Raw genomic sequence first — 230,686 nt, forward strand, 5'->3', positions numbered from 1 at the left:
GTGAACGAGGATCCGAATGCGCTCGCACGGATCTGGATCGACGTCGTCGCTGACCTCACGTCCGATTCACCCGGTGGCGATCTGCCACCGTTGACGCGTGGCCAGAAGGCATGGTTGGCACTCGTCAAACCTTTGACACTGGCCCAGGGTTTCGCTCTGCTCTCGGTTCCGTCGCCGTTCGCGCAGGAAGCGATCGAACGGGATCTTCGTGAACCGATCCTGCACGCGCTGGGCCGGCACCTCGGTGAACAAGTGGAGGGTCTCGGCGTTCGGATCGCAGCCCCGGTCGACAACGAACCCGACTCCGATCCTCCTCCCCGGGACCACCGACCCGAACCGGACCACCGGCACACTCCCCGGCATCTCGAGCCTTCGGCCACCAGTGCGGGCACCTATCGCCGTCGCCGATTCGGCTCCGGTGAAGACCAGCCCTACTCCGACACCACGGACTTCGAAGAGGTCGACGACGACAGTGAGGCGCTCGCGAGTGTCCACGAATCGTGGCCGTCGTACTTCACGAAACCACCGACCGGCCCGGCGCCCACTTCGACGGGCGGCAACAGCCTGAACGCGAAGTACACCTTCGACACTTTCGTCATCGGCTCGTCCAACCGCTTCGCGCACGCAGCCGCCGTCGCCATCGCCGAGGCTCCTGCCCGCGCCTACAACCCGCTGTTCGTGTGGGGCGCGTCGGGCCTCGGCAAGACCCACCTGTTGCATGCGGCCGGTCACTATGCGCAACGTCTCTTCCCGGGGATGCGGGTGAAGTACGTTTCTACCGAGGAGTTCACCAACGACTTCATCAACAGCCTCCGCGACGACCGGAAAGTGGCGTTCAAGCGTCGCTACCGTGAGACCGACGTGCTGCTGGTCGACGACATTCAGTTCATCGAGGGTAAAGAGGGTATCCAGGAGGAGTTCTTCCACACCTTCAACACCCTTCACAATGCGAACAAGCAGATCGTCGTGTCTTCCGACCGACCGCCGAAGCAGCTCGCCACGCTGGAGGAACGCCTCCGCACCCGCTTCGAATGGGGCCTGATCACCGACGTCCAGCCGCCCGAACTCGAGACCCGCATCGCGATCCTCAGCAAGAAGGCCCGCATGGACCGGCTCGAGGTGCCGGACGACGTCCTCGAGTTGATCGCCAGCCGGATCGAGCGGAACATCCGGGAACTCGAGGGGGCGCTCATCCGGGTGACCGCTTTCGCCTCTTTGAACAGGCAGCCCCTGGACGTCACGCTGGCCGAGGTAGTCCTGCGTGATCTGATGCCGGATTCGTCGAGTCTCGAGATCAATGCGGCGACGATCATGGCCGTGACGGCTGAGTACTTCAACATGTCGATCGACGACCTGTGTGGCCCGGGTAAGGCCCGTCCGCTGGCGCAGGCGCGACAGATCTCCATGTACCTGTGCCGCGAGCTGACAGACCTCTCGTTGCCGAAGATCGGTCAGACATTCGGCCGCGACCACACCACCGTCATGTACGCGGACAAGAAGATCCGCAAGGAGATGACGGAACGCCGGAAGGTGTACGACCAGGTCCAGGAGCTCACAGCCCGCATCAAGCAGCGCTCCAAGCGGTAGATCTTCGCCCTCCCCTTCTCGTGCCCCGGTAGTTCGATTGCCGGGGCACGAGTCGTCGTGGGGGTGGGGCCGGCAACGGCGGGTGGCTCGAGCCGTCCCTCGAGGGCCTCCTCGAGCCCTGCCTCGAGGTCACCCTCGAGGGGTTGCTCGAGCGTCGGCTCGAGGGGGTACTCGAGGTGGGCGCACCGGGCGGGCGCGCGACACACCGGTGCAACACGCCGACGCCGAGACCTGGGGAAAAGCATTCACACCTGTGGATAAGTGTGGGGATGACGGGGAATCTCTGTGGACAGAACGTGCAGAACTTTGAACAACCTCGAGTAGTCCACATGGGTGCCTGATTGGTCCTCGAGTTTGTCCTCGAGAATTCCCCATACCGGCGGGCGGACCGACCAGCGCCTAAGGCCGTTCGTCCACAGATTCCACAGGACCTAATAGTACTTCTGAATATTTCTTCTAAGAAACTCTTTCAAAACAGGCTTGGGGATCGAGTCGGTTCACAGGCCTCCGCCGGGGACTCGAGGACCCGGGTGTTCCGCTTTCAAGTTCGTCCTCGAGGGCTTACGGTTATGCATCGCCGCTCTGTGAAAGACTGCAGTGCCAGTGGTCACGGCTCGACCGTGCCGACCAACCGTGCTACCGAGAGGAACAACCCGGCGATGGAGCTTGGAAGCCTGAAGTTTCGCGTCTCCCGGGAAGAATTCGCTGATTCAGTGGCATGGGTCGCCCGCAGTCTGCCGTCGCGACCCCCTGTCCCGGTTCTCGGCGGGGTTCTCCTTGACGCAACCGAACAAGGGTTGACGGTTTCCGGATTCGACTACGAGGTGTCGGCCCAGGTCCGGGTTGCGGCAGAGGTCGGCAGTACGGGACAGGTCCTGGTGTCCGGCAAGTTGCTGGCTGACATCACGAAGGCGCTCCCGAACAAGCCGGTCGATGTGACCCTCGAAGGCACACGCGTTCTGATCGCCTGTGGAAGTGCCAAGTTCTCGCTGCCCACCATGCCGGTCGAGGACTACCCCCAGCTACCGCAGCTGCCCCAGCAGACTGGTTCGATCCCCGCGGACCTGTTCTCCGAGGCAATCAGCCAGGTGGCGGTCGCTGCCGGCCGAGACGACACTCTGCCGATGCTGACGGGCATTCGTGTCGAGATCGAGAAGAGCACGATCGTGCTCGCCGCTACCGACAGGTTCCGTCTCGCGGTGCGTCAGCTCGAGTGGTCGCCCACCAACCCCGATACGTCGGCTGCCGTCCTCATCCCTGCCAAGACCTTGTCCGAGTCGGCCAAAACTCTTGCCGGAGATGCCACTTCGCCCGTCGAGCTCGCTCTGGGTTCCGGCTCCGCCGTCGGCAACGACGGCCTTCTCGGCATCGTCAACGACGGCCGCCGCACCACCACCCGACTCCTCGACGCCGAGTTCCCGAAGTTCCGCCAGCTGCTGCCGTCCGAGCACACCGCCATGGCCACCGTCCCGATTGCCCCGCTCATCGAGGCCATCAAGCGTGTGGCGCTGGTCGCGGAGCGTGGCGCACAGGTCCGCCTCCAGTTCTCTGCCGAGGGACTCCTCCTCTCGGCCGGGGGTGACGACGCGGGCCGGGCCGAGGAAGGCCTCAACGCGGTGTTCCGCGGCGAGCCCCTGACCATTGCCTTCAACCCGGGTTATCTGATCGACGGACTCTCCTCGCTCCACAGCGAGGAGGTGCTGTTCGGTTTCACCACCCCCAGCCGTCCCGCCGTGCTGCGCCCCGCCACCGAAGAAGAGATCGAGCCGGACGATTCCGGCAACTTCTCGGCACCCGAGAGTGCGTACACCTACCTGCTGATGCCGGTCCGCCTCCCCGGCTGACGCGTCGCTGGGAGCGAAAGGGCCACTGTCGGAAGAAATCTCACGAGCGGACGGGAGATCACGATGCAGGTCGGGTTGGTCGGACTCGGGAAAATGGGATTCAACATGCGCGAGCGTCTGCGCGCGCACGGTCACGAGGTCGTCGGCTACGATCCTCGTCCCGAGGTCACCGACGTGGCATCCCTGACGGAACTCGCGCAGCGACTCGAGTCTCCGCGAGTCGTGTGGGTGATGGTTCCGGCGGGAAAGATCACCCAGGACACCGTGTCGGAGCTGTCGACCGTGCTCGAGTCCGGGGACCTGGTCATCGACGGTGGAAACTCGAGATATACCGACGACCGTGTGCACGGCGAGATGCTGGCGTCCCGGAATATCGGTTACCTGGACTGTGGTGTGTCCGGCGGAGTCTGGGGACTCGAGAACGGTTACGGGCTGATGGTCGGTGGCGTGGAAGCCGATGTCGCACGGGCACTTCCGATCTTCGATGCGCTTCGCCCCGAAGGAGAGCGGGCGGACGGCTTTGTCCACGCAGGTCCGATCGGAGCTGGCCACTACGCGAAGATGATTCACAACGGCATCGAATACGGCCTGATGCAGGCGTACGCCGAGGGATACGAATTACTCGAGGCCGAAGAGCTGATCACCGACGTTCACGGTGTTCTCCGCGCCTGGACCAAGGGCACCGTCGTGCGGTCGTGGCTGCTCGAACTTCTGGTCAAGGCGCTGGGCGACGACCCAGATTTCGCGGAAATCTCCGGGTACACTGAGGATTCCGGTGAGGGCCGCTGGACGGTGCAGGAAGCGATCAACCATGCTGTTCCTGCGCCCGTGATCTCGGCGGCACTGTTCGCGCGTTTCGCCTCGCGGCAGGAAGATTCCCCGGCCATGAAGGCGGTGTCCGCGCTACGTAACCAGTTCGGTGGACACGCTGTGAAGAAGGCCGCGGGCGAGCCGGAAACCGGCTCTGGAACATAGGTGTTCGTCCGCGCATTCTCGCTCAGAGACTTTCGGTCCTGGGACGCACTGAGCCTCGACCTGCGTCCGGGGTGCACCGTCTTCGTCGGTCCCAACGGGCACGGCAAGACGAACGTGCTCGAGGCGCTGGGCTATCTGTCCACCCTGTCGTCGCATCGAGTCGGTTCGGATGCTCCGCTGATCAGGACGGGTACCGGACAGGCCTTCGCGGGCGCGACCGTCGTCAACGCCGGTCGGGAACTGACGGTGGACGTCGAACTGATCGAGGGTAAGTCCAACAAGGCCCGGATCAATCGATCGCCGACTCGTCGTCCGCGCGAGATTCTGGGGATCCTGCAGACGGTGTTGTTCGCCCCCGAGGATCTGTCCTTGGTTCGCGGCGACCCGGGAGATCGGCGTCGCTATCTCGATGAACTCCTCACTTCCCGGATCCCGCGGATGGCCGCGGTGCGTGCCGACTACGACCGTGTCTTACGGCAGCGGTCGGCACTGCTGAAGACGGCCGGTGGTGCGTTGCGGCGGGTCTCGCGCAGCGGTTCTTCCGCGAGTGAGGACGGCGCCAGCGCTCTTGCGACCCTCGAGGTGTGGGATGGGCATCTGGCCGCCCACGGTGCCCAGCTGCTCGCCGGGCGGCTACAACTCGTCCACGACCTGGCCCCTCATCTGGCGGAGTCGTACCGATCACTCGCTCCCGAATCCAGACCGGCGAGTATCCGTTACCGCTCGAGCCTCGGCTCGTCCCTCCCGCCGGAATTCACCGATCCGTCGCGGAATCCCGCGCCTGATGACATCGCCTTTCTCGAGGAGCGATTCCTTCACGAGTTGTCGGTGATGCGGTCGAAGGAGATCGAGCGGGGGGTGTGCCTGGTCGGACCTCATCGCGACGATCTCGAACTGCAACTCGGCGACACACCCGCCAAGGGATTCGCGAGCCACGGGGAGTCCTGGTCGTTCGCCTTGTCTCTGCGTCTGGGGGCGTTCGCGTTGCTGCGAGCAGACGGCAGTGATCCGGTTCTGATGCTGGACGACGTTTTCGCCGAGCTGGACCGGCGTCGTCGCAGTGCGCTCGCCCGCGTCGCCGTGGACGCCGAACAGGTACTCATCACCGCTGCGGTGCCGGAGGACGTTCCCGCAGAACTCGAGGCCGTCCGGTTCGGTGTGGAGGCCCGCGACACGGATCGAGGACGGATCTCGCAGATTACGGACAAGAGTAAGGAGCTGCCTCATGACGGAGGGTCATGACCCCACCCCCGCGGAGACTCCGGAACCGGAGTTGAAGGGAGTCGACCTCGCCCGGCGCGCCCTCGAGGAGGCACGGGCCGCCGCAAAGGCGAGCGGTAAATCCGTGGGCCAGGGTCGGCGTTCCGGAACGGGGGTTCGGAGCCTGCGTGCCCGTCGCCGGCGTGGGTGGTCGGGTCCGGGGCCCGACGATCGTGATCCGCAGCCGTTCGGTGCGCTGACGAGCGCAATTGCGAAGCAACGAGGCTGGGCACCCAAGGTGTCCGAGGGGACGGTTCTGGGTCGGTGGACGCAGGTTGTCGGTGAGGACATTGCCTCGCACGCCGAGCCGACCGGGCTTCGTGACGGAATTTTGAGTGTGTCCGCGGAGTCGACTGCGTGGGCTACCCAGCTGCGAATGATGCAATCACAGATACTCGCGAAGATTGCCGCGGCCGTCGGTGACGGCGTCGTGAAGTCACTGCGTATCACCGGCCCCTCTGCTCCGAGCTGGCGAAAGGGTGAGCGACACGTGCGCGGTCGCGGGCCGAGGGACACCTACGGCTGAGTTGATTCGGTGACGGGCCTGGCCGTATCTGATACCCGATGTTACAGTTACCTCGAGTTGTTGAGTGAACTGTGCCACATCGAATCCGCGTGGCTCAGTGGTCGGCACGAAGGAGTAACCGAATGTCCGCCCCGACTGCACCGCGTAACCGAACGGCGATCCCGGAACCGGATCACATCCTGTTGCAGGCCAGGAACGTCGAGTTCGACTGGTCGAACCTCCCGATGCACTGGATCCCGGGCGATCCGTTCAGCACGCATGTTCTGAACGTTCTGCACCTTCTCCTCCCCGCCGGAGAGGAGTGGTTCGTCGACACGTTCAAGGAGGCGCTGCCCCTGATCGAGGACGAGCAACTGCGTGACGACGTCGTGGGGTTCATCGGCCAGGAGGCAATGCACTCCAACGCCCATTCGGGGGTGTTGATTCATCTGAAGGAGAAGGGCCTCGATCCCACGCCCTTCACCGATCAGATGGAATGGACCTTCAAGAAGATTCTGGGACCGCGCCCACTGACCGGGTTGCGGGAAAAGAACCATTTGATCGAGCGCCTCGCCGTCATCGCCGCCATCGAGCACATCACCGCATTCCTCGGTGACTGGGTGCTCAATGCCGAGGGTCTCGATCGCGCGGGAGTGCACCCGACCATGCTCGACCTGCTGCGGTGGCACGGTGCCGAGGAGGTAGAACACCGCTCCGTCGCCTATGACGTCATGCGGTACTTCGACAAGCGTGAATCCCGGCGCATTCGTACCCAGCTGATCGTGACGCCGGTGATCGTATGGCTGTGGGTGCGGGGAACTCGTTTCCTCATGCGTAACGATCCTGAACTCGCCCCGTGGTCGGAACATCGGCGTAAGCCGCACCTGTCCGACTTCTTCGCGGCGGGTAAGCGGGGAACCTTGCCCACGGCATGGGAACTGACGAAAAGAATGTCGGCGTATTTCACTCGGTCGTACCACCCCTCGAACGAGGGGTCGACGGCGCAGGCGGTGAAGTACCTGGCGTCGTCGCCGGCGGCACAGGCGGCGCAACGATGAAACTCGCTTCCATGCGAAACGTCCTGAAAGCCAAGGGCCTGACTCGCTACGACGCACCGCCGGACATCAAGGGTCGAGAACGACCGGACCGCGCCATGCGTATCACCGAGGCCGTCGCCGAGAAGTATCTCCGGGTGCTCACGGCCTACGAGTACAACCCGGTGGTTGCCGGGCACAATCCTGACAGCGCGATGACGCTCGTCGTGTCGCATCGTCAGGTCGTAGCCCGCGACGCCAACGTGGTGTTGCTCCGATTCGAGTCGGAAGACGGTGCGGCACTTCCCGAGTGGCACCCCGGATCGCATCTCGACTTCCACCTGCCCTCCGGTCTTCGGCGCCAGTACTCGTTGTGCGGCGATCCGTCCGATCGACACGGCTACAGCATCGCTGTCCGGCGAATCCCGGACGGGGGCGGCGGGTCCGTCGAGATGCACGCGCTCGAGCCCGGGTCCTCGGTGACGGTCCGCGGTCCCCGCAACGGGTTTCCGTTCGTCGGTGAGGGCAGTGCGCTGTTCGTCGCAGGTGGTATCGGAATCACTCCCATCCTGGCGATGGTGAGGGCGGCTCGGGAACTCGGAATGGATTGGCAGTTCGTCTATTCCGGGCGTTCGCGCGAATCAATGCCGTTCCTCGACGAGATCGAAACCTTCGACCCCTCACGCGTGTTCATCCGTCCCGACGACGAGTTCGGACTGCCGAGCTCGACTGACCTGCTCGAGCGTGCCGTCCCCGGCGGTGCGGTCTACTGTTGCGGGCCCACCCCGATGCTCGAATCGGTTCGGCGCGGGTTTACGTCGAGTCCCGCCGCGGCGCTGCATTTCGAACGATTCGGTGCACCACCGGTACTCGACGGCCGCGAGTTCGAAGTACAGCTGGTGAGCACCGGCGAGGTGCTGACCGTTCCCGCCGACGAGTCGACGCTGAGCGTGATCAAGGACAGGCTGCCCGGTGTCGGATATTCGTGCCAGCAGGGTTTCTGCGGTACCTGCCGGGTAAAGGTGCTGGCGGGCAAGGCGGAACACCGTGAAAACCGGCTCACCGACGCCGAACAACAGGACGAAATGCTCATCTGTGTCTCCCGTTCCGAGGGCGGTCGTCTCGTCCTCGACCTGTGAACCGACGACACCGAAGCTTCGAGAGAGTCGAGGACCCTTCATGAGTGCACACATTCCCGGTACTGCCATGCGGATTTCCAACGGACCCGTGGAACTCGCGGTGTTCGAACAGGGCAATCCTGCCGGCGACACCATCGTCCTGGTACACGGCTGGCCGGACACCCACGAGCTGTGGCAACGCGTGGTGCCGTTCCTGGCGGAGCGTTTCCGGGTGATCAGCTACGACAGTCGCGGGGCAGGGGACAGCACCGTGCCCACCCGCGTGGCGAACTATCGACTGCCCGAGCTGGCGGGTGACCTGTTCGCGGTCATCGACGCGGTGAGCCCGGGGAAGCCGGTTCACATCCTCGCCCACGACTGGGGGTCGGTGGAGGCGTGGGAAGCCGTCTGTGAGCAGGGTGCCGCCGAGCGGATCGCGTCCTTCACGTCGGTGTCCGGGCCCAACCTCGATCATCTGGGCAAGTGGATGCGCCGCCGGATATCGGACCGCAGCTTCGGTGGACCGCTCGCCCAGGCGGTGGCGTCGGCCTACACGGTTCTGTTCCAGATTCCCGGGCTGGCCACACTGCCGCTTCGGCTGTGGTTCTCGCGTCACTGGCCGGCATTCCTGAAATTCTTCGACGGACTCGACCCCGCGCTCGTGCAGCCCGGCCCGACGCTGGCGGACGACATGGTGAACGGTCTTAAGCTCTACCGGGCGAATATCAGGACGTGTCTCGGCAGGCCCCGCGACCGCTACACGGACGTGCCGGTTCAGCTGATTCTCAATGCCAGAGACAAAGCAGTGCGCCCGGTGGGCTACGAGGACACCGAGAAATGGGCACCCGACCTGCGACGTCGTCACATCGACGCCGGACACTGGTCACCGATCTCGCACGCGGAGGACATTGCCCAGCTCACGGCGGAGTTCGTCCTCGATCTCGACGAGCGGGCGTTCCGCGATGTCGAGGAGCGCGGCGCCTGACGAATCTCTGGGCCGTTCGGCCTACGTTTTCACCCCCGAACCATCCTGAAAATTCGCCTACGGGCCGCTCAGGGGTGTCATAGCCCTCTTGTGGGCGTGGCGTACCAGTATGATGGCCGAGGTAACTAGCGGCAAGATTCCCGACTCTCGTTTTCCGCAGGCCCGGACAGGGCGGCGGACGCGTGTGCCGGGTAGTGGACGGAGAAGGAGAGCTACCCACCCGTGGCTGCCCAGAAGTCAGACAAAAGCACCTCCAGCAAGGACTACGGCGCTTCTTCCATCACCGTCCTCGAAGGACTCGAAGCAGTTCGTAAGCGACCGGGTATGTACATCGGTTCCACCGGTGAACGCGGTCTGCACCACCTGATCTGGGAAGTCGTCGACAACTCGGTCGACGAGGCCATGGCCGGCTACGCCAGCAAGGTCGAGATCACCCTTCTCGAGGACGGCGGAGTCCAGGTCGTCGACGACGGTCGTGGCATTCCGGTCGGAATGCACGCGTCCGGAGTTCCCACTGTCGAGGTGGTCCTCACCCAGCTGCACGCCGGCGGAAAGTTCGACTCCGACTCGTACGCCGTGTCCGGTGGTCTGCACGGTGTCGGTATTTCCGTGGTGAACGCGCTGTCCACCACCCTCGAAGTCGACATCAAGCGCGACGGCTTCCGCTGGACCCAGACCTACACGGATTCCAAGCCCGGCGAGCTCGTCAAGGGCGAGCCCACCAAGGAAACTGGAACGACCGTCCGGTTCTGGGCCGACTCGAACATCTTCGAGACCACCACCTACAGCTTCGAGACGGTCGCGCGGCGCCTGCAGGAAATGGCATTCCTGAACAAGGGCCTGACGATCACGCTCACCGACGAGCGTGTCAGCGACGCCGAGGTCACCGAGGAGGTCGTCAGCCAGGTCGCGGAAGCGCCGAAGACCGCGGAGGACGAGTCGGCCGAGGCGCAGTCCCCCGCCGTCCACAAGGTCAAGACCCGCATCTACCACTACCCGGGCGGTCTCGAGGACTACGTGCGGCACATCAACCGCACGAAGCAGCCGATCCACAACTCCGTCGTCGGGTTCACGGCGAAGGGCACCGGCCACGAGCTCGAGGTGGCGATGCAGTGGAACTCCGGTTACTCGGAGTCGGTGCACACGTTCGCCAATACGATCAACACCCACGAGGGCGGCACCCATGAGGAGGGTTTCCGGTCGGCGCTGACCGCAACGGTCAACAAGTACGCGCTCGACAAGAAGCTCCTCAAGGAGAAAGACCCCAAGCTGACCGGTGACGACATCCGTGAGGGTCTCGCGGCCATCATCTCGGTGAAGGTGTCCGAGCCGCAGTTCGAGGGACAGACCAAGACCAAGCTCGGCAACACCGAGGTCAGGTCCTTCGTGCAGAAGGCGTGTAACGAGCACCTGTCGCACTGGTTCGAGGCCAACCCCGCAGACGCGAAGACCATCGTCAACAAGGCGGTGTCCTCGGCGCAGGCGCGCGTGGCGGCACGTAAGGCGCGCGAACTCGTGCGTCGCAAGAGCGCCACAGACCTCGGTGGTCTACCGGGCAAGCTCGCCGACTGCCGGTCGAACGACCCCAGCAAGTCCGAGATCTACATCGTGGAGGGCGACTCCGCAGGCGGCTCGGCCAAGTCGGGGCGTGACTCGATGTACCAGGCGATCCTGCCGCTGCGCGGAAAGATCATCAACGTCGAGAAAGCGCGCATCGACCGTGTCCTGAAGAACACCGAAGTGCAGTCGATCATCACCGCGTTCGGCACCGGAATTCACGACGAGTTCGACATCGCCAAGCTCCGATACCACAAGATCGTGCTGATGGCCGACGCCGACGTCGACGGCCAGCACATTGCAACGCTGCTGCTCACACTGCTGTTCCGCTTCATGCGGCCGCTGGTCGAGCACGGGCACGTCTACCTCGCGCAACCGCCGCTCTACAAGCTCAAGTGGCAGCGCAGCGACCCGGAGTTCGCATACTCGGATCGTGAACGCGACGTCCTCGTCAAGGCCGGTCTCGAAGCGGGCAAGAAGATCAACAAGGATGACGGCATCCAGCGGTACAAGGGTCTCGGCGAGATGAACGCCAAGGAACTGTGGGAGACCACCATGGATCCGTCGGTGCGTGTTCTGCGTCTCGTCACCCTCGACGACGCGGCCGCCGCCGACGAACTGTTCAGCGTCCTCATGGGCGAGGACGTGGAGGCCCGGCGAAGCTTCATCACCCGTAACGCCAAGGACGTTCGCTTCCTCGACGTGTAGGTATCGGGCGCAGATCCACACCGAAGTCGTGCAGCCACCGGCGGGCAGAGCCCCCGGTGGCTGCTCCGTATACGGCCGGTGACCGATGCCTCGACTCCACGACGATCTCGACTGCGCCGCGCGGTTCTGTGTAGCCTGGGCCGCTGATCAACCCGCGGAAACGGGAACGTACGAAATCAGTGGTGCGCATGTTACTCGAAAGTAAGAGTCGGTGAAGTTCTGTGGTAGAACGTTCCCCGTAGGGACGTGATGAACTCGTTACATTCGGAGATGGGTGTGCCGGGCAGCGCCGCACGGCGCGCAACTGATCGATCACTTCCCTCCGTCGTCACGTGTCGTCGCGGCCGACCGTCTGCTGCCGCGGGCGTGGTGTCGAACACCGACCCGCGATCGATGAATGGGTGGAAAGGAAGCGTGGGATGAGCGACGATTCGCCGCCCCGGGCAAAGTTCTGGGATATCGAGGGCTGGGGGCTGCGATGGAAGGTCACTGCAGTCCTCGCGGTCCCCGTTACGGTCGCCATGGTGCTCGGCGGGCTCCGAGTGCAGAGCGAACTGAGTAACGCCGTTCACTTCACCGAGGCCGCCGACCAGATCGTCGGTGTCCCCGACATCGTGGCCCTCGAGGCAGCGATGGGCACCGTGACCAGTGGTTACGCCTCCGGCACCCTCACCAAAGAAGACCGGGAGACCGCGGAGACCCTGATGAACGAGGTGTCCGAACACGCCCGGAACCCCGACCTCGACCCCGCAGTGGCCAGCTCCATCAACCAGACCGTGTCCGACGGTCGGGCCATGCTGAACTTGATGGACTCGCCCGGAGTCGCGGGCGATCTCCTCGCCGAACGTCAGCGGGCGTTCGCCACCGACTTCCTCCGCGAGGTCGACGACATCGTCCGTCCCATCGACGACAGCGAAGTGGTCGACAAGGGATACCTGCTCAGTAACGCCTGGCAGGCGCAGCGCCGGCTGTTCGACCAGGCCATGGGGCTCGTCGCCGTCAAGGACGTCTACGCCACCCCTCAGGGTCGGGAAAAGGCCCGGACCGGTGACATTCCCACGTCGGCCGTCGTCGCCGCGGCGGGTGCCGAATCGAGCCTTCTCGACGTTCTGAACCGGTACTACCCCGAGGGTGATGCTCGGCTCACGACCTTGCGCGACAACATCGCCGCCCGCAACGCGCTCATCGATCAGGGTCTCGCCGACGCAGCGCGCGGCGGGGTCCTCCCCATCCTGCAGCTGCGTTCCTCGCTGATCGGCAGCCGTGACGTCTACCAGGAGCTCACGAGCGAGGTCGCGCAGGACATCGCCGCCACGGTGCAGACGCGGGCAGCAGAAACTCGGTCCGCCGCGCTGCGTGATACGGCCATCGTCCTCGGCACACTGCTCGCCGCTCTCGTCCTGGCACTGTTGGTATCGCGGTCGCTGATCGGTCCGATTCGACGACTGCGGTACGGCGCCCTGAAGGCGGCCCGCCGCGACCTGCCGGAGGCGATCGAGCAGATCAAGTCGAGCGACGATCCGAGAGACCTGTCATTCGATCCGGTGGCCGTCCACTCGACGGAGGAGATCGGGCAGCTCGCCCGCGCCGTCGACGACATCCACGGTCAGGCCCTCAAACTCGCCGGTGAGCAGGCGCAACTGCGCCTCCAGATCAATGACATGTTCGAAACCCTCGCCCGCCGAAGCAAGTCGCTGGTCGACCAGCAGCTCGGACTCATCGAAAACCTCGAGTTCGAGGAAAAGGACCCGAAGAGACTCGAGAGCCTCTTCCGGCTCGACCACCTGGCCGCGCGTATGCGCCGAAACGGTGAGAACCTCCTCATCCTGGCCGGTACCCGGGTGCGTCGTTCCCAGGCGGCGCCCATTGCTCTCGGTGACGTTCTGCGCGCCGCGATCTCCGAGGTGGAGGACTATCAGCGCGTCCAGATGGGAGCAACGCCGGAAGGTGCCCTCAGCGGTGCCGTCGTCACCGACGTCGTCCACCTTCTTGCCGAACTCGTCGACAACTCGCTGCGGGCCTCACCACCCGACACGGTGGTCACGTTCAGCTTCGCCCGGGCGGTCGACGGCGGAGTGCTCCTCGAGATCGCCGACCGCGGCATCGGTATCCCGGCCGACGACATGCGGGACATCAACGAGCGGCTCGCATCCGGCGGCGAGGTCGGTCCGGAGACGGCACGCCACATGGGCCTCTTCGTGGTGAGCCGCCTCGCCAAGCGGCACGGTCTCACCGTGCGGCTGCGGTCCACTTTCGACACCGCACGCAACCCCGGCGTGACCGTGAGTATTCACATTCCCAACGCACTGATCGTGTCGCAGGCGGCTCGCCAGGACACCGGCTCGCAGCGCAAGATCAACCAGGCGCCCGTCCGAGCGGCCATCCCGGCGCCCGCGCCTCGGCGGGACGACGCGCAGCAGCCCTCTACCCGGGGCGCTCTGCCGACCCGCACGCCGCAATCTCGGCCGGACCCGACGCCTACCGCCGCACCCGCCGTCACCACTGCGTCGGGGACGAGCCTGCCTCGTCGTCAGCCCGGCGCGAGCGGTATCGCCGGCGACCCAGGTACGACGGCCGCGGCACCGAACGGTCAGTCGCCGGAAACTGTGAACGTCCGCGGTACCGGCGCCATGCCGAAACTGCCCGTGCGACGACCGCAGGCGGCTACCCCCACGACGCCGGCGACCCCCGAAACGCCGGCTGCCGGACCTCGGTTGCCGCAGCTCCCGCGGCGCGAAGACCGGCCCGTGCCAGATCGCTCGGCGTCTACGACGCCGCCGCCCCCCGCATCCGGGGATCAGGCACCCGTGCGGCACCGCTACCGCACCGACCCGGCCAAGACGGCGTCGTTCTTCCAGTCCCGAATCGATCCGCCTCCGGCGGAGGCAGTGCAGCGGCCCGGCGGAGGTACTCCGATCTTCGCCGACATGGTGTCCGACTGGCTCACCGATCCGACGGGAGACGAAGGCGCCCCCGGTGTCTGGCAGTCCGCCGGTGACGCGGGCTGGTCCGCCGTCGAGCGGGTCACGTCGGCCCCCGTCGAGGTGGACCCCGAGATCGGCCTGCCGAAACGTCGGCCCGGCGAACGCCTGCTTCCCGGCACGGTCGAGGGCGCGCACAATACGGGGACGCTGCGACGCGTGCGCGATCCTGAGACAATTCGCGCGAATCTCAGCCGTCACCAGCAGGGCGTCCGAAACGGCAGGGCCACGAGGCTCGCGCAACGCAACAGCCTCGCGGAACGCAACAGCATTGAAGGAGACCGATGAACACCGCTCATGGATCCGACGTCACGCGACCTCTCGACTGGTTGGTGTCCAACTTCGCCAACGACGTACCCGGCGTCTCCCATGCCGTGCTCGTGTCGGCGGACGGCCTCCTCATGGCGGCCAGCGCCCACCTGCCGATCGACCGGGCCGAGCAGCTCGCTGCGGTGACCTCCGGGCTCGCCAGCCTGTCGGCGGGGGTGTCACGCCTTTTCGAAGGTGGTGGAGTGCTCCAGTCGGTGGTGGAGATGCAGCACGGCTACCTGCTGTTGATGAGTGTCGGCGACGGATCCCATCTCGCCACCCTCACGGACGCCGAATGCGACATCGGGCAGGTCGGGTACGAGATGGCCATCCTCGTCGATCGCGTCGGCGCGTCGGTCGAGGCGACGCCGCGCACTCCGCAGGGCCTCTGACTTCGAGATGGCCATGGACGACCAGCACTTCGAGCATCCGGGACCGAATATCGTTCGCCCGTACTCGCTGACGTCGGGGCGAACCCGGCCGGCGGTCGAGCTCGCTCTCGAAGCATTGATCCAGGCGTTGCCACAGTCGGTGGACCGGCAGTGGGAACTCGACGACGTCAACGCGGCCATCGTCGCGTTATGTCAGCAGTCGCCGTCGGTCGCCGAGATCGCCGCCCGGGTCGGGGTGCCCTTGGGGGTGGCCCGCGTCCTGGTGGCCGACCTCGTCGAGGCTGGTCATCTGAAGATCCTGGCAACCCTGAAGGAAGATTCGACCGACTCCGAACGTCGTGAACTCATCGAAAGGGTCCTCAGTGGACTTCGCGAAATCTGAACCCCGCAACCGGGTGACCTCGACCAAGATCGTGATCGCCGGTGGGTTCGGCGTCGGCAAGACCACGCTGGTCGGTGCTGTCTCCGAGATCGTCCCCCTGCGGACCGAGGCGCTCGTCACCAACGCGAGCGACGGCGTCGACAACCTGGCTGCCACCCCGCAGAAGGGCACGACCACGGTCGCGATGGACTTCGGTCGCATCAGCCTGGCCGACGACCTGGTCCTGTACCTGTTCGGAACGCCGGGTCAGCACCGGTTCTGGTTCATGTGGGACGACCTCATCCGCGGCGCGATCGGGGCGATCGTCCTGATCGACACCCGCCGGCTGGACGAGAGCTTCGCGGCGGTCGATTTCTTCGAGGCTCGTCGCCTGCCGTTCCTGGTCGCGATCAACGAGTTCGACGACGCGCCGCGTTATCCGATCGAGGACATCCGGGCGGCGCTCGCGATTTCCGAGGATGTGCCGATCATTCCCATCGATGCCCGCGATCGGGAGTCGGCGAAGCAGGCGCTCGTGGCGATCACCGAATATGCACTGACCAAGCTTCACACGGCCGTGTACTGAGGATTCGAACAATGTCGGACGAGTTACAGCAGTTCTCCATGGGCACGTGGGTGGTCGGTCTTGCCGTGGTCACGGCGTTCATCGGCCTCTTCGTCGGTATCGCCAGTGGCCGCAAGGCGATGACGGCGACGAGTCCGCGCCAGCGCTACCTCTGGCTGGCGTGGGGTGCCGTGTCGATCGGTGGCATCGGGGCGTGGCTGCCGCACTACATCGCAATGGTCGGGTTCGAGGTCGCGGGCAGCACCCTGCGTTACGACGCCGTGTGGATCGTGGTGTCGTTCGCTGTACCGGTGCTCGCAGCCGGCGTGGCGTTGCTGATCGTCAGTCCGCCGCCGAGTAAGCATCGGCGGCCGACCACCTCGGTGGAGATCAGCAGGCTGGCCGCAGCTGCCGTGATCCTCGGTGTCGGTCTCGCCGGCATGCACCTGGCCATCGTCTCCTCGCTCGTGATCCAGGGATCGGTGAGCTTCGACCCGGTGCTGACGGGTGTGGCAGCGGTAATCGGCCTGATCATCGGTGCTGCGATTATGTGGTCGATCTCGATACTCGATTCCCGGGCGCTGCGTCTGGTTGCGTCGCTGGTGGTGGCGGCCGCCCTGGTGGCCATGCACTACACGGGCGTGTTCGGTCTGAGCGTGACGGTCGATCCGGAGGCTCCGCGGCCCGACGGTCTCGAGGTCTTCTCCATCCTGCTCCCCGTCTTCGTGCTGGGCATGCTGGCAGTCACGATCCCGATCACGGCGCTGCTGATGGCGCCCGACCGGGTGGCCGCCGAACTCGAACTCGAGGCCGACATGCTGGCCGCCGAATCGCTCGCGGCCGAAAGCCGCGGTAGGGAACTGGAACTCCGGTAGCGGACACGCGGAACCCGCCCTGTTCAAGAGTGCATCCGAGTCCTTCACCGTTCCAGCTGACCTGCACCTATAGACTCGGGTGGTTGCGTGACGTCGTGCAGGACCACTCGTCCGCGAGGAGACGTCAAGCCGAGTAGAAGAAGGAGCTCATGACTGACACAACGTTGCCGCCGGAGGGACCGGGGCACGACCGCATCGAGCCCGTCGACATTCAGCAGGAGATGCAGAGCAGCTACATCGATTACGCCATGAGCGTGATCGTGGGCCGCGCGCTGCCCGACGTGCGGGACGGCCTCAAGCCGGTGCACCGGCGTGTCCTGTACGCAATGTACGACAACGGTTACCGGCCCGACCGCGGTTATGTGAAGTCTGCGCGACCGGTGGCCGAAACCATGGGTAACTACCACCCCCACGGTGACGCCTCGATCTACGACACCCTCGTGCGCATGGCGCAGCCGTGGTCGCTGCGCTACCCGCTCGTCGACGGTCAGGGCAACTTCGGTTCCCGCGGTAACGACGGCGCCGCAGCCATGCGGTACACGGAGTGCCGCCTGACTCCGCTGGCAATGGAAATGCTGCGTGAGATCGACCACGAGACGGTCGATTTTGCTCCGAACTACGACGGCCGGACGCAAGAGCCGACAGTTCTCCCCAGCCGTATCCCCAACCTGTTGATCAATGGTTCCGGTGGCATCGCCGTCGGTATGGCCACCAACATCCCGCCGCACAATCTGCGCGAGGTGGCCGAGGCGATCTACTGGGCTCTGGAGAACTGGGAAGCCGACGAGGAGTCCACCCTCACGGCCGTCATGGAACGGGTCAAGGGACCCGACTTCCCGACACACGGGCTGATCGTCGGTGGTCAGGGCATCCATGACGCGTACACCACGGGTCGCGGATCGGTGCGGATGCGCGGCGTGGTGGAGATCGAGGAAGACGCCAAGGGGCGCACGACGATCGTCATCACCGAACTGCCGTTCCAGGTCAACCCGGACAACCTGATCACGTCGATCGCCGAACAGGTCCGCGATGCCAAGATCGCCGGCATCTCCGACATTCACGACGAGTCCTCGGACCGTGCGGGTATGCGCATCGTCGTCACCGTCAAGCGTGACGCGGTCGCGAAGGTCGTTCTCAACAACCTGTACAAGCACACTCAGCTGCAGACCAGCTTCGGGTGCAACATGCTGTCCATCGTCGACGGTGTGCCCCGCACGCTGCGCCTGGACCAGATGATCCGGCACTACGTCGTCCACCAGGTCGAGGTCATCCGCCGTCGTACCGAGTACCTGCTCCGCAAGGCCGAAGAACGCGCGCACATCCTGCGCGGACTCGTCAAAGCGCTCGACGCCCTCGACGAGGTCATCGCCCTGATCCGCGCCTCGCAGACGGTCGACATCGCGCGCGCCGGCCTGATGGAACTCCTCGACGTCGACGAGATCCAGGCCGATGCGATCCTCGCCATGCAGCTGCGTCGTCTCGCCGCTCTCGAGCGTCAGAAGATCGTCGACGAACTCGCCGAGATCGAACGCGAGATCGCCGACCTGCAGGACATCCTCGCCAAGCCCGAACGCCAGCGTGCGATCGTGCGGGACGAGCTGAAGGAGATCGTCGACAAGCACGGCGACGATCGACGCACCCGCATCGTCGCGGCCGACGGTGACGTCGCCGACGAAGACCTCATCGCCCGCGAAGACGTCGTCGTCACCATCACCGAGACCGGCTACGCCAAGCGCACCAAGACCGACCTGTACCGCTCGCAGAAGCGTGGCGGCAAGGGTGTGCAGGGCGCCGGCCTCAAGCAGGACGACATCGTGTCGCACTTCTTCGTCAGCTCCACGCACGACTGGCTGCTGTTCTTCACGACGAAGGGCCGCGTGTACCGGGCCAAGGCCTACGAGCTTCCGGAAGCGAGCCGCACGGCGCGCGGCCAGCACGTGGCCAACCTGCTGGCCTTCCAGCCGGACGAGCGGATCCAGAGCGTCATCAAGATCAAGACCTACGAGGACGCGCCGTATCTCGTCCTCGCCACCCGCAACGGCCTGGTCAAGAAGTCGAAGCTCACCGATTTCGACTCCAACCGGTCCGGCGGCATCGTCGCCGTCAACCTGCGCGGTGAGGACGAACTGGTGGGCGCCGTGCTGTGTTCCGCCAACGAAGACCTTCTGCTGGTGTCGGCGAAGGGGCAGTCGATCCGTTTCTCGGCCACCGACGAGGTGCTGCGCCCGATGGGCCGCGCCACGTCCGGTGTCCAGGGCATGCGGTTCAACGAGGACGACGAGCTGCTGTCGCTCAACGTCGTGCGCGAAGGCACCTATCTGCTGGTCGCGACGTCGGGCGGGTACAGCAAGCGCACCCCGATCGAGGATTACGTGCCACAGGGACGGGGCGGAAAGGGCGTACTCACGATCCAGTACGACCCGAAACGTGGCACCCTGGTCGGAGCGCTCATCGTGAACGATGACGACGAGCTCTACGCGATCACCTCGGGCGGTGGCGTCATCCGCACCGCCGCCAAGCAAGTCCGCAGGGCCGGTCGGCAGACCAAGGGCGTTCGGTTGATGAACCTCGGGGAAGGCGACACCCTGCTCGCGATCGCGCGCAACGCCGACGAACCCGACGAGCCCGAAGACAACGCCGAGAGCAGCGGCAAAGGAGCTAAGGAGTCCTAGTGAGCACTCCCAACCAGCCAGGCGGTGACAAGCCGAGCGCGGGTTCCGCCGGGTCGGCGGCCTCCGAGCAGCACGCCACCCGCACGCCCGAGAACGGCTCTGCCCGGTCGAACCCCACCTCGGGTTCGACCCCCGGTCAGGCGCCTGCGGGTCGTGGGCCCGGCCCCGCGGCAGGTCCCGCTGCCCGGCCCGCTGCCGCGCCGCCGCAACATCAGGGGCCTCGTACGCAAGCCCAGCAGGGTCGGCCCTTGCCGCCTCAGCAGGGACGGCCCGCTGCGGGTGCTCCCGGCCGTCAGGGACCGCCCCAACAGGCGCCTGCCGACCGTGCCGCCGGCAACCAGGCGCCCGCCCGCAGCCAACCGCCCGGCAACCCTGCTCCCGGTAATACGGCTCCGGCTGATCCGGCCGGCAACCGGGCTCCTGCGTCCGGCGCTCCCGTCGACGGTGCACAGCCCGTTCGGGGAAGTCAGGCACCGCCGTGGCAGCGGGGGATGCAACGAGAGCCGCAGACCAACCTGAAGCGGCCGCTGCAGGGACAGCCGGGGCAGCCCGGTTCCCAGCAGCGCCCGCGTCCCGACTCCCCGTCGTCCGCTGCGGCTGGTGCGGGCACCGCTGCTGCCGCAGCAGGGGCGCCGGGTGCGCAGAAGCCGTCCACCACGCCGCCGGGGGCGCCGACTCAGGCCGTTCCAGTACAGAAGGGACCCCCGGCCGCGCCGAAGGGGCAGCCCGCTCCCACTCAGGGGCGGCCGACCGGCGCTGCTGCCGCTGCCGCCGGAGGTATCACCGGTACCGCTGCTGCGGCCGCGGTGTCGCAGCGGGAATCGGCCAAGGCCAAGGCGTCCGCGATCGACGGGCCCACCCGGCACATCAATCGTGACGTGCTCCCCAAGGACATGCCCGACCTCTCCGAGGCGAAGCACCCGCTGCCTGCGGCAGTGGCCACCGGGCAGCAGCCGAAGGTGGCCGCCGCCCCCCAGCGCGTCGAAGAGGGCGAGGCTCTGCGTGCGACGGTGCAGATCCGCAAGGTCGACCCGTGGTCGACGCTGAAGATCTCCTCGGTCATCTCGGTGTCACTGTTCTTCGTGTGGATGGTCGCGGTCGGCCTGCTGTACGTCGTGCTGGACGGTATGGGCGTCTGGGACCGGCTGAACAACGCGTTCACCGACATCGTGGCGGAGTCGAGCTCCGAGGGCCTCGTGACGGCCGGCCAGGTCTTCGGTTACGCCGCCGTCATCGGACTCGCGAACATGGTGTTGTTCACGGCGCTCGCCACCATCGGGGCGTTCATCTACAACCTCTGTTCCGACCTCGTCGGCGGTGTCGAAGTGACGCTCGCCGATCGAGACTGAACTGGGAAAAGGCCGTCTCACCGGACCGGTTTTGGTATCTGCCGGTCCGGTGGGGTAATCTTCCGACTCGGTTCAGGGAACTGCGCAAGACTGGTTTCCAGACTTCAGGGGCCTATAGCTCAGGCGGTTAGAGCGCTTCGCTGATAACGAAGAGGTCGGAGGTTCAAGTCCTCCTAGGCCCACTCCTGGTGCCGGTGAAAGGTCATTCGCATGAAGGTCCTCCTGATCGTGGGAGCCGGAGTGCTGGTGACGATAGGACTCACCAAGTTGCTGCGCAGCAACGAGGTGTGGCACGAGGTAACGGGGCCTTAGCTCAGTTGGTAGAGCGCTGCCTTTGCAAGGCAGATGTCAGGAGTTCGAATCTCCTAGGCTCCACAGAAGAATGCACGTAAAGCCACCTCCCGAATCCGGGTAGGTGGCTTTCGTGCTTCACTGACCTGCACCGCGTCCCGCCTGACGTGTACCTCTTCACGGGTGAGGCAGGGCAGCGCTTCTACACTGGGTCGGTGCCGAGTCCGTTCGACCGTATGGAACGTCCCGGCGTGCCCTTCGCGCGTCGCCTGGACGAGTACGGCGACGCCCCGGCACTGATCACGCCGGACGGCACGGTGACGTACAGCGAGCTCGCCGCGCGGGTCGAAGCTCAGGCTCGTCAGCTGGGCGGCATCCGGCGCCTGGTGTTGATCTGCGGTGCCAACGACGTCGAAACGATTGCCACCTACCTCGCGGCCTTGGCAGCCGGCCATCCCGTCCTGCTCGCGCCGGGTGACAAAGCGGCCGGCGCCGACGCGTTGATCGCCGCCTACCGACCCGACGTCGTCGTACGCAGGGACTGCAGCGGTCGGATGGCTGTCGAGGAACTGCATGCTGGGTCCGCGCACGTGCTGCATTCCGACCTCGCGTTGTTGCTGAGCACCTCCGGTTCGACCGGGTCGCCGAAACTCGTCCGCCTTTCCCATAGCAATGTGCAGAGCAATGCGGAGTCGATCGCCGAGTATCTCGACATCAGGTCGAGCGATCGGGCGGCGACAACCCTTCCCATGCACTATTGCTACGGCCTGTCGGTCATTCACAGTCATCTGCTGAGCGGTGCCGCCCTGCTATTGACGTCGCTGTCGGTGGCCGACGCCGATTTCTGGGAGCTGTTCCGCGCACATGGCGGCACGAGTTTCGCGGGCGTGCCCTACACGTTCGACCTGCTGGACCGTGTCGGGTTCGACGCGATGGATCTGCCCGGCCTGCGATATGTGACGCAGGCCGGTGGACGCCTCGCGCCGGACCGCGTGCGGAAGTACGCCGAATTGGGTCGGCGCCGCGGCTGGATGTTCTTCGTCATGTACGGGCAGACGGAGGCGACTGCCCGGATGGCGTATCTGCCGCCGGAGCTCGCCACGTCCCACCCGCACACCATAGGCCGGGCGATCCCCGGCGGATCCTTTCGGATCGAGGCCGTCACCGACGCGCCCGAAGACACCGGCGAGCTGGTCTATTCGGGCCCCAACGTGATGCTCGGCTATGCCGAGGGGTGTGAGGACTTACGTCTCGGTGACGTTCTCGGTGGCGAACTGCGCACGGGTGACCTCGCCCGCTGTCGCCGAGACGGGTTGTACGAGGTGGTCGGGCGACGCAGCCGCTTCGCCAAGGTCTACGGGCTGCGGATCGATCTTGCGTTGGTCGAGTCGACACTGATCGAGCACGGCCACCGCTCGTGCTGTGTCGGCGGGGCGGAAGAACTGATCGCGGCCGTTGAATTCGGTAGTGATCTGGACGGCGCGAGGCAGGTCGCTGCGCGGTCCGCCGGGCTGCCGGTCGGAGCGGTCCGCGTGTGCGCCGTCGACGAGCTGCCGCGGACCGCCACGGGTAAGCCCGACTATTCGGCGGTGACCGCGCTGGCGCGGCGGTCGGAGCCGGCGCAGCGTGCCTGCCCGGATGGGCGCGCCGATCCGGACGCACTGCGCGCGCTGTATGCCGAAGTCCTCGGCTGCCCGAACGTCACGGATGACAGCTCGTTCGTCAGCTTGGGTGGAGACTCGCTCTCCTACGTCCGTATGTCGTTGCGGCTCGAGGAGTTGCTCGGCTACCTCCCCGAGAACTGGCACACCACACGGATTCGCGACTTCACACCGCGCCGCGGACGCCGACGACCGTCAGTGGAGACCAATGTTCTGCTCCGCGCGGTCGCGATCGTTCTCATCGCCGGCTCACACATTCATCTGTTCACGCTTCTCGGTGGGGCGCACGTGCTCCTCGGCGTTGCCGGTTACAACTTCGCCCGGTTCCACCTGAGTTCGGCGGGGCGTAACGAGCGGCTACGCCATACTCTCGTGAGCGTCGGCCGGATCGCCGTTCCGAGCATGGTGTGGCTCGGGTGTGTCATAGCCCTGACCGGGGAACACCGCATCACCAGCGCATTTTTGCTCAATGGAATTCTCGGTCCGCCCGGCTGGACGATCGAGTGGCGATACTGGTTCGTCGAGGCGATCGTGTACATCCTCCTCGCCGTCGTCGTACTGCTCTGTATTCCGGTGGTGGACCGCACCGAGCGCACCTATCCGTTCCTCTTTCCGATGGGACTCGTCGCGGTCGGCCTGCTCACCAGGTACGGAGTGATCGACATCGACGACACCCGCAACCGCATCCTCACCGCTTCGGTCGTTTTCTGGTTCTTCGCGCTGGGCTGGGCTGCCGCCAAGGCGACAACCATGTGGCACCGCATCTGCGTCACCGCGGCGATCGTGGCAACGGTGCCCGGATTCTTCTTCGGCGACACCAGGCGCGAGATCATCGTCATCGGTGGGCTGTGCCTGCTGGTGTGGCTACGGTCTGTGCGCTGCCCGACAGTGCTGAGCCGAGTGGCCGGGGTCCTGGCGAGCGCCTCCCTCTACATCTACGTGACGCATTTCCAGGTGTACCTCCCGCTTCGCGACGACCACCCCTGGCCGGCGCTGGCGCTCTCGCTGCTCGTCGGCGTCCTGTACTGGCAGGCGGTCACCTTCGTGCTTCAGCGGGACCGCCGCGCCGCCCTCCGGTCGGCAGCACGTCGGGTACTGCGATGGGAGAGACCACCGATTCCGACGATGTCGACGCCGGATACGGCTCGATAGAAGGCTCGGCCATTTTCACTGCTGGTAGGCCACTCCCGTACCGAGAACCCGTATTCCGACGCGCTCGCCGGGCGTGAGTGCGGTGGCACCGAAGCGGCGCACCGTGACCCGTTCGGAGACGACGCCGTCCGCGGTGTCGAGGCGGATACCGAGCAGCATCTCCGAGCCCAGATACTCCACGTCGACGACCGTCCCGGCCACGCCGGCGCCGTCCGCAGTCACTTCGATCTGCTCCGGCCGCAACATGACGCGGGCCTCGCCCTGTACACCGTTCGCGATCACGGCCACGTCACCCAGCGCGCACCGGGCTCGCTCGCCCTCGACGTGCGCGGACAGGACAACGGCGTCACCGATGAACTCGGCGGTGGGAACGTCGATCGGTGCGGAATAGATTTCCCGGGGAGTGCCCACCTGCGCGAGCCGGCCGTCGCTCATCACCGCCACCCGGTCGGCGAACGAGAGCGCCTCGGGTTGGTCGTGGGTGACGAGGATCGTGGTGATGCCGGCCTTGGCGAGCACATCGGCGACGATCCTCCGGGTATTTGCGCGCAGGCCGGCATCGAGCGCGGAGAACGGCTCGTCGAGCAGCATGAGCTCCGGTTCGCGTGCCAATGCCCGCGCGAGCGCCACACGTTGCTGTTGTCCGCCGGACAGCTGGTCCGGGCGCCGGGATGCGTACGAATAGTCCAGAGACACCATCTCGAGCAACTCGGTGATTCTGGCTCGGGTGCGGGCGCGCCGGGGCAGCCCGAACCCGACATTCGCCGCCACCGTGGCGTGCGGGAACAGTGCGCCGTCCTGGGCCACGTACCCGACCGACCGTCGATGCGCGGGAATCCACTCGGCGCCCGCAACAACCCGGCCACCCAGGGTGATGGTCCCTGCGTCGGGTCTTTCGAACCCCGCGACGAGGCGGAGCAGCGTGGTCTTACCGCAGCCGGACGGACCCACGATTGCCGTCGTAGATCCTGCCTCCACCGAAAAGGCGATGTGCCGGAGGACGTTCGTGGAGCCGAAGGACTTGTCGAGTCCGTTTACCTCGAGCGCGTATGTCATAGCCCGGCAACCTTTTTCGACTGAGCGAAGAGCACATACGTGACGGGCATCGACAGAACGATCATGAGCAGCGCGTACGGTGCTGCGCCCGCATAGTCGATCTCACTGCTCAGCGACCAGAACTGCATGGACAGGGTGCGAGTTCCGGTGGGCGCGAGCAGGAGAGTGGCAGTCAGCTCGTTCACCACACCCAGAAAAACCAATGCCCCGCCCGCCGCGGTTGCCGGCGCGGCCAGCCGCAACGTCACGCGCAGGAATGTCCACAACGGCGAGACGCCCAAAGACCGTGATGCCTCCTCGAGCCCGACCGGGGCCTGGGCGAGGCCCGCCCGCACATTGACCAGGGCGCGCGGCAGGAACAACAGCGTGTACGCCGCGATCACGACTGCCACGGTTTGGTACAGGGGACGGAAATAGTGGATCGCGATAGTGACGAACGCCAGCGCCACCACGATGCCCGGCAGGGAACTGGAAATGTACGCGGTGCCCTCGAGGAACCTGCTGAACCCTCCGCGGTAGCGAATCGAGATCCAGGCGATGGGAAAGGCGAGCACGCATGTGACGACGGCGCCGGTCACCCCGAATGCGAGCGTTTGCGCCAGCGCCGACACAACGGCGTCCAGCTCCCATACGGCGGCACCGCCGACGACGAGCCATCGCACGACACTGATGACGGGCACCCCCAGAGACAGCGCGATCACCATCCCGAGGAACAACAGGGCAAGGGGCTCGTAGCGGAAGCCCAGGTCGGCGGGCACCATTGCACGCGGCGCACCCGCTCCCACCCGGGCATATCGGGCGCTGCCCCGGACGACAGCTTCGATCACCAGCAACGTGAGGCAGAGCAACACGAGAACCCCCGCCAGCATCGTCGCCGCGGCGCCGTTGAAGGTCGACTGGTACTGCTCGAAGATGGCCGTCGTGAAGGTGTCGAACCGGATGAAGACGAAGGCGCCGTACTCGGCGAGCAGGTGCAGGGACACCAGGAGCGCTCCGCCCGCGATGGCCAGTCGCAGCTGCGGCACCACCACTCGGAAGAACACCGCCCACGGTCCGAGCCCGAGTGCACGCGCGGACTCCTCGACGGCGGGGTCCAGCCTGCGGAGGATCGCCGCAGTAGGGATGTAGACCAACGGAAAATAGGACAGGGTCGCGATGAGAACGCCGCCGGGTAGCCCGCCGAGCGACGGAATTGCCGTCACCCAGGAGTAACTGTTGACGAAAGCCGGAACTGCCAGCGGGGCCGCCAGGAGCACTGCCCACACCTTCGCCCCAGACACCCGCGTGCGCTCGACGAGCCACGCTGCGACGACGCCGACGGCGATGCAGATCGGCACCGTCGCCACCACCAGAAGCACAGTGTTGCCGAGCAATTCGCGTACCCGGGGTCGAAACAGCAGTGCCGACGCGGTCGCCCAGCCGGTGTCGATGCTCTGCGCGATCACGTAACCGAGCGGGACGAGCGACACGGCGACGACGACGAACGCAGCGAGGGCGAGGGGGATCGAGGGCCGGCCGGAACGGGCAGTCGGACGCCGCCTCGTGTCCGGGTCTCCCGACTGCGCTCGGCCGATCGGTGCAAGGTTCAGAGCAGACCGGCTTCCGTCATCAGTTCGGTGACCTTCGGGCTGTTGAGCTTCGCGGGGTCGACCGCCGGGGCCTGCAGGTCTGCCAGCGGAACCAGCTCGGGGTTGGCGGGCACGTCACTGGCCACCGTGTACTCGAACGATGTTCCGGTCTGCAATACTTCCTGCCCCGACTTACCCGTGACGAACTTCAAGAACTGCTGCGCCGCATCCTGATTCGAACTGGACTTCAGAACTCCACCGCCGGAGACGCTGACGAATGCACCCGGATCCTCATTCCTGAAGTAGTGCAGAGCGACGTTGTTGCTGTTCTCCCCGGTCTTGGCCTGGTCGCCGAACCAGTAGTAGTGGTAGATCACTCCGCCCGGGATTTCTCCGGCATTGACGGCTTTCATCACCGTGTTGTTGCCCTTGTAGGTGCGGACGTTCTCCTTCATCCCGGCGAGCCACTGACGGGTGGCATCCTCGCCCCTCAGTTCGAGCAGCGCACTGACGATGGCCTGGAAGTCGGCCCCCGACGGCGACGCCGCCCAGCGGTCTTTCCACGCGGGGTCCTGCAGGTCGAGCAGCGACTTCGGGAGTTGGTCCTGGGGCAGTTGGTCCTTGTTGTACGCGAAGACCGTGGACCGCGCGGCGATACCGGTCCAGGCACCGCTCGACGGCCGGTACTGGCTCGGCACCTGATCGAGGACGTCCTGGTTCACGCCGGTGAACAGGCCGGCGTTCTCCACGAGGGTCATTGCCGGTGAGTTCTCGGTGAGGAACACGTCGGCCGGCGATTGATCCCCCTCCGCGACCAGTTGGTTGCCGAGTTCGGTGTCGCTCCCGTTGCGGAGTTCCACCTCGATGCCGGTCTCGGCAGTGAACGCGTCAGCCCATTCCTGAGTCAGCGACTCGTGCTGCGCGTTGTAGACAGTGAGCGTGTCGGCGTCGGACGAGGACTCCGAGCCGGAATCAGAGCACGCTGACACTGCCATCATCGCGGCGGTGGCGAATGCGATCCCCGCCATCAGTCGGATCTGCTTTCTCATGACATCCACCCGTCCTGTGTGTACGCCGGACCGCGCCTGGCCCTCGCGATGATCGTACTGTCAGGCATGGCAATCCTAAGGGGATTGGGAACCTGGTCGTCGCAAGAGGGCCGTCCGCTCCAGCCGATCGTGGAGGCCGTTGCTCTGCGCCTGACGACGGCGGACACGGTGGCCGCGTCCAAGTGGCGAAGCAATGCACCCATCGACGATCCGGCCCGCGAGGAGCAGGTCCTCGCGTCGGTCGCGGCGCAGGTACGTCCGATGATCGACCGGCAGAACACGCGGGTTCTCGATCAGATGCGGGAGCAACAAGCAGTGCTAACCGGAACCGGCTGTCTACCCGCACTTCTCGACGCCGCTGGTGCAGTCGGGCAGACTCTCGGCCCGCTGCACCAAGCGACGTTGGCGCGTGCACTCGTCTCCCTCTGCGATCCGGTGGCACCGTAACTGGGTCCTACGCAACCGTTTCGAGAGATCGCCGCCCGTCAGCCCGTCACGCGATGAACGTTCCGATCGCCGGATTCGCCTGACAGATCGGGCTGCTACCGAAGTTGATCGACCCGAATGCCGTCGCGATCACGTTGCCCACGCCGGTGTTTACCGTGGCCGACAGGAACGGGTACACGCCACGCAGATCGACGATCCCGGAGCGGCCGTTGTCCGTGTTCACCCAGGCGACGGTGATCTGCGCGGCGGCGGGAATCGGAGGAGCCGCCGGCCGCGACTCGAAACGGATGTCGCCGTCGGCGATCGGCGGCGATGCCTCCGGTCCGGACTGCCCCGTGAGCGCCGTGAGCGACATCAAGCTGCCCTGATTCGGGCACCCGATGGTGAGGGCGGGCCCACCGAACGGATGAGGCGGGTCGGCCGCAGCGGTTCCGGCGGAGAGCACGGTGGCGCAGGCGGCGACCGGAAGGGTGATGGCGGCGATGCGGTGGACGAAACGTGCGACGGTCATGGCGACTCCTCGGAACGGTCCTCGCGGATGATTCGCTTGGGGATACCCCTGGTACAACGCATGAAACAAGGTTGCCCGAAAGGGATCCTTCAGCCGCCCGACTGGAGTCCCGCCGACCTCCACCGGATACGCGCGGTGGTGGTCGGCGAGTGACGCGTCAGTTCGTGGTGGGTGCCGACGTGATGTCGGGGGAGGCGAGCTTGGCCGAGTTCTGCTCTTCGAGATCCTCGAGGCGCGGCGGAGCGGTAGCGATCGGCGGGTGTTCCCGGCGGCTGATCTTGAACAGCACGGCGCCGCCTGCGATGAGGGAACCGATGAGGACACCGATCGCGAGGCGACGTCCCCGCGTCGACTTCGTTCGCGTCGCCGTCGAGTCTCCGGAGGTCAGCGACCCCACGACGCCCTGCGCTGCCTTCTTCACCGGGGTGGTTCGCGCGCGGGTGTAGCCCTTCTTCGCCATCGAAACGCCCTGGCGGCCCAGGAACAGGCCGGCCGTTCCGGTTCCGGTGGCCGCGGTGAGAGCGGCCGAACGTGCCACACGCAGGGCCTGATCGACAGCCTCTGATTTCGTCGAGTACTCCGTCGCTCGTGTCATGTCCCCACTTTGTCACAAGACGGGGGCCCGCGAACGGATCGAAAGGCGCCCGATCCCACCGCGGAGGAACCAGCGGCAACCGCACAATGGCACGATGGTGGGGTGACTTCACCACATCAGACCGCAACCGCAACGCTGCACACCAACCGCGGCGACATCAAGATCGCGCTCTTCGGCAACCACGCTCCGAAGACCGTCGAGAACTTCGTCGGCCTCGCGCAGGGGTCGAAGGAGTACACCACCGCCAACGCAGGCGGCACCAACTCCGGCCCGTTCTACGACGGCGCCATCTTCCACCGCGTCATCGACGGCTTCATGATCCAGGGCGGTGACCCCACGGGCACCGGCGCCGGTGGTCCGGGCTACAAGTTCGGTGACGAGTTCCACCCCGAGCTGCAGTTCGACCGCGCCTACCTGCTGGCCATGGCCAACGCGGGCCCGGGCACCAACGGCTCACAGTTCTTCATCACCACCGGCCCGACGCCGCACCTCAACCGTCGCCACACCATCTTCGGTGAGGTTGTCGACGAGGAGTCGAAGAAGGTCGTCGACGCCATCTCCTCCACCGCCACCGACCGGTCCGACCGCCCCCTGGAGCCGGTCGTGATCAACAGCGTTTCCATCGCGTAAGGAACACCAGACATGACCAACCCCGGCTGGGGCGGTGCTGCGAACGAGGGCACCCCGCCCCAGCCGCGGTGCGTCCGGCATCCCGACCGCCCCACCGCGTTGTCCTGCAATCGGTGTGGCCGCCCGTCATGCCCCGACTGTCTGCGTGAGGCCGCGGTCGGTTATCACTGCGTCGACTGTGTCGCCGCCGGCCGGCGCGACGTCCGGCCCGTACGGGGCGTCGCCGGCAACACGGTGGTGCCCGGCCGTGTGACGCCGATCGTCACGTACACGCTTATGGGCCTCAACGTTCTCGCTTTCCTCGCAACTGCGGCGCAGTCACGCAGCATCCTGCACAACGAGAGTCCGTCGCCGCTGTTCTCCGACTGGGCGCTCAATCCCGGGTTGGTGGCCGACGGCCAGTGGATCCGGTTGATCGGCAGCGGCTTCCTTCACTTCGGCCTGATCCATCTGGCCGTCAATATGTTCGCCCTCTACATCTTGGGCCGGGATACCGAACTGATACTCGGACGCGCCCGCTACACGGCGGTGTACCTCGTGTCGCTTCTGGGCGGGTCGGCGTCCGTGATGGCGTTTCAATCCGTCTTCTCTTCGGGTGGCGGATTGAGTTGGACTGCCGGCGCATCGGGCGCAATCTTCGGCCTGATGGGTGCCCAGGCCATCATCTTGCTCCGCTTGCGTCGCAGCCCCGCCCCTATCGTGTCGGTGATCGCCATCAACGTGATCATCAGCCTGTCGATCCCCGGAATCTCGTTCTGGGGGCACCTCGGCGGCCTGGTCGCCGGCGCTCTCGCCACCGCCGGAATTCTCTACGGTCCTCAGGTGCTCGGTGTCGGCAACAACCGGGAACGCGCCGTCACCGTCGGCTGGCTCTGCCTCGGCGCGGTTCTTATTGCGACGCTCGGCGTGATCGCCGTGCGCATCGTGCAGCTGCGCGCCCAACTCGGCTACTGACGGGACTCCGGGCCTACCAGGCGGTGAACGGACAGGGCATCGAATACATCTTCCGGATTGGTACCCAGATCCCACCGCCCGAAGATCAGCAGGCGTTCGGTGCCGTCGGGGGCCCGGACGTCGATCTCGAGCATCGGCACCCGGCGTCCCAACCTCGGGTAGCGGACGATTCGCGCGCGCTCGATGTCGGACCGGTGGTACGTGCGGCGACCGCTCAACCGGCCCACCACGATGCGGCCCGCATTCCGATCCACCGCGAGCCGGGGGCGCTGGCGTCCCGCGGACGCCGCCGTCAGGAGGAGGCCGAGGGCTGCCACGGACACGAGAAGTCGCCCCGCCGGTTCCGTCGACACCAACAGGCCCGCGGCGCCCAGCACCACTCCGCCGATCGCGAGGGCGGCAACAGCGCTGAGCGGAGTGGACCACTGCAGCGGCGCGTCTTCAGTCATGGTCGGCCGACCTGCGGTTATCCACAGGGGTTGTCCACATTGGGGATGAATGACATCGGTGTAATTGGCTGTCTCAGCGCCAGCGCATCGTCATGATCAAACCCACCACCATGAAGCCGAACCCGATGAGGAAGTTGTAGGCCCCGAGGTCGTTCATCCAGGTGAGCTGATCGGCGGCCAGGTAGTAGACCAGCAGCCAGACCAGCCCGACGAGCATGAAGCCCAGCATCACCGAGACGTACAGGGTGCTCGACGGACCTGCCTTCACCTTCACCGGCGTGCGGCTCGCAGGGTTGATCGTGTAATCGGTCTTCTTCCGGACCTTCGACTTCGGCATGACGTCCTCGTTCGTGCGGTTCTACAGGAATGTGTGCAGGTAGATTCGAACTACCTGCGTTGCTGTACACGCTAACGTAGCCGCGATTCACAGGGCGAGGACGAGGGGACGGAAACATCGGTGACCAGGTCCAACTTGTGGCGGATCGCCGTGCTGGTGGTGTGTCTGGTCGCCGGGTTGCTGGTGGCCACCACCAGGCAGGTGTCGCACGGCAACGAAATTCGCGCCGGTGACTCCACTCGACTGTCCGACCTCGTCCGCAACGCCCAGGCCGAGACGGACGACGTGGCCGAGACCCGCGACCGGCTGGCAGCCGAGGTGGAGTCGCTGCAGCAGGAGGCCGCCGCCTCCGACACCGGGGTCGCGCAGGTGCTCGCCCACACCAAAGCCCTTGCCACGGACGCCGGGCTCACCCCGATGACCGGGCCCGGAATCACCGTCACTCTCACCGACGCCCCCCGCGACGCGGACGGCAAGTATCCAGTGGACGCAGCACCGGACGATCTCGTCGTGCACCAGCAGGATGTCCAGAGCGTGCTGAACGCACTGTGGGTGGGCGGTGCCGAGGCCGTCGGCATGCAGGACCAGCGGATCGTCAACACCTCGGCGCCGCGGTGCATCGGCAACACGCTGCTGCTGCACGGACGCACCTACAGCCCGCCGTACGTGATGTCGGCGATCGGCGACCCGGCCCGCCTCGAGGCGGCGTTGGCCAACGAGCCGGGCATCCGGGTGTTCAAGCAGTACGCCACGCGGTTCGGCCTCGGCTATTCGCAGACGGCGTCCGGCCAGTTGACCGTGCCCGGATACGCGGGGCACTGAGTTTCAGCGGTCCCGGGTGCGTATCGAACGAAGGGCGCAGAATACCCTGGTCCCATGAGGATTCTCGTCGTCGACAACTACGACAGCTTCGTGTTCAACCTGGTCCAGTACCTCGGGCAGCTGGGAACACGGGCCGTGGTCTGGCGCAACGACGATCCGAACCTCACCGGGCCGGAGGCGATAGCGGCCGCAGCAGCCGACTTCGACGGCATCCTGCTCAGCCCCGGACCCGGCACACCGCAGCGGGCGGGCGCCACGATGGACCTCGTGAAGGCCTGCGCCGACTCCCGCACCCCGCTGCTCGGAGTCTGCCTCGGCCATCAAGCCATCGGAGCCGCGTTCGGTGCCACCGTGGACCGGGCACCGGAACTGCTGCACGGCAAGACCAGCGTCGTCCACCACAGCGGGAATGGTGTCCTGGCCGGCCTGCCCGATCCGTTCACCGCCACGCGCTATCACTCACTCACCGTTCTCGAGGACACCATCCCGGACGAACTCGAGGTGACGGCCCACACGGACAGCGGCATCGTCATGGCCATGCGACACCGGGAGCTTCCCATCCACGGTGTGCAGTTCCACCCGGAATCCGTGCTCACACAGGGCGGGCACCGGATGCTGGCCAACTGGCTCACCGTGTGCGGCGACGCCCCGCAGGACTCGCTGGTCGACACCCTCGAGGCCGAGGTCGCGGAGGCGTTGGGGGCGTAGCCCCCGTGCGCCTTTCTGGTAGCTACTGCAACCAAAAAGGCGCACAGGCGGCGGAGCCGCCTATCGCGGGATGCCGAGCGTGCCCACACCGACGGACACGACCGCGTCCTTGGCGATTTCGGATCCCGGCGGCTGCTGCTGAGTGAGAACCTTCCCGACCATGTCGGGGTCGAGCGTCGACGTCTGCGTCTGGGCCAGTGAGCTCGACGAGCCGCTCCAGCCCGCACTGCGCAGAGTGGCGAGCGCCTGCGACACCGTCTTGCCCGTGAGGTCGGGCATCGCGATGTTGTCGCCGTTCGACACGCGAATCGTGATGGTGTCGCCCTTGGCCGCGGTCGAGCCGCCGACGGGATCCGTGGACACCACTTCGCCCTTGGGTTGACCGGAGTCGATCTGCTGGATGACCGCGGTGAATCCGGCGCCCTCGATGTTGGCCTGCGCCACTTCGACCTTCTGTCCGGTCACGTCGGGAATCCGAATCTGCTCAGGACCACTGCCGAGGGTGATGGCCACCACGGAGTCGAGTGCGATGCTCGCCCCCGACGACGGGTTCTGGTCGATCACCGTGTCGATCTCCGACGGCGACGACGGCGCACGGGCGACCGCGGTATCGAGGCGTAGCCCGACCGCGTTGAGTTCCTGCTGCGCTTCCTGCTGGCTCAGGCCCGCGAGTCGCGGCACCTTCACCTGTTCGGGACCGCTCGACACCTCGAGTGTGATCGTGCTGCCCTCGTCCACCTGGACGCCGCCGACGGGACGGGTGGTGATGACGTTGCCGGTCGCCACGACAGCGTCCGGTTTCTGCTGCCGAGCTACCCGGAAGCCGAGGTTCTGCAGAGTCGTCTCCGCCTCGTCCGCGTTCTGGTTCGTCACATCCGGCATGGTCACCTGGTCGGCCTCCGAACCCGGTCCGACCGACCACAGGAAGGCGCCGACGATGCCGACGACGATCAGGCCTGCCAACGCGAGCAGTGCCATGCGCAGCGCGTTGTTCTTCTTCTCCGGCTCGGCCGGCTCACTCCTCGTGGCGGGACCCGGTACCGGTGCGGGCGGGCGGCGGTAGTGCCCGGCGCCGGTGTCGACGGCACCGAGGATGGTGGTGCGATCTTCGTCGCTCATCACCATCGGTGCGCTGGGACGCTGCCCGCCGAGGACCCGAACCAGGTCGCTGCGCATGTCGGCGGCCGTCTGGTAGCGGTTCGCCGGATTCTTGCTCATCGCCTTGAGAATCACCGAGTCGAGCTCGCGCGGAATGTCCGGGTTGATCTCGGACGGTGTCTGCGGATCCTCCCGCACATGCTGGTACGCCACCGCGACAGGTGAGTCGCCCTTGAACGGCGGCTGCCCGGTCAGGATCTCGAACAGCACGCAGCCGAGTGAGTACACGTCGGAACGGGCATCCACCTGCTCACCGCGGGCCTGTTCCGGCGACAGGTACTGGGCCGTGCCGATCACCGCGGCGGTTTGTGTCATCGGGCTGGAGGCGTCGGAGATCGCGCGGGCGATGCCGAAGTCCATCACCTTCACCGCGCCCGCACGGTTGATCATCACATTGGCGGGCTTCACGTCGCGGTGCACGATGCCGTTGCGATGACTGAAGTCCAGGGCGGCGCACACGTCGGAAATGATTTCCATCGCGCGGCGCGGGGCCATCGGACCCTCGCTGCGCACGATGTCGCGCAACGTGTCGCCGTCCACGTACTCCATCACGATGTACGGCAGCGGCCCCGCTTCGGTTTCGGCCTCACCGGTGTCGTAGACGGCCACGATCGCCGGATGGTTGAGCGCGGCCGCGTTCTGCGCCTCACGGCGGAACCGGAGGTAGAACGTGGGGTCGCGGGCAAGGTCGGCGCGCAGCACCTTGATCGCCACGTCACGGCTGAGGCGAACGTCACGAGCGAGATGGACCTCGGACATGCCACCGAAGCCGAGAATCTCACCCAGCTCGTAGCGTGAGGAGAGGTTACGCGGTGTCGTCATGGCAATCCTTGTGAAGTCGAAGTAGCTGACTCCTCCGACGTGGTCGTCGTGGTCGTCGTCGGTTCGGTGGTGGTGGTCGTGGTCGTGGTCGTGGTTGTCGGCGGTTCGGTGGTGGTCGTGGTCGTCGTGGTGGTGGGGGGTTCCGTCGTCGTGGTCGTCGTCGGCGGTTCCGTGGTGGTCGTGGTGGGCGGTTCGGTGGTGGTCGTCGTCGTGGGACGGGGTGTCGTCGTGATCGTCCGCAACGACGAGGTGACCGCCGGAACCGTCGGATCCTTCGTGTCACCACCGTCGAACAAGATCATTGCCAGGGCGATGATCGCCGCCAGCAGCAGAATGCCGCCGGCGCCCCAGGCCACCGCCTTCTGACCGTTGGTCAGGCCGCCGCGTTTCCGGTCGTCGTCGTCCGGGTCGGGAACCTGCCCGGTGACCGGGCCCATGTATGCCGCCTGCGAAGGGGGCATCATCTGAGTGGCCCCCGTCAGAGGAGGAGGCGGCAGCACACGTGCCGTTCCACCAGCCACCGCTCCGGGCGGCGGCGGACGCCGGCCCGCCCGCACAGCAGCGACCGCGTCCGCGAACTCGCCGCCACTGGAATAACGGACCGTCGGGTCCTTCGCGATGGTGATCTCGATCAATTCGCGAATGTTCGGCGGCAGGTCTGCCGGCAGCGGTGCCGGAGCCTCCTGCACGTGCTTCATCGCCACGGTGATGGCGCCGTCCCCGATGAAAGGACGCCGCCCCGACAGGGCCTCGTAGCCGACGATGCCGAGCGAATACACGTCACTCGCCGCAGTCGCGTCCTGCCCGAGCGCCTGCTCCGGAGCGATGTACTGGGCGGTGCCCATCACCATGCCGGTGCGCGTCACCGGCGAGTTCTCGACGGCCTTGGCGATACCGAAGTCGGTGATCTTCACCTGACCGGTGGGGGTGATCAGGATGTTGCCCGGCTTCACGTCACGGTGCACGACCCCGGCGTCGTGCGCCACTTGCAGTGAGCGCCCGGTCTGCTCGAGCATGTCCAGCGCATGGGGGACCGCGAGCCGGCCGACCCGCGCCAGGACGGCATTGAGCGGTTCACCGTTGACGAGTTCCATCACGAGGTAGGCGGTCGAATCACCGGTGCTGTCCCGCACCTCGCCGTAGTCGTAGATACCGGCGATTCCTGAATGGTTCAGCTGCGCCGTGGTTCGCGCCTCGAAGCGGAAACGTTCGAGGAATTCGGGGTCCGACGAAAACTCGGACTTGAGGACCTTGACGGCTACGCGCCGGTTGAGCCGGTTGTCCGTCGCCTCCCAGACCTGTCCCATTCCGCCCGTCGCGATGAGGCGGATCAGGCGATATCGATTGGCGATCAGCGCGCCGTTGTTCAGTGCCACAATCAGCCCCCTTGTAATCCGGCTGCGATGACGGCACGGCCGATAGGTGCAGCCACCGAGCCGCCGGTTGCGGCCAGTGCTCGATCTCCGCCGTCCTCGACGATCACCGCGATGGCGACCGTCGGGTTCTGTGCGGGTGCAAAAGCGATGTACCAGGCGTGAGGCGGTGTGTTGCGCGGGTCGGTTCCGTGCTCCGCAGTTCCCGTCTTCGACGCGATCTGCACTCCGGGGATCTTGCCTGTACCGCTGGTGTTGTTCTCGGAGCCGATCATCAGGTCTGTCAGGGTGGCGGCCACCTGCGGCGACATCGCCTGACCCTCGGACACCGGGTTGGTCGTCGCGAGGTTGGACAGGTCGGGTCCCTGCAGTTCCGATACCAGCTGCGGCTGCATGCGCACCCCGCCGTTGGCCACGGTAGCGGCGATCATCGCGTTCTGCAGGGGTGTCAGTGCCACGTCGCGCTGGCCGATGCTGCTCTGACCGAGTGCGGCGTCGTCGGGAATCGACCCCACCGTGCTGTCCGCGACCGGGAACGGGACACCCGGCATCTGACCGCCGACGCCGAGCGCCGCCGCCTGATCGGTGAGGGCGTCGGCCCCGGTCTTGATGCCGAGTTCGACGAACGCCGTGTTGCACGACCTGGCGAGTGCCTCACGCAGCGACGCGGTCGGTGCGCCGCCGCAGGTGGAACCGTTGTAGTTCTCGAGTGTCGTCGCAGTATCGGGGAGGGTGATCTGCGGCGCTGCCGTCAACTGGTCTTCCGGGGTGGCTCCGGCACCGAGCGCGGCCGCGGTGACGACCACCTTGAACGTGGAGCCCGGCGGGTAGGTCTGCGATACGGCCCGATTCAGCAGAGGCTTGCCGGGGTCGGCGTTGAGAGACTCCCACGCCTGCGTGGTCTCGGTGCCGTCGTGGCTCGCGAGGACGTTCGGGTCGTAACTCGGGGTGCTCACCATGGTCAGGATCCGGCCCGTGCTCGGCTCGATGGCCACGACGGATCCCGTGTAGCCCTTCGACGTCAGTTGGTCGTAGGCGACTTGCTGCATCACCGGATTGATCGTGCTGACGACGTTGCCGCCGCGCGGATCACGCCCCGACACCAGGTCGAAGAACCGGCGGCCGAACAACCGGTTGTCGGAACCGTTGAGTACCGGGTCCTCGGCACGCTCGAGACCCGTGCTGCCGTACTGCATGGAGTAGAAGCCGGTGACGGGTGCGTTGGCCAGCGGGCTCGACGGCGCCGCCGGGTTCGGCGGGTAGGTCCGCAGGTACTTGTAGCGGTCCTCGGTGGGCACGGACGCCGCGAGCACCTGTCCCGCGGCGGAGATCTGACCGCGCTGGCGGGAGTACTCGTCGAGGAGGACGCGCGAGTTCCGCGGATCGGCTCGAAGGTCGTCCGCCTTGATGACCTGTACATAGGTGGCGTTGGCGAGGAGGGCGACCACCATGACCATGACAGCGATCGCGACGCGGCGCAGTGGTGTGTTCATGTGCGCGGCACCATTTCGGTGGGAGCGTCGGCGATGGGGGCGGGACCCTTCTTCTTCGGGACGGCCGGCTCGCGGGCGGCGTCCGAGATCTTGATCAGAATGGCGAGCAAAAGGTAGTTGGCCAGCAGCGACGACCCACCGTACGACATGAACGGCGTGGTCAGCCCCGTGAGGGGAATCAACTTGGTGACACCGCCGACGACGACGAACACCTGCACGGCGATGGTGAACGACAGTCCGGCCGCGAGGAGCTTGCCGAAGCTGTCCCGTACTGCGAGCGCGGTGCGCAGGCCGCGGATGACGAGGATCAGAAACAGCATCAGTACGGCGGCGAGACCGATCAGGCCCAGTTCCTCGCCGATCGTGGCCACGATGAAGTCGGTCTTCGCGAACGGCACCTGCGCCGGCCGGCCGCTGCCGAGTCCGGTTCCGGCGACACCACCGGTTGCGAGCCCGAACAACGACTGCGAGATCTGGTATCCGGTGTTGTTGTAGTCGGCCAGCGGGTCGAGCCACGTGCTGACGCGGACCCGTACGTGACCGAACAGGTGATAGGCGAAGAAGAAACCGATCGCGAGGAGCCCACCGCCGATGAGCAGCCAGCCGACGCGTTCGGTGGCGATGTACAGCATCACTAGAACGGTGCTGAACAACAGCAGTGACGTGCCGAGATCCTTTTCGAACACCAGCACGCCCACCGACACCATCCAGGCGAGGAGGATCGGGCCGAGGTCACGGGCACGGGGCAAATCCATCCCGAAGATGTGCTTGCCGGCCGTGGTGAACAGGTCACGCTTCGCGACCAGGACGGACGCGAAGAAGATGATCAGCAGGATTTTGGCGAACTCGCCTGGCTGAATGCTGAAGCCGGGAAGCCGGATCCAGATTTTTGCGCCGTTCACCTCGGAGAAGCTCGACGGCAGGATTGCGGGAATGGCGAGGAAGACCAGTCCCGCAAGACCCAGCGTGTAGCTGTAGCGTGCGAGCAGTCGATAGTCCTTCAGCAACACCAGGACAGCGACGAAACCCGCGATGGCCAGCGTCGTCCACAGCACCTGCTGGTTGGCGTCGGGCGAGGGGACGGGCAGCCCGAAGTACTGGGCCGACTGTGCGTCGGCCAGATCGAGGCGGTGAATCAACACCAGCCCGAGGCCGTTGAGCAGGGCGACGATGGGAAGGATCAGCGGATCGGCATACGGCGCGAACCGCCGGACCGCGAGGTGCGCGATCAGAAACAGTGCTGCATACGCTGCCGCGTATTTGCCGAGATCCCAGGTGATGCTCTGTTCCTGGCTGGCCTCGACCAACACCAGTGACAGGGTCGTGATCAGAATCGCGAGACCGATGAGGATCAGCTCGGTGTTGCGACGCGTCGATTGGACGGGGGCTGGTGCGAACCCGCCCGGTGGACTGGGAAACTGCGCCCCCGGTGAAGCACTTGCGACGGACATCAGCTAGCCGTCCTGCAGTTCTGACCGGGGACCTGGGTCGTGGTCGGTGTCGGTGTCGGTGTCGGTGTCGGTGGTACAGCCGTCTCGGGAGTGGCCGCCGGCGGAGCAGGTGTGGGCGCCGGGGGAGGCTCCGGAGTGGGTGACGGCACCGGGACAGGGCTAGTGGTGGTCGTGGCCGGCTGCGATTCGCAGACGGGCAGGAGATCGTTGTCGGCCAGCCGTGCCATCTGATTCCGGACGTCGTCGAGCTTGCCCGACGGCAAACCGGCGCGGACCTGTTCGCGGGCCGACGGCTGCAGGTCGTCGACCTGGAGAATGGTGCACCCGTTCGGGGAGTCGGTGGGCGACATCAGCGTGAGCGAACCGGTGTCGGTGACACAGCCGACGAGGTTGGCCTCCTGAAGCGAGTAACCCAGCACCGAACCCGGGACGCCACGCAGTACGGTCACACGTTCGCCGTCGGCGCCGACGTAGTAGTTGTTGCGGATCAGAGCCCGCCCTACGAAGGCAGCGACGGCGACGACGACGATGAGACCGAGCGCCAGCGCCGCCCACCACATACGGTGGCGCGTCTTCTTCGTCGGCGCTTCCTCGACCTGCGGGACGACGCGTTTGGGCGTCGCGCGCGGCGGCCGCATCGCTGCGGCACGGCCTGCGGCGGTGTTCGGCGGCGGGGCGTCATCGTCGTCGTCGGCGGATGCCGCCCCGGCCACGATCGGGTGGCTCTGCCCGTAGTCGAGGTCGATGACGTCGGCGACCACGACCGTCACGTTGTCGGGGCCACCGCTGCGCAACGCGAGTTCGATGAGCCGGTCGGCGCATTCGTCCTGGCTGCCCTCACGCATCGTGTTCTCGATGGTCTCGTCACTCACCACATCCGAAAGCCCGTCGGAACACAGCAGATAACGGTCGCCGGCGCGGGCCTCCCGGACCGTGAGGGTGGGCTCGATCTCGTTGCCGGTCAGCGCCCGCATGATGAGGGAACGTTGCGGGTGGGTGTGCGCCTGTTCCGCCGTGATCCGGCCCTCGTCGACGAGGGACTGCACGAACGTGTCGTCGCGCGTGATCTGCGTCAGGGTGTTGTCACGCAGAAGGTAGGCGCGGGAGTCGCCGATGTGGACCAGTCCGAGTTTGCTCCCGGAGAAGAGGATCGCGGTGAGCGTGGTGCCCATGCCGTCGAGCTCCGGATCCTCCTCGACATGGTCGGCGATGGAGTCGTTGCCCTCACGCGTGGCCGCCTCGAGCTTGCCCAGAAGGTCTTCGCCCGGCTCGTCGTCGTCGAGATGCGCGAGCGCCGCAATCATCAACTGCGACGCGACCTCACCTGCCGCATGACCACCCATACCGTCCGCCAGCGCCAGCAGTCGCGCACCGGCATAGACAGAGTCTTCGTTGTTGGATCGGACGAGGCCACGGTCGCTGCGGGCGGCATAGCGGAGTACGAGGGTCACGGGCGCAACTCGATTACCGTCTTGCCGACGCGTACGGGAGTACCGAGCGGCACGCGGACAGATGTGGTGACCTTGGCGCGGTCGAGGTAGGTGCCGTTGGTGGAGCCGAGGTCTTCGACGTACCAATCGGCGCCCCGCGGAGAGAGCCGGGCGTGCCGGGTGGACGCGTAGTCGTCGGTGAGTACGAGGGTGGAGTCGTCGGCCCGCCCGATCAGAACCGGCTGGGTACCCAAGGTGATGCGAGTGCCCGCCAGGCCACCCTGCGTGACCACGAGATACTTGGCCGACTTCGTCTTACCCAAAGAAGGCAGAACGTTGCCGGTGCGCGAGTACCTGGGGGGAACCCGGACGCCGGACCCTGCGTAGATGTCACCCCGGAGCGCCCTGAGTACAGACCACACGAAGAGCCACAGCAGAAGCAGAAAGCCTGCTCGCGTGAGTTGCAGAATCAAACCTTGCACGGCAGTCCACCTCCTTCTGTTGCCGAAACGGTCGAGTCTCCGGCGTCTTTTTCTCGCAGCATCATAGGGGCAATCCGCACCCTGCGATCAGGATACGGACAGCCCCCAACGATACGGAGTCGCCACCGTGTTACCTCCGACACGGCCTCCGACGGGGTGTCGGTCGAGCATCGAACACGTCTCGAAAGGGTCTCGGCACGCGGTCCGGATAAGTTGTATCGGCTTCGCCTCAGGTCGTTTGGTCGGCTGCGCCTCAGGGTCTCCGGTCGGCTGCGCCTCAGGTCGTTTGGTCGGCTGCGCCTCAGAGGATTCGAACCAGGATCTCCGAGTGCCCCGCCCGGATGATGTCGCCGTCGGCGAGCTGCCAATCCTGGACCGGCGCACCGTTGACCGTGGTCCCGTTGGTGGATCCCAGGTCGGACAGCATGGCGACCTGACCGTCCCAGCGGATGTCGATATGGCGTCGTGACACCCCGGTGTCGGGCAGACGGAACTGTGCCTCCTGGCCGCGGCCGATGATGTTGTTGCCTTCGCGCAGCTGGAAGTGGCGTCCACTGCCGTCTTCGAGTTGCAGCGTGGCGGTGTACGTGTGCCCCTCGGGCGGGTAGGCCTGCTGGTTGTAGCCGCCCTGGTCGTAGTCCGAGTAGCCCTGGTCGTACGCCTGCTGGTCGTAGCCACCCTGCTGGTAGCCGCCACGGTCGTACGCCTGCGGCTGCTGGTAGCCGGCTTCGGCGTAGGTACCGTCCGGGTAGCGCGCGGGAGCGCCCTGGTCGTAGCCACCCCGGTAGTCCTGGGCGTATCCGGCCTCGCGGTAGTCGTAGCCGTCGTCGGCGGGCTGCTCGTAGCCGGGCGCCTGCGGTGCCTGCTCGTAAGCCTGGCCGTAGGCCTGCTGATCCTGCGGGTATCCACCACGCGGCGCCTCGGGGTAAGGCTGCTGCTGGTCGTAGCCGGCCTGCGGGTAGCCGCCCCGGTCGTAACCGTTCTGGTAACCAGGCGGGTATCCCTGGTCCTGGCCCGCATGGGCGTGACCGTTGCGCGCGTACTGCGGATCGGGCTTACGGTTGCCCGCTGGTTCGCGGCTGGGGTCGTAGCCTGAGTTCTGCGTCATGGGGCCAGCTCCTGGATTCGACGTGACGGGTACAAACGGTGCCTGTGGTCGCGGTGCGGGACCGCGCGGCGGTTCGGGTCGCCCCGGTGGGGTCGCGCCCGGGCGACCCGCATCCGGATCCACCGAACCCCGGGTGCGGAACTGCCCGGTGTGCAGTGAAGGCGATGGTTCGAACGCGACATGAATGGGACCATACGTCTGCCAGCCCTGGTCGCGAATGAAGTCTTCGAGGTGACGAGAGAAGGCTTTGACCGTCAGGTCTCTGTCGGCGGCAAGGCCTTCGTGATCCGAGTTGTTGATGGCGATGACGTAGCTGTTCGGAGCAAGCAGGTGGCCGCCCTCGAGCTCCTGAATACGATCGGCAGCCTCCTGCTGAAGTGCCGCCTCCACTTCCTGCGGCACCACGCCGCCGCCGAAGACCCGTGCGAACGCGTCACCCACTGCCCCCTGGAGCTTCCGCTCGAAACGTTGCACTATCCCCATCGGAACCTCCTTACAGTGTCTCGCTCGTCGGCCTGCGACATGTTCGGCGCGTCGGTCGTGCCGTGACCCCGTTCGTGTCGCGACACTTCCATGCGTATATCCCACGGTACTGTCACTGCATCGAGCCGCGACACGGGTCTACGCACTAGCATGATATCGGTCTTTGTCCGGACGAGGGTTTTTGTGGGCATTTCCGGGCTTGACCTGCACGAATCGCGATTTCCGATGGCCTCGTGATAATGTTCTCCAGTCGCTCGGGCGAGTGGCGGAATGGCAGACGCGCTGGCTTCAGGTGCCAGTGTCCTTCGGGACGTGGGGGTTCAAGTCCCCCTTCGCCCACCACAGCGGTTTTCGAACCGCGACAACGAAGCCACGAACTCGAAACGAGTTCGTGGCTTTCGTCGTTCCCAGCGGAAAGTCGATCCCGTCCGCAGCCGGTTCTGCGCCGAATACCTGACGAGAGGGACCCGATCAGCGGGTTCCGTCCCCGCTCAGCAGCGCAGCGGGTAACTGAAGGCTGAGGCGCACGAATTCGCCGGCCTCTGCGCCGCCGGATTCGTCGAAGGTGGGTCGAATCATGAACAAAGCGCTCCGGGTTGCCGGTGCTACGCATGTCGTCGAGTACATCCGGTCCGTTGCTGCGACGGTGGAAGCGGACACGGTGGAGTGGTGGCAGATACCCGCATTCGACGCGGTCCTGACACTGTCCTCGGAAATCCCCTGCTACCCGGGACGGAAGGTCGTTCTGGCCTGGAACCGCCACTTCGGGTGGTCGGTCGGAGTACGCGGACTCACGGACGGGAACGTGGTGATCATCGAGAGCCTCGGGATCGGACGGGTCCCGGAGGCCGCCCGATGTGCCGACCGCGTCGTCGAAGCGGTCGCCGATCTCGGCGAGTGGGTGCCCGGGGCGTCCAGGGGCCCCGCGGTCGGGGATCTGCGTCTGCGGGCGCTCCGAGAACTCCACCACGGGGCCCAGCCTGCACCGAGAGTCGTGCGGGGATTCTTCGGGGAATAGTCCGGGTCGGACCCACTGCCTAGCATGAGCGCATGTACTCGGAGCGGAGCTCTACCTTCGCCGGCGCCGTGGTGTGGGAAAAGACCGCAGCGGGCGGTGACGGCGTGATTCTGCCCGACGGATGCATGGATCTCATCTGGATGAACGGCGACGTCGTCGTGGCGGGTCCGGATTCTCGTCCCTACATTGCCCGCACTCGCCCCGGCGATCACCTCGTGGGATTGCGATGTGCGCCCGGCACCCTGCCGGCGTTACTCGGGACGCCGGCGGAGGCTTTGGCGAACGCGCGGGTGCCGCTCGCCGACGTGCTCTACGACGACGACACCGCCCGGCTTCTGTCCTCGATCGCCGAGCACGGTGATCCCGCCACCCAACTCGAGAAGTTCGCCGCCCGTCGCCGGCTTATTGCGAGGCCGGACCGCAGAATCGCGGTGACCGTTAGCCTGCTTGCACGTCAGTGCCCTGTCCGGGAGGTGGCGGATCGTGTCGGTATGAGCGAACGCCAACTGCACCGGCTGTGTCGTCGGGAGTTCGGATACGGGCCGAAGGTGCTGGCGCGCATTCTCCGGCTGCAGCGGGCCAGGGAGTTGGTGGGATCGATGTCTGCCGCGGAGGCGGCAAGCTTGGCGGGGTTCGCCGACCAAGCTCACTTGATCCGCGAGTCGAACGAGTTGACCGGCCGCTCCTTCGGCCGATTGGTCACGTCGTCGTGAGTGGCGCGAACAGGTCGACCGGATTGCCGTCCGGGTCGTCGATCGTGGCGTAACGCTGACCCCAGGGCGCGTCCCAAGGGGCATGTCTCTCGCGGTAGCCCGCGTCGGTCAGGTCAGTGAATACCTTGTCCACGACATCCGGACTCTCGCAATCGAACCCGAGTGCCACCCGATGTCCACCCTGAGGCGTCGTCCAGTCCGGCTCGAACGACCGGACGGTCTCGACGGTGTCCCACAGCAGTCGTATTCCGCCGGGAAGTTCGAACTCGACATGTGGCGCCTCCTCAGACCCGGCGGGGATGTCGAGGCCGATTCGACGGTAGAACGCCAATGATGCGGCGAGGTCGTGAACCACCAGTTCGATGGCGGCAAAAGTAGGAATCGTCATGCCGCAAAGCTAGCTTCGGACGACGTCGTGGAAATAGAAGATTTCAGACATCCGACGCGCCGTCCGATTCCTTCAATCAGGTTTGCGGAACAACGGGGATGCTGGAGCCATGACCCGCGAATCCACCCATGTCAGTGTGTTCATCGCTCGCAGTGCCGCCGACGTCTACGCCTATGCGAGCGACCCAGCCAATCTGCCGGCCTGGGCTGCCGGTTTGAGCAGCAGCATCGCCCGCGAGGGCGATCATTGGGTCGCCGACTCGCCGATGGGGCAGGTGTTCGTCGCCTTCGCGCCACCCAACGACTTCGGAGTGCTCGACCACCACGTCACCCTCCCGGGCGGAGACACCGTCTACAACCCGGTTCGCGTCATCCCCGACGGCGAACACAGCGAAGTCGTCTTCACCCTCCGACGAAGAGAAGGGATGGGCGTCGACGAGTTCACCGCCGACGCCGCGGCCGTCACCGCGGACCTGCAGCGGTTGAAGGGGCTGCTGGAACGGTGAGCCGGCGCGCTTCATCGGGTCTTGCCTATATTGGTTGATACCGATATAAAGGGATTGTGCACGCGTTCGATGTTCTCGGCGACCCCGTCCGGCGGCGGATTCTGGAGCTCTTGGCAGAGGGGGAGTGCTCGGCCGGCCAGGTGACCGAAGTTGCTGCGGCCGAGTTCGGTATCTCGCAGCCGACGGTGTCGGGACACCTGCGGGTTCTTCGGGAGAACGGGTTCGCCACGGTCCGGCGCGAAGGCACGAGACGCCTCTACGCGGTCCAGCCGGCGCCGCTGCAAGAAATCGATCAGTGGCTCGAAGGGTTTCGGCGGTTCTGGACCGGACCGCTCGACGCGTTGGCCACCGAACTCGCTCGCGGACGCCGGGAGCGCCGAACGAGCCGACCGTCACATCCCGACTCATCCAATGAAGGAGACCGACAGTGAACGAGATCGCCAGCCAAGACACCAGCCTGACGGCTGTGAAACGGGCAATGGGCAACCGGGAAATTGCTGAAGGCCCAGCGCGAACGGCGGTGCTCGAGCGTCGATACGAAGCGCCTATCAAGGACGTGTGGGACGCCATCACGACCCCAGACCGTGTGAACCGCTTCTTCCTCCCCGTCAGCGGCGACCTGCGCGCAGGTGGTTCCTATGCGTTCGAGGGGCAGGCCAGTGGGAAAATTCTCGTCTGCGACCCCCCGCATCTGCTGCGGCTCGAGTGGACACCGCCCGGCGATCGTGGCTACAGCGACCAGGTCGAGGTCCGGCTGACTTCCGACGGTCCCGACGCCACGTGGCTGGTGTTGGAGCACGCCTCTGTCGCCGACGTGTTCCGCAACGATCCAGACACCGGCTGCTACGGCGTCGGAACGGGATGGGAAGGACCACTGCACTACCTCGGCGAATACCTGCGAGGAGTCCTACCCGACCGCCCCAGCACCGAGTGGTACACCTTCGACGAAGCCGAAGAGCTGCGTCTCGCCAACCACCGCGGCAGGGAATGGGCCAAAATCGAGGCACAACACGCGGGCGGCTCCGACAACGGGTGACTTGATGGCGCGGGGCTGCGGGGCAACTCGTCAGGTGGCTGTTTGCGCACCAATTAGTCCGTTGCACAGTCAATTTGGTGCGCAGTTGGCGAATAGGTGCGCATCTGTGGAATCGCTGGGAAGCATTACTCCGACACCGGCGCGGGCACCGGTTCGCGGCGCCCGTCGGCGAGCGCCGAGGCGATGTCGAGGAGCCGCTCGTAGGCCGCGCGGGTGTCGGCGGCGAGTTGATCGTGGCTGATGACGACCCCCATGCCGAGGTGCTCGTCGTACGGGATGGTCTCCACACCCCACACCTGCCCGCCGAGGTAGTCGCGCAGCAGATCGACGTCCACCTGCCATCCGGTGTTGTCCTGATTCGACACGGTGACGACTGTCCGGGACAGACCGGGTTCACCGAGTGTGTCGCCGATCGACTGCAGTGCGGCGCGTAGTCGGTTGAACGCGTCGGCACGGCAGGGCACGACGAGGATGATCGGCGTCGGTGCGGCCAGCAGGGGTGACAGGTAGGAAGCGCGCAATCGGTGGCCCAGGTCGTACACGGAGCTCGCCCCGCGCGCACGGAGAGCTTCTGCGAGCAAAAACATTTCGCTGTCGGTGGCCGTCTGAGTGCCGAGCCGATTCAGGATCCGGGCATCCACGGTTGTGCGCGAGCAATATCCGTCGAAGACGTCGTCCGGGACGGCTCCGGACGCTGCCACTGTCACCACGTGTTCGAGTCCGCTCACGGAGAGCACGGCGTCGGCACCGCGTTCGGCGATGTCACCACCCGCCGGAGTTGCGTCGACTGCGACCGCTGTAGTCCCGTGTACTGCCGCGGTGTTGGCGAGTCCGAGGGCCGTCGTGGTGGCGCCCGCACCTCCGCACGCGCCCAGGATGAGCGTGGAAGATGTTGTGTTCTAGCTGGTTCGGTATGTCACTGAGCGTCTCCAATGGATGTGATGTAGGTGCGGCCGTCACGGTCGGTGGTGGTCACGACCTGCCGATACTGGTGGGTCGACCCGTCCGGTCGCTGCTCCGTGAGTGTGACGGCATAGCGGCCGGGTTCGATGGGGCTGATCGTGAGGCAATGTTCGGTGCCCTCCGGCAACGAGTCGATACCCCGCTGGATCGTCTCGGCCGACCCCATCGGAGCATCGGCGGTGACCACGTCGCGGGCCTTCGCTCCGCTTCGCTCCACGTAGTAGGCGTGGTCGAAAGCCAGAATCACTTCGGTGCCGTCCGCCGTACCGCCGGGACCGTTGCCGGTGACCGCGCCGTCGTTCCGGGATTCGACGCACCAGTCCGCATCCACGGCCGCGACGGGACTCCCGGTCTCGTTGGAGGACCCGAAACTCGAAACGATGACGACACCGACGATTACTGCTCCGAGGGCGGCAGCGGCGCCGACGAGAGCGAGTCTCTGTTTTCCGCGCCCGCCGCGGACGACGGGCGTGGTGTCATGGTGGTCGCTCGGCGCCAGCCAGGTGGGGACAGGCGGCGGAAGCTCGGGCTGTGAATCTCGGGCTTCTTCGGTCGATTCCGCAGCACTCGCAGACGCAGCACGCGTAGACGCGGGGGTAGGTGTGAAGGGCGGGAACCAATGTGCGAAGCGATCGCGGGTAGCGCTGTCGTCGTTCCTGCGGGGCGGTTCTGTCACAGGTGAATCCTCCACACCTCATTCCGCCGGGCGGAGCCGGCCCTGTAGCCGGCGCCGCCCGGAGGATCACCGATCAGACGTGCAGCGTTGCCTGGCTGCGCACGTTGATGCCACCGATCGTGACGGTGCTCGGCCCGCTGTCCGTCGACTGCAGCTGCGGTAGCTGCGGTGCCGGAAGGGCGGCGACCGCGTCGACGAACGAGCCGAAGGCCGGGTACCGATCTGCTGCATTCGAGATGGCGGCGGCGATCGGTGTGACGTCGACCGGCGCCGACCAGTTGATCGGGTGCCCGGCCTGGGAATCCGCGACGAACGCCGACACGGCGGCGGCGGTGGGGGAGGAGGGGTCGATCGCGATACCCGCGGTGCCGGTGGCGTCACCGATGCGCCAGCCGACGGTGCCGGCGTATCCCTCGGGGTTGCCGTACTGGCGACCGTTGACAGCCACCGGAAGGGTACCGAGCAGGGTGTCGACGGCGGCGTTCACCTCGACCACCGGCTTGGGCACGGGAAGGGTGGGGGCGACGGGTGCCTGATTGGTTTTCGGCATGTCGTCCGGATCGATCCACACCGCAGCGGGCTGGGCAGGGGCAACCTCGACGGCGTCCGGGGCGGCGGACGGCGGGGTGTCACCGCTCGGTGCCGGGCCGGGGGTGGCCGCGTCGCCTCCGGGTACGGCCAGGGGTGCCTGCGGGGGAGCGGGTGTCGTCGGGGCTGCGGGGCCGGTGACGCCGGGCTGTGACGTCGTGGGCGGGCCGGCCGGATTCGCCACTCCCGGCTGGGAAGTGGTGGGTGGCGTCGACCGGTCGGTGACGCCGGGCTGTGACGTCGACGGGGCGGTGCTCGGAGCGGCGTGTGCGGTCGCGGCGCCGAGCACTGCTGCAGCGGATACCGACAGTGCGGCTGCCACTGCATGCATGCGGATCTTCACGTGGTTACTCCTGATGTCGAGTGAAAGTGGATGCAGGCAGGTGCCGCATCCAAAAAGCAGAGATCGATGCAGATCAGGGGTACCGCGAATGGAAAAGGTGCACGCCGGCGGCAGGGCAGTACGCCCCCGCTGCAGAGAAAGGTGTCACCACCGACGAGGTCGATCTGGTATTCCCCCGATGAAAATTCTCGGTTCTGCCGACCGCATCACTGCAGCCGTCGTCCACCGCCCCCATGACCGCCCCCGGTTCGTCTCGTCCCCCTACCGCGGGAAAGTACCAGACGGGCAGGCATTGCTGCGCACCCGGATTCTCGTCAGGCCAGGGCTGCGGCCAGTTTCATCGTCCGATCGCGGACCGGACGCAGATGCCTGGTCATCGCGATCGACGCCATGGCACGTGAGCCGAGAACCAGTCGCTGCGTCACCCGACGGCGTGCGCGGTCATATTTTCGCAGCGAATCGCGAATGTCGTTCTGTGAGGCCAGGAATCGGCCGAGAGTGACCGCGTCGACGAGGGCCTCGCACGCTCCACGTCCGAGATTGGGGGCCATCGCGTGGGCGGCGTCGCCGATCAGTGCCGTGTGTCCCGACACGTACGAGGGCAGGGCCGGTGACTCGTAGAGGTCGTGATGAAGCAGGGCGTCGGGGGTGATCGCATCGAGGACGGCCCGGACGTCGGCGTGCCAGCCCCCGAACCGCCACCGCAGGTAGTCGAGTCCGTCCTCGGATCCGGGGTCGGTGCGGACGCACGCGAACCAGTTGACGAGGTTGCCCTCGCGCGGTGTGATTCCGAAAAGCGCACCAGCGTCCCAGGTTTCGCTCACCGTGTCGCGCCGGCCGGGCACCCATCCCCGCCACGCGGTGGCGCCCGTGTAGACGGGCTCGAATCCGTCACCGAACAAGCGACGCCGGGTGGCGCTGCGTAGGCCGTCCGCACCGATCACGACGTCGTAGTCGGAGAGGGCGTCCGCGGGAGGGGCGGGGGTGCCGAACGAGACCATCCCCTCGGGCAACGATGTGGCCAGCTCGGCAAGGAGGGCGGGCCGCGACAGTAGGTAGGCGGTGCGCGCGGTGCTGTCGACGGTGCCGATGACGGACCCGTCCGGTCGCAGGAACGACCCTCGATGCTGCGGAGATCCGAGAGCGCGGACTCGGTCGCCGAGTCCGATCGTGTCGAGCGCGTCGACGGCCTGGGGCCACATGCCGAGGGCGGTACCCGACGTCGGCAGGTCCGCGGAGCGCTCGAAGACGTCGACGTGCCAGCCGGCGCGGAACAGGAAGCGGGCGATGGCCAGGCCGCCGATGCCGCCGCCGAGGACTGCTGCCGAGTGCGTCATGGCTTCAACGCTACTACGCCTGTAGTGGAATTACTACGGCTGTAGTGTGGAGTGCATGACAGGGAGGCGAGAACAGCTGCTCGACGCAGCTATCGACGTGCTCGGCCGGAAGGGGGTGCGCGCCCTCACTCATCGAGCGGTCGACGAATCGGCGGGGATGCCGCAGGGCTCCACCTCCAACTACTTCCGCACCCGCGGCGCCCTCCTCGAGGGAATGGTCACCCGCCTCGCGGCCCGTGACGTAGACGACTGGGAGAAGTTCGCCGACCTCCGGCCGGACGGGATGGAGGCGCTGGTGGAGGCCCTGGCCGCGTTCACCCGGTACGCCGCGGGACCCGACCGGATCCGCTCGAGCGCCCGCTACGCCCTTTTCGTGGAGGCCTCGGCGGTCCCGGCCCTCGGGGAGATCATCGGCTCTGCTCGCGCGGGACTCGTAGAATGGGGCGCGAGCATGCTGGACCTCGCCGGATCGAGGAATCCAGCGGCCGACGCAGTGGTTGTCACCGACTATCTGGATGGAGTGATCCTGCATCAGCTGACCGTTCCCGACCCCGATTTCGACCCGACTCCCGGAATCACAGCAGTACTCGGCGCACTCACTTAATATGTACTGGACGTTCTCGGCCGAGGTCTGCCCTCGAGAAAAGGCCTGTTCACGGGATGAATAGGCCAACCTAAGTTGTGTTTCTTCGGGGGGTCTGAATTATCGTTTTCGTTACACGTTGGACCCACGAAAGTCCGACCCGACCGAAAAGCCACGTCGCCTGGTGCGAGGACCACACCCAGCGTGCTGCAAAGGGCGATAGCCGATCGGTGGTGCCGATCACATCCTGACGGTACTTGCATTGCAAGGTGATGGCCATCAGCGCTGCTGGTCGTCGGTGCATCTTTTGGCATACGAAGGCTAGGTATGAAGCAACTTCCAGGCCCCCAGGGGCTGTATCACCCGGCGAACGAGCACGACTCCTGTGGCGTCGCGTTCGTCGTGGACATGAAGGGTCGCCGCAGCAGGGACATCGTCGAGAAGGCGATCACCGCTCTGGTCAACCTCGAGCACCGTGGTGCCGCGGGCTCCGAACCCAATACGGGTGACGGCGCCGGCATCCTGATCCAGGTTCCGGACGCGTTCTTCCGCGCTGTGGTCGACTTCCCGCTGCCCGCCGCGGGCACCTATGCCACGGGCATCGCATTCTTGCCGCAGAGCAAGGCCGACGCGCAGCGTGCGTCCGACGCCGTCGAGAAGATCGTCGAAGCCGAGGGTCTGAAGGTCCTCGGCTGGCGCGAGGTCGCGACCGACGACTCGTCGCTCGGCGCTCTGGCACGCGACGCGATGCCGACGTTCCGGCAGATCTTCATCGGCAGCGAAGGTGACTCTCTCACCGGTCTGGACCTCGAGCGCAGGGCGTACGTCGTCCGCAAGCGCACCGAGCACGAGCTGGGTAGTGAAGGCGCCGGCAAGGACGGGCCGGGTCGCGAGACCGTCTACTTCCCGAGCCTGTCGAGCCAGACGTTCGTCTACAAGGGCATGCTCACCACCCCGCAGCTCAAGGGTTTCTACCTCGACCTGCAGGACGAGCGCGTGGAGTCGGCGCTCGGGCTGGTCCACTCCCGCTTCTCCACCAACACGTTCCCGTCGTGGCCGCTGGCTCACCCGTTCCGACGGGTCGCGCACAACGGTGAGATCAACACCGTCACCGGCAACGAGAACTGGATGCGTGCCCGCGAGGCGCTTATCGACAGCGACGTCTTCGGTGGTCGCGAAAACCTCGAGAAGATCTTCCCGGTCTGCACCAACGGGGCCAGCGACACCGCGCGCTTCGACGAGGTGCTCGAGATGCTGCACCTCGGTGGTCGTAGCCTGCCGCACGCCGTCCTGATGATGATTCCCGAGGCGTGGGAGCATCACGAGAGCATGGACCCCGCCCGTCGGGCGTTCTACCAGTATCACTCCACGCTCATGGAGCCGTGGGACGGCCCGGCGTCCGTCTGCTTCACCGACGGCACCGTCATCGGCGCGGTTCTCGACCGCAACGGTCTGCGTCCCTCGCGGCTGTGGGTCACCGAGGACGGCTTGGTCGTCATGGCCTCCGAGGTCGGCGTTCTGCCGATCGATCCGGCCACGGTCGTGAAGAAGATCCGGCTCCAGCCCGGGCGCATGTTCCTGGTCGACACCGACCAGGGCCGCATCATCAGCGACGACGAAATCAAGTCGGAGCTTGCCGCCGAGCACCCGTACCAGGAATGGCTCGACCAGGGCCTGACCCATATGGACGACCTGCCTGAGCGCCCGTACACCTACATGTCGCACGAGCGTGTGGTGCTGCGTCAGCAGATGTTCGGGTTCACCAACGAAGAGGTCAACGTCCTCGTCAAGCCGATGGCGGCCTCCGGTGCGGAAGCACTCGGCTCGATGGGTACGGACACCCCGATCGCGGTGCTGTCCTCCCGGTCGCGGATGCTGTTCGACTACTTCTCGCAGCTCTTCGCGCAGGTCACCAACCCGCCGCTCGACGCCATCCGCGAGGAGGTCGTCACCAGCCTCGGCGGAACGATCGGTCCCGAGCACGATTTGCTGCACCCGACGGCGGAGTCCTGCAGGCAGATCTACTTGCCGCAGCCGATCCTGCACAACGACGATCTGTCGAAGCTCATCCACGTCAACGACGACGGCGGATTCCCGAGCTTCCGCAGCGTCATCGTCCGCGGTCTGTACCCGGTGGCCGAGGGCGGTGCGGGTCTGCGCAAGGCGCTCGACGACGTTCGCTACCAGGTCTCCGAGGCCATCGCCGGTGGTGCGCGCATCATCGTCCTGTCCGACCGTGAGTCGAACGAGACGTACGCACCCATCCCGTCGCTGCTGCTGACGTCGGCCGTGCACCACCACCTGGTGCGCGAGAAGACCCGCACCAAGGTCGGTCTCGTCGTGGAATCGGGTGACGCCCGCGAGGTGCACCACATGGCGCTCCTCATCGGCTTCGGTGCAGCGGCCGTCAACCCGTACATGGCGTTCGAGACGGTCGACGAGCTGTTCCGCGGCAACGAACTGCAGGGCCTGAGCCTCGACAAGGCCATCCAGAACTACATCAAGGCCGCGGGCAAGGGTGTGCTCAAGGTGATGTCCAAGATGGGCATCTCGACCCTCGCCTCGTACACCGGTGCGCAGCTGTTCCAGGTGATCGGCCTGTCGCAGGATCTGGTGGACGAGTACTTCACCGGCCTGAACTCGAGCCTCGGTGGTATCGGTCTCGACGAGATCGCCGCCGACGTCGCGGTCCGGCACTCCAACGCGTACCTCGACCGTCCCGAAGAGCGCGCGCACCGCGAGCTCGAGGTGGGCGGCGAGTACCAGTGGCGTCGTGAAGGCGAGTACCACCTGTTCAACCCGGACACGGTGTTCAAGCTCCAGCACTCCACGCGCACCGGACAGTACGAGGTGTTCAAGGAGTACACGAAGCTGGTCGACGACCAGTCCGAGCGCCTCGCAGCGCTGCGCGGCCTCTTCGAGTTCAAGAAGGGTGTGCGCGAGCCCGTCCCGCTGGACGAGGTCGAGCCGGCCACCGAGATCGTCAAGCGCTTCTCGACCGGTGCGATGAGCTACGGCTCCATCTCCGCCGAGGCGCACGAGACCCTGGCCATCGCCATGAACCGCCTCGGTGGCCGTTCCAACTCCGGTGAGGGCGGCGAGCATCCGTCGCGCTTCGAGCCGGACGAGAACGGTGACTGGCGCCGGTCCGCGATCAAGCAGGTCGCGTCGGGACGCTTCGGCGTCACGTCGCACTACCTGACCAACTGCTCCGACATCCAGATCAAGATGGCGCAGGGAGCGAAGCCCGGTGAGGGCGGCCAGCTGCCGGCGCACAAGGTGTACCCGTGGGTGGCCGAGGTCCGGCACTCCACACCCGGTGTCGGCCTGATCTCGCCGCCCCCGCACCACGACATCTACTCGATCGAGGATCTCGCACAGCTGATCCACGACCTGAAGAACGCGAACCCCCAGGCGCGGGTGCACGTCAAGCTGGTGTCCGAGGTGGGTGTCGGCACGGTCGCCGCGGGTGTCTCGAAGGCGCACGCGGATGTCGTCCTGATCTCCGGTCACGACGGTGGCACCGGAGCCACCCCACTGACCTCGGTCAAGCACGCCGGCGCTCCGTGGGAGCTCGGCCTCGCCGAGACCCAGCAGACGTTGCTGCTCAACGGCCTGCGCGACCGCATCGTGGTGCAGGTCGACGGACAGCTCAAGACCGGCCGTGACGTCATGGTCGCCGCGCTGCTCGGCGGCGAGGAGTTCGGTTTCGCGACCGCTCCGCTGGTGGTGTCGGGCTGCATCATGATGCGGGTCTGCCACCTCGACACCTGCCCTGTCGGTGTCGCGACGCAGAACCCGGTGCTGCGCAAGCGGTTCAACGGCAAGCCGGAGTTCGTGGAGAACTTCTTCCTCTTCATCGCCGAAGAGGTCCGCGAGCTCATGGCCGAGCTCGGCTTCCGGACGCTCGACGAGGCCGTCGGCCAGGTCGGCGTGCTCGACACCACCAAGGCGCTCGAGCACTGGAAGGGCAGCAAGGCCGGCAATCTCGACCTGTCGCCGATCCTGCACCAGGCCGAGTCCGCGTTCATGGATCAGGACCTGTACTGCACGGGTACCCAGGACCACGGTCTCGACAAGGCGCTCGATCAGCAGCTGATCGCCCAGAGCCGCGACGCTCTCGACAAGGGCGCCAAGGTGTCGTTCGAGTCGCCGATCACCAACGTCAACCGGACGGTCGGCACCATGCTGGGCCACGAGGTGACCAAGGCGTACGGCGGTGAGGGACTGCCCGACAACACGATCGACATCACGTTCACCGGCTCGGCCGGTAACAGCTTCGGTGCTTTCGTGCCCAAGGGTATGACCCTGCGGCTGCATGGCGACGCCAACGACTTCGTCGGCAAGGGTCTGTCGGGTGGACGCATCGTGGTTCGTCCTCCGCTGGAAACCGCGGCCGGGTTCGTCGCCGAGGACAACATCATCGGCGGCAACGTGATCCTGTTCGGCGCGACCAGCGGTGAGGCTTTGCTGCGCGGCGTCGTGGGCGAGCGGTTCGCGGTACGTAACTCCGGTGCCACCGCGGTGGTCGAGGGAGTCGGCGACCACGGCTGCGAGTACATGACGGGCGGCAAGGTCGTCATCCTCGGTGCGACGGGACGCAACTTCGGCGCCGGCATGTCCGGTGGCGTGGCCTACGTCTTCAACCCCGACAAGGCGTTCGAGGACAACCTCAACACCGAGCTGGTGGACCTCGAGGATCTGACGGGTGACGACTTCACCTGGCTGAAAGCCGCTATCGAGCGTCACCGCGACGAAACCGGTTCGGAGGTTGCCGCGCGCATCCTGTCCGACTGGTCACAGCAGGTCAATCACTTCGCAAAGGTGATGCCCCGCGATTACAAGAAGGTGCTCTTGGCCATCGAGGCCGCGAAAAAGGATGGAAAGAACGTGGACGAGGCAGTAATGGAGGCAGCTCGTGGCTGATCCAAGCGGCTTTCTGAAGCACCCGTCACGCGAACTGCCCGTTCGCCGTCCGGTGCCGTTGCGCCTGCTCGACTGGAACGAGGTGTACGAGGAGTTCCCGAAGGAAAACCTCCGCACCCAGGCGAGCCGATGCATGGACTGCGGTATTCCGTTCTGCCACAACGGCTGCCCCCTCGGGAACCTGATTCCCGAGTGGAACGACCTGGTATACAGGGACCGTTGGCACGACGGCATCGAGCGGCTGCACGCCACCAACAACTTCCCGGAATTCACCGGGCGGCTGTGCCCCGCACCCTGTGAGGCGTCGTGTGTCCTGGGCATCAACCAGGATCCGGTCACCATCAAGCAGGTCGAGGTCGAGATCATCGATCGCGCATTCGACGAGGGCTGGGTCACGCCGGTGCATCCCACCCGGTCGACGGGCAAGAGGGTGGCCGTCGTCGGTTCCGGTCCTGCGGGTCTGGCTGCAGCGCAGCAGCTGACGCGTGCCGGTCACCTGGTCACCGTGTTCGAGCGGGCCGATCGTATCGGCGGTCTCCTCCGCTACGGCATCCCCGAGTTCAAGATGGAGAAGCGCCACATCGACCGCCGTCTGGACCAGATGGAGGCCGAGGGCACCGTCTTCAAGACGAATGTGAACGTGGGCGTCGACATCTCCGCCGACGAGCTGCGCGAGCAGTTCGACGCCGTTGTGTTGGCGGGCGGTGCCACCGCGGCTCGTGACCTGCCGATTCCCGGGCGCGAATTGGACGGCATCCATCAGGCGATGGAGTACCTGCCCATCGCCAACCGTGTGCAACTGGGTGACCTCGAAGAGCCCACCATCACCGCCGAGGGCAAGAAAGTTGTCATCATCGGCGGCGGCGACACCGGCGCGGACTGCCTGGGCACCTCACACCGTCAGGGTGCGGTCAGTGTTCACCAGTTCGAGATCATGCCGCGTCCGCCCGAGACCAGGGCCGAGCAAACCCCGTGGCCGACGTACCCGCTGATGTACCGGGTCGCGTCCGCGCACGAGGAAGGCGGCGAGCGCCTGTTCTCCGTCAACACCGAGAAGTTCGTCGGTGTCGACGGCAAGGTGACGGCGCTGCACGCCCACGAGGTCGAGATGAAGTCGGGCCGCTTCGAGAAGGTGGAGGGCTCGGATTTCGAGCTCGAGGCCGATCTCGTGCTGTTGGCCATGGGCTTCGTCGGCCCCGAAAAGCCGGGACTGCTCACCGATCTCGGTGTCGACCTCAACGAGCGCGGCAACGTAGCCCGCTCTGCGAAGTGGGCCACCAACGTCGACGGCGTCTTCGTGGCCGGCGACATGGGACGTGGACAGTCGCTCATCGTGTGGGCCATTGCCGAGGGTCGCTCCGCCGCTGCGGCGGTCGATGCCTACCTCGAGGGTGAGACGGCGCTGCCGTCTCCGGTCGAGACCACCAGCGCACCCCAGCGATAGTTCAGTTCGTTATCCACCAGCACCCCGGCGTTATATTTTTCGCCGGGGTGCTGGTTTCGGGTGCGCTGGTCGGTTTTGCTCGGTAACGTTCATTTACCGATCGTGCATCTTCAGGTCACGTCGGCCTGGCAGCATCCCGTCTGCAGGTCGACGAAGGGGAGAAGAAGAGTTGAGGGCCATGGCAATGAAACGGGTTATCGCAACTTTGACCGCAACGGCTGCAGCGGTGGCCATTCCGGTGGTTTCGGGAGTGGTCGGCACCAGCGCGGTAGCGAACGCAGACCCGTGCCCGAGCCTGTACGTGGTGGCGATTCCGGGAACTTGGGAGACGTCCACCAAGGAGAACGTCCGGCCCACCCCCGGCCTGCTGTCGGCGGTCACGAACGGGTTACCGTCGAATATCCGCACCGACTACGTGACCTACGCCGCCACTGCTTTCCCGTGGGAAGGCGATGTGTACGGGCGTTCGAAGGCTCAGGCGGTAGACAACGCCCGCGGGATGCTCGTCAACATGTCTCAGCAATGTGCCGGAACCAAGCTTGCGCTCATCGGCTACAGCCAGGGCGCTGATGCTGCGGGTGACCTCGCGGCCGAGATCGGCACGGGCCTCGGCGCGGTGCCCGCCGACAAGATCGCTGCCGTCGGGCTCGTGTCCGATCCCCGTCGTTCGCCCACCGACGCGCTGGTCGGTCCTCCCGTCGCCGGTGGTGGCGCCGGCGGACCTCGCATCGGCGGTTTCGGCTGGGTCAGCCAGAACACCCGAACCTTCTGCGCCTACGGCGACCTGTACTGCTCCACCCCGAAGGAAGACTTCGTGACCCGGCTCGCCGGTTTCCTCGCGCAGACGTCGGACCCGTCGCCGTCGCTGCTCGGGCGGTACCAGGCGGAGGCCGAGGCCATTTGGCGTGACCTCCTCGACGCCGGTGGTGTCCCCACCCTGATGGCTCAGTTGGACGAACAGGCCAACCAGAGGCGGATCGACGAGCTCGAGCAGTTCTACAAGTCGCAGGCACACCAGGATTACACGCGATACGCGGTAGACGGTGCCGGAACGTCGGCCACCAACTGGCTCAGGAACTGGTTGCGCGACGTGGCGTAGGTCGAGTCGGGCGCGGCAGGAGAAGATGATCCGATGACGGACACTCCTGCCGCGCCCGGTTACGACGCTTTCGTCACCGTTCGGTGGTCCGATATGGACGCCTTTCAGCACATCAATCACGCCAGGATGGTGACGTTGCTCGAAGAGGCGAGGATCGACTGGCTGCTCAGTGAGGGCGCCGAGAATTCGTCTCTCATCACCAGTGCGTTCATCGCCGACATCCACGTCAAGTACCGGGCTCAGCTCACGCACTCGGACAGTCCGTTGCGGATCACCATGTGGATCGCGAAGCACCGGGCCGTCGACTTCACCATCGGTTACGAGGTCCGGGGTGCGCGCGCCGGTCGTAGCGATCCGCCCGCCGTCACCGCCACCACCCAGATGGCCGTCGCCGACGTCGATGCGCAGCGGTTGCGGCGTATCACTCCCACCGAGCGCGAGTACCTCACCCGCTGGTCCCGTGCGTGACAGTGCGGAGCGCGAGTGCCCCCGTGGCGTTCAACGCGGCAGCGTGACCGTGCGGGAACCGCAACAGGTGACGATCAGCCCAAGTCGAAACGTGCACCGAGTCGCATGCTGCCGGGCGCCAGCCGGCTCAACGCGCGGCCGAATTTGGCCTCGGGGGTGACCGGGACCACAGCCCTGTTCGACCTGACGGCTTTCAGGATCTGCGTGGCCACCCGATCGGGTGTGAATCCACGCTTGCGGTAGAACGTGTCGGATCGGGACCGCATCTGTTCTTGTTTCTCGGGGGTGGTCCCGGCGAAGTCGGTGTTCTTGACGATGTTGGTGTGGACGATGCCGGGGCAGATGGTGCTGACGCCGATGCCGTGGTCCACCAGTTCGGCGCGGAGACAATCCGAGAGCATGTAGACGGCGGCTTTGCTGGTGGCGTAGGCGGTGAGTCGCTTCTGCGGGGTGAAGGCCGCCGCCGAGGACAGGTTGACGATGTGTCCGCCCGTTCCGCGCTCGATCATCTGCTCCGCGAAGACCCGGCAGCCGTAGACGACTCCCCAGAAGTTGACGTCCATCACGCGCTCGAATTCGCTCTGCGGCGTCGCGGTGAAAGTGCCGGAGTAGCCGATTCCCGCATTGTTGACCACGACGTCGGGGGTGCCGTGCTGGGACTGCACCTCCTCGGCGAACCGCCGCACCTCCTCTTCCACCGCCACATTCACCCGGTAGGCATGCGAGCCACCACCGAAGATCGCGACGGCGCCGCCCCCCTTCATCTGCGCCGAATTGATGAGGTCCGCTGTGTGCTGCGCCGATTCGAGGTCGAGGTCACCGACTACGACCACCGCACCCTCGGCGGCGAACGCGAGTGCGGTTTCGCGGCCGATTCCGCTACCGCCACCGGTGACGACGACGAGCATGCCGTCGAGATCACGCAGTCGACGGTGCTTTCGCGAACCCGTACGCCAACCCTTGACCTCACTGAGAAGACTCATGGAACCATCTTGTCCGAGTACCGTCGATCGTGTGCTGATCTGGTACGTCAGTTATGGGTCGAACATGGCGACGACTCGCCTCGCCTGCTACCTGCGCGGTGGTTGCCCGCCCGGCGGCAACCACTCTCATCGCGGTGCGCGGGACACGAGCGAACCGCGCGAATCGATCCCTGTGGTGATCCCCGGTTCAGTGTTCTTCGCGGGGGAGTCGCGCATTTGGGGCGGCGGACGCGCCTTCTACGACCCGGATGCGCCCGGGACGGTCGCGGCCCGCGCCTTCCTCGTGACGCAGGAACAGTTCGAGGACATTCACGCCCAGGAACCGGCCTGTTACGACCGGCTGGTTCCTCTGGGAACTCGCGACGGCATCGTCATGTGCACGTTCACCACCCGGGCCCGGGGTGACGTGGTCACGCGGAACGCGCCAGCCCCCGCCTACCTCGCGACCATTGCGGACGGGCTTCGCGAGGGTCACGGCTGGGATGATCCGCGCGTCGAGGATTATCTGACGCGGCTCCGGGTTTCCTAGCAACCACAAGTGTGCTTACGTGATACGGGCCACATCCGGTGGCCGTCACGAAAGGAAGTCGATGTCCGATCTGCATGTCGTAGCGACCATTCCTGCCAAGCCGGGCTCCGAGGACACGGTGCGAGACGGCCTGTCCTCCCTCGCGGCGGAGAGCCGCAAGGAGGAGGGCTGCGTCTCGTACGAGTTGTTCGAATCTGCTGCGCAACCCGGGACCTTCGTCACCGTCGAGGTGTGGGCGAACCAGGAGGCCGTCGACGCGCACATGAAGTCGCCGCACTTCCAGTCCGCGGTCGCCGTTTTCGGTGAGCATCTCGCTGGCGCACCCGCGATCCATCCGCTGAAGCCGGTGTCCTAGAGTCCGTTCGGTGACCACACCCCTGACCAGTGTTGTTCCCGAAGGCCGTAGTCGGGGAGGCGTCATCGTCATCCAGGAGGCCTTCGGGATCACACAACACATCGTCGACGTCTGTTCCCGATTCGCCGACGCCGGCTACCACGCCGTGGCGCCCCATCTGTTCCACCGGGCCGGCGACCCGGTGCTCGGCTATGACGATCTGAAAACGGCCATGCCGCTGCTGGGCACTCTCACGTCGGCACAGATCGACGAGGACGTCGATGCAGCCGTTGCCGCTCTGGCGGATGCCGGGATCGACGCGGGAAACACGGCGATCGTCGGATTCTGCATGGGTGGCACGGTCGCCTTCCACACCGCGGCGCGCCGGAAACTCGGCGCCGCGGTGAGCTTCTACGGTGGCGGCGTCGAGAAGGGACGGTTCGGCTACCCCTCGCAGCTCGAGGCCGCGGGACAGCTGTCGACTCCCTGGCTGGGACTGTTCGGTGATCGTGACACGGGGATCCCGTCCGAGCAGGTCGAGGAGTTGCGGAACGCTCTGTCGCAGGTACCGGTGGACACGGAGATCGTGCGGTACCCCGACGCCGAGCACGGATTCAACTGCAACGACCGCCCGGCCGTCTACAACGAGGCAGCCGCCCGGGACGCGTGGTCACGGACGGTCGACTGGCTCGGCACCCACCTGCAGGTCAGCAGCGGCGGAATCGGCTGACCGTGGCCCCGCTCGGGTAGCCCTTCCGGTCGGTGAGCTCGAAGGCCGTCGGCTCGAAGTCGGTGTCGAACATGGGCGTTCCGCGACCGGCCACCACCGGATATTGCTTGATCACCAGCTCGTCGATCTCCGGAAGCAGAGCGCCCGCAAGCTTTCCGCCTCCAGCGAGCCAGACACCGAGTGTGCTGTCCTCGGCCTTGAGCTGCCGGACCTTCGCGAGTGGGTCGGTAATCACTTCGACGGCGGGGTTGGAACTGGCGCCGAGCGTGCGTGAGACGACGTATTGGCGCAGGTGCGCGTACGGACTGGTGATTCCGGCTGCGAGCGCGGGCTCGTAGGTCGAGCGGCCCTGGATCACGGTGTCGAAATGCTTGTTGGCCCCGTCGACTGCGAACTGCTCCCGTAGGTGGGTCGGAATCGTTTCCGGGTAATCCTGCGCCATGAAACCGATGATGTCGTCGAGCATCGGAAAGAAGCCGACGTCGCCGTCCGGGGCGGCGATGAAACCGTCGATGGTAATGCCGACGAAGTAGGTGAGTGCGCGCATCATGTCCTTACTGTGGTAGCCGTCGAAGGGTCGTGAGATGGCAGTTCCGAACATTCCTGCCCGGATCCGTTGTGTCGTCGAGCGGTTGAGGGTGGATCCGTCCGATCGGATCCTAGAGGTGGGCTGCGGACCCGGCGTGGCAGTTTCTCTCGTGGCCGACAAACTTCTCGACGGGCGGATCACGGCAATCGACCGGTCCGCCACCGCGATAGCACGAGCTGAGCAGCGTAACGAGGCCCTGTCGGCGCGCGGCAGAGTGGAACTCCAGAAGACGGAACTGGCCGGATTCCGCTGCGCCGATGCGTCGTTCGACAAGGCCTTCGCTGTCAACGTCAATGCCTTCTGGACACGCGACGCGACCGAAGAGGTCCGGATTCTGTGGGAGGCCCTGCGTCCCGGCGGCATCCTGCACCTCGTCTACGACGGCACCGAAGCGATGCACGACGCCGCGAAGTCGCAACGCATCGTGAACGCTGTGACCCAGGTTTTGCGGCGAAAAGGGTTCGAGGTGAGTGCAGACACGGGAAACCCGCTGTGCATCACCGGGAAGAGGCCGGGCTGACCTGCGAACTCCCCTCTACCTCAGCGCGGCTCGTAACCGAACCGTTATAGTCGGTCTCATGACTTCGGTTCTGGGTGTGTCGGTCGGTGCCAGCGCTGTGCGCGTCGCGTGCCGTGACGCAGCCGACTCGGTTGACGCGACCGGGCCGATCTTCCGCTCGACGGCGGTAGCCGCAACCCTCGAACGGCCCGAGGACGTGGCTGCCGAATCCATTGGAACTGCCCTGGGAGACGGCGAAGACTTGGGCGAGGTACAGGCCATTGGCGTGGCCTACCAGGACGAGGCCCAGGCCGATGCCGTCGAGGCCGCCTTGGCCCGCGAACACATCGGCAACGTTCATCTCGTGCCTGAAGTGACCGCCGCACTCGAGATGCTCGAGGTGTCGGGTGACCTCGGAAACCATTCGACGCTGGTGTTCTACGACCTCGGCAGTTCCGGACTCACCGTTACCGTCGTCGAGCGCTCCACCGGGACGGTCCTCGACAGTGCCCGCACGGACGAGATCAGCGGTGACCTCGTCGACCGCCTGATTCGCGACCAGCAACTCGAACTGCAGAAGATCGCGCAGCCCGCCGACGAAGCTGCCGCACTCGAACTCGACGCCCGGTGTCGCCTCGCGAAGGAGCAGCTCTCCAGCACGGGCGCGGTCTGCGTGCCTGGTGACGGGGGGCTGCTGCTGCTGTCGCAGGACACCTTCGAGTCGCTCATCCAGGGACCGGTCGAGACTTCCGCTCGGATCACTCGCGATGTGATCCACCGGTCCGGGCGTATGCCTGACGCCGCGGTCCTCATCGGTGGTGGCGCGTACATTCCGCTCGTCACCTCGGTGATGGAGTCGTGGCTGAAAATTCCGGTGATCGTCCCGGAGCAGCCGGAACTGGTGGCGGCTGAAGGTGCCGCACTGTTGGCCCAGCAGGCACCCGCCGAGGTGGTCGCAGTGCCCGAGCCCCCGAAATCCCGCCGCCGCGGCGCCGTCCTCGCCGGTGGAGCCCTCGCCGCGGTAGCAGCCCTCGGGCTCGTCCTCGGGGTGGGCGCCGACGTCTTGGAGGGGTCGGAGAAGGACCCGCAGCCGGACCCGACCGAGCCGGAAGCTCCGGCCCCAGTCATCGAGAACGCGACACCACCCGCAATGACGTCGGCCACGGCCGCCGACCTTCCGTCGCCCGTGCCGCCGCAGGTGGATACCGAAGCGGAGGCGCCTACGACGGGCGCTGCCCGAACCGAGGCCTACAACACCCCGTATGTGCAGCCCCCGACCGCCGCGCAGCCAGACAGCGGGACGCAAACCGATGTGAGCAGGAACGAGCCGGCACCGGCCCCGTCCCCACCGCCGCTCATCCCCGGCCTACCGCAGCTTCAGCTGCCTGTTCTCCCGCCGCCGGCCCCGCTACCCGAGCTACCGCGAATTCCGGGTCTCTAGTCGCCGAACGCCCGGTGGCCGAGCCTCACACGTCGTCGCTAACGCCGCAGCATATCCCGGACGTGGCCGGTCTCGTTCACCGAGGCCACCCGTCGCTCGCCGCTACGCGAGACGAGGACGCGCGTAACCGAGACGTATTCGATGGGGAACACGAGGGGACGGTCCAGGCCCAGCAGCTCCTGCAGGTACACGTTGATGACACCGCCGTGGGCGAATATCGCGACGGTATCGCGGTGGTCGGACTCCTGGACGACCCGGCCGAGCGCATCGAACACCCGCGTGCGGAAGGCGTCGGCGTCGATCCCTGGGGGGAATTGGCCCGCCCGGATGCGGGCGTACGCTTCGGGCGCCCGCGCCTCGGCTTCGTGGAACGGGATGTAGTGGTCGAGGTCGTAGTCGTACTCGGCCAGCCCTTGGTCCTGAGTGACGGGAAGGTTGAGCGCCTCGGCGAGTGGCGCGGCCGTCTCCAGGGCGCGGCGCTGCGGGCTGCTCACGATCCGGGCGATGCGGTAGGGACCCAATGCGGCAGGCAGTCGCTTGGCCTGGGCCCGCCCGTCCTCGGTCAAGGCAGGATCGGCTCGTCCCTCGGACGTGGTCACGAGCTCCGGTAGCGCATGTCGGATAAATAGCAGTTGCACGACGATCAGCTTGCCAGTTCCCGGATCAGTGCCGCGACCTGGCCCGGTTGGTCGATCATGGCGTGGTGACGGGCGGGTTGCACGACGCGGAAGGTGGCGCCGAGACGCTCGGCGAACTGTCGTTGGCGCCGAACCCACTCCCACCCCCACGGGGTCCGATGACCGGTGTGTGCGGCGGCCACGAGTACGGGGACCGGCATCGTGACGGTGGCGCGTAGGGCGGCAATCTCCTCGGCGAGGGCCGGATACGACGCGTTCTCGACCACCGACGACTCGAGATATGCGGGCTCGCGGTAGATCCGGGCCACCCACTGCCGAGTCTCGGACGTTATTCCACCCGGCGGCGTCGACTGGTTCAAGACTGCTCGAACGGTCGGACCCAGCAGTCGCTGCAGCCCGAGCCGGCTCGACGCGCGGGCCACCCACCGGCCGGTTGCCACCCTCCAACGGGTCGGAATGACGCGGTGGGGTCGCAGAGTGATGGTCGCGTCGAGCAGCATCACACCGCCCGTGCGCTGGGGAAACAGCCGAGCGAAGGCCTCGGCGTAGATGCCGCCGAGCGAGTGCCCCACCACGACGGCCGGTGCAGTGCAGCCGAGCGCGTCGAGTACCGCGACGATCCTCTCCGCTTCACCGCGGGCCGTGGGTGGTGTGGCGGAGGCGGGGCTGAGCCCGTACCCGGGTCGATCGATTCGCACGACGAGGCAAGAATCGGAAATCAGTGCGGTGACGTCATCCCAGTCGAACCAGTTGCCGCCGAGACCGCCGTAGAGAACGACGGGAAGTCCGGTGCCGTCGACGACGACGTGCACTCCCGCGACCATTTCCCCAGGACGTTTCACGTGGAACCTTCATTTTCGCCGGTGACGTGAAGCACGCTGAGTGATACGAAGATCAGCCACCCGCTGAAAGCGAGCAGCTGCACACGCTGGCCCAGTCCCAGCCACACGTCGTGCTCGCCGCGAATCGCGGCAGCTGCCAGGGTCCAGGCGGTGCCCACGACGACAACCGCCGACACTGCCGCCCCGGTCAGCGTCAACCAGCGCGGCCAACCGTAGAGACAGGCCGCCAGCGCGAAAGCGAGCGCCGACACCACACCGCCCGTCGACGCAGACGTACTGGTGACGGCATGCAGTTCATGCGACAGCGGCAACTGACCCGAATCCTCGCGGGCAGCGCAGAGGGGATCCGAGGTGACCGCACAGCTCATCGGCATCCGCGAATCGAGGGCGGTGGTGACCCCGAACACGCACAACGCGAACCACCCGATCGCGGTCACCCACCCTTCCGAGTACCGCCACAGTCCGAGGACGCCCACCACCGCGACGGTGCAACCCGCCACCAGGTCGCCCGTACGGAACAAGGCGCCGTGTCGTTGGTCGGTGGCCGCGAGTTCGCTCGCGAAACCACGCAGCGGGTCGATCTCGGTGTCCACGACGAACTCCAGGAGCCACGACGAGTAGGCCACCGCTCCGACGATCAACAGGGCGGCCACCGCAACGCGGCCACGGGAGGTCACTGCTTCGGTTTGGCCAACGGAAAGGCGAGGGTCTCCCGGATACTGCCGCCGGTGATCAGCATGACCACGCGGTCGACGCCCACGCCGAGTCCGCCGGTCGGGGGCATGGCGTGTTCGAGCGACTGCAGGAAGTCTTCGTCGAGTTCCATCGCCTCCTCGTCCCCGCCGGCGGCGAGCATCGACTGCTCGGTGAGACGGTTCCGCTGGTCGACCGGGTCGGTGAGTTCGCTGTACGCGGTACCGAGTTCGACGCCCCACGCCACCAGGTCCCACTTGGCCGCGACTCCGGGAATGGTGGGATGCGGGCGCGTGAGCGGCGACATCGACGTCGGGAAGTTGGTGTAGAAGGTGGGGAACTCGGTGTAGTCCTCCACCAGGTGCTCGTACATTTCCTGGGCCACGGCCCCGGCGTCCCACGTCGACTGGTACGGAATGTCGTGATCGTCGCACAGCCGTTGCAGATCCACGAGCGGTGTCTCGGGCGAAACATCGACCCCGAGTTTCTCGGCCACGGCCTGATGCATTGTCTTCACGGGCCATTCCCCGGAGATGTCGATCTCCACCATGGTGCCGTCGGGTCCCGGGCGCATGATGACTTCCCGTCCGTGGGCCGCGATCGCCGCCGTTTGGATGAGCTGGCGGCACAGCACCATCATCTTTTCGTAGTCGCTGTGCGCCTCGTAGGCCTCGAGGATGGTGAATTCGGGATTGTGCTTGAAGTCGACACCCTCGTTGCGGAAGACCCGGCCGATTTCGAAGACCTTCTCCATCCCGGCGACGCAGAGCCGCTTGAGGTAGAGCTCCGGGGCGATCCGCAGGTACAGGTCCAGGTTGTAGGCGTTGATGTGCGTGAGGAAGGGCGCCGCGTTGGCGCCGCCGTGTACCTGCTGCAGGATCGGTGTCTCCACCTCCAGGAAGCCGCGATCACCCAGCGAATCACGCAACGACTTCACGACGGCGCTGCGGGCCTCGAGAAGCCGCCGGGCGTCGGTGTTGATCATCAGGTCTACGTATCGCTGTCGCACCCGGGTTTCCGGGTCCGACAGACCTTTCCACTTGTCGGGAAGCGGGTGCAGGCATTTACCGGTCATCCGCCATTCGTTCGCCAGTAGCGACAGCGCTCCGCGGCGGCTGTAGCCGATGACACCGGCAACTTCGACGAGGTCGCCGAGGTCGAATTCGGCCGCGAACGCCCGGATGCGTTCGGTCCCCACCCGGGCTTCGTCGACGAGGACCTGGATGTCTCCGGACCAGTCCCGGACCGACGCGAACACCACACCGCCGTAGTCCCGCAGGCGGAGTACGCGACCGGCGATGCGGACGGTCGTTCCTTCGGGGGATTCCGCCGCGGCGGCCACCGTATGAGTGGGCGGATACGCGACCGGGTAGGGGTCGATCCCCTCCTGCGCGAGTGTCGCCAACTTGTCGAGCCGGACCCGAACCTGTTCGGGCCGTTTCGGTCCGAGGCTCGCCGCCGGACTACCGTCGCCGGGGGCGCTGCCGTCCGCGTGCAATCCCTCCGCGGCGACCAGACCCGCGGGCACGGCGGCGTGAGTTCCGGTGTGCTTGACGGCGTCGCCCGCTGTGGAACGCCCGAATCTGGGCAAGGTGACGAAGCCTTCGGCGATTGCCGACGCGAATCCGACGCGCAGCAATTCCCGGTTGTCCTCGAAGCACAGGTAGCGCGGGACCCATTCGGGTTGGTACTTCACGTTGGAACGGTAGAGGGCCTCGAGCTGCCACCACCGGGAGAAGAAGACGAGGATCGACCGCCAGATCCGCAGGATCGGCCCGGCACCGATGCGTGATCCCTCCTCGAACACCGACCGGAACACGGCGAAGTTCAAGGACACCTTCGTGATGCCGAATTGGTCGGAGTTGGTGGCCAGTTCGGTCACCATCAACTCCACGACTCCGTTGGGAGAGGTGGGTTTGCGACGCATCAGGTCGAGCGAGACTCCGGACGGACCCCACGGTACGAGGGACAGGATTCCGACGATGTCGTCATCCGCATCGATGGCCTGCACCAGTAGGCAATCACCGTCGAGGCGGTCACCGAGCCGTCCGAGGGCCATGGAGAAGCCGCGTTCGGTTTCGGTGTCGCGCCAGGCGTCGGCGAGCCGGATCGTTTCGGCCATCTCCTCGGCGGGAACGTCTCGGTGCCTGCGAATCCGCACCGTGACGCCTTGGCGCCGCACGCGGGTGACGGCCTGGCGTACCTGCCGCATGTCGCGCCCGCTGAGGTTGAACTCGCGGGTGCGGAGAATGGCCTCGTCGCCGAGTTGCAGCACGGTGAGACCGGCCTTGGCGTAGGCGGTCGCGCCGGTTTCGCCCGCTCCCATGACGGCGGTGGCCCACCCGTATCGGGACGCGAGCGCCTGCCACGCCTCGATCGCGTGGGGCCAGGCCTCGGGGTCGCCGATGGGGTCGCCGCTGGCGAGGCAGACACCGATTTCCACCCGATAGGTGATCGCCGCTTTGCCGCTGGGAGCGAACACCACCGCCTTGTCGCGGCGTGTGGCGAAGTAACCGAGGGAGTCGTCGGCGCCGTACTGAAGCAGCAGTCCGCGCAGCGCCGACTCGTCGTTTCCGGTGAGTGCGTTGTGGGAGCGCTGGGCGCGGAACAAGGTCACCACGGCGGCCAGCAGGGCGGCGGCCCCGAACAAGCCGAGAAGGGTGTTGACGAAACCGTGTGGCCTGCCGGTGAACTGCTCGTTGTCGACGGCGGCGAGCGCGGTCACCCGGTTGAGGGACCACAGGAAGCGTTCCCCGGGTGGGAGGGTGCCGGGGAAGAGTTCGACCAGCCCCCACCCGACGAGTGTGCCCACGGTGAGGCCGACGAGCAGGACGCCCAGGGCTTTCCACCCGGCACCGCGGCGGACGCGGGTGTAGAACTCCGAACGGGCAGCGACCAGAATCCCGATCACGGCGAGTTGCACGGCGGCCGCGACTCCGGCGTTCCAGTTGCGGTCGGTGATCGCGACCACGATGTTCGCCACCATGAACAGGCCCAGGTACACCGTGAGCAACCACCAGGCGATGCGTTTGCGGCTGGCGAGCGCGGCGGCGAGCAAACCCACCACCAGGGCCCAGGACAGGCTCGTGTCGGGAGCATCGAAGTAGTAGCTGTCGACGTACTCGCGCGGCACGTGCACGTAGTAGCGCAATACCGGCGACAGACTCCACAGGAACACCAGCACCGAGAAGACACCCAGAATCAGTCCCGCGACGTGCGGAACCTGATGCAGGCGGCGGTTCCCGGAACCCGGGGCGGGACGGGCCCGCGGTGGGGCGGGGACAACCTCGGACGTGGTCTCGGTGCTAGCTGACATCGAGCGTTCCTTCCCGGCACGAGATGCGTACTGATCACTGCGGACAGGTGTGCTGTGTCCTAGTGTGATGCGTCGGACCGCTGTTCGTGGTGAAGAGGGAAGATAGAGGCATGTCCGACATTCACGAAGCCGTGCCGATCCGCGACGAATCCATTCGTCTCGGCCAGTTCCTCAAGCTCGCCAACCTCATCGAGTCGGGGGCCGAGGCCAAAGAGGTGATCGCTGACGGTCTGGTGTCGGTGAACGGCGAAGTCGAGGTCCGCCGCGGGCGGCAGCTTCGTGACGGTGACGTCGTCGAGATCGGGGGGATGACGGCGCAGGTGAGTTCTCAGGCCTGACGCCGGGCGGTGTCGGCCGCGAACCGCTGCAGGAACGTCGCTTCGGCGACGGCGAGTTTCTCGATCTCGCCGGGATCGACGCTCTCGTCGGGCGCGTGGATCCGGCTGCGCGGTTCCTCCACCCCGATCAGGGCGATCTCGGCGTTCGGGATCATGTCGGCCAAGACGTTGCACAACGGGATCGAGCCGCCTTGGCCGACGGATCCCATCGGCTTGCCGAAGGCCTCTTCCATCGCCTTGCCGAGGGCGGCGTAGCCGGGGCCGTCGGTCGTTGCCCGGAACGGTGAGCCCACCGCTTCACGGTCCACCGTCACTCGCGCACCCCACGGCGCGGCGTTCTCGAGGTGCTTGACCAGGGCGTCCTGCGCTTCCAGGGGATCCATTCCGGGCGGCACCCGCAGGTTCAGCCGGGCCGATGCCCGGGGCGCGACGGCTGCGGCCGATCCGACCACCGGTGGGCAGTCGATGCCGAGCACGGTCAGCGCGGGTCTCGCCCACACCGCGTCGGCGACCGAGCCCGTACCGGCGAGCCCGACCCCGTCCAGGACGCCGGCGTCGGCACGGAACCGCTCGGCGGGGTAGTCGACCCCTGTCCAGGTCTGGTCCGATGCGAGGCCGTCGACCACCGTGTTCCCGTCCCGGTCGCGCAGCGTCGACAGCATCTGGACGAGGGCCGCCACCGCGTCGGGGGCGGGACCACCGAACATCCCCGAATGAACTTCACCGGCCAGGGTTTCCACGTGCACGACGACGTTCGCTATTCCGCGCAGGGTGGTGGTGACGGTGGGATTTCCGGCTTCGGAATTGCCGGTGTCGCCGATGAGGATCATGTCGGCGGCGAACAACTCCGGCCGTTCTTCGACGAGATTCTCCAGCCCGCCGGTGCCCATTTCCTCGGAACCTTCGGCGACGATGCGGATCCCGACCGGGAAGGGGGTGCCGAGTGCTCGCAGCGCCAGCAGGTGCATGACGAGGTTGCCCTTGCAGTCCGCAGCGCCGCGCCCGTACCAGCGGCCGTCACGTTCGGTCAGCGTGAACGGCTCGCTGTGCCACAGTGTCTCGTCGCCGGGCGGCTGAACATCGTAGTGGCAGTACAGCAGGACGGTGGGTGCGCCCGGAGGCGCCGGCTCGTGGCCGACCACGGCGAGGGATCCGTCGGACGTCTCCAGGAGATCGACGGACCCCACCCCCGCCCCGAGAAACGCGTCCTTCACCCATTCGGCCGCGCGGCGGCACTCCTCGAGCGGGAATTGCCGTGGATCGGCCACCGAACGCAGGGCGACGAGCGCCGCCAGTTCGTCCCTAGCCGTAGGCATCAGCTCTGCGACCTTGGTACGAATGTCGTCCGACATCAACGCCTCCTCGGGGATGGGTCTCTACGTCAGGGCCGGTCACTCGCGCGATCAGCGGTCGGTCAGCGAACGACGACACCGTCCTGATCGCTGTACACGGTCTCGCCGGGGTTGAAGGTCACTCCGCCGATTTCGAGGGGAACGTTCTTCTCGCCGGATCCGGTCTGGGTGCTCTTGCGGGGATTAGTGCCCAGCGCCTTGACGCCGATGTCGAGGGTCTTCAGGATCGCCGAGTCGCGAACCGCACCGTTGACGATCACCCCGGCCCAGCCGTTGTCGACGCCGCGGCCGGCGATGATGTCTCCGACCAGTGCCGTATGGATGCTGGCGCCGCCGTCGACGACCAGTACTCCACCGTTGCCCGGCTCGCTCAGCGTCTGCTTGACCAGCAGGTTGTCCTGGAAGCACTTGATCGTGGTGATCGGTCCGGAGAACACGTCGCGCCCACCGAACTGGAGGAACTGCGTGTCGCAGCTTCGGATGTCGGGGCCGATCTCGTCTGCCAGGTCTGCGGTTGCCACGGGTTCAGTCATAGGCGTCAGGATAGTGGGACGACTCTGCGGCGAGCGCGTGCCGTGACCATTGCCATGACAGGCACCACCGGGCCCCCTCGCTGCAGCCCTTGGCGTAGTACCGCAACAGCTACACTTGACGCGTCCTGGCATAGCGAGCGGTAGATAGGTCATCATGGTCAGCTCATCCAAGGGTGCGACGCCCACCGTGGTCGGCAATGCAGCAGACTGGCGCCGCCTCGAACCCACGAAGTTGACGCCGATCCTCAGCGCCTCTCTCGACGCATTCTACGAACACGGCTTCCACGGCACCTCGGTACGGGACATCGCCCGCCGAGTCGGTGTCACGGTACCCGCTCTTTACTACCACCACGAAAACAAGGAAGCCGTTCTCCTCGCTCTCCTGGAGCTTTCCACCAGCGACGTGCTGGAACGGGCGCACGCGGCGAGTGCCGACGGCGGGGACGACCCCGTTCAGCGACTCGCCAATGTCATCGAGGCAATCGTGCTGCGGATGACCATGCGATCCCGTCTGGCGGCGCTTGAAAGCGAGGTGCGCTACCTGAGCCCGGAGAACCGGCAGCGGTACAGCACGGTCCGCAAGGGTGTCGAAGAACTGGTCCTCGAGATCGTCAAGGAAGGCAAGAAGCGGGAGCTCTTCGACGTCGCCGATGCCGCGGAGACCACGCGGGCGCTGCTCGGGATGTGCCAGTCTATTCCGCGGTGGTACCACGCCGAAGGCAAGCTGACCCCGGACGCCGTGGCCCGCAAGTATGTAGAGATCGCCATGAAGACCGTCGGATCCACGGTAGCCCCCACCAAACCGAAGCGCAGGCGCACCGCCGAAGTGTGACCGGCGGTGCCCCTGGCTTCGGCCCGAATCCGATCTAGGAACCCAGACTCGGTCCCTCGACGACGTCGAATTCTGTTGTAGTGGTGGCCGGTTCGTCGCTGTTGGGTGGGTCGTAGGTGAACTCGGCGACGTATCGGCCGGCCTCATGGACGCGGGTTGCGACCGTGGCGCCACCGAGCGTGAGGGGAAGGGTCCGGGTCGTCACGTCACCGTCTGGTTCCGTGAGTTCGAGAAGGACCGGTGTGGTGCCGTCTTCGCCGGTCGGTGTCGGCATCACGAGTACGCCGAGCGTCACGAGGTTGTTGGCGTAGACGGTGCCGATCGGGGGCAGAACGTTGATCTGGTATGCGGTGGCTGCGGTTGCTGTGGGAGCCAGCCCTACCGTGGCCGCACCGGCCAACGCGGCAATGGTCATGGTCGCTCGCGAGAAGTTCATGCACGATCCCTTCCTGTCGACGGCGTCTCAGACCGCAGTCACGTTACGGCAGGGAAGGGGTGAGTCGATGGATCTTCACCGCGTGTTCGAGAACAGTTCGACCGCAGGAGTTTCCGGATCATCGCACCCGAAAACTCTTGAAGGTGAGGCGGTATCCGTGCTCTTCATACCCGGAGTGCGCTGCGCATGGGGCGTTTCGGGGAAGGTGTCCGCTTTCGCGACCTTGTACCGGGGTGGCGGCCGCTGTCCACGGCCGCCACCCGTGAGTACTTCTCAACAACGGGCTGAGAAGTACTCACAAGCTATTTCAGCTCGGCGAGGACGGTGCCTTGGGTGATGGCGGCGCCGGGTTCGACGGTCAGGCCGGTGACGATGCCGGCCTTGTGGGCGTTGACCGGGTTTTCCATCTTCATGGCCTCGAGGACGGCGATGAGGTCGCCCTCGGCGACTTGTTGGCCTTCCTCGACGGCGACCTTGACGACGGTGCCCTGCATCGGGGCGGTGACGGCGTCACCGGAGGCGGCACCGCCACCGGCGCCGCCGCGGGTGCGGGCCTTCGGCTTCTTCCGGACGGCACCATTACCGCCGGTGGTGGGGGCGCCGAGGCTGAACTGGCCGGGCAGGGACACCTCGACGCGGCGGCCGCCGACCTCGACGACCACGTTCTGCCGGGGCAGAGAGTCGTCCTCGTCGACCGGTTGGCCGCCGGTGAACGGTTCGATCTGGTTGTTCCACTCGGTTTCGATCCACTTGGTGTAGACGTCGAAGCCGGTGCCGTCACCGATGAACGCGGGGTCGGAGACGATGGCCCGGTGGAACGGGATGACCGTGGCCAGCCCCTCGACCTGGAATTCGGCGAGGGCGCGGCGGGCGCGGGCGAGGGCCTCGTCGCGGGTGGCGCCGGTGACGATGAGTTTGGCGAGCATCGAGTCGAACTGGCCGCCGATCACCGACCCGGTTTCCACACCGGAGTCCATCCGCACACCGGGGCCGGTGGGCGGGACGAACTTGGTGACCGGGCCGGGGGCGGGCAGGAACCCGCGGCCGGCGTCCTCACCGTTGATCCGGAACTCGAAGGCGTGCCCGCGGGGGGTGGGGTCCTCGAGGATGTCGAGTTTCTCGCCGTTGGCGATCTTGAACTGTTGCAGCACCAGGTCGATGCCGGCGGTTTCCTCGGTGACCGGGTGTTCGACCTGCAGGCGGGTGTTGACCTCGAGGAAGGAGACGGTATCGCCCTGGACCAGGTATTCGACGGTGCCGGCGCCGTAGTAGCCGGCCTCTTTGCAGATGGCCTTGGCGGAGGTGTGGATCCGGTTGCGTTGGTCGTCGGTGAGGAACGGGGCGGGGGCCTCCTCGACGAGTTTCTGGAAGCGGCGCTGCAGGGAGCAGTCGCGGGTGCCGGCGACGATGACGTTGCCGTGCTGATCGGCGATGACCTGGGCTTCGACGTGGCGGGCCTTGTCCAGATATTGTTCGACGAAGCATTCCCCGCGGCCGAACGCGGCGACGGCCTCGCGGGTGGCGGAGTCGAACAGTTCGGGGATTTCTTCGATGGTGTGCGCGACCTTCATGCCGCGGCCGCCGCCGCCGAACGCGGCCTTGATCGCGACCGGAACCCCGTATTCCTTCGCGAACGCGACGACCTCGTCGGCGTTTTTGACCGGGTCTTTGGTGCCGGCGGCCATCGGGGCCTTCGCTTTTTCGGCGATGTGCCGGGCGGTGACCTTGTCGCCGAGGTCGCGGATCGATTGCGGGGAGGGGCCGATCCAGATCAGGCCGGCGTCGATCACGGCCTGGGCGAAGTCGGCGTTCTCGGAGAGGAAGCCGTAGCCGGGGTGGATGGCATCGGCACCGGACTTCGCGGCGGCGTCGAGGATTTTGTCGAACACCAGATACGATTCGGCGGAGGTCTGCCCACCCAACGCGAACGCTTCGTCGGCCAGGCGCACGAACGGGGCATCGGCGTCGGGTTCGGCGTAGACCGCGACACTGGTGTACCCGGCATCGGCGGCGGCCCGGATCACCCGCACTGCAATCTCACCGCGGTTCGCGACGAGCACCTTGGAAATACGTGCACTACTCATCGAAATGTCTTCCCTTTTCTGCAAGTGTCAGTAGCCTGCGTTGACTAGTACCGCGGCGGCGGCCACCTGTCGGCGCAGGATGAGAGCTGGTGTGCCCCACGGGTCTTCGTCGGAAACGGGAGCGTCCGCGGTGGAGCCCGCCGAGGCGAGTGCCGCGAAGACCGCCAGCACCGCGGCGATGTCCGTATCGCTCGGGTTCCCCCGGAACGTCACGACCGGCGCCGCCGGTGCCTGTTCGGTCATCGCGACTCCCGACGCGATCTCGTCGAACACCTCGTCGACCACAAGTTCGGCGGTCATAGTGCCGAATGATTCGCCGCCGCTCATAGCGGAATGTTTCCATGCTTCTTGGGCGGGAGGGTGACCATTTTGCGTTCGAGGAGGCGCAGGGCGGCCACGATCTGTCCGCGGGTGTGGGAGGGCGGGATGACGGCGTCGACGTAGCCGCGTTCGGCGGCGACGTAGGGGTTGACGAGGGTGTCTTCGTATTCGCGTTGCAGTTGCAGGCGCAGTGCGTCGACGTCGTCGCCGTTCTTGGCGGCCTCGAGGAGGCGTTTGCGGTAGACGAAGCCGACGGCGCCGGAGGCGCCCATGACGGCGATCTGGGCGGTGGGCCAGGCCAGGTTGACGTCGGCGCCCATGTGTTTGGAGCCCATCACGTCGTAGGCGCCGCCGTAGGCTTTGCGGGTGATCACGGTGATCTTCCCGACGGTGGCCTCGCCGTAGGCGTAGAGCAGTTTCGCGCCGCGGCGGATGATGCCGTTGAACTCCTGGTCGGTGCCGGGCAGAAAGCCCGGGACGTCGACGAGGGTGATGATCGGGACGTTGAACGCGTCGCAGGTGCGCACGAAGCGGGCGGCTTTTTCGGAGGCGTCGATGTCGAGGCAGCCGGCGAAGACGGTGGGCTGGTTCGCGACGATCCCGACACTGCGGCCGTCGACGCGGCCGAAGCCGACGACGATGTTGCCGGCGCGTTCGGCCTGGACTTCGAGGAATTCGTCGTCGTCGAGGATCCGGCGGATCACCTCGTGCATGTCGTAGGGCTGGTTCGCCGAGTCCGGGATCAGGGTGTCGAGTTCGAGGTCCTCGTCGGTGAGGAAGTCTTCGATGGCGCCGGGGATCGGGTCGGTGGGCTGGGTGCGGGGGGCGGCGGCCTGGTTGTTGCTGGGCAGGTAGGACAGCAGGTCCTTGACGTAATCCAGGGCGTCTTGTTCGCCGGAGGCGACGTAGTGGGCGACGCCGGATTTGACCATGTGGGTGTGTGCGCCGCCGAGGTCTTCCATGGTGACGTCTTCGCCGGTGACGGTTTTGATCACGTCGGGGCCGGTGACGAACATCTGGGAGGTTTTATCGACCATCACGACGAAGTCGGTGAGGGCGGGGGAGTAGACGTGGCCGCCGGCGGCGGGGCCCATGATCAGCGAGATCTGTGGGATCACGCCGGAGGCCTGGACGTTGCGGTGGAAGATTTCGCCGTATAACCCGAGGGAGACGACGCCTTCCTGGATGCGGGCGCCGGCGCCTTCGTTGATGCCGATCAGGGGGCGGCCGGTCTTGAGGGCGAGGTCCATGACCTTGACGATTTTTTCGCCGTAGATTTCGCCGAGGGAGCCGCCGAAGACGGTGGCGTCCTGGGAGAAGACGCACACGTCGCGGCCGTCGATGGTGCCGTAGCCGGTGACGACGCCGTCGCCGACGGGGCGGTTGTCGGCGAGGCCGAAGTTCACGCTGCGGTGGCGGGCGAGGGCGTCGAGTTCGACGAAGCTGCCGTCGTCCAACAATGCGGTGATGCGTTCGCGGGCGGTGAGCTTGCCCTTGGCGTGGACCTTCTCGACCGCTGCTTCACCGCTGGGGTGCTGCGCCTCGGCCTGACGATTACGCAGGTCGGCGAGCTTTCCCGCGGTCGTGTGAATATCGGGCGTAACCGCCGAATCTGTGACTGTCATCTAGAACTGCTTCCCGTCGAGGCTGTCGGAACCTGCGGTCACCCTCAGGGGTGCGCGGCTCGTGGGGCTACCACTCGGACGTCGCCACTTTAACGCACTACTTATCGATCGCTCACGTGTGCTGCGTCACTCCACCCCACGGCCATGGCGCTTTTCATAGTCCTCTCGGGTGCGGTCGGCCCGGCGCTGAGCCTTCGCCGTGAGGAGGTCGGGGTCGAGTCCGTGACTGAGAAGACGGTGCCGACGATAGATGTTCATCAACGCGACCGCGAAGTACAACAGCGGGAGCAGGAGCAGCGCCATCATCGCCAAGGGGACCCAGATCGGACCGGGTATGAGAAGGAACAGCAACAGCACTGCGACGACCGGAAGCATGAATCGAAGGACGTACCGCACGGAGGCGCCGGGACCCACGAGGTCGTTGCGGACCCATTCCTGCATGGAGTCCGGAAGCGTGCGACCGAACAGATACCCGACGTACTGGCTGGGACTGGGACGCTGCGGATCGGCCATGGGTTTCAGAATAGTGCCGACATGCGGAAACGAACTCGACGGCAGTGTGCCGTCGAGTTCGCTCCGTTCGGTCCGTCAGCCGCGCGGGTTACTTGGGCCCACCACCTCCGCCTGTCCCGCCGCCAGTCCCACCGCCGGTTCCCGTTCCGCCACCTGTTCCGCCTCCGGGACGACCGGGGCAGGGCTTCGGCATCGTGGGACCGGTGCCGGTGTTCGGTGCGGAGCTGGCGAGCGGCACGGCGGCCCTGACTACCGGCGGACAGTCCGGCTTCGGCTGCGGCTGTGGTTGCGGGGCAATCGGCAAGGTGTGGGCGGGGCTTGTCTGGGACACGGGGCCGACCGCGAAGGCAGGTCCTGCCGTCGCAGCTGTGACAGCGAGTGCCGCCGCGGCGACGGCGACTGCGGTACGGATCTTCGAGTGGGGCATGCGATACCTCCGGGGTCGGGTTGTGGGGCCCATTTAGATTGGCCTTCAATCGCATTCGGAACTAGATGCCCTAGGGTGCGTGAAACGCACCCCGTCCCTCACTGCTGCTCGGCGTTCGCGACGATGATGTCGCGAACGAACTGCGCCAACCCGGGCGCTATGTCGTCGTAATGCTGGCGAAAACGATCGTCCGCGACGTACATCTCGGCGAGGTTCACCTGCATCGGGTGGTCACAGTCGTAGAACTTCGCGATTCCGGCGCGGTGTTCCTCCGCCAGGGCGTTCGCACGATCCGAGCCGGGTTCGACGCCCGCCGCCATCGCTTCGGCGAGCTTCGCCTCGAGAGCGTCGCCCTCGGCCTTGATACGCTGCCAGTCCTTCTTGTCGAACTTGGCCGTGCGCTGCTGTGATTGCTTCCACGCGTCGGTGTCGCCCCATCGTTCCTCGGCCTCTGCGGCGTACTCTTCACCCGGCCAGTCGGCACCGAAGATTTCGTTCTGCTCTTCGGGGGTGAGCTGAATGCCCATGCTTTTCGCCTCCATCATCTTCTCCACGGCGGCAGCCATCTCGTGTAAGCGATCGATCCGTTCGCTCAGCAGTTCGTGCTGTCGCCGCAGATGCGCGAGGGCATTCACGGCCGGGTCGTCGAGAAGGGCTGCGATCTCCTCGAGAGGGAAACCCAGCGCCCGGTACGTCAGGACGCGGTGAAGACGTTCGACGTCTGCATCCGAGTAGCTGCGGTACCCGCTGGGTGTGCGGTCCGACGGCGTCACCAAGCCGATCTCGTCGTAGTGATGCAGCGTGCGCACACTCACTCCGACCAGCTTGGCGACGACGCCTACCGTGTGTTTCTCGCTCACGTCTCTACCGTGGGGCCTGACGCCGCGTGAGGGTCAAGTCAGCTGTAGAGATCCTGGAGTTCGTCGGAGAAGTTGTTCATCACAACCTTGCGCTTGAGTTTCATGCTCGGCGTGATTTCGCCGTTCTCGACGGTCAATTCTCGATCGAGAATCTGGAACTTCTTGATCTGCTCCCACCGGTTGAGTCCGGCGTTGAGCTCTTCGACATAGCCGCCGATCAGGTTGCGTGTCTCCTGTGCCTGCGCGATCTCGGAGAACGACTTGTCGCCCATACCGTGATGTTTCGCCCATTCGCCGATGGCCTCGGCGTCGAGGGAGATGAGCGCGACACAGTACGACTTGCCCTCACCGTCGACGATCAGCTCGCCGACGTAGGGGCAAATGCCCTTGAAGGTGGAGGCCACCGCGGACGGTGCCACATACTTGCCGTTGGACGTCTTGAACATGTCCTTCTTGCGGTCGGTGATCCGCAGGTAGCCGTCTTGGTCGATCTCACCGATGTCACCGGTGCGGAACCAGCCGTCCTCGGTCAACGCCTCCGCAGTCGCCTCCGGGTTCTCGTGATAGCCGCTCATCACGCCGGGGCCCTTGATCAGAATTTCACCGTCTTCGCCGATCTTCGTCTCGGTTCCGGGGATAGCCCAGCCGACCGTTCCGAAGCGGTAGGCCGACGGCCGGTTGACGAAGGATGCCGCGCTGGTCTCGCTCAGTCCGTAACCCTCGAGAACCTTGATGCCGACGGCGTCGAACCATTGGGCGACATCACGATTGAGCGCAGCGGATCCGGAGATGAAGAATTTCAGGCGTCCACCGAACCGCTCCCGAATCGTGCTGTACACCAACCGATCTGCGAGTGCATGCTGCACCGACTCGAGCAGGGATGGGCCCTTTCCTGCCTGTTTGGCCCTGGACACCGCGAGTCCGACCCCGATGGCCCAGTCGAAGATCTTCGCTTTCACACCGCCCTCTTCGTGGACGGTGGAGACGATGCGGGCATAGGCCTTTTCGAAGATCCGGGGGGCGGCGCCCATGAAGGTCGGGCGCACTACCGCAAGATTCTCGACGATTTTGTCGACCCGTCCGTCGACCGCGGTGGCGAAGCCGATCTGCAGTGGCAGGACGAGCAGCACCTTTCCGAAGACGTGCGACAGCGGTAGCCACAGATACTGCAGGTCGTCGGGATCGAGTAGACCGGTGGAGTCGATCGCGGCCGCCACATAGGTCCACGCCGAATGCGGAAGACGCACGCCTTTCGGTTTTCCGGTTGTCCCGGAGGTGTAGATGAGGGTGGCCAGATCGTCCGGCTTGATCGCGTCGATCCGCTTGTTCACCGCATCCGGCTTCTCGGCCAGCAATTCGGCGCCGAGGTCGTGTAACTGCTCGAACGTGATCACCCAGTCGTCGCCCTCGCCGGGTGTGCCGTCGATCAAGACGACCTTTTCGACATCCGTGAGCTCAGTGCGATTGTCCCGCAGCTTGGCCAGCTGCGAGTCGTCCTCGGCGATGACGATACGGCTCCCCGAGTTGGCGACGATGTAGGCCACATCGGGAGCGGTCGTTGTCGGATACACGGTGGTGGTGGCGGCGCCGGCGCACATCACCGCGAGGTCGGCCAGCACCCATTCGTAGCGGGTGGCGGAAGCCAGCGCCACGCGCTGCTCGGCCTGCACGCCGAGCGAGATAAGGCCGGCGGCGAGGTTGCGCACACGATCACCGGCCTCGGACCAGGTGACGCTCACCCACTCGTCGCCGTTCCCGGGTCGGATGTAGCGGAACGCCTCGTGGCTCGGCGATGTGGCTACCCGATTGATGAACATTGCGGCCACCGACGGTGCCCGATTCTCGATCTTGGAGTGGTCGACGACCTCGTCCGATGCGCGTTGAGCTGCCATACATGGATCTTAGGAAGCGAGGCGGCGTCGGGGAGGCGGATTCGCCCAGGCCGCGTAACCGTGACCTCAGGCGATCGCGCGCGGCGTCTTCGCGACGATGGCCAGCGACATGACAGCGGCGATCGCACACAGACCCCCGGCAACGTAGAACGCGGCGTCGTATCGACCGAACTCGTCGCGCACAAACCCTGCCAGAAATGCGACGATGCCGGCCCCGATCTGGTGCGAGGCCAGAACCCAGCCGAACACGATCGGCGCATCGGCGCCGAAGTGCTTGCGGCAGAGGGCAACTGTCGGGGGCACCGTGGCCACCCAGTCGAGGCCGTAGAAGATGACGAACGCGATCATCGGGGGGTGAACTGTGCTCGCGAAGAGGATCGGCAACAGCATCAGGGAGAGACCGCGCAACAGGTAATAGATGCCGAGCAGCTTGCGCGAATCGAACCGGTCGGTGAACCACCCCGACGCGATGGTCCCGACGACGTCGAAAATTCCGATGACGGCGAGCAGGCTCGCCGCCGCGGTGGTCGGCATGCCGTGATCGTGGGCGGCGGGCACGAAATGGGTGCCCACCAGACCATTGGTGCTTGCACCACAGATCGCGAAGGTGCCCGCCAACAGCCAGAAGACCCGCGTGCGGGCCGCGGAGAACAACACGGTCACGGCCCGGCCCGCAGCACCACCGCGGCCGGTCGGTGCGGGTGGTTCCGCGAGGTAGTCGGGCCCGGCGCCGTACGGCACCGTACCGACATCCGATGGCCGGTTGCGGAGAAACATCAGCACCAGCGGGACGACGGCGAGGGCCGCGAACGACACCGTCAGTGCCACCGTCTGCCAGTTGTATCGCTCGGCGAGCACGGCGAGGATCGGCAGGAACACCAGCTGTCCTGCGGCGCTGCCGGCCGTCAGAATGCCCGTGACCAGACCGCGCCGCGCCACGAACCAGCGATCGACCACGGTGGCGACGAACGCGAGCGCCATCGAACCGGTGCCTAAACCGACGAATACACCCCACAGCAGCACCAGCTGCCAGGTGGCGGTCATGAAGATGGTCAGCCCACTGCCGGCAGACACGAGGACGAGCGCCGCCGTCACAACCCGGCGCATGCCGAACCGCTCCATCAGAGCTGCGGCAAACGGCGACGTCAACCCGTACAGCACCAGGTTGATCGACACCGCGGAGGAAATGCTCGCCCGCGACCAGCCGAAGTCCTCGTGCAACGGGTCGATGAGGATGGACGGCGCAGCACGGAAACTTGCCGCCCCCACCAGAGCGAGGAAAGCGACCATCGCCACCAACCAGGCGTAGTGCAGGCGGGGCGGGGCTATTCGGGCCGGGGGTGCCGGTGGCGCGATGTCGGACGTCACGACGATAAGTCTGCGGGACGGCGTCCCGCCGAAAAAGTTGCCGGAATGCCAACATGTGAAAGAATCTGGCCATGGTCGAACGTCATCGGGTGGTCGTGCTCGCCTTGGACGGTGTGATCCCGTTCGAACTCGGCATCCCCTCGCGCGTCTTCGGCCGGGCGCACGACGCGGATGGCAATTCGCTGTACGAGGTACAGACGTGCACGGCCGACGGCAGACCGGTGCGGTCGGATGCCGACTTCTCGATATCCGTCGATCACGGGCCTGAGCTGCTCGCCGAGGCCGACACGGTCGTGATTCCCGCGTCGTACGAACTCGGCCCCGCCTACGACGAAGGCCATCTGCCGCCGAATATCGAGGCGGCACTCGCGTTCGTCCGGCCCGGCACGCGATACGTCTCCATCTGCACCGGCTCTTACATCCTCGCCGCGGCGGGTCTCCTCGACGGTCTGCGCGCCACCACCCACTGGCGCAACACCGAGCACTTCCAACGGACGTACCCGAAGGTCCGGGTCGATCCCGACGTCCTGTTCGTCGACGAGGGACAGATCCTCACCTCGGCGGGCGTCGCCGCCGGACTCGACCTCTGCCTCCACATCCTGCGCCGAGACCACGGCTCCGACCTGGCCAATCAGGTGGCGCGCCGATGCGTCGTCCCGCCGTGGCGCGACGGCGGGCAGGCGCAGTACATCGAGCGGCCGATTCCGGCAGCCGGTGCGGAGTCCACCGCGGCCACCCGGAACTGGGCTTTGGAGCGGCTCGGGGAATCGTTGACGCTCACCCGGATGGCTGCACACTCGAACATGAGCGTCCGCACCTTCACCCGGCGGTTCGGTGAAGAGGTCGGCACCACCCCGAACCGCTGGTTGATCACCCACCGGGTCGACCGCGCCCGGCAACTCCTCGAGACCACCGACCTGTCCGTCGACGTCATCGCTCGCGAGGTCGGTTTCGGTACGACGGCGTCCTTGCGCCAGCACATGGGTGCCGTGCTCGGCGTCCCACCGTCGGCCTACCGCAAGACGTTCCGCGGTCGCCGCATTCCTCATACCGAGCGCAGATCCAGCCTGCTGACATAGTGGGCCCCGTCGTCGATGGGGTTGTCGGGCGGGAGGTAGCCCGCACCGACGCGGCGGAAGCCGGCCTTCTCCAGTGCCCGCCAGGACGCACGATTCGGTACGACGACGGGAACGATGATTGCTGTCGCGTCGGGTGAGTCCGCGCGGCACTTGTCCACGAAAGCCCTGATCATCGCAGTGCCTACGCCGCGGCCGATGTGTTCCGGGTCGCCGATGAAGTAGTCGATCGACAAGCTCCCGTCCGGTACCTCGACGAGTGGGGTGAGCAGTGCGAGGTCTTCCGGGTAGTCGGCGAGGCGATACCGCTGGATGAACCCCAGGGGACGGCCACCACGCAGGATCAGGAAATCCTCACACGGTTCGGTGCCGTCGATACTTCCCCCGAAGTCCCGCTCGATATCGGCATCCGATGTCTCGTGGTTCCAGAACCGTGCGACGTGGGGTTCGCGGAGCCACTTCTGAAGCTGGGGGAAATGGTCCCGGGTGGTACGGAGAAACTCGAAGTCGGCGCCTGAGTCTGTCCGCTCGGCGGAGTCGGTCACGCAGGCGACGCTACTCGGTCGGCGACCGCGTGGGCGGCCCGTTGTGGCGCACCGTGCGGGTGGCCTCGAGTACGGCGCGGACGAGTTCGCTGCGGCTCCCCCGGGTTTCGGCGAGGAACACGGCCACGGGTGACTGGGTCGGCCGGTGCCGGCTGGATGTCGGCGGCGGCACTAATCGGTGAATAACGCCCATACATGCCGGTATACCCGGTCCAAGCGGCGCTGGGCGCCATCTGATGCCCCAGCGTTGCGCGCCCATCCGCATACAGTGAACCCCCGTCGCAGATTCGAGGGGCGTTCTCGGGTTTCGTGGTCAGTGTCGGAGTTGTTGTGCCCAGGCGGCGAAGAAGGCACGAAGTTGGGGTATCTCGGCGGCGGCGGTAGGGATCGCGTGGTCGGGGAATCGCTGGAGGGTGTCGAACATCGTGGCGAGTATCTGCGGGTCGAACCCGGCGTCGATCTCGGCTGCCCGCGTCAGCAGTGTTTGTTTGTCGTAGATGGCCGAGAGTGCGTAGATGTCGGAGAAGTCGCGGGCTTCGGCGCGGTCGGGCGATGAGTTTGCGGCCGGCGAGTTCTTCGGGCGCGTAGGTCGGTCCTGCCACGCTCGCGGTTGCCGGTAGTCCCGGGGCGGAGTCCAGCACCATGTCGACCAGGAGTTGTTCGGGTCCATGGATGAGTAAGCGACAGAAGGTGGTCCCGTCATGGATGCGATCGATTCGCCAGCCGCGGGTGTCGGCGGCCTGCTCGAACTCGTCACGAGCCCTGGTGACGTCGCCGCGGTCGGGGCCGGTGAAGAAATCGAGGTCTTGTGTCGGGCGGGTGCTCAGTTGCTGGGCGATCAGTGCTGCGCCGCCGGCCAGGAGGAAGCCCTTGCTGGCCGGCAGGGTGAAGAATAGCTGGGCAACCTCGAGCTGGAACTCGGTCAGCACGACGATGTCCGGTGGTGCCGAGATTGCTCCGCTGTGCTCATCGGGCGGGGAGAATCTGTTCGATCACCGGTGTCCAAGCGATGCGCAGGTCACGAGGCAGGACGAGCTCGGACCAGAGGTCGATCAGTAGTGCTCCGTCGATGTAGGTCAGCACGTGGTCGGGGGTGCCTTCGCGCAGGACGATCTCGTACACCCGCGATCGCTCGGACCGGTCGGACAGCCGAAACGAGCGCCCGGGATCGGACCAGTTCAAGGCCAGGGGCAACTCGACTGTCGCCATCGCTCGCTCGAGAGGCAGGCGGGGAAGACGATCCGGGACGAGGTAGTTCCGGCCGCGCGCCCCGGGGACCGGATGGAAGGTGATGTGCGGGGTGGCGTCGAGGTCGTAGCCGGCTTCGTTGAGGAGTCGTTGCACCGTGTCCAGGGATGGGGACTTGCGTCCGTTTTCGTAGGCCGAAAGGGTCGGTCGTGAGGTGTGGGCGCGGCGGGCGAGTTCGTCCTGGCTCAGGCCGGCGGCCCGGCGAACGCGTTCGAGAAGTGCTGCTCCTTTCATGCTGCGTTTCCGTCCTTCCAGCCGCAACTATCGCCATATGTATCCGATTGGATACGCTACGCGCGTGGGGATTGCACGGCAACCAGCTCATCGAGCGCGTGGAGGATGTCCGTCGCCGGACATCGGTTCAATATGAACATTGATCACGACTTTTTTTGACTTGGACATGTATCGAACGCGGCTCTAGCGTGGCTTTATGACTCAGGTCACGCCGGTGAACCAGCGTGCACCGGGTAGCCCCGTCGTTACACCAGAAACCGAGAGGAGTCACCGATGACCCTCCCCCTCGCCGTCTCACCGGCGGTCGACAGTGCGGTATCGAAGATCTTCCGCCGCGTCGTGCCGTTGTTCATCGTCATGCTGATCTGCAATCAGCTCAACCGGTCGAACATCGGTTATGCGCAGACCCACCTCGAGGCCGATGTCGGCATCGGGGCCGCAGCCTACGGTTTCGGTGCGGGTGTCTTCTTCATTGCCTATGCGATCTTCGAACTGCCGTCGAACGTGCTCATGGAGAAGTTCGGCGCCAAGGTGTGGCTCACCCGCATCATGATCTCGTGGGGCCTGGTGTCGGCGGCGATGGCGTTCGTCAACGGCCCGGAGATGTTCTACGTCCTGCGGTTCCTCCTCGGTGTCGCCGAGGCCGGTTTCTTCCCGGCGATCATCTTCTACTTCACCCGCTGGCTGCCGAACAACCACCGCAGCCGCGCTACGGCACTGTTCATTGCGGGGTCCTCTATTGCAGCCGCGATTTCGGGACCGCTGTCCGGACCGCTGCTGTCCCTCGACGGGCTCGGTGGACATCACGGCTGGCAGTGGATGTTCGCGCTGGAGGGACTGCTGTCGGTGGTCGTCGGGTGCATCGCCTACCGGTTGCTCGACTCGAAGATCGACGACGCGAAGTGGCTCACCGGCGTGGAGAAGCACGATCTGCAGGCCGTCATCGCCGAGGAGGACGTGCTGCGCAGTGAGGCGTCGGTGAAACGTGGCGAGTCGGGTTCGCGCTGGAAGCTGCTTCTGCAGCCGCGGATCCTGGTGTGCTGCGGCATCTTCTTCGCGATCACCATGGCGATCTACGCCAACACGTTCTGGCTTCCGTCGATCATCCGCCGTATCCCCGGTACCAACGACGTGACCGTCGGGCTGCTGTCGTCGCTGCCGTGGATCTGCGCGATCTTCGCGATGTACTTCTCCAACCGCTCGGCCGACCGCACCGGAAGGCACAAGCCCTACCTCGTCGCCGCGCTGCTCATCGGCGGTGTCGGCACGATGGCCGCCGCGTTCGTCACCCCATGGCTGGCGCTTCCGCTGCTGTGCGTCGCGACGATGGGTTTCAAGAGCGCGAGCCCACTGTTCTGGTCGATTCCACAGCGCACGCTGCACCCGATGGTGCTGGCACCGGCGATCGCGATCATCAACTCGCTCGGCAACCTGGGTGGCTTCGTCGCCCCATTCGGCTTCGGGGTGATCAAGGAACAGACCGGCACGGTGACGATGGGCCTCGTCGTCCTGTCGCTCTTCGCCCTCGCCGCCGCCGCAGCGGTGACGTACTTCCGGCGCGACAAGGAAGACATCGACGACGTCGCGAACCTGGCGGAGGTGGGCTCCGACGAGCCAACCGCGGCAGCCAAATGACCCCTCACCGGCACATACGAAACGCAGAGAACTAGAGGACCCACATCATGACAGCAACGGTGAACCGGACCGACGTGACCGGACAGATGATCATCGCAGGCAAGCCCGTGCAGGGTTCGGGCCCGACGATCCACGGCATCGACCCCGCCACCGGCGAGCGGCTGGAACCGGGTTTCGCGCACGGGACCGAGCGGGACGTCGAGACCGCCTGCGCAGCGGCCGACGAGGCGTTCGCGCCGTACCGCGCAACGAGCAGCGAGGACCGCGCCCGATTCCTCGAAGCGATTGCCGACAACATCGAGGCCCTCGGCGACACGCTCGTCGCCCGAGCGTGTGCCGAATCCGGACTTCCCCAGGGTCGCATCACCGGTGAGGTGGGCCGCACGTCCGGACAGCTGCGGTTGTTCGCCGGCGTCCTCCGTGACGGTGGCTGGAACGGTGCCCGCATCGACCCCGCCCAGCCCGACCGGACCCCGCTGCCCCGGGCCGATATCCGCCAGCGCAAGATCCCGCTCGGACCGGTTGCGGTGTTCGGCGCGAGCAACTTTCCCCTGGCGTTCTCCGTCGCCGGTGGCGACACCGCGTCCGCGCTGGCGGCGGGCTGCCCCGTCGTCGTCAAAGCCCACGACGCACACCCGGGTACCTCCGAACTGGTCGGACGGGCCATCGCGGACGCCGTCGCGAGCACCGGTATGCCGGCGGGCACCTTCTCGCTGCTCTATGGTGCCGGTCCCGGGCTCGGCACGGCACTGGTGAAGGACTCCCGGATCAAGGCGGTCGGGTTCACCGGATCCCGTTCCGGTGGAACCGCTCTGGTGGCGGCAGCCGCCGGGCGACCGGAACCGATCCCTGTGTACGCGGAGATGAGCTCGATCAACCCGGTGTTCCTGCTCGAGAGCGCACTCGCCACCCGCGGCGCCGACCTCGGTCGCGCATTCGTCGCGTCCCTGACGCTCGGCTCCGGTCAGTTCTGCACCAACCCCGGACTCGTCATCGCCGTCGACGGTCCCGGCCTGGCCGCGTTCGTCTCGGCCGCGAATGCGGCCGTCGCCGAGACTGTGCCGACGCCGATGCTCACCCCGGTCATCGCCGGCTCCTACGCCGACGGGGTTGCCGCCCTCGAGGGCGCGGCCACCGTGGAGGCCCGCGGCGCCGAGTCGGACGCACCCAATTCGTGCCGGGCGGCACTCTTCAGCAGCGACGCCGACACGTTCCTGGGCTCGGACGTGTTGCAGCAGGAGGTGTTCGGGGCCTCCAGCCTGGTCGTCAAGTGCCGCGATGCCGAGCAGGTGCGCGCCGTGGCGGCGAGGCTCGAAGGTCAACTGACCGCGACCGTCCACGCAGACGAGGAAGACCTGGACGAGGCCGGACGCCTGCTGAGCGTTATCGAACTCAAGGCCGGCCGAATCCTGTTCGACGGTTGGCCCACCGGCGTCGAGGTCGGACACGCGATGGTGCACGGCGGTCCCTACCCCGCGACATCCGACTCGCGCACTACGTCGGTGGGGTCGCTGGCGATCGAACGCTTCCTGCGACCCGTTGCCTACCAGGATGTTCCGCCGTCGTTGCTGCCCACCGCCGTCGCCGACGGCAACCCCGAACAGTTGTGGCGTCGTATCGACGGCCGCCTCACCCAAGACTGACATCCACTCGTGAAGGAGAAACCAATGCTCGACGGAGTCCTGTTCTTCCCCGTGACACCGTTCACCGAATCCGGTGACGTCGACTACGACCGGCTCGCCGAGCACGTCGCCAAGGGGGTGGACGCCGGACCCGGCGGCGTCTTCATCGCCTGCGGCACCGGCGAATTCCACGCCCTCGGACTCGAGGAGTTCGGTAGGATCGTGGCCACGGCCGTCGAGGCCGTCGCGGGACGGGTCCCGGTGTTCGCCGGTGCCGGCGGCTCGATCGCGCAGGCCAAGGAATTTGCGACGAGCGCCAAGGCCAACGGCGCCGACGGCATCCTGTTGCTCCCGCCCTACCTCGTGACGATGCCGCAGGCCGGGTTGGTGGAATACACCCGCGCGGTCGCCGACACCACCGACCTGCCCCTCATCGTCTACAACCGCAGCAACGCCCGTTTCGACGAGGCGTCCGCCGTCGCGGTGGCCCAGTTCCCCACCGTCATCGGCCTGAAGGACGGTACCGGTGACCTGGACAAGGTCGCGCGTATCGTCCGCGCCGTGAAGGATGCTCTCGCACCGTCGGGTAAGCAGTTCCTGTTCTTCAACGGCATGCCCACGGCGGAGATCTCCCAGCAGGCGTACCGGGCCATCGGTGTCACGCTGTACTCGTCGGCGACCTTCGCGTTTGCACCCGAACTGGCTCTCGGTTTCTACGACGCACTCGAATCGGGCAACGAGGACCTCACCGACGCGCTGCTCCGCAGCTTCTTCCATCCTCTGGTCCGCCTGCGCGATCAGGTGCCGGGTTATGCGGTGTCCCTCGTCAAGTTCGGCGTCACCATGGAGGGCCTCGAGGCCGGGCCGGTGCGCCCGCCGCTCGTGCAGCCGAGCGAGGCTCACAAGCGGGAACTGGCCCAGATCACCGCGGCCGGACGGGCAGCGCTCGCGGACGCTCTCGCGGTTCAAGCGGTGCGCTGATGTCCTCGGTGCCCATCCGCATCACCGGTGCCCGCATCACACCGGTCGCCTTCGTGGATCCGCCGCTGCTCAACACGGTCGGCGTGCATCAACCGTATGCACTGCGTGCGATCATCCAACTCGACACGGACAGCGGCCTCGTCGGGTTGGGTGAGACCTACGCGGATACCGCGCACCTCGCTCGACTCCAGGCGGCTGCGGAGTCCATTACCGGACTTGACGTGTTCTCGCTGAACGCCATTCGGGCGGCGATCGACGCGAAGATTGCCACGCTGTCGATCACCGGCGGTGACGGGGTCGCCGGGATGATCACCACCGCCAGTACGACCGATCGCGTGTTCTCCCCCTTCGAGGTGGCATGCCTCGACGTGCAAGGCAAGGCGCTCGGCCGGCCGGTGTCCGATCTGCTCGGCGGCAAGGTGCGCGACACAGTGCCCTTCAGTGCCTACCTCTTCTACAAGTGGGCCGGGCACCCCGGGGCCCACCCGGACGAGTGGGGTGAGGCGCTGGACGCGGACGGACTGGTGCGTCAGGCCCAGAAGATGATCGGCGAGTACGGTTTCGAGGCGATCAAGGTCAAGGGTGGGGTGTTCTCTCCCGAGGAGGAGATCGCCGGCATCAAGGCATTGCGCGCCGCGTTCCCCGACCTGCCGCTGCGCCTCGACCCCAACGCGGCGTGGACCGTCGACACCTCGATCCGGGTCGCGTCGGAACTCGACGGCATCGTCGAGTACCTGGAGGACCCGACGCCCGGACTCGACGGCATGGCCGAGGTCGCGCGTGAGGCGAAGATGCCGTTGGCCACAAACATGTGCGTCGTCGCATTCGATCAGCTCAAACCTGCCGTGCTGAAAGACTCCGTTCAGGTCGTGCTGTCGGACCATCATTACTGGGGTGGCCTGCAGCGGTCGCGGTTGCTCGCCGGCATCTGCGACAACTTCGGCCTGGGACTGTCGATGCACTCGAACTCGCACCTGGGCATCAGCCTGGCCGCGATGGTGCACCTCGCAGGCGCCACGCCGAACCTCACTTACGCCTGCGACACGCATTGGCCGTGGAAGACGGAGGACGTGGTCAAGCCTGGCGTGCTGACGTTCGTCGACGGCGCGGTCGCGGTGCCGACGACGCCGGGATTAGGCGTCGAGATCGATGAGGACGCGCTCGGCGCATTGCACGAGCAGTACCTCGACTGCGGAGTGCGCGACCGCGACGACACGGGATACATGCAGTCGATCGATCCGACTTTCGAGAACACCTGCCCACGCTGGTGAACCGGGTGGCCGTCGATCCGGGGTGCACGTGCGCAGGTCCGCTACATTGTTCGGACGAGCGCCCCGGCTCGACGGCAGAGGAGTAGGTCGATGTTTTCCCTTGCGCGGCTGTCGTGCTTCATCGCCGTCGCGGAGGAATTGCATTTCGGGCGGGCCGCGGAGCGACTCCACATGACTCAGCCTCCGTTGAGCCGGCAAATTCAGCAGCTCGAAAGCGAACTGGGCGTGCAGCTGATCGACCGCACCAGCCGATCGGTCACGCTGACCGCCGCGGGAACGGCGTTCCTGCCCGACGCGCGCCGCATCTTGTCCCTGTCGGAGAGCGCGGTACTGACGGTGCGGCGGGTACCCGCGGGTGATCTGGGAACTGTGGTCGTCGGGTTCACCGGCGCATCGGCCCACGCGGTACTACCGCGACTGCTCGAGGCTGCCCGCGACACTCTTCCCGATGTGAAGATCGATCTCCGCGAAATGGTGACGTCGGTGCAGATCGATGCTCTCACCAGCGGTGAATTGGACCTCGGACTGATCCGGCCGATCCTCACCCGGCCCGGAATAGACACCCGGCCCATTCACCACGAGAACCTCGTCGCCGCGCTCCCGCAGGGACACCCGCTGGCCGAGCAGGACCACCTGACCGTGGAGGACTTCGACGATCAACCCGTGGTCATGTATTCACCCGTCGATGCGCGGTATTTTCACGAACTGCTGATCAGCACCTTCACCATCGTCGGAGCGTCGCCGCGGTACGTGCAATACGTGACGCAGGTTCACACGATGCTCGTCCTGGTGCGTTCCGGTCTGGGGATGGCGCTGGTGCCGGAATCTGCGCAGACAATGCATCCCGAGGGTGTGGTGTTCCGGCCGGTCACCTCGGTGCGGGATCGGCCCGTGCAGATGAACGCCGCCTGGCGCGCGGACAACCGCAACCCCGCACTGCAGCGGATAATGAACGATGTTCTGCCGCAGCACGAATGGAATTGACAGATCAGAGCGTGAGCCGGCAGCTCTGACCTATGTCGAGCACCCGCAGCACGCGGCCGGTTCCCAACCACAGCGCGCACGACAAGGCGAGGTCGGTGAGAAGTTCGTCGGAGAAGTGTTCATGACACCGCTGCCAGAAATCCTCGTCTTCGCGCAGCGCGGTGTGGTCGGTGGCGAATCGGTAGGCGAACTCGGCTGCCGTCCGCTCCCGCTCGCCGTATCCCGGCCACGACTCCCACTCGAGGACGTGATCGTAGAAGTGCTCGTCGATACCGGCGTCCGGCCCACCGCTGTCCCGGGCCCCGCGGCACACCGCGCACTCGTTCGCCACGGCGATCGCCATCCGTGCAATCTCCCGTACGCGCAACGGTAACCGGTTCCGGTTGTACACGGCATCGGTGAAGCCGCCCAGTGCCTTACCTAGCTCCGGCGAAGCCGACAACCAACCGGCCAGGTCATCGTCGCTGTAGCTACCCACTCGGCTCATTCCCGAATGCTACAGCGAACGGCGCGCGAGGCGATAGAGTTGACACAGGTTCTAATCTTTCCATCGCTCCGGCACAGGGGGTGAGTTCCCTGGAGGTCCCGTCGACGCCCGCCCTGTGCCTTTCACGCCGTCAACCGGGGAATGTGCGGGGAACCGATTCCTTCGAACCGGGCCGAAGCCGGGCCGAAAAACCGCGTGTGGGCAGTAGTGTCTTGTGGGCTGTAACCAGATCAAAAGGAGTTCAGGGTGGCGCAGAAAGTGGTCGTGGAATTGGTCGACGACATCGACGGGAGCCTCATCGAGGACGGGAAGGGCGAGCACATCACCTTCTCGGTCAATGGAGTCGACTACGAGATCGACCTGAAGACGAAGAACGCCAGAGAGTTCCTGCGCACCATGGACTTCTACATCGAGCACGCCACCCGGGTCGATGAGCGGAAGGGCCGGTCCACCTCGAGCGCGAAGCCGCGCGGCCGTGCCCAGGCGAGTACGGTCCGCGAGTGGGCGGTGGAAAACGGGTACGACATTTCCTCGCGAGGCCGCATTCCCGCCGAGGTTCAGGAAGCGTTCGACGCAGCGCATTGACGAGCGGCAGCCGCGATCGAGGCGAAGTAGTCGCTGTTCCGGAGAAGTAGTGCATCTGGTTATCCAAAATCGTGACTGATTCCAGAAAAGTGCGTCATAGTAGTGAGGTGCCCTCGACGCGGGATTACGAAGTGCAGTTGCGTGCAGCCCAGCTACGCGTGACTCGCCCTCGCCTGGCGGTGCTGGATGGCGTCCGCGAGCATCCGCACGCCGACACGGAAACAATTTTCGACGCCGTGCGAACGCACCTACCAGGAGTTTCCCGGCAAACTGTGTACGACGTTCTGCATGTGCTCACCGACGTGGGCTTGGTGCGGCGGATCGAGCCGTCCGGCTCCGTCGCACGCTACGAGTTGCGTGTCGGTGACAATCACCATCACGTCGTGTGCCGGGCGTGCGGGGTTATCGCCGACGTCGACGGCGCCGTCGGCGAGGCGCCCTGCCTGACTGTGTCCGACGACGGCGGTTTCGTCGTCGAGGAGGCCGAGGTCATCTATTGGGGTCTGTGCCCCGACTGCTCGACATCACACACTTCGCGAAAAAAACCGCGATAACAGCCCGATCTACTCGCTCCTGGAAGGAATGCTGTGTCCGATAGCTGCCCGGTCGCTCATGACGGCAACACTCAGAGCACCAGTGAAAGTGAAAACCCCGCAATCCCGTCCCCCACGGTCAAAGAACATCGTCCGAGGACGAACCGCGACTGGTGGCCCAACCAGCCGGAACTGTCAGTGCTGCATGCACACTCGTCGAAATCCAACCCGATGGGCGCCGACTTCGACTACGCCGAGGAGTTCGCCAAGCTCGACGTCGAGGCGCTCAGGCGAGACGTCATCGATCTGATGACCACCTCGCAGGACTGGTGGCCTGCCGACTACGGCCACTACGGTGGGCTCTTCATCCGAATGAGCTGGCACGCTGCCGGCACCTACCGCATCGCCGACGGTCGCGGCGGTGGCGGGCAGGGTGCCCAGCGTTTCGCCCCGCTCAACAGCTGGCCCGACAACGCGAGCCTCGACAAGGCGCGCCGGCTGCTGTGGCCGGTCAAGCAGAAGTACGGCAAGCAGATTTCCTGGGCGGATCTGCTCGTCTTCGCCGGCAACTGTGCCCTCGAGTCGATGGGGTTCAAGACTTTCGGATTCGGTTTCGGCCGCGAAGACGTCTGGGAACCCGAGGAAGTGTTCTGGGGTCCGGAAGACACCTGGCTCGGCGACGAGCGCTACAGCGGTGATCGCGAACTGTCCGGTCCGCTCGGGGCCGTGCAGATGGGTCTGATCTACGTGAACCCGGAGGGACCGAACGGGCAGCCGGATCCGCTGGCAGCGGCCCGCGACATCCGGGAGACGTTCGCCCGCATGGCGATGAACGACGTGGAGACCGCCGCGCTGATCGCCGGCGGCCACACCTTCGGTAAGACACACGGCGCAGGCGATGCCGACCTTGTCGGCCCGGAGCCGGAGGGCGCCCCGATCGAGCAGCAGGGTTTGGGCTGGAAGAGCGCATTCGGCACCGGCGTCGGCAAGGACGCGATCACCAGCGGCCTCGAAGTCGTGTGGACCCCCACCCCGACGAAGTGGGACAACAGCTTCCTGGAGACGCTGTACGGCTTCGAGTGGGAGCTCACCAAGAGCCCCGCCGGCGCCTGGCAGTGGACCGCCAAGGACGGTGCGGGTGCAGGCACGATCCCCGACCCGTTCGACTCGTCGGCGGGACGCAACCCCACGATGCTCACCACGGACCTCTCGTTGCGCATGGACCCGACCTACGAGAAGATCACTCGGCGTTGGCTCGATCACCCGGAGGAGTTCGCCGAGGAGTTCGCCAAGGCGTGGTACAAGTTGCTGCACCGCGACATGGGACCTGTCACGCGCTACCTCGGCCCTTGGGTTCCAGAGGCGCAGCTGTGGCAGGACCCGGTTCCCGCCGTCGATCACCCGCTCATCGGTGACAGTGAGATCGCTTCGTTGAAGGGCAAGATCCTCGATTCGGGGCTGTCCGTTTCCCAGCTGGTGTCTACCGCCTGGGCGTCGGCAGCCACCTTCCGCGGCACCGACATGCGGGGCGGCGCCAACGGTGCGCGGATCCGGCTCGAGCCGCAGAAGAACTGGGAGGTGAACAACCCCACCGAGTTGTCCACGATTCTGCAGACCCTCGAGCAGATCCAGCAGGACTTCAACTCGTCGCAGTCCGGCGGGGTGAAGGTGTCACTCGCGGACCTGATTGTCCTGGCCGGTACCGCAGCTGTGGAGAAAGCGGCCAAGGCCGCCGGCCACGACATCACGGTCCCGTTCACCCCCGGGCGCACGGATGCGTCGCAGGAACAGACCGACGCGGAAACGTTCACCGTGCTCGAGCCGAGGGCCGACGGGTTCCGCAACTACCTGCGAGCGGGCGAAAAGTTGCCGGCCGAGGCCCTCCTGGTCGACCGGGCTTACATGTTGAACCTGACCGCTCCGGAGATGACGGTTCTCGTCGGTGGCTTGCGGGCCCTGAACGCGAACTTCGGCCGAACCGAGCACGGCGTCTTCACCGACCGGCCCGAGGTGTTGACCAACGACTTCTTCGTCAACCTCCTCGACATGGGTACGGAGTGGAAGGGATCCGCCTCGGCCGAGAACGTCTACGAGGGCAGTGACCGGGTCACCGGTGAGACCAAGTGGACCGCGACCGCCGTCGACCTCGTCTTCGGTTCCAACTCGCAGCTGCGTGCTCTCGCCGAGGTCTATGCCGCCGCCGACGCGCAGCAGAAGTTCGTGCAGGACTTCGTCGCTGCGTGGAACAAGGTGATGAATCTCGACCGGTTCGACCTCGCCTGAATCTCAGCCGAACCGCATACGGCACCCCGTGAGCTGACTACGCTCGCGGGGTGCCGTGCGTGCTGTCGCGCCGTCGGCGGTCAACCCGTGACGCGCGCTGCGTTCCCGGCGTCGACGGGCAGGACGATGCCGCTGATGTGTTCGCTGCCCTCCGCGGTGAGGAACAGAACGACGCGGGTGATCTCGGCGGGGTCGAGCCACGCCACGGGCTGGGCGTGGAGGCTGCGGAAGACCGGTGCGACGTCGTCGGATCCGGGATTGTCGAGGTCGGGCCGCATCATCCGGTACAGGGAATCGTTGTGGATCATGGGAGTCGAGATGTTGCCGGGGGCAACGGCATTGACAGTGATCCCGTGCGGTGCGAGGTCGAGCGCCGCACTCTTGGTAAGTCCGATGACGCCCCATTTGGATGCGGCGTAGGCGGCCATGTTGGCATTTCCGGCCCGCCCCAGCATGGAGGAGACGGTGACGATGCGCCCGTATCCGCGGCGGATCATCCCCGGGGCCACCGCTCCGACAGTGTTGAAGACGCCGGTCAGGTTGGTACCGATGGCCTCGGACCACTGTTCCTGGGTGAGGGACTGGACGGGTGCGGCCACGGACACGCCGGCATTTGCCACGGCAATGTCGATTCGTCCCAGTTCGGATTCGGCTCGTGTGACGAGCGCGTCCATGGCGCTTCGGTCGGCGGTGTCCAGTGTCGCTGTGATGCAGCGACGTCCGGTCGACCGCACCAGCTCCGCGGTCTCGTCGAGATCGGCCTCGGTGGCGAGGGGGTAGCCGACCACCGGGCTGTTCGCGCACCGATCGCACAGGACGATGTCTGCGCCGCGTTCGGCAAACGCGACCGCGTGGCTACGGCCCTGGCCGCGGGCTCCACCGGTGATCAGGGCGACTCGGCCATCGAATCGATCCATCGTTGTCTCCTTGTCCGGACGTACTACCGCAGCTTGATGCTGCCGCCGTCCGCCATCAATGTCTGGCCGGTCATGTACCGCGAATCGTCGGTAGCGAGGAACACCGCCACGGGCGCGATGTCGGTCTCGGGATCGCCGATGCGCTGCAGGGGAACCTTCGCCACGGAGGCCGCCGCGCGTTCGGGGAACGCGGCCTGCCACGCGAGGACTCCTTCGGTGGCCGCGAACGGACAGATCACGTTCACCCGGATCCCGTCGGCCGCCCACTCGTTGGCGGCCACGCGGCTCACGCCCCGGATCGCTTCCTTCGCCGCGGCGTACGACGTCTGGGTGGGCATGCCGTCCAGACCGGACCCGGACGCAAAGTTGATCACCGAACCTTTCGCCGACTTCAGTTGCGGGTAGCACGCCTGCATCAGGTGCACAACGGGATAGAACCCGGTCTGGAAGGAAAGGTCGAACATCTCTTGGGTGTGGTCGACCAGCAGTGCCTGGCGCGACGCGTGCGCGTTGTTGACCAGTACGTCCACGGATCCGAACGCTTCGACTGCGGCGTCACGGATCTGGTCGGCGGACTCGCGTCGGGAGATGTCGACGTTCAGGAAGCGGGTGGCCGCGCCGAGTTCCTTCTCGAGAGCCGTGCCGCGTTCGTCGTCGATGTCCACGAACAGGACGTTGGCGCCCTCACGGACGAAGACCCGGGTGATGGCTCGCCCGATCCCGCCAGCGCCGCCGGTCACGATTGCTGTCTTTCCCTGCAGTCTCATGGTGTTCCTTTGCGCGTTCGGGTCAGACACCGACGGTCGCGGCGGTGGCCAGCGCCGCCTTCTCGAGTTCCGCGACGCTGAACGCGGCGTAGTTCTCGTACGGTCCGCGGCCCGCGAAATAGGGAGTCAGAAGTCCTTCGAGTTCCTCGGGTGAGAAGGCGGATCCCGCTGCATCGAAGCGGTTCTCGACCTTTGGTGCCGCCATCAAGGCGACCATCTTGCCGTAGACGACGAAGACCTGCCCGTTGATTTCGTCCGAGGCGGGGGAGGCCAGGTAGTGGACGAGTGTGGCGACGCGTTCGGGCGAGAGGGGATCGGGCCCCGCGTCCGCGGCGGTGTTTGCCCCGAAGGCGTCGGCCGTCATCGCAGTGCGGGCGCGCGGGCAGATGGCGTTGGCGCGCACTCCATATCGTGAGAGCCCCTGCGCCGTCGACAGGGTGAGAGCGGTGATTCCGGCCTTGGCCGCCGAATAATTGGGTTGGCCGGCCGAACCGAAGAGGAAGGCCTCGGACGACGTGTTGATCACCCGTCCGTACACGGGCCCTCCCGAGGCCTTGCTCGCTTCGCGCCAGTGCACCGAGGCCGCACGAGACGTGGCGGCATGCCCTTTGAGGTGAACGCGAATGACGTCGTCCCAGTCGGATTCGGACAGGTTGAAGATCATCTTGTCGCGAAGGATCCCGGCGTTGTTGATGAGGATGTCCATCGATCCGAAGGTGCCGACTGCTTCCTGGACGAGGCGTTCGCCCAGCGACCAGTCGGAGACGTCGGCCGTGACCGCCGTCGCCTGACCTCCGGCAGCCGTGATCTCCTCCGCGACGGTGTGTGCATTGTCGCCCATGTCGTTGACGACGACGGCGGCCCCGGCCGCGGCGAGGGCGAGGGCTTCGGCGCGGCCGAGTCCCGCACCGGCGCCGGTGACGACGGCAGTGCGTCCAGCCAGGTTCAGCGATTCCGTCATGCGTACTCCTCGATAGAAAAATTAGATTTCATTCTAGTTCTAGCGTATGGCATCCCCGCAAGTCACTAGTCAAAGCCAAGTTCTGACGAGAATGTTTTCTACTTTCCGCGAGGTCTCGCTGAGTGGGAATTGTGGTCGAGGTCACTGGCGCGCATGCCAGGTTGAGCGTGCTGATCCTCTCGAAACACCGGAGCCTCATATGAACCACATTCCCCTGTCCCCAGGCGAGGCGGAGCGCGCACCGCTCTCGCGCGGGAAGTCGTACGCCCTCCTGGCCTTGATCATTCTCCTGGTCGAAGTCATCCCCCTCGCGTACAACTTCGTCACCCCGGCACTGCCCGAGATCTCGAAGCACTTCGGGACTGCGAACGTCGGCTGGGTGATCACGATCGTCACCCTCATGCTCGCCGCGTCCACCCCGCTCGTCGGCAAGCTCGGTGACATCTACGGCAAGAAGCGGATGATGCTCGTGTCGGCCGCGGTGTTCGGTGCCGGGTCCTTGCTGGGCGCTCTGGCCCCGAACTTCGAACTCTTCCTGGTCGGCCGCGGGCTCCAGGGCGCGGGTATGGCCATTCTCGTCCTGGCCTACGGCTTGATCCGCGACATTCTGCCGCCCGCAATCATTCCCGTGGCGGTCGGTTTCATCGCTACGGGCATGGGCGCCAGCACCATCCTCGGACCTATCATCGGCGGCTACCTCATCGATCACTTCGGTTACACCGGCGTGTTCTGGGCGCAGCTACTCCACGTGGCCGTGGTGGGAATTGCGGTCGCAATCTTCGTTCCCGAGACCACGCTGCGGACGCGCTCCAAGCTGGACGTGCTCGGGGCGCTCATTCTCGGAGCCGGGGCGTTTCTGCTGCTGTTCGGCATCGGTAAGGCGTCCACCTGGGGATACACCTCGCCGCAGACGTTGCTCTTCCTCGGCGGTGGCCTGGCTGTCCTGGCCGGTTGGCTGGTCTACGAGCGCACCCCGAAGGAGCCGCTCATCGATCTGCAGATGCTTCGGCACCCGCCCGTCGCGAAGACGCTGGCCGCCAGCGGTTTCGTCCAGTTCGTCCTGGTCAGCCATTCGATGCTGATTCCGATGTTCGTGATGACCGACCCCGACCTGGGGCTGGGGTACGGATTCGGCGCGACCGCACTTGCGGTCGCGATCTACACGGTGCCCACCGGCGTGGTGTCGATGATCGCGGGACCGGTGGGCGGGTACTTCACGCGTCGCATCGGCCCGGCTCCGGTTCTGGTGTTCGGCGGATTCGCGCTCGCCCTCGGATCATTCCTGCTTGCGACGCTGCATGATTCGACGCTTCAGCTGATGTTCGGGCAGTTGGTCATCGGGCTCGGGCTGGGCTCCGCGTCGGCGACGCTCCCCAACCTGATCATGCGCACGGTGCCCGCCGAGACCCAGGGTATCGCCGGCGGGATGCTCAACCTGTCCGGTTCGCTGGGCAGCGCGATCGGCAGCCAGGTGATGATCACCATCCTCGCGATCCCCGGAGTGATGCTCGTGGGTCGTGCCTCGCACTTCCCGGAGCAGGGTTTCGTGTACGCGTTCTTCACCCTCGCCGTCGCGGGTGTGCTCGCCGGAGTCATGGGACTCCTGCTGACCCGCAACAGGATCGACCGTCCCACCGACGTCGCGGTACCGAAGTCCGAGATGGTGGCCTGACCCTCCCACCGACCGCGGGGCCCGCACTTGTGCGGGCCCCGCGGTCGTCTGGATCAGCTGCGGACGCCGGCGGCGAGCAGGGCCCGTGCCTCCTCACGGCCGTCGAGGAGCCGATTGGTCCGGCGGGTCACCTTCCACACGCCGTCGATCTTGGCGAGCTCCCAGCGGTTGGCCGTGATCCGGTGTACACGGAATCCGTCTTCGTCGCGAATGATCAACTGCGACTTACAAGTCGCCACCGCGGTATCCCCATCGACCCGGATGTGTCCGGGCTCGAGCATGTGCGCGCAACCGCCGCCGATCCAGCCCTGGTGTGCCTGCGACTGCACCATCGCAGTGATGGCCGCGTGTCCGCGCAGCACGCCGGTGTCCACGTCGTACACACCGTCCTCGGTCCACAGCCGGGCCACCGCCTCGGCCGAGCCGCTGTCGATGGCGGGACCGTAGGCGGTCATCAATTCGAGGATCGCGAGCTTGTCCTCGAGCACGGCGACCCGTCCGAGGAGAGACTGGAGAAGTTGTTTTTCGGAGTCGGTCACGGATGTGTCCTGTCGTCGGAGGAAGTACTTCGGAAAGTGAGGCCGAGCTCGTCGCCGAGCTGCCGGAGGGCGCCCAGTTGCTCGCAGTAATGTCCGGCCCCGGTGGAGGCGAGGGTCGCGCTGACGATCGTGGTGCCGGCATCGCGGCGTCGTTCGAGCGCCCGCCGCACGGTGTCCGGGTTACCGATCGGGTCGAGTGGTGCCCCCGCGCTGAGTACCACCTCGAAGCCGCCGGGTAGTTCGACCTTGCCGAGAAGTGTGCACAGTTCGTCGAGCGAGAGACCGAACGGGACCCAGCCGTCACCAAAGGTGACCGCGCGCCGCAGTGAGCGGAGCGTGCGCCCGCCCACCCACAGGGGGACCCGTGGTTGCACGGCATGCGGTTCCAGGACGACGTCCTCGAAATCGTAGAAGGCGCCGTGATACTCCGGCCGGGAACGGGACAGCGACGCGCGCAGGGCGGCGAGGGCGTCGTCGGCGCGTGGTCCGCGGTCGTCGAAGTGGGCACCGAGCAGGGCGAACTCCTCACGCAGGCTGCCTACGCCGAGACCGAGAATCAGGCGGCCACCGCTGACCGCATCGAGCGTGCCGTAGCGCTTGGCGATCTCGAGCGGATGGTGATAACCGAGCACCAGGACCTGTGTGGCGAGCCGGATGCCGCTCGTCCGCGCGGCGAGAAAACCGAGGGTGGCGAGCGGGTCCCAGTACGTGGAGCCGCGCTCGGCCGCAACATCGGTGGGCACGGCCACGTGCTCGCTGCAGGTGAGATGGTGATAGCCGAGGCGGTCCGCCGTCTCGGCAATCCGGGTCAATTCCTCGATCCCGGCGCCGGCCTCCCACTCCGCTACGACGGCGGGATGCTGGACGACGATGGGCGGCGCGATTCCTATGTGCATCTGTTTCGGTACTCCGCTGTAGGGGATCGGTGGTTGTAGAGGATCGGTGTCCTCACCGTTCTAGCGGAGCTTCCGGCGCCGGGGGCGGGGCATTCCCGGTGACCGGACGCGGTGCTCTGTGGGGTGTTTACATACGGCGAGTGACGACATACCCAGAGACGAGGTTTTACGACATAGTTTTCCGACACGGGTTATCGACGCCCTCGACTTGGTAAATTTGCTGTTCAGGGCGGGTGTCGGAAAACGATCTATTTGTCCTGTCTCACCCAACCCGAGGTAGGGCTCTCCGATCCGAGGTATTCGGTATGGCGTCTCACTAAACTGAGGTGCCGAGTCTGCTGACGTGGTGAGACGGCACTGACGGATCTTTGACGCTTGATGTATTGCCTCATGATCGGCAAGACTTCCTGCGCCTCGAGGAATTTCACGCATATGAGGCATCGCAGCTCAACGACCCAAAACGCGCTGAGCATGTCTCATATGCAATGAGACAGGACACTATTCCCGACGGTGTGTCTCCTCTGCGGCCATGACCGCAGAGGAGATCATCGACTTATGGCGATCACAGGTCACTGAGCCGGTTCAACTCAACTTTCGCTTGGTCGGTTCGCTCACAACTGCCAGATCCCTTCGAATGTGGGTTCGGTCTTGTCGAGAAACGCCCGCGATGCCATGGGCTCGTCGGTCGCGAAGTTGATCAGCTGGGCACGGGACTCACCTTCCAGGGCCTCACGGAATGTCGAGCTGCTCGCTTGGTTGATCATCACCTTTGACTGTGCAAGCGCGATGGGAGGACCGCTGGCCAGCCGAGTGGTCAGGTCCAGGACGAAAGGGTCGAGTTCGTCCGGTGCCTTCACCCAGGTCGCAATTCCGATCCGCAGTGCCTCGTCGGCGTCGATGATTTCGCCGAAGAAGGCCATTCGCTTCGCCTGCTGGAGCCCTACGACGCGAGGCAGGAGCCACGAGCCGCCGAAATCGACGGACATTCCGCGTCTGGGGAAGATCTCGGAGAAGCGTGCCGTGGTGGAGGCGACAACGAGGTCGCATCCGAGCGCGAGATTGCAACCGGCTCCTACCGCGACGCCTTCGACTCTGGCCACGGTCGGTTGCGGCAGGTGATGCAACTCCTCGGCGATGTCACCCATCCAGCGCATCCGGTTCAGAGGGTGTCGCGGCTCCTTCTCGCCTGCAAGGTCGGCGCCGGAGCAGAAGTCTCCTCCTGCCCCCGTCAGCACGACCACACGAATGGTCTCGTCGGCTCCTGCAATTCGTATCTCGTCTCGAAGTCGAGTGAAAGCGGCCTCGTCGAGTGCATTCTTGCGATGGGGCCGGTTGATCGTCAGTGTGAGTATCGCGCCGCTTCGCGTGACGATCACGGAGTTCGTTGCGGATGCCCGCGAATCAGCGGCGCTGTCTCGTGTGGAACTCATCGGCTTGCGCTCCTTGTTCTCCGCGACCAATGGTGGTTGCTCACCGCCCCACGGCTGCGAAACACCTTGTTCGCGGCCGACGCGATCAGCGACCGACATACCGCGGCTCGCGCTTCTCGAGGAATGAGCGGACACCCTCACGGTGATCTTCGGTGGTGAACAACGACGTCTGTGTGGCGGTCACCCAGCGTCCGAATTCATTCCAGTCAGGATCCAGTGCGAGTCGAAGGCCGTGCTTGGTCGCAGTGACCGCCAACGGCGGGTTCGCCGCGATCTTCTCCGCCAGCTCGAGTGCGTCCGGCATCACCTGCTCGTCGTCGACGACTCGGCTGACAAGTCCGATCTGCCGGGCCCTCTCCGCGTCGATCATCTCGCCAGTGAAAAGCAACTCTGCTGCCAGCTCGCGCCCGACGATCTGCGCGAGGCGGCCGAGCCCCGCTACGTCACTGCACAACCCCCGTTTGACGAACAGCTCGCCGAAACGCGCGCTCCGTGCCGCGATGCGGATGTCGGCCAGCAGCGCAAGCTCCATCCCCCATCCCACGGCGGTGCCATTCACAGCCGCGATGACCGGAATATCTGTGGCCAACAGGGCCCCCGCGGCCGGAGTGATTTCTTCGTCAAACACCGGACCTGCGCCACCGCCCACCGCTCGGACATCGTCGCCCGAGCAAAAGGATCGTCCGGCACCGGTGATGACCAATACGCGAGCCGTCGCGTTGTGCACGAGTTCGGTCAGCTCGGCGTAGGTCTCGAGCCGTAACGCGTTGTGCACCTCGGGCCGCATCAGCGTGATCACCCCGACCTGGCCTACTTCTTGGTAGGAGATATCTTGCATTTCGCCGTACAACCTTTCCGGCCGAATATCCAGACAGTCTGTTGAGAGCAACCGCCGGAGTCGACCAAACCGCTATGTCAGTGAGCCGTGAAATGGTCGCAGGCTGCCTGCGCGGCCTGGTCGAAGATCACGCCCATATAGGGATCGAAGTGCGCACCGTCCGTGACGACAAGCCGCTTCGGTTCGAGCGCTCGTTCGTGGCCCGCGAACGAAAACACCTCGGCGAAGTCGTCGAGATGCATTTCCTTCACGCCGGACAAGCCGTGCGCCATCACGACGGCCGGCGCGGGAGAATCAGTTCCTTGCGCTGTGTAGAACCAGCCGCGCAATGTCACGCCATCGGCGTCGAACTCCACGTCCTCACCGGACATCGGCACATCCTCTTCTCTCGCTTGCGGTCTTCATCGACCGTAAGGGCGCGCAGGGCGGCGCCACAGGGACGAACGCGCCCACCGTCGGGACATAACAGTCGATGAAGCCTCGACTGGGCCTCATCGTGCTGCGCGTTCTGCTGCCCGGCGGCGGAGCTCGTTTCTCGCCAGAGCGTTCTTGTGCACCTCGTCCGGCCCGTCGGCGAAGCGAAGAGTGCGGATCCCGGCATACATGTTCGCGAGGGAAAGTCCTGTGACAGGCCTGCTGCGCCGTGAACTTGAATCGCCTTGTCGAGGATCCACTGCACCGTTGTCGGTGTTGCGATCTTGATCGCCTGAATCTCGCTGTGCGCGCTTTTGTTTCTGACTACGTCCATCAGCCACCCGCTTGTGTACCGACCTGAGGCCCAAGTCCAAGCCTGGGCAGCCGAACAACAGCGAGAACACAAGAAGCCCGAGCTGGATCCCACACCTGGTCCTGAAAACCGTTTGCCAACAAGAACTCCCGTCATCGCGGCGAAGGTCACCCGCGCCTTCCGTCGCTTGGAAGCCGACCCAGCCACGCTCGCCGACACCCTCGTCGACTACCTCGATGCCGACGGATTGCGAACACTGATCCAGGCACTCACCGATCGACGCTGATTCGGAATTCGTCATTGGGCTGTCCACCACGGTGACAGCCCAATGCCGAGATGCTTGCGACGACGACGACGACGACGTCCGTACGTTTCGTCGACTATGCCTGCGTCTACCCATTTCTAGGACGAGCAGTAGCTGACGGTCGCGGACATCCGCTTCGTCAGCTGTTACCGAGGCCGGTCCAGGAGGCGAAAGGGGCTGAGCGCCGTTCTGCGGTCACCTGGGTTCGTTTTGGCCAAGGCCATACCGGAAACCTCCAGATGGCACGGCAACCCGGCGATCACCATCAGTGGCCCGGCGGCAGGCTATCCGTATGCTGCGACACGACCACCGTTCGCCGTGCGCAGGGGCTGGTAGACCGATTCCACCACCACCCAACATTGCCGGGCAGAGCAGGGAATTCAACGCCACGACATGTCGAAGTTCAAGGAGTTCATCGAAGGGGGTGAGGATGATCTCGCGCCGGGCCGCGTGGGGCCCGCCCGAGGAGGTGGGCGTCCTCGGTCCACGCGCGACGGGTGACGGCCCTCGGCCGAAGGGGTCAGCGGTCGAGGGTCTCGCTGCCTGCGGACTGCCGTCGAGCCGCGGTTCCCGGGGAACGGTTTCCCGGGCAGTCCGCTGTATTTCGCCGGGCATTGAATTATGGTGACCTCACGTTGGACTCCCGTGACACAACCCATCCTATGAACTTTTCAGAACAATTGGCTCGTGAAACCGCCGTCGACGGTCAAGGCACTGCCGGTGATCATCGAAGCTTGGTCCGAAGTGAGGAAAAGAGCCGCATCTGCGATATCCCCTGGTGATATCAACCGCCCCTGCTTCTGGTCGATTACCTGAGCGAAACCGCCAGGGGGGAGGCCCATGGTGGACTCCCAAACCGGGACTTCAGAGTCAATGAGCGGAGTATCAACGTAGCCGGGCACCAGGGCGTTGACTCGGACGTTCTGTGCTCTGAGTTCACCTGCAGCTGTTGCGGTGAGGTTGCGAACTGCAGCTTTCGACGCCCCGTAAGCCGCCGCGAGAGGTGTGCCCCCGGTCCCCGAAATGGACGAGAGGGTGAGGATCGATCCACCACCGGAATTCGCGATAGCCGCCGCGCTGTGCTTGATGGTCAGGAAGACACCGTCAAGGTTGACTGACATGGTGGATCGCCAAACATCGAGCGGCGTCTCCGCGATCGGATGCGATGCGCTGATTATCCCAGCGTTGGCGACCACGTGATGCAAAGCCCCATGCTCTTCGACAGTCCGTTCTATCAGCGCAGAAACGTCCTGCTCGCGGGTCACATCAGCCGGGATTGCGCTCGCGCCGGGGATGCGGGAAACAACTGCCTCGGCGGCTCCGCGGTGTCGATCGGAGACGACAACCCGAGCGCCTTCCTTCGCGAACCGGGCGGCGATCACAGCGCCGATTCCGCCGCCCGATCCAGTGACGATCACGACCTTACCTTCGAGTGTTGCAGGCATGGCCACCTTCCTTTCCATTAGACGATGTAGCTGGTTTCGGGGCGAACGAGCCTGGTGAGATTGCCGGAGCCGCTGATGAACGGAACCTGGGCGACCGCAGCGCGGATGCGGCGGTCCACGGCCGCCACACTGAGCGCGTGTCCGCCGGCAAGGCTGGACCCCCCAAACTCCGATGGCATCCGGGTTCACATCTCGCCGTCCGGAGACGTACCCCGGGATCCTCAGTCACGAGGCAGCGACGTCGTACGGGACGGGTCGGTTCTCCTTGGCCCAGAGCTTCTCCATGTCCGACTCCGGCGGTGGCGGCACGAGACCCTGCGTGCGCCAGAGGTCCATGGGGGTCTCGTCGATGTGGATCTCCCAGTCGTAGCCGCGTTCCTTGATGAAGGGCGCGAGCTTCTCCTCGGCCACGGTCATCATCAGTGCGCGAACCTCTGCGGTCTCCATCTGCCGGGCGATGTGATCGAGTCGGATCCGGACGAAGTTGTTGTTCGCCTTTCCCCCGACGTACATTGTCTCCTTCGGCATGTCCTTGAACAGGACGACCACGTAGAACCGTGGCAGGTTGACGTAGTCCACGTAGATCGACGTGATCGCCTCGGACAGCTGCTCCTTGTCCTCGGGGGTGAAGGCGTTCTCGGGGGTGAAGATCTCCCAGTACGGCATGGCGGTTCCTCCTCATTGGGTTGGTGCGGCGGGACTTGTGCCGCGATAGCGATTGCTTCGGTGTGGGTTTCTCTACGCCAGGGCGCGCACAAAGTGTTCGCACGCAGCCTGTGACGACGCTTCGAACGCGGCACCGGTATACACGTCGAAGTGGCCACAAGGCAGCACGAGCAACTGCTTGGGCTGCAGGGCCCGTTCGTAGGCCTCGAAGGCGAGTTCTGCGTACGCACTGATGTCTTGGTCGGCCACGATCATCAGTAGTGGGGTCGGTGAGATTCGGTGGATTCCATCGCCGGGCTCGAACTCGACGATCCGCTCGAGGGAACCGAGGGTCACCTCGTTGCGCCAGGACGGAGCTCTGTCCTGCGCGGTTTTGGTGAAGAACTCCCAGGATTCGACGCTGGCCATCAGCGCGGGAGCCATCGGATCGGCGTCCACGGCCGGCATGAGCGTGGGCTCCCCGCCGTCGTAGAGGTTGCGTCGTTCGCCGTCCAGCTGGGCGCGCACCGTTGGCAGGAAGTCGGGACGAACGAGCCGCGTCATCTGGCCGGACCCGCTGATGAAGGGGACCTGAGCGACAACGGCCCGCACCCGACGATCGACCGCGGCCACGCTCAGCACGAGGCCGCCGCCATGGCTGGATCCCCAGATGCCGACACGGCCGGGGTCGACGTCCTCGCGGCCAGTCGCATACGTGATGGCGTGGCGAAGGTCGCGGGCCTGGGTGATCGAATCGATGTGCTGACGCGGAACGCCGTCGCTCGCGCCGAAGTTTCGGTGGTCGTACACCAGAACGTTCAGTCCCGCTTGGGAAAAGGACTCGGCGTAGTCGTCGAGATACATTTCCTTGACGGCGGACAGTCCATGGACCATCACGACCACTGGGCCCTTGGAATCGACCCCTTCTGCGGGATAGAACCATCCGCGCAAAGTGACATTGTCCGCTGAGAATTCAATATCCTCACGTGGCATTAAAGATCCTTCCGAAATTTGTACGCTTGTTGAAGAAGGTAGTGACGTGGAACACACCATTGAAGGGATGCTTGCGCCCACTTCGAGGACACGTCCGCCACGTGCGGTTTCCGTTACCCCGGCCGCGAAATCCCAGAAATCCCAGCGATATCCGCTTCGGGACTGGGCCGGCCGTCGAGACGCACCCGGTTCGGCCCGGCCTGTTTCACGGCGCGACCTACGACTCGACCGTGGTGCCGTTGCGCGGTGAGCGAGTCACACAATGTCTCGCGGCCACCGCGCGATATCGAGTGGCGGTGCTCAGCCGAACGCCTAGAACTGCACCCATCGTCGCGATGGGCCGGGGCAGGAGGGACCCGCGTCGAGGCTCGAGGCTCGCTGTTCTGCGAGCCCCGAGCTGCGGCGTCGTTCGCTGGCGCGGGGTCCAGCCTGGGAAGTTACGGCCGGATTTCCGCCGCGGTCGAACCTGCGTCTCGAAGCTGGATCGCGTTCATGGCCGAGAACTGCAGGGTCCAGAGGTTTCCATGCCCCGGGTACTTCGCCGACATGATGCGGACCAGGTCCTCAGCATCGTCCGCAACCTCGTAGGCAGCGGCGAAATCCTGGATGTAGGAACGTGTTTCGGTGATCATGGAATCGACGGCGTGGTCGTCGCCGTCGGGCCTGCGGTGGCCGGCGACGATCACCTTGGGGGCCAGCTTCTCCACCAGGTCCACAGTCTCGAGCCAGTCTTGCCATTCCTGGGGTGTCGACAGACCGAGCATTGGGTGGATCTCGTTGTAGATGGAGTCACCGGCAACGACGACATCGATCTCCGGAATGTGCACGATGGTCGTGGGATGGATGTCGGCCTGCTTCACCTCGACGATGTTGAGAGGCGAGCCGTCGACGTAGAGCGTGTTGTCGTCGATCGGGTCGGGGAGCGCATCACTGACGACGCAGGCGTCGCCGAACAGCATCGCCCACTGCTGTTGCTGCAGTTCCATGGATTCCTTCATGGCCTCGACCACGTGGGGCAGCGCAACGCACTTCGCGTCCGGGAACCGCTCCATCAGGGGACCGATGCCCAGGTAGTGATCGGCATGGGCGTGCGTCACGTAGATCGTCGTGAGTTGCTTCCCGGTGCGCTCGATCAGGTCCCCCAGGTCCCGGACGTCATCCTCGAGGTACTGGGCGTCGATGAGCACAGCTTCGGTCGGACCGCTGATCAACGTCGCAGTGGTGGGCGAGAATTTGCCGCGGGGAACATCAGGCCAGTCTCCCGCGGGGATCTCGGGCCAGCGACCGACGTACACGGTCGCTCGGATCGGCGGGGCGGCTGCGGCGGGTGGGCGGGTGTCGGTATTCATGAAGTGCCTCCAGAATGGGAGTGATTGGTCAGTGGCATCGGGTGGGCCTGCGGCCCACCGCCGTTAGATCAACGGTATGAGCGCGATATTTCCGGGACGTAGGTCGGCCGTGCCGGACACCGGTACACAGCCGCCACGATTCGCTGGTCGTGACTAAACCGATAGGCCCACCGCCAGCATGGCGCGTGGTTCTCACGCGCCATGCACCGGTGAGTTCGCAGCACGGGTGGCTGCGTAGCGGGCGAAGGTTTCCAGCAGGGACGGGTCGTCGATCGACCGTGCTTCAGCGACCGCGGAGACGTCGTTGCCTTGCAGGATGCGCTTGACCGGGACTTCGAGCTTCTTGCCCGTTCGGGTGTGCGGGATCGCCCTGACGACGATCACGTCGTCCGGCACGACTCGGGGCGAGACCGCCTCGCGGATCCGCCCGACAATGCGCTCGCGAAGCGCGTCATCGAGCTCGGCGTGATCGGACAATACGACGAACAGCGGCATCCAGTACTCACCGTTCTGCTGCTCCGCCCCGATCACGAGAGCTTCCGCTACCTCCGCAAGTTCTTCGACGACGCGATAGATGTCGGCGGTACCGAACCGGATCCCGTTACGGTTCAGCGTGGAATCAGATCGTCCGTGGACGATCACGGTGTTTCGTTCGGTGATGGTGACCCAGTCACCATGCCGCCAGACCCCGGGGTAGCTCTCGAAATAGGTCTCTCGGTAGCGGGCGCCGTCGCCGTCGTTCCAGAATCGGGTCGGCATGGACGGCATCGGCTGTGTCACCACCAACTCGCCCACGCCATCGCGCAGGCTTCGGCCGGTGGCGTCCCACGAGTCAAGGGCCACGCCCAGGTATGGGGCCGAGATCTCCCCGGCCCGCACCGGCAGGATCGGCACGAAGCCCGCGAACCCGCTGGCGACATCCGTCCCCCCTGTCACCGAGGCGAGCGGCACATCGCGGCCGACGTGATCGGCAACCCAGAAGTGCAACTCGGGAGCGACCACGGAGCCGGTGGCCCCGAGGGTCCTCAGCCGAGACAGATCGTGGTCGGTGCCGGGTGACCGGCCCGCTCGGGCGCAGGCCTGGAGGTAAGCCGGACTCGTGCCCAGCACGGTGACCTCGTGCCGGGCTGCGAGCGCCCACAGCGCGTCGTCGGTCGGGTACGACGGACTTCCGTCGTAGCAGACGATCGTCGCGCCGACGAGGAGGCCGCTCACGAGGGAGTTCCAGACCATCCAGCTCGGCGAGGTGTACCACAGGTACGTGTCGGAAGGCCCTAGGTCGAGATGGAGAGCCAGGGCTTTGAGGTGCTCGAGCACGACTCCACCGTGGCCGTGAACAAACCCCTTCGGCTTCCCGGTCGTACCCGAGGAGAACAGCACCCAGAGGGGGTGGTCGAACCGCACGTGCGCGGGAGTCATGGCCGGCCCACCCCCTGTGACTGCCTCGACCCAGGGCGTGGTGCCTGCGGAAACACTCGCATCAGAGTGAAGTCGGCCGACGACGAGCACCTCACGCAGCGTCGGCATCCCGGCCTGCAGGGCTGGCAGGGCCGCGAGGCGGTCGACCTCGCGTCCGCCGAAGCGGTAGCCGTCAGCCGTGACGAGGACCACCGGCGCGAGCTGTCCGAGGCGGTCGACAACCGCCTCCGGTTGATAGTCCTGTCCGCAGCACGACCAGGTCGCTCCAACGCTCGCGGTGGCGAGGAAGGCGATGACCGCCTCTGCAATGTTGGGGAGGTATCCGACCACACAGTCGCCCTCGCCGACGCCCCGGGCGCGCAACCAGTTCGCCAGCGCGGTCACCTGGCAGGAGAGCTCGGTCCAGGACACCGTCCGCGGCCCGGGCCCGCCAGGTTCGGAATCGTCGATGATCGCTGGGCGGGACGACTGGGCATGGCTCAGCACCATGTCCACATAATTCAGCCGCCTGCCGGGAAACCATTGGGCAAAGGGCATCTCCCGTGTTGCCAGCACCGGGCCAACACCGGTCATGGTCACCCCGAAGTAGTCCTTCATCGCCGCCCAGAACTCCTCCGGACTGGTCACCGACCAGTCCCACAAGGACTGGTAGGAGGTGGCCTCGAATCGGCCCGTAGCCTGCAGCCAGTCGATGAATTCACTGATCCGGGCACTGGCGATCCGTTCTGCCGAGGGCGACCAGGCGACGTCCCTGGGTCCGATCGAACTCACCTCCACGACCGCGTCCATTCCGAAATCCATATCTGCACCCTTCTTCACGCGTTGCTAGTCAGAACGGGCATCAGCAGCCGTGGCTTTCCCGATACTCGCTCGGCGAGACCCCGAAGCAGCGGTGGAACTCCCGGCGAAGGTGGCTGGGGTCGTAGTAGCACCATCGGTGAGCGATCGTCGCGATGGTCATGTTGGAGTTCACAAGCTCCTCGCGGACCGCGGCCATACGCCGTGCACGCACGAGAGCGGTCATGGTGTCCCCGGTCAGCGCGAAGGCCCGGTGGATGGTTCGTGTCGAGACGTTGTGGGCGGCCGCAAGATCCTCGATATGGATCGGACCGCTACGAAGATTGCGCGTGATCCAGTTGTCGATCTGCGCACGCAAATCAGCCAAGACCGATCGACCTGTGACAGAGCCGGTCTCTGCGCGGATGATGCCGACAGTCAGTGCCACCAGCGCCCCGCGGGTCGCCTCGATCTCCGAGGGATGCATGGCTGGTAACCGGCTCCAGACCTGGTCAAGGGTCGTAAACAGGACGCCGACCAGCGGCCGGTCCTGCTCGAGCACGAGGCAGCCAGGAATGTTCGCGTCGCAACCAGCTGCTAGCAGCGCGGCCCGCGGCAGGGTCAGCGTGCGTTTCCTGACCCGCTCCGGCACCGAGAAGCCGTCACCGTCGTAACCGCCGGTCGCCACGACCACTGTCCCGTTCACCAGCGCGGCCTTCGGGCCCGCAAAGGAAAGTCGCTCGTCGCCCCAGTCACCTGCCACGACAACGACGACATCGCGCTCAGCGTCACAATCTTTACCCAGCGACAGCACGCTTTGCAGGGCGGGGCAGTCCCAGTCCGCGAGCTGGAGGTCGCCGACGTCTCGCGCACGCAAGCGAGTGGCATTGCCCCGCCTCTTGCGGTGTTGCACCGTCATCGGCCCCGAGACATCGCGGACCGCAGTCTCCCACCGGGCCCCAGGCCCGGCCGCCTCGACGTCGAGGACCTCGATTTCGGTGGCTGCGGTCGCGGTCATCGGGGCCTCCCAAAGCAGTGGACTAGGTTTGATCTGCCTGTACAGCCTGCCTGTGGACCACCACGGGGGACATTGTGTGAATGACGTATCCCATTACCTATTCGGCATTACCTATTCGGGCTCTAGCCCGACTCTTCCAAGTCGAAGGCGCGATGGGCTAGGCTGCCCGCACCATGGCCTCACGGTCGGCCAAGCAGCCGGACAACCTGCCCGCGGATCTGACGAGCTTCGTGGGTCGTCGATCCGAGACCCAGACTGTCCGAAAGCTTCTCTCCGCCGATCGGCTCGTCACGTTGACCGGAGTGGGTGGGGTCGGCAAGACCCGCCTCGCGTTGCGGGTGGCCCATGATCTCCGGCACGCGTTCCCGGATGGGGTGTGCCTGGTCGAACTGGCGTCCCTGAAGGACCCGGACCTGTTGCCGCACACGCTGATAGATGCACTCGGGATTCGGGAGCAGTCAGCCCCCGCCCCGTTGGTCCTCACCGACTACTTGCGCCCCCGGCACACCTTGATAGTCCTCGACAACTGCGAGCACATGCTCGAGGCAGCCGCGGATCTGGTGGACCGGCTGCTCCGGGTGGCGCCGAAACTGCGGATCCTCGCCACGAGCAGACAGGCACTGATGATCGCCGGTGAGCATGTGTACCCGGTTCCAACGCTCCCGGTGCCCGACGTCGATGCCCATCTCGCTCCCGGCTCGGCGACGCAGTTCGCGGCTGTCGACCTGTTCGCCGCCCGGGGGGCTGCGGTCGTTCCCGGCTTCGAGATCACCCCCGACAATGAACAGGCGGTCATCCGGCTCTGCCAGCGACTGGAGGGGATCCCGTTGGCGATCGAACTGGCAGCGGTACGGTTGCGCGTGCTCACGGTGGAGGAGCTCGCGCATCGGCTGGATAGTCGGTTCGAGCTGCTTCGCGAGGGCAGTCGTAACCTGCCGGAGCGGCATCAGACCCTTCAGGCACTGATCGACTGGAGCTACGAGCTGTGTACTCCGGCGGAGCAGACCCTGTGGGCGCGCGCATCAGTGTTCGCTGGTGGGTTCGGTCTTGACGCGCTCGAGGCTGTCTGCGCGGACGAGTTGCTCGCCGAGGAGGCCCTTCTCGACACGGTGGCCGGGCTGACCGACAAATCGATCCTGATCCGCGGCGAGCACGGCCGGCGTGTCAGGTTCCGCATGTTGGAAACTATCCGGGAGTACGGCCAGGCCCGACTACGAGAGTCCGGCTCCGAAGCGAAGGTGCAACGCAGGCACCGGGATTGGTACTGGCGGCTCATCGAGAAGGCTGCCGCGGAGTGGTTCGGCCCGGGTCAGGAGGATTGGGCGGCCCTGCTGCGTGTGGAGCATCCGAACGTGCGCGCGGCGCTCGAATTCTGCCTCGCGCGGCCAGACGAGGTGCGCGTCGGACTCCGAATGGCCGGCCGGCCCTGGTTCCTCTGGACTGCGCTCGGCTTCATGACCGAAGGCCGCCTGTGGCTGGACCGGGCGTTGGCAATGGATCAAGAACCGAGTCTCGAGCGGGTTTGGGCGCTGGGCACCGCCGCTGACATCGCTGTCTTCCAGGGCGATGAGGCTGCTGCTACTGCACTGATCGACGCCGTCCACGATCTTGCGGGCCGACTGGGCGACCCACAGGGCCTGGCTTACGCAACCCATATGCTCGGCCTACGCGCACTGGGCACCGACCCGAGAGCTGCGATTCCACTGTTGGTTGAAGCGCTCGAGCGATATGGGCGCGCCGACGTACCCGCCGACTACCCCAACAGTGTGCGCCCTGCACTGACCATGGCCTACGTGCTGTCCGGCGAGCTTGACAGAGCCGCCGACGTGGCCGAGGAGGCATGCGAACAGTGCAAGCAGGCCGGCGAGCGTTGGCTGTTGTCCTACGCCATGTGGGCGAAGGGATTCTTGAGGCTCCTCCAGGGCGAGCTCGAGCAGGCCGAAGCCGATCTGTGCGAGGCGCTCCAGCTCAAGCGGTTCACCCAGGACAGTCTGGGCTCGGCCTTCATCCTGGACGCTCTCGCCTGGACCGCCGCGGCGAGCGGCGACTGCAAGCGAGCCGCCGTGCTCCTCGGCGCATCGGACCAGGTCTGGCAGACCGTTGGCGTCCCACTGCTCGGAGCGAAACACCTGCTCGCGCGGCGCGAACAGTTCGAGAACATGGCTCGGCAGGCGATGGGCAACCCCGGCTTCGACACCGCGTTTGCCCGCGGAGGCCAGCTCACCGTCGAGGAGATGCTGACCTTCGCGCTCCGAGAGCACCGAGTCTCCCCCGTCGAGCCCCGACAGGCCGACAGCTTGTTGACACCTCGAGAGCGCGAGGTCGCGGACCTGGTGGCGCAGGGAATGTCGAGCAAGGACGTGGCGGCCAAGCTGGTCATCTCCCGACGCACCGTCGACGTACACGTGGAGCACATCTTCGCCAAACTCGGGTTCAACTCCCGCACTCAGATCGCGACCTGGGTGGCACAACGGCGCGCGCCGGAATCGCAAAGTCGGTGATAGCTGGGCGGCGACTGTCGCCGACACGGTGACTCGCGATCTCGGAGCCAGCAGTTGCGCCTCGATTAGCGGGCGCGCGAAGCCCAGTCACCGTGGAGGACCGCTTTCCCGGCCCTTCGTGGCTCCGGACGTAGGTGGAAGGCCTCGATACCTCCGTTTGCCCGAGTACCCGCATGTCGTGACCAGCTTCACGATGTTCCAGTCCCTTCCTGGAAGCTGATACTCGAACTGGATGGAGAAGGGCGCTTCCCTACCCCCAGTGGGCACGATTGTCCTACGGGTCGCCCTTCACTGATCCATAGCCTGAGGCCCGCTGTTTCGCTCGTTGAGCGTATTTGAGGGTCGGCCCGGTGTGTCCGCCGTCGAAGACGGGGAATACGACTCGTATCGCTCTGCCGATGTCAATCTCGCTTGTGGGCGACGCTGTCGGTCACGATGCACGATGCTAGCGGCGCGGAATGCACGACTCGCCATTCCGCAACTCACGGTCGGCGCACCCGGATGTTCGGTGGCCCAGTTAACCGGTCAAGGATCTGCTAGCGGTGACGCGCTGTGCGCAGTTTGGGCTGTGGCCAGGCGGCGCCGCGGCCCGCATGCCATCCTCGGGGAATGGCACGAACGTGGTTGTCGGTGACGGTGGAATTGCTCGGCGGGCGCGGTGAGGACCTGTGGCCATGGCCCGGCCGCATCTTCGCCGTCGGACCGTCACACACCTTCAGCGACCTCGCGAACGCGATCAACGACGCCTTCGCCCGGTGGGACCGCGCGCACCTGTCGATGTTCACCCTTGCCGATGGGCGCATAGTCACCGACACGGAGACCGGCGCCGAGATGGTGGAGTCGCTCGGCGGGCCGATCACCGAGGCGGTGGACATCGAGTCGGCCAAAATCGCCCGGCTGCTGGGGCCCGGGGCGGAGTTCCAGTTCACCTTCGACCTGGGCGATGACTGGACCCACCGCTGCGTGATCGGCGGCGACAAGGTCGACCCCATAGAAGTGCTGGGCATCCGCCCCGAGGCCCCCGTGCCGTACTGGGGCTGGGGCACCATCCCGGACCAGTACGGGCGCCGGTGGGCCGACGACGACGGGCAGAGCCGAGCACCGCGCAGACCGAGTCGGCCGCATCCGATGCTGCTGCACGCGTGGCCCGCACAGGACCAGGTGCCCGTACTCGATGTGTCCGAGCTGCGCGCCGCTGTCGCGGCATCAGATTCCGCCCGGTTCCTCGCCGCGGTGTGGGGACATGACGTCGACGACGCGCTGCAACAGGTGGGGGCCGGCATACCGATGGCACTGAAGCAGCGACGGAAGCAGGCCGAGCCGGTGGCGGTGTCGGTCATCAACCGGCTGACCTGGCGCGCCGGCCCGGGTGACGGGGTGTTGGCCGAGGACCTGCTCGCGTGTCTGCGCGGCGAGCCGCTGGCCGGGCGGGTGGTGCCGGTCGACCTCGAGATGCTTGGCACCGAGTTGGAGGTGGATCGGGGGATGTCGACGGGTGGTTACGTCGACCTGCGCACCGGACAGGTATACGACGCCATCAGCACTGACCCGATGATGGTCGGCGAGGACGCCGCCGTCGACGTGGAGGCCGAGCCTGACCGTTGGCTCCGGTTCGATCGGACAGGCTCGCGGGACGGCTGGCGTGACATGGCGGCCTTCGCCGAGCGGCAGCACGATGCGGCGCTGCGTGAGCGGCTGGGGCGGGCGATCGAGGGTAAGGGCGCGTTCGGCCGGTTCCGCGACCTCGTCCACCAAGAGAGCCTCACCGACCAGTGGTACGCCTTCGCCACCGACCGCCAACTGGGTCGTGCCCGAGAGTTCCTCGCCGACAAGGGCATCCGCGTGGGCTGACGGGCTCCCACGCCGTGCCACCAGTGTCTGTGACCCGTTAGATGGGTCTGTCGCGACGACCTGGCTCACCAGCTGTGCCGCTGACACCGTGCTGACGGTGCCGCGCATCGACCCGGATCCGCGGGAAACGGGTCTCGAGGCGTCCAACACGCGAGAGGCAGCGTCCGAGGCCGATCGCGGGCCCCTGGGTGGACACCCCGGTCAGCGTTGTCGGTCTGCTTCCCCGCACCGCGGACAGCTGTTAGTATTTTAAGAATTCATTTCAGTTTTAGTCTGGTGCACGCTTGTGACCAGGATATTTGGAGGCGTCGATGACTGTCATCGATTCAGGCAATGCACCGTCGGTACCTGCCGCGAAGAAGGAGGTTCCGCCGTCGATGGTGGAACGGATGACGCTGATCCTCGACGCGTTCGACGGCCGGACCTGCCGCCTGACCCTGGAGGAAGTGGCGTGCCGGACCCGGCTGCCGCGATCGACCGTGCACCGCATCCTCGACCAGTTGGTGCGCCTGGACTGGGTGAATCACGCCAGCTTCGGTTATTGCCTCGGCCGTCGAGCGATGGGGGTGGGCGGCGGCGACAACGGGCACGGCCAGATCCGGGCGGCCGCGGCGCCGCTGCTGCACGACCTGCACATGCAGACCGGAATGGTCGTGCACCTGACGGTGCTGGACGGTGGGGACAGCCTGTACCTCGACAAGGTCGGCGGCCGGATGGCGGCCGCGCTGCCGTCCAAGGTGGGCGGGCGGGTTCCCGCCTACACGACGGCCGGCGGCAAGGCGATGCTGGCGTGGGTGGACCCCGAGGAGGTCGACAGCCTGTACGGGCAGCGTCTCGACAGGAGCACCGACCGCACCATCACCGAACTCACCACCCTCCATCAGGAACTCAACCGGATTCGGCAGCGCCGCGGTCTCGCGTTCGAGCGCGGTGAGGCGGTTCGCGGCGTGGGTTGTGTCGGTGTCGCGGTCCGAAGTGCCGACGGCCCGGTCGCCGGTATCTCGCTGTGCGGAGATGCCCGGACGGTGCAGCTCGAGCGGGTGGCGCCTCTCGTCGTCGACGCCGCCCGGGCCGTCACGCGGGCGCTGCATCCCGAACCTGTGACGCCGCGCCGCGCCCGCCGGACCGCGGAGATACCCGAGACCTCCTGGTCCACCGAGGCGCTCGACCAGCTGCTGTCGGTGCAATCGGGGCAATGGCTGTAGCGCTCGTGCGCGGTTGACGAGTCTCGGGACTCGTCACGCGCGCACGGGCCGGGGGACGGCGCCCAGCCCGAACCCACCCCGGAAGAACACCAACGGGCGCTCGTCGCTGACCGATTCGAGGCCGAGGACCCGCCCGATCACGATGTCGTGGTCGCCGGCGGTGTGCACCGACTGCACGTCCGCGTGCACGCGCATCAGAACGCCGGGGAGCGAGGGCGTCGCCCACGGCGACCTCTCCCAGTCGAGACCGTCGAATTTTTCGCCGCGGCTGGAGCCGAAGCGCATGCAGAGATCCGTCTGATTTTCGTGCAGGACATTGACGGTGAAGCGCCCCGACTCCTGGATGCGTGGCCAGGCGCGCCCGCGATGATCGGCGCAGAACAGGATCAGTGGAGGCGCCAGCGACACCGAAGCGAACGACTGGCAGGTGAATCCGACCGGACCGTCGGCGTCGAGTCCGGTCACCACCGTGACGCCACTCGCGAAATGGCCGAGATTGCGCCGCATTTCGTCGGGGGTGGGTGCGGCGATCTGCGTGCCGAGTTCGGGCCACGTCGGTTCGGTTGGCATCGGACCACCTCCACATCGTTTGCGACACCGACTGATTCGGTGATCGCTTTCGAGGCTAGGGACGCGGCAGGCAGGTCACGAACTGCCGTCTCGATCAGTGGAAGCCCCGGCTCGGGGCGTCGCCGGGACGCTGGACGTCTCGCTGACCGGGATCGCTTCTGTCCGAGCAGTGCACCCGCTGGCAACGTGATCGACCATGACGACTGACTCGAGTTACGAGGGCACCCTGAAGGAGCTGAACACCGACCTCGGCGTGCTTCGCTACCACGAGGCCGGCGACGGCCCGCCGCTCCTGCTGCTGCACGGCTCCGGCCCCGGCGTGACGGGGTGGCGCAACTTCCGCGGCAACCTCGACGTCTTCGCCGAGCACTTCCGGACCTTCATTCTGGAGTTCCCCGGCTTCGGGGTCAGCGACGACTTCGGTGGGCATCCGATGCTCACGGCCACCGACGCGGTCCTCCGATTCCTCGACGGGCTCGGAATCGACGAGGTCGCACTCCTCGGGAACTCGATGGGCGGCATCGTCGCCACCCAGTTCGCCATCGCGCACCCCGACCGGGTCACCAAACTGATCACCATCGGCGGGATCGGCAAGAATCTCTTCAGCCCAGGCCCCGGTGAGGGCATCAAACTCCTCATGGAGTTCACGGACGACCCCACACGGGAGCGGCTGATCGACTGGCTGCATTCGATGGTGTTCGACCCCGCAATGGTCACCGAGGAACTTATCGAGGAACGCTGGACACAGGCCACCGAACCCGACACCCTCGCCAGCGCCCGCAAGATGTACAGCCGGGCAGCGTTCGAGGCGAACACCCGGGCGGCCCTCGAGTCCGACGCCACGCCCTACTGGGCACAGCTGCACAAGGTGAAAGCCCCCACCCTCCTCACGTGGGGTCGCGACGACCGGGTGAGTCCCGTGGACATGTCGATCATCCCGATGCGGCTGATCCCGAAGGCGGAACTCCACGTCTTTCCGAACTGCGGGCACTGGGCGATGATCGAGCAGAAGACGGCGTTCGAGAGTGCCGTCCTCGCCTTCCTGCTCCGCAAGGAAGGTGGCGACCGATGAGCGCCGGCTCGCAGACCTTCGACACCACCGTCGATTTCCTCGTGGTCGGCAGCGGGGGCGGCGGAATGGCCGCCGCGATCACCGCCGCGCACCGCGGGCTCGACACCCTCGTGATCGACAAGGGCACGACGTTCGGTGGGTCGACCGCGATCTCAGGTGGCGGAATCTGGATCCCGAACGCCCCGACCCTGCGCGAGAAGGGCGTCGTCGACTCCCGCGAGTCGATTCGCCGCTACCTCGACATCATCACCGAGGGCCGGGTGTCGGCAGACCGTCTCGACGCGTTCGTCGACAAGGGCCCCGAGCTGATGGAACTGCTCGACCGCAGCCCGCACATGAAGCTCTACTGGGTGAAGGGCTACTCCGATTACCACCCCGAGTACGACGGCGGCCGACCCCTCGGGCGGACCATCGAATGCAAGCCCTTCGACACGAGGGCATTGCAGGACGACGAGCGGTACCAGCGGCCGAACAGCATGAAGGGCCCGCTCGGACTGTGGGTGACGTCCAAGGACTACCACGACCTCGCCATGGTGAAGCGCACCTGGAAGGGACGCAAGGCGTCGCTGGTGGCGGCCTGGCGGGTGGCGTCCAACGTGATTCGTCGTCGTCACATGGCGACCGGCGGACGCGCACTGGTGGCCAGGATGCGCATGGTCCTCAAAGATGCCGGCGTCCCGCTGTGGTTGCAGACGTCGATGACGGAACTGATCGTCGACGACAGCGGCGCTGTCGTGGGAGTGGTCGCGAAGCGCGACGGCAATACCGTCCGGATCGGTGCAAAACGCGGGGTGCTCCTCGCGACCGGCGGCTTCGAACACAACGAAGACATGCGCGCCGAGTACCTGCCCAAGCACGGTGTCGCGAACATCAGTGCCGGAGCCAAGGAGAACACCGGCGATGGGATTCTCGCGGGTCAGAACCTCGGCGCGGCAGTCGATCTCATGGACGATGCGTGGTGGATGCCGTCGGTGATGCATCCGATGGGCGCCGTGATCCCGCTGGTGTCCGAGCGGTGCATTCCGCCGTCCGTGATCGTGAACGGCCGCGGCGAACGCTTCACCAACGAGTCGTCGCCGTACGTGAACTTCGTGCACGATCAGCTCGACGGAGGCCATGTTCCCGCCTGGTTCGTGATGGACTCCAAGGCGAAGTCGCGCTACCCGTTCGCGCAGGTTCTGCCGGGTGTGCCGTTCCCCCAGGGCTTTTACGACTCCGGTGTGGTGCACAAAGCCGACACCCTGCGCGACCTCGCGGATCAGATCGGCGTGAAGGCCGACACTCTGGTGGCGACGGTCGACCGGTTCAACGGCTTCGCCCGCACTGGCAGGGACGAGGATTTCGACCGCGGCGACAGCGCGTACGACCGGTACTACGGCGACCCGACGATGAAGAACCCGTGCCTCGACGAGATCACCCAGGGCCCTTTCTACGCCATCCGCTGCGAGGCCGGCGACCTGGGCACCAAGGGTGGACTCGTCACCGACGCCGACGCGCGGGTTCTCCGCGAGGACGGTTCGGTCATCGACGGCTTGTACGCCACCGGCAACACCTCGGCCTCGGTGATGGGCAACGAATACGCCGGTGCGGGCGCGACCATCGGTCCCGCCATGGTGTTCGGCTACATCGCCGCGCAGCACGCCGCCCAGGCCGGTGACCTGCGGCGAGAGACTCGCTCACACGCGGGCGAGGTGGCCTGATGCTGAGCGAGCGGCAGAGGCTGGATGCGGCCCGGTCCCTGAGTGATGCCGAACGGGACCGGGCACCCATCGAACCGCTCACCTCGACCTACCCGGACATCGACGTGGTCGACGCCTACGAGATCGCGCTGATCAACATCCGCGCGCGGCTCGATGCGGGGGAGACGGTGTACGGCCACAAGGTCGGGCTGTCCTCCGAGGTCATGCAGAAGATGATGGGCGTCGACGAGCCCGACTACGGACACCTGCTGTCGAGCATGGTGTACGCCGAGGGAACCCCGATCGACACCGCCCGGTTCTGTTATCCGCGCATCGAGGTGGAGATCGGTTACGTGCTGGGCGAGACGCTGCCGGGGGAGTGGTGCACCGAGGCGGACGTTCTCGCGGCCACCGAATACATCGTTCCCAGTATCGAACTCATCGACTCACGCATCACGGACTGGAAGATCGGGCTGGCCGACACCATCGCCGACAACGCGTCGTCGGCGGGAGTGATCCTCGGCGCCGGACGGGTGGAACCGTCGAGCGTGGACATCGGCGCCATCTCGGCCGTGCTCTTCCAGGGTGACGAGGAAATTGCCCGCGGCGAGGCGTCGGCGGTGCTCGGCAACCCGACGAAGGCCGTGGCCTGGCTGGCACGGAAGGTCGCGAGTTTCGGAGTGCGACTCGAGGCCGGTCACGTGATCCTGCCCGGCTCGTGCACCCGGGCGATCGATGCCCGTCCCGGCGACGTGTTTCGCGCCGACTTCAGTGACATCGGCTCCGTATCAGTAGAATTCAAGTAAGGGCGAAAATTGTGACCAAGGCTCTCGCCGCGATCGTCGGATCCGGCAACATCGGCACCGACCTCCTGTACAAGCTCCTGCGTTCGGACATCATCGAACCGCGTTGGATGATCGGTGTCGATCCGGACAGTGAGGGACTCAAGCGTGCGGCCGATCGGGGCGTGGTCGCCAGCGCCGACGGTGTCGACTGGCTGCTCGCCCAGGACGAACGCCCCGACATCGTCTTCGAGGCCACGTCCGCCTACGTGCACCGGGTGAACGCCCCGCGCTATCGGGAGCTGGGCATCCAGGCGGTCGATCTCACTCCCGCCGCGCTCGGTCCCGCGGTCGTGCCGGCCGTCAACATGGGCGAGCACCGGACTGCGCCCAACGTCAACCTCATTACCTGCGGCGGGCAGGCCACCATCCCGATGGTGTACGCCGTCTCCCGGATTACCGATGTGGCCTACGCCGAGATCGTCGCCAGCGTGGCGTCCCCGTCCGCCGGACCCGGTACCCGCGCCAACATCGACGAATTCACGATCACCACGAGTCGGGGTATCGAGACGATCGGCGGGGCGAAGAAGGGCAAGGCCATCATCATCCTGAATCCGGCCGAGCCGCCGATGTTCATGAAGGACACCGTGTTCTGCGCCATTTCCGCCGACGCCGACCGGGATGCGATCAGCACGTCGATCCACGACGTCGTGTCGTCCGTGCAGTCCTACGTGCCCGGTTACCGCCTGCGCGCCGAACCGCAGTTCGACGACCCGACACCGATCAGTGGTGGGCTCGCCCGGGTCGGCATCTTCCTCGAGGTGGAGGGCGCCGGCGACTTCCTGCCGCCGTACTCGGGCAACCTCGACATCATGACCGCCGCCGCCACCAAGGTGGGCGAGAGCTTCGCGACGCAGATCCTCGGCGCGAGCGTCTGAACGCGTCCGTTACCACTCACTCTTCGAAGGAATACCGATGCCTTACAGCGCCGATCTCGACATCCGGGTGACGGACTCGTCCCTGCGCGACGGTTCCCATGCCAAGCGGCACCAGTTCACCGTCGACCACGTCCGCTCCATCGTCGGGGCACTCGATGCCGCCGGCGTTCCCGTCATCGAGGTCACCCACGGTGACGGGCTCGGCGGTTCCTCGTTCAACTACGGCTTCAGCCACACCCCGGAGCAGGAGCTGATCAAGGCCGCCGTGGAGACGGCGAAGCAGGCGCAGATCGCCTTCCTCATGCTCCCCGGCTTGGGTGTCCAGTCCGACATCCGGGAGGCTGCCGACAACGGTGCGCGCATCTGCCGGATCGCGACCCACTGCACGGAGGCCGACATCTCCGTCCAGCACTTCGGGCTCGCCCGCGACCTCGGGCTCGAAACCGTCGGCTTCCTGATGATGTCGCACAGCCAGCCGCCCGAAGCGCTCGCGAAGCAGGCCCGGATCATGGCCGACGCCGGCTGCCAATGCGTCTACGTGGTGGACTCGGCGGGTGCGCTCATCATGAACGGTGTCAGCGACCGGGTCGCCGCGCTGGTGTCCGAACTGGGGGACGACGCACAGGTCGGCTTCCACGGACACGAGAACCTCGGCCTCGGCGTCGCCAACTCCGTGCTCGCCGTCGAGGCCGGCGCGCTGCAGATCGACGGGTCCACCCGGCGCTTCGGCGCGGGCGCGGGTAACACTCCGGTCGAGGCCTTCGCTGCCGTCACCGAGAAGCTCGGAATCCGCACCGGCATCGACACTCTGAAGATCATCGACGCCGCCGAGGACGTGGTGCGGCCGATCATGGACGACGATTGCCTTCTCGACCGGCTGTCCCTCACGATGGGATACGCGGGCGTCTACTCGAGCTTCCTCAAGCACGCCGATGCGCACGCCCGCCGGTACGGGGTGTCCGGTGCGGAAATCCTCATCGAGGCCGGCCGCCGCAAACTGGTCGGCGGGCAGGAGGACCAGCTGATCGAAATCGCGCTCGGTCTCGCGGACCGGCAGGCCGCGAGCGCCGCTGTTGCCGAGAAGAAGTCCGCCTAGGCGCCTGACCGGGTGCCCAAACCAGAAAGCCGAGATCATCATGGGTCAGGTTCTTGACAGGATCGAACAGTTCGCGGACGAAATCCGCGCGGAAGGCGCCGAGGGCGACAAGCTGATGCGCCTGTCGGACACCTCCGCCAAGCGGTTGCGCGACTCCGGCGTGATGCGGATGCTGCAACCCAAGGAATACGGCGGCCACGAAGCCCATCCTCGCGAATTCGCGGAGACCACGATGGGGATCGGTGCCATCGACGGCGCAGCCGGGTGGGTCAGCGGCATCGTCGGCGTCCACCCGTGGGAACTGGCGTTCTTCGACCGCAAGGCCCAGGACGAGGTGTGGGGCGCAGACCCCGACATGTGGATGGCCTCCCCGTACGCGCCGATGGGTGTCGCCGTGCCGACCGACGGTGGCTACGTCCTCAACGGACGCTGGTCGTTCTCTTCGGGCACCGACCACTGCGGCTGGATCATGATCGGCGCCGCTGTCGGTGATGCCGACGGCAACCGGGTGATGCCGCCGAAGATCCTGCACGTGCTCCTGCCCCGTTCCGACTACGACATCGACCAGGACAGCTGGAACGTCGTGGGCCTGCGCGGCACTGGGTCGAAGGACCTGATCGTGAAGGACGCGTTCATTCCGCAGCACCGGACGTTGCAGGCGGACAAAGTGTTCGACGGGTCCGCGCCGAAGGAATTCGGACGTACCCAGACGCTCTACAACTTCCCGTTCTCGTGCATCTTCCCGCTCGGTATCACCTCCTCGCTGATCGGCATCGCCGAAGGCGCGCTGGCGTGCCACCTCAACGCGCAACGCGAACGGGTCACCGTATCCGGCACCGCCATCAAGGAAGATCCATACGTATTGTTCGCGATCGGCGAGGCGGCCGCGGAAATCGCAGCGTCGCGCGCCGCGATCCTCGAGACCGTCGACCGGTTCTGGGACATGACAGAAAAGGGGCAGGACGTCACGTTCGAACTGCGTGCCATCGGCAGACGCACCCAGACAGCGGCCGCCTGGCGTGCGGTCCGCGCAGTCGACGAGATCTTCGCCCGCTCCGGCGGCGGCGCGCTGCAGCTCAGCACACCGATGCAGCGGTTCTGGCGTGACGCCCACGCCGGACTCTCCCACGCCATCCACGTGCCAGGGTCCATCTACCACTCTTCCGCACTCACCCAGCTCGGCGGCGAACCGCAGGGTGTGCACCGCTCCATGATCTAGGCGCTCCGCGCCCGTGCGCCTTTTTGGTAGCTGGAACAACCAGAAAGGCGCACGGGTGGCGGTGCCGCCCTCAGGAAAGGGATTCTCCATGACAGACATTCGAGGACTCGGTTACCTCCGGATCCAGACGACGGACGTGCCGCGCTGGCGCGAGTTGGTGGTGGACGGGCTGGGCATGGCGATGGGTTCCGGCCCGGAGCCGGACGGCCTGTACCTGCGGCTCGACGAGCGGCGGGCCCGACTGATCGTGCTGCCCGGCGAGAAGGACAAGGCCTTGGCCGTGGGGTGGGAGGTCCGCGACCAGTTCGCCCTGCAACGGGTGCGTGAGCAGGTCGAGAAGTCGGGTGTCGCCGTTGACGTTCTGTCCGAGGACGAGGCACGGTACCGCGACGCCGAGCAGGTCATCGCATTCGACGACCCGTCCGGGACGCGGGTGGAAGTGTTCTTCGGGCCGGTTCTCGACCACAGTCCGGTGGTCACCCCCCACGGTGGCCGGTTCGTCACCGGCGCACAGGGTCTGGGACATGTAGTGCTCCCGACCCCGGCGTTCGAGGAGGCCTACACGTTCTACACCGAGGTGCTCGGTTTCCTGCCGCGCGGTGCCATCCGCCTCGGGCCGCCCGATGCCCAAGGTCCCGCCCGCCGGGTCCGCTTCATGGGAGTCAATCAGCGTCACCACAGTCTCGCGCTGTGCCCGGCGCCGCACGGCGGCGAACCCGGGATGGTGCATCTGATGACGGAGGTCGACACCCTCGACGCCGTCGGCCAGGCACTCGACCGGCTCGGCAAGCTCGGATTCTCGATCTCCTCGACACTGGGTCGCCACACCAATGATCGGATGGTCTCGTTCTACGTGCGGGCTCCCGGCGGCTGGGACCTCGAGTTCGGTACCGAGGGAATGCTCGTCGACGAAAAGTATTACACCGCCGAGGAAATCACCGCCGACAGTTACTGGGGCCACGACTGGTCCGGGTCCGAGCCACTGGCAGCGTTCTCATGAACTCGGCGCGTACCGGGTTCGGGGCGGTGGCGGCTCTCGTCGTGCTCACCGGCGCTGCGTGCTCGACCGAGCCCTCCGAGACGACGACGGAACCGGATGTGCTCCGGGCGGGCCAATTGCTCACGTCCAGTGCGGTGACCGACGCTCCGGCATTGCCGAGTGCCGCCCGCAACGAGCTGATCACCTACACCTCCCAGGATGTGAACGGTGATCCCGTGGTGGTGTCGGGCACCGTCGCATTGCCGCGCACACCGGCACCCGAGGGCGGGTACCCGGTGATCAGCTGGGCACACGGCACCACCGGTGTGGCCGACGCTTGCGCGCCGTCGGCGGACTTCCCGGGCGGCCCCACCCACGCCTATCTGACTGAGGTCGACGCCTCCCTCGACGACTGGGTCGAGCAGGGTTTCGCCGTGGTCCGCACGGACTACCACGGGCTGGGTACGCCGGGTATTCATCCATATGTCAACGGTGACACCGAGGTCAACGCCGTCGTCGACATCGTGCGGGCCGTGCGTGAGTTGGATCCGGCGGTCGGCTCCCAGTGGTTCGTGGTCGGGCACAGCCAGGGTGGGCAGGCGGCGCTGTTCACTGCCGCCCAGGCCGGGGAGCGGGCACCGGAACTCGAGCTGAAGGGTGCGGTGGCGATTGCGCCGGGCAGCGGCCTCGACCAGACGCCGCAGTACTTCCGGTCCGGTGTGCCAGGAATCGAAGCGGCGGAGGCGTTCTTACCGCTGATTCTTCTCGGGGCGCAGGCTGCGGACCCATCTATCGACCCGTCGGCATTGCTGACCGAGCAGGCCCAGCTCCTGCTCGCCGCCGCGCGAACCGGTTGCCTCGACGACATCCGCAAGGTGCCACCGGTACCCGCCGGGCAGGTTTTCCGTCCGGACGCCGATCTGGGGCCGCTCACGGAGTACCTGACGCGTCAGGAACCCTCGCAGGTGGATGTCCAGGTGCCGACGCTGATCACACAGAGCTCCGGTGACAGGGTGGTGGCCAAGCCGTCCACCGATCTGATGGTGAAGACGTTGCGGGACAGGGGGAACGACCTCGAGTACGTGACGTACGAGGGTGCGGATCACCGGGCCACCATCGGAGCTTCGCAGGCCGACGCGCAAAATTTCGTCAACGGCAACCTCGACCGCTGAGGATGCCGGGTCTCGACACCACGACCGTCAAGGGAGTTGACAATCGGCTGGTGATGCCTGGGTCCCAGGTCGCGAGCCCAGGGGTTTACACCCAGGTCAGAGACGTCGGAGAAAGACTGAGAATCCACTGCTACAAGCCTATGCAGAAGCCAACAGGCGTGCGACTGTGCTCGGACGCGCCTCGAACAGAGACTTTTCTTCTCCTGTAGGTGCCGACTTGTTGATTGGCCGTCGGGTGGGCTGCACCAGATCGAGGTCCTACGCAGACTCCTCGACCACAGGGGAGCTGAGCTGAAGTCCGAGTGTCGCGAGAGTAGCGTGCGTGAGTTCTGCAGGGAAATCTCGATATTGCCGGAGATGCGGGATCCGCACGCAGTCGTCGATAACCGTCTTGGCCGTCTTGACCAGTGTTGCTGCGCGTGCCTCAGACAGGTCGGGGCGGGCGACCGACAACCAGCGCTGCCACTCAGCAATGTAGTCGGCCTGGACGCGGTCGATGCGCTCGCTGACGGTGGCGGGCAGGTAGAGCCGCTCGGTGAGGGAGACGGCCAACAGGTCGGTCTCCTCGAGTGCTATGCGGACGTATCCCTGGACAAGATGGGGGAGCATTTCTTCGTCGGGGCACCGGGTACGCATGGCTCGCGTCATCTCCAAGGCCAGCCACTCCTGGAGCCGGTTCACGGTGGCGACCAGAATGTCGGCCTTGTTGTCGAAGTATCGGTAGAGGGCCGGGCCGACGATGCCGAGCTGACCGCCGATGTCGTCGATGCTCACGCCGCCGAACCCCTTGTCACGGAATGCCCTTGCTGCGGCATAGATTAACTGCTCACGCCGTGAGATCGAGGTTCTGTGGACCTCGTTGTCAGGCGGCGCGTCGGCCGCGACAGCGGCGGGCTCGTTGATGACCCGCTTGCTCGCTGCGATCAGGTCCTGGGCGAGGCGTGGGCGCGAGAGGGTGCTGGCGTAGAGGCCAGGACCGGAAACGATGCTGACCACGACCCAGCTTCTGATGTCGGCGGCGGCTTCGTTGAGGTCGTCTCGCTCGGAGTCGATGAGGAGCGCCTCGAACTTCTCGGCGATCCATCGGGTCTGTCGTCGGACCAGTCGGTAGTCGTCGGCGTCGAGGTGGCGGGCCTCGCGTTGCCACAACAGGGATAGTTGACGGCTCTCCAGCGCGGAATTGGTCAGTGCGGTGAGACTCGCATCGAGACCCCGCTCGTCGGCCGGCTGCTCGGTGAGGGCAGTGAGCGTTTCGATGACGCGCTGTTGATCCTCACGCACCACGTGGGCTAGCAAGGCCTGCTTGTTCGCGTAGTGACGGTAAAGGGCGCGCGCCGTGATGCCGCTCGCTTCGGCGATGTCCTCCATTCGGACGGCGTGGAAGCCACGGGAGCTGAAGAGCTCACTGGCGTTCTCGGCAATTTCCACTCGCCGTGAGCGAGGTCGGTGGGTACCTGACTCTGTAGTGGCGGCATCCATAGCTGCAGTCTCCCCTTCTTCTGCCTCGGCATACTACTGAGGGGGTCGCCTGGCCCGGGCCGTCAGGACGGCCCGGGGCGACGGGAGACTACGTCGAGATATGAGAGGTCGAGGCGCTGGGCGCGGCCGGCGCACCCACGCGTCCGACCTCGGCGGCCGTGATGACCGCGCTCGAGCGCCCTTCGAGGAAGTCCTCGAGCGTGGTGGAGTTGCAGCTCATATAGAGTGTGGCGAGGTCGTCGCCGCCGAACGCGCAGGCGACCGCCTGGGCTCCGGAGACCGGCACCTTGTCGGTGATCTCGCCCCCCTCGATCACGCGGTAGAAGCCGCTGTCGTCGCCCATCGTGAGGGCGTTCCCGAACCAAACACCGCCGTCGGTGTCGAGAGCGATGCCGTCGGGGTTGAACGATTCCTCGAGCTGAGCCCAGACCCTCTGCTTCGACAGCGATCCGTCCGGTTCGATGTCGAAGGCGGTGATCCTGTGCCGGAACGTCTCGGCCACCAGCAGTGCTCCGCCAGGCGTAACGGCCATGCCGTTGGGGAAGAGGACGTCGCCGTCGACGCGGCTCAGGTTGCCCTGGGGGTCGATGTGCGCGAGTGCTGTCGGTCTCGGGACCTCGGACCCGATGGCGAATCCGAAGTTGCCGACGTAGACGTGACCGTCTGCATTGACGAGCATGTCGTTCCCTGGTCCGCCTGCGATGCTGCTGAAGTCGGCGAACGTGCTCACGGTCGCGTCCGCGGCGATCCGTTGGATGGTGGTGTCGGTCTGCGACACCACGAGCGTCGATCCGTCCGCCAGGAAGCCCAGACCAGATGGGACGCCGGGGATTTCGGCGATCGTCGTCGCAGATCCGTCATCGGAAAATTTCAGCACCTTCTTGCTGAAGAAATCACTGGCCCAGAGTGCGCCGTCGTGCCAGCGCAGACCTTCGAGGAACTGGTGACCCGATGCGAACTCGGTGAGGCTGTGCAACTTCATTGTTCACTCCAATGGTGGGTTGATCGGTTGTCAGCTGACGACGTGCTCGGCGAGACCTGACTCGGCTCTCTCGCGTGTCAGGTCACGGAGCTTGAATTTCTGCACCTTGCCGGCGGGGTTGCGCGGGAGTTCATCGAGCAAAATGAGGCTCTCGGGGAGCTTCTGGCGAGCGATCTGCCGGGCCGCGAGCCACTCGACGATCGCGGGCAGTGTGACGCTCTCACCCGGCTCGGGAACGACGACCGCGCAGACCCGCTCGACGAGGACCGGGTCTGGCGAGGACACGACAGCGACATCGGCGATTTGAGGGTGCTCGAACAGGTGGTCCTCGATCTCTTTGGCGCTGATGTTCTCGCCGCCGCGGATGATGATGTCCTTCTGCCGGCCGACGATCTCGACGAAGCCGTCGGCGTCGATGTGCGCTAGGTCACCGGTCCGGAACCAGCCGTCCGGGGTGAAGGCGGCGGCATTTAGTGAGCTGTCGAGATAGCCCAGGAACAGCTCCGGTCCGCGTACCTGGAGCTCTCCGTCCGGTGCAAGGCGGAGCTCGGCCTCGCCGATGGCCCGCCCGTCGGTCTGTGCTCGCTTGCTGACGGCGTCTGACTCGTTGCTGGCAGTGGCGGTCGGGTATTCGGTGGATCCGTAACCTCGGCTGACCATGCAGTTCAGAGTCGAGGTCGCGGCTCGAATCAACTCCGGAGGCACGTCGGCCCCCCCGCAGGCGAAGACGCGCAGTGAACTGGTGTCGTAGTCGGACAGCGATGGCTGGTGGAGGATTCCGTGGAGGAACGGGGTCGCGGCCACGACGAAGCTGCAGGAGTGCTCCTGGATGAGCTCCAGTGCCTGCTCCGGCTTCCAGATGTCGAGGAGGACGACGGTGCTGCCGAGCATGAACGGCAGCTGCATTCCGTAGAGGACGCCGATGATGTGGCCGACCGGAGAGGGCATGAACACGACGTCGGATGCGGAAAGACCGAAGAAGTCGATGATGCTGCGGTTCTCGTAGTCCAGCGTGTTGTGGCTGTGCAATGCGCCCTTGGGCGCCGATGTCGTGCCGGAGGTGTAGAGCAGCAACGCGATGTCGTTCGCGTCGCGCGGGCCGTGATCGACGGGATCGGTCTGGCCCTCGTCGAGCAGGTCTTCGAACCGGACGTGAGTGTTGTCGGAGTCGGTGCCCACCACGACGACGGTCTGCAGTTCGGGGACCTCGGCGCGGATCTCGCCGATCATGGCGGGGTAGTCGAAGCCGCGGAACTCGTCCGGGACCACGACTACCTTCGATGCCGCCTGTCGCAGGATGAACGCCGTCTCTTTGGACCGGTAGATCGGAATGATCGGATTGCTGACCGCCCCGATCCGCAACGCGGCTAGATGGACGACGATCGCCTCGACCCAGTTCGGGAGCATCCACGACACCACCTCGCCGTGGCCGACCCCGCGTGCACTCAGCGCGGAGGCGAAGCGGTGCACGGTGCGATCCAATTCGCGGTAGGTCCAGGACCGACCCCGGTCGATAACAGCCACCTTGTCCGGTGCCTTTATAGCGACGTCGGTCAGGTAATCGTCGACCAAGTTCCCCGCCCAGAACCCCTCCTCGGTGTTCCGACGGACGCGATCCTCGTCGATTCTTGTTGCTTTCACTTCTGCCTCTCTGGTTCGTTCGGTACGACGTCGCGTGCGGAGTTGCCGGAATCGGCCGTCGAGTCGGAGGCCAACAGGGCGGCACCGATCCGCTGTCGGAGCTCGGTCTCGTCGCCGTACCACCCACGCAGGGCGAGCGCGTGCTTGTAGTACCAGCTCACGTCGCTCTCGGTCGTGAACCCCATGCCGCCATGTAGTTGTATCGCGTCCTCGCAGACGCGCACCGCCGCTTCAGCGGCATGGGCCTTTGCGGTTGCTGCCAGCATGTCCAGCTCGGCTACGGATGCCCGGTCTGCAGTGGCAAGGGATGCCAGGCACAGGTTCTTCAGGCCGGCCGACCGCGCGTGCATGTCGGCCGCGATGTGTTTGACGGCCTGGAAGCTCCCAATGGGACGATCGAACTGTTCACGCTGGGTGAGGTACTCCACGGTGTGTTCGAGGCTGCGCTGGGCGACCCCGCTGAGCTCGCACGCGATGAGAAGTCTGGCCCAGGAGCGGATGCGGGCGACGAGTTCGTTGTCGGCGGGTCTGATCGGCGACACCCCGTCGGCGCGAACTCCGCTGAGGACGACGCGGGCGAACTCGGTCGCGGGGTCGGCGCTGTCGAGGTCCTCGATGCGCACGCCAGGGTCCGTCGGATCGACCAGGCACACGGCTGAGCCTGTGTCCGCTTCTGCGACCACCACCAGCAGGCTCGCCTGCCGGGCGAAACGGACCGCGTTGACCGTGCCGGTGAGCTGTTGCTCACTCAGCGTTACCGACCCGAGGTCTTCGGCCCAATCAGTGGTGACGCCGGGGTCGACGAGCGCCAGCGGAACTCCGGTCTCGACGGAGGCTGCGACGGCAGGTGCTGAATTCCAGTCGTCGGGCCTTTGCAGCATGGCCGGGAGCAGGATGTCCTCGAGCAGCGGACCGACGACGAGGTGTCGTCCGAACTGCATGAACACCGGGCCGAGTTCCGAGAGCGGTGCGCCGAGACCGCCATGGCTCTCGGGCACGGCGAGCGCATACCAGCCTAGGTCGGCCAGCTCAGCGGCGAAACTTGGTTCCCACCCGCCGCTTTCGAGGAACTTGCGGCGCCGGTCGCCGTTGTAGGCGCGAGTGAGATACTCGTCGACGGCTGCGCTGAACTGCGCAGAGTTTTGGTCGCTGTCAGCCACGGGGAAGTCCTAGAAGTCGCTCGGCGATGATGTTGCGCTGGATCTGTGACGTGCCGCCGTAGATCGAGGCGGCACGCGAGTACAAGTGCTCGTGGGCCCAGCGCTCGGACTGCAGACCGTGTGGTCGTGAGCCGGGTACCGCGCGCAGTGGCCCGAGAAGGCCGGCGATCTCGGAGAAGACGATCTGCTCGATCTCGTTGAGCAGCAGCTTGTCAACGGAATCGACCGGCGTCGGCCCGGCATCGGCGATCAGCCGGGCAGTGGTCTGACGCGTCTGGGCGTCGAGGACCCGCAATGCGACGTGGGCGCGGCCGATGGCCGCCCGGGCTCTGCGGTCGGCCTCTGGGCCGTTGGCACCGCGCTGTCGCAGCTGGGTGACCGCGTCATCCAAAGCGACCTCGCACTCGACCCGGCGTCGCAGTGTGGCGCCCGCGCGTTCGGTGCCCAGCGTGTGCATAGCGATCGACCATCCCTCGTTCAGGCTGCCCAGCAGGTTCTGGCGAGGTACTCGGACCTCGTCGAAGAAGACCTCGCAGAACTCTCGGTCACCGGTCATCTGCTCGATGGGACTGGTCGTGATGCCGGGACTCGTCATGTCGACCAGCAGGTAGCTGATACCGGCTTGTTTGCGCACGGACGTGTCGGTGCGGACCAGCAGGGCACACCATTGCGCCATGTGCGCCCAGCTCGTCCAGACCTTCTGGCCGGAGACCACGAAATCGTCACCGTCGACCACCGCCCGGGTCCGCAGCGAGGCCAGGTCGGACCCGGCGCTCGGCTCGGAAAAGCCCTGGCACCAGATGTCGTCTCCGGACAGGAGCCGCGGGAGCAGTTCGGCACGCTGCCAGTCACTTCCGTAGAGGTCGATCGACGGCCCTACGACATCGAGCCCGATGAGTCCGATGGGCTGGGGCGCCCTGGCTCGCACGAGTTCCTCGACGAATACCAGTTGGTGCATATGGGAGAGTCCCTGGCCGCCCGCCTCCTTCGACCAAGCGATGCCGATCCACCCGGCCTCGAACAGGGACTTCTGCCACTGTCGCAGCACCTTGAACCGGCCGTCGAGGTCGAGCGGTACATGGGGCGGCTCCGCCTCTGCGAGCCATGCCCTGGCCCGCGTTCGGAAGGAGTCGAGGGATTCGACCTGTGTCGTCATCGTCACGTTCAACGTCCCGTGTAGATCGGCGCGCGTCGCTCGAGGAACGCGTTGACCGCCTCTTTGGAATCCTCGTAGCCGGACAGTTCGCGTGTCAGCCCTTGTTCGAACTCGTAGCCCAGTTTCAGGTCCATGTACTCGATGCCGTTGAGACTGCGTTTGGCGAGCTCGAGAGTCACCGGGCTGTGTCGCGCAATCGAACGCGCCAGGGCTTGCGCGGATTCGAGCAACTGCTCCTCCGGGACGATCTCCACGATCCCGCCGTACGGCAGTAGCTTCTCAGCCGGGTAGAGGTCGCCGGTGTAGTGCATCAGCCGCACCAGACCTTGAGGCACCAGTCGCGAGAGGTGTTTCGCTCCGCCCAACACGCCGACGTTAACCTCGGGTGTCGCGAATCGTGCACCCTCGGCCGCGATGACCAGGTCGCATGAGCCCGCGATCGCGAGTCCGGACCCCACCGCCACACCGTGGACTGCTGCAATGACCGGAAGCGGAGAATCGTAGATCGCCCAGAACGCCTCACGGGCAAGCTTCAACCGTTCCGGCGCGTTGTCCGGGTCCATGGTCTGGAAGTCGGCGAGGTCATTGCCCGCACAGAAGTGCCTACCACTGCCGGCGAGCACAGCGACCCGGGCATGCGGGATGTAGTCGACTGTGTGGCTGAAGAACTCGCGGATCTCGCTGTACAACTGCTCGTCGGTCGCGTTGACCGGCGGCCGGTTCAGCCATACGGTGGCGACCGGGCCATCCTGCTGCCACTCGATGTATGTCAGGTCTTTCATTTTTGTCGGTTCCTCACTTTGGTCCGGTCAGCCGTTGAAGGCCGCTGCGAATGCCTCGAGCTCGCGGGGGATATCCCGGCCGGCGGGCTGGTAATGCACGAAGGAGCACCCGCTCTCCTCGAGCTCCGCGAATCTGTCGCGCCACTCCTTCGGCGTGAGTGCGACACCCGCGCCAACCATCACCTCACTGGTGATGAAGGGTCGGTCGATGTCGTTGACTCCGACCACATGGCGATCGTGCAGCGCGATGTGGCGAACGTTCTCGGGGATGTGGTCGTACGCCGCAGCCCAGACCCGTCCGCCCTCGCCGAGCAGTTCGTCGATCACGCCGTGCTCAACCGCCCAGTGCAGGTAGAGCCCGGCGGCGTGGCCGGCAGCGTCGATCGCCCTCTCGGAACCCGGGTCTTCACCCTCGTCGAGCACCGTCCCAATGAGCATCATCATCTGCCGATCGAACCCAGGCTCGGGAGTGGTGATTCGGAACAGCTCGGCACCGAGGTCCTGCGCGACTCGGGTACCTTTCGGGCCCTCCCCGGCGACACCCCAGGCCACCGAGATCGGAAGAGTCGGGCCGAAGCGCTCATCGGGGTGGATCATCTGCATGATCCCCCCCTCCCACTCAACCTGCTCACCACGCAGGAGGGATTGCACTGTCTGCGCGTAGTGCTTCACTGCCGCCCACGGCACCGGCGGCTGTCCCATGGACAGGCGCCCCGTGAAGCCGCTTCCAATCCCCACCATCACGCGCTCCTCTCCCACGGCCTTCACGAGGGTCGTGATCGCTGAAGCCGTCACCATCGGGTGCCGCAGGCTAGGGATCAGCACTCCTGTCCCAAGCACGATCCGGTCGGTCAATTCCGCGGCCCGGTTCAGCTCCATCCAGACATCCGGATAGAGCGCCGGAGAGTCATAGCAGAGCGCCCTTTCGTAACCGAGGCTCTCGGCGATGCGGATGTGCTCTGGGGTCTCCAGCGACGTTGCGAACGAGCATCCCAGCTTCATGGTCAGGTCTCTCTCAGTCGTGGTGGACATACGTCCTCGGAATTGATGGTGTCTGACATCACAAAGTGTGGCTCTTGGAGCAGGCATTGTCAATGAGTAATAACTTTTTCTCGCCTCTCGAATCTTTGATGCACGGACAGATTTCGAGGTTAGGGTCGGACCGTAGAGCGACCGAGTTGCTCTACGCACGTCGACGAATCACCGTTTATTGCAGGACTGAGAGGCTATTAACGCTGAGGCAACTCAGGTGCTCTATCGCATCGACCCGCCGGCGCCCGGCGGGTACGCAACTGGCCTGTCGTTGCCAAATGTCCATAGGCGCTCACAGAAGTGAGCTCGACACTGCGAGGTGCTCGACGCCTGCACTCGCGTTCCCCACACACGTTCCGGGGCTTCGCCGAGGAGCTCGACAGTTTCCCGCTAGGCCGAGACCCGCGGGCAGTACTCGGTCCGTAGCTGACGATTTGGACCTGACATGGAGCGGGCCGATGCCGATGGCCAACTCCACGAGGTGTTCGACGGAAGGACTGGAGCGATGGGTTGGGACTATCGGATACCGATCACTCGTCGAACGTCTCCACCAGGTACGCGCTGAGCGCGAATTCTCTGGCCCGAACTCTCGCTTGTGCTGCCTGGATCAGGCAGCGCTGCATCCGATATAGCAAGAGGTCGGGTCGAATCAGGAGTCTGGTGCAAGCAACTACAGCGTGAAGTAGCAGGACGGGCATGGACGTCTCCCCTCTTAGGGCAGGTTTCGTGGAGTGGTGTACGGGTCGGGTCGACGTGTCTGGCTGAAAGTGAGGGGTGATGACTCGTAACGGACCCACTCTCGCGTCAAGTCCTCGGCTATGCGTATGTGTTGCGGCCTCGGAAACGCGAAAGCTCCCGTCCGTCCACTTAGCCGCTGATCGCGCATACCTGGCTGGCGGCACCCCGGGACTTGCCGTTCGGCAAAGTCGTGTCGTGCGGGGCAAGCACGGCGTCGAAATTATCTCGCGAGGCCGCCTGGGATGCACCAGTGGTAGATGCGCGACGCGGCGGGAATCCTAATACTCGCTCGCGCGCTGAGTCAATGACTAGTAACGCAAACGACGATAAACTACCGGGGCTTCTGTCGCCGACGCATCACCCGACAGCGCTAGGGATATGCCACGCCTCATATCGCGGACCATGCTCGCCAGCATGGGCGTAGCAAACGTCAGAGTCATATAACTCCAGTTCAAGCGTGTTTTCTGGTGTTTGCGCGAAACCCAATGTAGGCCTTTGGCGTGTGGCTCAGCTGGCCCCACCGTCAGGTGACGCGCTTCTCATCGATCTCACGCTCGCGTATTGCCTCATCCGCATGGTCCATGGACGCTAACTCAGTTCCAGTGTATTCTGCCTCATGTGGTCGTCCTGACGGGATCATCGTCCTGACGTGGTCGGCCCGTCTGTGACGCGCACACGGACCGGATCGTTGTGGGCCCGAGCGTTGCAAGTGGCACGGTTTCACGGCACGTCCGCAAGAGATGCCGAGGTATCGGAGCGGCTGTCGACGCATCCGGCCGGGGATGATGACCTGCGACCGTCATCGGTCGCGATCCGTGCGGCTGAAAAACGAGGGGTTGCCTCAGCTCGCTCGCAGACCGTACACCACTTGCTGATGCACGAATCTCTGCCGAACCCGAATATCTTTCGGAACGCCTAGTCATAGACAGGACATGTCGTGATTGAAAAGTGCTCGATGGCCGCTGACGTTCCGACTTCGTCGGCTATGCGGCGTGTGTTGCGGCGTGCCCGGGACGGTGCGACGTTGAATGTCGACGAGGCCACTGTTCTGTTGCAGGCGCGTGGTGATGATCTGGTCGATCTGTGTGCGTCGGCGGCGAAGGTGCGTGATGCGGGGTTGCTGGCGGCGGGCAGACCCGGGGCGGTCACGTATTCACGCAAGGTGTTCATTCCGTTGACGCGGTTGTGCCGCGACAAGTGTCATTACTGCACGTTCGTGACCGTGCCGGGCAAGCTGCGGGCCGAGGGCCGGGGTGCGTATCTCGAGCCGGACGAGGTGCTCGAGATCGCCCGCCGGGGTGCTGAACTGGGGTGCAAGGAGGCCCTGTTCACGTTGGGTGATCGTCCCGAGGATCGGTGGCCCGAGGCCAAGCAGTGGCTCGACGAGCGCGGTTACGATTCGACGCTCGACTATCTGCGGGCGATGTCGATCCGGGTGCTCGAGGAGACTGGGCTGTTGCCGCACCTGAATCCCGGGGTGATGAACTGGGAAGAGATCTCCCGCCTCAAGCCGGTGGCGCCGTCGATGGGGATGATGCTCGAGACCACGGCCACCCGGTTGTTCACCGACAAGGGTGAATGCCATTACGGCAGCCCGGACAAGGATCCGGCGGTGCGGCTGCGCACGCTCACCGACGCGGGGCGGTTGAACGTGCCGTTCACGACGGGGATTTTGGTGGGTATCGGCGAGAGCGTGCGCGAGCGGGCCGAGTCGATCATGGCGATCCGCAAATCGCACAAGGCGTTCGGGCACATTCAGGAAGTGATCATCCAGAACTTCCTGGCCAAACCGGATACCGCGATGCGCGATGTCCCCGATGCCGGTCTCGACGAATTTCTGGCGTCGATTGCGGTATCGCGGTTGCTGCTCGGTCCGGGGATGCGGATCCAGTCACCGCCCAACCTGGTCTCGAACACCGAATGTGCGGCGTTGCTCGGTGCCGGTGTCGACGACTGGGGTGGGGTGTCGCCGTTGACCCCGGACCATGTGAACCCCGAACGGCCGTGGCCGAATCTGGACACCCTGGCCGAGATCACCGCGCAGGCCGGGTTCGTGCTCACCGAACGCACGGCGGCGCAGCCACAGTTCGTGCTCGCCGGCTCGCCGTGGATCGATCCGCGGATCCTCGGGCACGTGCAGGCCCTCGCCGACCCGGATACGGGGTTGGCGCGGCCGGAGACGGTCCCGGTCGGGTTGCCGTGGCAGGAGCCGGACGAGTCGTGGGAGTCGACCGGGCGGGTGGATCTGCACACCGGAATCGACACCGACGGCCGCAACACCGATACCCGCAGCGATCTGGGCAGTGCGTTCGGGGACTGGGAGACCGTCCGTGAGCAGGTCCTCGAACTCAGTGGCCCGGTGCGGGTGGACACCGATGTGCTGGCGGCGTTGCGCAGCGCCGAACGCGACCCGGCCGGATGCACCGACGACGAGTACCTGGCGTTGGCCACGGCCGAGGGTCCGGGTCTCGAGGCGATGGTGGCGCTGGCCGACGCCCTGCGCCAGGAGGCGGTCGGCGACGAGGTCACGTATGTGGTGAACCGGAACATCAACTTCACCAACATCTGCTACACCGGCTGCCGGTTCTGCGCGTTCGCGCAACGCAAGGGTGATGCGGATGCGTTCACCCTGTCGACGTCCGAGGTCGCGGACCGGGCCTGGGAAGCGCACGTCGCCGGGGCCACCGAGGTCTGCATGCAGGGGGGTATCGATCCGGAGCTGCCGGTCACCGGGTACGCCGATCTGGTGCGGGCGGTGAAGAAGCGGGTGCCGTCGATGCACGTGCATGCGTTCTCCCCGATGGAGATCGTCAACGGTGCCGCCAAGGGTGGGCAGAGCATCCGGGACTGGCTCACCGAATTGCGGGAGGCGGGTCTGGACACCATCCCGGGCACGGCCGCGGAGATCCTCGACGACGAGGTCCGCTGGGTGCTGACGAAGGGGAAGTTGCCCACGGCCACCTGGGTGGAGGTGGTCACCACCGCGCACGAGGTGGGGCTGCGGTCGAGTTCGACGATGATGTACGGCCATGTCGACAACCCGAAGCACTGGGTGGGGCATCTGCGGGTGCTGTCCGGGATCCAGGACCGGACCGGTGGTTTCACCGAGTTCGTGCCGTTGCCGTTCGTGCATCAGAGCGCGCCGCTGTATCTTGCGGGTGCCTCGCGTCCGGGCCCGACGAACCGCGACAACCGCGCGATGCACGCGCTGGCCCGGATCATGCTGCACGGGCGGATCCCGAACATTCAGACCAGTTGGGTCAAGCTCGGTGTCACGGGTACTCAGGTGATGTTGCAGGGCGGTGCCAACGATCTCGGCGGCACCCTGATGGAGGAAACCATCTCCCGGATGGCCGGGTCCGAGCACGGTTCCGAGAAGACCGTCGCCGAACTACGGGCCATCGCCGAGGGGATCGGCCGCGCGGCACGCGAGCGCACCACCACCCACGGTCCGACACGCTCATGAGCGGTCAAGCAGAGTGGGCAATTACCGTGCCATTCAGAAGCCTCGAGGTCGCCAAGACCCGCCTTGCGGTCGCCTGCCGGGAAGATCTTGCTCTGGCCTTCCTTCGGGACACGCTGGCCGCCCTGGCGGCCAGTCCTCACATTTCCTCGGTAGTCGTCGTCAGCAGGGATACCGAATTGTCGGAAACAATCGGTGTTCCGGTCATCGAGGACCAGGGAAGTGGGATCGACGACGCAGTTGTGACCGGCCAGCGGTGGCTGCGCGACCTTGGCCACCAAGGCGATTACGCTGTCATCCTGCCCGACCTGCCAGCGCTGCGCACAATCGACGTTGACACCGCTCTTGGCGCGGCCAGCCGACTGCCTCGCACCTTCGTGCCTGACTCGACAGGCAAGGGCACAACATTCCTGACCACCCGGCAGGACACCTTCAGCACGGCGTTCGGAAACGACTCGGCGCAGCGACACGTGGGGTTGGGTTACCACCCAATCTTGCTTGGTGTTCCCTCTCTGCGTCAGGATGTCGACACCATCGACGATCTGGCCCGTGCCGCCCGGATGGGGGTCGGCCGGCATACTCAACGACTGCTGACTACCAACGACGAACTCCAAAGCTTCTCGCTCGATGCCCACCGTGCACCTCACTCCTGCACCGGCATCGTTCAGAAACGAAGGCTAAGACGGACCCTCTGACCGCAGAACGGCGCTCAGCCCCGGTTTGCCCTGTCGGCTGGACTCGGTTAACTCGCCGGTTCCACGAGGTCCTCAAAGCCGAAGCAGCCGGGTCGCTTAGTGCCGAACTCGCCGCCGAAATTGCGCGCCGTGTCGACGCCGACCTGATGACCGCCCCGGACGCCGCGGTCCTGATCGCCATCACCGCCCTTGCCCACAACTGGGTCGGAGGCGGCGCAGTCAGGGTTGATTCGGGCTTTTGGGTGTGCCGATGCGGGCGGTTACATTGAGCGCTATACGGTGCGGCACCAATCGGCCAGTTCTCCACGATGCTGCTGCGTCGACTTCTACGCTGTCATCACGGTTTTTGAAACGAAGTTAACTTCGCAAGGCAGTGTTCCCGAAGTTGCTGTCTCATGGTCAGGTCGAGGCTGGAGGCGAGCCGCTTTTCCACCATCCACAGCACGCGTTGGTAGAAAACTCTGGGGGGTATTCCGAACTCAGTGAAGATGTAATAGTCACCACCACCATAGCCGCTCCACCGTAGGGCAAAGTCCAACAACGCATGGTCGTAGGTATCCATCTGGCTCTCCGTGGTGTCGATCTCGGTCGGCATTAAGCCGAGAATGATGGCGACCGTGGCCTAGCCTGCTGGTCGGCGCGAACGATGTGTGGTTGCGGCGTCCCTCGAGGAGATGATCCAGTCAACTTCTCGTTGGTGGTCTTGTCCACCGTTTTCCCAGGTCCGCAGCGTCTCGCCACTGATGCCGAGGTTCAATGCCACGGCCGCGTCCCAGCAAAACTCCTACGAACCATTGCCGGGGTGTCCACTCCCAGGGGTAGGAGAACCAGGAGGGGTGTTCAGTCAGAGATGGGCAGGCCAATCCGGTACTGGATAGTCCGTACGCAACAACCGTGGCCTCACCGCTCGGCTCATCCGACCCGACGGCGGTGTCGCCTGGGCTAGTGCCACAGAAGATTACGACGACTTCGACCTTGCTGCCACCCGATGGTTCGCCACCCCGAACAGGACAGCGTCGCGGGCCATACTCGGCCGCAATGCAGGCACGGCTTTTGGACGCGAGGTGCAGCCGTTGCACAGCGGGGAGCAGTCCTCGCTGCGGGTGCTGATCTCAGCCGATTTACCGCACCGTGAACACTCGTTCCGACGGGCAGGCTCGAGGCTGTAACCCGCGCGGCAGAACCGGCCCTCCTGGCGGCGGGCGACGATTCTACCGATCTGGCCACACCGCGCCCACGCTCGCTGCTCGACCCGTTCCATTCACCGCTCACAGCACCGGCCCTCGGGTGTGCGGCGCTTGAGGAGCTTTATCGGTGCGGCGTCACTTTCGACCAGGCCTTCGAATCACGTTTCGACGCGGTTCGATACTGATCGATTCGTGTTCGACACCAACCGTTTTACGGATCTGCTGGTTGACGACCTCGGGTTCGATCAGGTCGTCGGCGTGCAGCCGAGGATGTCACAGAGCGCGACCAGCATATCCATGCTCAGCCGTTGTGGAGGCTGGGTCACCAGCCGATAGACCTGTTCTCGGGACAAGGTGATGCCACGCTCGGCGAGCAACGGCAACAGATTCGAGGTCTGGAACATCTGCTGGTCAGCCATCAAATCCCGAAGCCTCCAGCGGTAACCCATCTTCTTGTTCACCACTTCACATCCCAGTCGGTGCCGAGCCGGCCCTTCAATGAAGCACCAGCATCTGATTGCGGAATTCGTTAGACACACCGGTACAGATCGCGGTCGCCGCCGCATGCGAGTGCCCCACCTGCTCCTGGGAGAACCTGGCGGGATAGCCGATTACGACGCAGATCGACCAGGTCGAGCTTCGAGGCCTCGGTACGCCGCAGGGCCGAACGCATACACCATCCGATACGTGGACCACCCCCGAAAAGAACCGCGCCGCGGTCGATTTGTCGAGTCAAGCCTATGAGGCACCAGCAAGCGGCAGAACACCATGAAACCGACGTAATCGATTGCCGCACTGAGGATCGTTCAAGGAGACCGGTGCGAAGCTGCCCGGGGGGCTCGAGTGCTCAACCGCCAGCCGAGCAGGGCATCGCCAGGCAAGTCGATGAGGGAGAGGCGCGCCCGGGGCGACTTGACTGGTACGCCCAGCCATCTACCGTCGTTCGGTTAGTCGGTGATCACCTTGACCACGACCTTCCCTTTGTTCTCGCCGGCGAGACTGCGGTTGAGAGTATGTCTCGCATGCTCCAGACCGTCGACCACGGTCTCCGCGGAGCGCAGCGTGCCGGCACTGAGAGCCAGCGACAGCTGTCCAATGATTTCTGCGTACCGATCCACGTGATCGAAAACGATGAACCCTCGCAAAGTTGCCCGCTGCATAAGCAGCTGACTGACATTACGTAGGCCGCGTTGGGCGTTGTCTCCATTATAGTCGTTGTACTCGGAAACCAACCCGCAGAGCGTGATTCGTGCCCCAATGTTCAGTCGGCCGAAAACGTGGTCCATGATCTCGCCGCCAACATTTTCGAAGTCCACGTCGATACCTTCAGGTGTGGCGTCGTCGAGTTGCTTCTGCCAGTCACCAGCATGTCGGTCAATACAAGCGTCGAACCCCAACTCCTCCACCAGGTAACGACATTTCTCGGCGCCACCTGCGATACCGACCACTCGGGCACCCCGACGCTTTGCGAGCTGACCTGCAATAGAGCCCACTGCTCCGGCCGCGGCGGATACGAAAAAAGTCTCTCCCGGTCGAGGATCACCGAACTCAACGCCGAGGTACGCCGATATTCCGGTGTGGCCCATGACTCCGACGAACGCGGGGAGGGGGGCCGGTAGCGGATCGGGTAGGACTGTGAATGACATGTCTTCAGTCGCTGCATCAGCTACGCAATAGTCCTGCCAGCCAGTCAATCCCACAACAAACGAGCCGACAGGAAGATCGTCACGTCGGCTGGCGACGACCCGTCCCACACCGGCCCCGCGCATGACGGCGTTCAATTCGACCGGGGGGATATAGGAACGCATCGCGCTCATCCACACACGATTTGTGGGGTCGACCGATAAGTAGTGCGTTCGGATCAGCGCTTGCCCATCAAGGATATCGGCAACCGGCTCTTCCAACCATTCTAAATTTTCGGCGGTTACTTCCCCCTCCGGACGACTCCGCAATCGGTAGAGCCGGTTGGTCAAAGTACTCATCACATCTCCTTAAGGGGCGCATAAATGCCAAAGCGGAATGCCTCTCGAGCCCGCCGGAATGCGGCTTCGCGGGCACTCTGTCCAGTCGCTCATTGGGCCGACCACCCTGAGATTAGACTCACAGTTGATCATAGTCAACACACTGTCCACAGTGTGGTGGAGACTCGGCGCGCCTGTCGCCGAATAGTGTCGACACACTGTTGACTATCACCGACATGACGGGCATTCTTTAAGGCTACGGCGGCTGGCACATCAGTCGTCGCCAGAGCCCACCAAGGAGGCGACTGTGAGTACACAAGCGGAGAATCGCAAGGTAGTAGATGGTTTTTGGGGCGACCTCGATAGCGGGCCGCCGACCGGGAAAGAGCTGGAGTCTTGGAAAGACTGGTTCGCGGAAGATGCTGTTTGGGAGATGCCGTTCGCCCCCGAGCCGCTCGCGAAATCGGTCCCCGGACGCCAACTCATCGGCCACTTCATCGACTGGTTCTTCAAGTCCGTGCCCGACCTGAAGATCGACTCGCTGGTTGTGCACGACACGACAGATCCCGAGCTGTTTGTGCTCGAGCTACACGGAGAGGCGACCGTGACGCAGAACGGAAACGTGTACGCGAACACCTACTGCACACACATGCGAATCAGAGGCGGCAAGGTGGTCTTGATTCGCGAGTACTTCGATCCAAATATCGTCGAACAAGCCTTCGGCGTCGAAGTCATTGCCGAAGGTATGTCCCAGGTGATGGCAGCCGCAGGCCTGGAGGTAAGCAAGTGAAGCTCATCCCGGAATTTTCGTACACCGCAGAACTCGCTGCGCCGCAGGTCGTCGGTCCTGGGCCGTACGGCGTGCGGCAGGTCCTCCCCGTTACCGGCGGCACTGTAACGGGCGATCGACTGAGCGGTACAGCAGCCATCGGCGGCGGTGACTGGCTCCTGGCTGGAGATGACGGATTCGGGCGGCTGGATGTGCGCGCTCAGTTCAATACCGACGACGGTGCCGTCATCTACATGAGCTACCAGGGCCTGGTTGAGGTGACCGAAGCTGCGGCAGCCGCCTTGACCGGCGGGGACTCGAGCACGAACTTCGGCGACCACTACTTTGTCACCACTCCGCGCCTCGAGTGCGGGGACGCTAGGTACGGCTGGGTCAACCAGACTATCTTCGTGGGACAAGGGCGAATTACACCCGGACCCGTCATCGAGTTTCAGGTCTTTCGCGTAGGCCTGCAGTAGGAGGAACCGGGACTGCAGCCGGCGGGCCGCACATCACATGTAAGTGTGAGGTGCGGCCCGCCGCTTTCGCGCGAAGTTGGAAGGCGTGGCATAGACCGCCAAGCAAGCCACGCAGCCCGTTAGCGAATCCGAGCCGCGGACATATTCGCTACCGATCCGCTTGCCGGTTCAGGTCTTTCGTTGTGGCTCCCCCGAGGGCCGTTATCCGCGAGGAGTTGCAGAAGCTGGCCAAGGAACTCGCGTTCGCCGATGGCTGTCTCGGCGTGTTCTCGCCGGTGCTCGGGAAGCGGACGCTGCACGAGCGTTCCGGCCATCTGAGCAAATTCAGCGCGTCACTGCAGCACTACTCGAACGTTATGCAGGCCGCCTCCCGTTCTGGCTCTCTCCCATCCACATCACAGTCCTGCCCGTCTGCCCCGAGCAGGACGGAGCAGCGCGCACTCTCGCCGACAAGGCTCGCCACCGTGGACTTCGCAGCCGAGTCGACCACGACGGATCATTGGGAGCGCGCGTTCGAAGCGCCCGCAAGGCGAGAGACCACCTGATCGCCGCCATAGGCCAACCTAGATCGTGCAGAACAGCGTTCAGATCACAGACATCGCCAGCGGGATTCGCACCCAGGTCGCTCAGGGACACCTTCTCGAGCTGATGGATGACGCCTACCTCAACCGCCGAACAGCCCTCGACTGGTCGATCTGAAGGGGCGCAAAGTCGCTCGGCGGTACCGGGCGTTCGATCGCGAGACGCCAGCCCAGCCACCTCTGCGTCAGAGCTGACACCGAATCACTCGTAGTGCCGGATCTGAGGCGGGATGCTTATGCGCGTCAGCAACTTAAGCACTACAGACACGAGTCCCGTCAGTGACCCACAGCAGCGCCCCGTTGTCGGAAGAAGGCCGACGCCGACTCGTCGAAAGCTGCCGCACGCACCCAATCACCCACGTCGCCAACGAAATGGGCAGCTTCCGCACCCGTCACCAGTTCATCCGGTCCTACACCCACGACACAACGGCAAGGTAGAGCGCTACAACCGGATTCTCCGCGAGGGATTCCTCTACGCCCGCGACTGGATCAGCGAAATTCAACGATCAGAGGCCGTCGTCGTATGGAACGTCCGCTATCGCTACCGTCGACCCCACGCTTCAGATCGCCTAGCGCAGCAACTTGGACAACCCTTCCGCGAAGCCAGTAATAGCACGCTTTCCCTCATCCACCACGCCGGCTAGTAGAAAGAAGCTGTGAGGCATGCCCGCATACTCGCGCTGGACGACTGCAACGCCCGAAGCCTGCAATTTAGATGCATATCGACTGGCATCATCTGAGACTGGGTCAATCTCTGCGTTGACGATGAGCGCAGGCGGGGCGTTGTTCAGATTCGTACTGAACAACGGCGAGACTTCCGGCGACTCCCGAAGCCCCACGTCGGGCACGTACTGATCGATACACCATTCGAGTGCGGCACGCGTAAGAAGAGGCGCCGACCCGTATCGGTTCACGGAGTCACTACTCAGAGTCAGATCTAGCACTGGGCACAGAAGTCCCTGCGCCTTGACCGACGCACCGTCTGTACGTGCGCTGAGAGTCGCTGCGGTCGCCGCTGCGAGCATCCCCCCAGAGGAGTCTCCAGCAACCGCCAGCGCCTCGCCGTCAATTCTCAGCTCATCAGAACGATCGGCTACCCAGCAAAAGGACTCGATCGCATCTGCGTGAGCGCTCGGATAAGTGTTTTCGGGCGCAAGGCGATACGCCACCGAGATCACACGGAGAGCGCCCTGGACGCTCAACTCGCGACACAGTCGGTCATGAGACTCCAGGCTGCCCCTGACGAAACCGCCACCGTGGAAGTACACGACACCCGGCACTGCTGTGGTCGCGCCTTTCGGAGAGTAACTCCGGGCCTTCACTACCCTTCCGCGGAGGGGAATCTCTAAGTCCCTCACGTCGCAATGTGGATTGAGATCACCCGCCAAGCCGATCAACTTTTCGCCGACCGCCCTGTACGCGGCGATGGGTACTTCCCATGGCTGCGCCGGCGGATTCGTTGATAGGGACGCCAGCAACTCGAGTACCTGAGGGTGCAGATTACTCATGAATGTCCTGCATAGATGTTCGTCGCGGCACCTACGGGCTCTCGTAGCGGACTCACCAGTCGTCTCCTGTCAGAGCTGCTGTCAGATGCGTACGACCCTCGACTAGTCGGGTCACACGCCGGTGTATCAACTCTGCACTTAGCGTTGGCGTTCGTCAACATTGTGTCGAGTAATGCGCAGCGGCGGTCGTCTGGCACTGGCCCGCGCCCGGCTATCGCCACTCTGAGCTGCCGCTTCTTCATTAACCGACATAGTGTTGACTCTTCTCGACTGTGAGTCTAATCTCAAAAATGTCCGAGCCGTGACGCCACTCATCACCACGGCAAGCAACGAAAGGGACCCTCATGGTCACGAAGTCCGATGTCGACCAGATTCAACCGACGACAAACCGAGACGGCGAGAGCTACGTCTCCCACCGCAGCGATGTGCATTTCAACATGACCGGCGACTTCATGACCGGTGTAGATTTCTGGATTCATGCGACCGGTGAAACCACCAATGGCCAGCTGATCATCATCGAGACCAACTGGGTCCGCGGAACCGAGCCGGTCTGGCACATCCATCACCGCGAAGAGGAAGGCTTCTTCGTGATGGACGGTGAGATCAAGATCCACACCGAAGCCGGGTCCTACAATGCCGGCGCGGGTCAATTCGTCTGGGGGCGCAAGGATCAGCGGCATACCTACGAGGTAGTCGGAGAAGAGGCGAGGATCCTCGTGATCTTCGTTCCGGGTCCCGAGAGCAGCGGATTCGAGCCTGGCGGCGGCATCGACAAGTACTTCTACGAAGCGCGCGATCGCGAATTGCGCACTCCGGAGCAGCTAGCCGCAGAGGTCGAGAATCTCAAGACGAACTATGGCTTGGAGATGTTCCCAGAGTTGCCGCACCCTCGGGACGCCAAAGCCTAAGCGGCCACAAACAATCAACTCGCCTCTTCGTGACTATGGAGTTTCTGTGACTACAAACGATGTCCATCTAGCAACGGTGCCGCACTGGATCGCTGGCGCCCCCTCCGGCTCGACGAACGGGCGGAGGTCGGAGGTTGTCGATCCAGCCACGGGTCACGTATTGAGGCTTGTTGAGCTGGGGGGCGCTGCTGTCGTCGACGCGGCTGTGACCAGCGCCCGGAGCGCTGCGGGGGCCTGGGCTTCGACCCCGGCCCCCGTCCGCGCGACCACTCTCCACCGCTTCCGCGCCCTGATGCTCGAACACAGTGAAGAGCTTGCATCGATCATCACCTCGGAGCAGGGGAAAACCCTCGCAGACGCGAGAGGGGAGGTCGCCCGTTCTGTCGAAGCTGTCGAAGTTGCGATATCGGTAGTGCAGCACCTCAAAGGTGAGTACGCAGAACAGGTCTCCAGAGGAGTCGACACATACTCGTTCCGCCAGCCACTCGGAGTGTGTGCTGGTATCACCCCATTCAACTTCCCCATCATGGTGCCGGTGTCAATGTTCGCGGCCGCGATCGCCTGCGGTAACTCGTTCGTGCTCAAACCAAGCGAGAGAGTGCCATCCGCCTCGGTGCGGCTGGCGCAACTGCTCGCCGAAGCCGAGCTACCCGACGGTGTCTTCAACGTCGTGCACGGTGGCGTTGACGCGGTGAACGCGTTGATCGAACACCCGGACGTCGCTGCCGTTTCCTTCGTGGGCTCCACCCCGGTTGCGCGTGAGATCTACAGCCGTTCCGCCGCTGCCGGCAAGAAGGTTCAGGCACTGGGTGGTGCGAACAACCATATGGTCGTCATGCCTGACGCCGACCTGGACGCAGCGGCGGATGCTCTGGCGTCAGCTGCATACGGCGCCGCCGGTCAGCGATGCATGGCCGTGCCCATCGCGGTAGCGGTGGGGGAAGTCGCGGACGAGCTAGTTGCCAAGACCGCTGAGCGGGCCACAGCCTTCCGTACCGGACCGGGGAATGTCGAAGGCACCGACATGGGGCCGCTCATCTCAGAGGTCGCCATCGAACGAGTCAGAGGTGCGTTGGAGGCGGCACCTAGCCAAGGAGCAAACGTCGTTGTAGACGGCCGGGTCAACATAGCGTCCGGAGCCGGCTATTTCATCGGTCCGAGCTTAGTCGACAACGTAAGCGTCGACAGCGACCTCTATCAGAAGGAGGTGTTCGGACCGATTCTGAGTGTGGTCCGCGTCGATGATCTCGACGAAGCACTTCGCATTGTGAACGCCAGCCCGTATGGCAATGGTGCGACCATCTTCACCGCAAGTGGAGTGGCCGGTCGCCGGTTCGCTCACAGCGTCCAGGCCGGAAGCGTCGGGATCAACGTTCCCATTCCAGTTCCGATCTCTTGGTTCGGATTCGGAGGTTGGGGCGACTCGCGATTTGGCGATGATGGGCTCAACTACGATGCATATCGCTTCTATACCAAGTCCAAGGTAGTCACCCAACGTTGGACTGAACCCCGAATGGGCGTGTCTCCTCATTTCGTCGCCGCGAGGCATCAATGACGATGATCGACCGCTCCCCATCCTCGCCTTCCGACGATGCTCGGGAAGAAGGCACTCCGCGGCTGGATCATGTGGGGATACTTGTCCGCGACCTCGAGTTGGCCACCACACGTTGGCAGAGCAGATTCAACGTCAGCATCGCGCATACTTTCGAGGCACCATCTCTCGCCATCCGCGCGACGTTTCTCGCCGTAGCCTCGGCCAATATCGAGCTATACACCATCGACGATCCAAAGGTTCTCGATCTCGCACTGGGCCGAGCCTCGGCGAAGCTCGACCACATTGCGTTGCGGTTCGACGGAAACGCGAGAGAGCTCGATCTCGCTGGATGCACGATCCGCGGGCCCGGACGACCGGACCCGATCGGAGCTCCTTTCCTCATCGCCGACTCAGAGCATGTATGGACCGAGCCACCTGGAATCGACGTACTGCTACAGCTCATAACCCCGACCGAAAGCACACCATAGCGCCGCGAGCGCTGCCTCCCGAATGCCTTCCACCATTTGTGAATGTGGGGTGAGGAACCGGGACCAGAACTGCACCGCGAGTTGGCATTTCAATGTACACAACCGGCCACCCGGTACGCGAACGACCGGGAAGCACAACCAATCCGATTCACACTCACAAGAGGAGAGACCAATGGGACGCATGGACGGAAAGGTCGCCCTGGTAACAGGTGCGGCACGTGGAATGGGACGGGCGCACGCAATCCGGCTCGCTGAGGAGGGCGCCAATATCCTCGCTATCGACTGTCCGCCGGACACCGGGCTCCCGTATCCGACCGGATCAGCTGACGACCTCCAGATCACAGTCAAAGAGGTAGAAGCACTGGGACGACGAATCATTGCACACGAGGGAGATGTCCGGAAGCAGTCGTCGCTCGACAAACTGGTTGCTGAGGGCGTAAAGGCATTCGGTGGTCTGGACGTTGCGGTCGCCAACGCCGGAATCTGGACCGTACACCCGTTCCACGATATCCCTGAAGACGAGTTCACAGGTGTTCTGGACGTCAATATCACCGGAGTGTGGCGCACCTTGAAGGCGGTGTCACCGGCGATCAAGGAACGGGGCGGCGGTTCAATCATCGTTACCTCATCCGGCAACGGCGTGGAGGGATCACCCCATTACGCCCACTATGTCGCGTCGAAGCACGGCGTTATAGGGCTGGCGAAAAGCGCTGCGCTCGAGTTTGGTCAGTACGGTATCCGAGTCAATATCCTGCTCCCAGGGCCGACCGACACTCCAGCCCTCGACTGGCAGGGCGGATATGACCTCTGTGCAGGTAAAGGCCCCGGTCAGGGTGTGAAAGAAGACCTTGAAGGCGCGAAGTACTGGTCTACCCTTCGCGATGTCGGGTTGCTCCCACCACGCGCCATGAGCGAAGCGGTGCTGTGGCTCGCGTCCGACGAGTCTCGTTGGACCACCGGACTCGAGATGCACGTTGACGGTGGCCATATGCTTATGCCAGGACTGAATATGGCAAAGATGGCCGCCGATCAACCACAGTAACAACTCGACGTACCGTCGACTGGAAGAGACGCACTTCCTGAAGGCCCGGAGTTTCCATGCGAGACAAAGCTGAATAGCACAAATCGATCGCAGCGAACCGGTTGTTTAACCAGTTCGCTGCGATTGCACTGAACGACCCGAACTAATCGCTCTTCGAACGCCCTCTCCATTCCAAACCAAATACCGTTCTGAGCCACACGGTGGTGACCGTCTCAACCATGTCTTCGGTGCGAATTGCATTCTCGCTTCGCATGCTCATAAGTCCCAGGTTTCGTTCACCCATCCACATTAGCGCTGCCGCCAGTGAACGAGCCGGTGGTCCATCAATAGCCACACCCGTGGCTCTGTCGCGCTCGATCGCAGCGGCCGCGGCATCGATAAAGCGACCCAGTATTTTGTCCCACTGGGCCTGCAGAGTGGGTTCGGCCGCTGCTGCATCACCGACCTCGCGGAGTACGTGTCCATGCCGCTCCCACACGACCATGACCTCCGACACTGCATGCTCAATGGCAGCCTCCGGAGAAATTCCAGGAGGTCGCTCGAAGATCATCGATGATGCAGTGAACACATCGGCAGTCACACTCGAGAGAAGCGCCGAGAGAACCTGCCATTTAGATTCGAAATAGAAATAGAAGGATGAACGCGACAACCCCGCCCTCTTGGCAAGGTCGTCGATCGAAACGTTTCGTAACGGCTCGGTGCGCAGAATCTCATAAGCACCCTCGAGGATTGCTTGCTCGCGCATGTCACCCTTGAGATTGCGCCTACCAGTCCGCGGTTCGGATGCGTTGAGACCGTTTGAGAACGAAGTCGCCATGGCTACAGAGTAGGCTAGTTCAACCTGCAAATGTAGCCGGGGGCACGACGTCCGCACACGATATGCACCGCAGCATCGCCCGAGACGGCCTCTCGGATTGCACGGCAGTTCGGTAAAACAATCGGGGCGAATTTCCAGGCCCGTCTTGACCACGTTGGCATGCCGATCCGACTTAATGTTCATGTAGCAAGTCGACGAGTGGTGCGAAATCGGTGACGCGGCACCCATTGCGCGATTCGACCCACGTCAGCCCGTGAGCCTTGCGTGCAGGGCTCATTGCCTGCGCGAGCGTCACCTCATCGACGGCACAGCGCCAAGTCGACCCTCCTCTCCATTGCGTAGGCAAACATCTGGCTAAGTGTCTCGACTGCACGTTGATCATACTCGACACATCGTTTATATTGTACGTACGTGAACCGCGACGGGCAATGTTCATCGGCACGCCGGCGAAACCCGCTCGCGGGGTATCTCGTAACTCGTAATTCAGGTCGGTTCGCTCACTTGCGCGACGGTCGCTCACGTCCCGAAGCGCCGGCGCATCCGTAGCCTCCTGACGCCACGCCAATCCAGGAGAAGTCGTTCGATGTCATCAAATCTCGCAAACAATCTCGTCGAGACTGCTCGGCAACTAGGCGATCGACCCGCGATCCGGCTTGATGAAACCACCTTGAATTACTCAGAGTTCCACCGTGCCGCTGCGGCAGTGGCGGGCGACCTGCATTCGCGAGGTATTCGATCCGGCGATCGGGTCGGCATCGTACTGCCGAACGTCCCAGCGTTTCCGATCATCTTCTACGGGATTCTGATGGCGGGCGCCGTCGCAGTTCCGATCAACCCCATGCTCAAGGACCGGGAGATCACATATTACTTGGAAGACTCTGGGATGGCTCTCATCTATGGCTCTCGATCTCGCGGGGATCTGGTTGCGAAAGCCGCACTAGCAAAAGGGATTACCGCTCTATTGGTCAACGACCGTGGTCCGAGTGACGCTGATCTGACCGGGAACCCGATCGATGAACCCGTGGAGCGCAGCCGCGACGACACCGCAGTTCTTCTCTATACGTCTGGGACGACGGGAAGTCCTAAGGGAGCGGAACTCACTCACGAGAATATGTCGACCAATGCTTCGACGACTGCCGAGACTCTGATTCAAACCGGGTCCAATGACGTCATCTTGGGGTGTTTGCCACTGTTCCACGTGTTCGGCCTGACCTGTGGACTGAATGCCGCGGTGAAGTCAGGAGCCCTCCTCACACTGATCCCCAAGTTCGATGCGGAATCGGCCCTGCGTGTTCTGATTCGAGATGAGGTTACAGTCCTCGAAGGGGTCCCCACCATGTACTCCGCGATGCTCAACTCTCCCGACGCCGACTCCGCCGAGCTATCCCATCTCCGCTGCTGCATCGTAGGGGGAGCGCCGATGCCTGTCGAGGTTCTCAAAGCGTTCGAACGGAGATTCGAATGCGAGATATACGAGGGGTACGGACTTTCTGAAACCGCACCCATTGCTTGCTTCAACCAGCCCGGATACCCGCGCAAAGCTGGCACGATCGGGATTCCCGTGCGCGGATGCACGCTCCGACTAGTCGACGACGACGACAACGAAATTGTCGGCTGTGATGAGGCAGGAGAAATCCAAATCCGCGGTGAGAACGTGATGAAGGGATACTGGGCTCGTCCGGCTGCCACCGCGGAGGCCATAAGCGACGGCTGGTTCCGCACAGGCGACATCGCCACACGAGACAGCGATGGCTACTACAGCATCATCGATCGAAAAAAGGACATCATTATTCGCGGCGGCTACAACGTGTACCCACGCGAAGTGGAAGAGGTTCTGTACGAGCATCCAGCTGTTGCCGAGGCAGCTGTTGTAGGTATCAAACACACGCACCTCGGGGAACAAATCGGAGCGGCCGTATCACTCAAACGCGGAGCGCACGTCGAGCCGACTGAGATAATCGAGTTCGTTCGCGCCAGGCTCGCCGCGTACAAGTACCCCCGGCAAATTTGGTTTGTACCCAGCCTCCCAAAAGGACCGACCGGCAAAATTCTCCGCAGGCAAGTTGAGCCGCCCGCCGTGGGCTGACTCTTCACAACTCCGAACGGGTGGTGAGTTTGCCGACTGATCAACCGCACACCCTTCCGCGCCACACGAACGGATCGACCGCAGCTGCGGGTCAGTATGGCGGGACGGGGTGGCGTGCGGTGTCCCCGCGAGTCGAGCTGCGCCGCGCGCCGCCCTGAATCGTTCTTTTGACCTGCTGGTCTTGGCGATCCTTATCGACGAAAGCCGGGGATCAAACCCGCAGCTTCAACGTCCTGTCGGCCTTTCAGTCCTGACGATATCGAGGTGCGGCATCGGCTAACTCTGCGCGGGTCGAAGTTGGGACGAGTAACTTCGAGTGGGCAAACAATCGACACGGTTCGGCAATCCGAGGGCCTTCATGATGGAGTTTGATCCCTTCGCTACCCGTCCGGATGTGGCCGCTTCGGTCGTCGCGGACTTGGCGGCGGCTGGGTTCGCCGACGCCGCGGAGATCGGCCGCGGAGGGTTCGGGGTCGTGTACCGCTGTCGGCAGACTGCGCTCGATCGCACCGTGGCCGTGAAGGTGTTGACCGGGGACCTCGACGAGGACAGCCGTGCGCGATTTCTGCGTGAGCAGCGTGCCGCGGGCCGCTTGACCGGCCATCCCAACGTCGTCAACGTCCTGCAGGTCGGGGTAACTGAGAACGACCGGCCTTTTATCGTCATGCCCTTCTACACCCATGACTCCCTCGATGCCCGCATCCGAAGACGGGGTCCGCTGACGCTGGAGGACGTGCTGCGCGTGGGCGTCAAGATCGCCGGTGCCCTCGAAGCCGCGCACGGCCTCGGCATCCTCCATCGCGACGTCAAGCCGGCCAATATCTTGCTCACCGATTACGGTGAACCCGCATTAGCCGACTTCGGGATCGCGCACATTTCGGGCGGATTCGAAACCACCGCCGGAGTGGTGACCGGATCGCCGGCTTTCACGGCTCCGGAGATCGTCGCTGGAGGTGCCGCGAGTCCGGCCGCCGATGTGTACGGTCTGGGCGCGACCGTGTTCGCCGCCGTTACCGGGCACGCCGCGTTCGAGCGCCGGAGTGGTGAGCAACTGGTCGCCCAGTTCGTCCGGATCACCACCGCGCCGACGCCGGACCCGAGAGAGCACGGCATCGCCGACGATGTCAGCACCGTGATCGAGGCCGCGATGGCAAATGATCCTGCCGGTCGCCCATCCGTTGGGGAACTGGGCCAGCAGCTGCGGCGCCTGCAACACGAGCACGGCTTTCCGGTCGACGACATTGCCGGCCGCACGTTTCACGACGAAACCGACAACAGCGCCCCCAGTCACACGCCACCAACGCAACCATCCCACGATGATGCGCCACGAGCCCCGCATCCGGGCCGCACCGGGGCGCTGCCGCTGGAGTTGACCAGCTTCATCGACCGTCGGGAGGAGACGGCGAAGGTCGCTAGCTTGCTGTCGACGGCCCGCATGGTGACCTTGACCGGGATGGGAGGGGTGGGCAAGACCCGACTGGCGCTGCGAGTCGCAGATCGAACGCAATCGCGTTTCGCTGATGGTGTGTTCCTGATCGAGCTGGCCGAGCTGCGCGACGACTCGCTTGTCGTCAACATGGTGGCGGATGCGCTGGGTCTCCGAGACCGAGCTGCGAGGCCACTTCTCGAGGTCCTCACGGAATTCCTTGCCCCGCACGAAGTGTTACTCGTTCTGGACAATTGCGAGCAGGTGGTCGACGCGGTCGCGAAACTCTCCGAAGCGCTGCTCCGCACCAGCCCGGGCCTGCGGATGCTGCTGACCAGCCGGGAGCCGATCGGTATCAGCGGCGAAATAGCGCTACCGATCGCCCCGCTTCCGGTACCCGACGCCGACCATCTGCCGAGACGATTGCCCGGCAACGACGCGTTGGCACTGTTCGCCGAGCGGGGCGCCGCGGTCATGCCTGGCTTTGAGGTCACCGACGACAACAAGGTGACCGTCGCCCGGATATGCCAGCGCCTCGACGGCCTGCCGTTGGCGATCGAGCTGGCCGCGGCGCGACTTCGGGCGATCTCCCCAGAGGAGATTCTGCAGCGACTCACCGACCGCTACCGGTTCCTGACTCGCGGACGCAGAGACGCCCCGTCACGGCAACAGACCCTGCGGATGTGCATCGACTGGAGCTATGACCTGTGCACACCCCTGGAACAACTGATGTGGGCTCGCCTTTCCATGTTCGCAGGTAGCTTCGAACTCGCTGCGGCCGAGCAGATCTTCGGGCAGGACCTGACCGTTGACGATTTCCTGGACACCGTCACCTTTCTCGTCGACAAGTCGATTCTCAATCGAGAGCAGTCGGCTCCGGTCGCTCGGTTCCGGATGCTCGAGACGGTGCGCGACTACGGTCGGGAGAAGGTCCGTGCCGGCGCCGACTACTCCGAGCTGCGCACCCGATACAAAAATTGGTACGTGCAGCTGGCCTCGGACGCCGAAGCTGATTGGGTCGGTCCGCGGCAACTCGAGTGGCTTAGCCGATTGGTCGCCGAACTGCCGAATTTACGACAGGCACACGAGTTCTGTGTCTCCGAAGACCCCGAGTCCGGGCTTGGCATGGCCGCAGCGCTGTTCCCTCTCTGGTTATCGCGCGGTTTGTTGACCGAGGGACGGCGCTGGATCGATCGACTATTAACTCTGTCGCCCCGCACCGTGGGCGTTGACCGCGCCAAGGCAATACTCTGGGCCAGCGTGATGGCGGGAGTGCAGGGCGACCTGCAGGCATCGATCACCCTGATCCAGGAAGGACGGGCACTCGCCGATCGATCGGCCGATCCTCTGCTGCAGGCGCACATCGACCTTGCCGAAGGTCACCGGGCCCTGTACGGCGGCGACGTCGAGTACGCACGAATCCATTTCGAAGCCGCACGACCGACCTACGCCGCCGTGCCGAGTGCACTTGCCCTCCACATCCTCTTGTTGCAGGGTCTTGGGTTCGCGTACGAGTTGCTCGATCACACCGAGCGCGCCATCGCATGTTACGAGAGTGCACTCGCGGTCACCGAGGAGCGCGGCGAAGCAGTGCATCGGTCGTATTTGCTGTGGGCCCTGGCCGTGGTGGTGTGGCGACACGCCAATACCGAACGCGCGAACGAGCTACTCCAACAAGCGCTCCGCACTGCTCGGAAAGTCAATGAGCGGCTCGTCATCAGCATCTGCCTACAGGCACTCGCGTGGATCGCGACCGAGGAAGGTGCTTTCGAACGAGCCGTGGTGTTGACCTCAGCTGCCGAAAACCTGAGCAGTGCCATGGGGAGTTCCCCGATGTTCGTGTCCGGGTTGGTCCAGTACCGCGAGAGATGTGAACGGGATACACGGAGGGCGCTGAGCGAAAAGGTATTTGCTGCAGCTCAGAGAAAAGGGAACAAGTTGGGAGTGGAGTCCGCGGTCGCCTACGCACTCGGTGAGCAAAGTCCGGCGTCATACACACCGACCACTGGCCAGGCCGGACCGACCAAGCGGGAGCGTGAGGTCGCCGAGCTGGTCGCCGAGGGGTTGACCAATAGAGAGATAGCGTCCCGCTTGACGATCTCTGTGCGTACCGCACAGGGGCACATCGAACACCTTCTTGCCAAGTTGGGCTTCACCTCGCGTGCCCAGATCGCTGCATGGGTAGTGGAATCACGGCGAACCATGCCCTGACACACTGTGGTACGGACGCTCGGGTCGCGCCATGCGGGCTCGATCCAGGCCAGCGCCTCTTGCCGAATCGACCAGGATGTCAATGGGTGAACCGGTCGATGAGCCATTGCACAGCGGTCGGATTGTCGAGGAGAAGCCCGGCCCCATGCCCCGCGACCCCGAGCTGCGGTAGCAGCGGAGGCGTGTCGAGGTGTGCCACGGTTACGTCGGCGCCCGCCCCACGCCAGGCGTTCTCCAAGCCGTAGGTGTCCGCGGCGGGGGTGACGTCGTCGTTGACGTTCTGAGCGAGGAGAACGGGATCAGCGGGGGCTGGTGTCCCCAGATTGAAACTGTCGAGAACGGCCCGGATCGCGGGATTGGCTTGCAGTTCGTCGATGATGGGTCGGCCGCTGACCGTCAACGAACTGGTGGGCTGATAGGCATGGAGTAGGGCGTTCACGTTGCATTCGGTTGCGGTGCGGTGCAGGAAATCGATCCCGTCGGAGTTCAGCATCGTGATGACGGCGTCCGTGAATTCCGGGTGGCTGGCCAGCAGACCGTTGAGGAAGAACCCGATTACATCGGTGAGCGCTTTACCGTCGACGTTCGACAGGGTAGAGGCGACGTTCGCGGGCGGTGCGCCGACAACGGTGCCCGCGAGGTTGAGATCGGGAGCGTAGCTGCGGGCGAGTTGGGCGGCGCCACCGGCTGCCGAGCCGCCTTGTCAGTATCCCCAAATTCCCACCGGCGCCTGCGGTGTCGCCACGCCGAAGCGAATGGCGGCGCGTGTTGCGTCAAGCACGGCGTGCGCTTCGGGTACCGGTTGCAGGTACGTGTGTGCGCCCGGGGTACCGAGCCCCTCATAGTCGGTGACCACGACAGTGATGCCGCGTGCCAGCAGCGACACGACGTCGAGAATGTATAAGTTGGGCATCGGTGTTCCGGCACCATCGGTAGTGATGCCGTCGGCGATCAATTTCGAGGGGGCGCAATTGTCGCCCGCGCCGATGGTGCCGAACGTATAGCTGACGAGGGGGCGTGGCCCGGACCCCGACCACGCCGCGGTCGGCTCCAGAATCGTTCCGGTGACCGCGACCGGCGCGCCAACGGTGTCGGAGGAGAGATACATGATTCGGGTGGCGGACGCGGCCGGTACCAGGACCGCCAATGGCGAACCACCCAGCGGGCGGAAGGGTTCGCTGCGGATCAGATCCCCACTGTTACCGGCGGGCAACGGATTCGGTGGAAGATAGAAATCCGCTGCGGTTGCAGCGTTTAGTGGTTCGGCCACCACTTGTCCAGCCGACCCGAACATGGCCACCGCAGCGAGCGTGACTGCCACGGCGGTCACGGCGCGAAAACGACGACGATTCATCCGAACCCTCCTAGGGGTATTGGTGATGCGGATCACAACTCTGGCATGGCTCGATACGGACCGAAACCCCCGAATGGGGGGTGCGGAGAACATCTGCTGCAGGCGATGCGCCGCGGCTCCAGGCATGCCGTGAAGTCAACGTTCTCTGGTAGCTCGGAGACGAGTTGGCAACGCAGCATGAGCATTCCGCGGCGTTCGCAGCTACCGAGCAATGTTCGCATCGATCCGGGTTACCCGACGTGATTCTTGGCCACATCTGAATCCAGTGCTGACATTTGGGTGAGGAAGTCGTGGTGGTCGTAGTACACGGTGTAGTTCTTCACCCGGCCTTCGGCGAGTGTCCAGAATTCTCCCAGGGTGATGTCGAGGGACCGCCCCGTCGGTGGAATGCTCGAGCCGTCCGGCAGCGGGAGGTCTTCCGTGTGCGTCCCGGTCACGTGCAGTTCGAAGGCGATCTCGTTGCCATCGACCACGACGCGGCGTGGTCGATGGCGAAGATCGGGAAAGGTCGCGAAGAACCCGGCCATCCAGAGGCAGACATAGGGGGCACCGACCTGGGTGAATCCTGGAGCGACAATCTCGCATTCGGGGTCGAGCATTGATTCGACCCGGTCGAAATCGTGCGCGTCGACGCACGCGAAGAAATTGTGTATGAAATCGGCAGTGACAGCGGTGGTGTCGATAGACATCGAGTCAGATCCTTCTTTGTTGAACACGGTGATGTGTTGATGGATGGGGTTCACAGACGGGAGGGACACTCTCGCCACGACGATCGAACATGTTTCCCGGTTTCCAGCGCTCAGTCGAACACGATCACCGGTTTTATTACGGAACCCGCGGCGGCTGCCGCGAGCGCCTCGTTGATTTCCGGCAGTGTGTAGGTCTCGATCAGTTTGTCGAAGGGGAACTGTCCGTTCTTCCACAGGTCGACCAACTGTGGGATGAACTGGTGGGGGTCGACGTCGCCTTCGATGACCCCGGTGAGTGTGCGACCGAGTAGAAGATGGCCTTGGTCGATCACGATGTCGTTTTCGAGGCCTTGTAGTCCGAGGGTGGCGCAGATGCCTGGGGATCGCAGCACTGCCAGCGCCTGTTGCACGACGGACTCGAGCCCTACGGCGTCGACGCTGAAATCGACACCGTTGGCGCTGATGTCGGTGACCGCCCACGCGAGGTCGTCGATCGCATTGGGGTCGAGGGTGTGGGTGGCGCCGAGCTCGGTCGCCAAATTCAGACGTTCCGGGTTCGGATCGATCGCGATGATGGGTGTGCAGCCGAGCGCTTTGGCCGCCATGAGAGCGCTGAGCCCGACCGCGCCGAGACCGAACACCGCAATGCTCTGCCCGGGTTTTGGCCGCAGGACACTCATTACGGTGCCGGCCCCGGTCTGCAAGCTGCAGCCGAGCGGCCCCAGCAGGTGTAGGGGCAAGGATTCGTCGACCTTGACGGCGTTGCGTACGCTCGCGACGGCATGGGTTCCGAACGAGGATTGGCCGAACCAGTTGCCGTGGACCGGTTCGCCGTCACGGCTCATCGTGGTCGAGCCGTCCAGGCGTGTGCCGAAGTAGTTCAGCGCCGCGAACAACTCACAGTAGGCCGGCCGCCCCGAGGTGCATTGAGTGCATGTTCGGCAGGAGTCGAAACTGACCACGACGTGGTCTCCGGGTACGAGGGTCGTCACCTCGGCCCCGACCTCTTCGACGATCCCGGATGCTTCGTGTCCGACCACCGCAGGCAAGGGCAGGGGAACACCACCGCGCAGAGCGGTGAGGTCCGTGTGACAGATCCCGACGCCGGCGACGCGGATCCGAATCTCGTCCTCGGCGAGCGGTCCGATCTGCACGTCGACAACCGTGAGCTTCTCGTCCGGCGCCTCGAACAGCGCGACACGTGCGTGGCTCATCGGTCCACCGCCGTCGGGACCGCGGGCAGGACGAGGTCGTACACCTTGCGGTCGAGGGACCGCGAGAGGTCGACGTGGACGAACTTCTCCTCGGTGTACTCGTCGAGCGCGTGAGGCCCGAGTTCGCGGCCGTTCCCGCTCTGTTTGTAACCGCCGAAGGGGTAGAGAACGTTGACCATATGCCAGTCGTTGATCCAGACGGTGCCCGACTCGATTCGCGCCGCGACGTCGAGTGCCGCTTCGAGGTCTTCGCTCCACACCCCGGCCGACAATCCGTACTCGGAGTCGTTGGCGATCGCGACGGCTTCGTCGACGGTGCGGTACTTCAGAACCGACAGGACGGGACCGAAGATCTCCTCACGGGCGATGCGCATGTCGGGTGTGACGTCTGTGAAGATCGTCGGGCGCACCCAGTGCCCTTGCTCGAATTGCGTTCCGGTGGGGGGTTCGCCGCCGAACGCGAGGGTTGCGCCCTCCTTCTGGCCGATTTCGATGTAGTCGAGGATCCGTGCGTGTTGCTCGGCGGAGATGATCGGGCCGATGTCGGTGTCGAACTCCGACGGGTCGCCGACCTTGATGGTCGCCGCCCGCTGAACCAGGCGGTCGACGACTTCGTCGTGCAGGCTCTCGGGCAGCAGCAACCGGGTTCCCGATTCGCATGCCTGACCGGCGTAGAGGAAGCAGGCGAAGAGTGCCCCGTCGACCGCGGAGTCGATATCGGCGTCGGCGAGCACGATGTTCGGTCCCTTGCCGCCGAGTTCGAGGGTGACCTTCTTGATGTTCTCCGCGGCGAGCTTGCTGACCTCCCTGCCGACCGCCGTCGACCCGGTGAAGGCGATTTTGCGTACGTCCGGGTGTGCGGCGAGGCGGGCACCGACCTCTTCGCCGGCACCGGTGACGATGTTGAGCACGCCTTTCGGCAGCCCGGCTCGTTCTGCGGACTTGGCCAGTTCGAGCAAGGTAAGGGGCGTCTTTTCATCGGGCTTGAGCACGATGGTGTTGCCGGCCGCCAGGGCAGGACCGAGTTTCCACACAGCAAGCAGCAGCGGGAAGTTCCACGGCACGATGCCGCCGACCACACCGATCGGTTCACGGCGCACGATCCCGGATGCCAGTGTGGGGTAGGACAATTGCGGTCCTGACCGCTCGAATTCGTAGGTGCGGGCCAAGTCGGCGAAGTACTGCAGGTGCGAGATCGAATACCCGACGTGGAAGGCCATTGCCTGGCGGACGGTGACGCCGTTCTCCTTGACGTGCAGAGCGACCAGGTCCTCCATGCGCTCGGACAGGTCGGCGACAATTGCCGACAAGATGTCGGCGCGTTCGTCCGGCGTCTTCGAGCGCCACTCGCCCCGGGCGTGGGCGGCTTTGGCGGCGGCGACCGCCTGGTCGAGGTCCTCGACGGAGCCTCGGGCGACGGTGGCGACCAGTTCGCCGTTCGCGGGGTCGATGATGTCGAACGTGCGGGCGGTATCGACCCAATGACCGTCGATGAACTGGGTGTAGTGCGGTATGGCTGTCATGGTTGGGTTGTCCTTGCTCGAGGCCGGGTGATCAGCTGTGCTGGGCGTCTTTCTCGGCGACCAGGTTCTTGTAGATCGGGAACAGCGGCTTGGAGATCGGAATCAGCTTGAGGATCTTCGACACCGGGCCCTTGGCCTTGACCTGGCCCTTGGCCAACCCCACCGCCACGTTGTACTCACCGCGCCAGAACTTGTTGCCGTTGTCGGCGGACATCGCCAACCGGACATCCGGGATGAGGTCGTTTTCGCCTTCGATCACCTCGATGCCTTCTGGCTTCAGTGCGACGGTGAGCGACGAATCGGGGTTGGTGTAGTCGAGTCGGAGGATGAGGTCGGCGTCCTTGAGCGCCGGGCCGGCGGTCGGTTCGTCGTTGGCTGCGCGGAAGACTCCACCCAGGTAGCGGTAGACCTCGGTGGCGTCGGTGAAGTAGCTCATGGTGTTATCCCTTTCGGATGGGGGTCTGTGGTTGGTGCTTGTCCGGATTGGACTCAGACCGATCGGCTGCGGCCCGCCCAATGGGGTGCGCGCAGTTCGCGTTTGAGGATCTTTCCTGTCGCGTTACGCGGCAGGCTCGGAACGATGTCGATGGTGCGGGGTCGCTTGTACCCGGCCAGATGAGCGGCGCAGAAGTCGAGCAGTTTGTTTTCGTCGATGTCGGCGCCGCTGTTCGCGACCACGACCGCGTGGACCACTTCCCCCCACTTGTCGTCGGGAACGCCGAAGACGGCGACTTCCGCGACATCGGGGAACTCGTTGATCACGCGCTCCACCTCGGCGGGGTAGATGTTCTCACCGCCGGAGATGATGACGTCCTTGACCCGGTCTTCGACGTAGTAGAACCCATCGGAGTCCCGTCGGCCGGCGTCGCCGGTCTTGAACCACTCGCCATCGAAGCTGGCGGCGGTGTCCGCATCGTGCTGCCAGTAACCCGCCATCACCTGCGGTCCGCGGATCTGAAATTCCCCGACCTCGCCGACGGGCACCTCGTCCCCGCTGACTGGGTCCACGACCCGGACCTCGGCACCCTCGATTGGCTGGCCTGCCGAGCGGAGGCGTTCGGGCCGGGCAGGATCGCGGTGGTCCCGCGGCCCGAGTACGCAGAACACTCCAGATGCTTCGGTCATGCCGTAGACCTGGTAGAAGTCGACATCGAAGGTGCTCATCGCCTCTCGCAGGAGGGGTTCGGGCATGGGTGATCCGCCGTATCCGAGGCAGCGCAGCGAGGAGAACTCCCGTGCGGACACACCCGGGACCTGCAGGAAGAACCGGATGACGGCGGGGACGAAGAACGCGTGGGTGACCGAGTGGCGGGTGATCTGATCCAGAACCATCGCGGGAACGACCTCACGTACGAGGACCGTCTCCGCGCCCTGCGACATCGCGGCCAGTGCCCAGCTGGTGCCGCCCACATGAAACAGCGGCATGGCCACCATATTCACGCTGTCTCGGGTGAAGCCGAAAGCCGCGCTGGCCGCAATGCTGTGCGCGCCCACGGAGCGGTGCGTCAGCATGGCACCCTTTGGGTGCCCGGTGGTGCCGGAGGTGTAGAGCTGCAGGAAGCAATCCTCCGGAAGGGCTGAATGAGCGATGTGGCGTGGCGGCGCCTGGTCGAGCCACGCCTCGTATTCGTCCGCCTCACCACCGAGGACGATGATGGTGCGCACATGGTCGAGGTTCGGCTTGATCGTCTCGACGACATCGACGAATTCGGCGCCGAGGATCAGCAGTTCGGCCTGGCTGTCGTTGATGACGTAAGTCAATTCGGACGGTGCGAGGCGGAAGTTCAGTACCGCGTTGGCCGTTCCGGCCAAGGCGCACGCGAGTGTCGTCTCGATGCTGGCCGGGTGATTCTTGTCCAGGAACGCGACCCGGTCACCCGGTGCCAGCCCGAGTGCCGACTGCGCTGCGGCGTTACGCCGCACACGGTCCGACAATTGTTGCCATGTCCACGACTCGTCCCCGAATCGCAGGGCGACTCGGGTGGGATCCTGCGATACCCAGTAGGTGATCGGGTCGAAGACATGGTGGATGGGTGAAGCCATCAGGCACCTCTCGAGGGAAGTTGTTCAGTCCGTTTCGTCCGACTCAACTAGTGACCGTACGCACGGTCAGTAAAGCAGAAGCGTGACGTACAGCACAAGGGGTCACCGAAGAAGTTGGGCGAAAAATCCGAATATGGAGAGCTCTCCCCACCGGGGCTACCCAGTCGGGTGCTGTGCCGAGTGCCCAGTGGGGACACTTATCGGAAGGAATAGGACTTCTATTTGAATAATTATTGCTGCGCAATAAGATTCGGCTGGCGTGCGCGCTGAGCGCCGGGTCGAATGGGCACGCATATGCGCGGCCGCCTGACTACTCATGGCACTGGTATTCAGCGACCTGACCCGGCGTAGAAGTACCGCGTGGCCGGAGAGAGTCTCTACACGGATGGGCCCAGCACCGAGTGGTGACCGATGCCCCTTTTCCCGCTACGTGCCTGGCGGGCGTGGTCCACCGTTCTCGTGACGCGAGCGTTGGTCTCGCCGCGACGCGGTGTAGCGGTCAGGATGCGGCGAGCCCGCTGCCGGATTCGGCGGACGCTTCGAGCAGGCACTGCCGCGCGGTCTGGGCAGCCAGACCCTTCGGATCCGCCAACGCCGGCAGTGCTGTGCGACGGACCAGGAGGCTGCCCAGCACGAGATCGACCAGTGCTGCCCCGACCTCTTCGGCGGATTCGTCACCGCTCGGGTCGAACCAGGTGTAGGCCCATTGCGCGGATCCGAACATCAGCAGGGACTGAATCCGCAGATCCGTTTTTCGAAGCCGTCCCGAGGCGATTCCGGCTTCGATCACGTCACGCACCAGCTGGATGTATTCGGCGCGTAGTTCGAGTCCCTCGGTGTCGATATCGAGCGCTGCCAGGCGCATGACCTCGCGCTGGAACGCGATGGTGGCGTCGCGGTCGTGCTCTTGGTAAAGGATGAACGCGAACAGCAGTCCTGCGAGTTGCTGCTCGGGATGGTCGAGTTTGCTGATCAGCAACTTCGCTTCGGTGAGGCGGCGGCGCATGTAGGACGTGTGCAGGGCGGCGAGCAGGCGATCCTTGGTGCCGTAATGATGGACGATGGTGCCCTTGGAGATCGACAACTCGTTGGCGATATCGCTCAGGTTCGTCCCGTCGTAACCGAACTGCGCGACGTTGTGCGTGAAGACCTGGAGGATCTCGTTGGCTTTACCGGCCAGCCGGGTACCGGCCTTTGCCATCGCGCTACCTCCACCTCGTTCGCGGTCCTGATCGTGCAGTCAGTCTAAGCGCCGTGTGATCACTCGTGGATCCGGCGCACCGTCACAGCGATGGTCGGATGCGAGAATGAATGTTGGAATCGCCTCACCGTCGGCAAATTCGGTGATGCGCAACCGCACCGGTGCGCATACCGGGACGTCGGACGCGGTGGCGACGTCGAGGATGCGGCTGGCAATCCACGGTCCTTCTCGGAGCTCGACCAGCGCAAGGACGGTGGGCTCGGGCACACTCGCGTGGTCGACGACTGCGGACACCACCACCCCGTCACCAGTGGAGCCGACCCACGTGAGCTCGTCGCTGTGGCACGAGCTGCAGCTGAGGGTGTCGGGTCGGCCGATATGCCGGCAACGGGTGCATGACCGCAAAATCAACCTGCCCTCCCGGAGGGCATCGAAGTACGGTGCCGAGGTCTCGTCCCGGACGGCGGGAAATGTCATCGTGTTCCTTCTCCGTTGCTGGTGTTCACGCCGAGCTGGTGGCGAGAACCAGGGTGCCGTGGTGGTCGAGAATGCCGCCGTTGCCGCTGACGATGGCGGTGGCGTGCTCACGGACCTGCCGTCGGCCCCCTTCTCCTCGCAGTTGCGTGAGGGCTTCCATCAACGGGGTCATGCCCCACAGATAGAACGACGACAGTTGCCCGCCGCCGGTGTTGGTGGGCAGGGTGCCGCCGGGGGCGAGTGCCCCGCTGGCGGCTAGTTCCCCGGCTTCGCCCTTACCGCAGAATCCGTAGTCCTCGAGCGTCACCAGGAGGGTGTAGGTGTAGCAATCGTAGATTTCCCGCAGATCAATGTCGTCGACGGTCATTCCGGCCATCTTCAACGCCGCCGGCCCGGATACGGCGGCGCCGGTCACGAGGCCGAAATCGCTGTCACGTTCGAGGACGTACCCCGGGTGGGCTTGGCCCCACCCGCGGACGTAGACCGGGGTATTCGGTAGATCCCGTGCCCGCTCCGGGGTGGTCACCACGACTGCGGCACCACCGTTGGAGACGAGGCAGCAGTCGAGCAGATGTAGCGGTTCGACCACCCATCGAGATTGGTGGTACTCGTCCAGGGTCAACGGTGTTCGCATCTGGGCCACCGGATTGTCGAGGGCCCACGCCCGCTGAGACACCGCCACGGCGCCGAGGTGGGAGGAGGTGAGGCCGTAGTGGTCCATGTAGCGGCGAGCCGCCAGAGCGTAGCGGTGATTGACGCTGGTGAACCCGGCTGCGGTCTCCGCGCTGCGGAACCCCGTCGCAGTCAGGGAGCTTGCCCGGTAAGCGTGCGCTCCGCCGGTGTCCTGCTTCTTGGGGTCGTCGGCGAAAACGCACACCACTACCTCCGCTTCGCCGGACAGCACCGCCTTCGAGGCCTGGGCGATCATGATGGCGGCCGAGGCGCCGAATGCATTGATCTCGCTGAGCAGCCGCAGATTTCCGAGCCCCAGGGTGCGGGCGAGGGTCAGGTTGAGATCGGTTCCCGTGCGGGCGTTGACGAGGAGCCCGTCGATGTCGCCGAGGGACAGTCCGGCATCGGCGACAGCCAACCGGACCGCCTCCGCGGCGAAACCACGCGCGGTCTTCCCGTACACCTTGCCCACCTCGGTGAGCCCGTATCCGACGATGGTGGCGTTGCGCTCTGGCATGGCCCTCTTTTCTGCAGTGTGTCGGGGTGGGCCTTGTGTCAGCGGCCCGCGGCGAGCGTCGCGTCCTTGGGCGGGCGGGTGCGCGCGTAGTCGAGCGCCTGCTCCCAGCTCGCGCTCTTGGCGATCAGGGCACGATATTTCATGATGTGGGACTGGTGGTCGAGGGCAAGTGCGCCCACGACCCGGTCGCCGCGCCGGTAGAGCGCCACGAACTGTCCCTCGTCGAGATGTCCGGTGACAACGCGTATTTCGTCGGCCTCGGGCACTCCCACGAACTGAATGCGGGTGTCGTACCAGTCGGACCAGAAATAGGGCACGGTGCGGTACGGCTTCGCGGCTCGTGGGTCGAGTGCGTTGCGGACGGCGAGTGCTCCCTGCTCGGCGGCACTGGTCCAGTGCTCGAGCCGCATGGATGCCTCGAAGAGTGGGTTGTGCCAGCGGGCGACGTCCCCGGCGGCGTAAACCCCCGGCAGCGTGGTCGCCATGGTTTCGTCGCAGACGACACCGCGGTCGAGAGTGATGCCCGAGGTCTCGAGCCACTCGGTGGCGGGGTCCGCACCGACGCCGACCACGACCAGATCGGCCTCGAGTGTTGATCCGTCCGACAATTGCACGGCCTCGACATGTCCGTTGCCGAGAACTTTCTCGACCCCGACGCCGCAGCGCAGGTCCACTCCGTTGCGTCGGTGAAGGTCCGCGCAGGCACGGCCCATGTCCGTACCGATCGCGCGCACCAGGGGAACCGGCAGCGACTCCACCACGGTGACGTTCAGGCCTCGTTTGCGTGCCCCAGAGGCAACCTCGGAGCCGATGAATCCGGCACCGACGACCACAGTGCGGGCCCGGTTGTCGAGGGCGGCGCGGACGGTGACCGCGTCGTCGAGTGTGCGTAACGTGACGACACCGGTCATGGCGGCCGTTCCCGGCAGCATCCGCGCCGACGATCCGGTCGCGATGACGGCGATGTCGTAGGGCAGTGAGCCGTGCGAGGTGTGGATTGTCTTCTCGTCCGGGTCGAGGTGGGTGGCGGTGGTGCCGAGACGCAGGTCGATTCCGGCGTCGTCGAGGGTGCTGCGGGCACGGAAGGTGGTGTCCGGAGGGGTTGGTCCAGGGTCGAGGTACGCCTTCGACAACGGGGGGCGGTCGTAGGGCAGGTGTTCCTCGGCGCCGACGAGGGTCACCGTTCCGGTGAATCCCGCCTTGCGGGCTGCCTCGGCGGCACGCAGACCCGCCAACGACGCCCCGACCACCACGAGATTCTGCTCGGGCATGGTCTCAGTCCTCGACAAGGGTGAGTGCCTCGGTCGGGCACCCTTCGATGGCGGCACGGACATCGTCGATGTCGCTGTCATCGGTGTGCTCGCGCAGCACCAGCAATTGACCGGCATCGTCGATTTCGAAGTAGTCCGGGGCGAGGGATTCGCAGATTCCGAGGCCGGTGCATTTGGTGCGGTCGACGCAGAGCTTCATGACGTGGCCTTTCCGAGGTGAATGGGAAGCTTCTTGATCCCGTTGATGAAGTTCGACCGGAAACGGTCCGGCGGCCCGGTGACCTGCCAGTGCGGGAATCGCGTGAACAGAGTTTCGAGCAGCACCTTCGCTTCGAGGCGCGCGAGGCTGTTACCCAGGCAGAAGTGGGTGCCGGCGCCGAAGGCGAGGTGATTGGCGGCACCTCGATCGATGCGGAACGTGTCCGGGTCGGCGAATTGTGCTTCGTCCCGGTTGGCCGAGACGTAGAACATGACCACCTTTTGTCCCTCGTGCAGCTGTTTGCCGCCGAGTTCGGTCGGTCGGGTCACCGTGCGCCGGAATTGCATGACGGGGGAGTGGAATCGCAGCACTTCTTCGATGGCGTTCGGCAGCAGCGCCGGGTCGGTGGCCAGCTTGCTGCGCTCCTGCGGGTGCTCACTCAGCGTGAGGACGAAACCGGTCAGCAGGTTGCGCGTCGTTTCGTTTCCAGCGATGACCAGCAATTGGAAGAAGCGGTTGAGCTCTTCGGTCGACAGGCGGGCACCATCGACTTCCGCATTGACGATCCGTGACCACACATCGGAGCCGGGTTCGGCGCGCTTGGCCTTGGTGTGTGCGTTGGAATACTTGAACATTTCGATGAACGCAGAGAGGAAAGCCTCGCGCCCTCCATAGGAGGGGTCGTCGAGCCCGACCATCCGATTGGTCCAGTCGTACAGCAGGTGCCGATCTTCCGACGGTACCCCGAGGACGTCGGCCAGGACCCGAAGCGGCATCTCTGCGGAAATGTGTTCGACGAGATCGATCTCGGTGTCGTCGGGCAACGCATCAACGATGGCGCGGGCGTGATCAGCGATGCTGTCGAACATCCCGCGCACCATCTTCGGGGTGAACACCTTGCTGACGATCGACCGCATCTGCGAGTGGTCCGGGGGGTCGAGGTTGAGCATCATCTGCTGCAGGGCCGCGAGATCCTGAGGGCGTTGATCACGCAGGAACGACGTGCCCTTGTGTGAGGAGAAAATGTCCGGGTTCTTCGAGACGGTCATCACGTCGTCGTAGCGGGTGACTGCCCAGAAACCGGGGCCGCCGGCGAAACCCTCACCGGCCGGCTCTTCGATCCACGCCACCGGCTCGTGGCGACGGAGGTCGGCGAAGACCTCGTGAGGAACTCCGTGAATGTACGCGTCGGGGCTTCCGAGATCGGTGTGCAGGGCCGATAACGTCATGGCGTTTCCTTCGGGGCAGGGAGGAAGGGATGGACGAGCAGGAATCAGTACTTGACTGACCGTACGTACGGTCTATGGTAGGGAGCAGCTGTCCGTGGGTCAAGACCGGCTTCGGCTCCGCAATTCGGCCGACGGCGCAGCGGAACGACCCTGAATCCTCACAGCCAGGACGGACCTGCCATGCACAGCACCATGCAAGATGTCGACCTTCTCGTGTCGGATTTGTTCCTGCACGGCCTTCGCACCCACCCCGACAGTTCGGTTCTGCACTATCAGGGCGGCGAGGTGCTGCGTCTGTCTTTCCGCGAATTCGGGGCCACAGTCAGCTCTCTCGCGGCAGGTCTGCGTCGGCTCGGCGTGTCCGGGGACGATGTGGTTGCCACGTTGTGCTGGAACAGTCCGGCGCATCTGGCTGCCTATTTCGCAGTACCGGGAATGGGGGCGGTGTTACACACACTGAATCTGCGACTGCACGATGATCAGATCGTCTACATCGCCAATCACGCCGAGGACAAAGTGATCCTCGTCGATGCCGACCTGGTGCCCCAGCTGCAGCGGATCATCGACCGCCTCCCCACCGTGGAGCACGTGATCATCGCCGGCGACGCGGACCTGACCGTTCCCGCCGGTGTGCAACTGCACCATCTCGACGACGTGCTGGATACCGAGACCGACTTCGAGTGGCCGCGCCTACCCGAACGCAGCGCCGCCGCGCTCTGCTACACCACCGGTACGACCGGCGACCCGAAGGGAGTGGCCTACAGCCACCGGTCCATCTATTTGCACAGCCTGCAAATCTCCACCGGAAGCGCCTTCGGTTTCTCCGACGCCGACCGGGTTCTGCCGATCGTGCCGATGTTCCACGCCAACGCCTGGGGCTGGCCGCACGCCGCCTGGACGAGCGGGGCCGACATCATCCTCAACGACCGGTTTCTTCAGATCAACCACCTTGCCCGCATCATCACCGACCTCGCGCCCACCGCCGCCGCCGCCGTGCCGACACTGTGGACCGGTCTCGACGAGTACGCCCGCACCCAGGCGGTCGACTTCACCGGCCTACGTCTGGCCGTATCCGGTGGCTCCCCTCTCTCGGCCGCACTGGTGCGGAGCATGGCCACCCACCACGGCGTCCGGTTGACGCAGGGATGGGGGATGACCGAGACCAGCCCGCTCCTGACGTTCTCCCGGCCACCCCACAACACACCCGACGCCGACCTGGCGCACTGGGCGAGCCTGACAGGGCGCATCGTCCCCGGAGTGCAGGCGCGCATCGTCGGCGAATCCGGTGACGAATTGCCTTGGGATGGCCGGTCCGTCGGCGAAGTACAGCTGCGGGGCGCCACCATCGCGGGCACCTATTTTCGCGCCGCAGCACCGGACAAGTTCGACGACGGATGGCTGCGCACCGGTGACCTCGGAGTCCTGCACGACGGTGGGTGGATCCAACTCAAGGACCGGCTCAAGGACGGCATCAAGAGCGGCGGGGAATGGATCTCCACGGTCGAACTCGAGAACGCCCTGCTCGAGCACGAAGCCGTCATCGAGGTTGCTGTGATCGGCGTACCTGATCCGAAATGGGAGGAACGCCCGTTCGTGTGCGTCACCGTGAAGCCCGGAGCGGCAGTCACTGCACCCGAGTTGCTCGCGTTTCTCGACGGCAAGGTCGCCCGTTGGTGGCTTCCCGAACGGTGGAGCTTCGTCGACACCCTCCCCAAGACCAGTGTCGGCAAGCTCGACAAGAAGGACCTGCGCCGCCGCTACGACGCCGACGAATTGGTGGTCGACGACCTCCGGACCACCCGGACGGGTGACAGCGTGCTTCCCCCGTCTCGGTAGATGCGACGACCGGATTCACATACCTCGACAACGAACCACACCCATGACGACGAAGTAGGGACAGTAAACGATGAAACTGGGATTTCACCTGGGCTATTGGTCTTCCGCGCCCTCGGCCGACGAGCGAGCGGCATTCTCTCTTGCGGAGAGTCTCGGCTACGACTCGGTCTGGACTGCCGAGACCTACGGATCTGATTGCTTAACTCCCTTGGCGTGGTACGGGGCCTCAACCAGTACCGTGAAGTTGGGCACCAACATTCTGCAGATGTCGGCGCGGACCCCAGCGGCGACCGCCATGGCGGCGATGACACTGGACCACCTGTCTCGAGGCCGCTTCATCCTGGGTCTGGGCGTCTCGGGGCCTCAGGTCGTCGAGGGATGGTACGGGCAGCCGTATCCTCGACCACTCGCTCGCACAAGGGAATACGTCGAACTTGTTCGTAAGTTCGTGCGACGAGACCAACCCGTAAGTAACAACGATGGTGCGTTCTACCAACTTCCGCTGCAAGGTGGCTCCGGCCTCGGAAAGCCACTCCGGTCGATGCTTCACCCCCTTCGTCCCGAGATCCCGATCTATCTCGGCGCCGAGGGGCCCAAGAACATCGCACTCGCCGCGGAGATAGCCGACGGGTGGCTGCCGATCTTCTACTCGCCCCGGATGGACGACTTCTATCGAGGAGCCCTCGAGGAAGGCTTCTCGAAACCCGGGGCCCGTCGATCTCTCGACGATTTCGACATCGCCGCCACGGTCCCCATTGTCATCGACGACGACATCGAGAAGGCAGCCGACGCGATCCGGCCCAACATTGCGCTTTACGTGGGTGGAATGGGCGCGAAGGAGGCCAACTTTCACAATCAAGTGTTTGTGCGCATGGGTTACGAAGCGGAATGCGCACGTATTCAGCGTCTCTACCTGGAGGGGCGCAAATCCGAAGCAATAGCGTCGGTGCCCCTGGCCATGGTCGAGGATGTCGCGCTCGTCGGATCACGAGACAAGATCAAAGAAGACCTCGTTCGATGGGAGAAGACGGCGGTCAAAACGCTGCTGCTTCAGGGCCTCGGTTATTCCTCGATCGAGGCGGTAGCGGAACTTCTCGCGTGAATGGGCGAAGAGCAAGTTATTGGCCGTACAGCCGGTCGGCTGTACGTTTCTCGCTACCGCACCGAACAGAGGGAGCTTTCTGATGCGCATCGAAGCCGCAGTGCTGCGCCACCACGACGCACCGTTCCAGATCGAAACGGTGGAGTTGGCCGACCCGACGGGTGGCCAACTGCGGGTCCGCATCGCCGGTGTCGGGTTCTGCCACACCGACGTCCTGCCCAGGGACCCATCGTTTCTGGCTCAGCCGCCGATCGTGGTGGGCCACGAGGGAGCCGGAGTCGTCGAAGAAGTCGGTGCCGGCGTATCCGGAATCGCGGTCGGCGACCATGTTTTGTTGTCGTTCGATTCCTGTGGGCTGTGTGAGAACTGCGCGGGTGGTCACCCGGCGTATTGCTTCGGGTTCTTCGCGCGCAACCTGTCCGGCCGCGGCCCCGAGGGGCCCGGCCCGCTCATCGACCTGAGCGGCAACGCTATTTCATCACGGTGGTTCGGTCAGTCCTCTCTGGCCACGCACGCGGTCGTCAGTGCTCGGAACGTCGTGGTTGTCGACAAGGATCTGCCCCTCCATCTGCTGGGTCCGCTCGGTTGCGGGATCCAGACCGGCGCCGGGTCCGTGCTGATCGCCTTGAAAGTCGGTACGGGAGACACGTTCGCCGTGTTCGGTGCCGGAGCGGTGGGTCTGTCGGCGATCATGGCCGCGCGGGTCGCCGGTGCCTCCCGGATCATCGCCGTCGACTTGCACGCGAGTCGCCTGAATCTCGCCCTCGAACTCGGTGCGACGGACGTGATCGAGGGGTCCGCTGACGATATCGCGCGACAGATCCGGAAGCTGACCGGGGGCGGAGCGCATGCCGCCCTCGACACCACCGGGGTTCCGCAGGTGATCGCATCGGCGATCGACAGCCTCCGGCCCACGGGGACGGTCGGACTCGTCGGCGCCGCAACCCGCGAACTGGTCCTCGCCCCGGCCGCGCTGGCGGCCGGGAAGAACATCATGGGAATCCTCGAAGGCGACGCTGTCCCGCAGTTGCTGTTGCCCCGCCTGATCGAACTCTGGCGTCAAGGCCGGTTTCCGTTCGACCGACTGATCCGCACCTACCCTCTCGCCGAGATCTCAGTCGCCGAGGCGGACGCCGCCAGCGGCGACACCATCAAACCGGTTCTTCTCCCGCATCCCTGACCGCGCACCACGACGACCGAGGTTCCCCAATGAAGTACACCCGATCGCATCTGTTCATCGACGGCCGGTGGCATACGCCGTCCACCTCCGACCGCATCACGGTCATCTCGCCGACCACCGAGGAACCCGTCGGGTCGGCGCCGGACAGTACCCCAGCGGACGTCGACGCCGCAGTCTCCGCAGCCCGCCGCGCCCTGCGTGCACCGGAGTGGTCTGCGTTGGAACCGGCTGAACGTGCCGACACCCTGCGCCGTTTCGCCGATGCGCTCGACCGGCGCCGAAAAGACACAGCCGCCATCGTGACCGACGAGAACGGCATGCCGGCAGCGATATCTCTAGCGGCCGAGGGGAGCGGTCCGGTTGCGACGCTCCGGTACTACGCCGATCTCACCGAGAAGACACCGGTAGAGATGCCGCGCGTCTCCGCGAACGGTCGGTCCACCACGATCGTGCGCCGCGAGCCGATCGGCGTTGTCGCCGCAATCATTCCGTGGAACTTTCCCCAGTCGCTGACCATGTTCAAGCTTGCCCCCGCACTCGCTTCCGGAAGCACCGTGGTCCTCAAGCCCGCACCCGAAACCGTGCTCGACGCCTTTCAACTCGCGGACGCTGCAGAAGAAGCAGGGCTGCCCGGCGGTGTGTTGAACATCGTGACCGGCGGCCGAGAGATCGGTGCGTATCTGGTCGCCCACCCCGAGGTGAACAAAATCGCTTTCACCGGGTCGACCGCCGCCGGCAGGGTGATCGGGGAGACCTGCGGTCGCCTGCTGCGACCGGTGACCCTGGAACTGGGAGGCAAGAGCGCCGCCATCATCCTCGACGACGCGGACCTGGTGAGCGTCGCCAGGGGACTGTCCTGGGCGAGCCTGCTCAACAATGGCCAGACCTGCTATCTGTCCTCTCGAATCCTTGCCCCCCGGTCTCGCTACCGTGAAACAGTCGACGCGGTAGCACATTTGGCATCCACTCTCGTGGTCGGGGACCCGGCCGACCTCGCCACCCGAGTGGGACCCTTGGTGTCCGAGCGCCAACGGCACAGTGTGGAGGCGTACATCGACACGGGTAGACGGGAAGGCGCCACCGTCGCGGCCGGAGGCGGCCGGCCGAAACACCTCGACCGGGGATGGTTCGTGGAACCGACCGTGTTCGCCGACCTCGACAACTCGGCGACCGTCGCGCGGGAAGAGATCTTCGGGCCGGTCCTGACCGTCCTGCCGTATGACGACCTCGACGATGCCGTCGCAATCGCCAATGACTCCGAGTACGGCCTGGGCGGAACGGTCTGGACCTCCGATCCCGAAAAGGGCCTCGACCTGGCCCGTCGGATCGAGACCGGCAGCGTGGGTGTGAACTTCTTCGATCTAGACATCGGCGCCCCATTCGGGGGCGTCAAGGCCAGTGGTCTCGGCCGTGAACTGGGACCGGAAGGTCTGGACGCCTACGTCCGCACGAAATCGATGTACACCCGCTGATCAACCCGCCGGGTGCAGCACACGAATTCGCTGCCCCGCAGTACGCGCCGCTCTTGCACCCGTCCTTTGCGCGAGATGACGAGAAGATGAGGAACGTCGTTCTCGGATCACGCGCCACCAGTCACGAGACCCGCCACGAGGAGGTGGAGGTGACAAATTCATGCGCCGAGGGTCCCCCTTACTGCGCCGAGGGCTCAACACGGTTGCTCCGACCTCGAGATGACGATGCCCTTCGCGCCGAGCTACGCGTCATCGCAAAGGAGTTTGTGACACCCGCGGTCGTATTCGGCGGCCCCGTGTCCGAGGGAACACTGAAGATTTCCGAGACGCTCGGCACCAGAACTGCCGGATTGCGCGGCCTGTCGATTTCACCGATGCTGGGGCTTGGCGGGCGCGCGATCACCCAGCTTCGGCCGCAGTCGGTCGAGGATTACGCGACTGCTCGGACCATCACCCACGACTACGACCGGCCGGTCATCAACGAAGGACTGCGCTCCATCGTCGCTGTACCGGTGGTGGTCGGCGGCGGAGCGCGCGCCATCATTTACGCCGCATTTCGTCAGTCCACACCGATCGGGAGTCGAATCCTCGACATGCTGGGCCGGGCCGGAGACCGACTCGCTGCCGAGATCAACATTCGAGATGAAGTCGACCGGCGGGTCGCGTTGATCGACACACTCGTCGAGGGAGGGCAAGCACCCGGAACATCGGCACTGATCGAAGGTATCCGCGAGATCCACACCGAGCTGCGGGTGCTGACCCGCACGATCCCCGACTCAGCACTCGCGACAAGTCTGCACGCTCTCGCCGACAAACTCGCCGGCCTGTCCCGCGGTGACGCTCCCGCCACCGATGTCACATTGTCCGGTCGCGAGGTCGACGTCCTTACCTATGTTGCTCTCGGATGTACCAACGCCGCGGTGGCGCAACGACTGTCGATCAAACCGGAAACGGTGAAGCACTACCTGCGTGGAGCGATGGGCAAGCTGGATGCCCGCTCCCGGGTCGAGGCGGTATCGCGCGCTCGCCGACTCGGGCTCCTCCCGTAACCCAGGCGCCGCGGCTCCCCGAGACCAACAATCGCGAGGGCCGCCAAGCCATGGACACCGACTGCACCGTGTGACCGCGCACCCATGGCGCGGACGCCTATCGGTCCTCGTCTTGACGTTGGGCGGCGACTGTTGCGGCCGCCCACCGTCACCCGCGACCCAGCAGCTTCCGCATACCCGCGGCGGCACCCTGCACGAGGGTGTCGCGGGGGAATCCGCTCCGCTTCTGGGCTGCTTCGTAGTTGCCGCCCGCCACCCAGACGGGTCCGTCGGCTAGGTGTGCGAGTCCTTCACGCGCGACATCTTCGGGTTCGGCGACGTTCATGCCGGGGAGGTCGAAGTTCAGTCCGGCCCGCACCATCGCTGGGGTGCGGGTGACGCCCAGGACCAGTTCGAGTACGTGGACGCCGAACGGTGCCAGTTCGAGCCACAGGCTTTCCGCGAAGATGCGCCCGAAGGCCTTCGATGCCGCGTAGATGCTTTGGTGTTCGGAACCCATATATCCGGCCAGTGACCCCACCAGCATGATCCCACCCTGCCCGCGTTCTTTCATTCTCGCGCCGAAGTGATGCGAAAGCTGCAGTTGCGAAGTGATGTTGAGGTCGATGACGCCTTGAAATCCGGTCAGGTCGCCGCTGACGAATTCGTGCCCGTAACTGTTGGCCCCGGCGTTGAAGATCAGCAGGCCCACCTCGACGTCGTCGGTGGCGATGCGGATGCGGTCGAAGGCGTCCGCCGAGAGGAGGTCGAGCGCGAGCGTGCGGACCTCCACACCGTTCGCGCGAACCTTCGCGGCCGTCTCCTCGAGTGGTTCCGGCTTGCGGGCGATGAGCAGGAGGTTGATTCCGGAGCGGCTCAGTTCGTCGGCGAAACCTGCGCCGACGCCCTCCGACCCGCCGGCGATCACGGCCCACGGCCCGTATTGGTGGGTGTCGATCATGGGGTGTCCTTTCGAAGGAAGTTCAGGGGACGACGATGGGGGTGGGAACCGGGTCGGGGTCGCGCACCGTGATGTCGCCCCGCTCCGCCGCTCGGACGATGGATGTGGTCAGTGCGTCGCAGCCCTTCCGGGGGGACCCGGGACGGCCGTCGCCGGAGCCGGCGATCTGGTGGCACCGGCCGCGAGAGAGGTCGTCCCACTGCACGGAGGTGTGCTCCCAGCTGTTCTTCTGGACCAGCACCCGCGCACCGCACTCAGTGCACTGCAGCGGCTGCATCGGATTCCAGCGCCTTTCGTGCAAGATTGTCTTCCACTTCCTTCTTCCACGACTCCACCGGGCGCGTGGTGTCGAGCTCGAACTCGAACCGTTCGGTCATCTGCGGTGTCACGTTGGCCGCGTCGACGTAGAACTGCTCGTACCACCGGCGCAATTGGTAGACGGGGCCGTCTTCCTCGCACAGCAACGGGTTTTCGATGCGGGTCTTGTTCTTCCAGATCTCGATGTCCTGCTCGAATCCCTTGGCGATGAAGGTGCCGAAGTTTTTCGCCATCTCGGTGGCGGCATCACCCTCGAGTTCCTTCGACTTCTTGACGATGATCCCGTACTGCAGCACGAACTCGTCTGCGCTGACCGGATAGTGGCAGTTGATCAGCACTGAGTCGACGTCGTGGGTTTCGTACTGGTAGGTGAGGTCGTCGACCATGAACGACGGGCCGAAATAGGTGGCATCCGAACGACTTCCCACCATCTTGGGTTGTCCGGAGGCGTGCGGGCGCATGTCCTCGCGGGCCTGGCCGCGCATGAACTGGCTGGCTACGTGGCCTTCGAAGACGTTCTTGAAATAGGTGGGGAACGAGTAATGGACATAGAAGAAATGCGCCATGTCGACGATGTTGTCCACCACTTCACGACAATTCGTGTTCACCGTGGTGCGGTACCAGACCCAGTCCGTCCAGTCGTCGTCGAGCGCCCCCTCGATTCGGGGAATCGTGACGTCGGCCGGCGGCGGGTTACCCTCCGGGTCGTTCCAGACGAACAGCATTCCGTCCTGGTCGAGGGTGTGCCACGAGCGGGTACGAGCCAGCGGCGGTACGCGGCGGGCATACGGGATCTTCTTGCAGCGCCCGTTGCTGCCCCAGCGCCAGTCGTGGAACGGACACGCGACCTCGTCACCCTTGACGGTGCCCTGGCTGAGGTCGCCGCCCATGTGCCGGCAGTAGCCGTCGAGTACGGCGAGTTTGCCAGAGCTGTCGGCAAAGATCACCAGTTTGGTGCCGAAGGCCTCGAGCGAATGCGGCTTGCCGTCCCGGAAATCCTGGGACAAACCGAGGCAATGCCAGCCGCGGGCGAATCGGGTCGGTGCAGCGCCCGCAACGATCTCGCGGACCTCGTCTCTGTCGGACTGCTGGGTGCTCACGATGCGTCCCGTCCTCTCCTGCTCGTTCGTACCTGTGGTGTTGAGCACGCTAGGTCAGTGGGACGAGGCCGATCCGAGACGTCTCACTGGACGGGACCGGTTGGCGTGTGGTGGGTGTGTGCACGCTTCCCGTTGAGCGAGAACGTCGTCCACGGTGCCCCGATCGCGCAATACCCTTCCGCAGATGGTCAACGAGGTGCTGCTGTCGGTCCGTGAATTGCTGCCCATGATCGCGGAGCGCGCCGACAAGGTGGACGAATCGCGACGCGTGTCCGAACAGGTGATCCGCGAACTCGGGGACGCCGGGATGTTCGCGATGCTGCAGCCCAAGCGGTACGGGGGTGCGGAGTGCAATCCCGTTCACTTCTACGAGACGGTGCGTGCGATCTCGGGGGTCTGCGGATCGACGGGTTGGCTCGCTTCGGTGCTGGGTGTGCATCCGTGGCACCTGGCGCTGTTCGACGACCGCGCTCAGCGCGACGTATGGGGACACGACAATTCGGTGCTGCTGTCGTCCGCATACGCCCCCGTGGGGCGGCTGACGCCTGTGGACGGAGGCTATCGGCTGTCCGGTGACTGGCACTTCTCCTCGGGCTGCGAACACGCGTCGTGGGCGCTGCTCGGCGCGATGGTGGTGGGAACGCAAGGTAGGCCGGTCGATTTCCTCACCGTGCTCGTACCGAGGTCGGATTACCGCATCCACGACGTGTGGGACGTGGTCGGTATGCGGGGGACAGCCAGTAACGAGATCACCGTCGACGACTGTTTCGTGCCCGACTACCGGACCAAACGCAACTTCGAGACCGCGCAGTTACGGGGAGCCGGGCAGAAGGTGAACCGGGGACCGCTCTACCGCTTACCGTTCGCCACCATCTTCACCACGGCCGTCACTGCCCCCGGTGTGGGTGTGGTGGCCGGCTGCTACGAGCGGTTCCTGACGGTGATGCGTGAACGCGTGCGTCTGAGCCTCGGGGGTGGCCGCTTCGTGGAGGACCAGTTCGCCCAGGTGTCGGTGGCCCGGGCGTCGTCCGAGATCGATGCGGCGATCCTGCAGATGGACCGCAACGTCCGTGAGCTGTGGGAGCTCGCGGTCGCGGGCGAGGAACTTCCGATGGCGCTGCGGTTGAGAGTCCGTCGCGACCAGGTGCGGGCGACCGAGCGCGCGCTGGAGGCGATCGACCTGCTCTTCAAGACGGCCGGGGGCAGCTCGCTGTCTCGGGGCAACGCGATCGAACGGGCCTGGCGCGACGCTCACGCGGGCAGCGTGCATGTGGCCAACGAACCCGAACGCGCCCTTGCACTGTTCGGCAGGGGCGCGTTCGGACTTCCGGTGGAGGACAACCTCGTCTGATCAGTTCCGCATGTGTTGCACTGCCCGGTAGGAGAACACCATTGCGGTGCCCAACGGGACCCCGGGGCCGGGATAGAAGCGTCCGCTCAATGAGGCGCTGGTGTTCCCTGCCGCGTACAGCCCCTCGATCGGGCTGCCGTCCGCGCGAAGCACGCGGGCATCGGCGTCGGTGCGGACGCCACCCTTCGTGCCGAGATCGCTGAGGATGATGCGGGCAGCGTAGAACGGCCCCTGCGCGATCGGTCCGAGCGCCGGATTCGGTGGTGCGTCGGCACCCGTTCCGGGCGGGCAGAAGAAGGCGTCGTAGGGATCTTCGCCGCGGTGGAACGCCTCGTCGACACCGTGCTTCGCGTAGTCGTTGAACTGTTCGACGCTGCGCCGAAGCGTGTCGGACGGGACGCCGATCTTCTCGGCGAGTTCCTCGATGGTGTCGGCGGTGACCCAGGTGCCCGCCTCGAGGTGTTGCTGCGCCGGAATCGACGGGATGGAGATGGCCGGCAGAACGGGGCCGCCCTCCCTGGAATCGAAGACCAGACAAGAGTTCGCACTTCGGTGTTCGATCATCGCGCGGCCGAACTGGTCGTACGGCAGCGACTCGTTGAGGTACCGCTCCCCGGTGTCGTCCACCAGGATTCCGCCGCGTACACCCACCATGAAAGCGCCTGAGCCGTCCGGAAGTTCGACGCCCGGGCACCACCAGGCCTCGTCGAGGAGTGCCGTGTCGGCGCCGACCTCCACAGCCGCCGCCAGCAGGTCGCCGGTGTTCGCCCCCCGCGGTCCCATGCTCCACTCGGCTCTGCCCGGCGTGCCGTTCTCGGTGCGCAGACCGGCGTTGCCCTCGATCCCTCCGGCGGCGAGGAGCACGCCGCGCCGCGCACGTATGCGGATCGTTTGCCCGGCCGCGTCGGTGGCCTCGGCACCCACGACGCGACCGTCCTCGACGATCAGTGTGTGGGCCGCCGTCTCGGTGCGGAGCTCCGCATGCCCGGTTCCGTACAACGCCATCAGGAGACGCCCGACCAGAGCGCGCCCGCCGATCAGAGTTCCCTCGGGGTGCGGCTGCCCGGCGCGATCGACGTCGGCCTCCGGACGGATGACCTCACGAAGGTCACCGATCTCGTCGCCGGGCAGATCGAGGGGATTGATCGCGCGGCCGGCGTCCATGCGGCCCGGCGCCTTGTAGTAGTCGGGGAAGGGACGCCACTCGAAGTCGAGGTGCGGATTCTGCTCGAGGAAGTCGACGACCTCAGGGGCGGTGGCGACATACGCCTCCTGGCGTTCGACCTCGGAGTCGCCGACCACGGCGCGCAGATAGGTGCGAGCCAGCTCGGTGGAGTCGCCGATGCCGGCCCGTTCCTGGACAGCTGTGCCCGGAAGCCAGACGGCGGCGCCCGAGTAGGCGGAGGTGCCGCCGAAGAGTGGAGTCTTCTCGAGGACGAGGGTGCGCAAACCCTGCGCGGCGGCCGTATATGCGCCGGTCAGCGCGCCGCCGCCCGAGCCGACTACAAGAACGTCGCACTCCGTTGTCCAGTCCTGCATCGTCGTGTCCTCCGTTGGGGTGGGTGATGCCTGTGGGTGATGGTTGTGGGTCATGACTGACGCCCAGTCGTGGCGTCCACGCAATCGCATTCGGGCGACGGAATGCACCGCTGGTCCCACTCACCGGACGCATTTCGGCGCCGCCGCGATCGAATGCCAGAATTGGGCTGGATCCGAGGCTGCTCGGGGAGAAGGGGATCGAGGGTGCCGAGAATCGCGGAGGTCAGGGACGCTGCCGAACCCAGTTCGGAGGAACAGCGGGCGCGCCATGTGCGCATGCTGGAGGCGGCCGCCGAGCTGGCGTCCGAGAAGGAGCTCGCCCGGGTCCAGATGCACGAGGTGGCGAAGCGGGCCGGTGTCGCCATCGGCACGCTGTACCGGTACTTCCCGTCGAAGACGCACCTGTTCGTCGCGGTGATGGTCGATCAGATCGATCAGATGGGCGCCGGATTCTCGAAGGGTGTCGCGTCGGACACCACTCCCCAGGACGCCGTCTACAACGTGCTGGTGCGGGCCACTCGTGGCCTCCTGCGCCGGCCTGCGCTGTCCACGGCGATGATTCAGTCCACCAGCACTGCGAATGTCGCCACCGTCCCGGATGCCGGGAAGGTCGACCGAGCCTTCCGCCAGATCATGCTCGATGCGGCGGGGATCGAACACCCGACCGAAGGTGATCTGACCGCGCTCCGCCTCGTGGTGCAGCTGTGGTTCGGGGTGGTCCAGTCGTGCCTCAACGGCCGGATCTCGATTCCCGACGCCGAATCGGATATTCGCAAGGGCTGCGACCTGCTGCTCGTCGGCCTTTCCCGCCGCTGATCGTTCTCGGCACAGGGGTCGCGCACCGCCACGCCTGACGGGGTGCAATTCATTCTCGACGCGTATGCACGCTCACTACCGAGGCAGTGCGTTGATCTGTCCTCACAAATAGAATACGTTTCAGAAATGCCGCCCTGGCACGAATCCTGGCGGCTCAGCGAAGGAGCCAACAATGGGCAACGCAGTCATCGTCGACGCGGTCCGGACACCGATAGGTCGCCGGCGCGGCGCATTGTCCGGACTGCATCCGGCAGAACTGCTCGGAGCGGCGCAACGCGGCGTCCTCGAGCGGGCGGGAGTCCCCGCCGAACACATCGGTCAGATCGTCGGTGGCTGCGTCACCCAGGCCGGTGAGCAATCCAACAACGTGACCCGGCAGGCATGGCTGCACGCCGGGCTGCCGTATGGCACTGCCGCCACCTCCATCGACTGTGCGTGCGGGTCGTCGCAGCAAGCCGTGCACCTGGTGGCCGGCCTGATCGCCTCGGGGCAGATCACCGCAGGCATCGGATGCGGTGTGGAGGCGATGAGCCGCGTGTTCCTCGGTCAGGCGCTGACCCCCGAGACGGGAAGCCCCTATCCCGACGACTGGTCGATCGACATGGGCGACCAGTTCACGTCCGCGCAGCGCATCGCGGAACGGCGTGGAATCACCCGACGCGATGTCGACGCGTTCGGCCTCGAATCGCAGCGCCGCGCCGCTCAGGCCTGGGCCGAGGGACGGTTCGACCGCGAGGTCGTCCCCGTTACCGCGCCCGTCGTGGACAAGCAGGGCGTGCGCACCGGTGAGAAAGCAGTGGTCACCCGGGACGGGGGACTGCGAGAGACGACGGCCGAGGCTCTGGCAGCACTGGAACCGGTGATCGACGGGCACATCCACACCGCAGGCAACTCCTCGCAGATCAGTGACGGCGCCGCGGCCGTACTCCTCATGAGCGAGGAACTGGCCGGCGAACTCGGGCTGCGTCCGCGCGCCCGGATCGTCGCATCGGGCATGGTCGGCTCCGACCCCTACTTTCACCTGGACGGACCGATCGAGTCGACCGCACTGGCCCTCGAGCGGGCCGGAATGTCTTTGGCGGACATCGATCTCGTCGAGATCAATGAGGCGTTCGCCTCGGTCGTGCTGTCCTGGGCGCAGGTTCACGAGGCAGACCTGTCCAAAGTGAACGTCAACGGTGGTGCGATCGCCCTCGGGCATCCGGTGGGATCGACCGGTGCGCGACTGATCACCACGGCACTGCACGAGCTGGAACGGGCAGACAAATCCACCGCCCTGATCACCATGTGCGCGGGCGGGGCGCTGTCTACCGCAACCATCATCGAACGCATCTGACACCCGAGAACTCGACGAGGCCGACATGACAATGGGATTGACCGAAGAAGAGCGAGACCTGCGCGACTCGGTGCGGGGATGGGCCGCTCGAACCGTGACGCCGGATGTGCTGCGGCAAGCGGTGGAAGCGAAAACCGAACAGCGACCACTGTTCTGGAATGCACTCGCCGGTCTGGGCGTGCTGGGGTTGCACCTGCCGGAAGAGGTGGGCGGCGCGGGGTGCGGCCTGGTGGAACTCGCGGTTGTCGCCGAAGAGCTCGGCAGGGTTTTGGCTCCCGGACCGTTTCTGCCGACCGTGTTGACGAGTGCCGTCCTGAACGAAGGCGGCCACAGCGGCCGGCTGTCCGGGTTGGCCGACGGTTCGGTGATGGGAGCCGTTGCCTTGCAACCGAGTTCGTTGCGGATCTCCCGCGACGGCGACGAGGTGACCCTCGACGGCGAGTCGGGGTACGTCCTCGGCGGTCAGGTGGGTGATCTGTTCCTGCTGGCGGCGCGGGACGGCGACACGACGGCGTTCGTGGTGCTGCCGCGCGAGTACCTCGACGTCACCGACCTGCCGAGCCACGACGTGGTGCGCCGCAACGCTATCGCCACCGCGCACGGCATCACTCTGGCGAAAGACGCGGTTCTGTCGATCGATTCGCGGCGTGTCCTCGATCTCGCTGCAACCCTGTTCGCCGCCGAGGCGTCGGGTATCGCCGACTGGGCCGTCGCTACCGCCGCGGACTACGCGAAGGCTCGGCAGCAGTTCGGCCGTCCCATCGGCCAATTCCAGGGCGTCAAGCACCGGGTGGCCCGTATGCTCACCCTTGCCGAACAGGCCCGGGTGTGCGGCTGGGACGCCGCCCGCGCCATGAGCCCGGACACTGATCCCGCCGAGGCGTCGCTGGCCGCGGCGGTAGCCGGCGCCACCGCACCCGACGCCGCGTTCTCGGTGACCAAGGACTGCATCCAGGTGCTCGGCGGCATCGGCTACACCTGGGAACACGACGCTCACCTGTATCTGCGACGGGCACAGTCGTTGCGAATCCTGCTCGGGTCCACCGCGTCGTGGCGGCGTCGGGTCGCCCGCGCCACCCTCGACGGCAGCCGGCGCGTGCTCGGGATCGAACTGCCACCGGAGGCGGACCGCATCCGCGCCGACGTGCGTGCCGAGCTGGCTCCGGCGGTCGGTCTGGCCGAGCACGAGCGCAAGCGCTACCTGGCCGAAAGAGGCTATACGGCGCCGCATCTTCCCGCACCGTGGGGGAGAGGCGCAGCTGCCGTCGAACAACTCGTGATCGCCGAGGAACTCCGCGCCGCTCAGGTGAAGCCGCACGACATGATCATCGGCAACTGGGTGGTCCCCACACTGATCGCACACGGCAACGAGAACCAGGTGCAGCGATTCGTGCCACCGTCGTTGCGCGGTGACCTCGTCTGGTGTCAGCTGTTCTCCGAGCCGGGCGCCGGGTCCGACCTCGCCGGACTGAACACCAAGGCCACCAAGGTCGACGGTGGCTGGGTGCTGCAGGGCCAGAAGGTATGGACGTCGATGGCCCGGGACGCGCACTGGGGCATCTGCCTGGCGCGGACGGCCCCGGATGCAGCGAAACACAAGGGCCTGTCGTACTTTCTGATCGACATGAAGTCCAGCGAGGGACTCGACATCCGGCCGCTGCGGGAGATCACCGGTGAGGCGCTGTTCAACGAGGTGTTCCTCGACAACGTCTTCGTCCCGGACGAGTTGCTGGTGGGTGAACCGGGTGACGGCTGGAAGCTGGCCCGCACCACACTGGCCAATGAGCGGGTCTCGCTTTCGCACGACTCCTCCCTCGGATCCGGCGGCGAGGCGCTGTTGACTCTGGCCGCCGACCTGCCCGGCGGGATCGACGACGAGCAGCTCACGGTGCTCGGCAAGGTGCTCTGCGACGCGCAATCCGGTGGTTTGATGGGGCTGCGCACCACCCTGCGCTCGATCGCCGGTGGGCAGCCGGGTGCCGAGTCCTCGGTTGCGAAACTGCTCGGCGTCGAACACATCCAGCAGGTGTGGGAGGTGGCGATGGACTGGGCGGGACCACGCGCTCTGCTCGGCGAGCAGGCCCGCACGTCGGACACTCAGATGTTCCTGAACGCGCAATGCATGTCGATCGCGGGCGGAACCACCAACGTCCAGCTCAACATCATCGGTGAACGCCTCCTTGGTCTGCCCCGAGACCCCGAGCCCGGAAAGTGACCTGACATGAGTATCGATGTGAACGTCGCCTTGACCGCGGAGCCGGCAGTTCGGGAGGCGTCGTGGACCGAACGCGACGTCCTGCTCTATCACCTCGGCGTCGGGGCGGGCGGCAACGCGGTGGACCCCGCCGAACTCCGGTGGGTGTACGAGAAGAACCTGCAGGTGCTGCCCACGTTCGCCCTGGTGGCCGGGCAGGGTATTTCTTCGGGATCGGCGCCGAGTTCCGGGCTGACAATGCCCGGCATCGATGTGGATCTGCGCAAGATACTGCACGGCGGGCAGACACTGACGGTGCACGCGCCGATCCCGTCCTCGGGCACCGCCCGGGTGTCCTCGCGAGTGGCCGACGTGTGGGACAAGGGCAAGGCTGCCGTCATCGTGCTCGAGCAGACGGCCACCGACTCGGACGACGGTCACCCGTTGTGGACGACGGGGATGCAGATCTGGGCCCGCGATGAGGGCGGGTTCGGCGGGTCCCCTGGTCCCGAGTCGGTGGCCACGCTGCCGGAGCGGAAACCCGACAAGGTGCTGGCGTCACGCACCGGAACGGGACAGGCGCTGCTGTACCGGCTCAGCGGCGATATGAACCCGTTGCACGCCGACCCCGAGTTCGCGTCCGCCGCAGGGTTCGACCGCCCGATCCTGCACGGGCTCGCCTCGTACGGAGTGGTGTGTAAGGCCGTCGTCGACGGGATGCTGGACGGCGACCCCACCCGGGTGCGCACGTACTCGGCGCGGTTCGCCGGCTCCCTCTATCCGGGTGAGACGATCGACATCGCCGCCTGGCGGGACGGCGACGTGCTCACGCTGCGCGCGACGTGTCCCGAACGGAACGGACAGCCCGTCCTCACGCACGCCACGATGGAGGTTCGCCCGTGAACACCGGTACGCATCCCACCTTCGAAAACAGCACCGCGGGAACAGTGTTGACGTCTCCCTCCGACGGAGCCGCGGTCGATCGAGCCACCGAGGCGGCGCGCCGCGTGATCGACGCCCTGCTGCGCACCGACCGGGCCAACGCCAACCTCGAGCGAGTGGCCGAGGAGTTGAACAGCATCGCCGAGCACCTCGAGGAGCACGCACCCGCGGTGGCCGAACGGCTGATCGACATGTGGAACGGGGAGGGCGTCACCCGGCACGATCCGGTGACCGGACCGGAGAATGCGCTGGCACCACCCGTAGTCCTCGAAGGCCTGGCGGACGGCTCGGTGCAGGGCACCGTCACCTTGACCATCCCGTACCAGGGTCCGCCCGGGCATGTCCACGGTGGTGTCTCGGCGCTGCTGCTCGACCACGTGCTCGGTGTTGCCAACGCGTGGGGCGGAAAGTCCGGCATGACAGCACAATTGAGTACGCGGTACCACCGTCCGACCCCGCTGTTCGAACCGCTCACCCTGACCGGGAAGTTGATCGGCGTCGACGGGCGGAAAATCTCCACCGTGGGCGACATCAGGACCGCGGACGGGCAGGTGTGCGTGTCGGTCGAGGGACTGTTCATCGACAAGACCGTCCCCAGGCCGCGCTGAGAGGGGGAGGATGCAGGACATGACCGAAGTCCTACGGTTCGAGAACAAGGTCGTCTTCGTGACGGGCGCTGCGCGTGGTCAGGGCCGGGCCGAGGCGGTGCGGTTCGCGCTCGAAGGCGCCGACGTCATCGCGATCGACGCCTGCACCGAGTTCGCCTCCACCCCCTATCCCGGCGCCAGCGAGGAAGATCTGGCGGAGACCGTGCGCCTCGTCGAGGCCACGGGCAGGCGCATCGTCGCCGCCGCAGCCGACGTGCGCGACTTCGACGCCCTGTCGGACGCTCTCGCGGACGGTATCGACCGGCTGGGGCGACTCGACGTGGTGGTCGCGAACGCCGGCATCTGCTCGGGCGCGCTGTCCTGGGAGATCACCGCCGAGCAGTGGCAGGAGACCGTCGATGTCAACCTCACGGGAACATTCCACACCGCCAAGGCGTCGATCCCCTACCTCATCGAGCAGGGCGAGGGCGGCGCGATCGTATTCACCAGTTCGGTGTCGGGGCTCAAGGGCACGCCGTTCACCGGCCATTACGTCGCCACCAAGCACGGCATCACCGGACTCGCGAAGACGATGGCGAACGAGCTGGGGGAGCACCGGATTCGCGTCAACACCGTGCATCCGGCGGGCGTCGACACCGGCATGAAGCTCAGCGACCTGCATCCGCTGATCAGCCGGTTCGCGTCCACTCTCGGGCCGATTTACATGAATTCACTGCCGTACACCATCCTCGCGCCCGAGGACGTCGCAGCCGTGGTGGCATGGGTGTGCTCCGATGAAGCGAAATACATCACCGGTGCTCAGATCCCGGTGGATCTCGGCAACCTCATTCGCTGATCTCTTTTCCGCCCAATGCCCCAGTGGCGCAGCTGTTCTGCACCACTGGGGCATTCGGCGTTCCCGAGGGGGATCAGACCGCGATGTCGCGGCGCAGCATCTTCCCGGTCGCGTTGCGTGGCAGGAGGTCGGTGGTGATTCGCCAGCGGGTCGGGACCTTGAAGTACGACAGACGTTCGGCCGCGTAGTCCCGCAGCTCCGCCTCGGTGGTCGTGGCACCGGGCCGTAGCACCACCACGGCCGACACCTCCTGTCCCAGATCTTCGTGCGGCGTGCCGATCACCGCGCACTCGAGGACACCGGGATGTTCGTCGAGGCACTGTTCGATCTCGGTGGGGTAGACGTTCTCGCCGCCGCGCAGGATCAGATCGGAGCGACGTCCCGTCAGCCGGAGCCGGCCGTTCTCGACAACGCCGTAGTCGCCGGTACGCAACCACCGGCCCGGTGCGATTGCCGCGGCGGTGGCGGCCTCGTCCTCCCAGTAGCCGAGCATCACGAAGGGGCTGCGCACGCACACTTCCCCTTCGACTCCGTCCGGGAGCCACTTCCCGTACGGATCGCGGATCTCCATGCTGACCGTGATGATGGGCCTGCCCAGCGTGCCCGGGTACTGCTCGAGTTCGGGGCCGGCGGCCACGGCGATGGCCGTACTGCACTCGGTGAGACCGTAGCTGTCCACCAGCGCGTCCCGGGCGAACGGCACCTTCTCCCGCAGCCGTTCCTTGAAGGCGACCGACGACGGCGCCGACGCCAGCGAGAACGCCGTCAGCGAGGACAGGTCGTACTTCTCCAGGTTGTCGTGTTCGACCAACCTCGACGCCATGGTGGGGACCGCACCCCAGTTGGTGACCCGTTCCCGCTCGATCAGGGCGAGCACGGCGTCCACGTCGAATCCGCCCTGATGCATGACGACGGCGCCGCCGGTGGCGAGCCGCGGCACCACCAGGTTGTGCAGGCTCGCGATGTGGAACAGCGGGGACGTCAGCAGGTAGCGCCGCGAGCTCGGGACGGCCGGGTCGGTGGGCGCACCCGTGAACTCGGCCACCACCGCGTCACTGAACCGGTGGTAGTCGACCACCGCGAGGATGTTGCGCTGCGAATGTAATGCGCCCTTGGGGCGGCCGCTGGTGCCACTCGTGTAGAGAATGGCGGCCGGATCGTCCTCGTCGACGTCCGTGTGGGGCATCGGGGCGCCCGCGTACCGGTCGAAGAGTCGGGGCAGATCGTCTTCCATGGTGAGAACCGGTATTTCGCTTCCGGCCGCGGCGAGCGTCTCGGCCCGCTTCGCGTCGGCGATGACGACGGTGGGGCGGCTGTGCGTCAGCCCGTAGTCGACCTCGCGCGGTACCCACCAGCCGTTGAGTCCCACGCTGATGGCGCCGAGCACCTGCGTGGCCCAGAAGGCGATCACCCATTCCGGAGTGTTGGCGGCGAGGATCGCGACCCGGTCCCCCTTGTGGACACCGTGCTCATCGCGCAGCGCGGTCGCGAGTGCCGCCACCGCCGCCGCGTGCTCGGTGTACGACAGCCGGCGGTCAGCGGTCACCAGGTAGTCCCGGTCTCCCCACTGCAACGAGGTGGCGAGCAGGTCGCCCACCGCCCGTCCGCGGTTCTTCATCACCGGCATGCGTGTGCCCAGTACGGGCTCCTCGACGATCTCGAACCGGCCACCGGGCCCGGTGAGGCGGGACATCACCTGATCCAGGTGCAGCTGTGGATCTGTAGGGGCAGTCATGGGGCCGGCCTTTCGTCCTCGGGCACTCGTACCGACACAAGATGGCACGCCGTGGCGGGGCTTCGGCCGTGGTTACCACTCACCGAGACTGGCCCGATCCGCGGTGCCTCCGCGCCGTTACGTTCGTCAGCGAATCGCAGCTGGAGGGACACCTAATGACCATAGATCTCGACCCGCCCACCGTGAAGGTCGATCCACTCGGGCCGGCCAAGCTCGGGCCGATCACTCTGCGCAATCGCGTCATCAAGGCCGCGACGTACGAGGGACTCACACCGAAGGGTCTGGTCACCGACGAACTGATCGAGTTTCATCGGCAGCCGGCGGCGGGCGGGGTCGGCATGACCACCGTCGCTTATTGCGCCGTCGCCGCCGACGGCCGCACGGCTCCCGGCCAGATCACCTGGCGTGACGATGCGATGCCGGGACTGCGGAAGCTGACCGACGCCATCCATGCGGAGGGGGCGGCGGTGTCTGCCCAGATCGGGCATGCGGGGCCGGTGGCCGGCGCCAAATACAACGGCGCCCCCGCGCTGGCGCCGAGCACCCAGTTCCGTCTGACGACGCAGACCTTGGCGCGAGCGGCAACCGTCGCCGACATCGAGCGGATCACCGCTCAGCACGTCGACGCAGCGAAGCGGGCCATCGAGGCCGGCTTCGATGCGATCGAGCTGCACTTCGGGCACAACTACTTCATCAGCTCGTTCCTGAGCCCCCGGACCAATCGGCGCAAGGACCGATACGGCGGCAGCCTCGAGAACCGTGCGCGGCTCGCCCGTGACACCGCGCGGGCCGTCCGCGACGCGGTGGGCGATCGGATCGCGATCCTCGCCAAGCTGAACATGGACGACGGTGTGCCGGGCGGTTTCTGGGTGGACGAGGCCATCCAGGTGGCGCAGTGGCTCGAGCAGGACGGCTCGCTCGACGCACTCGAACTGACGGCGGGCAGCTCGCTGCTGAATCCGATGTACCTGTTCAAAGGTGATGCGCCGCTGCGCGAATTCGCGGCCGCCATGCCCCAACCCACCAAGCTCGGCATCCAGCTCGTCGGCAAGCATTTCCTGAGGGAGTACCCCTACCGCGACGCCTACCTGCTCGACGACGCCCGTCAGATCCGTGCGGCCGTCACCATGCCGCTGGTGCTTCTCGGCGGTATCACCGGCAAGGCGAGCATGGACCTCGCGATGGAAGAGGGCTTCCAGTTCGTGGCGATCGCGCGTGCACTGCTGCGTGAGCCCGATCTGGTCAACCGCATCACCGCGGAGACCCACAGACCGGGTCTGTGCAATCACTGCAACAAGTGCATGACGGCGATCTACGGTGGCACCCATTGCGTGCTCCGGAAGCCATGACCACGCACACGCCGTCGAGAGGAGAGCTCGAGTTGGAACGCACAACGATCGCCCAGATGCTGCTCGACCGGTTGGGTGACGAACGGCTGGGAGTCCGCACCCGCGAGCAGGACTGGACGTGGGACGCGGTGGTCCACGAGAGCGCGGCGCGTGCTGCACTCGCCGCGTCGCTTCGGCGCGGCGGTCCGTTCCACATCGGTGTGCTGCTCGAGAACACCCCCGAGTTCCTGTTCTGGCTGGGAGGCGCGGCGCTCGGGGGAGCGACGATCGTCGGCATCAACCCCACCCGCCGCGGGGCCGAACTCGAGGCCGAGATCCGGTACGTCGACTGCCAGCTGATCGTCACGGATGCCGCGGGCAAGGCGCAGCTCGCCGGTCTCGACCTCGGATTGTCCGAGGACCGATTTCTCCTCGTGGACGATCCGATGTACGCGGATCGGGTGGCGTCCTGCCGGGTGGAGCACCCCGCAGCGGATCCGGCGATCGACGCCTCGACGCTGTTTCTGTTGCTGTTCACCTCGGGCACGACGGGCACGTCGAAAGCCGTGCGGTGCAGCCAAGGTCGCCTGGCGCGCCTCGCCTACTCCAACACGGTGAAGTACGGTCACGTGCGGGAGGACGTCGACTATTGCTGCATGCCGCTGTTCCACGGCAACGCGCTGATGGCGTTGTGGGCGCCCGCACTCGCCAACGGGGCCACCGTGTGTCTGCCGCGCAAGTTCTCAGCCTCGGGCTTCCTGCCCGACGTCCGGTTCTTCGGCGCCACCTTCTTCACCTACGTGGGCAAGGCGCTGGCGTACCTGATGGCCACGCCGGAGTTGCCGGACGATTCCGACAACACGCTCGTACGGGGTTTCGGCACGGAGGCCTCGCCGGAGGACAAGGCCGAGTTCGTCCGACGGTTCGGCGCCGAACTGTACGAGGGGTACGGCTCCAGTGAAGGCGCCGGCTCGGTGACGCTCGACCCCGCCGCCCCCGAGGGCGCTCTCGGCAGACCCGCTCACGAGAACATCGTCATCGTCGACCCCGACACCCTCGAGGAGAAGGCCCGGGCCAGGCTCGACGAGCACGGCCGCGTCCTCAACCCGGACGAGGCGATCGGTGAGATGGTCGACAAGGCCGGAGCAGGGCGATTCGAGGGTTACTACAAGAACGAGGATGCCGTTGCGGACCGCATCAGACACGGCTGGTACTGGACCGGTGACCTCGGCTATCTCGACGAGGAGGGGTTCCTCTACTTCGCGGGACGCAAGGGTGACTGGATCCGGGTGGACGGGGAGAACACCTCCGCGCTGATGGTGGAACGGATCCTGCGACGCCATCCCAAGGTGATCGCCACCGGCGTCTACGCCGTTCCCGACCCGCGGTCGGGCGACCAGGTGATGGCCGCCGTCGAGATGTCCGACCCCAGCGACTTCGACCCCGCGGACTTCGCATCCTTCCTCGCCGGCCAGGACGACCTGGGTACGAAGTCCGCGCCGCGCTTCATCCGCGTATCGACCGACCTACCCGTGACCGGATCGAACAAGGTGCTCAAACGTGCTCTGCAGGAACAGGGTTGGCGGTGTGACGATCCGGTCTTCCGGTGGGTGGGACGCGGCGATCCCGAGTACCAGGAAATGACCGACAGCGAGAAGACCGCGCTGGAGCATGAATTCCACACGCATGGGCGGCAACGGTTCCTGCACGTGTGACAGTCAGGGTGCCGCTCGAGTCCCGCGAGTGCCGCAGTGTCGGTCACCCTGCGAGCGGGTGACCGACACCGGATGTGGAGTGGGTTCGTCGGGCGGCGTCTACATCGAGGTGGGAAGCACGACGAGGATCCACGCGAGGATCGGTGCGACGAGGACGACGTAGCCGGTGTACTTGAACAGCGTACGTTGGAACTTGTCTCGGTCGGGGACCTGGGCGTTGGCGAGGACCATGACGCCGTTGCTCGACAAAGGGCTCACATCGACGATCACTGCCGAGAACGACACCGCGGCAACGAATCCGATGAGCCCGATGTCGCCCATCATCAGTAGCGGTGCCGCAAGGGGGAGGACGATGCCGAGCGTGCCGATGGACGAACCGACCGCGGACACTACGGCGACGGCGTAGCAGAGGATCAGTGCGGTCAGCAGCGGAGAGCCGAGGGAGGCGGCCGCGTCGCCGAGGAATTCGAGGGTGCCGTTGGCCTTGAGCACGCTCATGTAGGTGAGCATTCCGCAGACGAGGAGGACCGCGGACCAGGTGACGTTGTTGACGGCGGGCTTGTGCTTGTGCGGGGCGATGACGAGGAGGATCGCCGCGATGACCATCGAGCACACGCCGACGTCGATCTGGAACACGGCCGATCCGATGAGCAGGGCGACCATGCCGATCAGGGTCATGACGCGCAGCGGGGTGAACCCGGTGGATTCGATCTCCTCGAGCCGGTCCGATGTCGGGGTCGGTTGCGGTGCTCCGGTCGTCAGGACCATCGGGCCGGCGCCCGGCCGTGCGGAGGTGGCGTGTTGGCCGACGCCGGCGCCGGAGCTGACGAGGTCACCCCCACGCGGTCCCGGCGCCGGACTCTCGGCAATCGTCGGGCCGTCGGTGCGGGTGAGATCGTCGATATCGATCGTCTGGTCATCGGCGCGGAGCAGGTCACGGCCACGGACGAGGAAAAGCGCCAGGGCGAGCAGGAAGCTCAGTCCGAGGGGGATGACATACAGCGCGAGCGGGTTGGTGGGCAGACCGGCCGATTGAAGCCAGCCGTTGGTGAACGCCCCGTAGACGGTGATCGGGGAGAAGGCGGCACCGAGCACGCCGTGGCTGATCATCATGCCCATCAATAGGGGATCGATCTTGTACCGTTTGGCGATCGGCATGGCGATGGGGGCGAGCATTCCGACGGCGAGGACCGAGCCCATGGTCATCAGTCCGGCGCCGAGGAAGAACATCAGCCAGACGATGGCCCAGCGTTTGCCGCGGACTAGTTTGAGCGCCCCGGAGACGATCAGGTCGACGGTGCCGTTGACCCGGGCGATCCCGAACAACAGCGTGATCCCGACGATGATGGTGAAGATACTGCCGGGGAAGAACCCGAAGATGTCGTCCATGGGCATTCCCGACAACCAGCCGCCGATCACGAAGGCGGCGGCAAACGCCAGGACGCCCATGTTGATGGGTGTCATGGTGCCGATCGCGAAAAGCGCTATCAACGCCGCGATCGAGATGAAGTAGAGCATCGAGGTAACCCTTTCGGTGGTTGCCCGGTTGTCCGAGCACGCCTGCCGGGGATGAGCCGGGTAGCGATGAGCCGACTGCGGTGGCGCCGGATCCGCTGCCGGACCTCGGTGGCGCACCCGCGCACCGCTATTGAAGGGTGATGGCAGTCACAGAATCAACTCGTTCGAGGAGAAAGCATCCAGATGCTCAATCCCCGACATCCTCAATCCTTACCGAAGGACCAATTGCTCAGATTTTTTGCGCTGGGGCACGGAACCGTTCAGGTGTTCGGCGTATCGAGGACCAACGGCGCGAAATGACTGCACCGCATCATGAGTTCCTGCACCTAGGCTTCGGCGCGGAGCTTTTCCACGATAGGGACGGTCCGGGGCCAGATGCGCCGGCTCAGGACGATCTCGGACCGGGTGCGCAGCACGCCCTCGGTCTTCATCACCACCTGGAGCACTTCCTCGAAGTGTGAATTGTCCCGTGCGACGAATCGGCACAGGAGGTCTCCTTCGCCGGAGACGGTGTTGGCCTCGATCAGTTCCGGGACCGCGGTGAGCCGTTCCAGCGTCTCGTTGACCTGGCTCTGCGCGATGTGCACGTGCACGAACGCCATGACGGCGTAGCCCAGCGGTGCCAGATTGATCTGCGGCCGCCAGGTGACGATCACCCCCGCCTTCTCCAGCTTGGTGATCCGGGCCTGGGCGGTGTTGCGGGCGATGTTGAGTCTGCGCGAGTACTCGCGGACACCTGCGCGGGGTTCTTCGACGATGAGTCGAAGGATGTCGAGGTCGAGTTTGTCGAAGCCGTCCATCGGTAGTCCTGTCGTGAGGGTGGATTTTTGGTCCACATGCGCTTTTGGCCGCATCAGCGACGGCCAAAGTTGAGCACTTGGCAGCAATTTTTCGTTCTCGGTTTATCTCACGGTACAGGTTTGCTTATGTTGTGGGTCACATCGGACACGGAGTTGGCCGACGAGCGATCGCGGGTTACCGGAAGGGACAGGCACTGACCATGGGCTACACGCTTGCGGACAAGATATGGAGGAGTCACGTCGTGCGCTCCGCCGAGGGCGAGCCGGATCTGATCTACATCGACATGCACCTGCTGCACGAGGTCAACACCCCGGCCGCGTTCGCGGGCCTTCGGGAGGCCGGTCGCACCGTCCGCCGTCCCGACCTGACCCTGGGTACCGAGGACCACAACACACCCACCGACGACGTGGCGCGCACCATCAACGACCCGGGCGCGGCCGAGCAACTCGACCACATCCGGCGTAACTGCAGTGATTTCGGTATCGAGCTCTATTCGCTCGGTGACTCGGCCCGGGGCATCGTGCACGTCATCGGACCCGAGCTCGGGCTGACCCAGCCCGGAATGACATTGGTCTGCTGCGACTCCCACACCAGCACCCACGGCGCCTTCGGCGTCCTCGCGTTCGGAATCGGCACAAGCCAGGTCGAGCACGTCCTCGCCACCCAGACACTGCCGATGGCGCCGATGCAGAACATGCGTGTGGTCATCGACGGTCAGCTGCCGCCCGGGGCGACAGCGAAAGACCTCATTCTTGCGGTGATCGAGCAGATCGGGACCGGCGGCGGGCAGGGCTACGTCATCGAGTATCAAGGCGAGGCCATTCGTGCGTTGTCCATGGAGGGCCGAATGACGGTGTGCAACATGTCCATCGAAGCCGGTGCCCGGGCCGGTCTCGTCGCCCCCGACGAGGTCACCATCGAGTACCTGCGCGGCCGCGCGCACGTGCCATCCGGCGCCGCGTTCGACGACGAAGCCGAGTATTGGCGCACCTTCTACACCGACGAGGATGCTGTCTTCGACAAGGAAGTGCACATCGACGCAGCCACCGTCACCCCGCGGGTTTCCTGGGGGACAAATCCGGCGCAGTCGGTGCCACTCGACGCCACCGTGCCTGCCGCGTCCTCGTTCCTCGACCCAGTCGAACGTGCTGCCGCCGAACGAGCTCTGGCCTATATGCAGCTGACCCCGGGAACACCATTGCGCGACATCGAGGTCGATGCGGTGTTCATCGGCTCGTGCACCAATGGGCGCATCGAGGACCTGCGGGAGGTCGCCGCTGTGTGGAAAGGCAGGCACATCGCACCCGGTGTCGAGGTGCTCGTCGTCCCCGGGTCGGAGGCGGTCCGCGCCCAAGCCATCGAGGAAGGACTCGACGAGATCTTCGCCGCCGCCGGCGCCCCGCTGCGCTACTCGGGGTGCTCGATGTGCGTCGCACTCAACGACGACCGACTACGCCCGGGCCAGCGGGCCGCATCGACGAACAACCGCAACTTCGAGGGCCGCCAAGGGCGGGGCGTGCAAACGCACCTCGTCTCGCCCGCCGTCGCCGCCGCAACCGCGGTTACCGGACGACTGGCCGCGCCCGCAGACCTGGAGGACTGAGCACTGATGGACGCTTTCACCGAACACACCGGAATCGCAGCGCCCCTGCGTGTTTCCGATGTCGACACCGACCAGATCATCCCAGCACGATTTTGTGTCGGAGTGACCAAGGAAGGCTATGCGGACGCCCTGCTGCACGACTGGCGCCTCGACCCTGACTTCGTGCTCAATCAACCCGACTACCGAAACGCGACCATCCTGGTCGCCGGTCAGAACTTCGGTGTCGGATCGTCGCGCGAGATGGCGGTCTGGGCCTTGCAGAATTACGGTTTCCGGGTCGTGCTCGCCCCCCGCTTCGGCGACATCTTCCGCGGCAACTCCCTGAAGAACGGTCTGCTCACGATCGTTCTCGACCAGCGAGTGATCGACGAACTCTGGGACACGATCGAAGCCCGGCCCGAGTTGCCCCTCACCGTCGATCTCGTCCGACGGGAAGTGCGGATCAGCGGCGCGATCTACCAGTTCGAGTTGGACGACAACGCCCGCTGGCGGCTGCTCCACGGTTACGACGACATCAGCCTGACCCTGCGCGACGTCGAGGACATCGACGCCTACGAAACCACCCGCCGCGCCACCCTGCCCACCACATCCCGTCGTATCACCGCGGAGACCAGCCATGCCTGAGACCGACCTGACCGACACCCGCGCACGGATGACGGGCACTGTCCCGTCGTCGAAGATCCTCACCACCGAAATCCCGCGATACGCCGAAGACTATGCGTCCCGGTTGCTGTCGATCCCGGACACGGCGTCCGCGGTCGCCGACGCCCTGGACGAACTCGGCGTCGGTGCGGTGATCGATTCGACCGACCTCAACCCGGTGACGAACGATGCTCGCATGTGCGGCCCCGCGGTGACCCTCCGATATGTCCCACTCGGTGGGGATGTGACCGGGAACCGCGTGGCCGGGCGCGGCATCACCTTCGGCGACCGGGACCTCTACGGTCTGGGCCGATCGGGTGACGTCGCCGTCATGGATTGTTCGGGGTCGCGATCCGGTGCCGTGATGGGCGCACTGTCCGCTCGGTGGGCTGTGAAGGCGGAGATGGGCGGATGCGTCGTCGACGGCGCGATCCGCGACACCGCGTCCATCATCGCGAGCGGGCTGCCGGTCTGGAGTACCGCACGACGGCCCGCCGCCGCGCGCTACCGCTACGAGACGGTGCAGATGAACGGGCCGGTCTCGTTGTGCGGTCACCTGGTGAACCCCGGCGACTACCTCGTCGCCGACATCGACGGGGTGTGCGTGATCCCGTTCTTCGACGTCCCGCGGGTCGTCGACTACTGCGAGAACGCCCACCGAACCGAGGTCGCCTTCATCGAACGAATAGATGCAGAATCGACTTTGGAAGACCTCGTCGCCGGAGTCACTCCGGGTACCGCCCCCGTCTGACTCGCGCCGACCACATCACTCGAAGGAACACCGCCTTGTCCTCCACCGTGCACACCCGTCCGTCCACGTTCTCGCTCGACGACCGCTACGTCCTCGAAGAGGGATCGATCTATCTGACCGGCATTCAGGCGTTGGTCCGCGTGCTGCGGGACAGGGCAATCCTCGACCGCCGGCGCGGCCTGCGAACCTCGTCGTTCGTCTCCGGTTACGAAGGCTCACCCCTGGCCGGATACGACCTCGAGATCGCCCGCAAACGCAGGATCCTCGCCGAATACGACGTCGTGCACCGGCCGGGCGTCAACGAAGAACTCGCCGCCACCTCCGTACTCGGCAGCCAGATGGCACCGCAGATCGGGCATCTGCGCTCAGACGGTGTGACCGGGTACTGGTACGGCAAATCGCCCGGACTCGACCGAGCCTCCGACGCCATCCGCCACGCCAATCTGGTGGGTACCGACCCGCGCGGCGGCGCGGTCGCGCTCGTCGGCGACGACCCGGGCGGCAAATCGTCGAGCCTGGCGTGCGCATCCGAGGTCGCCATGGCGGATCTGCTCATCCCCACCCTCTACCCGGCCGATTCGCAGGAGGTTCTCGACTACGGGCTGCATGCCCCGTTCCTGTCCCGGTTCACCGGACTGTGGTCGGGGCTGAAGATTGTCACCGCGGTCGCCGACGGCGCGAGTTCCTCGGTGGTGCACCCGGATCGGATCGACCCCAGCTTCGGCGACCTCGGACCGAGCACCTACACCCCGAACGCCAACCTCGTCGGACCCAACCTGCTCACCCTCGAACGCAGCCAGTTGATGGACCGGCTACCCCGCGCCCTCGACTACGCGCGCATCAACAGACTTAACGAGATCGTGCAGTCCGGAGCCGATGATCGCATCGGGATCGTCACCTCCGGCAAGACGTATCTCGATCTACGCGAAGCACTCTCGACGTTCGGGCTCGGACCGGCCGAACTGCGCCGGTACGGAATCCGGATCCTCAAGCTCGGCATGATCTACCCCGTCGACCCGGAAATCGTGCACCAGTTTGCCGCAGGGCTCGGCGAGATCATCGTCGTCGAGGAGAAACGGGCCTTCCTCGAGACCGCGATCCGCGACATCCTCTACCGACGTGCCAACGCCCCCATGGTGATCGGCAAGACCGACCCGAACGGCAAATCCCTGGTCAACGTCTTCGGGGAACTCGACGCCGACCTGATCGCCAATGCACTGAGTCGCCGACTCGGTGACGAGTACGGCATCGAACCGGTCCAACAGTGGAAACAACGCCCCAAGTCCTCGAAAATCGCGCTGCCGCTGCTGAACCGCACTCCCTACTTCTGCTCCGGATGCCCCCACAACTCCTCGACCAAGGTGGCCCCCGACTCGCTGATCGGCGGCGGCATCGGCTGCCACGCGATGGTGATGATGATGGACGACAAGCAGGTCGGCGACGTGATCGGGTTGACCCAGATGGGCGGCGAGGGCGCCCAGTGGATCGGTATGGCCCCGTTCCTCGAGGAAAACCACCTGATCCAGAACATCGGGGACGGCACCTTCATGCACTCGGGCAGCCTCGCGTTGCGTGCCGCCGTCGCCTCCGGCGAGAACGTCACCTATAAACTGCTCTACAACGCCACCGTCGCCATGACCGGCGGCCAGGACCCGGTCGGCGCCATGCCGCTGGACCAGATCACCCGCTTACTCCTCGCCGAGGGCGTCAAGAAGGTGGTGGTCACCACCGAAGACCGCAAACGCATCAGATCACTGAAACTGCCCAAGGGCGTCGAGATACGCGACCGGGACGACCTCGTCGACGTGCAGACCGAACTGGCGACGATCCCCGGGGTCACCGTCCTGGTGCACGACCAGGAATGCGCCGCCGAGAAGCGCCGCAAACGCAAGCGCGGCACCCTGCCCACCCCCACCACCCGGGTGATGATCAACGAACGCATCTGCGAAGGCTGCGGTGACTGCGGGGAGAAATCGAACTGCCTGTCGGTGCATCCCACCGACACCGAGTTCGGCCGCAAGACCACGATCCACCAATCCTCCTGCAACCTCGACTACTCCTGCCTCAAAGGTGACTGTCCCTCCTTCGTGACCATCACCCCCGGCCCCAAGGAACAGCGCACGCCCGTCCCGGCCATCGCGGCGGATCTGATCTCCGATCCCGAAGTGCCGGCGATCGACGGCCAGTTCGGGATGCGGATCATGGGTGTCGGCGGCACCGGTGTCATCACCGTCGCGCAGATCCTGGCCACCGCCGCCGTGATCGACGGCAAGTTCGTCCGCAGCCTCGACCAGACCGGTCTGGCGCAGAAGGGCGGCGCCGTGGTGTCGGATCTGAAGATCAGCGCCGAACCCCGCGAGGGCGCCTCGAAGATCGGCCAGGGCCAGTGCGGTCTCTACCTCGGCTGCGACTCCCTCGTCGCCACCGATCCCAACAATCTGAAGGTCGCGAACAGCTCCGGCACCGTCGCCGTCGTCTCCACCACCGAAATCCCCACCGGACAGATGATCGTCGACACCGCAGTGCATTTCCCGGAACTGAGCACGATCCGCACCGCCATCGACGACGCCACCGCGCGTGCGATCTACCTCGACCCCGCCCTGCTCGCACGTGAGCTGTTCGACGACGAGCAGTACACCAACATGCTTCTCATCGGCGCCGCATTCCAGACCGGTGTCCTCCCCATCACCGCGGCCGCGATCGAGCAGGCGATCACCCTCAACGGTGTCTCGATCGAGGCGAACCTGCAGGCGTTCCGCCGCGGCCGCCAGGCCATCGCCGACCCCGACGCTCTCACCGCCGCCATCGACGGCAATCGGCGGGTAGTGTTCGAACCCGCAGCTCCGTCCCCTCGAGCTGTGGCCCTCGCCGGCACGGTCCGGGCGTCGGTCGATTCCGAACTCGCCCGCATCGTCGGACTGCGCACCGCCGAACTCATCGACTACCAGGACGCCGACTACGCCCGCGACTACGCCCAGTTCGTGGAATCGGTACGCCGGCGCGAAGCCGCGTCGGTCGGCGGGTCGACCGCACTGACCGAGGCGGTCGCGAAGAACCTGTTCAAGCTCATGGCGTACAAGGACGAATACGAAGTCGCACGCCTCGCCCTGGATCCGGCCTTCGACGCCGCGATCAAAGACACTTTCGGCAAGGGTGCGAAACGGTCCGTGCGGCTGCACCCCCCGATGCTGCGAGCGATGGGCATGAAGAACAAGCTCTCACTCGGTTCCTGGATCAACCCCGGATTTCGGACACTGCACCGAATGCGCAAAATCCGCGGCACCAAACTCGATGTCTTCGGCTACCACCACATCCGGAAGATGGAACGGGAGCTGATCGCCGAATACCGTGACACCATCGAGCAACTCCTGCGCCTGCTCACCCCGCGCACCCTCGGTGCTGCGGTACAGATCGCCGAACTGCCCGATCTCATCCGCGGATACGAACAGATCAAGGTCGCCAATGTGCAGACCTACCACCAGGAACTGGACAAGCTCGTGAAGGCGTATTCGGAGACAACCCGCGTCGCCAAGCAGGCCGTGTGACATCGACATCGGCCGACGCAGACACAGACCGAAAAGGAACAAGGATGAGAAAGTACGTCCCGTCCTGGCACGACGACGAAGTTCGGGCACTGTCCGACCTCGCTGCCGGATTCTTCGAACGCGAAGTGGTCGCCCACAACGAGAAGTGGGACGCCCAGCACCGCATCGACCGCGACGTGTGGATCGAGGCAGGAAAGCTCGGATTGCTCTGCTGCTCCGTCCCGGAGGAGTACGGCGGCGGGGGCGGCACCTTCGCGCACGATCTCGCCGTCTTCGACGCCCAGGGTTACGCCGGCGACCTCTCGTTCGGTATCTCCGTCCACTCCGGGATCGTCGCCCACTACATCCTCGAATACGGCACAGCCGAACAGAAACATGCTTGGTTGCCGGGCATGGCCACCGGCGAGATCCTTGGCGCCATCGGCATGACCGAGCCCGGGGCAGGTTCTGATCTGAAGGCGATGAAGACCACCGCTGTCCGGGACGGCGAGGCGTATGTGGTCAACGGATCGAAGACGTTCATCACCAACGGCGCGTCGGCCGATGTCATCGTGCTGGCGGTCAAGACGGACCCGAGGGCCGGCGCCAAAGGCGTGTCGCTGCTGATCGTGGACCTGCGGGACTGCCCCGGCTTCGAGGTGGGGCGAGTGCTCGACAAGGTCGGTCAGCGCGGCGCCGACACCGCCGAGCTCTCTTTCACCGACGTACGGGTCCCGGTATCGAACCTGCTCGGCCAGGAGGGGCAGGGATTCGGGCAGCTGATGGCGCAGCTGGTGCAGGAGCGATTGATTATCGGAGCCCAGGCATCCGGTGCGATGCGTCGGGCAGTGGAGGACACCGTCGACTACACCAAATCGCGACAAGCATTCGGGCACAGCCTTTTCGACTTCCAGAACACAGCGTTCGAACTCGCCGAGTGTCAGACCATCACCCGCACCTGCGAGGTATTCCTCGACCACTGCATCACCGAACACCTCGCCGGGCAGCTGGACCCCGAGGAGGCGGCGATGGTCAAGTACTGGCTCACCGAACAGCAGTGCGCTGTCATCGACCGCTGCGTCCAGCTGCATGGCGGCTACGGATACATGCGCGAATACCTGATCGCCCGGATGTATGAGGACGCCCGCGTCCAGAAGATTTACGCCGGTGCCAACGAGGTCATGAAAGCACTGATCGCGCGCGCACTCTGATCGTCCCCGGTAAGGCGTGTCAACGAATCACATCTGTTCCCTTCGGTGTCGTGTCGGCCATGTTGCCGCCGCGCTGGTCCGCGAATTGCCGCCGGTACGCGGAAGGGGAAATCGCGAATGCTGCGGCAAATCTCTGCCGAAGGGTCACGCTGCTCCCGAAGCCGCATTTCGCGGCTATGGAGTCGATTCCCCAGTCGGTTGTTTCGAGTAATGCCCGAGCTTCTTGCAGGCGGTGTTCGAGTATCCAGCGTGCTGGGGTCGTTCCGGTGGATTGCTGAAAGTGACGTACGAAGCTGCGTCTACTCATCCGCGCCTGGTCGGCGAGCCGGTCCACGGTGAGCGGCTCGTCGAGATGGCTGAGTGCCCATTCCTGCACTTCGGCCATGGTCGTGTCGGATACCGGCTGAGCCAGGGGGCGATCGATGTACTGTGCCTGCCCTCCTTCCCGGTGAGGGGCGACGACCAGGCTACGTGCAATCCGGGTAGCGACGGCAGACCCGAGGTGTTTGCGAACCAGGTGTAGGCAGGCGTCGATTGCCGAGGCCGTCCCCGCCGAGGTAAGGACGTCACCGTGATCGATGTAGAGCACCGAGGAGTCGACCTTGCTGCCGATGCTGCGTTCAGCGAGTAGCGGCATCACCTCCCAATGCGTGACCGCGGAACGTCCTTCGAGCAGGCCGGTGTCGGCGAGAGCGAAAGCGCCCAGGCACAGACCGACAATGGCAGCGCCGCGGGCATGCGCGGACGTGATCGCAGTCTTCAACTCGTCGTTGACCGGTGTGAGGGACTGAGGCCAGGAAGGAATGACGACGATGTCGGCCCACTCGACGGTGTCCGGCCCTGCCACCTCGCCGATCGGGTATCCCTCGATGGTGCGAACGGTTCCTGCACGATCCGACCACAATCGCGTCTGCCAGTCGGGTGCGAGCCCGAGGCGGCCCACCTCGCCGAACACCATCAACGGTGCCGCCAGGTGGAACATCGTGATGTCGTCGAACGCGTAGACAGCGATACGCATGATGCCTCCGAGGTTGGCCTGATCCCATCGAAAGTATGCATCCATGCCACTCGTAGAGGAAACCGATGTGCCGAACACTGAGACGGGTCGCGTCCACACCATGGCGGCGCGACGCCATCAACGAAGGAGCAACTGATGACTGCACCCCGCCGTGCCCTTGTCGTCGTCGATGTCCAGCAGGAGTACTTCGAGGGACCACTCGAGATCCAGCACCCACCGCGTGCGGAGTCACTCGCCAACATCGTGAACGCTGTGGAGACTGCCACCGCGCGTGAGATTCCGGTTCTCGTTGTGCAGCATAAGATGCCGCAGGGCGCCCCCGTTTTCGTCGAGGGCACAAAGGGGTGGTCGCTGCATCCGGAGATCGAACGGCGCATCGATCCGGCTACCAAGCGGGTGCACAAGCAGTACGGGAGCGTGTTCGCCGGTACGGATGTGGCGCAATGGTTACACGCGCACAATGTCGACACCATCACGATCGTCGGGTACATGACCAACAATTGCGATCTCGCCACAGCGGTGGAGGCCGAAGGGCTCGGGTTCGCCACCGAAATCCTGTCCGACGCCACGGGTGCCATCAATCTGGCCAACGAGGCCGGCACGATTTCCGCTGAGTCCCTGCACACGGCACTGATCGTGTTGCTGCAGTCGAACTTCGCTGCCGTGTCGACCACTGCACAGTGGATCCAAGCGCTGACGTCGGACTCGGCGCTGCCCAAGAGCAACTTGGTGCAATCGGCCATCGACGGACGCTCGGCGGTCGCCCTCGCCTGACGGGAGTGGCAGGCGAACGTGCGTGCAGCCAGCCGGATTGGTGCTCAGATCCGCGCTGGTGGCCGCCGGCCAGGGTGACGGACTGCCGATCCGGTGCGCTGGGCCGACGTGCGCGGTCCCCGCGGGCGCGGACTGGGGGAGACTCCGAGAACGGCCAGCGGGCCACGCTCGTCGTCCGGGAGTGCGTCGGCCCGCCACTTCTTCACCGCCCGATAGAGCCACTGACCGACCTGCTCCCCGTCCGCTGTGACGTAGTTCGCGGGAACCAGTGCGTTTCCGTGCTCTTCGCGGTACGCGGCGATTTCGGTGAGCATTCGCCGCCGCTTGCCGTCGATCCGGGACACGGTCGGCAGAGGGGTGTCGTCGTCGCTCCACACGAACCCGATCGCATCGAGTTCCGCAATGCGGTGCGGTGGCAGGGTGCCGAGCATGCGCGCCACCCTCTGGCGGTGTTGCCAACGACCGAGGTGGAACCCACTTTCGGTGACGTAGTCAGCCGGGATCGCGGTGTGAGGGTGTTGGCGGCGGAAGTCGGCGTAGAGCTGCACAGGGGAGGAGGCGGGCTGGTTCGCTGGCATCGGAATCGCACCCTTCCGGAGGCTCTCACACGTAATGGGGATTGTCATCACGTCAAGTATGTCCACCAGTTGGACGATGTAGCAAGACAGTTGGCCCCCTGTGTTCGCTGTGTCGGTGAGTATCGGTGTCGGGTCGGGTCGGCACTACGACCGAACGCAAGCCTTCCGAACCGGGCGCGTGGGCGACCGACCGATCCACACCGTCATCTGGCGAGCAAGCGCCACAGGGGAATTAGGTGGTCGAACTGTTTGCCAGCGCCCGGCGAGGAATTTCGCCGGGCGCTTCAGGCAATCGATCGGTGGTACTCGACGTGATCACGGGGTGACGATGGTAAAGGCCGGGTCGGGGGCGTCGGTCAGTTCGACGATCCTGGTGATGGCTGTCGCGTCGCCGTCCATCGTGATGGTGTCGGTTCCGGATCCGGCCAGCAGGCCGAGCAACTGTGGCTTCGTCAGCTTCACCACGAGGTCGGCAGGATCGGACCGCTTTGTCGGGTAGTGGATCAACACGCCGTTCGACAACTCCATGCGGTAGGTCTCGTCCACATCGGTGAAGTGCCAGCGGATCGCCGCCGTCACATCCCAGGCCCGCGGACCGTCGATGCGGATCGCGATGCTGTCGAAAATCTGCGTGATGGTGAGCGCGGTGGCCATGCCTGCCGCACTGACCTCGGCCGGATGCGGCGGCCCATCGACCTCGCTTGCGCCGACGAGGAAGTTGTTCCGCCACGTCGCGCACTCGGAGCCGTAGCCGAGTCGGGTCAGCACGTCGGTGAGCACTTCTTTGGCGCCGGCGTGATTCGGCTCGGCGAACACCGCATGGCTCGCGAGTTCGGCGGCGAAACGCAGATCGCCTTCGTCAGCGAACTCGCTGGCCTTCGCGACGGCGGCATCGATTCCACCGATCGCACGGACGTAGCGGGCGCCTGCCGCCTCCGGGGGGTGCTGCCACAGGTGCGCCGGGTTGCCGTCGTACCAACCGAGGTAGCGCTGATAGATCGCCTTCACATTGTGGCTGACCGAGCCGTAGTAGCCGTGGGTGTGCCACGCCGCGTCCAGAGCGGGCGGCATTGGAAAGTCTTCAGCGATTTCGGTGCCCACCTGCCCCTGGTTGAGACGGCGCAGCGTTTGATCGTGAAGGTAGGCGTAGAGGTCGCGCTGTTCGGTGAGGTACCCGATCAGGTCATCGGTACCCCAGGTCGGCCAGTGGTGCGAGGCGAAGGCGACGTCCGAGTCGTAGGCGAACATCTCGATCGCCTCCGTGAGGTACCGCGACCAGTTGCGTGCGTCGCGCACCTCCGCGCCCCGCAACGTCAGCAGATTGTGCAGATTGTGGGTCGCGTTCTCCGCCAAGCAGAGCGCGCGATGGTCGGGGAAGAAGAAGTTCATCTCCGACGGGGCCTCGGTTCCCGGCGTCACCTGGAACACCATGCGGACGCCGTCGAGCGTCTCCTCCTGCCCCGTGTGGGTGATATCGAGCGTGGGTGCGAGCAGTCCCACGGTTCCGTTCGATGTGCTGGGCCCAAGGCCCGCCCCCAGGGTGCCTGTTGCGCCGACGGGCAGCACGATCCCGGTGTGGAACATGCCGCGCCGCAGCATCGCACCGCCGGCGTAGACGTTCTCGGAGACCGCGTGCTCCAGGAAATGCTCGGGCGCGACGATCGGCACGGTGGTGTCGGCGTCGACGACACCGAGTACGCCACCGAAGTGGTCGATGTGAGAGTGGGTGTAGATGACAGCGGTCACCGGGCGGTCGCCACGATGCTCGCGATACAGCGCGAGCCCGGCCGCGGCGCACTCGGCGGAGACCAACGGGTCGATCACAACCACCCCGGTCTCGCCCTCGACGAGCGTCATGTTCGACAGGTCGTAGCCGCGGATTTGATAGATCCCCGCGGTGACCTCGAACAGTCCGTGGATCGCAGTCAACTGTGCTTGGCGCCAGAGGCTCGGGTTCACCGTGTCGGGACAGTCACCGGTGGTCGCCGCGGCAAAGCCCTTGGCGTCGTAAACCACCCGGCCGTCACCGGCGCGGACCTGCGCAGGTTCGAGCACGGCGACAAGACCACGGTTGGCATTGTCGAAATCGGTGCGATCGGCGAAATCGGCGGACATCGGCACTCCTCGCAAAATGGGTCGTGGTGGGTTTCGCACCCACGGCCCCCAGTCTCGTGATTCGGGGGCGCCCCTGGCATCACCCTTCCCAGGTGAAGTCGACCGAGACAGTAAGAGGTCTGGTCCGGTCGGTCACAGTGCCGTGTGCCCACCAGTCTTGGCTCTGGGCCGCCAGATCGGTTCCACCGGTGATGAGCGTGGTGTTCGAGCCCGCATCATTCGTCATCGCGTCTCATCACTCGAGCGTGATCGCATGTGAATGGAGGGTGTTCGGAATTGCTTTATCCGACAGTCGATTCGGCTGTTACCCGCGTAGTTGGGCGTCGACGTCTCGGCGGTGGAAGCATCGCAAGACGCCGGCGCCTACTATGACTGACAACGAGACCGCGGTTGCGCCCAGCTACAGCTGGCCGCTGCTTGACACTCGAGCCCCTCGGACCCGGACGTTTGCCGTCCGACTCGCGCCCTGTGCACTCGGCGCGCCGGCCGCCTTGGGGTAAGCGAGTGCGCCCGCGTCGATCGACCGGCGTGATGTTGCGGTGTCGGATTCGACCGCGGTGAGGCCGCCTGGCGATATCCTTAGGTGCTACTCGAGAGGTTCTCGGGGCAGTTCGACGTGCATCGTGAAGAGATGTGTCGATGAATAACGTGGATCCTTTCGCGACCCAACGCGACGTGTCCGGTGCGGTCACGGCGGAACTCGCGGCGGCGGGGTTCGAGGATGCTGTCGAGATCGGTCGTGGCGGATTCGGGATCGTGTACCGGTGCACGCAGGCGTCGCTCGAGCGTTCGGTGGCTGTCAAGGTACTGACTGCCGATCTCGACGAGGAGAACCGGGAACGGTTCATGCGAGAGCAGCGTGCGGCGGGCCGGCTGACCGGTCATCCCAACATCGTCAACATTCTCCATGCCGACGTCACCGGCAACGGTCGCCCGTTCATTGTGATGCCCTACTGCGCCCGGGGCTCTGTCGATGCCCGAATCCGGCGCCACGGCCCGCTTCCGCTGGCCGATGTGCTCCGGCTCGGGGTGAAGATGGCCGGTGCCTTGGACGCCGCCCACAATGTCGGCATCCTCCATCGCGACATCAAGCCCGCGAACATACTGCTCACCGATTACGGCGAGCCGGCATTGACGGATTTCGGCATCGCACACATCACCGGCGGGTTCGAGACGACCTCCGGGGTCGTCACCGGGTCACCGGCGTTCATCGCCCCCGAAGTCGTAGCCGGACGCCCGCCGAGCACGTCCGCGGACGTGTACGGGCTCGGCGCCACCCTGTTCGCGGCGCTCACCGGCCATGCCGCGTTCGAACGCCGCAGCGGCGAGCAATTGATGGCACACTTCGTGCGGATCACATCCGAGCCGGTGCCGGACCCCCGCGAGCACGGCGTTCCCGAGGACGTCAGTGCAATCATCGAACAGACCATGGCCAGCGGTCCCGAGACGCGCCCGTCTGCCGCGGAGCTCAGAGAACAGCTGCGTGAAGCCCAGTTACGGCATGGATTCGCGGTCGACGAGATCGCTGTGCACACCACCGAGCCAGGGGCAGCGACCGACGCCCCTCCAGGAAAGGATGCTTGGCCTGCACCGTCGTGGTCGGCCGATTCGGGGCGAGGGGGTCAACTCCCGCTGGAGTTGACCAGCTTCGTCGACCGCCACACGGAGTTGACCGAGGCGAGGAACGCGTTGTCGAACGCGCGGCTGCTGACCCTGACCGGCACCGGTGGGGTCGGAAAGACCCGTCTTGCGCTTCGTATCGCCGGCAAGGTGCGCCGAGACTTCGCCGACGGCACCACCCTGGTGGAGCTCGGGGAGTTGCGTGACGAGTTGCTGTTGGCGGGTGTGGTGGCGAACGCGCTGGGATTACGTGACCAATCGGCGCGACCCATACCCGAGGTGCTCGTCGAGTTCCTCGCCGGGCGCGAACAGTTGTTGATACTGGACAATTGTGAGCAACTGGTGTCCGCGGTCGCCAAGCTCACCGAGACCCTGCTTCGAACGTGCCCACGGCTGCGGATTCTCGCCACCAGTCGCGAGCCACTCGGCATCAGCGGGGAAGCGGTGCTGCTTGTGCCACCGCTCGGCGTCCCGGCTCCCGACGACCTACCGCGAGGGATGGCGGGCAACGACGCGGTCACCCTGTTCGCCGAACGCGGAGCCGCCGCGGCTCCGGGATTCGAGGTCACCGAGGAGAACAGGGTGACCATCGCTCGGATCTGCCAGCGATTGGACGGGCTCCCGTTACCGATCGAGCTCGCCGCCGCCCGGTTGCGGGTGATGACACCGGAACAGATTTTGCAGCGCTTGACCGACCGGTACGTACTGTTGACCCAGGGCAGCAGGGACGCGCCGTCGAGACAACAAACGCTCCGGATGTGCATCGACTGGAGTTATGACCTGTGCACACCGGCGGAGCAGCGGCTGTGGGCGCAGCTGTCGGTCTTCGCCGGTAGCTTCGATCTCGATGCCGCCGAACAAGTGTGCGGCGCAGATCTGCCCGTGCAGGAGATCCTCGACACGGTGACCTACCTCGTCGACAAGTCGATCCTGATACGGGAGCCGGCCGGTGCCGAGATGCGGTTCCGCATGCTCGAGACCGTGCGCGATTACGGCCGAGAAAGGGCGCAGGAGAGCGGCGAGCAAGCCGAACTGCGTCAGCGACACCGAGACTGGTGTGAGCGCCTGGTACTCAACGCCGAATCGCAGTGGATCAGCTCCCGCGAGCTCGCGTTGATCACCGTACTCGTGCGGGAGCACCCGAATCTTCGGGACGCATTGGAATTCTGCGTCTCCGAGAGCCCAGACTCCGGGCTCCGGATCGTTGCCGCCCTGTACCCGTTCTGGCTGTCCCGGGGTCTGTTCTCTGAAGGCAGGCGGTGGCTCGACCGGCTTCTCGCCCGTCAACCGGCGGGGCCGAACGCCGATCACGCCAAGGCGCTCTATGTCGGCAGCATGATGGCGGGAATCCAGGGGGATCTACAGGCGGCGGCCGCACTGGTGGAGGATGCACACGCACTCGCCGCTCGGACACGGGACCCGCTGACACGCGCACACATCGACAGTGCGCTCGGCTATGCCGCCCTGTTCGGTGGACAACCTCTCGACGCACGCGCCCATCTCGAGAATGCTGTTCGAACCTACGCCGGGCGCAACGATATCGTCGAGGTTGCAGCGCTTATCGGCCTTGGCTTGGCCGACGAGTTCCTCGGCGACGCCGAACACGCCATCGAATGCTATGAACGCGTTCTGGTGATCACCGATGCACGGGGTGAATCGGTGTTTCGGTCGTATTGCTTGTGGGGGCTGGCGGTCGCGGTATGGCGCCGCGGGGAGCGGGAACGAGCAGTTCGACTACTCGAACAGGCACTGCAAGCCAACCTCGAGGTGAACGACCGGCTCAACGCCAGCTTCAGCCTGCAGGCGCTGGCATGGATCACCGCCGAAGACCAGAACGCGCGGCGCGCGGTCGTACTGCTGGGAGCCTCAGAGAAGCTCAGCCGCTCCGTGGGAAGTCCAATCGTCGTCTTGCCCAATATGAGCGAGTACCAAGAAGAGTGCGAACGCTCGACCCGACGCGCCCTGAGCAAAGAGGCTTACGCGGCCGCCCATCGGGACGGGACCGCCTTGAGTTTCGACGCCGCAGTCGCCTACACGTTAGGCAAGCAGCTTCCTACTGAATCTCAGCCCGCGGCTCCCGCCGCACACCTGACCAAGCGCGAGCGAGAGGTCGCCGACCTGATCGCCGAGGGACTGACGAATAGAGAGATCGCTACTCGGTTGGTGATCTCCCCTCGCACCGCTCAGGGGCACGTTGAGCATATTCTGACCAAGTTGGGATTCACTTCACGCACACAGATCGCGGCATGGGTTGTCGAAACACGCACGGAAGATTCTCGAGCGCGCGATCCAAGAAACGGCTCTTCTTCAGACGTCACAGGGGTGCAGTGAGTTTCACCCCAGGGTTCCTTGTTGCGCTCCTCGCTCGAGCGGAGACTTCGGTGCGTCGGAAAATCCAGCGATCGGAGAAACACTATGGCCGAGATGGTCGAAAAGCCGCGGGCGCCGCACACGCGGGGAGTCGCCCGCACCCTGATCACCGCTTACGGAATGGTGGTCTACGCCATCTTCCTGATCGTGTTCGTGTATGCGATCGGATGGGTCGAGGGCCTCGTCGTGCCTCACACGATCGACGATGGTCCGGGCGCTCCCGTCGTGGTCGCCGTGGTCATCGACCTGGCGCTATTGACGGTCTTCGCCATGCAACATTCAGTGATGGCCAGGCCCTGGTTCAAGCGACGCTGGACGCGGATCGTCCCGCAGCCGATGGAGCGCTCGACATATGTACTGTTCGCCACGGCGGCGCTGGCGCTGCTGATGTGGCAGTGGCGTCCGCTGCCCGAGCAAATCTGGAATGTCGAGACCACCTGGATCCGCGTCGCACTGTATGCGGTGTCGCTCGGCGGATGGGCTCTCGTGCTCGCGGCGACGTTCGCCATCGATCACTTCGATCTCTTCGGGCTGCGTCAGGTGCTGCGGAATCAGAGCGGTAAGTCGGCTCTTCCCAGTGCCTTTCGAACGCCGATGCTGTACCGAGTGATCAGGCACCCGTTGTACGCGGGTTTCGTCATCGCGTTCTGGGTGGCGCCGACGATGTCCTGGGGCCGACTGTTGTTCGCGGTCGGGACCACCGGGTTCATCCTGGTGGCGGTGCGCTTCGAGGAGCATGACCTGGTCGATACGTTCGGCGACGACTATCGCACCTACCGCACGCGGGTGCCGATGCTCGTCCCGCGGATCGGCTCCCGAGCGCGGTAACGTCAGCGGCCGCCGGCGACGGCGATGTTCCAACCACTCAGCCGACGGATACGGGAACCCGTGTCTGCGCCACCCAGCGTCCGTGCTCGTTGGAGATGGTGATGGAGTGGTCGAAGCAGTCGCTGATGTTGGCGGTCGTGAGGACGTCCGATACCGGGCCCTGCGCGACAATGACACCTTCCCGCACGAGAACGGCATGTGTGGTCGTGGTGGGGATTTCTTCGAGGTGGTGCGTGACGAGAATGCTGGCGCGGTCGGGGTCCTGGGCGCGCAGATCGTCGAGCGAAGTCAGAAGTTGTTCGCGCGCCGCGAGATCGAGGCCCGTCGCCGGCTCGTCGAGCAGCAACAGTTCGGGTTCGGCCATGAGGGCGCGGGCGATCAGGGCACGGCCACGCTCACCCTGGGACAAGGTCGGCCACAGCAGATTCAACCGTGACCCCATCCCGAGGGCGTGGACGAGCTCCTCCGCGCGCACAACCTGCGCGTCGGTCGGTGCCCACCGCGGAGGAAACTCGGGGGTGTTGGTCAGGCCGGTGAGGACGACGTCCCGCACGGTCAGCGGCGCCCGAACCACGTGGCGCGGATTCACGTGACCGATGTGCGCTCGCAATTCCCGCATGTCGACCCGGCCCAGCTGGTGACCGAGAACGTGGACGGTGCCGGCCGTGGGGTGCGCGGTTGCTCCGAGCAGCGAGAGCAACGTGCTCTTGCCGGCACCGTTGGCGCCCAACAGTACCCAGTGTTCGCCGCGCCGGACCTGCAGAGTGACGTCGCGCAGGAGGAACCTACCGTCACGGACCAGGTCGACGGATTCGACCCTCACGACGGGAACGGATTTCTCCATTAGCTGTCACCTTTCCGCAGGATGGATCAAACATAGGCGCTCCGCGCCCGTGAGTGGTTAACGAGTCTATGCACTCGCGGACCACGCACGGGCGGCGGAGTCGCCTCATTAGCGGTGTTTGAATACCGGTGGGCGTTTTTCGACGAACGCGGTCATGCCTTCTTTTTGGTCTTCGGTGGCGAAGGTGGAGTGGAAGACTCGTCGTTCGAAGCGGATTCCTTCGGTGAGGGTGGTTTCGAAGGACCGGTTGACGGCTTCTTTCGCCATCATCGCCACCGGGAGCGACATGTCGGCGATGGTGGTCGCGGTCTGCAGGGCCTCGTCGAGCAGGTCCGCGGCGGGGACGATCCTCGAGACCAGTCCGGCGCGTTCGGCTTCCTCGGCGTCCATGTTCCGGCCGGTCAGGCACAGTTCCATCGCCTTGGCCTTACCGACCGCCCGGGTCAGCCGCTGCGAGCCGCCGATCCCGGGGATGACCCCGAGTTTGATCTCGGGTTGCCCGAACTTCGCGGTGTCCGCGGCGATCAGGATGTCGCAGAGCATCGCCAACTCGCATCCACCGCCGAGCGCGTATCCGGCGACCGCGGCGATGGTGGGGGTGCGGGCCGCGGCCACCTTGTCCCAGGCGGAGAAGAAGTCGTCGAGGTAGACGTCCATGTACGACTTGGGTTGCATCTCCTTGATGTCGGCGCCGGCGGCGAACGCCCGGTCCGATCCGGTGATCAGGATGGCCCCGACCTCGGCATCGCCGTCCAACTCGTCGACCGCGGCGACGACCTCGCGCATCAGTTGTGAGTTCAGGGCGTTGAGGGCCTTCGGGCGGTGCAGGGTGATGATCCCGACCCGGCCCTTGCGGTCGAGCAGGATGGTCTCGAAGTCGGTCACTGGTTCCCCCCGGCCTGTGCGGTCTGTGCGGTGGAGCGGTCGCGGATGTCGTTGACGATGGCGGAGAAGTCCTCGCCGCCGTGCCCGGCGGCGTGGAACCGGCGATACAGTTCGGCGGCCCGCAAACCCAGGTCGGCCTGAACATGGTTGGTGGTCAACGCGGTCGCGGCGAGACCGAGGTCCTTGTCCATCAACGCGGCCGCGAAACCGGGCTGGTAGTCGTTGTTGGCCGGGCTGGTCGGTACCGGTCCGGGTACCGGGCAGTTGGTGGTCAACGCCCAGCACTGACCGGACGCGTTGGAGGCGACGTCGAACAGCGCCTGGTGGCTCAAACCGAGCTTTTCGCCGAGGACGAAGGCCTCGCTGACCGCGATCATCGACACCCCCAGGATCATGTTGTTGCAGATCTTCGCGGCCTGCCCGTTTCCGGGGTTGCCGCAGTGCACCACCTTCTTGCCCATCACCTCGAGCAGCGGCCTCGCGGCCTCGAAGTCCTCATCACTGCCGCCGACCATGAACGCGAGCGTGCCGGCGGCCGCGCCCATGACCCCACCGGAGACGGGGGCGTCGACCGAGCGGTGCCCGGCGGTGACGGCCTCGTCGTGCGCGGCGCGGGCGTCCGCGACGTCGATGGTGGAGGAATCGATGAACAGGGTGCCCGGCTTCGCGGCCGGCAAAATCTCCGAATACAGGCCGAGGACGAGCTTGCCGTTCGGCAGCATCGTGATCACGACCTCCGCCTCACGGACGGCGTCGACGGCCGACTCGGCGACGGTGACCCCGTCTTTGGTGGCCTGTTCGAGGGCGGCGGGCGCGAGGTCGAAACCGACCACCGTGTGCCCGGCCTTGACGAGGTTGGCCGCCATCGGACCACCCATGTGGCCGAGTCCGAGAAATCCGATAGTGCTCATGATGCAGTCCCTCCTGGACGCGTATCGCTGGCCGAAGCCGCAGCCGAAGCCGCTGCTGCTGTTGCTGTTGCTGTGGGGGTGGGTGGGGTGAGGCCGAGTTCGAGGTTCCCGAGCGGGGCGAAGAACGCCTCGACCTGCTCGTCGGTCACCTCGTCGAGGGTGGCGGGGGACCACTGCGGGTTGCGGTCCTTCTCCACCACCTGCGCGCGGATGCCCTCGACCAGATCAGGAGAGGACAGGCAGGCCACCGACACCCGGAACTCCTCGTTCAGGACTTCCTCGAGGCTGCCCGCCGCCCGGGCCCGGCGCAACGATTTCAGGGTGACCGCGCACGCGGTCGGCGACTTCGACAGGATCTGCTCGGCCGCCTTTTCCGCCTCCGGCACCCCACTGCCGCGCAGGCGGGCGACGATGTCGGGAACACTGCCCGCGGAGTAGGCGGCGTCGATCCACCCCTGCTGCGCCACCAACTCCGAGGGCGGGGCGGGTTCGGTGAACGCGGCCAGCGCCTCCTCCACCGTGGTGTCGGACAACTTCTGCACGAACTGCTCGATCTGCGCCGACGGGATGTAGTGGTCGGCGAACCCGCACGCGATCGCGTCCCCGGCGCTCAAGCGGGCGGTGGTCAACGCGATGTGGGTGCCCAACTCGCCGGGGGTGCGGGCCAACAGGTAGGTGCCGCCGACGTCGGGGACGAACCCGATCCCGGTCTCGGGCATCCCGATCATCGACCGCTCGGTGACGACCCGGACGCTGCCGTGCGCGGACACCCCGACGCCGCCGCCCATCACGATGCCGTCCATGACCGCCACATACGGCTTCCGGTAGTTCGCGATGGCCGCGTTCAGGATGTACTCGTCCCGCCAGAACTCCCGCGACCCGGTACCCCCCTCTTGGGCGTCGTGGTAGATCGACACGATATCCCCGCCCGCGCACAAACCTCGTTCACCGGCCCCGCTGAGCAGCACCGCCCGCACCTCGTCGTCGTCGGACCATGCGGCCAACGCCGCCGCGATCTGCCCCACCATGCCGTGGTTGAGGGCGTTGATCGCCTTCGGCCGATTCAGCACCAGCCGGCCCACCCCACCGCTGGTGTCGATCAGGACCTCGGGGGTCGTGGTGGTTGTCTCGCTCATGCCGCTCCTTGTTTTCCATGTCCGGCGCCCGCGACGATGCTGCGGGCGATGACGACCCGCATGATCTCGTTGCTGCCCTCGAGGATCTGGTGCACCCGCAGATCCCGGACGATCTTCTCGATGCCGTACTCGGCCAGATACCCGTACCCGCCGTGCAGTTGCAGCGCCTTGTTGGCGACCTCGAAACCGGTGTCGGTGGCGAACCGCTTCGCCATCGCGCACAGCTCCACCACCTCCGGAGCCCCCGCGTCGAGGGCGGCCGCGGCCCGCCACAACAGGGTGCGGGCCGCTTCGAGTTCGGTGCGCATGTCGGCGAGCTGGAACTGCAACGCCTGCGACTCGAGCAGCGGCGCACCGAACGCCTTCCGGTCCGCGAGATACGCGACCGCCTTCTCCAGCGCGGCCTGCCCACCACCGACCGAGCACGCCGCGATATTGAGCCGGCCCCCGTTCAACCCGGCCATCGCGATCCGGAACCCACCCCCCTCCGTGCCGAGGAGGTTCGCCGCCGGCACCCGCACATCCTCGAAGATCACCTGCCGGGTCGGTTGGGCGTTCCAGCCCATCTTCACCTCGTTCGGCCCGAACGAGAGCCCCGCCGACTCCTTCGGCACGATGAACGCGGAAATCCCCTTCGGCCCACCCTCCCCGGTGCGGGCCATCACCACATACACATCCGAGGCCCCCGCCCCGGAAATGAACTGCTTGACCCCATTGAGCACAAAAGAATCACCGTCGCGGACCGCCCGGGTGCTCAACGCCGCCGCATCCGACCCGGCACCCGGCTCGGTCAGGCAGTAACTACCCAACTGATCCATCGCACACAACCCCGGCACGAACGCACGCCGCTGCTCCTCGGTGCCGAACCTGTCGATCATCCACGTCACCATGTTGTGGATCGAGATATAGGCGGCGATCGACGGGCACCCCCTCGCGAGCTGCTCGAAGATCCGGGCCGCGTCCACCCGGGTCAGCTCCGAGCCACCCACATCCTCGCGGATGTAGATCCCGCCCATCCCCAACGACGCCGCCTTACGCAGCACATCGACCGGGAAATGCTTGGACTGATCCCACTCCACGGCATACGGCGCCAGATGCTCGGCCGCGAAGTCACGGGCCGTCTCACTGATCGCCCGCTCGTCATCGGTCAAGGTAAACATACGATTCGACCCTTTCAGATCGGAGAAGTTGGAAGTACTATAGTTGGACATCCACGAACATTGCTAGTCCTCGTCCGTCGCGGGCGGCGAAAAGCCGGATCCTCCGAGTGTGGGATGGGAAGTCGTCCCGGAGGTCGGAGTGCCAGGGCAATTGGTCTCATTTGAGTCGATTGCCGGCCACAGGCGTGCAGTTCGTCGACTCGAGCATCGGTGAAAAAGGAGACCTTTCGTGACCGCTACGGAACCGGCAGCAACAGAGCGATCCTGTTCTGATGCAACGGAACTTTCGGGGACAGCACTGATCGCGGCGGTCCTGCAGACGCAGAAACTGATCGTTCGCAAGCTTGATGCCACCCTCAGTCCGTTCAAGCTGTCCTTTCCTCGGTACGAGGTCCTGTCGCTCGTCGACGCGGCACCGGACGGTGTCATGTCCACAGCGCTTCTGTGCCGCACTTTGGACCGGCATCCCACCACGATCACGTCCTTGATCGACGGACTGGAGCGCACCGGGCTGGTCACCCGTTCGACCAACCCCGTCGACCGACGCGAGACTCTCGTGACCATCACCGACCGTGGGCGGGCTGCGGCGCTGTCGGCCGCACGGGTCGTCGACGATGTCTCCGCCGTGGACCCTGAAGTGCTGCGTCGTCTGAGCATCGACCTACACACGCTGCTTGTCGCAACTTCACATGCACAAGCGCGGCAAGGCGCCGCGCCGTCAGCTCACACTTCTGAGAGCGTTCGAGGGAACGGACGCGATGACCAGCGCTGACGCCCACGACGGTCGGAATGCCGACGCTACCCCGCCGGTCACGATCGATGTGAGAGGCATTCGATCCGATGACCTTCGGTATTTGCTCGCGGTCGCACGGAGCGGGCGCCGTCGATCGGCGGCAAAGGACCTGGGTGTCGACCACACCACTGTCACGCGGCGCGTCAATGCACTGGAGAAGGCTCTAGGAGTTCGTCTGCTCCAGCGCAGCGCGGACGGTTGGGAATTGACCGACGTCGGGCGGTCCGTCGCCGAAAAGGCCCGGCTCATCGAGGAAGCAGTCCAGGAAACCGCGGATGTCGTGGCCGGCATCAGTGAGAATACGCTCCGCGGAACCATTCGCGTCACTGCACCGGACGGGTTCGGACCGATGTTCGTCGCCCCGGCCCTGGCTAAACTTCGCATGAACCATCCCAATCTCGTTGTGGAACTCATCACCGCAACAAGGCAACTGAATCTGCAACCGGCGGGATTCGATATTGCCGTCGCTGTCGGAACCCCGATCAGTAGTCGGCTTGTCTCGGAACGTATCTGCCAATACTCGCTAGGCCTGTACGCCAGCGAACAATATCTACGCGATCACGGTGAACCCGCCACCATGGACGAGCTGACAGCCCACCCGCTGATCTTCTTCGTCGACTCCCTCTTGCAGGTGGGAGACCTCGACCTCGAGCGGCACCTGCCCGGAGTGACCGCTAAATTCATGTCTACCAATATCTTTGCGCATGTTTCGGCAACACGCGCCGGCGGCGGCATCGGATTGCTTCCCGCTTTCATGGCCGACCAGCATCCCGACCTTCGCCGGGTGATGGCCGACCTGGTCGACGTCCGCCTCTCCTTCTCCATCGCGGCGCGCAGGGCAAGCCTGACAAACCCGGCCGTGCAAGCAGTTCGACGCGTACTCCAAGAAGAAATCCTCAGCCGCCGAGACGAATTGCTCCCGGAACCGCGACACCCGAAACCCGCGGGCTCCGACACGTCACAGTGACCGGCGCGCTCCTTAGTGGGCTGTCCCATGGCGGGCGCCGTGTGGACGGCATTGCAGGACAGAGGATCCTGCAACGCCGACCACCGACGATTTTACGTGTTACGCCCGCGTGGTGACCTCTGAGTCGAACTGGTCGACCAGACTGTCACTGCCGATCCAGTCGAGGATCTGCTCGGTGTGCTGACCGAGTACCGGAGGGGGAGCGTGCTGAGTACGCACCAATGACTGTCCGTCCGCGGTTTCCATTCGCAGCGAGGGTCCCGGCAATTGCACCGGTCCGACCACTGGGTGGTCGACCTCGAGGAGGAGTCCCTGACTACGGGTTTGTTCCCATTCGTAGACCTCGTCGATGGTACGAATCGATCCCGCAGGCACACCGGCTGTTTCGAGGGCGGCGAGAACTTCGGCCCTGGTGCGGTTGGTGAAGTCCGCTTCGATAGCGGCGATGAGCGTGTCGCGGTTGGCGACCCGGTCCCGGTTGACGGTGAACCGGGGGTCATCCGCCGACAGCCCGGCGACGGGAGCAAATTTCGCCCAGATCGCTTCGCTGCCGACCGCGATCTGCACGTATCCGTCGCCGCACCGGAAGCTGCCGTAGGGTGCGATCTGGGGGTGGTGGTTGCCGGACCGCTGCGCGACCTGTCCGCCGACCGTCCACTTGGTGCCCTGGAAGGTGTGGGCACTGACCGCCGCGGCCAGCAGCGACGTGCGCACCACCATGCCCTTGCCGGTCTTTTCCCGGGATGCCAGCGCCGCCGACACCCCCGCGGTTCCGTGCACGCCGGCGAGCACGTCCGCGATCGGGACCCCGATGCGGGTGGGTTCGCCGTCCGGGGTTCCGGTCACGGACATCAGGCCGGCCTCGCCCTGGGCGATCTGGTCGTAGCCGGCGCGGGATCCTTCCGGGCCGTCGTGGCCGAATCCGGTGATCGACAACGTGATCAGCCGTGGATTGAGCTCCTCGAGCACGTCGGTCGGAAAGCCGAGGCGGTCGAAGGCTCCGGGCCGGAGGTTCTCGATCAGCACGTCCGCCCGCCGGATCAGCCGGCGCAGCGCCTCACGCCCGTCCTCGCTCTTGAGGTCGAGGACGATCGATTCCTTGTTCCGGTTCGCCGACATGAAGTACGACGACTGCGGGTCGTCTTGCGGCCCGACGAACGGCGGTCCCCAGGTGCGGGAGTCGTCGCCGGTGCCGGGGGCTTCGACCTTGATCACCCGGGCCCCGAGATCGCCGAGCATCATGGCGGCGATCGGGCCGGCGAGTGCACGGGAAAGGTCGAGCACGAGGATGTCGTTCAGTGGTCCGACAGTCATGGAATTCCGTTCAGTCCAGAGTAAGGAAGCGAGGGGTCAGAGTGTGCGCAGGCGCACGTTGACCTGCTTGGTCTGGGTGAAACCGGCGATCATGCCCTCGAGCGACACTTCGCGGCCCAGGCCACTCTGCTTGTAGCCGCCGTAGGACTGGCCCACCATCTGGCCGCCACCCTGGTTGACCTGCACCCACCCGGTTTCCAGCGCGTGGGCGGTGGACAGCGCCAAATCGAGATTGTGTGTCCAGACGTAGGCGGCGAGCCCGTAGTGCGAGTCGTTGGCCATCGCGACGACGTCGGCGTGATCGGTCCACGGGATGGCGACGAGGGCGGGACCGAAGATCTCCTCCCGGGACAGGCGCCAGGAGTTGTCGGCTCCGGAGAACACGGTCGGGCCCATGTAGTAGCCCTCGGATTTGCCGACCTTGTCGGGGGAGCCGTCGAGGACCGTCGAGACGTTGTTCGAGCTGAGGCCGTCGTCGAGGAAACCGCAGACCGACGCGAACTGTGCCTCGTTGATGATGGCGCCCATGTCCGTGGCCTCGTCCAACGGGTTGCCGACCTTCAGCCCGGCCAGGGTGGTGACGAGCCGGTCGAGGACGTTGTCGTAGATGTCCTGGTGCAGGAACAGCCGGGAGCCGGCGGTGCAGCTCTGGCCCTGCCTGTGTACGCGGGTCGAGAGCAGCAGCTGGTTGATGAAGTCGTCGTTGACATCGACGTCGGGGAAGACGATCGACGGATTCTTACCGCCGAGTTCGAGGGAGACGTGTGCGAGGCGGCCGCCGGCTTCACGGGCGACGCGTCGCCCGACCTCGGTGGAGCCGGTGAAGGAAACCTTGTCGACGCCCGGGTGCTGGACCAGCGCTTCGCCGGCCACCGAGCCCTTTCCGGTGATGACGTTGAGGACACCGGCCGGCAGATGCTCGGCGCAGATCTCGGCGAGGAGCAGCACGCTCAGCGGGGCTGCTTCGGCGGCCTTGACCACGACGGTGTTGCCCGCGACGAGGGCGGCGGGGATCTTGAATCCGGCGATCATCAACGGGGAGTTCCAGGGCAGGATGCAGCCGATGACGCCGAGCGGCTCCTGGCGGGAGTACTGAAGCTGGTCATCCCCGGCGGGCAGAACCGTGCCCTTGATCTCGCCGGCGACACCGGCGAAGTAGCGGAACAGATTCGCCAGGGTCTGCACTTCGGGGCGGGCCTGGGTGCGCAGCGCGTTTCCGGTGTCGAGGGCGGTCAGCCGGGCGAGCTCCTCGGCGCGGGCGTCGATGGCGTCGGCGATCTTCGACAGAATCCGGGCGCGGGCGGTGAAGTGCTGAGACTTCCAACGCGGGAAGGCCTTGTGGGCAGCACGCACCGCGCGATCGACGTCCTCGGCGCTCGAGGTCGGGACACGGCCGATCACGTGCTTGCGCAGAATAGGAGTGGTCACCTCACTCCACTGACCGTCGAGAGCTTCCACCCACGCCCCGTCGACGAACATCGGGTAGTCGCGGGCTTCGGGAATCTGAAGGTCCGCGAGGGAGGTCTGGGTGGAAGTCATAGGGCGTCTCCTAGCTGTATCGTGCTCGGGCAGCATGAGCACGGCTCATGCGTCGGGCAGGACGTGAGTCAATGAATCGCCGTCGAAACTCCGATGGCGGCGGGTGATACATCCACGATGCGGTGCGAGTCCGCGCCGGTCAATCACCAGATCCGCTACCCGGGTGCGCAAAAATGCGCCACCACTGCGGGCGGGCCCCCACACATCCGCAGGTGCCCGTCCGGTGTCCGAGAGCGGGTTGAGCGTCGCAAGCATCGAAACGGGTGCCGGAAACCGCACCTTGGTTCTTGTCGGTGATGGGGCATTTCTCCCCGGAATGCCTTTTTTGCGGAGCGCGCAGTAACACTCGACGCCGAATGCTTACCCGTACCCGGCGGTTTCATATATTCGTGATTTGCGACGCGAAAAGGCCCGCTGCCGAACATTATTCGGGCACAAACTCGCCTCGAGTACGTTAATTCGACACAAGTACCAACGGTGTCGAAAATGATCACGCTCGAAATTCTGGATTACGCGCGAGTAACCATTAAAGGTGTTTATGCTGCGGTCCACACTGGGACTTATCCCCGCCACGGGGTGCTGGTGTCCAGGTACAGACGAAGGAGAACCGTTGACCAAGACAGCGGAGCCGAAGATCGCACTCGTGATACCCGACGCCACCCCCGAGGAGGAGGACCGTGCGGGCGGGTTCGGCGCACGGAACGCGCTGAACGCAGTGACGGGAGTCGTCGGGCAGGGCCGAGTGGTCCTCGAGGAGTCGCTTCGCCTCGGGCGCGAGCTGACGAAGATCACCGTGGGCCGCTCGGATGTAGGGCCGGCCGCGGGCGATCGGCGGTTCACCGATCAGGCGTGGACGAACAATCCGATCTACCGCCGTGTGCAACAGACCTACCTTGCTTCCGTCGACGCGGTCGAAAGTGTCGTCGAAGACTTGGGCCGACGAGTCGATGACCGCCACGCGCGGGAAGCGGCGTTCGTATCGACCGTCCTCACCAGCGCGCTCGCACCGACGAACTACTTGCCCACCAACCCGGCGGCCGTGAAAGAGGCCTTCGACACCGGTGGGATGAGTCTGGTTCGTGGCGCCCGCAACTATGTGTCCGACCTGCGCCACAACGGTGGGATGCCGCGAATGGTCGATCCCGACGCCTTCACGGTCGGCGTCGATCTCGCCGTGACGCCGGGTGCCGTCGTCTCCCGCGACGAGGTCGCCGAGGTGCTGCAGTACACGCCGACCACGGAGACCGTGTACGAGCGCCCCGTGCTCGTGGTGCCGCCGCCGATCGGCCGCTACTACTTCCTCGACCTGCGTCCCGGCCGCAGCTTCGTCGAGCACGCTGTGTCCCGCGGACTGCAGACATTCATGCTGGCGTGGCGTAATCCGCAAGCAGAACAGAGTGACTGGGACCTCGACACGTACGCGCAACGGGTGTCGGACGCGATCGACGAGGTCCGGGAGATTACCGGCAGCGATGACGTCAACGTGATCGGTTTCTGCGCCGGCGGCCTCATCACCACCGCCCTGCTCAACCACCTCGCCGCCACCGGGGACACCCGCGTGCACAGCGTGTCGTACGCCGTGACAATGCTCGACTTCGCAGACCCGGCGGGGCTCGCGGCGTTCTCGGGACCGAGACTGCTACAGCTGGTGAAGGGCCGGTCGCGGCGAAACGGCATCATCTCGGCACGCGACATGGGCAGCGCCTTCACGTGGATGCGCCCGAACGACCTCGTCTTCAACTACGTGGTCAACAACTACCTCATGGGACGGACGCCGCCGGCCTTCGACATCCTCTCCTGGAACGCCGACGGCACCAACCTGCCGGGAGCGCTGCACGTCCAGTTCCTCGACATCTTCGAGAACAACACCCTTGCGACGCCGGGAGCGATGACGGCGCTCGGCACGCCCGTCGACCTCGGCAGGATCACCGTGCCCACCTTCGTCTCCGGCGCGATTGCCGACCACCTCACGTCCTGGAAGAACTGTTACCGCACAACCCAACTGTTGTCGGGCGACACCAAGTTCGTGCTCAGCTTCTCCGGGCACATCGCCAGCCTCGTCAACCCGCCCGGCAACCCGAAGTCCCACTACTGGGAAGGCGGAGAGCCGGGACCCGATCCCGAGGCGTGGCTCGATGCGGCGACGAAGAAGACCGGCAGCTGGTGGGAATCCTGGGCCGATTGGGTCTCGGAACGGGCCGGCGAGCGCATCGTCGCGAGTACACGCCTGGGCAGCGACGAGCACACCGTCCTCGGCGACGCACCCGGTCTCTACGTGCGCGACCTGAAAGCCGGTATTCCCGTGTAAAGGGCGGCCAGAGATCGCCCGAACTGCATGACGGTGCGGTCGGGTCGCACGATTGCGCGACCCGACGTCAGCCGCGCACTTATGGTCAGTACTGATGGAAGTCGTGTGGGATGCGGAAACATTGACTGCGCTGCGGGCAGCACTGTATGCCCGCAGCGGCGTCGTAGACCTCATGCGCGGGCGCCTGACCGCGAGTTCCACCGATACCAGCTGCTCTCGGACGAACGCCGCCGCGGAGGTGCACGCCGATGGCTTGCGGATCAGGGATACCGGACCAAGTTCACACAGCGGTGACTATGCCGTCTGCGCCAGGACCCGCAACCCTCAGTCGTCGGCCATCATCGCTCGGACGACTTTGCCGCCGTAGCGTTCGGCCTGATCACTCGGAAGTCCGGAGTCGGTGAGGATCGTTTCGACCTCGTCTATCGCTGCGACTTTGGCGAGAGCACGGTGTCCGAACTTCGAACTGTCCGCGAGGACGACGGTGCGCGCCGCGGCCGAGATGATTGCTCGTTTGAGCGGTACTTCGAGCGTGTTGGTGTTGGTGATACCTGCAGTCGGGTCGATGGCGTCTGCTCCGAGGAAGGCCCAGTCGGCCGAGTAGTCGGAGAGGAAGTCGACGGCGCGTTCGCCCACCAGTGTGAAGACGGATCCGAGTAGCTCGCCACCGGTGACCAGCAGGCGGACGGCGGGGATGGTGGCTACGTACTTGCCGATGCGAAGGTCGTTGGTGATGATCGTCAAATCAGCTTTGTGACGAAGCTCCAGAGCAACCTGGTAGGTGGTCGACCCGCTGTCGAGGATGACCGTGTCGCCGTCGGCCACGTGCTGCGCTGCGCGGCGTGCGATGGCGATCTTCTCGGGTCGTCGCTCGGTTTTCTTTACCGCGTAAGGGATTTCGGAGGATGCGCCGGTGACGGGCCGCGCTCCGCCGTGCGTTCGTTCGGCTTGGCCGGAACGAACCAACGTGTCGAGGTCACGCCGAATCGTCGACGCGTCCACACCGAGCTCGCGTGAGAGAACCTTCGCCTCTACATATCCGTCGACGTGAAGGCGTTGGAGTATTTCGCCACGTCGTGTGGTTGCGGACAAGAAACACTCCTTGGAACTCGGCTCGATGCACACGCGGATCAGGTCTGCCCGGATCCTACCTTCTTATGCGCGGTTATTGACAGTCCGATCGAGCAAACGGCATGATTGCACGCAATTGCTGCGCGATATCGTGCAGCCGTGGGTCTGTGGCTTGGGTCGGCGGTCGAGCAAACGTCAAGGAGTTCCCGATGCAGTTGGGTGTGATAGGTCTAGGGCGGATGGGCGGAAACATGCGCGAGCGTGTTCGTGCCGCGGGTCACGAGGTCGTCGGCTTCGATTTCGATCCCACCGTGCGTGACGTCGACTCGGTGGCCGAATTGGTCACTCGCCTCAGTGGCCCCAGGGTGGTGTGGGTGATGGTTCCTGCCGGTGAGCCGACCCGCTCCGTGATCGCCGAGCTGAGCGAGCTGCTCGGGCCTGGAGATCTCGTGATCGAGGGCGGGAACTCGCGCTTCTCGGACGATGAGTTCCACTCCGCTGTGCTCGGTGAGCGCGGAATCGGTTATCTGGACTGCGGCGTATCGGGCGGAGTATGGGGCCTGGACGAGGGCTACGGGCTGATGGTGGGCGGGGACGACGCCGATGTTGCACGCGCCATGCCGATCTTCGATGCGCTCAGGCCCGAAGGGAAGCGGGAGGACAGTTTCGTGCATGCGGGGCCGGTCGGCGCCGGCCATTACGCCAAGATGGTGCACAACGGTATCGAGTATGGATTGATGCAGGCGTACGCCGAGGGATACGAACTCCTGGCCGCCGAACCCCGCATCACTGCCCCCGACACTGTGATGGGTGCGTGGCGGCAGGGCACCGTGGTGCGCTCCTGGCTACTCGACCTTCTCGTCGCTGCGCTTCGGCAGGACCCGGGATTGAGCTCGATATCCGGGTACACGGAAGATTCGGGCGAGGGGCGCTGGACGGTCGAAGAGGCCATCTCCCACGCCGTGCCGGTCCCGGTCATCTCCGCTGCCCTGTTTGCGCGTTTCTCCTCCCGCCAGCCGGATTCACCTGCCATGAAGGCGGTTTCGGCTCTGCGGCAACAATTCGGTGGACATCAGGTTCGGAGCATGGAGGCGGTGCAGTCGTGATCAAGCTGGGATACAAGGCGTCGGCGGAGCAGTTCGGTCCGCGGGAGTTGGTGGAGCTGGGTGTGCTGGCGGAGGCGCACGGAATGGATTCGGCGACGGTGTCGGATCATTTCCAGCCGTGGCGGCACGAGGGTGGGCATGCGCCGTTCTCGATTGCGTGGATGACGGCGGTGGGGGAGCGGACGGAGCGGTTGCAGTTGGGGACGTCGGTGATGACGCCGACGTTCCGGTACAACCCGGCGGTGGTGGCGCAGGCGTTCGCGACGATGGGGTGTCTGTATCCGGGTCGGGTGATGCTCGGGGTGGGTACCGGTGAGGCGCTCAACGAGATCGCGACGGGTTTTGCGGGGCAGTGGCCGGAGTTCAAGGAGCGGTTCGCGCGGTTGCGGGAGTCGGTGCGGTTGATGCGGGAGTTGTGGCTCGGGGATCGGGTCGATTTCGAGGGCGAGTTCTTTTCCACGAAGGGGGCGTCGATTTACGACGTGCCCGAGGACGGGATTCCGGTGTATATCGCGGCGGGTGGTCCGGTGGTGGCCCGGTATGCCGGGCGCAGTGGGGACGGGTTCATTTGTACGTCGGGTAAGGGGATGGAGTTGTATACGGAGAAGTTGCTGCCGGCGGTGGCGGAGGGGGCGGCGAAGGCGGAGCGCGATGTCGCGGAGATCGACAAGATGATCGAGATCAAGATTTCCTACGACACCGATCCGGAGTTGGCGCTGGAGAACACCCGGTTCTGGGCGCCGTTGTCGTTGACGGCGGAGCAGAAGCATTCGATCGATGATCCGATCGAGATGGAGAAGGCGGCGGATGCGTTGCCGATCGAGCAGGTCGCGAAGCGGTGGATCGTGGCGTCGGATCCGGATGAGGCGGTGGCGCAGATCAAGCCGTATCTCGACGCCGGATTGTATCATCTGGTGTTCCACGCGCCCGGACACGACCAGAAGCGGTTCCTCGAGTTGTTCGAGAAAGACCTTGCCCCCCGGTTGCGAGGACTCGCATGACACACAACGTCACCACTACGCCGCTGTGGAACAAACTGTCGGATCACCACTGGGAAGTCGCGGCCACGCACCTTCGGGAACTGTTCGACGCCGACCCCCATCGGGGTGAAGATCTGCATGTCTCGGCTGGTGATCTCTACATCGATTACAGCAAGCATCGTGTCACGCGCGAGACGGTGGGCCTGCTACTCGACCTCGCCCGGGCCGCCGGAGTGGAACGCCACCGTGAGGCGATGTTCACCGGCGAACATATCAACACCTCCGAGGACCGGGCTGTTCTGCACACTGCTCTGCGCGCGAACCCCGAGCGCGAGCTGATCGTGGACGGACAGAACGTGATCGAGGACGTGCACGCCGTGCTGGGGCGGATGGGTGAGTTCACCGATCGTGTCCGATCCGGCGTGTGGTGCGGGGCCACCGGCGAGCGCATTCGTACGGTGGTGAACATCGGGATCGGCGGATCCGACCTCGGTCCGGCGATGGCCTATCGCGCCTTGCGCCACTACGTCGACGGGCCCGAGGTGCGGTTCGTCTCCAATATCGACCCCACCGATCTGCTGTCGAATCTGACCGACCTGGACCCGCGCACCACACTGTTCGTCGTTGTCTCCAAGACCTTCTCCACGCTGGAGACCATGACGAATGCATCCGCTGCCCGGCGCTGGATCACCGGCGCACTGGGGGAGGATGCGGTGCCCCGCCATTTCGTCGCGGTGTCTACCGACACTGCACGGGTCACAGACTTCGGCATCACCGCGGATAACATGTTCGGCTTCTGGGAATGGGTGGGCGGACGGTACTCGGTCGGGTCTGCCGTCGGACTTTCGGTCATGATCGCGATCGGACGGGAACGGTTCACCGAGTTCCTCGGCGGAATGCGCGCGATAGACGAGCACTTCCGCACTGCACCATTGGAATCGAATGCGCCCGTCATTCTCGGCATGCTCGGTGTGTGGTACTCCAGCTTCTTCGGCGCCGACTCGCGGGCCGTGCTGCCGTACGCGAACGACCTGGCCAGGTTTCCGGCGTATTTGCAACAACTGACCATGGAATCGAATGGCAAATCGGTGCGGGCGGACGGTACTCCGGTCGGCACCTTCACCGGCGAGGTCTTCTGGGGAGAACCAGGCACAAACGGGCAACATGCGTTCCATCAGCTCCTGCACCAGGGCACACATCTGATCCCCGTCGACTTCGTGGGATTCACGGAGCCGGTGGAGGATCTACCCACAATCGACGGCATCGGATCCATGCACGATGTGCTGACCGCGAACCTCCTCGCACAATCGAAAGTCCTCGCGTTCGGCAGGACCGAAGCTGAGATCGCCGAAGACGGAACGCCCGCCGAGCTCGTCCCACACAAGGTGATGCCCGGAAACAGGCCTTCGACAACAATTTTGGGCACAAAGCTCACGCCATCGACTCTCGGACAGCTGATCGCCCTGTACGAACACCAGGTATTCGTGCAAGGCGTCGTCTGGGGAATCGACTCGTTCGATCAGTGGGGAGTCGAGCTCGGTAAGACATCGGCACTGGAATTGGGACCTGCCCTTTGGGACCAGGACGGACCTGCTCAGGCCGGAGACAGCTCCACCGCCAGTCTGATCCGCATCTACCGACGAGCCAGGAAGGAACGCAGTTGCCTGCCCTGACGGTGCGGCTGCCCGTTCCCATCGCCGAGGAGTGGGACTGGCAGCTGTCCGCGGCCTGCCGGGACACCGACCCCGCGGTGTTCTTCCACCCCGACAACGAACGAGGCGAACCCCGTGCGCGTCGAGTACGTGCGGCCAAACAGGTCTGCCGACGGTGCCCCGTGCGGGACCGGTGTCTCGAATATGCACTCGGATCTTCCGAACGCCATGGCATCTGGGGTGGTTACACCGAGGACGAGCGCAAGAAGCTGCGAAGATCAGTTCGCTGACTACGCGGCTCAATTCATCCGGGTTGTTGAGCAAGCTTGCAGCCTCCCGGGGAGTCGTTGGTCGCAGTGAGTGGCAGGCGCAGCGCTGCCGGGGCGTGTGCTGGAACGGCCGGCGACCGGGGTGGGATGGGCCCGACCTGCCTGCACGGGCGCGGCGACGTGCGAACGGGTGGGCATGGGTAACTCCTGACGAGGTGGAATATCTGAACTAGTTCTGATGTAATGGTAGGTATGAGAAAGTCGCCGGCTACCACCACGTTCTCCGACTTCTTGCGGGCACCGAAGGAGGTACTCGGCGTTCTCGAGGACAGTGGTGAGGTGGTGCTGACGCGTCGGAACGCTCCGGCTTTGCGGTTGACCCAGGAATCGGCGAGCCGCGCGGAATTGAGCACCCTCGGCGTGGTCGGGCAGCTCTTCGCTGCTTCCCTGGACGAGGCGGCGCTCGATCGGGTCGCCACCCGCCTTGCGGTGGCATTGCCGTGGATCGGGTTGCTGCCGGCGGGGTTGCACGCGGAGTTCATCGCCGAGTTCCAGGACACCGCGCGGGCCTGCATCGCGGTGGCCCGCTTCGATCGGCTCGCGATTCTGCTCGAGGCGTGGCAGGCCACCGCGGAGGCGTATGCCGACCCGCGCCTGACCGCCGACGGCTCCGATCTGGAGTATCTCGACGTTCCTGAGGTGGTCACGGAACCGGGCCTCGACGCGTGAGCAGGAAGGGGGAAGCGGTCCCTCGTCCGATCAAACGTGCCGAATGGCAGCTGGTGTTCGCCACGCGTGATGCGGAGAAAGGGTGGACCGATCTGCTGGCCACTGCCCGCAACGCCACGGCTGATGCATGGGACACCCTCACCCG

Annotated in this window: 199 protein-coding genes, 3 tRNA genes and 6 pseudogenes (1 of these 208 cut by a window edge); 110 read left to right on the plus strand and 98 right to left on the minus strand. The window is 65.4% G+C overall.

Features of this window, described 5'->3' with window-relative positions; genetic code table 11:
• The 19 genes from dnaA to GFS60_RS00095 all read left to right on the plus strand — a co-directional run bounded on the left by dnaA (position 1) and on the right by GFS60_RS00095 (position 24,181).
• Entirely contained in the window at positions 1–1,587 is a 1,587-nt protein-coding gene (dnaA, locus tag GFS60_RS00005) for a chromosomal replication initiator protein DnaA (protein WP_159918441.1), read from the plus strand.
• Positions 1,588–2,246: 659 nt separating this feature from the next.
• Positions 2,247–3,431 (plus strand): DNA polymerase III subunit beta, encoded by a 1,185-nt coding sequence (gene dnaN, locus GFS60_RS00010; protein WP_159918442.1) that lies wholly within the window; start codon positions 2,247–2,249, stop codon positions 3,429–3,431.
• A gap of 63 nt (positions 3,432–3,494) precedes the next feature.
• Positions 3,495–4,406, plus strand: a complete 912-nt coding sequence (gene gnd / locus GFS60_RS00015; RefSeq protein ID WP_159918443.1) for a phosphogluconate dehydrogenase (NAD(+)-dependent, decarboxylating) — start codon at positions 3,495–3,497, stop codon at positions 4,404–4,406.
• Positions 4,407–5,648 (plus strand): DNA replication/repair protein RecF, encoded by a 1,242-nt coding sequence (gene recF, locus GFS60_RS00020; RefSeq protein WP_159918444.1) that lies wholly within the window; start codon positions 4,407–4,409, stop codon positions 5,646–5,648.
• A complete protein-coding gene (locus GFS60_RS00025) occupies positions 5,632–6,192 on the plus strand; it encodes a DUF721 family protein (RefSeq protein ID WP_159918445.1) in 561 nt (186 codons plus the stop codon). Before recF ends, GFS60_RS00025 begins: the two co-directional genes overlap by 17 nt.
• Positions 6,193–6,314: 122 nt before the next feature.
• Entirely contained in the window at positions 6,315–7,229 is a 915-nt protein-coding gene (locus GFS60_RS00030; protein ID WP_159918446.1) for a metal-dependent hydrolase, read from the plus strand.
• Positions 7,226–8,344 (plus strand): PDR/VanB family oxidoreductase, encoded by a 1,119-nt coding sequence (locus tag GFS60_RS00035; protein WP_159918447.1) that lies wholly within the window; start codon positions 7,226–7,228, stop codon positions 8,342–8,344. Before GFS60_RS00030 ends, GFS60_RS00035 begins: the two co-directional genes overlap by 4 nt.
• Positions 8,345–8,384: 40 nt before the next feature.
• Positions 8,385–9,308 (plus strand): alpha/beta fold hydrolase, encoded by a 924-nt coding sequence (locus GFS60_RS00040; RefSeq protein WP_159918448.1) that lies wholly within the window; start codon positions 8,385–8,387, stop codon positions 9,306–9,308.
• Positions 9,309–9,530: 222 nt separating this feature from the next.
• Positions 9,531–11,573 (plus strand): DNA topoisomerase (ATP-hydrolyzing) subunit B, encoded by a 2,043-nt coding sequence (gene gyrB, locus GFS60_RS00045; protein ID WP_159918449.1) that lies wholly within the window; start codon positions 9,531–9,533, stop codon positions 11,571–11,573.
• A gap of 419 nt (positions 11,574–11,992) precedes the next feature.
• Complete coding sequence (locus GFS60_RS00050) at positions 11,993–14,842, plus strand: sensor histidine kinase (protein WP_159918450.1); 2,850 nt, start codon at positions 11,993–11,995, stop codon at positions 14,840–14,842.
• Positions 14,839–15,255, plus strand: a complete 417-nt coding sequence (locus GFS60_RS00055) for a roadblock/LC7 domain-containing protein (RefSeq protein ID WP_159918451.1) — start codon at positions 14,839–14,841, stop codon at positions 15,253–15,255. The genes GFS60_RS00050 and GFS60_RS00055 overlap by 4 nt, the downstream gene beginning before the upstream one ends.
• A gap of 7 nt (positions 15,256–15,262) precedes the next feature.
• Complete coding sequence (locus GFS60_RS00060) at positions 15,263–15,637, plus strand: DUF742 domain-containing protein (protein WP_159918452.1); 375 nt, start codon at positions 15,263–15,265, stop codon at positions 15,635–15,637.
• A gap of 13 nt (positions 15,638–15,650) precedes the next feature.
• Positions 15,651–16,202, plus strand: a complete 552-nt coding sequence (locus GFS60_RS00065; RefSeq protein ID WP_109334763.1) for a GTP-binding protein — start codon at positions 15,651–15,653, stop codon at positions 16,200–16,202.
• Between the two features lie 11 nt (positions 16,203–16,213).
• A complete protein-coding gene (locus tag GFS60_RS00070; RefSeq protein ID WP_159918453.1) occupies positions 16,214–17,056 on the plus strand; it encodes an MHYT domain-containing protein in 843 nt (280 codons plus the stop codon).
• Positions 17,057–17,205: 149 nt separating this feature from the next.
• Complete coding sequence (gene gyrA, locus GFS60_RS00075; RefSeq protein WP_109325324.1) at positions 17,206–19,728, plus strand: DNA gyrase subunit A; 2,523 nt, start codon at positions 17,206–17,208, stop codon at positions 19,726–19,728.
• Positions 19,728–21,077: a DUF3566 domain-containing protein gene (locus GFS60_RS00080; protein ID WP_159918454.1), complete on the plus strand. Its 1,350-nt coding sequence runs from the start codon at positions 19,728–19,730 to the stop codon at positions 21,075–21,077. The genes gyrA and GFS60_RS00080 overlap by 1 nt, the downstream gene beginning before the upstream one ends.
• Positions 21,078–21,185: 108 nt before the next feature.
• Positions 21,186–21,259 (plus strand) — tRNA-Ile (locus GFS60_RS00085).
• 120 nt (positions 21,260–21,379) lie between these two features.
• A tRNA-Ala gene (locus tag GFS60_RS00090) sits at positions 21,380–21,452 on the plus strand.
• A gap of 152 nt (positions 21,453–21,604) precedes the next feature.
• On the plus strand, positions 21,605–24,181 hold the full coding sequence (locus GFS60_RS00095) for an AMP-binding protein (protein ID WP_159926755.1): 2,577 nt from the start codon (positions 21,605–21,607) through the stop codon (positions 24,179–24,181).
• A 15-nt stretch (positions 24,182–24,196) separates the two neighbouring features.
• Here GFS60_RS00095 and GFS60_RS00100 read toward each other — a convergent pair whose 3' ends face one another.
• From GFS60_RS00100 to GFS60_RS00110, 3 genes are all read right to left on the minus strand, one after another.
• A complete protein-coding gene (locus tag GFS60_RS00100) occupies positions 24,197–25,237 on the minus strand; it encodes an ABC transporter ATP-binding protein (RefSeq protein ID WP_159918455.1) in 1,041 nt (346 codons plus the stop codon).
• Complete coding sequence (locus tag GFS60_RS00105) at positions 25,234–26,742, minus strand: ABC transporter permease (protein ID WP_236603538.1); 1,509 nt, start codon at positions 26,740–26,742, stop codon at positions 25,234–25,236. Before GFS60_RS00105 ends, GFS60_RS00100 begins: the two co-directional genes overlap by 4 nt.
• 80 nt (positions 26,743–26,822) lie before the next feature.
• Complete coding sequence (locus GFS60_RS00110; RefSeq protein ID WP_159918456.1) at positions 26,823–27,854, minus strand: iron ABC transporter substrate-binding protein; 1,032 nt, start codon at positions 27,852–27,854, stop codon at positions 26,823–26,825.
• 66 nt (positions 27,855–27,920) lie between these two features.
• On the opposite strand from GFS60_RS00110, the gene GFS60_RS00115 reads away from it, so the two are divergent.
• Positions 27,921–28,301 carry a chorismate mutase gene (locus GFS60_RS00115; RefSeq protein WP_236603326.1) on the plus strand — a complete coding sequence of 127 codons (381 nt, stop codon included), beginning with the start codon at positions 27,921–27,923 and terminating at the stop codon, positions 28,299–28,301.
• A 46-nt stretch (positions 28,302–28,347) separates the two neighbouring features.
• Here GFS60_RS00115 and GFS60_RS00120 read toward each other — a convergent pair whose 3' ends face one another.
• Together GFS60_RS00120 and GFS60_RS00125 are read right to left on the minus strand one after the other, a co-directional pair.
• Entirely contained in the window at positions 28,348–28,812 is a 465-nt protein-coding gene (locus GFS60_RS00120; RefSeq protein ID WP_159918458.1) for a hypothetical protein, read from the minus strand.
• Between the two features lie 157 nt (positions 28,813–28,969).
• The gene (locus GFS60_RS00125) at positions 28,970–29,407 is read right to left on the minus strand and encodes a hypothetical protein (protein ID WP_159918459.1); all 438 of its coding nucleotides are present in this window, start codon (positions 29,405–29,407) and stop codon (positions 28,970–28,972) included.
• A 102-nt stretch (positions 29,408–29,509) separates the two neighbouring features.
• Here GFS60_RS00125 and GFS60_RS00130 point away from each other — a divergent pair, with 102 nt between their 5' ends.
• Positions 29,510–30,037 carry a peptidylprolyl isomerase gene (locus GFS60_RS00130; RefSeq protein ID WP_159918460.1) on the plus strand — a complete coding sequence of 176 codons (528 nt, stop codon included), beginning with the start codon at positions 29,510–29,512 and terminating at the stop codon, positions 30,035–30,037.
• A 12-nt stretch (positions 30,038–30,049) separates the two neighbouring features.
• A complete protein-coding gene (locus GFS60_RS00135) occupies positions 30,050–30,991 on the plus strand; it encodes a rhomboid family intramembrane serine protease (RefSeq protein WP_159918461.1) in 942 nt (313 codons plus the stop codon).
• On the opposite strand, the gene GFS60_RS00140 is transcribed toward GFS60_RS00135, so the two are convergent.
• Complete coding sequence (locus GFS60_RS00140; protein WP_159918462.1) at positions 30,985–31,440, minus strand: PH domain-containing protein; 456 nt, start codon at positions 31,438–31,440, stop codon at positions 30,985–30,987. The two genes, GFS60_RS00135 and GFS60_RS00140, sit on opposite strands and share 7 nt — an antisense overlap.
• A gap of 73 nt (positions 31,441–31,513) precedes the next feature.
• On the minus strand, positions 31,514–31,777 hold the full coding sequence (crgA, locus tag GFS60_RS00145) for a cell division protein CrgA (protein WP_109325346.1): 264 nt from the start codon (positions 31,775–31,777) through the stop codon (positions 31,514–31,516).
• 120 nt (positions 31,778–31,897) lie between these two features.
• Here crgA and GFS60_RS00150 point away from each other — a divergent pair, with 120 nt between their 5' ends.
• Together GFS60_RS00150 and GFS60_RS00155 are read left to right on the plus strand one after the other, a co-directional pair.
• A complete protein-coding gene (locus GFS60_RS00150) occupies positions 31,898–32,599 on the plus strand; it encodes a DUF881 domain-containing protein (protein ID WP_159918463.1) in 702 nt (233 codons plus the stop codon).
• 54 nt (positions 32,600–32,653) lie between these two features.
• Positions 32,654–33,307 (plus strand): aminodeoxychorismate/anthranilate synthase component II, encoded by a 654-nt coding sequence (locus GFS60_RS00155; protein WP_159918464.1) that lies wholly within the window; start codon positions 32,654–32,656, stop codon positions 33,305–33,307.
• Between the two features lie 60 nt (positions 33,308–33,367).
• Here the strand turns inward: GFS60_RS00155 and pknB are convergent, their stop codons facing one another.
• From pknB to GFS60_RS00190, 7 genes are all read right to left on the minus strand, one after another.
• Positions 33,368–35,287 carry a Stk1 family PASTA domain-containing Ser/Thr kinase gene (gene pknB, locus GFS60_RS00160; RefSeq protein WP_109325350.1) on the minus strand — a complete coding sequence of 640 codons (1,920 nt, stop codon included), beginning with the start codon at positions 35,285–35,287 and terminating at the stop codon, positions 33,368–33,370.
• Positions 35,284–36,663 carry a serine/threonine-protein kinase gene (locus GFS60_RS00165; RefSeq protein WP_159918465.1) on the minus strand — a complete coding sequence of 460 codons (1,380 nt, stop codon included), beginning with the start codon at positions 36,661–36,663 and terminating at the stop codon, positions 35,284–35,286. The genes pknB and GFS60_RS00165 overlap by 4 nt, the downstream gene beginning before the upstream one ends.
• Positions 36,664–36,665: 2 nt before the next feature.
• Positions 36,666–38,153: a penicillin-binding transpeptidase domain-containing protein gene (locus GFS60_RS00170; RefSeq protein ID WP_159918466.1), complete on the minus strand. Its 1,488-nt coding sequence runs from the start codon at positions 38,151–38,153 to the stop codon at positions 36,666–36,668.
• A complete protein-coding gene (locus GFS60_RS00175) occupies positions 38,150–39,604 on the minus strand; it encodes an FtsW/RodA/SpoVE family cell cycle protein (protein WP_159918467.1) in 1,455 nt (484 codons plus the stop codon). Before GFS60_RS00175 ends, GFS60_RS00170 begins: the two co-directional genes overlap by 4 nt.
• Positions 39,604–41,055, minus strand: a complete 1,452-nt coding sequence (locus GFS60_RS00180) for a PP2C family protein-serine/threonine phosphatase (RefSeq protein WP_159918468.1) — start codon at positions 41,053–41,055, stop codon at positions 39,604–39,606. Before GFS60_RS00180 ends, GFS60_RS00175 begins: the two co-directional genes overlap by 1 nt.
• Positions 41,052–41,516, minus strand: coding sequence for an FHA domain-containing protein FhaB/FipA (locus GFS60_RS00185; protein WP_159918469.1), 465 nt, complete (start codon positions 41,514–41,516; stop codon positions 41,052–41,054). The genes GFS60_RS00180 and GFS60_RS00185 overlap by 4 nt, the downstream gene beginning before the upstream one ends.
• Before the next feature lie 301 nt (positions 41,517–41,817).
• Entirely contained in the window at positions 41,818–43,107 is a 1,290-nt protein-coding gene (locus tag GFS60_RS00190; protein WP_159918470.1) for an FhaA domain-containing protein, read from the minus strand.
• A gap of 256 nt (positions 43,108–43,363) precedes the next feature.
• Between GFS60_RS00190 and GFS60_RS00195 the strand changes: the two genes are divergently transcribed.
• From GFS60_RS00195 to GFS60_RS00205, 3 genes are all read left to right on the plus strand, one after another.
• Positions 43,364–43,449 (plus strand) — tRNA-Leu (locus GFS60_RS00195).
• Positions 43,450–43,684: 235 nt separating this feature from the next.
• Positions 43,685–44,125, plus strand: coding sequence for a DUF6292 family protein (locus tag GFS60_RS00200; RefSeq protein WP_236603327.1), 441 nt, complete (start codon positions 43,685–43,687; stop codon positions 44,123–44,125).
• A 32-nt stretch (positions 44,126–44,157) separates the two neighbouring features.
• Positions 44,158–44,838 (plus strand): helix-turn-helix transcriptional regulator, encoded by a 681-nt coding sequence (locus GFS60_RS00205; protein ID WP_159918471.1) that lies wholly within the window; start codon positions 44,158–44,160, stop codon positions 44,836–44,838.
• On the opposite strand, the gene GFS60_RS00210 is transcribed toward GFS60_RS00205, so the two are convergent.
• Positions 44,825–45,226 carry a VOC family protein gene (locus GFS60_RS00210; protein ID WP_159918472.1) on the minus strand — a complete coding sequence of 134 codons (402 nt, stop codon included), beginning with the start codon at positions 45,224–45,226 and terminating at the stop codon, positions 44,825–44,827. The two genes, GFS60_RS00205 and GFS60_RS00210, sit on opposite strands and share 14 nt — an antisense overlap.
• Positions 45,227–45,335: 109 nt before the next feature.
• Between GFS60_RS00210 and GFS60_RS00215 the strand changes: the two genes are divergently transcribed.
• The 3 genes from GFS60_RS00215 to GFS60_RS00225 are packed head-to-tail and all read left to right on the plus strand — an operon-like array spanning position 45,336 to position 46,767.
• Positions 45,336–45,731 carry an SRPBCC family protein gene (locus GFS60_RS00215; RefSeq protein ID WP_159918473.1) on the plus strand — a complete coding sequence of 132 codons (396 nt, stop codon included), beginning with the start codon at positions 45,336–45,338 and terminating at the stop codon, positions 45,729–45,731.
• 56 nt (positions 45,732–45,787) lie between these two features.
• Positions 45,788–46,162: an ArsR/SmtB family transcription factor gene (locus GFS60_RS00220; protein WP_159918474.1), complete on the plus strand. Its 375-nt coding sequence runs from the start codon at positions 45,788–45,790 to the stop codon at positions 46,160–46,162.
• Positions 46,159–46,767: an SRPBCC family protein gene (locus GFS60_RS00225; RefSeq protein WP_159918475.1), complete on the plus strand. Its 609-nt coding sequence runs from the start codon at positions 46,159–46,161 to the stop codon at positions 46,765–46,767. The genes GFS60_RS00220 and GFS60_RS00225 overlap by 4 nt, the downstream gene beginning before the upstream one ends.
• Positions 46,768–46,892: 125 nt before the next feature.
• Here GFS60_RS00225 and GFS60_RS00230 read toward each other — a convergent pair whose 3' ends face one another.
• The 4 genes from GFS60_RS00230 to GFS60_RS00245 form a co-directional block, all read right to left on the minus strand.
• On the minus strand, positions 46,893–47,495 hold the full coding sequence (locus tag GFS60_RS00230) for a hypothetical protein (protein ID WP_236603328.1): 603 nt from the start codon (positions 47,493–47,495) through the stop codon (positions 46,893–46,895).
• Positions 47,496–47,683: 188 nt separating this feature from the next.
• On the minus strand, positions 47,684–48,406 hold the full coding sequence (locus GFS60_RS00235; protein WP_159918476.1) for a hypothetical protein: 723 nt from the start codon (positions 48,404–48,406) through the stop codon (positions 47,684–47,686).
• A 73-nt stretch (positions 48,407–48,479) separates the two neighbouring features.
• Positions 48,480–49,325, minus strand: coding sequence for a glycoprotein (locus GFS60_RS00240; protein ID WP_159926759.1), 846 nt, complete (start codon positions 49,323–49,325; stop codon positions 48,480–48,482).
• A 326-nt stretch (positions 49,326–49,651) separates the two neighbouring features.
• Positions 49,652–50,674, minus strand: coding sequence for an FAD-dependent monooxygenase (locus GFS60_RS00245; RefSeq protein WP_159918477.1), 1,023 nt, complete (start codon positions 50,672–50,674; stop codon positions 49,652–49,654).
• Positions 50,675–50,729: 55 nt separating this feature from the next.
• On the opposite strand from GFS60_RS00245, the gene GFS60_RS00250 reads away from it, so the two are divergent.
• The 5 genes from GFS60_RS00250 (at position 50,730) to GFS60_RS00270 (ending at position 59,194) form a co-directional block, all read left to right on the plus strand.
• A complete protein-coding gene (locus tag GFS60_RS00250; protein ID WP_159918478.1) occupies positions 50,730–51,278 on the plus strand; it encodes a TetR/AcrR family transcriptional regulator in 549 nt (182 codons plus the stop codon).
• A 306-nt stretch (positions 51,279–51,584) separates the two neighbouring features.
• Positions 51,585–56,183 (plus strand): glutamate synthase large subunit, encoded by a 4,599-nt coding sequence (gltB, locus tag GFS60_RS00255; RefSeq protein ID WP_159918479.1) that lies wholly within the window; start codon positions 51,585–51,587, stop codon positions 56,181–56,183.
• Entirely contained in the window at positions 56,176–57,627 is a 1,452-nt protein-coding gene (locus GFS60_RS00260; protein WP_159918480.1) for a glutamate synthase subunit beta, read from the plus strand. Before gltB ends, GFS60_RS00260 begins: the two co-directional genes overlap by 8 nt.
• Before the next feature lie 184 nt (positions 57,628–57,811).
• Positions 57,812–58,726: a cutinase family protein gene (locus GFS60_RS00265; protein WP_159926760.1), complete on the plus strand. Its 915-nt coding sequence runs from the start codon at positions 57,812–57,814 to the stop codon at positions 58,724–58,726.
• A gap of 33 nt (positions 58,727–58,759) precedes the next feature.
• Positions 58,760–59,194, plus strand: coding sequence for an acyl-CoA thioesterase (locus tag GFS60_RS00270; RefSeq protein WP_159918481.1), 435 nt, complete (start codon positions 58,760–58,762; stop codon positions 59,192–59,194).
• Between the two features lie 74 nt (positions 59,195–59,268).
• Here GFS60_RS00270 and GFS60_RS00275 read toward each other — a convergent pair whose 3' ends face one another.
• Complete coding sequence (locus GFS60_RS00275) at positions 59,269–60,177, minus strand: SDR family NAD(P)-dependent oxidoreductase (RefSeq protein WP_159918482.1); 909 nt, start codon at positions 60,175–60,177, stop codon at positions 59,269–59,271.
• Positions 60,178–60,208: 31 nt separating this feature from the next.
• Here GFS60_RS00275 and GFS60_RS00280 point away from each other — a divergent pair, with 31 nt between their 5' ends.
• The 3 genes from GFS60_RS00280 (at position 60,209) to GFS60_RS00290 (ending at position 61,770) form a co-directional block, all read left to right on the plus strand.
• On the plus strand, positions 60,209–60,706 hold the full coding sequence (locus GFS60_RS00280) for a hypothetical protein (RefSeq protein ID WP_109325434.1): 498 nt from the start codon (positions 60,209–60,211) through the stop codon (positions 60,704–60,706).
• A gap of 61 nt (positions 60,707–60,767) precedes the next feature.
• A complete protein-coding gene (locus GFS60_RS00285; protein ID WP_109325438.1) occupies positions 60,768–61,061 on the plus strand; it encodes a putative quinol monooxygenase in 294 nt (97 codons plus the stop codon).
• Positions 61,062–61,071: 10 nt separating this feature from the next.
• Positions 61,072–61,770, plus strand: a complete 699-nt coding sequence (locus GFS60_RS00290) for a dienelactone hydrolase family protein (protein WP_159918483.1) — start codon at positions 61,072–61,074, stop codon at positions 61,768–61,770.
• Here the strand turns inward: GFS60_RS00290 and GFS60_RS00295 are convergent.
• A complete protein-coding gene (locus GFS60_RS00295) occupies positions 61,748–62,317 on the minus strand; it encodes a dihydrofolate reductase family protein (protein WP_159926761.1) in 570 nt (189 codons plus the stop codon). The genes GFS60_RS00290 and GFS60_RS00295 overlap by 23 nt on opposite strands.
• 37 nt (positions 62,318–62,354) lie before the next feature.
• On the opposite strand from GFS60_RS00295, the gene GFS60_RS00300 reads away from it, so the two are divergent.
• Together GFS60_RS00300 and GFS60_RS00305 are read left to right on the plus strand one after the other, a co-directional pair.
• Positions 62,355–62,879, plus strand: coding sequence for an SAM-dependent methyltransferase (locus GFS60_RS00300; RefSeq protein ID WP_159918484.1), 525 nt, complete (start codon positions 62,355–62,357; stop codon positions 62,877–62,879).
• Between the two features lie 58 nt (positions 62,880–62,937).
• Positions 62,938–64,299 carry an Hsp70 family protein gene (locus tag GFS60_RS00305; RefSeq protein ID WP_159918485.1) on the plus strand — a complete coding sequence of 454 codons (1,362 nt, stop codon included), beginning with the start codon at positions 62,938–62,940 and terminating at the stop codon, positions 64,297–64,299.
• A gap of 38 nt (positions 64,300–64,337) precedes the next feature.
• On the opposite strand, the gene GFS60_RS00310 is transcribed toward GFS60_RS00305, so the two are convergent.
• From GFS60_RS00310 to lysX, 4 genes are read right to left on the minus strand one after another with little or no spacing between them, the layout of a single operon-like run.
• Positions 64,338–64,937 (minus strand): histidine phosphatase family protein, encoded by a 600-nt coding sequence (locus GFS60_RS00310; protein ID WP_159918486.1) that lies wholly within the window; start codon positions 64,935–64,937, stop codon positions 64,338–64,340.
• Between the two features lie 5 nt (positions 64,938–64,942).
• Positions 64,943–65,779 carry an alpha/beta fold hydrolase gene (locus GFS60_RS00315; protein ID WP_236603330.1) on the minus strand — a complete coding sequence of 279 codons (837 nt, stop codon included), beginning with the start codon at positions 65,777–65,779 and terminating at the stop codon, positions 64,943–64,945.
• Positions 65,776–66,456, minus strand: coding sequence for a DUF998 domain-containing protein (locus tag GFS60_RS00320; protein ID WP_159918487.1), 681 nt, complete (start codon positions 66,454–66,456; stop codon positions 65,776–65,778). Before GFS60_RS00320 ends, GFS60_RS00315 begins: the two co-directional genes overlap by 4 nt.
• Positions 66,453–69,788 (minus strand): bifunctional lysylphosphatidylglycerol synthetase/lysine--tRNA ligase LysX, encoded by a 3,336-nt coding sequence (lysX, locus tag GFS60_RS00325; protein WP_159918488.1) that lies wholly within the window; start codon positions 69,786–69,788, stop codon positions 66,453–66,455. Before lysX ends, GFS60_RS00320 begins: the two co-directional genes overlap by 4 nt.
• A gap of 110 nt (positions 69,789–69,898) precedes the next feature.
• Between lysX and GFS60_RS00330 the strand changes: the two genes are divergently transcribed.
• Entirely contained in the window at positions 69,899–70,126 is a 228-nt protein-coding gene (locus GFS60_RS00330; protein ID WP_159918489.1) for an RNA-binding S4 domain-containing protein, read from the plus strand.
• On the opposite strand, the gene GFS60_RS00335 is transcribed toward GFS60_RS00330, so the two are convergent.
• Both GFS60_RS00335 and rraA read right to left on the minus strand, forming a co-directional pair.
• Positions 70,117–71,478 (minus strand): dipeptidase, encoded by a 1,362-nt coding sequence (locus GFS60_RS00335; protein ID WP_159918490.1) that lies wholly within the window; start codon positions 71,476–71,478, stop codon positions 70,117–70,119. The genes GFS60_RS00330 and GFS60_RS00335 overlap by 10 nt on opposite strands.
• 62 nt (positions 71,479–71,540) lie before the next feature.
• Positions 71,541–72,011 carry a ribonuclease E activity regulator RraA gene (gene rraA / locus GFS60_RS00340; protein WP_109325459.1) on the minus strand — a complete coding sequence of 157 codons (471 nt, stop codon included), beginning with the start codon at positions 72,009–72,011 and terminating at the stop codon, positions 71,541–71,543.
• 154 nt (positions 72,012–72,165) lie between these two features.
• Between rraA and GFS60_RS00345 the strand changes: the two genes are divergently transcribed.
• Positions 72,166–72,843: a TetR/AcrR family transcriptional regulator gene (locus GFS60_RS00345; RefSeq protein ID WP_159918491.1), complete on the plus strand. Its 678-nt coding sequence runs from the start codon at positions 72,166–72,168 to the stop codon at positions 72,841–72,843.
• 34 nt (positions 72,844–72,877) lie between these two features.
• Here the strand turns inward: GFS60_RS00345 and GFS60_RS00350 are convergent, their stop codons facing one another.
• From GFS60_RS00350 to GFS60_RS00370, 5 genes are all read right to left on the minus strand, one after another.
• Positions 72,878–73,279, minus strand: coding sequence for a hypothetical protein (locus tag GFS60_RS00350; RefSeq protein ID WP_159918492.1), 402 nt, complete (start codon positions 73,277–73,279; stop codon positions 72,878–72,880).
• A gap of 302 nt (positions 73,280–73,581) precedes the next feature.
• A complete protein-coding gene (locus GFS60_RS00355) occupies positions 73,582–75,363 on the minus strand; it encodes an acetyl/propionyl/methylcrotonyl-CoA carboxylase subunit alpha (RefSeq protein ID WP_159918493.1) in 1,782 nt (593 codons plus the stop codon).
• A gap of 27 nt (positions 75,364–75,390) precedes the next feature.
• Positions 75,391–75,663 carry an acyl-CoA carboxylase epsilon subunit gene (locus GFS60_RS00360; protein WP_236603331.1) on the minus strand — a complete coding sequence of 91 codons (273 nt, stop codon included), beginning with the start codon at positions 75,661–75,663 and terminating at the stop codon, positions 75,391–75,393.
• A 23-nt stretch (positions 75,664–75,686) separates the two neighbouring features.
• Positions 75,687–77,309: an acyl-CoA carboxylase subunit beta gene (locus tag GFS60_RS00365; RefSeq protein ID WP_159918494.1), complete on the minus strand. Its 1,623-nt coding sequence runs from the start codon at positions 77,307–77,309 to the stop codon at positions 75,687–75,689.
• Between the two features lie 126 nt (positions 77,310–77,435).
• Positions 77,436–77,822: a DUF5313 family protein gene (locus GFS60_RS00370; RefSeq protein WP_109325471.1), complete on the minus strand. Its 387-nt coding sequence runs from the start codon at positions 77,820–77,822 to the stop codon at positions 77,436–77,438.
• Positions 77,823–78,025: 203 nt separating this feature from the next.
• Here GFS60_RS00370 and GFS60_RS00375 point away from each other — a divergent pair, with 203 nt between their 5' ends.
• A complete protein-coding gene (locus GFS60_RS00375; RefSeq protein WP_159918495.1) occupies positions 78,026–78,286 on the plus strand; it encodes a hypothetical protein in 261 nt (86 codons plus the stop codon).
• Between the two features lie 61 nt (positions 78,287–78,347).
• On the opposite strand, the gene GFS60_RS00380 is transcribed toward GFS60_RS00375, so the two are convergent.
• From GFS60_RS00380 to GFS60_RS00390, 3 genes are all read right to left on the minus strand, one after another.
• Complete coding sequence (locus tag GFS60_RS00380; protein ID WP_159918496.1) at positions 78,348–79,109, minus strand: MerR family transcriptional regulator; 762 nt, start codon at positions 79,107–79,109, stop codon at positions 78,348–78,350.
• Positions 79,110–79,147: 38 nt separating this feature from the next.
• On the minus strand, positions 79,148–81,001 hold the full coding sequence (locus GFS60_RS00385) for an AMP-dependent synthetase/ligase (protein ID WP_159918497.1): 1,854 nt from the start codon (positions 80,999–81,001) through the stop codon (positions 79,148–79,150).
• A 66-nt stretch (positions 81,002–81,067) separates the two neighbouring features.
• Positions 81,068–82,369, minus strand: coding sequence for an MFS transporter (locus tag GFS60_RS00390; RefSeq protein WP_159918498.1), 1,302 nt, complete (start codon positions 82,367–82,369; stop codon positions 81,068–81,070).
• Positions 82,370–82,440: 71 nt separating this feature from the next.
• Here GFS60_RS00390 and GFS60_RS00395 point away from each other — a divergent pair, with 71 nt between their 5' ends.
• Entirely contained in the window at positions 82,441–83,448 is a 1,008-nt protein-coding gene (locus tag GFS60_RS00395) for a GlxA family transcriptional regulator (RefSeq protein ID WP_159918499.1), read from the plus strand.
• Here GFS60_RS00395 and GFS60_RS00400 read toward each other — a convergent pair.
• From GFS60_RS00400 to GFS60_RS00410, 3 genes and pseudogenes are all read right to left on the minus strand, one after another.
• Positions 83,415–83,990 carry a GNAT family N-acetyltransferase gene (locus GFS60_RS00400; RefSeq protein WP_159918500.1) on the minus strand — a complete coding sequence of 192 codons (576 nt, stop codon included), beginning with the start codon at positions 83,988–83,990 and terminating at the stop codon, positions 83,415–83,417. The genes GFS60_RS00395 and GFS60_RS00400 overlap by 34 nt on opposite strands.
• 548 nt (positions 83,991–84,538) lie before the next feature.
• Positions 84,539–84,919: pseudogene (locus tag GFS60_RS40260) on the minus strand (nucleotidyl transferase AbiEii/AbiGii toxin family protein); the annotation flags it as partial.
• A gap of 37 nt (positions 84,920–84,956) precedes the next feature.
• On the minus strand, positions 84,957–85,472 hold the full coding sequence (locus GFS60_RS00410; protein WP_159918501.1) for a helix-turn-helix domain-containing protein: 516 nt from the start codon (positions 85,470–85,472) through the stop codon (positions 84,957–84,959).
• 273 nt (positions 85,473–85,745) lie between these two features.
• Between GFS60_RS00410 and GFS60_RS00415 the strand changes: the two genes are divergently transcribed.
• From GFS60_RS00415 to GFS60_RS00435, 5 genes are all read left to right on the plus strand, one after another.
• A complete protein-coding gene (locus GFS60_RS00415) occupies positions 85,746–87,107 on the plus strand; it encodes an MFS transporter (protein WP_159918502.1) in 1,362 nt (453 codons plus the stop codon).
• Between the two features lie 47 nt (positions 87,108–87,154).
• Positions 87,155–88,750 (plus strand): aldehyde dehydrogenase (NADP(+)), encoded by a 1,596-nt coding sequence (locus GFS60_RS00420; protein WP_159918503.1) that lies wholly within the window; start codon positions 87,155–87,157, stop codon positions 88,748–88,750.
• A gap of 24 nt (positions 88,751–88,774) precedes the next feature.
• Complete coding sequence (locus GFS60_RS00425; RefSeq protein WP_159918504.1) at positions 88,775–89,710, plus strand: 5-dehydro-4-deoxyglucarate dehydratase; 936 nt, start codon at positions 88,775–88,777, stop codon at positions 89,708–89,710.
• Positions 89,710–90,981, plus strand: coding sequence for a glucarate dehydratase family protein (locus tag GFS60_RS00430; protein ID WP_159918505.1), 1,272 nt, complete (start codon positions 89,710–89,712; stop codon positions 90,979–90,981). Before GFS60_RS00425 ends, GFS60_RS00430 begins: the two co-directional genes overlap by 1 nt.
• Before the next feature lie 90 nt (positions 90,982–91,071).
• Positions 91,072–91,965, plus strand: a complete 894-nt coding sequence (locus GFS60_RS00435) for a LysR substrate-binding domain-containing protein (protein ID WP_159918506.1) — start codon at positions 91,072–91,074, stop codon at positions 91,963–91,965.
• Between the two features lie 4 nt (positions 91,966–91,969).
• Here GFS60_RS00435 and GFS60_RS00440 read toward each other — a convergent pair whose 3' ends face one another.
• Positions 91,970–92,452: a carboxymuconolactone decarboxylase family protein gene (locus GFS60_RS00440; RefSeq protein WP_159918507.1), complete on the minus strand. Its 483-nt coding sequence runs from the start codon at positions 92,450–92,452 to the stop codon at positions 91,970–91,972.
• 246 nt (positions 92,453–92,698) lie between these two features.
• Between GFS60_RS00440 and GFS60_RS00445 the strand changes: the two genes are divergently transcribed.
• The 3 genes from GFS60_RS00445 (at position 92,699) to katG (ending at position 95,853) form a co-directional block, all read left to right on the plus strand.
• Positions 92,699–93,037, plus strand: coding sequence for a histone-like nucleoid-structuring protein Lsr2 (locus tag GFS60_RS00445; RefSeq protein WP_159918508.1), 339 nt, complete (start codon positions 92,699–92,701; stop codon positions 93,035–93,037).
• A 107-nt stretch (positions 93,038–93,144) separates the two neighbouring features.
• On the plus strand, positions 93,145–93,591 hold the full coding sequence (locus tag GFS60_RS00450; RefSeq protein ID WP_159918509.1) for a Fur family transcriptional regulator: 447 nt from the start codon (positions 93,145–93,147) through the stop codon (positions 93,589–93,591).
• A 33-nt stretch (positions 93,592–93,624) separates the two neighbouring features.
• Positions 93,625–95,853, plus strand: a complete 2,229-nt coding sequence (gene katG / locus GFS60_RS00455; RefSeq protein WP_159918510.1) for a catalase/peroxidase HPI — start codon at positions 93,625–93,627, stop codon at positions 95,851–95,853.
• Between the two features lie 80 nt (positions 95,854–95,933).
• Here the strand turns inward: katG and GFS60_RS00460 are convergent, their stop codons facing one another.
• From GFS60_RS00460 to GFS60_RS00470, 3 genes are read right to left on the minus strand one after another with little or no spacing between them, the layout of a single operon-like run.
• The gene (locus tag GFS60_RS00460) at positions 95,934–96,770 is read right to left on the minus strand and encodes a mycofactocin-coupled SDR family oxidoreductase (protein ID WP_159918511.1); all 837 of its coding nucleotides are present in this window, start codon (positions 96,768–96,770) and stop codon (positions 95,934–95,936) included.
• Positions 96,771–96,793: 23 nt separating this feature from the next.
• Complete coding sequence (locus tag GFS60_RS00465) at positions 96,794–97,537, minus strand: SDR family NAD(P)-dependent oxidoreductase (RefSeq protein WP_159918512.1); 744 nt, start codon at positions 97,535–97,537, stop codon at positions 96,794–96,796.
• A 22-nt stretch (positions 97,538–97,559) separates the two neighbouring features.
• Positions 97,560–98,498, minus strand: coding sequence for a 3-oxoacyl-ACP reductase (locus GFS60_RS00470; protein WP_159918513.1), 939 nt, complete (start codon positions 98,496–98,498; stop codon positions 97,560–97,562).
• 199 nt (positions 98,499–98,697) lie between these two features.
• Between GFS60_RS00470 and GFS60_RS00475 the strand changes: the two genes are divergently transcribed.
• Positions 98,698–100,170 (plus strand): MFS transporter, encoded by a 1,473-nt coding sequence (locus GFS60_RS00475; protein WP_159918514.1) that lies wholly within the window; start codon positions 98,698–98,700, stop codon positions 100,168–100,170.
• A 53-nt stretch (positions 100,171–100,223) separates the two neighbouring features.
• Here the strand turns inward: GFS60_RS00475 and GFS60_RS00480 are convergent, their stop codons facing one another.
• The 6 genes and pseudogenes from GFS60_RS00480 to GFS60_RS00505 form a co-directional block, all read right to left on the minus strand.
• Positions 100,224–100,709 (minus strand): nuclear transport factor 2 family protein, encoded by a 486-nt coding sequence (locus tag GFS60_RS00480; RefSeq protein WP_159918515.1) that lies wholly within the window; start codon positions 100,707–100,709, stop codon positions 100,224–100,226.
• A complete protein-coding gene (locus GFS60_RS00485; RefSeq protein ID WP_159918516.1) occupies positions 100,706–101,605 on the minus strand; it encodes a TIGR03619 family F420-dependent LLM class oxidoreductase in 900 nt (299 codons plus the stop codon). Before GFS60_RS00485 ends, GFS60_RS00480 begins: the two co-directional genes overlap by 4 nt.
• Before the next feature lie 611 nt (positions 101,606–102,216).
• Positions 102,217–103,035, minus strand: coding sequence for an enoyl-CoA hydratase/isomerase family protein (locus tag GFS60_RS00490; protein ID WP_159918517.1), 819 nt, complete (start codon positions 103,033–103,035; stop codon positions 102,217–102,219).
• An 85-nt stretch (positions 103,036–103,120) separates the two neighbouring features.
• Positions 103,121–103,873: an enoyl-CoA hydratase/isomerase family protein gene (locus tag GFS60_RS00495; RefSeq protein WP_159918518.1), complete on the minus strand. Its 753-nt coding sequence runs from the start codon at positions 103,871–103,873 to the stop codon at positions 103,121–103,123.
• Positions 103,874–103,950: 77 nt separating this feature from the next.
• Entirely contained in the window at positions 103,951–104,229 is a 279-nt protein-coding gene (locus GFS60_RS38530) for a hypothetical protein (RefSeq protein ID WP_201453487.1), read from the minus strand.
• Between the two features lie 135 nt (positions 104,230–104,364).
• A pseudogene (locus tag GFS60_RS00505) lies at positions 104,365–104,633 on the minus strand (acyl-CoA dehydrogenase family protein); the annotation flags it as partial.
• A gap of 100 nt (positions 104,634–104,733) precedes the next feature.
• On the opposite strand from GFS60_RS00505, the gene GFS60_RS38905 reads away from it, so the two are divergent.
• A complete protein-coding gene (locus GFS60_RS38905) occupies positions 104,734–104,886 on the plus strand; it encodes a hypothetical protein (RefSeq protein ID WP_236603544.1) in 153 nt (50 codons plus the stop codon).
• A 689-nt stretch (positions 104,887–105,575) separates the two neighbouring features.
• Here GFS60_RS38905 and GFS60_RS00515 read toward each other — a convergent pair.
• The 7 genes from GFS60_RS00515 to GFS60_RS00545 all read right to left on the minus strand — a co-directional run bounded on the left by GFS60_RS00515 (position 105,576) and on the right by GFS60_RS00545 (position 112,550).
• Positions 105,576–106,349: an SDR family oxidoreductase gene (locus tag GFS60_RS00515; protein WP_159918519.1), complete on the minus strand. Its 774-nt coding sequence runs from the start codon at positions 106,347–106,349 to the stop codon at positions 105,576–105,578.
• A gap of 17 nt (positions 106,350–106,366) precedes the next feature.
• Positions 106,367–106,528 carry an acetylxylan esterase gene (locus tag GFS60_RS00520; RefSeq protein WP_236603332.1) on the minus strand — a complete coding sequence of 54 codons (162 nt, stop codon included), beginning with the start codon at positions 106,526–106,528 and terminating at the stop codon, positions 106,367–106,369.
• 46 nt (positions 106,529–106,574) lie between these two features.
• Positions 106,575–107,015, minus strand: a complete 441-nt coding sequence (locus GFS60_RS00525; RefSeq protein WP_120661785.1) for a tautomerase family protein — start codon at positions 107,013–107,015, stop codon at positions 106,575–106,577.
• A gap of 72 nt (positions 107,016–107,087) precedes the next feature.
• Positions 107,088–107,987 carry an alpha/beta hydrolase gene (locus tag GFS60_RS00530; RefSeq protein WP_159918520.1) on the minus strand — a complete coding sequence of 300 codons (900 nt, stop codon included), beginning with the start codon at positions 107,985–107,987 and terminating at the stop codon, positions 107,088–107,090.
• 437 nt (positions 107,988–108,424) lie between these two features.
• Positions 108,425–109,336, minus strand: coding sequence for an MBL fold metallo-hydrolase (locus GFS60_RS00535; protein WP_159918521.1), 912 nt, complete (start codon positions 109,334–109,336; stop codon positions 108,425–108,427).
• 192 nt (positions 109,337–109,528) lie between these two features.
• A complete protein-coding gene (locus GFS60_RS00540) occupies positions 109,529–111,556 on the minus strand; it encodes an acetoacetate--CoA ligase (RefSeq protein WP_159918522.1) in 2,028 nt (675 codons plus the stop codon).
• A 40-nt stretch (positions 111,557–111,596) separates the two neighbouring features.
• Positions 111,597–112,550 (minus strand): AraC family transcriptional regulator, encoded by a 954-nt coding sequence (locus GFS60_RS00545; protein WP_159918523.1) that lies wholly within the window; start codon positions 112,548–112,550, stop codon positions 111,597–111,599.
• Positions 112,551–112,723: 173 nt separating this feature from the next.
• On the opposite strand from GFS60_RS00545, the gene GFS60_RS00550 reads away from it, so the two are divergent.
• The 3 genes from GFS60_RS00550 to GFS60_RS00560 all read left to right on the plus strand — a co-directional run bounded on the left by GFS60_RS00550 (position 112,724) and on the right by GFS60_RS00560 (position 118,107).
• Positions 112,724–115,051 carry an ATP-binding protein gene (locus GFS60_RS00550; RefSeq protein WP_159918524.1) on the plus strand — a complete coding sequence of 776 codons (2,328 nt, stop codon included), beginning with the start codon at positions 112,724–112,726 and terminating at the stop codon, positions 115,049–115,051.
• A gap of 609 nt (positions 115,052–115,660) precedes the next feature.
• Positions 115,661–116,902, plus strand: coding sequence for a UPF0158 family protein (locus GFS60_RS00555; protein WP_159918525.1), 1,242 nt, complete (start codon positions 115,661–115,663; stop codon positions 116,900–116,902).
• 311 nt (positions 116,903–117,213) lie between these two features.
• Positions 117,214–118,107 (plus strand): IclR family transcriptional regulator, encoded by an 894-nt coding sequence (locus tag GFS60_RS00560; RefSeq protein ID WP_159918526.1) that lies wholly within the window; start codon positions 117,214–117,216, stop codon positions 118,105–118,107.
• 33 nt (positions 118,108–118,140) lie between these two features.
• On the opposite strand, the gene GFS60_RS00565 is transcribed toward GFS60_RS00560, so the two are convergent.
• Positions 118,141–118,677, minus strand: coding sequence for a flavin reductase family protein (locus GFS60_RS00565; protein WP_159918527.1), 537 nt, complete (start codon positions 118,675–118,677; stop codon positions 118,141–118,143).
• Between the two features lie 196 nt (positions 118,678–118,873).
• On the opposite strand from GFS60_RS00565, the gene GFS60_RS00570 reads away from it, so the two are divergent.
• From GFS60_RS00570 to GFS60_RS00605, 8 genes are all read left to right on the plus strand, one after another.
• Complete coding sequence (locus GFS60_RS00570; RefSeq protein ID WP_159918528.1) at positions 118,874–119,749, plus strand: alpha/beta fold hydrolase; 876 nt, start codon at positions 118,874–118,876, stop codon at positions 119,747–119,749.
• Positions 119,746–121,449, plus strand: coding sequence for an FAD-binding protein (locus GFS60_RS00575; protein WP_159918529.1), 1,704 nt, complete (start codon positions 119,746–119,748; stop codon positions 121,447–121,449). The genes GFS60_RS00570 and GFS60_RS00575 overlap by 4 nt, the downstream gene beginning before the upstream one ends.
• On the plus strand, positions 121,449–122,234 hold the full coding sequence (locus GFS60_RS00580) for a 2-keto-4-pentenoate hydratase (protein ID WP_159918530.1): 786 nt from the start codon (positions 121,449–121,451) through the stop codon (positions 122,232–122,234). The genes GFS60_RS00575 and GFS60_RS00580 overlap by 1 nt, the downstream gene beginning before the upstream one ends.
• Before the next feature lie 8 nt (positions 122,235–122,242).
• On the plus strand, positions 122,243–123,148 hold the full coding sequence (locus GFS60_RS00585; protein ID WP_201453582.1) for an acetaldehyde dehydrogenase (acetylating): 906 nt from the start codon (positions 122,243–122,245) through the stop codon (positions 123,146–123,148).
• A 37-nt stretch (positions 123,149–123,185) separates the two neighbouring features.
• Positions 123,186–124,244 (plus strand): 4-hydroxy-2-oxovalerate aldolase, encoded by a 1,059-nt coding sequence (gene dmpG, locus GFS60_RS00590; RefSeq protein ID WP_159918532.1) that lies wholly within the window; start codon positions 123,186–123,188, stop codon positions 124,242–124,244.
• A gap of 40 nt (positions 124,245–124,284) precedes the next feature.
• The gene (locus GFS60_RS00595) at positions 124,285–125,463 is read left to right on the plus strand and encodes an acyl-CoA dehydrogenase family protein (protein WP_159918533.1); all 1,179 of its coding nucleotides are present in this window, start codon (positions 124,285–124,287) and stop codon (positions 125,461–125,463) included.
• Between the two features lie 88 nt (positions 125,464–125,551).
• The gene (bphC, locus tag GFS60_RS00600) at positions 125,552–126,463 is read left to right on the plus strand and encodes a biphenyl-2,3-diol 1,2-dioxygenase (protein ID WP_159918534.1); all 912 of its coding nucleotides are present in this window, start codon (positions 125,552–125,554) and stop codon (positions 126,461–126,463) included.
• Complete coding sequence (locus GFS60_RS00605; protein ID WP_159918535.1) at positions 126,460–127,614, plus strand: alpha/beta hydrolase family protein; 1,155 nt, start codon at positions 126,460–126,462, stop codon at positions 127,612–127,614. Before bphC ends, GFS60_RS00605 begins: the two co-directional genes overlap by 4 nt.
• A 258-nt stretch (positions 127,615–127,872) precedes the next feature.
• Here GFS60_RS00605 and GFS60_RS00610 read toward each other — a convergent pair whose 3' ends face one another.
• From GFS60_RS00610 to GFS60_RS00640, 7 genes are all read right to left on the minus strand, one after another.
• Positions 127,873–129,042 carry a TetR/AcrR family transcriptional regulator gene (locus GFS60_RS00610; protein ID WP_236603333.1) on the minus strand — a complete coding sequence of 390 codons (1,170 nt, stop codon included), beginning with the start codon at positions 129,040–129,042 and terminating at the stop codon, positions 127,873–127,875.
• Between the two features lie 139 nt (positions 129,043–129,181).
• Positions 129,182–130,075: an SMP-30/gluconolactonase/LRE family protein gene (locus GFS60_RS00615; protein WP_159918537.1), complete on the minus strand. Its 894-nt coding sequence runs from the start codon at positions 130,073–130,075 to the stop codon at positions 129,182–129,184.
• A 30-nt stretch (positions 130,076–130,105) separates the two neighbouring features.
• Positions 130,106–131,716, minus strand: coding sequence for an AMP-binding protein (locus GFS60_RS00620; protein WP_159918538.1), 1,611 nt, complete (start codon positions 131,714–131,716; stop codon positions 130,106–130,108).
• Positions 131,713–132,876: an acyl-CoA dehydrogenase family protein gene (locus GFS60_RS00625; RefSeq protein ID WP_159918539.1), complete on the minus strand. Its 1,164-nt coding sequence runs from the start codon at positions 132,874–132,876 to the stop codon at positions 131,713–131,715. The genes GFS60_RS00620 and GFS60_RS00625 overlap by 4 nt, the downstream gene beginning before the upstream one ends.
• Positions 132,869–134,032, minus strand: a complete 1,164-nt coding sequence (locus tag GFS60_RS00630) for an acyl-CoA dehydrogenase family protein (protein WP_159926763.1) — start codon at positions 134,030–134,032, stop codon at positions 132,869–132,871. The genes GFS60_RS00625 and GFS60_RS00630 overlap by 8 nt, the downstream gene beginning before the upstream one ends.
• Before the next feature lie 8 nt (positions 134,033–134,040).
• Positions 134,041–134,814 carry an enoyl-CoA hydratase-related protein gene (locus GFS60_RS00635; protein ID WP_159918540.1) on the minus strand — a complete coding sequence of 258 codons (774 nt, stop codon included), beginning with the start codon at positions 134,812–134,814 and terminating at the stop codon, positions 134,041–134,043.
• Positions 134,815–134,841: 27 nt separating this feature from the next.
• Positions 134,842–135,846, minus strand: a complete 1,005-nt coding sequence (locus GFS60_RS00640) for an LLM class flavin-dependent oxidoreductase (RefSeq protein WP_159918541.1) — start codon at positions 135,844–135,846, stop codon at positions 134,842–134,844.
• A gap of 1,693 nt (positions 135,847–137,539) precedes the next feature.
• Here GFS60_RS00640 and GFS60_RS00645 point away from each other — a divergent pair.
• On the plus strand, positions 137,540–140,050 hold the full coding sequence (locus GFS60_RS00645) for a bifunctional FO biosynthesis protein CofGH (protein ID WP_159918542.1): 2,511 nt from the start codon (positions 137,540–137,542) through the stop codon (positions 140,048–140,050).
• The gene (gene cofC, locus GFS60_RS00650; RefSeq protein WP_159918543.1) at positions 140,047–140,742 is read left to right on the plus strand and encodes a 2-phospho-L-lactate guanylyltransferase; all 696 of its coding nucleotides are present in this window, start codon (positions 140,047–140,049) and stop codon (positions 140,740–140,742) included. The genes GFS60_RS00645 and cofC overlap by 4 nt, the downstream gene beginning before the upstream one ends.
• Before the next feature lie 337 nt (positions 140,743–141,079).
• Here the strand turns inward: cofC and GFS60_RS00655 are convergent, their stop codons facing one another.
• The gene (locus GFS60_RS00655) at positions 141,080–141,337 is read right to left on the minus strand and encodes a hypothetical protein (RefSeq protein ID WP_236603334.1); all 258 of its coding nucleotides are present in this window, start codon (positions 141,335–141,337) and stop codon (positions 141,080–141,082) included.
• Positions 141,338–141,647: 310 nt separating this feature from the next.
• On the opposite strand from GFS60_RS00655, the pseudogene GFS60_RS40265 reads away from it, so the two are divergent.
• Positions 141,648–141,911 (plus strand): annotated as a pseudogene (locus GFS60_RS40265) (aromatic-ring hydroxylase C-terminal domain-containing protein); the annotation flags it as partial.
• A gap of 153 nt (positions 141,912–142,064) precedes the next feature.
• On the opposite strand, the pseudogene GFS60_RS00660 reads toward GFS60_RS40265, so the two are convergent.
• Together GFS60_RS00660 and GFS60_RS00665 are read right to left on the minus strand one after the other, a co-directional pair.
• Positions 142,065–142,390: pseudogene (locus GFS60_RS00660) on the minus strand (helix-turn-helix domain-containing protein).
• A gap of 486 nt (positions 142,391–142,876) precedes the next feature.
• Complete coding sequence (locus GFS60_RS00665) at positions 142,877–143,911, minus strand: NADP-dependent oxidoreductase (protein WP_109325597.1); 1,035 nt, start codon at positions 143,909–143,911, stop codon at positions 142,877–142,879.
• 286 nt (positions 143,912–144,197) lie between these two features.
• Between GFS60_RS00665 and GFS60_RS00670 the strand changes: the two genes are divergently transcribed.
• The 5 genes and pseudogenes from GFS60_RS00670 to GFS60_RS00685 all read left to right on the plus strand — a co-directional run.
• Entirely contained in the window at positions 144,198–144,680 is a 483-nt protein-coding gene (locus GFS60_RS00670) for a nuclear transport factor 2 family protein (RefSeq protein ID WP_159918544.1), read from the plus strand.
• Positions 144,677–145,138: a DUF3237 domain-containing protein gene (locus GFS60_RS00675; RefSeq protein ID WP_159918545.1), complete on the plus strand. Its 462-nt coding sequence runs from the start codon at positions 144,677–144,679 to the stop codon at positions 145,136–145,138. Before GFS60_RS00670 ends, GFS60_RS00675 begins: the two co-directional genes overlap by 4 nt.
• Positions 145,139–145,320: 182 nt before the next feature.
• On the plus strand, positions 145,321–145,683 hold the full coding sequence (locus GFS60_RS00680) for a hypothetical protein (RefSeq protein WP_159918546.1): 363 nt from the start codon (positions 145,321–145,323) through the stop codon (positions 145,681–145,683).
• A 25-nt stretch (positions 145,684–145,708) separates the two neighbouring features.
• Positions 145,709–145,837, plus strand: a complete 129-nt coding sequence (locus GFS60_RS39870; protein ID WP_268962528.1) for a hypothetical protein — start codon at positions 145,709–145,711, stop codon at positions 145,835–145,837.
• A 272-nt stretch (positions 145,838–146,109) separates the two neighbouring features.
• A pseudogene (locus GFS60_RS00685) lies at positions 146,110–146,282 on the plus strand (integrase core domain-containing protein); the annotation flags it as partial.
• Between the two features lie 6 nt (positions 146,283–146,288).
• Here the strand turns inward: GFS60_RS00685 and GFS60_RS00690 are convergent.
• Positions 146,289–147,227, minus strand: coding sequence for an alpha/beta hydrolase (locus GFS60_RS00690; RefSeq protein ID WP_159918547.1), 939 nt, complete (start codon positions 147,225–147,227; stop codon positions 146,289–146,291).
• A 344-nt stretch (positions 147,228–147,571) separates the two neighbouring features.
• Here GFS60_RS00690 and GFS60_RS00695 point away from each other — a divergent pair, with 344 nt between their 5' ends.
• The 4 genes from GFS60_RS00695 to GFS60_RS00710 all read left to right on the plus strand — a co-directional run bounded on the left by GFS60_RS00695 (position 147,572) and on the right by GFS60_RS00710 (position 151,199).
• On the plus strand, positions 147,572–148,135 hold the full coding sequence (locus tag GFS60_RS00695) for a cupin domain-containing protein (protein ID WP_109325606.1): 564 nt from the start codon (positions 147,572–147,574) through the stop codon (positions 148,133–148,135).
• A gap of 46 nt (positions 148,136–148,181) precedes the next feature.
• Positions 148,182–149,690, plus strand: coding sequence for a CoA-acylating methylmalonate-semialdehyde dehydrogenase (locus GFS60_RS00700; RefSeq protein WP_159918548.1), 1,509 nt, complete (start codon positions 148,182–148,184; stop codon positions 149,688–149,690).
• Positions 149,687–150,157, plus strand: a complete 471-nt coding sequence (locus tag GFS60_RS00705; RefSeq protein WP_236603335.1) for a hypothetical protein — start codon at positions 149,687–149,689, stop codon at positions 150,155–150,157. Before GFS60_RS00700 ends, GFS60_RS00705 begins: the two co-directional genes overlap by 4 nt.
• Positions 150,158–150,329: 172 nt before the next feature.
• A complete protein-coding gene (locus tag GFS60_RS00710; RefSeq protein ID WP_201453488.1) occupies positions 150,330–151,199 on the plus strand; it encodes a mycofactocin-coupled SDR family oxidoreductase in 870 nt (289 codons plus the stop codon).
• A 142-nt stretch (positions 151,200–151,341) separates the two neighbouring features.
• Here GFS60_RS00710 and GFS60_RS00715 read toward each other — a convergent pair whose 3' ends face one another.
• Positions 151,342–152,016, minus strand: a complete 675-nt coding sequence (locus GFS60_RS00715) for a TetR/AcrR family transcriptional regulator (RefSeq protein ID WP_109325610.1) — start codon at positions 152,014–152,016, stop codon at positions 151,342–151,344.
• Between the two features lie 583 nt (positions 152,017–152,599).
• Here GFS60_RS00715 and GFS60_RS00720 point away from each other — a divergent pair.
• Positions 152,600–154,102 carry a long-chain-fatty-acid--CoA ligase gene (locus GFS60_RS00720; protein WP_159918549.1) on the plus strand — a complete coding sequence of 501 codons (1,503 nt, stop codon included), beginning with the start codon at positions 152,600–152,602 and terminating at the stop codon, positions 154,100–154,102.
• A 358-nt stretch (positions 154,103–154,460) separates the two neighbouring features.
• Positions 154,461–157,739 (plus strand): protein kinase domain-containing protein, encoded by a 3,279-nt coding sequence (locus GFS60_RS00725; RefSeq protein ID WP_159918550.1) that lies wholly within the window; start codon positions 154,461–154,463, stop codon positions 157,737–157,739.
• Between the two features lie 79 nt (positions 157,740–157,818).
• Here the strand turns inward: GFS60_RS00725 and GFS60_RS40090 are convergent.
• The 12 genes and pseudogenes from GFS60_RS40090 to GFS60_RS00785 all read right to left on the minus strand — a co-directional run bounded on the left by GFS60_RS40090 (position 157,819) and on the right by GFS60_RS00785 (position 170,128).
• A pseudogene (locus GFS60_RS40090) lies at positions 157,819–159,219 on the minus strand (lipase family protein).
• A gap of 104 nt (positions 159,220–159,323) precedes the next feature.
• The gene (locus GFS60_RS00735) at positions 159,324–159,782 is read right to left on the minus strand and encodes an ester cyclase (protein WP_159918551.1); all 459 of its coding nucleotides are present in this window, start codon (positions 159,780–159,782) and stop codon (positions 159,324–159,326) included.
• 110 nt (positions 159,783–159,892) lie between these two features.
• Complete coding sequence (locus GFS60_RS00740; protein ID WP_159918552.1) at positions 159,893–160,996, minus strand: NAD(P)-dependent alcohol dehydrogenase; 1,104 nt, start codon at positions 160,994–160,996, stop codon at positions 159,893–159,895.
• Positions 160,993–162,519: an aldehyde dehydrogenase family protein gene (locus GFS60_RS00745; RefSeq protein WP_159918553.1), complete on the minus strand. Its 1,527-nt coding sequence runs from the start codon at positions 162,517–162,519 to the stop codon at positions 160,993–160,995. The genes GFS60_RS00740 and GFS60_RS00745 overlap by 4 nt, the downstream gene beginning before the upstream one ends.
• 31 nt (positions 162,520–162,550) lie before the next feature.
• Positions 162,551–162,955, minus strand: a complete 405-nt coding sequence (locus tag GFS60_RS00750; protein WP_159918554.1) for an SCP2 sterol-binding domain-containing protein — start codon at positions 162,953–162,955, stop codon at positions 162,551–162,553.
• 53 nt (positions 162,956–163,008) lie between these two features.
• The gene (locus GFS60_RS00755) at positions 163,009–164,562 is read right to left on the minus strand and encodes a long-chain-fatty-acid--CoA ligase (RefSeq protein WP_159918555.1); all 1,554 of its coding nucleotides are present in this window, start codon (positions 164,560–164,562) and stop codon (positions 163,009–163,011) included.
• A gap of 499 nt (positions 164,563–165,061) precedes the next feature.
• A complete protein-coding gene (locus tag GFS60_RS00760; protein WP_159918556.1) occupies positions 165,062–165,763 on the minus strand; it encodes a TetR/AcrR family transcriptional regulator in 702 nt (233 codons plus the stop codon).
• Positions 165,764–165,802: 39 nt separating this feature from the next.
• The gene (locus GFS60_RS00765) at positions 165,803–166,240 is read right to left on the minus strand and encodes a Zn-ribbon domain-containing OB-fold protein (RefSeq protein ID WP_159918557.1); all 438 of its coding nucleotides are present in this window, start codon (positions 166,238–166,240) and stop codon (positions 165,803–165,805) included.
• Between the two features lie 25 nt (positions 166,241–166,265).
• On the minus strand, positions 166,266–167,429 hold the full coding sequence (locus tag GFS60_RS00770; protein ID WP_159918558.1) for a thiolase family protein: 1,164 nt from the start codon (positions 167,427–167,429) through the stop codon (positions 166,266–166,268).
• Positions 167,430–167,467: 38 nt separating this feature from the next.
• Positions 167,468–168,700, minus strand: a complete 1,233-nt coding sequence (locus GFS60_RS00775; protein WP_159918559.1) for an NAD(P)/FAD-dependent oxidoreductase — start codon at positions 168,698–168,700, stop codon at positions 167,468–167,470.
• A 4-nt stretch (positions 168,701–168,704) separates the two neighbouring features.
• On the minus strand, positions 168,705–168,899 hold the full coding sequence (locus tag GFS60_RS00780) for a ferredoxin (RefSeq protein WP_105423174.1): 195 nt from the start codon (positions 168,897–168,899) through the stop codon (positions 168,705–168,707).
• Positions 168,896–170,128, minus strand: a complete 1,233-nt coding sequence (locus GFS60_RS00785) for a cytochrome P450 (protein ID WP_159918560.1) — start codon at positions 170,126–170,128, stop codon at positions 168,896–168,898. The genes GFS60_RS00780 and GFS60_RS00785 overlap by 4 nt, the downstream gene beginning before the upstream one ends.
• A 180-nt stretch (positions 170,129–170,308) precedes the next feature.
• On the opposite strand from GFS60_RS00785, the gene GFS60_RS00790 reads away from it, so the two are divergent.
• From GFS60_RS00790 to GFS60_RS00810, 5 genes are all read left to right on the plus strand, one after another.
• Positions 170,309–171,964: a fatty acid--CoA ligase gene (locus tag GFS60_RS00790; protein ID WP_159918561.1), complete on the plus strand. Its 1,656-nt coding sequence runs from the start codon at positions 170,309–170,311 to the stop codon at positions 171,962–171,964.
• 70 nt (positions 171,965–172,034) lie between these two features.
• Positions 172,035–173,066 carry an LLM class F420-dependent oxidoreductase gene (locus GFS60_RS00795; protein WP_159918562.1) on the plus strand — a complete coding sequence of 344 codons (1,032 nt, stop codon included), beginning with the start codon at positions 172,035–172,037 and terminating at the stop codon, positions 173,064–173,066.
• Between the two features lie 82 nt (positions 173,067–173,148).
• A complete protein-coding gene (locus tag GFS60_RS00800) occupies positions 173,149–174,246 on the plus strand; it encodes an NAD(P)-dependent alcohol dehydrogenase (RefSeq protein ID WP_159918563.1) in 1,098 nt (365 codons plus the stop codon).
• 29 nt (positions 174,247–174,275) lie between these two features.
• Entirely contained in the window at positions 174,276–175,718 is a 1,443-nt protein-coding gene (locus GFS60_RS00805; RefSeq protein ID WP_159918564.1) for an aldehyde dehydrogenase, read from the plus strand.
• 203 nt (positions 175,719–175,921) lie between these two features.
• Entirely contained in the window at positions 175,922–176,767 is an 846-nt protein-coding gene (locus GFS60_RS00810; RefSeq protein WP_236603539.1) for a helix-turn-helix transcriptional regulator, read from the plus strand.
• 148 nt (positions 176,768–176,915) lie between these two features.
• On the opposite strand, the gene GFS60_RS00815 is transcribed toward GFS60_RS00810, so the two are convergent.
• Genes GFS60_RS00815 through GFS60_RS00825 form a run of 3 tightly spaced genes read right to left on the minus strand, consistent with a single transcriptional unit; the run spans position 176,916 to position 179,125 of the window.
• Positions 176,916–177,707, minus strand: a complete 792-nt coding sequence (locus tag GFS60_RS00815) for an SDR family NAD(P)-dependent oxidoreductase (RefSeq protein WP_159918566.1) — start codon at positions 177,705–177,707, stop codon at positions 176,916–176,918.
• Between the two features lie 22 nt (positions 177,708–177,729).
• Positions 177,730–177,984, minus strand: coding sequence for a hypothetical protein (locus GFS60_RS00820; protein WP_159918567.1), 255 nt, complete (start codon positions 177,982–177,984; stop codon positions 177,730–177,732).
• Positions 177,962–179,125, minus strand: coding sequence for a Rieske 2Fe-2S domain-containing protein (locus tag GFS60_RS00825; RefSeq protein ID WP_159918568.1), 1,164 nt, complete (start codon positions 179,123–179,125; stop codon positions 177,962–177,964). Before GFS60_RS00825 ends, GFS60_RS00820 begins: the two co-directional genes overlap by 23 nt.
• A gap of 184 nt (positions 179,126–179,309) precedes the next feature.
• Here GFS60_RS00825 and hsaA point away from each other — a divergent pair, with 184 nt between their 5' ends.
• Complete coding sequence (hsaA, locus tag GFS60_RS00830; protein ID WP_159918569.1) at positions 179,310–180,476, plus strand: 3-hydroxy-9,10-secoandrosta-1,3,5(10)-triene-9,17-dione monooxygenase oxygenase subunit; 1,167 nt, start codon at positions 179,310–179,312, stop codon at positions 180,474–180,476.
• Here the strand turns inward: hsaA and GFS60_RS00835 are convergent, their stop codons facing one another.
• A complete protein-coding gene (locus GFS60_RS00835; RefSeq protein ID WP_159918570.1) occupies positions 180,477–182,015 on the minus strand; it encodes an FAD-dependent oxidoreductase in 1,539 nt (512 codons plus the stop codon).
• Positions 182,016–182,219: 204 nt separating this feature from the next.
• Here GFS60_RS00835 and GFS60_RS00840 point away from each other — a divergent pair, with 204 nt between their 5' ends.
• The 6 genes from GFS60_RS00840 to GFS60_RS00865 all read left to right on the plus strand — a co-directional run bounded on the left by GFS60_RS00840 (position 182,220) and on the right by GFS60_RS00865 (position 188,746).
• On the plus strand, positions 182,220–182,831 hold the full coding sequence (locus tag GFS60_RS00840) for a TetR family transcriptional regulator (RefSeq protein ID WP_201453489.1): 612 nt from the start codon (positions 182,220–182,222) through the stop codon (positions 182,829–182,831).
• A gap of 172 nt (positions 182,832–183,003) precedes the next feature.
• On the plus strand, positions 183,004–184,167 hold the full coding sequence (locus GFS60_RS00845; RefSeq protein WP_159918571.1) for a steroid 3-ketoacyl-CoA thiolase: 1,164 nt from the start codon (positions 183,004–183,006) through the stop codon (positions 184,165–184,167).
• A 25-nt stretch (positions 184,168–184,192) separates the two neighbouring features.
• The gene (locus tag GFS60_RS00850) at positions 184,193–186,382 is read left to right on the plus strand and encodes an acyl-CoA dehydrogenase (RefSeq protein WP_159918572.1); all 2,190 of its coding nucleotides are present in this window, start codon (positions 184,193–184,195) and stop codon (positions 186,380–186,382) included.
• Between the two features lie 6 nt (positions 186,383–186,388).
• Complete coding sequence (locus GFS60_RS00855) at positions 186,389–187,264, plus strand: MaoC/PaaZ C-terminal domain-containing protein (RefSeq protein ID WP_159918573.1); 876 nt, start codon at positions 186,389–186,391, stop codon at positions 187,262–187,264.
• The gene (locus tag GFS60_RS00860; RefSeq protein WP_159918574.1) at positions 187,261–187,911 is read left to right on the plus strand and encodes a PaaI family thioesterase; all 651 of its coding nucleotides are present in this window, start codon (positions 187,261–187,263) and stop codon (positions 187,909–187,911) included. The genes GFS60_RS00855 and GFS60_RS00860 overlap by 4 nt, the downstream gene beginning before the upstream one ends.
• 19 nt (positions 187,912–187,930) lie before the next feature.
• Positions 187,931–188,746, plus strand: a complete 816-nt coding sequence (locus tag GFS60_RS00865) for a mycofactocin-coupled SDR family oxidoreductase (protein WP_159918575.1) — start codon at positions 187,931–187,933, stop codon at positions 188,744–188,746.
• A 73-nt stretch (positions 188,747–188,819) separates the two neighbouring features.
• Here the strand turns inward: GFS60_RS00865 and GFS60_RS00870 are convergent, their stop codons facing one another.
• Entirely contained in the window at positions 188,820–190,481 is a 1,662-nt protein-coding gene (locus GFS60_RS00870) for a class I adenylate-forming enzyme family protein (RefSeq protein WP_159918576.1), read from the minus strand.
• Between the two features lie 155 nt (positions 190,482–190,636).
• On the opposite strand from GFS60_RS00870, the gene GFS60_RS00875 reads away from it, so the two are divergent.
• Together GFS60_RS00875 and GFS60_RS00880 are read left to right on the plus strand one after the other, a co-directional pair.
• The gene (locus GFS60_RS00875) at positions 190,637–191,830 is read left to right on the plus strand and encodes an NADH:flavin oxidoreductase (protein ID WP_159918577.1); all 1,194 of its coding nucleotides are present in this window, start codon (positions 190,637–190,639) and stop codon (positions 191,828–191,830) included.
• Positions 191,827–193,524 carry an AMP-binding protein gene (locus GFS60_RS00880; RefSeq protein ID WP_159918578.1) on the plus strand — a complete coding sequence of 566 codons (1,698 nt, stop codon included), beginning with the start codon at positions 191,827–191,829 and terminating at the stop codon, positions 193,522–193,524. Before GFS60_RS00875 ends, GFS60_RS00880 begins: the two co-directional genes overlap by 4 nt.
• A gap of 99 nt (positions 193,525–193,623) precedes the next feature.
• Here GFS60_RS00880 and GFS60_RS00885 read toward each other — a convergent pair whose 3' ends face one another.
• Positions 193,624–195,042, minus strand: coding sequence for an SLC13 family permease (locus tag GFS60_RS00885; RefSeq protein WP_159918579.1), 1,419 nt, complete (start codon positions 195,040–195,042; stop codon positions 193,624–193,626).
• Positions 195,043–195,368: 326 nt separating this feature from the next.
• Positions 195,369–195,842, minus strand: coding sequence for an Lrp/AsnC family transcriptional regulator (locus GFS60_RS00890; protein ID WP_159918580.1), 474 nt, complete (start codon positions 195,840–195,842; stop codon positions 195,369–195,371).
• 200 nt (positions 195,843–196,042) lie between these two features.
• On the opposite strand from GFS60_RS00890, the gene leuC reads away from it, so the two are divergent.
• From leuC to GFS60_RS00915, 5 genes are read left to right on the plus strand one after another with little or no spacing between them, the layout of a single operon-like run.
• Positions 196,043–197,446 carry a 3-isopropylmalate dehydratase large subunit gene (leuC, locus tag GFS60_RS00895; protein ID WP_159918581.1) on the plus strand — a complete coding sequence of 468 codons (1,404 nt, stop codon included), beginning with the start codon at positions 196,043–196,045 and terminating at the stop codon, positions 197,444–197,446.
• Positions 197,447–197,452: 6 nt separating this feature from the next.
• Positions 197,453–198,070 (plus strand): 3-isopropylmalate dehydratase small subunit, encoded by a 618-nt coding sequence (leuD, locus tag GFS60_RS00900; RefSeq protein WP_159918582.1) that lies wholly within the window; start codon positions 197,453–197,455, stop codon positions 198,068–198,070.
• The gene (locus GFS60_RS00905; protein ID WP_159918583.1) at positions 198,063–198,839 is read left to right on the plus strand and encodes an RraA family protein; all 777 of its coding nucleotides are present in this window, start codon (positions 198,063–198,065) and stop codon (positions 198,837–198,839) included. Before leuD ends, GFS60_RS00905 begins: the two co-directional genes overlap by 8 nt.
• 47 nt (positions 198,840–198,886) lie before the next feature.
• Positions 198,887–202,384 carry an indolepyruvate ferredoxin oxidoreductase family protein gene (locus tag GFS60_RS00910; protein WP_236603540.1) on the plus strand — a complete coding sequence of 1,166 codons (3,498 nt, stop codon included), beginning with the start codon at positions 198,887–198,889 and terminating at the stop codon, positions 202,382–202,384.
• A 44-nt stretch (positions 202,385–202,428) separates the two neighbouring features.
• Positions 202,429–203,574 carry an acyl-CoA dehydrogenase family protein gene (locus tag GFS60_RS00915; RefSeq protein WP_159918585.1) on the plus strand — a complete coding sequence of 382 codons (1,146 nt, stop codon included), beginning with the start codon at positions 202,429–202,431 and terminating at the stop codon, positions 203,572–203,574.
• Between the two features lie 19 nt (positions 203,575–203,593).
• On the opposite strand, the gene GFS60_RS00920 is transcribed toward GFS60_RS00915, so the two are convergent.
• On the minus strand, positions 203,594–204,637 hold the full coding sequence (locus tag GFS60_RS00920; protein WP_159918586.1) for a GlxA family transcriptional regulator: 1,044 nt from the start codon (positions 204,635–204,637) through the stop codon (positions 203,594–203,596).
• A 90-nt stretch (positions 204,638–204,727) separates the two neighbouring features.
• On the opposite strand from GFS60_RS00920, the gene GFS60_RS00925 reads away from it, so the two are divergent.
• Positions 204,728–205,366 carry an isochorismatase family protein gene (locus GFS60_RS00925; protein ID WP_159918587.1) on the plus strand — a complete coding sequence of 213 codons (639 nt, stop codon included), beginning with the start codon at positions 204,728–204,730 and terminating at the stop codon, positions 205,364–205,366.
• A gap of 44 nt (positions 205,367–205,410) precedes the next feature.
• On the opposite strand, the gene GFS60_RS00930 is transcribed toward GFS60_RS00925, so the two are convergent.
• Together GFS60_RS00930 and GFS60_RS00935 are read right to left on the minus strand one after the other, a co-directional pair.
• On the minus strand, positions 205,411–205,944 hold the full coding sequence (locus tag GFS60_RS00930; RefSeq protein WP_159918588.1) for a helicase associated domain-containing protein: 534 nt from the start codon (positions 205,942–205,944) through the stop codon (positions 205,411–205,413).
• Between the two features lie 315 nt (positions 205,945–206,259).
• Positions 206,260–208,059, minus strand: coding sequence for an alkyl/aryl-sulfatase (locus GFS60_RS00935; RefSeq protein ID WP_159918589.1), 1,800 nt, complete (start codon positions 208,057–208,059; stop codon positions 206,260–206,262).
• A gap of 639 nt (positions 208,060–208,698) precedes the next feature.
• Here GFS60_RS00935 and GFS60_RS00940 point away from each other — a divergent pair.
• Positions 208,699–212,010: a protein kinase domain-containing protein gene (locus GFS60_RS00940; protein ID WP_159918590.1), complete on the plus strand. Its 3,312-nt coding sequence runs from the start codon at positions 208,699–208,701 to the stop codon at positions 212,008–212,010.
• A gap of 84 nt (positions 212,011–212,094) precedes the next feature.
• A complete protein-coding gene (gene mddA, locus GFS60_RS00945; protein ID WP_159918591.1) occupies positions 212,095–212,877 on the plus strand; it encodes a methanethiol S-methyltransferase in 783 nt (260 codons plus the stop codon).
• A gap of 37 nt (positions 212,878–212,914) precedes the next feature.
• Here the strand turns inward: mddA and GFS60_RS00950 are convergent, their stop codons facing one another.
• From GFS60_RS00950 to GFS60_RS00970, 5 genes are all read right to left on the minus strand, one after another.
• Positions 212,915–213,721 (minus strand): ABC transporter ATP-binding protein, encoded by an 807-nt coding sequence (locus GFS60_RS00950; RefSeq protein ID WP_159918592.1) that lies wholly within the window; start codon positions 213,719–213,721, stop codon positions 212,915–212,917.
• Positions 213,722–213,829: 108 nt separating this feature from the next.
• Positions 213,830–214,606 carry an enoyl-CoA hydratase gene (locus tag GFS60_RS00955; protein ID WP_159918593.1) on the minus strand — a complete coding sequence of 259 codons (777 nt, stop codon included), beginning with the start codon at positions 214,604–214,606 and terminating at the stop codon, positions 213,830–213,832.
• Entirely contained in the window at positions 214,603–215,517 is a 915-nt protein-coding gene (gene mmsB, locus GFS60_RS00960; RefSeq protein ID WP_159918594.1) for a 3-hydroxyisobutyrate dehydrogenase, read from the minus strand. Before mmsB ends, GFS60_RS00955 begins: the two co-directional genes overlap by 4 nt.
• Positions 215,514–216,653: an enoyl-CoA hydratase/isomerase family protein gene (locus tag GFS60_RS00965; protein ID WP_159918595.1), complete on the minus strand. Its 1,140-nt coding sequence runs from the start codon at positions 216,651–216,653 to the stop codon at positions 215,514–215,516. Before GFS60_RS00965 ends, mmsB begins: the two co-directional genes overlap by 4 nt.
• The gene (locus GFS60_RS00970; RefSeq protein WP_159918596.1) at positions 216,650–217,813 is read right to left on the minus strand and encodes an acyl-CoA dehydrogenase family protein; all 1,164 of its coding nucleotides are present in this window, start codon (positions 217,811–217,813) and stop codon (positions 216,650–216,652) included. The genes GFS60_RS00965 and GFS60_RS00970 overlap by 4 nt, the downstream gene beginning before the upstream one ends.
• A gap of 229 nt (positions 217,814–218,042) precedes the next feature.
• Here GFS60_RS00970 and GFS60_RS00975 point away from each other — a divergent pair, with 229 nt between their 5' ends.
• Together GFS60_RS00975 and GFS60_RS00980 are read left to right on the plus strand one after the other, a co-directional pair.
• Positions 218,043–218,585 (plus strand): MarR family winged helix-turn-helix transcriptional regulator, encoded by a 543-nt coding sequence (locus tag GFS60_RS00975; RefSeq protein WP_159918597.1) that lies wholly within the window; start codon positions 218,043–218,045, stop codon positions 218,583–218,585.
• Positions 218,572–219,573, plus strand: coding sequence for a LysR family transcriptional regulator (locus tag GFS60_RS00980; RefSeq protein ID WP_159918598.1), 1,002 nt, complete (start codon positions 218,572–218,574; stop codon positions 219,571–219,573). The genes GFS60_RS00975 and GFS60_RS00980 overlap by 14 nt, the downstream gene beginning before the upstream one ends.
• Before the next feature lie 99 nt (positions 219,574–219,672).
• Here the strand turns inward: GFS60_RS00980 and GFS60_RS00985 are convergent, their stop codons facing one another.
• Both GFS60_RS00985 and GFS60_RS00990 read right to left on the minus strand, forming a co-directional pair.
• Positions 219,673–220,887, minus strand: a complete 1,215-nt coding sequence (locus GFS60_RS00985; protein WP_159918599.1) for a CaiB/BaiF CoA transferase family protein — start codon at positions 220,885–220,887, stop codon at positions 219,673–219,675.
• Positions 220,888–220,923: 36 nt separating this feature from the next.
• On the minus strand, positions 220,924–222,426 hold the full coding sequence (locus GFS60_RS00990) for an aldehyde dehydrogenase family protein (RefSeq protein ID WP_159918600.1): 1,503 nt from the start codon (positions 222,424–222,426) through the stop codon (positions 220,924–220,926).
• A 610-nt stretch (positions 222,427–223,036) separates the two neighbouring features.
• Here GFS60_RS00990 and GFS60_RS00995 point away from each other — a divergent pair.
• Positions 223,037–224,734: a PHA/PHB synthase family protein gene (locus GFS60_RS00995; RefSeq protein WP_236603336.1), complete on the plus strand. Its 1,698-nt coding sequence runs from the start codon at positions 223,037–223,039 to the stop codon at positions 224,732–224,734.
• Between the two features lie 324 nt (positions 224,735–225,058).
• On the opposite strand, the gene GFS60_RS01000 is transcribed toward GFS60_RS00995, so the two are convergent.
• A complete protein-coding gene (locus GFS60_RS01000) occupies positions 225,059–225,826 on the minus strand; it encodes a DeoR/GlpR family DNA-binding transcription regulator (protein WP_159918602.1) in 768 nt (255 codons plus the stop codon).
• A gap of 188 nt (positions 225,827–226,014) precedes the next feature.
• Here GFS60_RS01000 and gnd (GFS60_RS01005) point away from each other — a divergent pair, with 188 nt between their 5' ends.
• The 6 genes from gnd (GFS60_RS01005) to GFS60_RS01030 all read left to right on the plus strand — a co-directional run.
• Positions 226,015–226,911: a phosphogluconate dehydrogenase (NAD(+)-dependent, decarboxylating) gene (gnd, locus tag GFS60_RS01005; protein ID WP_159918603.1), complete on the plus strand. Its 897-nt coding sequence runs from the start codon at positions 226,015–226,017 to the stop codon at positions 226,909–226,911.
• A complete protein-coding gene (fgd, locus tag GFS60_RS01010) occupies positions 226,908–227,912 on the plus strand; it encodes a glucose-6-phosphate dehydrogenase (coenzyme-F420) (RefSeq protein WP_159918604.1) in 1,005 nt (334 codons plus the stop codon). The genes gnd (GFS60_RS01005) and fgd overlap by 4 nt, the downstream gene beginning before the upstream one ends.
• Positions 227,909–229,564 (plus strand): glucose-6-phosphate isomerase, encoded by a 1,656-nt coding sequence (gene pgi, locus GFS60_RS01015; RefSeq protein WP_159918605.1) that lies wholly within the window; start codon positions 227,909–227,911, stop codon positions 229,562–229,564. Before fgd ends, pgi begins: the two co-directional genes overlap by 4 nt.
• The gene (locus GFS60_RS01020; RefSeq protein WP_159918606.1) at positions 229,552–229,833 is read left to right on the plus strand and encodes a WhiB family transcriptional regulator; all 282 of its coding nucleotides are present in this window, start codon (positions 229,552–229,554) and stop codon (positions 229,831–229,833) included. Before pgi ends, GFS60_RS01020 begins: the two co-directional genes overlap by 13 nt.
• A gap of 231 nt (positions 229,834–230,064) precedes the next feature.
• A complete protein-coding gene (locus GFS60_RS01025; protein WP_236603337.1) occupies positions 230,065–230,541 on the plus strand; it encodes a hypothetical protein in 477 nt (158 codons plus the stop codon).
• Positions 230,538–230,686: the 5' portion of a hypothetical protein gene (locus GFS60_RS01030; protein WP_159918607.1), read on the plus strand. Its footprint extends 214 nt past the window's final position; only the first 149 of its 363 coding nucleotides appear in the window; it begins with the start codon at positions 230,538–230,540; its stop codon lies off the right edge, out of view. The genes GFS60_RS01025 and GFS60_RS01030 overlap by 4 nt, the downstream gene beginning before the upstream one ends.

Origin of the sequence: Rhodococcus sp. WAY2 (assembly GCF_009859915.1) — a bacterium.
In the GTDB taxonomy this organism is placed as follows: Bacteria; Actinomycetota; Actinomycetes; order Mycobacteriales; family Mycobacteriaceae; genus Rhodococcus_F; species Rhodococcus_F oxybenzonivorans.

What these genes read in the sequence shown, in the direction of transcription:
- gnd (WP_159918603.1), top strand. Translation starts at nt 226,015, where the DNA reads ATGCAGTTGGGTGTGATAGGTCTAGGGCGGATGGGCGGAAACATGCGC.
- GFS60_RS00710 (WP_201453488.1), top strand. Translation starts at nt 150,330, where the DNA reads ATGGGACGCATGGACGGAAAGGTCGCCCTGGTAACAGGTGCGGCACGT.
- GFS60_RS00270 (WP_159918481.1), top strand. Translation starts at nt 58,760, where the DNA reads ATGACGGACACTCCTGCCGCGCCCGGTTACGACGCTTTCGTCACCGTT.
- GFS60_RS00520 (WP_236603332.1), bottom strand. Translation starts at nt 106,528, where the DNA reads ATGCCATCGGAGTTTGGGGGGTCCAGCCTTGCCGGCGGACACGCGCTC.
- GFS60_RS00055 (WP_159918451.1), top strand. Translation starts at nt 14,839, where the DNA reads ATGAACACCGCTCATGGATCCGACGTCACGCGACCTCTCGACTGGTTG.
- GFS60_RS00965 (WP_159918595.1), bottom strand. Translation starts at nt 216,653, where the DNA reads ATGAGCGAGACAACCACCACGACCCCCGAGGTCCTGATCGACACCAGC.
- GFS60_RS00355 (WP_159918493.1), bottom strand. Translation starts at nt 75,363, where the DNA reads ATGAGTAGTGCACGTATTTCCAAGGTGCTCGTCGCGAACCGCGGTGAG.
- GFS60_RS00370 (WP_109325471.1), bottom strand. Translation starts at nt 77,822, where the DNA reads ATGGCCGATCCGCAGCGTCCCAGTCCCAGCCAGTACGTCGGGTATCTG.
- GFS60_RS00605 (WP_159918535.1), top strand. Translation starts at nt 126,460, where the DNA reads ATGAACTCGGCGCGTACCGGGTTCGGGGCGGTGGCGGCTCTCGTCGTG.
- GFS60_RS00785 (WP_159918560.1), bottom strand. Translation starts at nt 170,128, where the DNA reads ATGACGTTATCGGCCCTGCACACCGATCTCGGAAGCCCCGACGCGTAC.
- GFS60_RS00110 (WP_159918456.1), bottom strand. Translation starts at nt 27,854, where the DNA reads ATGAGAAAGCAGATCCGACTGATGGCGGGGATCGCATTCGCCACCGCC.
- GFS60_RS00135 (WP_159918461.1), top strand. Translation starts at nt 30,050, where the DNA reads ATGACCAACCCCGGCTGGGGCGGTGCTGCGAACGAGGGCACCCCGCCC.
- GFS60_RS00935 (WP_159918589.1), bottom strand. Translation starts at nt 208,059, where the DNA reads ATGTCCGCCGATTTCGCCGATCGCACCGATTTCGACAATGCCAACCGT.
- mddA (WP_159918591.1), top strand. Translation starts at nt 212,095, where the DNA reads ATGGCCGAGATGGTCGAAAAGCCGCGGGCGCCGCACACGCGGGGAGTC.
- GFS60_RS00240 (WP_159926759.1), bottom strand. Translation starts at nt 49,325, where the DNA reads ATGCATGCAGTGGCAGCCGCACTGTCGGTATCCGCTGCAGCAGTGCTC.
- GFS60_RS00350 (WP_159918492.1), bottom strand. Translation starts at nt 73,279, where the DNA reads ATGAACTTCTCGCGAGCGACCATGACCATTGCCGCGTTGGCCGGTGCG.
- GFS60_RS00490 (WP_159918517.1), bottom strand. Translation starts at nt 103,035, where the DNA reads ATGAGTTCCACACGAGACAGCGCCGCTGATTCGCGGGCATCCGCAACG.
- GFS60_RS00545 (WP_159918523.1), bottom strand. Translation starts at nt 112,550, where the DNA reads ATGACCGCGACCGCAGCCACCGAAATCGAGGTCCTCGACGTCGAGGCG.
- GFS60_RS00635 (WP_159918540.1), bottom strand. Translation starts at nt 134,814, where the DNA reads ATGAAAGACCTGACATACATCGAGTGGCAGCAGGATGGCCCGGTCGCC.
- GFS60_RS00930 (WP_159918588.1), bottom strand. Translation starts at nt 205,944, where the DNA reads ATGCCAGCGAACCAGCCCGCCTCCTCCCCTGTGCAGCTCTACGCCGAC.
- GFS60_RS00210 (WP_159918472.1), bottom strand. Translation starts at nt 45,226, where the DNA reads ATGACGATTCCTACTTTTGCCGCCATCGAACTGGTGGTTCACGACCTC.
- GFS60_RS00200 (WP_236603327.1), top strand. Translation starts at nt 43,685, where the DNA reads ATGAACAAAGCGCTCCGGGTTGCCGGTGCTACGCATGTCGTCGAGTAC.
- GFS60_RS00770 (WP_159918558.1), bottom strand. Translation starts at nt 167,429, where the DNA reads ATGCCAGAGCGCAACGCCACCATCGTCGGATACGGGCTCACCGAGGTG.
- GFS60_RS00460 (WP_159918511.1), bottom strand. Translation starts at nt 96,770, where the DNA reads ATGGATCGATTCGATGGCCGAGTCGCCCTGATCACCGGTGGAGCCCGC.
- GFS60_RS00335 (WP_159918490.1), bottom strand. Translation starts at nt 71,478, where the DNA reads ATGTCGGACGACATTCGTACCAAGGTCGCAGAGCTGATGCCTACGGCT.
- GFS60_RS00215 (WP_159918473.1), top strand. Translation starts at nt 45,336, where the DNA reads ATGACCCGCGAATCCACCCATGTCAGTGTGTTCATCGCTCGCAGTGCC.
- GFS60_RS00655 (WP_236603334.1), bottom strand. Translation starts at nt 141,337, where the DNA reads ATGCCGACCGAGATCGACACCACGGAGAGCCAGATGGATACCTACGAC.
- GFS60_RS00855 (WP_159918573.1), top strand. Translation starts at nt 186,389, where the DNA reads ATGAGTATCGATGTGAACGTCGCCTTGACCGCGGAGCCGGCAGTTCGG.
- GFS60_RS00475 (WP_159918514.1), top strand. Translation starts at nt 98,698, where the DNA reads ATGAACCACATTCCCCTGTCCCCAGGCGAGGCGGAGCGCGCACCGCTC.
- GFS60_RS00420 (WP_159918503.1), top strand. Translation starts at nt 87,155, where the DNA reads ATGACAGCAACGGTGAACCGGACCGACGTGACCGGACAGATGATCATC.
- hsaA (WP_159918569.1), top strand. Translation starts at nt 179,310, where the DNA reads ATGGTCAACGAGGTGCTGCTGTCGGTCCGTGAATTGCTGCCCATGATC.
- GFS60_RS00800 (WP_159918563.1), top strand. Translation starts at nt 173,149, where the DNA reads ATGCGCATCGAAGCCGCAGTGCTGCGCCACCACGACGCACCGTTCCAG.
- GFS60_RS00120 (WP_159918458.1), bottom strand. Translation starts at nt 28,812, where the DNA reads ATGACCGTCGCACGTTTCGTCCACCGCATCGCCGCCATCACCCTTCCG.
- GFS60_RS00265 (WP_159926760.1), top strand. Translation starts at nt 57,812, where the DNA reads ATGAAACGGGTTATCGCAACTTTGACCGCAACGGCTGCAGCGGTGGCC.
- GFS60_RS00365 (WP_159918494.1), bottom strand. Translation starts at nt 77,309, where the DNA reads ATGACAGTCACAGATTCGGCGGTTACGCCCGATATTCACACGACCGCG.
- GFS60_RS00560 (WP_159918526.1), top strand. Translation starts at nt 117,214, where the DNA reads ATGACTGTCATCGATTCAGGCAATGCACCGTCGGTACCTGCCGCGAAG.
- GFS60_RS00470 (WP_159918513.1), bottom strand. Translation starts at nt 98,498, where the DNA reads ATGACGGAATCGCTGAACCTGGCTGGACGCACTGCCGTCGTCACCGGC.
- GFS60_RS00725 (WP_159918550.1), top strand. Translation starts at nt 154,461, where the DNA reads ATGATGGAGTTTGATCCCTTCGCTACCCGTCCGGATGTGGCCGCTTCG.
- GFS60_RS00760 (WP_159918556.1), bottom strand. Translation starts at nt 165,763, where the DNA reads ATGGCAAAGGCCGGTACCCGGCTGGCCGGTAAAGCCAACGAGATCCTC.
- GFS60_RS00805 (WP_159918564.1), top strand. Translation starts at nt 174,276, where the DNA reads ATGAAGTACACCCGATCGCATCTGTTCATCGACGGCCGGTGGCATACG.
- GFS60_RS00915 (WP_159918585.1), top strand. Translation starts at nt 202,429, where the DNA reads ATGAGAAAGTACGTCCCGTCCTGGCACGACGACGAAGTTCGGGCACTG.
- GFS60_RS01025 (WP_236603337.1), top strand. Translation starts at nt 230,065, where the DNA reads ATGAGAAAGTCGCCGGCTACCACCACGTTCTCCGACTTCTTGCGGGCA.
- GFS60_RS00485 (WP_159918516.1), bottom strand. Translation starts at nt 101,605, where the DNA reads ATGCACATAGGAATCGCGCCGCCCATCGTCGTCCAGCATCCCGCCGTC.
- GFS60_RS00415 (WP_159918502.1), top strand. Translation starts at nt 85,746, where the DNA reads ATGACCCTCCCCCTCGCCGTCTCACCGGCGGTCGACAGTGCGGTATCG.
- pknB (WP_109325350.1), bottom strand. Translation starts at nt 35,287, where the DNA reads ATGACGACACCGCGTAACCTCTCCTCACGCTACGAGCTGGGTGAGATT.
- GFS60_RS00850 (WP_159918572.1), top strand. Translation starts at nt 184,193, where the DNA reads ATGACAATGGGATTGACCGAAGAAGAGCGAGACCTGCGCGACTCGGTG.
- GFS60_RS00530 (WP_159918520.1), bottom strand. Translation starts at nt 107,987, where the DNA reads ATGCCACGTGAGGATATTGAATTCTCAGCGGACAATGTCACTTTGCGC.
- GFS60_RS00345 (WP_159918491.1), top strand. Translation starts at nt 72,166, where the DNA reads ATGGTCAGCTCATCCAAGGGTGCGACGCCCACCGTGGTCGGCAATGCA.
- gnd (WP_159918443.1), top strand. Translation starts at nt 3,495, where the DNA reads ATGCAGGTCGGGTTGGTCGGACTCGGGAAAATGGGATTCAACATGCGC.
- GFS60_RS00555 (WP_159918525.1), top strand. Translation starts at nt 115,661, where the DNA reads ATGGCACGAACGTGGTTGTCGGTGACGGTGGAATTGCTCGGCGGGCGC.
- GFS60_RS00950 (WP_159918592.1), bottom strand. Translation starts at nt 213,721, where the DNA reads ATGGAGAAATCCGTTCCCGTCGTGAGGGTCGAATCCGTCGACCTGGTC.
- GFS60_RS00640 (WP_159918541.1), bottom strand. Translation starts at nt 135,846, where the DNA reads ATGTCCACCACGACTGAGAGAGACCTGACCATGAAGCTGGGATGCTCG.
- GFS60_RS00820 (WP_159918567.1), bottom strand. Translation starts at nt 177,984, where the DNA reads ATGCAGCCGCTGCAGTGCACTGAGTGCGGTGCGCGGGTGCTGGTCCAG.
- GFS60_RS00765 (WP_159918557.1), bottom strand. Translation starts at nt 166,240, where the DNA reads ATGACATTTCCCGCCGTCCGGGACGAGACCTCGGCACCGTACTTCGAT.
- GFS60_RS00720 (WP_159918549.1), top strand. Translation starts at nt 152,600, where the DNA reads ATGTCATCAAATCTCGCAAACAATCTCGTCGAGACTGCTCGGCAACTA.
- GFS60_RS00425 (WP_159918504.1), top strand. Translation starts at nt 88,775, where the DNA reads ATGCTCGACGGAGTCCTGTTCTTCCCCGTGACACCGTTCACCGAATCC.
- GFS60_RS00125 (WP_159918459.1), bottom strand. Translation starts at nt 29,407, where the DNA reads ATGACACGAGCGACGGAGTACTCGACGAAATCAGAGGCTGTCGATCAG.
- GFS60_RS00285 (WP_109325438.1), top strand. Translation starts at nt 60,768, where the DNA reads ATGTCCGATCTGCATGTCGTAGCGACCATTCCTGCCAAGCCGGGCTCC.
- GFS60_RS00385 (WP_159918497.1), bottom strand. Translation starts at nt 81,001, where the DNA reads ATGGCAGCTCAACGCGCATCGGACGAGGTCGTCGACCACTCCAAGATC.
- leuD (WP_159918582.1), top strand. Translation starts at nt 197,453, where the DNA reads ATGGACGCTTTCACCGAACACACCGGAATCGCAGCGCCCCTGCGTGTT.
- GFS60_RS00740 (WP_159918552.1), bottom strand. Translation starts at nt 160,996, where the DNA reads ATGAGCCACGCACGTGTCGCGCTGTTCGAGGCGCCGGACGAGAAGCTC.
- GFS60_RS00300 (WP_159918484.1), top strand. Translation starts at nt 62,355, where the DNA reads ATGGCAGTTCCGAACATTCCTGCCCGGATCCGTTGTGTCGTCGAGCGG.
- dmpG (WP_159918532.1), top strand. Translation starts at nt 123,186, where the DNA reads ATGCCTTACAGCGCCGATCTCGACATCCGGGTGACGGACTCGTCCCTG.
- mmsB (WP_159918594.1), bottom strand. Translation starts at nt 215,517, where the DNA reads ATGAGCACTATCGGATTTCTCGGACTCGGCCACATGGGTGGTCCGATG.
- GFS60_RS00465 (WP_159918512.1), bottom strand. Translation starts at nt 97,537, where the DNA reads ATGAGACTGCAGGGAAAGACAGCAATCGTGACCGGCGGCGCTGGCGGG.
- GFS60_RS00595 (WP_159918533.1), top strand. Translation starts at nt 124,285, where the DNA reads ATGGGTCAGGTTCTTGACAGGATCGAACAGTTCGCGGACGAAATCCGC.
- GFS60_RS00920 (WP_159918586.1), bottom strand. Translation starts at nt 204,637, where the DNA reads ATGGATGCATACTTTCGATGGGATCAGGCCAACCTCGGAGGCATCATG.
- GFS60_RS00330 (WP_159918489.1), top strand. Translation starts at nt 69,899, where the DNA reads ATGTCCGACATTCACGAAGCCGTGCCGATCCGCGACGAATCCATTCGT.
- GFS60_RS00060 (WP_159918452.1), top strand. Translation starts at nt 15,263, where the DNA reads ATGGCCATGGACGACCAGCACTTCGAGCATCCGGGACCGAATATCGTT.
- GFS60_RS00750 (WP_159918554.1), bottom strand. Translation starts at nt 162,955, where the DNA reads ATGAGCTACTTCACCGACGCCACCGAGGTCTACCGCTACCTGGGTGGA.
- GFS60_RS00575 (WP_159918529.1), top strand. Translation starts at nt 119,746, where the DNA reads ATGAGCGCCGGCTCGCAGACCTTCGACACCACCGTCGATTTCCTCGTG.
- GFS60_RS00305 (WP_159918485.1), top strand. Translation starts at nt 62,938, where the DNA reads ATGACTTCGGTTCTGGGTGTGTCGGTCGGTGCCAGCGCTGTGCGCGTC.
- GFS60_RS00025 (WP_159918445.1), top strand. Translation starts at nt 5,632, where the DNA reads ATGACGGAGGGTCATGACCCCACCCCCGCGGAGACTCCGGAACCGGAG.
- GFS60_RS00780 (WP_105423174.1), bottom strand. Translation starts at nt 168,899, where the DNA reads ATGAAGCTCTGCGTCGACCGCACCAAATGCACCGGCCTCGGAATCTGC.
- GFS60_RS00360 (WP_236603331.1), bottom strand. Translation starts at nt 75,663, where the DNA reads ATGACCGCCGAACTTGTGGTCGACGAGGTGTTCGACGAGATCGCGTCG.
- GFS60_RS00985 (WP_159918599.1), bottom strand. Translation starts at nt 220,887, where the DNA reads ATGACTGTCGGACCACTGAACGACATCCTCGTGCTCGACCTTTCCCGT.
- GFS60_RS00050 (WP_159918450.1), top strand. Translation starts at nt 11,993, where the DNA reads ATGAGCGACGATTCGCCGCCCCGGGCAAAGTTCTGGGATATCGAGGGC.
- gltB (WP_159918479.1), top strand. Translation starts at nt 51,585, where the DNA reads ATGAAGCAACTTCCAGGCCCCCAGGGGCTGTATCACCCGGCGAACGAG.
- GFS60_RS00880 (WP_159918578.1), top strand. Translation starts at nt 191,827, where the DNA reads ATGACCACGCACACGCCGTCGAGAGGAGAGCTCGAGTTGGAACGCACA.
- GFS60_RS00695 (WP_109325606.1), top strand. Translation starts at nt 147,572, where the DNA reads ATGGTCACGAAGTCCGATGTCGACCAGATTCAACCGACGACAAACCGA.
- cofC (WP_159918543.1), top strand. Translation starts at nt 140,047, where the DNA reads ATGAGCGGTCAAGCAGAGTGGGCAATTACCGTGCCATTCAGAAGCCTC.
- GFS60_RS00665 (WP_109325597.1), bottom strand. Translation starts at nt 143,911, where the DNA reads ATGAGTACTTTGACCAACCGGCTCTACCGATTGCGGAGTCGTCCGGAG.
- GFS60_RS00295 (WP_159926761.1), bottom strand. Translation starts at nt 62,317, where the DNA reads ATGCGCGCACTCACCTACTTCGTCGGCATTACCATCGACGGTTTCATC.
- GFS60_RS00580 (WP_159918530.1), top strand. Translation starts at nt 121,449, where the DNA reads ATGCTGAGCGAGCGGCAGAGGCTGGATGCGGCCCGGTCCCTGAGTGAT.
- lysX (WP_159918488.1), bottom strand. Translation starts at nt 69,788, where the DNA reads ATGTCAGCTAGCACCGAGACCACGTCCGAGGTTGTCCCCGCCCCACCG.
- GFS60_RS00615 (WP_159918537.1), bottom strand. Translation starts at nt 130,075, where the DNA reads ATGAAGTTGCACAGCCTCACCGAGTTCGCATCGGGTCACCAGTTCCTC.
- pgi (WP_159918605.1), top strand. Translation starts at nt 227,909, where the DNA reads ATGACACACAACGTCACCACTACGCCGCTGTGGAACAAACTGTCGGAT.
- GFS60_RS00250 (WP_159918478.1), top strand. Translation starts at nt 50,730, where the DNA reads ATGACAGGGAGGCGAGAACAGCTGCTCGACGCAGCTATCGACGTGCTC.
- leuC (WP_159918581.1), top strand. Translation starts at nt 196,043, where the DNA reads ATGGGCTACACGCTTGCGGACAAGATATGGAGGAGTCACGTCGTGCGC.
- GFS60_RS00755 (WP_159918555.1), bottom strand. Translation starts at nt 164,562, where the DNA reads ATGGCTTCACCCATCCACCATGTCTTCGACCCGATCACCTACTGGGTA.
- crgA (WP_109325346.1), bottom strand. Translation starts at nt 31,777, where the DNA reads ATGCCGAAGTCGAAGGTCCGGAAGAAGACCGATTACACGATCAACCCT.
- GFS60_RS00115 (WP_236603326.1), top strand. Translation starts at nt 27,921, where the DNA reads ATGGCAATCCTAAGGGGATTGGGAACCTGGTCGTCGCAAGAGGGCCGT.
- GFS60_RS00875 (WP_159918577.1), top strand. Translation starts at nt 190,637, where the DNA reads ATGACCATAGATCTCGACCCGCCCACCGTGAAGGTCGATCCACTCGGG.
- GFS60_RS00745 (WP_159918553.1), bottom strand. Translation starts at nt 162,519, where the DNA reads ATGACAGCCATACCGCACTACACCCAGTTCATCGACGGTCATTGGGTC.
- GFS60_RS00795 (WP_159918562.1), top strand. Translation starts at nt 172,035, where the DNA reads ATGAAACTGGGATTTCACCTGGGCTATTGGTCTTCCGCGCCCTCGGCC.
- GFS60_RS00540 (WP_159918522.1), bottom strand. Translation starts at nt 111,556, where the DNA reads ATGGATTTCGGAATGGACGCGGTCGTGGAGGTGAGTTCGATCGGACCC.
- GFS60_RS00040 (WP_159918448.1), top strand. Translation starts at nt 8,385, where the DNA reads ATGAGTGCACACATTCCCGGTACTGCCATGCGGATTTCCAACGGACCC.
- GFS60_RS00495 (WP_159918518.1), bottom strand. Translation starts at nt 103,873, where the DNA reads ATGCAAGATATCTCCTACCAAGAAGTAGGCCAGGTCGGGGTGATCACG.
- GFS60_RS00705 (WP_236603335.1), top strand. Translation starts at nt 149,687, where the DNA reads ATGACGATGATCGACCGCTCCCCATCCTCGCCTTCCGACGATGCTCGG.
- GFS60_RS00170 (WP_159918466.1), bottom strand. Translation starts at nt 38,153, where the DNA reads ATGAACACACCACTGCGCCGCGTCGCGATCGCTGTCATGGTCATGGTG.
- GFS60_RS00715 (WP_109325610.1), bottom strand. Translation starts at nt 152,016, where the DNA reads ATGGCGACTTCGTTCTCAAACGGTCTCAACGCATCCGAACCGCGGACT.
- GFS60_RS00970 (WP_159918596.1), bottom strand. Translation starts at nt 217,813, where the DNA reads ATGTTTACCTTGACCGATGACGAGCGGGCGATCAGTGAGACGGCCCGT.
- GFS60_RS00570 (WP_159918528.1), top strand. Translation starts at nt 118,874, where the DNA reads ATGACGACTGACTCGAGTTACGAGGGCACCCTGAAGGAGCTGAACACC.
- rraA (WP_109325459.1), bottom strand. Translation starts at nt 72,011, where the DNA reads ATGACTGAACCCGTGGCAACCGCAGACCTGGCAGACGAGATCGGCCCC.
- GFS60_RS00435 (WP_159918506.1), top strand. Translation starts at nt 91,072, where the DNA reads ATGTTTTCCCTTGCGCGGCTGTCGTGCTTCATCGCCGTCGCGGAGGAA.
- GFS60_RS00990 (WP_159918600.1), bottom strand. Translation starts at nt 222,426, where the DNA reads ATGACTTCCACCCAGACCTCCCTCGCGGACCTTCAGATTCCCGAAGCC.
- GFS60_RS00790 (WP_159918561.1), top strand. Translation starts at nt 170,309, where the DNA reads ATGCACAGCACCATGCAAGATGTCGACCTTCTCGTGTCGGATTTGTTC.
- GFS60_RS00845 (WP_159918571.1), top strand. Translation starts at nt 183,004, where the DNA reads ATGGGCAACGCAGTCATCGTCGACGCGGTCCGGACACCGATAGGTCGC.
- GFS60_RS00885 (WP_159918579.1), bottom strand. Translation starts at nt 195,042, where the DNA reads ATGCTCTACTTCATCTCGATCGCGGCGTTGATAGCGCTTTTCGCGATC.
- GFS60_RS00395 (WP_159918499.1), top strand. Translation starts at nt 82,441, where the DNA reads ATGGTCGAACGTCATCGGGTGGTCGTGCTCGCCTTGGACGGTGTGATC.
- GFS60_RS00100 (WP_159918455.1), bottom strand. Translation starts at nt 25,237, where the DNA reads ATGACATACGCGCTCGAGGTAAACGGACTCGACAAGTCCTTCGGCTCC.
- GFS60_RS00205 (WP_159918471.1), top strand. Translation starts at nt 44,158, where the DNA reads ATGTACTCGGAGCGGAGCTCTACCTTCGCCGGCGCCGTGGTGTGGGAA.
- GFS60_RS00940 (WP_159918590.1), top strand. Translation starts at nt 208,699, where the DNA reads ATGAATAACGTGGATCCTTTCGCGACCCAACGCGACGTGTCCGGTGCG.
- dnaN (WP_159918442.1), top strand. Translation starts at nt 2,247, where the DNA reads ATGGAGCTTGGAAGCCTGAAGTTTCGCGTCTCCCGGGAAGAATTCGCT.
- GFS60_RS00890 (WP_159918580.1), bottom strand. Translation starts at nt 195,842, where the DNA reads ATGGACGGCTTCGACAAACTCGACCTCGACATCCTTCGACTCATCGTC.
- GFS60_RS00815 (WP_159918566.1), bottom strand. Translation starts at nt 177,707, where the DNA reads ATGATCGACACCCACCAATACGGGCCGTGGGCCGTGATCGCCGGCGGG.
- GFS60_RS00175 (WP_159918467.1), bottom strand. Translation starts at nt 39,604, where the DNA reads ATGTCCGTCGCAAGTGCTTCACCGGGGGCGCAGTTTCCCAGTCCACCG.
- GFS60_RS00155 (WP_159918464.1), top strand. Translation starts at nt 32,654, where the DNA reads ATGAGGATTCTCGTCGTCGACAACTACGACAGCTTCGTGTTCAACCTG.
- GFS60_RS00030 (WP_159918446.1), top strand. Translation starts at nt 6,315, where the DNA reads ATGTCCGCCCCGACTGCACCGCGTAACCGAACGGCGATCCCGGAACCG.
- GFS60_RS00870 (WP_159918576.1), bottom strand. Translation starts at nt 190,481, where the DNA reads ATGACTGCCCCTACAGATCCACAGCTGCACCTGGATCAGGTGATGTCC.
- GFS60_RS00630 (WP_159926763.1), bottom strand. Translation starts at nt 134,032, where the DNA reads ATGACGACACAGGTCGAATCCCTCGACTCCTTCCGAACGCGGGCCAGG.
- GFS60_RS00070 (WP_159918453.1), top strand. Translation starts at nt 16,214, where the DNA reads ATGTCGGACGAGTTACAGCAGTTCTCCATGGGCACGTGGGTGGTCGGT.
- GFS60_RS00565 (WP_159918527.1), bottom strand. Translation starts at nt 118,677, where the DNA reads ATGCCAACCGAACCGACGTGGCCCGAACTCGGCACGCAGATCGCCGCA.
- gyrA (WP_109325324.1), top strand. Translation starts at nt 17,206, where the DNA reads ATGACTGACACAACGTTGCCGCCGGAGGGACCGGGGCACGACCGCATC.
- GFS60_RS00735 (WP_159918551.1), bottom strand. Translation starts at nt 159,782, where the DNA reads ATGTCTATCGACACCACCGCTGTCACTGCCGATTTCATACACAATTTC.
- GFS60_RS00410 (WP_159918501.1), bottom strand. Translation starts at nt 85,472, where the DNA reads ATGAAAGGAGCAGCACTTCTCGAACGCGTTCGCCGGGCCGCCGGCCTG.
- GFS60_RS00535 (WP_159918521.1), bottom strand. Translation starts at nt 109,336, where the DNA reads ATGAATACCGACACCCGCCCACCCGCCGCAGCCGCCCCGCCGATCCGA.
- GFS60_RS00140 (WP_159918462.1), bottom strand. Translation starts at nt 31,440, where the DNA reads ATGACTGAAGACGCGCCGCTGCAGTGGTCCACTCCGCTCAGCGCTGTT.
- GFS60_RS00980 (WP_159918598.1), top strand. Translation starts at nt 218,572, where the DNA reads ATGACCAGCGCTGACGCCCACGACGGTCGGAATGCCGACGCTACCCCG.
- GFS60_RS00430 (WP_159918505.1), top strand. Translation starts at nt 89,710, where the DNA reads ATGTCCTCGGTGCCCATCCGCATCACCGGTGCCCGCATCACACCGGTC.
- GFS60_RS00035 (WP_159918447.1), top strand. Translation starts at nt 7,226, where the DNA reads ATGAAACTCGCTTCCATGCGAAACGTCCTGAAAGCCAAGGGCCTGACT.
- GFS60_RS00645 (WP_159918542.1), top strand. Translation starts at nt 137,540, where the DNA reads ATGGCCGCTGACGTTCCGACTTCGTCGGCTATGCGGCGTGTGTTGCGG.
- GFS60_RS00275 (WP_159918482.1), bottom strand. Translation starts at nt 60,177, where the DNA reads ATGAGTCTTCTCAGTGAGGTCAAGGGTTGGCGTACGGGTTCGCGAAAG.
- GFS60_RS00190 (WP_159918470.1), bottom strand. Translation starts at nt 43,107, where the DNA reads ATGGGGATAGTGCAACGTTTCGAGCGGAAGCTCCAGGGGGCAGTGGGT.
- GFS60_RS00905 (WP_159918583.1), top strand. Translation starts at nt 198,063, where the DNA reads ATGCCTGAGACCGACCTGACCGACACCCGCGCACGGATGACGGGCACT.
- GFS60_RS00925 (WP_159918587.1), top strand. Translation starts at nt 204,728, where the DNA reads ATGACTGCACCCCGCCGTGCCCTTGTCGTCGTCGATGTCCAGCAGGAG.
- GFS60_RS00865 (WP_159918575.1), top strand. Translation starts at nt 187,931, where the DNA reads ATGACCGAAGTCCTACGGTTCGAGAACAAGGTCGTCTTCGTGACGGGC.
- GFS60_RS00525 (WP_120661785.1), bottom strand. Translation starts at nt 107,015, where the DNA reads ATGCCGTACTGGGAGATCTTCACCCCCGAGAACGCCTTCACCCCCGAG.
- GFS60_RS00775 (WP_159918559.1), bottom strand. Translation starts at nt 168,700, where the DNA reads ATGCCCGAGCAGAATCTCGTGGTGGTCGGGGCGTCGTTGGCGGGTCTG.
- GFS60_RS00835 (WP_159918570.1), bottom strand. Translation starts at nt 182,015, where the DNA reads ATGCAGGACTGGACAACGGAGTGCGACGTTCTTGTAGTCGGCTCGGGC.
- bphC (WP_159918534.1), top strand. Translation starts at nt 125,552, where the DNA reads ATGACAGACATTCGAGGACTCGGTTACCTCCGGATCCAGACGACGGAC.
- GFS60_RS00440 (WP_159918507.1), bottom strand. Translation starts at nt 92,452, where the DNA reads ATGAGCCGAGTGGGTAGCTACAGCGACGATGACCTGGCCGGTTGGTTG.
- GFS60_RS00095 (WP_159926755.1), top strand. Translation starts at nt 21,605, where the DNA reads ATGGAACGTCCCGGCGTGCCCTTCGCGCGTCGCCTGGACGAGTACGGC.
- GFS60_RS00550 (WP_159918524.1), top strand. Translation starts at nt 112,724, where the DNA reads ATGGCCTCACGGTCGGCCAAGCAGCCGGACAACCTGCCCGCGGATCTG.
- GFS60_RS00515 (WP_159918519.1), bottom strand. Translation starts at nt 106,349, where the DNA reads ATGCCTGCAACACTCGAAGGTAAGGTCGTGATCGTCACTGGATCGGGC.
- GFS60_RS00690 (WP_159918547.1), bottom strand. Translation starts at nt 147,227, where the DNA reads ATGAGTAATCTGCACCCTCAGGTACTCGAGTTGCTGGCGTCCCTATCA.
- GFS60_RS00245 (WP_159918477.1), bottom strand. Translation starts at nt 50,674, where the DNA reads ATGACGCACTCGGCAGCAGTCCTCGGCGGCGGCATCGGCGGCCTGGCC.